The organism is Embleya sp. NBC_00888, assembly GCF_045207655.1.
Classification (GTDB): Bacteria; Actinomycetota; Actinomycetes; order Streptomycetales; family Streptomycetaceae; genus Embleya.
The window spans coordinates 2877181-3107866 of record NZ_CP108785.1 but is presented as its reverse complement, the minus strand read 5'-3'; the positions used below and the strand labels follow the sequence as shown (position 1 = coordinate 3107866).

At 72.1% G+C, this 230686-nt stretch carries 207 protein-coding genes, 1 tRNA gene, 7 pseudogenes and 1 riboswitch (2 of these 216 running past the window's edge); of the genes and pseudogenes, 120 read left to right on the top strand and 95 right to left on the bottom strand.

Features of this window, described 5'->3' with window-relative positions:
• A protein-coding gene (locus OG948_RS48020) for a papain-like cysteine protease family protein (protein ID WP_406300668.1) crosses the window boundary here: on the bottom strand, positions 1-476 show its 5' portion. 166 nt of this gene lie to the left of the window's left edge; the window shows 476 of its 642 coding nt (coding positions 1-476); its start codon is at positions 474-476; the stop codon falls past the left edge of the window.
• Between the two features lie 266 nt (positions 477-742).
• Between OG948_RS48020 and OG948_RS48015 the strand changes: the two genes are divergently transcribed.
• Positions 743-1678, top strand: coding sequence for a hypothetical protein (locus tag OG948_RS48015; RefSeq protein ID WP_331771338.1), 936 nt, complete (start codon positions 743-745; stop codon positions 1676-1678).
• Between the two features lie 219 nt (positions 1679-1897).
• The gene (locus tag OG948_RS48010; protein WP_331771337.1) at positions 1898-2212 is read left to right on the top strand and encodes a hypothetical protein; all 315 of its coding nucleotides are present in this window, start codon (positions 1898-1900) and stop codon (positions 2210-2212) included.
• A gap of 52 nt (positions 2213-2264) precedes the next feature.
• Here OG948_RS48010 and OG948_RS48005 read toward each other — a convergent pair whose 3' ends face one another.
• Positions 2265-2696, bottom strand: coding sequence for a hypothetical protein (locus tag OG948_RS48005; RefSeq protein ID WP_331771336.1), 432 nt, complete (start codon positions 2694-2696; stop codon positions 2265-2267).
• Between the two features lie 173 nt (positions 2697-2869).
• Between OG948_RS48005 and OG948_RS48000 the strand changes: the two genes are divergently transcribed.
• A complete protein-coding gene (locus tag OG948_RS48000) occupies positions 2870-3814 on the top strand; it encodes a ribose-phosphate pyrophosphokinase (protein ID WP_331771335.1) in 945 nt (314 codons plus the stop codon).
• A gap of 98 nt (positions 3815-3912) precedes the next feature.
• Here OG948_RS48000 and OG948_RS47995 read toward each other — a convergent pair whose 3' ends face one another.
• Together OG948_RS47995 and OG948_RS47990 are read right to left on the bottom strand one after the other, a co-directional pair.
• Positions 3913-5109, bottom strand: coding sequence for a DUF6114 domain-containing protein (locus OG948_RS47995; RefSeq protein ID WP_331771334.1), 1197 nt, complete (start codon positions 5107-5109; stop codon positions 3913-3915).
• 66 nt (positions 5110-5175) lie between these two features.
• Positions 5176-5832 (bottom strand): DUF6230 family protein, encoded by a 657-nt coding sequence (locus OG948_RS47990; protein WP_331771333.1) that lies wholly within the window; start codon positions 5830-5832, stop codon positions 5176-5178.
• A gap of 235 nt (positions 5833-6067) precedes the next feature.
• Between OG948_RS47990 and OG948_RS47985 the strand changes: the two are divergent.
• Positions 6068-6388 (top strand): annotated as a pseudogene (locus tag OG948_RS47985) (ArsR/SmtB family transcription factor); the annotation flags it as partial.
• Between the two features lie 157 nt (positions 6389-6545).
• On the top strand, positions 6546-6737 hold the full coding sequence (locus OG948_RS47980) for a hypothetical protein (protein ID WP_331771332.1): 192 nt from the start codon (positions 6546-6548) through the stop codon (positions 6735-6737).
• A gap of 16 nt (positions 6738-6753) precedes the next feature.
• Here the strand turns inward: OG948_RS47980 and OG948_RS47975 are convergent, their stop codons facing one another.
• From OG948_RS47975 to OG948_RS47960, 4 genes and pseudogenes are all read right to left on the bottom strand, one after another.
• The gene (locus OG948_RS47975; RefSeq protein WP_406300667.1) at positions 6754-6873 is read right to left on the bottom strand and encodes an alpha/beta fold hydrolase; all 120 of its coding nucleotides are present in this window, start codon (positions 6871-6873) and stop codon (positions 6754-6756) included.
• Positions 6874-6960: 87 nt separating this feature from the next.
• A pseudogene (locus OG948_RS47970) lies at positions 6961-7606 on the bottom strand (LLM class flavin-dependent oxidoreductase).
• A 90-nt stretch (positions 7607-7696) separates the two neighbouring features.
• Entirely contained in the window at positions 7697-7897 is a 201-nt protein-coding gene (locus OG948_RS47965; protein WP_331771330.1) for a hypothetical protein, read from the bottom strand.
• Between the two features lie 30 nt (positions 7898-7927).
• The gene (locus OG948_RS47960; protein ID WP_331771329.1) at positions 7928-9637 is read right to left on the bottom strand and encodes an amidohydrolase; all 1710 of its coding nucleotides are present in this window, start codon (positions 9635-9637) and stop codon (positions 7928-7930) included.
• Positions 9638-9963: 326 nt separating this feature from the next.
• On the opposite strand from OG948_RS47960, the gene OG948_RS47955 reads away from it, so the two are divergent.
• From OG948_RS47955 to OG948_RS47930, 6 genes are all read left to right on the top strand, one after another.
• Positions 9964-10656, top strand: coding sequence for a glutamine amidotransferase-related protein (locus OG948_RS47955; RefSeq protein ID WP_331771328.1), 693 nt, complete (start codon positions 9964-9966; stop codon positions 10654-10656).
• A 1236-nt stretch (positions 10657-11892) separates the two neighbouring features.
• Positions 11893-12960: a phytanoyl-CoA dioxygenase family protein gene (locus OG948_RS47950; protein WP_331771327.1), complete on the top strand. Its 1068-nt coding sequence runs from the start codon at positions 11893-11895 to the stop codon at positions 12958-12960.
• The gene (locus tag OG948_RS47945) at positions 12942-14255 is read left to right on the top strand and encodes a DUF6271 family protein (protein ID WP_331771326.1); all 1314 of its coding nucleotides are present in this window, start codon (positions 12942-12944) and stop codon (positions 14253-14255) included. The genes OG948_RS47950 and OG948_RS47945 overlap by 19 nt, the downstream gene beginning before the upstream one ends.
• Positions 14256-14292: 37 nt before the next feature.
• Positions 14293-15516, top strand: coding sequence for a type III PLP-dependent enzyme (locus tag OG948_RS47940; protein WP_406300666.1), 1224 nt, complete (start codon positions 14293-14295; stop codon positions 15514-15516).
• Positions 15513-16082 carry a GNAT family N-acetyltransferase gene (locus OG948_RS47935; RefSeq protein WP_331771324.1) on the top strand — a complete coding sequence of 190 codons (570 nt, stop codon included), beginning with the start codon at positions 15513-15515 and terminating at the stop codon, positions 16080-16082. Before OG948_RS47940 ends, OG948_RS47935 begins: the two co-directional genes overlap by 4 nt.
• 10 nt (positions 16083-16092) lie before the next feature.
• On the top strand, positions 16093-17343 hold the full coding sequence (locus OG948_RS47930) for an MFS transporter (RefSeq protein ID WP_331771323.1): 1251 nt from the start codon (positions 16093-16095) through the stop codon (positions 17341-17343).
• A 152-nt stretch (positions 17344-17495) separates the two neighbouring features.
• On the opposite strand, the gene OG948_RS47925 is transcribed toward OG948_RS47930, so the two are convergent.
• The 5 genes from OG948_RS47925 to OG948_RS47905 all read right to left on the bottom strand — a co-directional run bounded on the left by OG948_RS47925 (position 17496) and on the right by OG948_RS47905 (position 22199).
• A complete protein-coding gene (locus OG948_RS47925; protein ID WP_331771322.1) occupies positions 17496-18680 on the bottom strand; it encodes an FAD-dependent oxidoreductase in 1185 nt (394 codons plus the stop codon).
• Positions 18681-18683: 3 nt separating this feature from the next.
• Positions 18684-18872, bottom strand: a complete 189-nt coding sequence (locus OG948_RS47920) for a ferredoxin (protein ID WP_331771321.1) — start codon at positions 18870-18872, stop codon at positions 18684-18686.
• Between the two features lie 95 nt (positions 18873-18967).
• Positions 18968-19822 (bottom strand): fumarylacetoacetate hydrolase family protein, encoded by an 855-nt coding sequence (locus OG948_RS47915; protein WP_331771320.1) that lies wholly within the window; start codon positions 19820-19822, stop codon positions 18968-18970.
• Complete coding sequence (locus tag OG948_RS47910) at positions 19819-20736, bottom strand: catechol 1,2-dioxygenase (protein WP_331771319.1); 918 nt, start codon at positions 20734-20736, stop codon at positions 19819-19821. Before OG948_RS47910 ends, OG948_RS47915 begins: the two co-directional genes overlap by 4 nt.
• A 2-nt stretch (positions 20737-20738) precedes the next feature.
• A complete protein-coding gene (locus tag OG948_RS47905) occupies positions 20739-22199 on the bottom strand; it encodes an aldehyde dehydrogenase (protein WP_331771318.1) in 1461 nt (486 codons plus the stop codon).
• 222 nt (positions 22200-22421) lie between these two features.
• Between OG948_RS47905 and OG948_RS47900 the strand changes: the two are divergent.
• Both OG948_RS47900 and OG948_RS47895 read left to right on the top strand, forming a co-directional pair.
• Positions 22422-23203, top strand: a pseudogene (locus OG948_RS47900) (aldehyde dehydrogenase family protein).
• 94 nt (positions 23204-23297) lie between these two features.
• A complete protein-coding gene (locus tag OG948_RS47895) occupies positions 23298-24017 on the top strand; it encodes a gamma-glutamyl-gamma-aminobutyrate hydrolase family protein (protein WP_331771317.1) in 720 nt (239 codons plus the stop codon).
• A 120-nt stretch (positions 24018-24137) separates the two neighbouring features.
• Here the strand turns inward: OG948_RS47895 and OG948_RS47890 are convergent, their stop codons facing one another.
• Positions 24138-24710, bottom strand: a complete 573-nt coding sequence (locus OG948_RS47890; RefSeq protein WP_331771316.1) for a MarR family winged helix-turn-helix transcriptional regulator — start codon at positions 24708-24710, stop codon at positions 24138-24140.
• Positions 24711-24874: 164 nt separating this feature from the next.
• On the opposite strand from OG948_RS47890, the gene OG948_RS47885 reads away from it, so the two are divergent.
• Positions 24875-26335, top strand: a complete 1461-nt coding sequence (locus tag OG948_RS47885) for an APC family permease (protein WP_331771315.1) — start codon at positions 24875-24877, stop codon at positions 26333-26335.
• 96 nt (positions 26336-26431) lie between these two features.
• Here OG948_RS47885 and OG948_RS47880 read toward each other — a convergent pair whose 3' ends face one another.
• Positions 26432-27238: an acetoacetate decarboxylase family protein gene (locus OG948_RS47880; RefSeq protein ID WP_331771314.1), complete on the bottom strand. Its 807-nt coding sequence runs from the start codon at positions 27236-27238 to the stop codon at positions 26432-26434.
• A 252-nt stretch (positions 27239-27490) separates the two neighbouring features.
• On the opposite strand from OG948_RS47880, the gene OG948_RS47875 reads away from it, so the two are divergent.
• The 6 genes from OG948_RS47875 (at position 27491) to OG948_RS47850 (ending at position 36752) form a co-directional block, all read left to right on the top strand.
• On the top strand, positions 27491-28849 hold the full coding sequence (locus OG948_RS47875) for a glutamine synthetase family protein (RefSeq protein WP_331771313.1): 1359 nt from the start codon (positions 27491-27493) through the stop codon (positions 28847-28849).
• 160 nt (positions 28850-29009) lie between these two features.
• Entirely contained in the window at positions 29010-30257 is a 1248-nt protein-coding gene (locus OG948_RS47870) for a cytochrome P450 (protein ID WP_331773542.1), read from the top strand.
• A gap of 442 nt (positions 30258-30699) precedes the next feature.
• Positions 30700-30879 (top strand): SCO0268 family class II lanthipeptide, encoded by a 180-nt coding sequence (gene lanA, locus OG948_RS47865; protein WP_331771312.1) that lies wholly within the window; start codon positions 30700-30702, stop codon positions 30877-30879.
• 200 nt (positions 30880-31079) lie between these two features.
• A complete protein-coding gene (locus OG948_RS47860; protein WP_406300665.1) occupies positions 31080-34268 on the top strand; it encodes a lantibiotic dehydratase in 3189 nt (1062 codons plus the stop codon).
• Positions 34261-35616: a lanthionine synthetase C family protein gene (locus OG948_RS47855; protein ID WP_331771310.1), complete on the top strand. Its 1356-nt coding sequence runs from the start codon at positions 34261-34263 to the stop codon at positions 35614-35616. Before OG948_RS47860 ends, OG948_RS47855 begins: the two co-directional genes overlap by 8 nt.
• Before the next feature lie 56 nt (positions 35617-35672).
• Positions 35673-36752: a PI-PLC domain-containing protein gene (locus OG948_RS47850; protein WP_406300664.1), complete on the top strand. Its 1080-nt coding sequence runs from the start codon at positions 35673-35675 to the stop codon at positions 36750-36752.
• A gap of 295 nt (positions 36753-37047) precedes the next feature.
• On the opposite strand, the gene OG948_RS47845 is transcribed toward OG948_RS47850, so the two are convergent.
• Both OG948_RS47845 and OG948_RS47840 read right to left on the bottom strand, forming a co-directional pair.
• Positions 37048-37746 carry an HU family DNA-binding protein gene (locus OG948_RS47845; RefSeq protein ID WP_331771308.1) on the bottom strand — a complete coding sequence of 233 codons (699 nt, stop codon included), beginning with the start codon at positions 37744-37746 and terminating at the stop codon, positions 37048-37050.
• A 710-nt stretch (positions 37747-38456) separates the two neighbouring features.
• The gene (locus tag OG948_RS47840; protein ID WP_331773541.1) at positions 38457-38843 is read right to left on the bottom strand and encodes an MmcQ/YjbR family DNA-binding protein; all 387 of its coding nucleotides are present in this window, start codon (positions 38841-38843) and stop codon (positions 38457-38459) included.
• Positions 38844-38952: 109 nt separating this feature from the next.
• On the opposite strand from OG948_RS47840, the gene OG948_RS47835 reads away from it, so the two are divergent.
• The 4 genes from OG948_RS47835 to OG948_RS47820 all read left to right on the top strand — a co-directional run bounded on the left by OG948_RS47835 (position 38953) and on the right by OG948_RS47820 (position 42992).
• Positions 38953-39480 (top strand): gamma carbonic anhydrase family protein, encoded by a 528-nt coding sequence (locus tag OG948_RS47835; protein WP_331771307.1) that lies wholly within the window; start codon positions 38953-38955, stop codon positions 39478-39480.
• A gap of 599 nt (positions 39481-40079) precedes the next feature.
• Positions 40080-41252, top strand: a complete 1173-nt coding sequence (locus OG948_RS47830; RefSeq protein WP_331771306.1) for a globin domain-containing protein — start codon at positions 40080-40082, stop codon at positions 41250-41252.
• Between the two features lie 201 nt (positions 41253-41453).
• Positions 41454-42560, top strand: coding sequence for a nitric oxide synthase oxygenase (locus tag OG948_RS47825; RefSeq protein ID WP_331773540.1), 1107 nt, complete (start codon positions 41454-41456; stop codon positions 42558-42560).
• Positions 42561-42782: 222 nt separating this feature from the next.
• Entirely contained in the window at positions 42783-42992 is a 210-nt protein-coding gene (locus OG948_RS47820; protein ID WP_331771305.1) for a cold-shock protein, read from the top strand.
• Positions 42993-43127: 135 nt separating this feature from the next.
• Here the strand turns inward: OG948_RS47820 and OG948_RS47815 are convergent, their stop codons facing one another.
• Positions 43128-43514 (bottom strand): hypothetical protein, encoded by a 387-nt coding sequence (locus OG948_RS47815; RefSeq protein WP_331771304.1) that lies wholly within the window; start codon positions 43512-43514, stop codon positions 43128-43130.
• A gap of 218 nt (positions 43515-43732) precedes the next feature.
• On the opposite strand from OG948_RS47815, the gene OG948_RS47810 reads away from it, so the two are divergent.
• From OG948_RS47810 to OG948_RS47800, 3 genes are all read left to right on the top strand, one after another.
• Positions 43733-45688, top strand: a complete 1956-nt coding sequence (locus OG948_RS47810; RefSeq protein ID WP_406300902.1) for an ABC1 kinase family protein — start codon at positions 43733-43735, stop codon at positions 45686-45688.
• 151 nt (positions 45689-45839) lie between these two features.
• On the top strand, positions 45840-46544 hold the full coding sequence (locus OG948_RS47805; protein ID WP_331771302.1) for a hypothetical protein: 705 nt from the start codon (positions 45840-45842) through the stop codon (positions 46542-46544).
• A 283-nt stretch (positions 46545-46827) separates the two neighbouring features.
• On the top strand, positions 46828-47586 hold the full coding sequence (locus OG948_RS47800) for a class I SAM-dependent methyltransferase (protein WP_331771301.1): 759 nt from the start codon (positions 46828-46830) through the stop codon (positions 47584-47586).
• A gap of 117 nt (positions 47587-47703) precedes the next feature.
• On the opposite strand, the gene OG948_RS47795 is transcribed toward OG948_RS47800, so the two are convergent.
• Positions 47704-49305 carry an ABC-F family ATP-binding cassette domain-containing protein gene (locus OG948_RS47795; RefSeq protein ID WP_331771300.1) on the bottom strand — a complete coding sequence of 534 codons (1602 nt, stop codon included), beginning with the start codon at positions 49303-49305 and terminating at the stop codon, positions 47704-47706.
• Positions 49306-49558: 253 nt separating this feature from the next.
• On the opposite strand from OG948_RS47795, the gene OG948_RS47790 reads away from it, so the two are divergent.
• Positions 49559-49756, top strand: a complete 198-nt coding sequence (locus OG948_RS47790) for a hypothetical protein (protein ID WP_331771299.1) — start codon at positions 49559-49561, stop codon at positions 49754-49756.
• 490 nt (positions 49757-50246) lie between these two features.
• Positions 50247-50468 carry a hypothetical protein gene (locus OG948_RS47785; protein WP_331771298.1) on the top strand — a complete coding sequence of 74 codons (222 nt, stop codon included), beginning with the start codon at positions 50247-50249 and terminating at the stop codon, positions 50466-50468.
• Positions 50469-50685: 217 nt separating this feature from the next.
• Here the strand turns inward: OG948_RS47785 and OG948_RS47780 are convergent, their stop codons facing one another.
• The 4 genes from OG948_RS47780 to OG948_RS47765 form a co-directional block, all read right to left on the bottom strand.
• Positions 50686-51696: a DUF6777 domain-containing protein gene (locus OG948_RS47780; protein ID WP_331771297.1), complete on the bottom strand. Its 1011-nt coding sequence runs from the start codon at positions 51694-51696 to the stop codon at positions 50686-50688.
• A 644-nt stretch (positions 51697-52340) separates the two neighbouring features.
• Positions 52341-53003: an SDR family oxidoreductase gene (locus OG948_RS47775; RefSeq protein WP_331771296.1), complete on the bottom strand. Its 663-nt coding sequence runs from the start codon at positions 53001-53003 to the stop codon at positions 52341-52343.
• 59 nt (positions 53004-53062) lie between these two features.
• Complete coding sequence (locus OG948_RS47770) at positions 53063-53371, bottom strand: AzlD domain-containing protein (RefSeq protein ID WP_331771295.1); 309 nt, start codon at positions 53369-53371, stop codon at positions 53063-53065.
• The gene (locus OG948_RS47765) at positions 53371-54093 is read right to left on the bottom strand and encodes an AzlC family ABC transporter permease (RefSeq protein WP_331771294.1); all 723 of its coding nucleotides are present in this window, start codon (positions 54091-54093) and stop codon (positions 53371-53373) included. The genes OG948_RS47770 and OG948_RS47765 overlap by 1 nt, the downstream gene beginning before the upstream one ends.
• A 67-nt stretch (positions 54094-54160) precedes the next feature.
• Here OG948_RS47765 and OG948_RS47760 point away from each other — a divergent pair, with 67 nt between their 5' ends.
• Entirely contained in the window at positions 54161-54748 is a 588-nt protein-coding gene (locus OG948_RS47760; protein ID WP_331771293.1) for a helix-turn-helix domain-containing protein, read from the top strand.
• Positions 54749-54972: 224 nt separating this feature from the next.
• Here the strand turns inward: OG948_RS47760 and OG948_RS47755 are convergent, their stop codons facing one another.
• From OG948_RS47755 to OG948_RS47745, 3 genes are all read right to left on the bottom strand, one after another.
• Complete coding sequence (locus tag OG948_RS47755; protein ID WP_406300663.1) at positions 54973-55758, bottom strand: DUF3152 domain-containing protein; 786 nt, start codon at positions 55756-55758, stop codon at positions 54973-54975.
• A gap of 122 nt (positions 55759-55880) precedes the next feature.
• Positions 55881-56828 (bottom strand): hypothetical protein, encoded by a 948-nt coding sequence (locus tag OG948_RS47750; protein WP_331771291.1) that lies wholly within the window; start codon positions 56826-56828, stop codon positions 55881-55883.
• A gap of 288 nt (positions 56829-57116) precedes the next feature.
• The gene (locus tag OG948_RS47745; protein ID WP_331771290.1) at positions 57117-57629 is read right to left on the bottom strand and encodes a SigE family RNA polymerase sigma factor; all 513 of its coding nucleotides are present in this window, start codon (positions 57627-57629) and stop codon (positions 57117-57119) included.
• 180 nt (positions 57630-57809) lie between these two features.
• Here OG948_RS47745 and OG948_RS47740 point away from each other — a divergent pair, with 180 nt between their 5' ends.
• The 3 genes from OG948_RS47740 to OG948_RS47730 all read left to right on the top strand — a co-directional run bounded on the left by OG948_RS47740 (position 57810) and on the right by OG948_RS47730 (position 60900).
• The gene (locus OG948_RS47740; RefSeq protein ID WP_331771289.1) at positions 57810-59114 is read left to right on the top strand and encodes a WS/DGAT domain-containing protein; all 1305 of its coding nucleotides are present in this window, start codon (positions 57810-57812) and stop codon (positions 59112-59114) included.
• A 302-nt stretch (positions 59115-59416) separates the two neighbouring features.
• Positions 59417-59983: an NADPH-dependent FMN reductase gene (locus tag OG948_RS47735; protein WP_331771288.1), complete on the top strand. Its 567-nt coding sequence runs from the start codon at positions 59417-59419 to the stop codon at positions 59981-59983.
• Between the two features lie 419 nt (positions 59984-60402).
• On the top strand, positions 60403-60900 hold the full coding sequence (locus tag OG948_RS47730) for a cupin domain-containing protein (RefSeq protein WP_331771287.1): 498 nt from the start codon (positions 60403-60405) through the stop codon (positions 60898-60900).
• Positions 60901-61151: 251 nt separating this feature from the next.
• Here OG948_RS47730 and OG948_RS47725 read toward each other — a convergent pair whose 3' ends face one another.
• Entirely contained in the window at positions 61152-61703 is a 552-nt protein-coding gene (locus tag OG948_RS47725; RefSeq protein ID WP_331771286.1) for a flavin reductase family protein, read from the bottom strand.
• A gap of 126 nt (positions 61704-61829) precedes the next feature.
• Positions 61830-62261 carry a DUF2000 domain-containing protein gene (locus OG948_RS47720; protein WP_331771285.1) on the bottom strand — a complete coding sequence of 144 codons (432 nt, stop codon included), beginning with the start codon at positions 62259-62261 and terminating at the stop codon, positions 61830-61832.
• A 50-nt stretch (positions 62262-62311) separates the two neighbouring features.
• Between OG948_RS47720 and OG948_RS47715 the strand changes: the two genes are divergently transcribed.
• Together OG948_RS47715 and OG948_RS47710 are read left to right on the top strand one after the other, a co-directional pair.
• Positions 62312-63205 (top strand): AraC family transcriptional regulator, encoded by an 894-nt coding sequence (locus OG948_RS47715; protein WP_331771284.1) that lies wholly within the window; start codon positions 62312-62314, stop codon positions 63203-63205.
• A 114-nt stretch (positions 63206-63319) separates the two neighbouring features.
• Positions 63320-67783: a hypothetical protein gene (locus OG948_RS47710; RefSeq protein ID WP_331771283.1), complete on the top strand. Its 4464-nt coding sequence runs from the start codon at positions 63320-63322 to the stop codon at positions 67781-67783.
• 49 nt (positions 67784-67832) lie between these two features.
• On the opposite strand, the gene OG948_RS47705 is transcribed toward OG948_RS47710, so the two are convergent.
• The gene (locus OG948_RS47705; protein ID WP_331771282.1) at positions 67833-68855 is read right to left on the bottom strand and encodes an iron-siderophore ABC transporter substrate-binding protein; all 1023 of its coding nucleotides are present in this window, start codon (positions 68853-68855) and stop codon (positions 67833-67835) included.
• 259 nt (positions 68856-69114) lie between these two features.
• Between OG948_RS47705 and OG948_RS47700 the strand changes: the two genes are divergently transcribed.
• Positions 69115-70512: an aminotransferase class V-fold PLP-dependent enzyme gene (locus tag OG948_RS47700; protein ID WP_331771281.1), complete on the top strand. Its 1398-nt coding sequence runs from the start codon at positions 69115-69117 to the stop codon at positions 70510-70512.
• A gap of 52 nt (positions 70513-70564) precedes the next feature.
• Here the strand turns inward: OG948_RS47700 and OG948_RS47695 are convergent, their stop codons facing one another.
• Positions 70565-72214: an ATP-binding cassette domain-containing protein gene (locus tag OG948_RS47695; RefSeq protein ID WP_406300662.1), complete on the bottom strand. Its 1650-nt coding sequence runs from the start codon at positions 72212-72214 to the stop codon at positions 70565-70567.
• Positions 72215-72341: 127 nt separating this feature from the next.
• Positions 72342-75296 (bottom strand): AAA family ATPase, encoded by a 2955-nt coding sequence (locus tag OG948_RS47690; RefSeq protein ID WP_331773539.1) that lies wholly within the window; start codon positions 75294-75296, stop codon positions 72342-72344.
• Between the two features lie 500 nt (positions 75297-75796).
• Between OG948_RS47690 and OG948_RS47685 the strand changes: the two genes are divergently transcribed.
• Positions 75797-77635, top strand: a complete 1839-nt coding sequence (locus OG948_RS47685; protein WP_331771279.1) for a glycosyl transferase — start codon at positions 75797-75799, stop codon at positions 77633-77635.
• Between the two features lie 60 nt (positions 77636-77695).
• Here the strand turns inward: OG948_RS47685 and OG948_RS47680 are convergent, their stop codons facing one another.
• Positions 77696-78061: a hypothetical protein gene (locus tag OG948_RS47680; protein ID WP_331771278.1), complete on the bottom strand. Its 366-nt coding sequence runs from the start codon at positions 78059-78061 to the stop codon at positions 77696-77698.
• Positions 78062-78593: 532 nt separating this feature from the next.
• Here OG948_RS47680 and OG948_RS47675 point away from each other — a divergent pair.
• A complete protein-coding gene (locus tag OG948_RS47675; protein ID WP_331773538.1) occupies positions 78594-79178 on the top strand; it encodes a histone deacetylase in 585 nt (194 codons plus the stop codon).
• Between the two features lie 95 nt (positions 79179-79273).
• Here the strand turns inward: OG948_RS47675 and OG948_RS47670 are convergent, their stop codons facing one another.
• A complete protein-coding gene (locus tag OG948_RS47670) occupies positions 79274-79999 on the bottom strand; it encodes a flavodoxin family protein (RefSeq protein ID WP_331771277.1) in 726 nt (241 codons plus the stop codon).
• Between the two features lie 145 nt (positions 80000-80144).
• Here OG948_RS47670 and OG948_RS47665 point away from each other — a divergent pair, with 145 nt between their 5' ends.
• Complete coding sequence (locus OG948_RS47665; RefSeq protein ID WP_331771276.1) at positions 80145-80693, top strand: DinB family protein; 549 nt, start codon at positions 80145-80147, stop codon at positions 80691-80693.
• 24 nt (positions 80694-80717) lie between these two features.
• Here the strand turns inward: OG948_RS47665 and OG948_RS47660 are convergent, their stop codons facing one another.
• Positions 80718-81392: a hypothetical protein gene (locus OG948_RS47660; protein ID WP_331771275.1), complete on the bottom strand. Its 675-nt coding sequence runs from the start codon at positions 81390-81392 to the stop codon at positions 80718-80720.
• Between the two features lie 198 nt (positions 81393-81590).
• On the opposite strand from OG948_RS47660, the gene OG948_RS47655 reads away from it, so the two are divergent.
• The 4 genes from OG948_RS47655 (at position 81591) to OG948_RS47640 (ending at position 84931) form a co-directional block, all read left to right on the top strand.
• Positions 81591-81911, top strand: coding sequence for a multidrug efflux SMR transporter (locus tag OG948_RS47655; protein ID WP_331771274.1), 321 nt, complete (start codon positions 81591-81593; stop codon positions 81909-81911).
• Complete coding sequence (locus OG948_RS47650) at positions 81908-82477, top strand: TetR family transcriptional regulator (RefSeq protein ID WP_331771273.1); 570 nt, start codon at positions 81908-81910, stop codon at positions 82475-82477. The genes OG948_RS47655 and OG948_RS47650 overlap by 4 nt, the downstream gene beginning before the upstream one ends.
• A gap of 298 nt (positions 82478-82775) precedes the next feature.
• Positions 82776-83360: a TMEM165/GDT1 family protein gene (locus tag OG948_RS47645; protein ID WP_331771272.1), complete on the top strand. Its 585-nt coding sequence runs from the start codon at positions 82776-82778 to the stop codon at positions 83358-83360.
• A gap of 409 nt (positions 83361-83769) precedes the next feature.
• Positions 83770-83962: riboswitch (cyclic di-AMP (ydaO/yuaA leader) on the top strand.
• A 6-nt stretch (positions 83963-83968) separates the two neighbouring features.
• Complete coding sequence (locus OG948_RS47640) at positions 83969-84931, top strand: NlpC/P60 family protein (RefSeq protein WP_331771271.1); 963 nt, start codon at positions 83969-83971, stop codon at positions 84929-84931.
• 187 nt (positions 84932-85118) lie between these two features.
• Here the strand turns inward: OG948_RS47640 and OG948_RS47635 are convergent, their stop codons facing one another.
• A complete protein-coding gene (locus OG948_RS47635) occupies positions 85119-86039 on the bottom strand; it encodes an NADP-dependent oxidoreductase (RefSeq protein WP_331771270.1) in 921 nt (306 codons plus the stop codon).
• A gap of 83 nt (positions 86040-86122) precedes the next feature.
• Between OG948_RS47635 and OG948_RS47630 the strand changes: the two genes are divergently transcribed.
• From OG948_RS47630 to OG948_RS47600, 7 genes are all read left to right on the top strand, one after another.
• Complete coding sequence (locus OG948_RS47630; RefSeq protein WP_331771269.1) at positions 86123-87172, top strand: helix-turn-helix domain-containing protein; 1050 nt, start codon at positions 86123-86125, stop codon at positions 87170-87172.
• Positions 87169-88521, top strand: coding sequence for a sensor domain-containing protein (locus tag OG948_RS47625; RefSeq protein ID WP_331771268.1), 1353 nt, complete (start codon positions 87169-87171; stop codon positions 88519-88521). The genes OG948_RS47630 and OG948_RS47625 overlap by 4 nt, the downstream gene beginning before the upstream one ends.
• Before the next feature lie 53 nt (positions 88522-88574).
• Positions 88575-89219 carry a response regulator transcription factor gene (locus tag OG948_RS47620; RefSeq protein WP_331773537.1) on the top strand — a complete coding sequence of 215 codons (645 nt, stop codon included), beginning with the start codon at positions 88575-88577 and terminating at the stop codon, positions 89217-89219.
• Between the two features lie 183 nt (positions 89220-89402).
• A complete protein-coding gene (locus OG948_RS47615) occupies positions 89403-90293 on the top strand; it encodes a hypothetical protein (protein WP_331771267.1) in 891 nt (296 codons plus the stop codon).
• Between the two features lie 363 nt (positions 90294-90656).
• The gene (locus tag OG948_RS47610; protein WP_331771266.1) at positions 90657-91211 is read left to right on the top strand and encodes a hypothetical protein; all 555 of its coding nucleotides are present in this window, start codon (positions 90657-90659) and stop codon (positions 91209-91211) included.
• Positions 91212-91361: 150 nt separating this feature from the next.
• Positions 91362-91946, top strand: a complete 585-nt coding sequence (locus OG948_RS47605; protein WP_331771265.1) for a TetR/AcrR family transcriptional regulator — start codon at positions 91362-91364, stop codon at positions 91944-91946.
• Between the two features lie 63 nt (positions 91947-92009).
• Positions 92010-92900 (top strand): MBL fold metallo-hydrolase, encoded by an 891-nt coding sequence (locus OG948_RS47600; protein ID WP_331771264.1) that lies wholly within the window; start codon positions 92010-92012, stop codon positions 92898-92900.
• A gap of 74 nt (positions 92901-92974) precedes the next feature.
• On the opposite strand, the gene OG948_RS47595 is transcribed toward OG948_RS47600, so the two are convergent.
• The gene (locus OG948_RS47595; RefSeq protein WP_331771263.1) at positions 92975-94027 is read right to left on the bottom strand and encodes an ROK family protein; all 1053 of its coding nucleotides are present in this window, start codon (positions 94025-94027) and stop codon (positions 92975-92977) included.
• Positions 94024-95409: an APC family permease gene (locus OG948_RS47590; protein ID WP_406300901.1), complete on the bottom strand. Its 1386-nt coding sequence runs from the start codon at positions 95407-95409 to the stop codon at positions 94024-94026. The genes OG948_RS47595 and OG948_RS47590 overlap by 4 nt, the downstream gene beginning before the upstream one ends.
• Before the next feature lie 316 nt (positions 95410-95725).
• Between OG948_RS47590 and OG948_RS47585 the strand changes: the two genes are divergently transcribed.
• Positions 95726-96964 carry an ROK family transcriptional regulator gene (locus OG948_RS47585; RefSeq protein WP_331771261.1) on the top strand — a complete coding sequence of 413 codons (1239 nt, stop codon included), beginning with the start codon at positions 95726-95728 and terminating at the stop codon, positions 96962-96964.
• 54 nt (positions 96965-97018) lie between these two features.
• On the opposite strand, the pseudogene OG948_RS47580 reads toward OG948_RS47585, so the two are convergent.
• Both OG948_RS47580 and OG948_RS47575 read right to left on the bottom strand, forming a co-directional pair.
• Positions 97019-97378 (bottom strand): annotated as a pseudogene (locus OG948_RS47580) (transposase); the annotation flags it as partial.
• A 54-nt stretch (positions 97379-97432) separates the two neighbouring features.
• Positions 97433-97783: pseudogene (locus tag OG948_RS47575) on the bottom strand (winged helix-turn-helix transcriptional regulator); the annotation flags it as partial.
• A gap of 94 nt (positions 97784-97877) precedes the next feature.
• On the opposite strand from OG948_RS47575, the gene OG948_RS47570 reads away from it, so the two are divergent.
• Positions 97878-98789, top strand: a complete 912-nt coding sequence (locus OG948_RS47570; protein ID WP_331771260.1) for an NAD(P)-binding domain-containing protein — start codon at positions 97878-97880, stop codon at positions 98787-98789.
• 114 nt (positions 98790-98903) lie between these two features.
• Here OG948_RS47570 and OG948_RS47565 read toward each other — a convergent pair whose 3' ends face one another.
• The gene (locus tag OG948_RS47565) at positions 98904-100067 is read right to left on the bottom strand and encodes an FAD-dependent oxidoreductase (RefSeq protein ID WP_331771259.1); all 1164 of its coding nucleotides are present in this window, start codon (positions 100065-100067) and stop codon (positions 98904-98906) included.
• Between the two features lie 445 nt (positions 100068-100512).
• On the opposite strand from OG948_RS47565, the gene OG948_RS47560 reads away from it, so the two are divergent.
• The 8 genes from OG948_RS47560 to OG948_RS47525 are packed head-to-tail and all read left to right on the top strand — an operon-like array spanning position 100513 to position 118021.
• A complete protein-coding gene (locus OG948_RS47560) occupies positions 100513-103902 on the top strand; it encodes an amino acid adenylation domain-containing protein (RefSeq protein WP_331771258.1) in 3390 nt (1129 codons plus the stop codon).
• Positions 103899-109460, top strand: coding sequence for an amino acid adenylation domain-containing protein (locus OG948_RS47555; RefSeq protein ID WP_331771257.1), 5562 nt, complete (start codon positions 103899-103901; stop codon positions 109458-109460). The genes OG948_RS47560 and OG948_RS47555 overlap by 4 nt, the downstream gene beginning before the upstream one ends.
• The gene (locus OG948_RS47550; RefSeq protein ID WP_331771256.1) at positions 109457-110971 is read left to right on the top strand and encodes a class I adenylate-forming enzyme family protein; all 1515 of its coding nucleotides are present in this window, start codon (positions 109457-109459) and stop codon (positions 110969-110971) included. The genes OG948_RS47555 and OG948_RS47550 overlap by 4 nt, the downstream gene beginning before the upstream one ends.
• A complete protein-coding gene (locus OG948_RS47545) occupies positions 110968-114168 on the top strand; it encodes an amino acid adenylation domain-containing protein (protein WP_331771255.1) in 3201 nt (1066 codons plus the stop codon). The genes OG948_RS47550 and OG948_RS47545 overlap by 4 nt, the downstream gene beginning before the upstream one ends.
• Positions 114165-114383, top strand: a complete 219-nt coding sequence (locus OG948_RS47540) for an MbtH family NRPS accessory protein (protein WP_331771254.1) — start codon at positions 114165-114167, stop codon at positions 114381-114383. The genes OG948_RS47545 and OG948_RS47540 overlap by 4 nt, the downstream gene beginning before the upstream one ends.
• On the top strand, positions 114380-114646 hold the full coding sequence (locus OG948_RS47535) for an acyl carrier protein (protein ID WP_331771253.1): 267 nt from the start codon (positions 114380-114382) through the stop codon (positions 114644-114646). Before OG948_RS47540 ends, OG948_RS47535 begins: the two co-directional genes overlap by 4 nt.
• Positions 114639-116102 carry a condensation domain-containing protein gene (locus OG948_RS47530; RefSeq protein ID WP_331771252.1) on the top strand — a complete coding sequence of 488 codons (1464 nt, stop codon included), beginning with the start codon at positions 114639-114641 and terminating at the stop codon, positions 116100-116102. The genes OG948_RS47535 and OG948_RS47530 overlap by 8 nt, the downstream gene beginning before the upstream one ends.
• A complete protein-coding gene (locus OG948_RS47525; protein WP_331771251.1) occupies positions 116099-118021 on the top strand; it encodes a N,N-dimethylformamidase beta subunit family domain-containing protein in 1923 nt (640 codons plus the stop codon). The genes OG948_RS47530 and OG948_RS47525 overlap by 4 nt, the downstream gene beginning before the upstream one ends.
• 30 nt (positions 118022-118051) lie before the next feature.
• Here the strand turns inward: OG948_RS47525 and OG948_RS47520 are convergent, their stop codons facing one another.
• Positions 118052-118549 carry a cupin domain-containing protein gene (locus OG948_RS47520; protein WP_331771250.1) on the bottom strand — a complete coding sequence of 166 codons (498 nt, stop codon included), beginning with the start codon at positions 118547-118549 and terminating at the stop codon, positions 118052-118054.
• 228 nt (positions 118550-118777) lie between these two features.
• Between OG948_RS47520 and OG948_RS47515 the strand changes: the two genes are divergently transcribed.
• Positions 118778-119401: a dihydrofolate reductase family protein gene (locus OG948_RS47515; RefSeq protein WP_331771249.1), complete on the top strand. Its 624-nt coding sequence runs from the start codon at positions 118778-118780 to the stop codon at positions 119399-119401.
• Positions 119402-119461: 60 nt separating this feature from the next.
• On the opposite strand, the gene glsA is transcribed toward OG948_RS47515, so the two are convergent.
• Together glsA and OG948_RS47505 are read right to left on the bottom strand one after the other, a co-directional pair.
• Complete coding sequence (glsA, locus tag OG948_RS47510; RefSeq protein WP_331771248.1) at positions 119462-120835, bottom strand: glutaminase A; 1374 nt, start codon at positions 120833-120835, stop codon at positions 119462-119464.
• Between the two features lie 273 nt (positions 120836-121108).
• The gene (locus OG948_RS47505; protein WP_331771247.1) at positions 121109-122113 is read right to left on the bottom strand and encodes a LysR family transcriptional regulator; all 1005 of its coding nucleotides are present in this window, start codon (positions 122111-122113) and stop codon (positions 121109-121111) included.
• Between the two features lie 288 nt (positions 122114-122401).
• On the opposite strand from OG948_RS47505, the gene OG948_RS47500 reads away from it, so the two are divergent.
• Positions 122402-123775: an MFS transporter gene (locus OG948_RS47500; protein ID WP_331771246.1), complete on the top strand. Its 1374-nt coding sequence runs from the start codon at positions 122402-122404 to the stop codon at positions 123773-123775.
• 109 nt (positions 123776-123884) lie between these two features.
• Here the strand turns inward: OG948_RS47500 and helR are convergent.
• A pseudogene (gene helR, locus OG948_RS47495) lies at positions 123885-125213 on the bottom strand (RNA polymerase recycling motor ATPase HelR); the annotation flags it as partial.
• Positions 125214-125595: 382 nt separating this feature from the next.
• On the opposite strand from helR, the gene OG948_RS47490 reads away from it, so the two are divergent.
• Both OG948_RS47490 and OG948_RS47485 read left to right on the top strand, forming a co-directional pair.
• A complete protein-coding gene (locus OG948_RS47490; RefSeq protein WP_331771245.1) occupies positions 125596-125988 on the top strand; it encodes a DUF3224 domain-containing protein in 393 nt (130 codons plus the stop codon).
• Positions 125989-126240: 252 nt separating this feature from the next.
• Entirely contained in the window at positions 126241-127044 is an 804-nt protein-coding gene (locus OG948_RS47485) for a sugar phosphate isomerase/epimerase family protein (protein WP_331771244.1), read from the top strand.
• A gap of 22 nt (positions 127045-127066) precedes the next feature.
• On the opposite strand, the gene OG948_RS47480 is transcribed toward OG948_RS47485, so the two are convergent.
• Positions 127067-127369, bottom strand: coding sequence for a cupin domain-containing protein (locus OG948_RS47480; protein WP_331773535.1), 303 nt, complete (start codon positions 127367-127369; stop codon positions 127067-127069).
• A 223-nt stretch (positions 127370-127592) separates the two neighbouring features.
• Here OG948_RS47480 and OG948_RS47475 point away from each other — a divergent pair, with 223 nt between their 5' ends.
• Entirely contained in the window at positions 127593-128555 is a 963-nt protein-coding gene (locus tag OG948_RS47475; RefSeq protein ID WP_331771243.1) for a helix-turn-helix domain-containing protein, read from the top strand.
• Positions 128556-128608: 53 nt separating this feature from the next.
• Here OG948_RS47475 and OG948_RS47470 read toward each other — a convergent pair whose 3' ends face one another.
• Positions 128609-129472, bottom strand: a complete 864-nt coding sequence (locus OG948_RS47470; RefSeq protein ID WP_331771242.1) for a helix-turn-helix domain-containing protein — start codon at positions 129470-129472, stop codon at positions 128609-128611.
• A gap of 273 nt (positions 129473-129745) precedes the next feature.
• Positions 129746-130348, bottom strand: a complete 603-nt coding sequence (locus OG948_RS47465) for a CGNR zinc finger domain-containing protein (protein ID WP_331771241.1) — start codon at positions 130346-130348, stop codon at positions 129746-129748.
• A 38-nt stretch (positions 130349-130386) separates the two neighbouring features.
• On the opposite strand from OG948_RS47465, the gene OG948_RS47460 reads away from it, so the two are divergent.
• Complete coding sequence (locus OG948_RS47460; RefSeq protein ID WP_331771240.1) at positions 130387-131664, top strand: MFS transporter; 1278 nt, start codon at positions 130387-130389, stop codon at positions 131662-131664.
• A 174-nt stretch (positions 131665-131838) separates the two neighbouring features.
• On the opposite strand, the gene OG948_RS47455 is transcribed toward OG948_RS47460, so the two are convergent.
• Positions 131839-132909, bottom strand: a complete 1071-nt coding sequence (locus OG948_RS47455; protein WP_331771239.1) for a LacI family DNA-binding transcriptional regulator — start codon at positions 132907-132909, stop codon at positions 131839-131841.
• A gap of 328 nt (positions 132910-133237) precedes the next feature.
• Between OG948_RS47455 and OG948_RS47450 the strand changes: the two genes are divergently transcribed.
• From OG948_RS47450 to OG948_RS47430, 5 genes are all read left to right on the top strand, one after another.
• Entirely contained in the window at positions 133238-134410 is a 1173-nt protein-coding gene (locus OG948_RS47450) for a Gfo/Idh/MocA family oxidoreductase (protein WP_331771238.1), read from the top strand.
• Positions 134407-135579, top strand: a complete 1173-nt coding sequence (locus OG948_RS47445) for a dihydrodipicolinate synthase family protein (protein WP_331771237.1) — start codon at positions 134407-134409, stop codon at positions 135577-135579. Before OG948_RS47450 ends, OG948_RS47445 begins: the two co-directional genes overlap by 4 nt.
• Before the next feature lie 50 nt (positions 135580-135629).
• Positions 135630-136508, top strand: coding sequence for a sugar phosphate isomerase/epimerase family protein (locus OG948_RS47440; protein WP_331773534.1), 879 nt, complete (start codon positions 135630-135632; stop codon positions 136506-136508).
• A gap of 298 nt (positions 136509-136806) precedes the next feature.
• Entirely contained in the window at positions 136807-137946 is a 1140-nt protein-coding gene (locus tag OG948_RS47435) for a glycerate kinase (protein ID WP_331771236.1), read from the top strand.
• 187 nt (positions 137947-138133) lie between these two features.
• Complete coding sequence (locus tag OG948_RS47430) at positions 138134-139303, top strand: methyltransferase (protein WP_331771235.1); 1170 nt, start codon at positions 138134-138136, stop codon at positions 139301-139303.
• 196 nt (positions 139304-139499) lie between these two features.
• Here the strand turns inward: OG948_RS47430 and OG948_RS47425 are convergent, their stop codons facing one another.
• A complete protein-coding gene (locus OG948_RS47425; protein ID WP_331771234.1) occupies positions 139500-140168 on the bottom strand; it encodes a MarR family transcriptional regulator in 669 nt (222 codons plus the stop codon).
• A 70-nt stretch (positions 140169-140238) separates the two neighbouring features.
• On the opposite strand from OG948_RS47425, the gene OG948_RS47420 reads away from it, so the two are divergent.
• From OG948_RS47420 to OG948_RS47410, 3 genes are all read left to right on the top strand, one after another.
• A complete protein-coding gene (locus tag OG948_RS47420; RefSeq protein WP_331771233.1) occupies positions 140239-141555 on the top strand; it encodes an MFS transporter in 1317 nt (438 codons plus the stop codon).
• 67 nt (positions 141556-141622) lie between these two features.
• Positions 141623-141697: transfer RNA gene (locus tag OG948_RS47415), tRNA-Arg, on the top strand.
• Between the two features lie 262 nt (positions 141698-141959).
• Positions 141960-142235 (top strand): hypothetical protein, encoded by a 276-nt coding sequence (locus tag OG948_RS47410; protein ID WP_331771232.1) that lies wholly within the window; start codon positions 141960-141962, stop codon positions 142233-142235.
• Positions 142236-142463: 228 nt separating this feature from the next.
• Here the strand turns inward: OG948_RS47410 and OG948_RS47405 are convergent, their stop codons facing one another.
• The 3 genes from OG948_RS47405 to OG948_RS47395 form a co-directional block, all read right to left on the bottom strand.
• Positions 142464-143621, bottom strand: a complete 1158-nt coding sequence (locus OG948_RS47405; protein WP_331771231.1) for an amidohydrolase family protein — start codon at positions 143619-143621, stop codon at positions 142464-142466.
• A 101-nt stretch (positions 143622-143722) separates the two neighbouring features.
• A complete protein-coding gene (locus OG948_RS47400) occupies positions 143723-144421 on the bottom strand; it encodes a tetratricopeptide repeat protein (protein WP_331771230.1) in 699 nt (232 codons plus the stop codon).
• A 218-nt stretch (positions 144422-144639) separates the two neighbouring features.
• On the bottom strand, positions 144640-145839 hold the full coding sequence (locus OG948_RS47395; protein ID WP_331773381.1) for an IS30 family transposase: 1200 nt from the start codon (positions 145837-145839) through the stop codon (positions 144640-144642).
• Between the two features lie 328 nt (positions 145840-146167).
• Between OG948_RS47395 and OG948_RS47390 the strand changes: the two genes are divergently transcribed.
• The 5 genes from OG948_RS47390 (at position 146168) to OG948_RS47370 (ending at position 150713) form a co-directional block, all read left to right on the top strand.
• Complete coding sequence (locus tag OG948_RS47390; RefSeq protein WP_331771229.1) at positions 146168-146596, top strand: hypothetical protein; 429 nt, start codon at positions 146168-146170, stop codon at positions 146594-146596.
• Positions 146590-146829 carry a helix-turn-helix transcriptional regulator gene (locus OG948_RS47385; RefSeq protein ID WP_331771228.1) on the top strand — a complete coding sequence of 80 codons (240 nt, stop codon included), beginning with the start codon at positions 146590-146592 and terminating at the stop codon, positions 146827-146829. Before OG948_RS47390 ends, OG948_RS47385 begins: the two co-directional genes overlap by 7 nt.
• Entirely contained in the window at positions 146826-147800 is a 975-nt protein-coding gene (locus OG948_RS47380; RefSeq protein ID WP_331771227.1) for an NAD(P)-dependent alcohol dehydrogenase, read from the top strand. The genes OG948_RS47385 and OG948_RS47380 overlap by 4 nt, the downstream gene beginning before the upstream one ends.
• Positions 147801-148261: 461 nt before the next feature.
• A complete protein-coding gene (locus OG948_RS47375; RefSeq protein ID WP_331771226.1) occupies positions 148262-148504 on the top strand; it encodes a hypothetical protein in 243 nt (80 codons plus the stop codon).
• Between the two features lie 172 nt (positions 148505-148676).
• Positions 148677-150713, top strand: a complete 2037-nt coding sequence (locus OG948_RS47370) for a serine/threonine-protein kinase (RefSeq protein ID WP_331771225.1) — start codon at positions 148677-148679, stop codon at positions 150711-150713.
• A gap of 23 nt (positions 150714-150736) precedes the next feature.
• Here the strand turns inward: OG948_RS47370 and OG948_RS47365 are convergent, their stop codons facing one another.
• The 3 genes from OG948_RS47365 to OG948_RS47355 all read right to left on the bottom strand — a co-directional run bounded on the left by OG948_RS47365 (position 150737) and on the right by OG948_RS47355 (position 152704).
• Positions 150737-151585: a hypothetical protein gene (locus tag OG948_RS47365; protein WP_331771224.1), complete on the bottom strand. Its 849-nt coding sequence runs from the start codon at positions 151583-151585 to the stop codon at positions 150737-150739.
• Positions 151582-151794 (bottom strand): hypothetical protein, encoded by a 213-nt coding sequence (locus OG948_RS47360; RefSeq protein ID WP_406300661.1) that lies wholly within the window; start codon positions 151792-151794, stop codon positions 151582-151584. The genes OG948_RS47365 and OG948_RS47360 overlap by 4 nt, the downstream gene beginning before the upstream one ends.
• 316 nt (positions 151795-152110) lie before the next feature.
• A complete protein-coding gene (locus OG948_RS47355; protein ID WP_331771223.1) occupies positions 152111-152704 on the bottom strand; it encodes a hypothetical protein in 594 nt (197 codons plus the stop codon).
• A gap of 909 nt (positions 152705-153613) precedes the next feature.
• Here OG948_RS47355 and OG948_RS47350 point away from each other — a divergent pair.
• Positions 153614-154060 (top strand): annotated as a pseudogene (locus OG948_RS47350) (ice-binding family protein); the annotation flags it as partial.
• Between the two features lie 73 nt (positions 154061-154133).
• On the opposite strand, the gene OG948_RS47345 reads toward OG948_RS47350, so the two are convergent.
• Positions 154134-154697 carry a hypothetical protein gene (locus OG948_RS47345; RefSeq protein WP_331773669.1) on the bottom strand — a complete coding sequence of 188 codons (564 nt, stop codon included), beginning with the start codon at positions 154695-154697 and terminating at the stop codon, positions 154134-154136.
• A 239-nt stretch (positions 154698-154936) separates the two neighbouring features.
• Here OG948_RS47345 and OG948_RS47340 point away from each other — a divergent pair, with 239 nt between their 5' ends.
• Positions 154937-155077: an LPXTG cell wall anchor domain-containing protein gene (locus tag OG948_RS47340; RefSeq protein ID WP_331773668.1), complete on the top strand. Its 141-nt coding sequence runs from the start codon at positions 154937-154939 to the stop codon at positions 155075-155077.
• Positions 155078-155217: 140 nt separating this feature from the next.
• Here the strand turns inward: OG948_RS47340 and OG948_RS47335 are convergent, their stop codons facing one another.
• Entirely contained in the window at positions 155218-156750 is a 1533-nt protein-coding gene (locus OG948_RS47335) for an SAM-dependent methyltransferase (RefSeq protein WP_331771222.1), read from the bottom strand.
• Positions 156747-156962: a hypothetical protein gene (locus tag OG948_RS47330; protein WP_331771221.1), complete on the bottom strand. Its 216-nt coding sequence runs from the start codon at positions 156960-156962 to the stop codon at positions 156747-156749. Before OG948_RS47330 ends, OG948_RS47335 begins: the two co-directional genes overlap by 4 nt.
• A 174-nt stretch (positions 156963-157136) precedes the next feature.
• On the opposite strand from OG948_RS47330, the gene OG948_RS47325 reads away from it, so the two are divergent.
• Positions 157137-157715: a helix-turn-helix transcriptional regulator gene (locus tag OG948_RS47325; protein ID WP_331771220.1), complete on the top strand. Its 579-nt coding sequence runs from the start codon at positions 157137-157139 to the stop codon at positions 157713-157715.
• Complete coding sequence (locus tag OG948_RS47320) at positions 157712-158473, top strand: hypothetical protein (protein WP_331771219.1); 762 nt, start codon at positions 157712-157714, stop codon at positions 158471-158473. Before OG948_RS47325 ends, OG948_RS47320 begins: the two co-directional genes overlap by 4 nt.
• Here OG948_RS47320 and OG948_RS47315 read toward each other — a convergent pair.
• The 4 genes from OG948_RS47315 to OG948_RS47300 form a co-directional block, all read right to left on the bottom strand.
• Positions 158470-159003 carry an NUDIX hydrolase gene (locus OG948_RS47315; protein WP_331771218.1) on the bottom strand — a complete coding sequence of 178 codons (534 nt, stop codon included), beginning with the start codon at positions 159001-159003 and terminating at the stop codon, positions 158470-158472. The two genes, OG948_RS47320 and OG948_RS47315, sit on opposite strands and share 4 nt — an antisense overlap.
• Positions 159004-159199: 196 nt before the next feature.
• Positions 159200-160606 (bottom strand): dihydrolipoyl dehydrogenase, encoded by a 1407-nt coding sequence (gene lpdA / locus OG948_RS47310; protein ID WP_331771217.1) that lies wholly within the window; start codon positions 160604-160606, stop codon positions 159200-159202.
• Between the two features lie 176 nt (positions 160607-160782).
• Positions 160783-161472 carry a pyridoxamine 5'-phosphate oxidase family protein gene (locus OG948_RS47305; protein WP_331771216.1) on the bottom strand — a complete coding sequence of 230 codons (690 nt, stop codon included), beginning with the start codon at positions 161470-161472 and terminating at the stop codon, positions 160783-160785.
• A gap of 126 nt (positions 161473-161598) precedes the next feature.
• Positions 161599-162063: a PPOX class F420-dependent oxidoreductase gene (locus OG948_RS47300; RefSeq protein WP_331771215.1), complete on the bottom strand. Its 465-nt coding sequence runs from the start codon at positions 162061-162063 to the stop codon at positions 161599-161601.
• Between the two features lie 304 nt (positions 162064-162367).
• Here OG948_RS47300 and OG948_RS47295 point away from each other — a divergent pair, with 304 nt between their 5' ends.
• On the top strand, positions 162368-163795 hold the full coding sequence (locus OG948_RS47295) for an aspartate aminotransferase family protein (protein WP_331773533.1): 1428 nt from the start codon (positions 162368-162370) through the stop codon (positions 163793-163795).
• 318 nt (positions 163796-164113) lie between these two features.
• Positions 164114-164377: an acyl carrier protein gene (locus OG948_RS47290; protein ID WP_331771214.1), complete on the top strand. Its 264-nt coding sequence runs from the start codon at positions 164114-164116 to the stop codon at positions 164375-164377.
• A 173-nt stretch (positions 164378-164550) separates the two neighbouring features.
• Here OG948_RS47290 and OG948_RS47285 read toward each other — a convergent pair whose 3' ends face one another.
• Both OG948_RS47285 and OG948_RS47280 read right to left on the bottom strand, forming a co-directional pair.
• The gene (locus tag OG948_RS47285) at positions 164551-165363 is read right to left on the bottom strand and encodes an alpha/beta fold hydrolase (RefSeq protein WP_406300660.1); all 813 of its coding nucleotides are present in this window, start codon (positions 165361-165363) and stop codon (positions 164551-164553) included.
• 318 nt (positions 165364-165681) lie between these two features.
• The gene (locus tag OG948_RS47280; protein WP_331771212.1) at positions 165682-166041 is read right to left on the bottom strand and encodes a transposase; all 360 of its coding nucleotides are present in this window, start codon (positions 166039-166041) and stop codon (positions 165682-165684) included.
• 691 nt (positions 166042-166732) lie between these two features.
• Here OG948_RS47280 and OG948_RS47275 point away from each other — a divergent pair.
• Positions 166733-168667, top strand: coding sequence for an ABC transporter ATP-binding protein (locus tag OG948_RS47275; protein WP_331771211.1), 1935 nt, complete (start codon positions 166733-166735; stop codon positions 168665-168667).
• A 53-nt stretch (positions 168668-168720) separates the two neighbouring features.
• Positions 168721-168858 carry a hypothetical protein gene (locus OG948_RS47270; RefSeq protein ID WP_331771210.1) on the top strand — a complete coding sequence of 46 codons (138 nt, stop codon included), beginning with the start codon at positions 168721-168723 and terminating at the stop codon, positions 168856-168858.
• 87 nt (positions 168859-168945) lie between these two features.
• Here OG948_RS47270 and OG948_RS47265 read toward each other — a convergent pair whose 3' ends face one another.
• From OG948_RS47265 to OG948_RS47255, 3 genes are all read right to left on the bottom strand, one after another.
• Entirely contained in the window at positions 168946-170451 is a 1506-nt protein-coding gene (locus OG948_RS47265; RefSeq protein WP_331771209.1) for a lectin-like domain-containing protein, read from the bottom strand.
• A gap of 202 nt (positions 170452-170653) precedes the next feature.
• Positions 170654-171811 (bottom strand): hypothetical protein, encoded by a 1158-nt coding sequence (locus tag OG948_RS47260; protein WP_331771208.1) that lies wholly within the window; start codon positions 171809-171811, stop codon positions 170654-170656.
• 448 nt (positions 171812-172259) lie between these two features.
• Positions 172260-172469, bottom strand: a complete 210-nt coding sequence (locus tag OG948_RS47255; RefSeq protein WP_331771207.1) for a hypothetical protein — start codon at positions 172467-172469, stop codon at positions 172260-172262.
• Between the two features lie 442 nt (positions 172470-172911).
• On the opposite strand from OG948_RS47255, the gene OG948_RS47250 reads away from it, so the two are divergent.
• From OG948_RS47250 to OG948_RS47210, 9 genes are all read left to right on the top strand, one after another.
• Positions 172912-174051 (top strand): porin PorA family protein, encoded by a 1140-nt coding sequence (locus OG948_RS47250; protein WP_331771206.1) that lies wholly within the window; start codon positions 172912-172914, stop codon positions 174049-174051.
• Between the two features lie 289 nt (positions 174052-174340).
• Positions 174341-175423, top strand: coding sequence for a protein kinase family protein (locus OG948_RS47245; RefSeq protein ID WP_331771205.1), 1083 nt, complete (start codon positions 174341-174343; stop codon positions 175421-175423).
• 230 nt (positions 175424-175653) lie between these two features.
• Entirely contained in the window at positions 175654-176052 is a 399-nt protein-coding gene (locus OG948_RS47240; protein ID WP_406300659.1) for a DUF2089 domain-containing protein, read from the top strand.
• The gene (locus tag OG948_RS47235) at positions 176049-176309 is read left to right on the top strand and encodes a hypothetical protein (RefSeq protein ID WP_331771203.1); all 261 of its coding nucleotides are present in this window, start codon (positions 176049-176051) and stop codon (positions 176307-176309) included. Before OG948_RS47240 ends, OG948_RS47235 begins: the two co-directional genes overlap by 4 nt.
• 20 nt (positions 176310-176329) lie before the next feature.
• On the top strand, positions 176330-176761 hold the full coding sequence (locus OG948_RS47230) for an SHOCT-like domain-containing protein (RefSeq protein ID WP_331771202.1): 432 nt from the start codon (positions 176330-176332) through the stop codon (positions 176759-176761).
• 414 nt (positions 176762-177175) lie between these two features.
• Positions 177176-178180, top strand: a complete 1005-nt coding sequence (locus tag OG948_RS47225) for an ATP-binding cassette domain-containing protein (protein ID WP_331771201.1) — start codon at positions 177176-177178, stop codon at positions 178178-178180.
• Complete coding sequence (locus OG948_RS47220; protein ID WP_331771200.1) at positions 178177-178968, top strand: ABC transporter permease; 792 nt, start codon at positions 178177-178179, stop codon at positions 178966-178968. The genes OG948_RS47225 and OG948_RS47220 overlap by 4 nt, the downstream gene beginning before the upstream one ends.
• A gap of 221 nt (positions 178969-179189) precedes the next feature.
• Positions 179190-180251, top strand: a complete 1062-nt coding sequence (locus OG948_RS47215) for an LLM class flavin-dependent oxidoreductase (protein ID WP_331771199.1) — start codon at positions 179190-179192, stop codon at positions 180249-180251.
• The gene (locus OG948_RS47210; RefSeq protein WP_331771198.1) at positions 180248-181138 is read left to right on the top strand and encodes an SDR family oxidoreductase; all 891 of its coding nucleotides are present in this window, start codon (positions 180248-180250) and stop codon (positions 181136-181138) included. Before OG948_RS47215 ends, OG948_RS47210 begins: the two co-directional genes overlap by 4 nt.
• A gap of 91 nt (positions 181139-181229) precedes the next feature.
• Here OG948_RS47210 and OG948_RS47205 read toward each other — a convergent pair whose 3' ends face one another.
• Positions 181230-182120, bottom strand: coding sequence for a LysR family transcriptional regulator (locus OG948_RS47205; RefSeq protein WP_331771197.1), 891 nt, complete (start codon positions 182118-182120; stop codon positions 181230-181232).
• 85 nt (positions 182121-182205) lie between these two features.
• On the opposite strand from OG948_RS47205, the gene OG948_RS47200 reads away from it, so the two are divergent.
• The 3 genes from OG948_RS47200 to OG948_RS47190 all read left to right on the top strand — a co-directional run bounded on the left by OG948_RS47200 (position 182206) and on the right by OG948_RS47190 (position 184802).
• On the top strand, positions 182206-183276 hold the full coding sequence (locus OG948_RS47200; RefSeq protein ID WP_331771196.1) for a pyridoxal-phosphate dependent enzyme: 1071 nt from the start codon (positions 182206-182208) through the stop codon (positions 183274-183276).
• Positions 183277-183530: 254 nt separating this feature from the next.
• The gene (locus tag OG948_RS47195; protein WP_331771195.1) at positions 183531-184070 is read left to right on the top strand and encodes an anthrone oxygenase family protein; all 540 of its coding nucleotides are present in this window, start codon (positions 183531-183533) and stop codon (positions 184068-184070) included.
• Between the two features lie 126 nt (positions 184071-184196).
• A complete protein-coding gene (locus OG948_RS47190) occupies positions 184197-184802 on the top strand; it encodes a short chain dehydrogenase (RefSeq protein ID WP_331771194.1) in 606 nt (201 codons plus the stop codon).
• A gap of 218 nt (positions 184803-185020) precedes the next feature.
• On the opposite strand, the gene OG948_RS47185 is transcribed toward OG948_RS47190, so the two are convergent.
• Complete coding sequence (locus tag OG948_RS47185; protein ID WP_331771193.1) at positions 185021-185680, bottom strand: hemerythrin domain-containing protein; 660 nt, start codon at positions 185678-185680, stop codon at positions 185021-185023.
• 349 nt (positions 185681-186029) lie between these two features.
• On the opposite strand from OG948_RS47185, the gene OG948_RS47180 reads away from it, so the two are divergent.
• Positions 186030-186344, top strand: coding sequence for a hypothetical protein (locus OG948_RS47180; RefSeq protein ID WP_406300658.1), 315 nt, complete (start codon positions 186030-186032; stop codon positions 186342-186344).
• Here the strand turns inward: OG948_RS47180 and OG948_RS47175 are convergent.
• The 5 genes from OG948_RS47175 to OG948_RS47155 form a co-directional block, all read right to left on the bottom strand.
• Complete coding sequence (locus tag OG948_RS47175; protein ID WP_331771191.1) at positions 186330-187682, bottom strand: hypothetical protein; 1353 nt, start codon at positions 187680-187682, stop codon at positions 186330-186332. The genes OG948_RS47180 and OG948_RS47175 overlap by 15 nt on opposite strands.
• 93 nt (positions 187683-187775) lie before the next feature.
• Positions 187776-189116 carry a nucleotidyl transferase AbiEii/AbiGii toxin family protein gene (locus tag OG948_RS47170; RefSeq protein WP_331771190.1) on the bottom strand — a complete coding sequence of 447 codons (1341 nt, stop codon included), beginning with the start codon at positions 189114-189116 and terminating at the stop codon, positions 187776-187778.
• Between the two features lie 134 nt (positions 189117-189250).
• A complete protein-coding gene (locus OG948_RS47165; protein ID WP_331771189.1) occupies positions 189251-189826 on the bottom strand; it encodes a GNAT family N-acetyltransferase in 576 nt (191 codons plus the stop codon).
• Positions 189827-189955: 129 nt separating this feature from the next.
• Positions 189956-191392, bottom strand: coding sequence for a GuaB1 family IMP dehydrogenase-related protein (locus OG948_RS47160; RefSeq protein WP_331771188.1), 1437 nt, complete (start codon positions 191390-191392; stop codon positions 189956-189958).
• Positions 191393-191505: 113 nt separating this feature from the next.
• The gene (locus OG948_RS47155; RefSeq protein ID WP_331771187.1) at positions 191506-192390 is read right to left on the bottom strand and encodes a sigma factor; all 885 of its coding nucleotides are present in this window, start codon (positions 192388-192390) and stop codon (positions 191506-191508) included.
• Positions 192391-192714: 324 nt separating this feature from the next.
• Between OG948_RS47155 and OG948_RS47150 the strand changes: the two genes are divergently transcribed.
• The 3 genes from OG948_RS47150 (at position 192715) to OG948_RS47140 (ending at position 195557) form a co-directional block, all read left to right on the top strand.
• Entirely contained in the window at positions 192715-193143 is a 429-nt protein-coding gene (locus OG948_RS47150; RefSeq protein ID WP_331771186.1) for an OsmC family peroxiredoxin, read from the top strand.
• A gap of 203 nt (positions 193144-193346) precedes the next feature.
• A complete protein-coding gene (locus OG948_RS47145; RefSeq protein WP_331771185.1) occupies positions 193347-194327 on the top strand; it encodes an AraC family transcriptional regulator in 981 nt (326 codons plus the stop codon).
• Positions 194328-194489: 162 nt separating this feature from the next.
• The gene (locus OG948_RS47140; RefSeq protein WP_331771184.1) at positions 194490-195557 is read left to right on the top strand and encodes a Gfo/Idh/MocA family oxidoreductase; all 1068 of its coding nucleotides are present in this window, start codon (positions 194490-194492) and stop codon (positions 195555-195557) included.
• 90 nt (positions 195558-195647) lie between these two features.
• On the opposite strand, the gene OG948_RS47135 is transcribed toward OG948_RS47140, so the two are convergent.
• A complete protein-coding gene (locus OG948_RS47135) occupies positions 195648-196325 on the bottom strand; it encodes a class I SAM-dependent methyltransferase (protein ID WP_331771183.1) in 678 nt (225 codons plus the stop codon).
• A 184-nt stretch (positions 196326-196509) separates the two neighbouring features.
• Between OG948_RS47135 and OG948_RS47130 the strand changes: the two genes are divergently transcribed.
• Positions 196510-197166 carry a hemerythrin domain-containing protein gene (locus tag OG948_RS47130; protein ID WP_331771182.1) on the top strand — a complete coding sequence of 219 codons (657 nt, stop codon included), beginning with the start codon at positions 196510-196512 and terminating at the stop codon, positions 197164-197166.
• Between the two features lie 277 nt (positions 197167-197443).
• Here the strand turns inward: OG948_RS47130 and OG948_RS47125 are convergent, their stop codons facing one another.
• On the bottom strand, positions 197444-198727 hold the full coding sequence (locus tag OG948_RS47125; protein ID WP_331771181.1) for an MFS transporter: 1284 nt from the start codon (positions 198725-198727) through the stop codon (positions 197444-197446).
• A gap of 54 nt (positions 198728-198781) precedes the next feature.
• On the opposite strand from OG948_RS47125, the gene OG948_RS47120 reads away from it, so the two are divergent.
• Together OG948_RS47120 and OG948_RS47115 are read left to right on the top strand one after the other, a co-directional pair.
• Positions 198782-199756 (top strand): DUF5937 family protein, encoded by a 975-nt coding sequence (locus OG948_RS47120; RefSeq protein ID WP_331771180.1) that lies wholly within the window; start codon positions 198782-198784, stop codon positions 199754-199756.
• A gap of 152 nt (positions 199757-199908) precedes the next feature.
• Positions 199909-200337 (top strand): DUF3291 domain-containing protein, encoded by a 429-nt coding sequence (locus OG948_RS47115; protein ID WP_331771179.1) that lies wholly within the window; start codon positions 199909-199911, stop codon positions 200335-200337.
• An 81-nt stretch (positions 200338-200418) separates the two neighbouring features.
• Here the strand turns inward: OG948_RS47115 and OG948_RS47110 are convergent, their stop codons facing one another.
• On the bottom strand, positions 200419-201042 hold the full coding sequence (locus OG948_RS47110) for a TetR/AcrR family transcriptional regulator (RefSeq protein WP_331771178.1): 624 nt from the start codon (positions 201040-201042) through the stop codon (positions 200419-200421).
• A 191-nt stretch (positions 201043-201233) separates the two neighbouring features.
• On the opposite strand from OG948_RS47110, the gene OG948_RS47105 reads away from it, so the two are divergent.
• A complete protein-coding gene (locus tag OG948_RS47105; protein ID WP_331771177.1) occupies positions 201234-202379 on the top strand; it encodes an NAD(P)/FAD-dependent oxidoreductase in 1146 nt (381 codons plus the stop codon).
• A gap of 79 nt (positions 202380-202458) precedes the next feature.
• On the opposite strand, the gene OG948_RS47100 is transcribed toward OG948_RS47105, so the two are convergent.
• Positions 202459-203061: a TetR/AcrR family transcriptional regulator gene (locus OG948_RS47100; RefSeq protein ID WP_331771176.1), complete on the bottom strand. Its 603-nt coding sequence runs from the start codon at positions 203059-203061 to the stop codon at positions 202459-202461.
• 168 nt (positions 203062-203229) lie between these two features.
• On the opposite strand from OG948_RS47100, the gene OG948_RS47095 reads away from it, so the two are divergent.
• The gene (locus tag OG948_RS47095) at positions 203230-204015 is read left to right on the top strand and encodes an alpha/beta fold hydrolase (RefSeq protein WP_331773532.1); all 786 of its coding nucleotides are present in this window, start codon (positions 203230-203232) and stop codon (positions 204013-204015) included.
• Here OG948_RS47095 and OG948_RS47090 read toward each other — a convergent pair.
• On the bottom strand, positions 204000-204551 hold the full coding sequence (locus OG948_RS47090) for a carboxymuconolactone decarboxylase family protein (RefSeq protein ID WP_331771175.1): 552 nt from the start codon (positions 204549-204551) through the stop codon (positions 204000-204002). The two genes, OG948_RS47095 and OG948_RS47090, sit on opposite strands and share 16 nt — an antisense overlap.
• Positions 204552-204665: 114 nt before the next feature.
• Between OG948_RS47090 and OG948_RS47085 the strand changes: the two genes are divergently transcribed.
• On the top strand, positions 204666-205025 hold the full coding sequence (locus OG948_RS47085; RefSeq protein ID WP_331771174.1) for a helix-turn-helix domain-containing protein: 360 nt from the start codon (positions 204666-204668) through the stop codon (positions 205023-205025).
• A 111-nt stretch (positions 205026-205136) separates the two neighbouring features.
• Here the strand turns inward: OG948_RS47085 and OG948_RS47080 are convergent, their stop codons facing one another.
• Positions 205137-205631, bottom strand: a complete 495-nt coding sequence (locus tag OG948_RS47080) for a metallophosphoesterase (protein ID WP_331771173.1) — start codon at positions 205629-205631, stop codon at positions 205137-205139.
• 113 nt (positions 205632-205744) lie between these two features.
• Here OG948_RS47080 and OG948_RS47075 point away from each other — a divergent pair, with 113 nt between their 5' ends.
• Positions 205745-206083 carry a hypothetical protein gene (locus tag OG948_RS47075; protein ID WP_331771172.1) on the top strand — a complete coding sequence of 113 codons (339 nt, stop codon included), beginning with the start codon at positions 205745-205747 and terminating at the stop codon, positions 206081-206083.
• Between the two features lie 363 nt (positions 206084-206446).
• Here the strand turns inward: OG948_RS47075 and OG948_RS47070 are convergent, their stop codons facing one another.
• The 7 genes from OG948_RS47070 to OG948_RS47040 all read right to left on the bottom strand — a co-directional run bounded on the left by OG948_RS47070 (position 206447) and on the right by OG948_RS47040 (position 214959).
• Positions 206447-207490, bottom strand: coding sequence for an SIS domain-containing protein (locus OG948_RS47070; protein WP_331771171.1), 1044 nt, complete (start codon positions 207488-207490; stop codon positions 206447-206449).
• A 384-nt stretch (positions 207491-207874) separates the two neighbouring features.
• Positions 207875-208864, bottom strand: a complete 990-nt coding sequence (locus OG948_RS47065) for an ROK family protein (RefSeq protein ID WP_331771170.1) — start codon at positions 208862-208864, stop codon at positions 207875-207877.
• A 68-nt stretch (positions 208865-208932) separates the two neighbouring features.
• Positions 208933-210144, bottom strand: a complete 1212-nt coding sequence (locus OG948_RS47060) for an alanine racemase (protein WP_331771169.1) — start codon at positions 210142-210144, stop codon at positions 208933-208935.
• A gap of 81 nt (positions 210145-210225) precedes the next feature.
• Entirely contained in the window at positions 210226-211734 is a 1509-nt protein-coding gene (locus tag OG948_RS47055) for an APC family permease (RefSeq protein WP_331771168.1), read from the bottom strand.
• Between the two features lie 325 nt (positions 211735-212059).
• A complete protein-coding gene (locus tag OG948_RS47050; protein ID WP_331771167.1) occupies positions 212060-213247 on the bottom strand; it encodes an ROK family transcriptional regulator in 1188 nt (395 codons plus the stop codon).
• Between the two features lie 446 nt (positions 213248-213693).
• Complete coding sequence (locus OG948_RS47045) at positions 213694-214218, bottom strand: SRPBCC family protein (RefSeq protein ID WP_331771166.1); 525 nt, start codon at positions 214216-214218, stop codon at positions 213694-213696.
• A gap of 243 nt (positions 214219-214461) precedes the next feature.
• On the bottom strand, positions 214462-214959 hold the full coding sequence (locus tag OG948_RS47040; RefSeq protein WP_331771165.1) for a MarR family transcriptional regulator: 498 nt from the start codon (positions 214957-214959) through the stop codon (positions 214462-214464).
• Between the two features lie 202 nt (positions 214960-215161).
• Here OG948_RS47040 and OG948_RS47035 point away from each other — a divergent pair, with 202 nt between their 5' ends.
• The 3 genes from OG948_RS47035 to OG948_RS47025 all read left to right on the top strand — a co-directional run bounded on the left by OG948_RS47035 (position 215162) and on the right by OG948_RS47025 (position 217847).
• Positions 215162-215803 carry an NAD(P)H-binding protein gene (locus OG948_RS47035; protein ID WP_331771164.1) on the top strand — a complete coding sequence of 214 codons (642 nt, stop codon included), beginning with the start codon at positions 215162-215164 and terminating at the stop codon, positions 215801-215803.
• 165 nt (positions 215804-215968) lie between these two features.
• Positions 215969-216646, top strand: coding sequence for a haloacid dehalogenase-like hydrolase (locus tag OG948_RS47030; RefSeq protein WP_331771163.1), 678 nt, complete (start codon positions 215969-215971; stop codon positions 216644-216646).
• 202 nt (positions 216647-216848) lie between these two features.
• Complete coding sequence (locus OG948_RS47025; RefSeq protein ID WP_331771162.1) at positions 216849-217847, top strand: ADP-ribosylglycohydrolase family protein; 999 nt, start codon at positions 216849-216851, stop codon at positions 217845-217847.
• A gap of 26 nt (positions 217848-217873) precedes the next feature.
• On the opposite strand, the gene OG948_RS47020 is transcribed toward OG948_RS47025, so the two are convergent.
• The 4 genes from OG948_RS47020 to OG948_RS47005 all read right to left on the bottom strand — a co-directional run bounded on the left by OG948_RS47020 (position 217874) and on the right by OG948_RS47005 (position 220050).
• The gene (locus OG948_RS47020; RefSeq protein ID WP_331771161.1) at positions 217874-218377 is read right to left on the bottom strand and encodes an SRPBCC domain-containing protein; all 504 of its coding nucleotides are present in this window, start codon (positions 218375-218377) and stop codon (positions 217874-217876) included.
• On the bottom strand, positions 218374-218745 hold the full coding sequence (locus tag OG948_RS47015; protein WP_331771160.1) for a metalloregulator ArsR/SmtB family transcription factor: 372 nt from the start codon (positions 218743-218745) through the stop codon (positions 218374-218376). Before OG948_RS47015 ends, OG948_RS47020 begins: the two co-directional genes overlap by 4 nt.
• Positions 218742-219203 carry an SRPBCC domain-containing protein gene (locus tag OG948_RS47010; RefSeq protein WP_331771159.1) on the bottom strand — a complete coding sequence of 154 codons (462 nt, stop codon included), beginning with the start codon at positions 219201-219203 and terminating at the stop codon, positions 218742-218744. Before OG948_RS47010 ends, OG948_RS47015 begins: the two co-directional genes overlap by 4 nt.
• Positions 219204-219405: 202 nt before the next feature.
• A complete protein-coding gene (locus tag OG948_RS47005; RefSeq protein WP_331773531.1) occupies positions 219406-220050 on the bottom strand; it encodes an ABATE domain-containing protein in 645 nt (214 codons plus the stop codon).
• Positions 220051-220136: 86 nt separating this feature from the next.
• On the opposite strand from OG948_RS47005, the gene OG948_RS47000 reads away from it, so the two are divergent.
• From OG948_RS47000 to OG948_RS46990, 3 genes are all read left to right on the top strand, one after another.
• Positions 220137-220937: an MBL fold metallo-hydrolase gene (locus OG948_RS47000; RefSeq protein ID WP_331771158.1), complete on the top strand. Its 801-nt coding sequence runs from the start codon at positions 220137-220139 to the stop codon at positions 220935-220937.
• Between the two features lie 314 nt (positions 220938-221251).
• Positions 221252-221770 carry a GNAT family N-acetyltransferase gene (locus tag OG948_RS46995; protein ID WP_331771157.1) on the top strand — a complete coding sequence of 173 codons (519 nt, stop codon included), beginning with the start codon at positions 221252-221254 and terminating at the stop codon, positions 221768-221770.
• A gap of 127 nt (positions 221771-221897) precedes the next feature.
• Complete coding sequence (locus OG948_RS46990) at positions 221898-222569, top strand: SUMF1/EgtB/PvdO family nonheme iron enzyme (protein ID WP_331771156.1); 672 nt, start codon at positions 221898-221900, stop codon at positions 222567-222569.
• Between the two features lie 142 nt (positions 222570-222711).
• Here OG948_RS46990 and OG948_RS46985 read toward each other — a convergent pair whose 3' ends face one another.
• The gene (locus OG948_RS46985) at positions 222712-223308 is read right to left on the bottom strand and encodes a helix-turn-helix domain-containing protein (protein WP_331771155.1); all 597 of its coding nucleotides are present in this window, start codon (positions 223306-223308) and stop codon (positions 222712-222714) included.
• Positions 223309-223447: 139 nt separating this feature from the next.
• On the opposite strand from OG948_RS46985, the gene OG948_RS46980 reads away from it, so the two are divergent.
• Positions 223448-223873 (top strand): nuclear transport factor 2 family protein, encoded by a 426-nt coding sequence (locus OG948_RS46980; protein WP_331771154.1) that lies wholly within the window; start codon positions 223448-223450, stop codon positions 223871-223873.
• 128 nt (positions 223874-224001) lie between these two features.
• The gene (locus tag OG948_RS46975; protein WP_331773530.1) at positions 224002-224832 is read left to right on the top strand and encodes an NAD(P)H-binding protein; all 831 of its coding nucleotides are present in this window, start codon (positions 224002-224004) and stop codon (positions 224830-224832) included.
• A gap of 33 nt (positions 224833-224865) precedes the next feature.
• Here OG948_RS46975 and rox read toward each other — a convergent pair whose 3' ends face one another.
• Positions 224866-226308, bottom strand: coding sequence for a rifampin monooxygenase (rox, locus tag OG948_RS46970; protein ID WP_331771153.1), 1443 nt, complete (start codon positions 226306-226308; stop codon positions 224866-224868).
• A 310-nt stretch (positions 226309-226618) separates the two neighbouring features.
• Positions 226619-227344 (bottom strand): cysteine hydrolase, encoded by a 726-nt coding sequence (locus OG948_RS46965; protein ID WP_331771152.1) that lies wholly within the window; start codon positions 227342-227344, stop codon positions 226619-226621.
• 321 nt (positions 227345-227665) lie between these two features.
• On the opposite strand from OG948_RS46965, the gene OG948_RS46960 reads away from it, so the two are divergent.
• On the top strand, positions 227666-228805 hold the full coding sequence (locus OG948_RS46960; RefSeq protein ID WP_331771151.1) for a DUF4328 domain-containing protein: 1140 nt from the start codon (positions 227666-227668) through the stop codon (positions 228803-228805).
• A gap of 162 nt (positions 228806-228967) precedes the next feature.
• Here OG948_RS46960 and OG948_RS46955 read toward each other — a convergent pair whose 3' ends face one another.
• Complete coding sequence (locus OG948_RS46955; RefSeq protein WP_331771150.1) at positions 228968-229498, bottom strand: MarR family transcriptional regulator; 531 nt, start codon at positions 229496-229498, stop codon at positions 228968-228970.
• 110 nt (positions 229499-229608) lie between these two features.
• On the opposite strand from OG948_RS46955, the gene OG948_RS46950 reads away from it, so the two are divergent.
• Positions 229609-230686, top strand: partial view of an amidohydrolase family protein gene (locus tag OG948_RS46950; RefSeq protein WP_331771149.1) — the 5' portion only. The gene runs 227 nt beyond the window's last position; 1078 of the gene's 1305 nt are visible here — the first part of the coding sequence; the start codon lies at positions 229609-229611; its stop codon lies off the right edge, out of view.

Sequence of the window (230686 nt, the reverse complement as noted above, 5' to 3'; positions counted from 1 at the left end):
CCCGAGGACCACTGGATCCGGGTCTCGATCGGCCGGTTCGCGTTGATCTCGGTCTGTACGGTGCTGTACTGGAGCCAACCGTTCACATAGGAACCGGAGTTGATCCCGGCCCAGCGCAGTGCCGTCTGCACGTTGCCGAGTGTGGCCTGCGAGTTGGGGCACTCGGTGCTCTGCGAACGGCCGAACGCCGCGTTGCAGAACTGGTTTTGGCTGTAATTGCGGCCGTACCAGGTCGCGATCGTGTTGCCGGCACCCGCCCAGCACCAGTTGCTCTTCTGCTGGGCCTGCATGGTGATGTTCAGCTTCTTCGAGGCGAGCGCGAGCGGTTGGGCCTGTTCCGGGCCGGCGCTCTGCGCTTGGGCGGCCGGCGCGGAGAAGCCGGCGGCGGAGCCGGACGCCGCCGAGGGCACCGCGAACAGCGCGGACAGCAGCGCGAACACGGTGAGGGTCAGCGCGCCGGCACGGCGGCCGGACACGGGGCTCGTTCGTGGGGACGTTCGAGTCATGGCGTTCCTTCCGTAACGGAGGGACGGGGGTGGGGCGTGGCGCGCGTCCGGACGCTGCAAGGTGGAGCATCGGGTGTTGTCGTGGTGTGTTTCAAGACGCTTCAATGCGGGGTGAAGCGGTGGTGTGAATGCCTGGACCGGCCTGTGAACGGCTCGTGACCGGTCGACTGGAACACCTCGGTCGGGAGTGGCGGTCCCGACCGGTCCGCCGTGAACGTTCACAAGGGAGGCGAGCGATGCCGCGGACCGACACCCGGGGTGACCCGGCCGAGGCGGAGTTGGCGCGGGTCCTGCGCGCCGGACCCTTCCATCTGGCGCTGCGCGCGGCGCTGGCGGCCCGCGGCCTGGCCCTGCACCGGGTGCAGCACCGGTTGGCCCAGCGCGGCGTCCAGGTGGGGGTGACCAGTCTCAGCTACTGGCAGCAGGGCGCCCGGCGGCCGCAGCGCGCCGAGTCGCTGCGCGCGGTGCGGGCGCTCGAGGAGGTCCTGGAGTTGCCGCCGCACGCACTGACCAGGCTGCTGGAGCCGGCGGCCGCCGAGCGTACGGCGTCGCGGTCCTATCGCGCGGTGGTGGAGGCGTCCGGCTCGCTCGGCCCGTTGTTGACCGACCTGGAATCACCCGCCGACGGCGGCCTGCACACGGTGTGCCAACTCGAACAGGTCCGGGTCGGGCCCCGGCGCGAACTTCTGGATCGCGCCTCGCAACACGTGGTGCGCGCGCACCGGGACGGGGTGGACCGCTATCTCGCCATCCACATCGGCGATCGGGGTTGCGCACCCGAGCGAGTACGCGTCCGGGCGACCGAGAACTGCCGTGTGGGGCGCGTGCGTTGGAGCCGGGACGCGGCCGTGCTCGTGGCGGAGCTGTTGTTCGACGCGCGGCTGCGCTCCGGGGACACCTACGTCTTCGGCTACGGCTTCGAGGACGGCACCGGCGGACCCAGCGACGAGTACGTGCGCGGCTTCACCTTCCCGTGCGGCCAGTACGTGCTCCAGGTCCGCTTCGATCCCACCGCCCTACCGGTGCACTGCCGCCGCTTCGCCCAGACCACGGCAGGCGCCCCACGTACCGGACGGCGCGACCTGACCCTCAACGGCCGACACTGTGTGGTTCACCTCGCCGAACAGGACGTCGCCCCGGGCATCCTGGGCATCGGTTGGGACTGGACCTGATCGCCGCAGTGTCCGAACGCCCGGCATCCGCCCGCGGACCCGCTCACCCGAAGGGCGCACCACCGGGGGCGATCCCGCACCGGATGACGTTGGATGGGCGGGAAATCGCCGGCGACCATCGGGCCCGCCCCGCCCGTCCACCACCGGACGGACACCGGACGGCCGGGACGCGACGGCCGTGGTGCGCGATCCGCGCACCCGAGGGAAGGAACGACACGCGTGAGCGAGACGACGGAGCGGCCGGTCCTGCGGGCCGCGGGCTCACATCTGTATCCCGGCGCGCTGGTGCGCCTGCACACGCCCGGGACGACGGACCCGCACCGGGCCGGGAGGGCACCGGGCGACCTGCTGTTCGCCGACGGTTCGCGAACGACCGCACAGGTGCTGATCGACCCGGACGAGCGGACCACCCTGTGGGTGGCCGAGTACACCACCACCCGCGGTACCACCATCTCCGAACGGGTCTGGTCGACCCACCCATCCCCCGACGGCTCGGGCGACACCATCCTCCACATCGGCACCCGACTGCCGTAAAGCACCCCGACGCCGATGGGCGCGCACGGTCGAACAGGAGTGTGCTCGGTGCTCAGGCCGGCACGGCGAATCGTGCCGACACATCGGGACCGCCTCGGGTGATCGCTGCCGCGACCAGCAGAACTCCCAGCGGCGGCAGCAGGAGCGGCGCAACCAGGCCGGAGCCGGCCAGTGCCGAGACGGCGATCGCCGCGCCGTGGGCCACGATCGCGGCCCCGATGCCCCAGCGGGCACTGCCGTGCACACGCAGCCGCCGAACCAGCGAACGACACACCCACGCCGCCTGCACACAGGCGCCCGCGACCACGGTCCACATCAGGGTCCGCAGCACGAAGACCTCGCGCGAGTCGGGCCCGTCGCCCTCCGCCCCGAAGCCGAACACCATGACGTCACCCATGAACAGCACGAACCCGAGGGCCCAGAGCGCTTCGAGCACGACGACCACCATCGCCGACCCCGCCGCCAACCTTCGTATCGTCTTCATGTGGGCATTGTGGTCCGTCGGCCGTCCCGATGGGCGTGCCCGCCGGGTTCGGTCCGCCGTCGGGTCCGTCGGGTCTGTCGAGGTCGTTGTTTCGGTGGGGTGGGGGGTGGGCCTTAGCATGTGGCCGGAATGCCGACTCGAGTGCGGCGATTCGATGACACAAGGAGCGGTTCGTGCGAGAGATCGCCGTGTTCAGCGGTAGCGCACACCCCGAACTGGCCGCCCAGGTCTGCGCGCACCTGGGTGTGCCGCTCAGTCCGACCCGGGTGAACAGGTTCGCGAACGATTGTCTGGAGGTACAACTTCAGGCCAACTGTCGCGAGCACGACGTCTTCCTGATCCAGCCGCTGGTCGCTCCCGTGCAGGAGAACCTGGTCGAGTTGTTGTTGATGTGCGACGCCGCGCGCGGTGCGTCGGCGGGCCGGATCACCGTGGTGATGCCGCACTACGCCTACGCGCGCTCGGACAAGAAGGACGCGCCGCGCATCTCCATCGGCGGCCGGTTGGTGGCCGACCTCATGGTCGCCTCCGGTGCGAGCCGGGTGCTGGCGATGACGTTGCACTCGCCGCAGGTGCACGGGTTCTTCTCGGTTCCGGTCGACCATCTGCACGCGCTGCGCGAACTGGCCGAGCACTTCCGGCGCTACGACCTGTCCAACACCACCGTGGTCTCGCCGGACCTGGGCAACGCCAAGGAGGCCGCCGCGTTCGCCCGGATGCTCGGCGCCCAGGTCGCGGCGGGCGCCAAGCAGCGCTTCGCCGACGACCGGGTGGCGATCAGCGCGGTGATCGGCGAGGTCGCCGGTCGAGACGTGATCGTCCTGGACGACGAGATCGCCAAGGGCAGTACTGTGCTCGAACTGCTGGACCGTCTCCGCGAGTTGGGCGCCCGCTCGATTCGCGTCGCGTGCACCCACGGGCTGTTCGCCGCCGGTGCCCTCAAGCGCCTGTCGGATCAGCCCGACGTGCTGGAGATCGTCTGCACCAACACGGTCCCGATCCCCACCGAGGAACACACCGACAAGCTGCACGTGTTGTCGATCGCCCCCGCCCTCGCCGAGGCGGTCCGCCGCATCCACAACGGAGAGAGCGTCAGCGCCCTGTTCGACACCCCGTGACACGCGGTTCGGGCGGCGTCGGGTCCGGGTCGGTCGGATCAACTCGGATCAGGTCGGGTCAGATCGGGTCAGATCGGGTCAGATCGGGTCAGATCGGGTCAGGTCAGGTTCAGGTCGGTGGTGATCTTGTCCGTCAAGACGAGGGCCTGCTCGGCGCGCACGTCGGTCATGAAGACGAACGGCGGGATGATCGGCGGGAGCGGCAGCCCGTCGGCGGCGAAATCGAGGCAGATCAGGCCCTCGATACAGCCGTGCAGGCGGGTGAGGTAGATCCGTACGTTGCCGTCCAGGTCCAGCCGGGTCGTGTCGATCCGCATCCTCGGGCCGTCGCCGTCGCGGGTGGCGAGGCGGTAGTCGCGCAGGTGCGCGGCCCGCATGGTCAGCACCAGCACCCGTAACGGCCCGCGCGCGGTGTCCAGGGTGGTCACGCCGGCCAGGGCGAAGCCGATCGGGGCGAAGAAGCTCGCCGTGATGGTCGGAGGTGTGGCGCCGACGACGACCCCGGCCGTCGTCGGCGCCGACGCGGCGGCCGCCCTGGTGCCGCCGCACGCCTCGGCCGTGTCCCGCGCGGTACACGGCTTCGAGGCGGTCTCGGCCGCCTGGGCCCGGTTCCCGTCCGGGCCGAGTACGGACGCGACGATCAGCAACGGCAGCGCGACCGCCAGGGCCGAGGGTGCGCCGCCGGCGCGGCGCCGGTGGAACCGCCGCCGCGCCTTCGCGGGGGCGGGACGGTCCGCCCCCTGATCGAGCTCCTCGTCCGGCTCCTCGTCCGACCGCGCCGCGGGGTCCGGCAGCACACCGGGCCCGGGCCCGCCGAGCAGCGTGATCGAGGTGACCGACCCGACCGGCGCGGGCGGTGCGCTCGGCCGCGAACGAGGCTTCTCCCGAACGGACTCGGTCGCCCCGACCGCACGCACCGGCCGCCACGCGAAGCCCATCGCGCCGCCGAGCACACCGAGCAGCATGCCCAGCAGGAAGCCGCCGAGATTGGCCGCGACGAACGACGCGATCGAGGCGACCAGCGCGATGATGCCCACGAAGTGCCGGTGCTGCGCCGCGAACCACATGAACAGGCCCGCGACCATCAGGATCACGCCGATGGCCAGACTCGCGATCCCGGCGATACCCAGGCTGACCATCACCGGCAGCGGGGACAGCGGCACGGCCAGGATCTCCAGGCCGCCCGCGATCAGGTACACGCCGCTCCAGAACGGCCTGGTCCGCCGCCATCGGCGAATCACCCGGCGCTCGGCCCGAAACGGCAGATGCCGGTCCAACCACGATCTCGGCTCCATGTCGGTTCCGTTCTCCGGAGGTGACGTGGGATCGGAGGAACAGTTCGGAAGAGCGGTGACGTGGGATCAGAAGCAGCCCGGGCCGTCGAGGCTCACCCCGACCCGCAGACCCTTGAGGTTGAACGTGCCACCGGTGGCGGACCACGCGTGCGAGCGCACGCCGGCCACCGTGACGTCGCCGGCCTGGAGTCCGAACGTGCCGCGTTCACCCTGCGCGCCCGGCACCTGGTCCAGGGTGGAGGCGTCCCGGCCGATCTCCACCGTCCCGAACCGGGCGTCCCCGACCAGGTCTTCGGCACCGATGGTGAGGTTCTTCGCGGTCACCTCGCCCGCGTCGCCGCCGGCCGTGAGCTTGAAGGTGATGTCCCCCAGCGGGGTCTTGACCTTGGCCGACTGGCAGATGTCGCTGAGCGTGGCATCGCCGATGGCGAGCATCGAGACCGGGTGGCCCTTGCCGTCGAGCGAGGTGTTGGTGCTCACGTACGACGACAGTCCGGCGCTGGTCAGCTTGCCCGAGCTGACCTGGAAGCTTGCCCCGGAGACCGCGAACGAGGCGGCCAACGCACCCTGGGCCATGGCCAGGGTGAGGAAGCCGACCGCGCCGAGGCCGACGATACCCAGCGCCCCCGCGCGTCGCCAACTGGTGCCGCCCTCGTCGGCCTCCGCCGACGGGCCGACCGTGTCGAGGTGGGATTGTGCGGCCGAGCCGTTTCGTGCGGACACTGTGTTCCCCTCTCGTGGGACCTGGCCGTTCACGGGTCGCTAAGGCGACGCGCACGCACGCGGGCGGCACGGTGGACGCCGAAGGACAGCGCGGCAAAGCGGTGGGGTGGGCCGATCTCGAGTGCGGTGGGACGGCGGAGCGGAGCTGCCTTCGACGCTGTGCGTATACCGTGCCGGGCCCGAGAGTAGGCTTCGATTTGAATAAAAGTCAACGAACTCCGCGGAACTTGCCCCCATTTCGCACCTCCCCCGCCACCCGGACCGCGATCGGATCCGGATCGAGGATGTCCTGTCGGCACTCGGGGACCCGCTGCGCCTGGGCGCCGTGCGGGTGCTCGACGCCGGCGGCGAGCACAACTGCGGCAGCGTGCCGGCCGTGCTCGGCGTGACCTCGAAGTCGACCATGACCCACCACTGGCGCGTGCTCCGCGACAGCGGCGTCATGGGGCAGTACCCGGCCGGCCGGGAGAACCTGCTCTCGCTGCGCCGCGACGACCTCGACGCGCGCTATCCCGGCCTGCTCGACGCCATCCTGACCGGCGCCCGTACCGACGAGGGGGATCCGGCCGCGGCGGGGGGCGCTGAGCCGCACGCTCCGCCGCCGTCCCCGCCGGTTCTCCGATCGGCGCAATCGCCGTGTTCTTCGCCGGGCTTCGGGGTACTGGGATCGCCCCTCGATCCGACGGCGGGAGAAGCGCGTGATGGAGATCGGCATGAAGGTCAGGACGACCCGGCTGCTCGACGGCGGCCTGCGGCAGGTGGTGCCCGCGGACGCCGAGGGCTACGTGGTGGCCAAGCTGTTCGGCGGAGAGGTCGAGGTCGCCTTCACCCTGCGGGGCCTGCTCGGCGGCACCCGCACCGTCAACGTCCCGGTCGCCCCGACGCACCTGGCGATCCAGCCATAGCGGCCGGGGGCGCGCTTCAGGACCGCGGAAGGAAGTCCTCGAGCGCGGCACCGACCGCGTCCGGCCGTTCCAGGGACTGCATGTGCGGCGTGCCGGGCAGCTCGCGGTACACCGAACCGGGGATGCGCGCGGCCACGCCCGCCATGAACTCCGGCCCGGCCGTGCGAGCCGACGCGAACTGATCATCTGCCGATCCCGTCACCCGCGCGGGGGACCGCCGGCCTCACATGGCGGCGACCCGGCGCACGATCTCCCGGCACAGCGGGCCCACCTCGGCCGGGTCGTCGGTGTACTGGGACGGCTTGACGCAGATCGTGCCGAAGCCTCGGGCCACCTGCCCGGGGATGGACTCCAGGGCCGGTGCGATCGGCGCGGGACGATGCGCGTCGGGGAACGTGGGCCGGATCCCGCCGACCATCTCCAGCGCGTCCGGATCCCGCCCGGCCGCGCGCAGGGCCGCCCGCAGCCGGGCCAGGTCCGCGTCCGTGGGCTGCCCGAGCGGATGGAAGCCGTGGCCGTAGCGCACCAGCCGACGCAGCAGCGCGCCGTGCACCGAACCGCCGCCCATCCACAACCGCGGGCCGGACTCGCGATAGGGCTTGGGCACCAGGTAGGCGTCCTCGAAGCGGTAGTGCTCGCCGGCGAATGAGGCCGGGGTGTCCCGCCACAACGCCTCCCACGGCGAGGTGTTCGTCCAGCCGCCGTCCGCGCTGCTCGAACGGCACACCGAGCGCGGCGTATTCGGGCCGATGCCAACTCACGATCGGCTGCGCCACCAGCCGTCCCTCGGCGAGCAGATCGAGCGTGGCCAACTGCTGTGCCAGGGCCGGCGGATGGCGCAGCGGCGCGATCACGCGGGCCGCGATCAAGCGCAGCCGCTCGGTGCGCGCGGCGATCGCGGCCGCCAGGAGCAGCGAGTTCGGCCACGGCGTGGCCCGGTCCTGGTTGCCGGGCAGCGCTTACTCGCGCGGGTTGGCCATCAGGCCGTTCGCATCCGAGCCGGGGCCGAGCACGATGTGCTCACTGACCATGACCCCGTCGAACCCGGCGTCCTCGGCCTCGACCGCGATCCGCACCAGAGCCGGCGGGTCGCGCGGGTCGCGCGGGTCGCTCAGCGTCCAGTTCTCGCTGAGTACCAGGATCAGGCGTGGGGCCGGCATGGGCATCCCTTCCTCGGGGGCGACGCCGACCTACGCGGCGTACACGATCCGGCCGTCGAAGATGGTCAGCGTGACCGGGAGATCGGCGATCTCGCGCGGGCCGGTGGTGGTCAGGTCGCCGTCGAGGACACAGATGTCGGCGACCTTGCCCGGCTCGAGGGAGCCCTTCCAGTCCTCGGCGAAGTCCTGACGCGCGGCGTTGATCGTGTACGCGCGCACCGCCGTGGCCAGGTCCACACACTGCTCGGGACCGCTGGCCCGACCGGTCGCCTTCGATTCGCGCAGCATCATCGCGGACACGCCACGGCGCCAGTCGGGGTGGGTGATCGGCGCGTCCGAACTCGCGGTGACCGCGATGCCCGCGTCCACGGCGCTGCGTACCGGCCACTGGTAGGCGGACCGCTCGGGGCCGACCACGTCGTCCATCAGGTCGGCGATCGTCCATTTGATCGCCGGGTTCATGTTCACCCCCCAGCCGTGCTCGGCGAGCGTGCGCAGGCTGCGCGGCGTGCAGAAGTCGCCGTGGATGACGTAGTGCCGCTCGTCCCGCCGCGGGTGCGCGCGGGCGGCCTCCTCGAACGCCTCGACCAGCGCTTCGATGGCCCGATCGCCGGTGACGTGTACCCCGATCTGGTGTCCGGCGGCGTGCGCGTGCCCGACGATGGCGCGCAGTTCGTCCACCCGCAGGGTGTCCGAGTCGCCGTGCATGCACAGGCAGCCGTTGCCACCGCCGACGTACTCCTCGCGCATCCACGCGGTGCGGCTCGGCGGTATCCCGTCGGCGAAGACCTTGACGCCCAGGATTCGCAGCAGTCGGGGGTTGAGGTCGGCGATCCCGTCCGGGAGCGGCTCGGCCAGGCGCTCGGGCAGTACGTCGGCCGCCTCGCCCATCGCCAGCGGGAGCAGCAACACGCCGACCCTGGCGTCGAGTTCGCCGGTGCGGGCCAGGTCCGCGTAGACCGAGAGGGTCTCCGGGCCGGCCGCGCCGAGGAACAACGAGCCGCCGCCGGGGCCCAGGCCCGGTTCGGTGAAGCTGGTGATGCCCTCGGCGTGGCAGATCGCGACCGCCGCACGAACGGCCCGCTCGCGTTCGGCCCGGGTCATCGGCGGTACGGCCGCGTTGACCAGGTTCTGGGCGCCCTCTCGAAGCAGCCCGGTGGGCTCGCCGGCGGCGTCCACCTCGATGATGCCGCCGGGTGGCGCGATCGTGTTCCGGTCGATGCCCGCGACCTGGAGGGCGCGGGTGTTCAGCCACGCGGTGTGCCCGCTGAACTCGTAGAGCAGGACGGGTCGATCGGCAACCACGGCGTCCAGGTCCCGGCGGTGCGGGGATCGGGGGTCGGACGCGCTCGACGCCCGGCACTCCGCCAGGTAGCCGATGTCCCAGCCGTTGCCGATCACCCACGCGTCCGGCGGCAGCACCTCGGCGTGCCGGGCGACGGCGGCCGCGATGTCGGCGATCGAACCGACGGCGGGGTACGACACGTCGACGGCGAGCGGCGGGCGGGTGGCGCCGAACGCGCACGCGTGCAGGTGGGAGTCGTTGATCCCGGGCAGCGCGGTACGCCCGGCCAGATCGATCACCTCGGTCCCGGGGCCGATCAGTGGCCGGATCTCGACGTCCGACCCGACCGCGACGATCCGGCCGGCGCGGACCGCGAGTGCCTCGGCGACGGTGAACTCGGCGTCCACGGTGAGGACGCGGCCGTTGGTCAGGACGAGATCGGCGCGGTCCGACATCCGGGCTCCTTGGGTAGCGGCGACACACCGGGGAATCGACACCCGATATTATTTGAGGCCAAACGATATGGACGACCCCGATCCGCCACAAGACCCGGGGGCAGATTCTTCGACCCCGAACGAGGAGCCGGGCGGGCGCGATCCGGCGAACGACGACCCGGGCTTGCGATCGACGTGCGACCCACCTATCGTTTGGGTTCAAATAAGCCCCAGGGGGCGGGCTCCGAACGCATCGAAGCGGCCTGGTTCGGTTCGATGGGGTTCGATCCTGTTCGAATCGCTTCGGTCTGGTTTGTTTCGATGTGTCGACGGAAGGTCGGGTCCCGGTGCGCGCCTTGATCATTCGCCACGACCACGTCTCGCATGCCGGGTACGTCGGTGCGCGACTGGCCGAACGGGGATTCGCGCCGTACGAGGTGGCCGTCGTCCCCGAGCAACGCTTCCACTCCCCCGACGTGCGCGTCGCCTTCCCCCGCCCGACGGACTTCGACGTCGTCGTGTCGCTCGGCGCGCCGTGGTCGGTGTACGACACGGAGGCGATCGGCACCTGGATCGGCGACGAACTCGCGCTGCCGGCCGAGGCGGTCCGGGCGGACGTACCCGTCCTGGGCATCTGCTTCGGCGCGCAGGCGCCGGCCGCGGCGCTCGGCGGAACCGTCGAGCCGGCGCCGAGGTTCGAGCTCGGATGGCATGCCGTGTCATCGCACGAACCGACCCTGATCTCCGCCGGCCCGTGGTACCAGTGGCACTTCGATCGCTTCACCGTCCCACCCGGCGGGCGCGAGACAGCCCGCTCGCCGGCGGGACCGCAGGCGTACGTGCTGGGCCGCTCGCTCGGCGTGCGGTTCCACCCCGAGGTCACCCCGGACACCGTGGCCGCCTGGCCGGACGACGGCGGTGACGCCCTGGCCCGGAACCTGGGCCTGGACGTCGCGGAGTTGCGCCGGATCGAGGAGGGCGGGCGGGAACGGGCCGACGCGCTGGTGGACGCGTTCCTGGCGGACGTGGCCAAGCTCTGAGCCGCGGCCGGCCCGGCCGGCAGAGAACCCTCGGAGGCAGCCCCCTCGGCGGGCGCCCGTGATCGGGACACTCGATGAGGGGCCGGTTCGAGCCCGGCGCGCCTCCTGCTGCTGCTTCGGAGGATCCGGGGGCACCTCTCGGGCATCACGGGACCCTCGGCACCGCGTCGGGGCGTCTCGGCGGCGCCTCGGAGCACCTGGGCCGCGTGTTGCCGCGCCGACGGAAGGCGGGACCCGCGAACCCGCGAACGAGGAGCACGGTAGGCCCGATCGGCGCCCTCGGCCACCCGCTCGTCGACCCGCCGACACCGGGGAAATCCGCTGCGTTCATCCCGGGTTCGACGACGAACTACCTTGCCCGGAAAGGCCGATCGACGCCTCAGGGCACGACCACCGTACCCCGTCACGCGGACCCGACGCGTCCGTCACCGCGCGTCCGCGGACGGTTGCAAAAAGGATCAACGTGGGGGTTGACACTGAAAGTTGGTCTAGACCAACCTAGTGGAACGGGGATCGGAGAGGTGTGTGTTCCGGCATGGCCGCCCGCTGATCGGGCGAGCGCGGGCCGGGACCGTACGTCCGCTGTGGGTGTGCGCGCCCTGTGCGCGGCACCGATTACAAGGAGGTAGGAATCCCGGCTCGGTCATCGCGGAGAACCACGACCTCCGCGGCGCGACCGACCGGGCGCGGTGGTGCGCTCTCTTACCAAGTCTGCTTGCCGTAAAGCCCGTTCAGCCCTTCGCGAGGTTCCACCGTGGGTCGGGGGACTCGGGGATCACCGAGGGGTCCACGCATCGCGATCCGTCGTTCGCCACCGTCTTGGGGCGACGACCCTCACCGCTGTACGGATGAGCTCTCACAGCACCCGGGCAGCCTCACTCGACGCTCGTTCCGCGACCGGCCGCAGCCGGCGACTCCCCGCGGCACGAACGGCCCGACGAGGTTGCGATGGGTGTTGCCCTCGGTCGGACCGGGGCGAGTCGCCCGTCGGTCGGGATCGCGGCCCCGGCCGCGCCTGCCCGGGACGAACTCCCTTGAATGGACCGCGACTTCGCTGCGCTCACCATACTCGGACCGGCGCGTCCGCCTGCTCGACGCTCGTTGTCGTGCCCGGAGGACGACGGCGACCACGCCGAGGTGCACTCGGCACGGGCCGCGATGCCCCCTGCGCGAACCACCGCCGAGAGCGGTCGATTCGCTCAGCCACGGAAGAACTTCGAGCCTTGGAGTGGTCAGATGCCGACGCCCGACCCATATCCCCATCGAGCAGCCTCGGATATCCCCTACTACAGCGCGGACGGTGAGACGTACCTGGCGCCGACACCGCTGCGTGATCTGAAGAAGTCCAAGCCGCTGCGGGTGTTGTCCGAGGAGGACTTCGACTTCTGGCAGACCTACGGATACGTCGTGGTCAAGGAGGCCATCCCGGCCGCCGCGGCGGCTCGCCTGCTGGAATTCGCGTGGGGCTTCCAAGGACTCGACCCGGACCGGCCGCAGGACTGGTACCGCGACGATCGCGAGTTCCGCTCCGACCTGGACCGGGAACTGCACATCTACGGCTTCGTCGAGGCCTACCACCACCAGCTCATCTGGGACAGCCGGCAGACCCGGCGCGTCTACGAGGCGTTCGTGGACGTGTGGGACTGCGAGGAGTTGTGGGTGACGCTGGACCGGCTCAATCTGAACCCGCCCAACATCCGGGATCGCGATCGGGCCCACATCGCGCCCACGGACCAGGGATTCGACATCGAATTGCACTGGGACGTGGACACCACCCTGGAAGTACCGCCGCAGCGGGTGCAGGGCATCATCGCGCTCGACGACACCCGGCCCGACCACGGCGGATTCCAGTGCTCTCCGGAGCTGTTCCGTCGTTTCGGCGAGTGGAAGGCCGGACAGCCCGCGGATCGGGACCCGATCCGACCCGCCGTCGACCGCACCGAGTTCCCGGTGATCCGACCGGAACTCGAAGCCGGGGACCTGCTGATCTGGAATGGCCTGCTCGCCCACGGCGTGGCCCGCAACACCTCGGTGAACGGCGTGCGAGCGGTCCAATACCTGTCCATGATGCCCGCGTTGGAGTCCCACCACGAGCAGCGTCGATCCCGGATCGAGTCGTGGCGGCACCTGAGCACACCCGACTGGAACAAGACACTGGTCGGCGACGCGACGAAGCACGAATCGTTGCGCTACGGCACCGCCACCCTCGACGACCTCGGCGAGAAGCTCCTGGGGCTCCGGTCCTGGAGCCGGCACGACAACGAACAGTCGACCGGAGAGCCGGCATGCACAAAATCTGCCTGACCCTGCCCACCAACCGGGCGTGCGCCGCCACGATATCCGCGATCGGCGAGGAAGCCGGCTATGCGGCATGGCACTTCGACGTCGAGGTGCACCTGCTGATTCTCGACTCCGCCGACCCGCAGACGTACGCGGCGCACGCCGAAGTCGTCGAGGAGGCGCCCGAGTCGCCGAACGTGATCGTGCACCATCTCGACGAGGCCCGGCAGCGCGACTTCCTGCGCGCGGTGATCGACCGCGCCGGCGTCGGCAAACCGGACCTGCTGCTGGACCTGATGTTGCCGAACACCGTGTCGTACGGCGCCTGCACCAACCGCGCCTTCCTGATCGCCGCCGCGCTCGGCTGCGCGTCGATCCACCGCCGGGACTCGGACAGCGCCTACCAGACCCACGAGGGGGAACCGGTCTTCCCCATCCACCACGAGCTGACATCGCTCGGCAAGCGCGCCGGCGACGCGGCGTCCGGCGTGAGCGAGACCGCGCTGGATCCGGCGCACGCGGACAAAACCGTGGTCCTGGCGGGTGGTTCGTTCGTCGGTGAACTCTCCGTCGACATCGGCGAGATCCAGCGCATCGACCGCGAGGCCTACCACGACATCGTCGGCCTGTGGGCCCCGCCCGAGTGGTCGGAGCAGCAAAAGCGCGCCCTGGTCGCCGAATCCTTCACCGGAGCCGGCACCGACCCGTTCGTCCGGGATCACTCGACGCTGACCATCGTCGACCCGATGCGGATCGACATGTGCAACATCGGCTTCCACCACCAGGTGTACGAGCGGGTACCGCTGCCGCCGGCGACCGACACCATCGGCAGCGACTACTTCCTCATGCACCTGGTGCACGACGCCGCGCTGCCGGGCGTCCTGCACAACCGCCACATCGTGAACTTCTACACGCCGGAACGGCGTACCGACTCGGGGTTCGTCGCCTACCAGCTCCGGTTGACGAAGTTCTTCCTGTCGATGCTGCACTTCAACTTCGTCTACGCCCGGATGGCGACGAACGGCGACGCGCTCCTCGACGCCGAAGGGCACGTCCGTCCCGACTCGATCGCCGAGCTCGCCCGCGAGAGCGCCCGGTTGGACCACGCCGAGAATGTGCGACGGCTGCACAGTCTGGACCGGTCCTACCGAAGGCTGGGCGGCCGATACGCCGCGTTCGCCGACACGTTGGCCGAGCGTGGCCCGCGGCTGCTCGACGAGGCCCAGGCGGACATCGAGGACTTCGCGCTGCTGATCGAGGCATGGGCGGCGCTGATCCACGCGAGCAAGGCCACGAGCGTCCACGAACCGCACCGATAGTGGGACCCGGACCGACATCATGCACGTAAACGCACGTATGCGCGCCGCCCTGGCGGCCACCACCGACGACCGAATCGTCTTCGACCTCGCCGGCATCGAAGAGCGATACGACTCCCTGCTGCGCGAGTTGCCCGACATCTCCGTACGATTCGCGATGAAGGCCTGCCCCGTGGACGAGGTGCTCGCCTGTCTGGCCGACAAGGGCGCCGGCTTCGACGCGGCAAGCCCGCGGGAGATCGAGCAGGCGATCGCCACCGGCGTACCCATCGATCGCATCCACTACGGCAACACCATCAAGTCCGACCGGAACATCGCCGACGCGTATCGGCTCGGTGTCCGGGACTTCGCCACCGACAGCCTCGAGGACGTGCGGGCCGTCGCCGCCCACGCGCCCGGCACCCGGGTCTTCTGCCGGCTGGCCACCAGCGGCGAGGGAGCCCTGTGGGGTCTCAGCCGCAAGTTCGGCTGCTCCGGTGCCGACGCGGTGCGCGTCATGGAGGAGGCCCACGCGCTGGGCCTGATCCCCTCCGGCCTGTCCGTGCACGTCGGTTCCCAGCAGATGACCACCGAGGCCTGGCAGGACGCCTGCGACCGCATCGCGGACGTGCTCGCGAGCCTGAATCGGCGCGGGATATTCCCGGACCACGTCAATCTCGGCGGCGGGTTGCCGGCCCTGGGCTACCTCGACCGGCACGGCCGGCCGTTGCACCCCCCGATGGACAAGATGTTCGCGGTCATTCGCGAGGGCATCACGCGCCTGCGTGAGGTGTCCGCGACACCGCTGGACTTCCTGATGGAGCCCGGACGCTACTTCGTCGCCGACAACGGCGCGATCCGGGCCCGGGTCTCCCGGCTGTCCGCGCGCGAACAACTCGACGGACAGCGCCAGTACTGGCTGTACCTGAGCTGCGGGAAGTTCAACGGCCTCTACGAGATGGACGAGTTGCAGTATCGACTGGTCTTTCCCACACACGACGACGCGGAGTTGGTGCCGGCCGTCGTCGCGGGCCCCACCTGCGACAGCGACGACGCCTACCCGCACCGGGACAACCTCACCCGGGTACCCGAGTCGCTCGCCTCGGGGGATCCGGTCTGGATCGTCTCCTGCGGCGCGTACGTCACCAGTTACACCACCCTGGGGTTCAACGGTTTCGGTCCGCTTCCCTACACGTGGACCGACGGCGACCCCGACGATCGCGACCACGTTCGGCGCCAGGATCCGCCCCGGCGTGCCGATCTGGTCCTGGAAGGTCTGCGGTGACGGGTCCGCGCGCACGCATACGACACATCACCGAGGACGACTGGGACCACATCGTCGCGCTGGAGGCCGCCACGTATACCGACGGCGCGCTGTCCGAGGAGCGGCACGCGCTGGAGTCGCGCGCCCGCTCGTCGCCGGCCACGTGCTTCGTACTGGACGTCGAACGACGGCCGGCGGGCTACGTGCTGGCCCTGCCGTACCCGATGTTCCGCTATCCGGACCTGTCCCGCGCGGAGGACGTGGTCTTCCACTCGCGCAACCTGCACCTGCACGATCTCGTCGTCGCCGAGCGTCATCGCGGCAACGGCTTCGCGCGCGACCTGCTGGACCGGCTGATGACGACGGCGCGGACCAAGAGGTACGAGCGCGTCTCGCTGATCGCGGTCGGCGGCAGCGAGGCGTTCTGGGCGGCGAACGGCTTCGCGGCCGTTCCCGACGTCCCGCTTTCCGCGAGTTACGGCGCGCACGCGGTGTACATGTCCACGGCGGTGCACCCGGGCCGCGCATCGAGCAGGCGACACCCGTCGATGGTCCGCTCCGCGGATCGTCCCCACCCGACGAAGTAGGCGCATACCCATGTTTCGCGTTCGCGACGACTTCCGCCGAGCCCAGGTGGCGATCGCGGCCCTGTTCTGCTTCCTCGGGCTCCAGTACGCCACCTGGGCCGCACGGCTGCCCGCGCTCAAGACCGAGCTCGACCTGAGCGAGGCCGAGGTCGGGCTGCTGCTGATGGCGTGTGGCGCGGGCGCGGCGGCCTCGTTCCCGCTCGTGGCGATCCTGACCAAGCGCCTGGGTTCCCGACTCCTCGCACTGGTGTCCGCTTCGGTGCTCGGTCTGCTCCTGCTCGCGTTGGCCGCGGCACCGAACTATCCGGTGGCCCTGGTGATCATCTGCTGCGACGGGGTGGCCGTCGGGTGCCTCAACGTCGCCATGAACGCGCAGGGGGCCGCGCTCGAAGTCGCCCACCAGCGCACCGCGATGTCCCAACTGCACGCGACGTTCAGCGCCGGCTCGTTGTGCGCCGCGCTGCTGGCGTCCGGGATGAACGCGGTGACGTCGAACCTGACCGCGCACTTCGCGGTGGCCTGCGTGCTGCTGTCGCTGCTCCTGGTCTTCGCCCGGTCGGGCCTGTTGACCGAGGATCGACCCGCGGAGAAGTCCGCCGAACCGGAGGATTCGCCGGAGCGGAGCGGGCGCGGGTTGACCCTGCCGTCGCGGATCACCATCTGGATGGGCTGCGCGATGGCGTTCGGCACGGTGACCGAGGGGGCGATGAACGACTGGTCCGCGCTCTACATGAAGGACGTCGCGCACGCGGCCTCGGAGGTGGCGCCGCTGGGCATCGCGGTGGTCTCGGTGATGATGGTGCTGGCCCGCGTGTTCGCCGACGGCTGGCGCAGCCGGTGGGGCGACGGCCGGATCGTCCGGGTCGGCAGCGCGCTGGCCGGGGTGGGGCTGGCGGTCGCACTGCTGGTCGGTGGCGTGGTGCCGGCGCTGATCGGCTTCGCCTGCGTCGGCCTGGGCATCGCGGCGGTGACCCCGTGCGTGTACGTCGCGGCGGCCCGGGCGGGCTCGGACGCGCTGGCTCTGGTCGCCGCGATGGGCACCACCGGTCTGCTGGCCGGACCGGCGCTGATCGGCTTCATCGCGAGCGGCAGCAGCCTGGTGTGGGGCATGGGCGCGGTGGCCGCCTCGGCGCTGCTGGTCTCGGTGTGCGCCACGCGGATCCGCTGGACCGGCCTGGGCAAGGGGGACCCGGCCACGAAGGCCGTCGCGGCGGCCGAACCGGTCGTCGACGTCGAGCCGTTGTCCGACGCCGGGTCCTGAAGTCGGGGCCTGAAGTCGGCGCTTGGCACTGGTGCTTGGCGCCGGCGTTCGATGCCGATGCTTGATACCGGCGTTCGATGCCGAGCGGCCGACGCCGGTGCTTGCTGCCGCGTGGTCGACACGGGGCGCTCGACGGCGCCGCCGGGCGCGGGTCAACCGACCAGCGCCCGGCGGTACTTCGTCGCCGACGCGACCGCCTTGCCGCCCAGTGCCACCACCCCGACCAGCGCGTCGTCCCGGTGATAGCCGACCGCGCAGTCTCCATCCCAATCGCCCTCCAGCAGGCGCACGTCCGTGCCCGCCAGGCCCGGGGCGCCGTACGACTGGAGGCGCTCGTCGTACTGGTCGGACCAGAACGACGGCAACGGCGCGAACGGCGTCGGGTCGCAGTCCGTGCCGGCCAGGTGGGCGGCGAGCGTGCGGGCCGCGCGTTTGGCGCTGTCGGTGGGCATGCTCCAGTGCTCGACCCGGCGCGGTACGTCGTCGTAGCGCGGATTGACGAACCGGGCCACATCGCCCACGGCGACCACGTCGGGGCGGGACTCGACCCGCAGAAGCGCGTCACAGCGCACCCCGTCGTCGAGATCGAGGCCGTTTCCGGCCAGCCATTCGGTGTTCGGGATCGAGCCGACGGCCTCGACCACGACGTCGGCGGGCAGTTCCCGGCCGTCGTCCAGCAGCACGCCGGTGACGTACCGATCCCCGATCGACTCGCGTACGGTGCGGCCGAGTTCGAACCGCACGCCGCGGGCGAGATGCCGCCTGCGCAGGGCCGCGCCCAACTCGGCGCCGAGCGGGCGGTACATCGGCTCCGCCTCGGGGCCCACCACGGTCACCTCGGCGCCGAGCGAGCGCGCGGTCGCGGCCACCTCGCAGCCGATGAAGCCCGCGCCCACGACCACCACCCGGCGGCCCGGGCCGAGGGCGGCGCGTAGGTGTCGCGCGTCGTCGAGCGTGCGCACGACGTACCGTCCGCCCCGGGGCCCCGGGCAGGTCAACCGGCGTGGACGCAGGCCGGTGGCCACCACCAGGCCCGCGTACGACAACCACTCGCCGTCCGCGAGCCGGATCCGCCGGGTCGTCAGGTCGGCCGCGACGGCGGCCCGGCCGAGCCGCCAGTCCACGTCGGCGCAACTCGCCCGCGGGCGGAAGGCGAGCGCGGCGTGCGAGACCCCGCCCGCGAGCGCGTCCTTGGACAGCGGCGGCCGGTTGTACGGCATGTGCGGCTCGTCGCCGACGACGGTGATCCCGCCGGTCCAGCCGGCCGCGCGCAGTTGTTCGGCGGCGCGCAGACCGCCCATGGAGGCGCCCACCACGACGACCGGGGCAGCGGTCACGGTTCAGTCCTCGATCGTGATGGCCTGGAGCGGGCACACGTCGGCGGCCTCTTCGACCGCGTCGCGCAGCGCCTCGTCCGGTTCGCCGACGAACTCCAGTCGCCCGGAGGCGTTGATCCGGAATACCTCGGGCGCGGAGAACACGCACTGCCCGTGGTCCTGACAGCGGTCCATGTCGACGACGACCTTCACGGTGTAATCCCTTCCTGCGATCGGTGCGGAGCTGGATGGCGGGGTGCGCAACGGTGCGCGGGCGGGTCGCGGGAGGTGCGCGGGCACGATCGCGGTCAGCGCCGGGGCGTCCGGATGCCGCGGAACTCCCAGTCGCCGCCCAGCGCGGTGGAGAGCACCTCCTCGGACTCGGTGGGCTGGGCGCCGCAGTCGGTACGGATCGCGGTCGGGCCGGCCACGATGTGATTGGTGAGTCGGCCCAGGCCTTCCGCCTCGACCTCGACCACGTCCCCCGGCCGCACCGGACGCGAGCCGGCCGGCGTACCCGACAGCAGCACGTCGCCGGGGTTCAGCGTGATCGTGCGGGCGATGTCGGCGACGAGGTAGTGCATGTCCCACTCCATCTCGTCGGTCGAACCTTCCTGCACCACCTCGCCGTTGACGTAGGTGCGCAGCGCCTTGCCGCGGAAGTCCCAGCCCTCGACCAGGCCCGGGCCCAACGGACACAGCGTGTCCGAGCCCTTGACCCGCAACATCGAACCCGCGTCGGTGTCCCGGAAGTCGTGCAGGCCGTAGTCGTTGGCCACGGTGTAGCCGCGGATGAAGGCGCCCGCGTCGGCGGGGGCGATGTTGCGGCAGGTGCGGCCGATCACGATGGCGATCTCGCCCTCGTAGTTGAGGTATTTGCAGCCGTCCGGGCGCACGATCGCGCCGCCGTGGGCGTTCAGCGACGACGTGGGCTTGTGGAAGTAGGTCGGCGCGGACGGCAGCGAGGTGCCGAATTCGGCCACCCGGCTGCGGTGGTTGAGGTGTACGGCGATGATCTTGCCGGGTTCGACCGGCGGCAGGTGCCGGGCGTCGGCGGTCTTGGTCCGTCGGCCGTCCGCGGCGACCAACTCGGCGCCCTCGCGGACGACTTCGACGATCGCGCCGTCGAGCAGGATGCGGCGGTACTCGGTGGTGCGGCTCATGTGGCGTGTCCTTGGCTGATGGGGGTCGGACCGGCGGACGCGGTCCAGCCGTCGAGGGGTCGGTCGAACCAGACGTGGGCCTGGCCGGTGCCGGTGGCGTTCTCGTAGTCGCCGACCAGCCGGCCGGGCGCGGTGCAGCGTTCCTCGCCGAGCGCGCCGAGCATCATCAGGTAGTGCCCGAAACGGGCCTCGGGCTTGTACCGCAGGAAGTCCGGCATGCCGGCGAGCACGCTCGCGTGGTCGCCGCGTTCCATCCAGGCGATCCGCTGTTCGTCGGCGGCGCGGGCCTGCGGGGTGCGCACGTGGATCGGGTCGGACGCCTCGTGCGCGCGCAGTTCGCGCAGGTTCCAGAAGGTGTGCGAGAAGGCGCCGGAGGCCACCAGCAACACCTTGCGGTCGGTGGCCGCGATGCCGTCGGCCAGCGCGCGCCCCAGCCGCAGGTTGTCCTCGACGTCGGCGGTCTGGCAACAGCCGATGCCCATCCAGCGTTTGCCGGGCACGCCGAGGTGGTGCCACAGGTTGACGGTGGCGTAGTGGATCGGCAGGTACGGGTCCTCGATCGGGGTGATCCAGGTGCCGTGTCGGCCGGCGAAGCCGGCGGTGGCGTGCGCCAGTTTCGGATCGCCGGGGAAGTCGTAGGGAATCTGCCGCATGCCGCGCGGCAGTTCCTCGGAGGTGTACAGCCCGCTGCGGTGCGGTTGCGCGGCGATCACGTACTCGACGGTGGTCGCCCAGTGCGAGTCGAAGACCACGACCGTGTCGTAGTCGAGCCGCTCGAACACCTCGGCGCGCAGCTCGGCCAGGGCCGGGACCAGGCTGATCTCCCTGCCGTCGTTGAGCTCGTGGCGGACCTCGCGCGGCAGCATGATGGTGGGCGAGTGGGCCAGGATGCCCGCGCCGACGATCTCGCCCATGATCAGTGCCACCCGTTCGGCGCGGTCACGGTGTTCTTGACGTCGCAGTAGAAGTCGAAGCTCCAGGTGCCGCCCTCGCGGCCGACGCCGGATTGCCGGGAGCCGCCGAACGGGGCGCGCAGGTCGCGGACGAAGAAGCAGTTGACCCACAACGTCCCGGCGACGAGTTCCTCGCCGACCCGCTTCGCGCGCTCGCGATCTCCGGTCACCAGCGTCGCGGCGAGCCCGAATCGGGTGTCGTCGGCGAGCCTGATCGCCTCGGCCTCGGAGGTGAAGGTCTGCAGGGTCAGCACCGGGCCGAAGACCTCCTCCTGGACGATCTCGCCGTCCTGGGCGACGTCGGTGAGCAGGGTGGGTCGGTAGTACAGGCCGCCGAGTTCGGTGTTGCGCCCGCCGCCGAGCAGGGCCTTGGCGCCGGCGTCGAGCGCGCGGCGGACGAAGCCGTCCACCCGGTCCACGTGTTCGGCGTGGATGTTGGGGCCGATGTCGGTGGCCGGGTCGCGCGGGTCGCCTTGGACCAGGGTGCGCGCCCTGGCCAGGAAGCGGGTGGTGAACTCGGCGGCGATCGAGGCGTCCACGAGCAGCCGGGTGGCCGCCAGACAGACCTGGCCGGCGTTGTCGTACTGCTCGACCGCGAGTTCGACGGCCAGCTCGAGGTCGGCGTCGGCGAAGACCAACAGCGGTGATTTGCCGCCCAGTTCGAGACTGACCGGAGTCAGATTGGCAGCGGCCGCGGCGCCGATGCGACGGGCGGTGGGCACCGAACCGGTGAAGCTGATCCGGCGCACGTCCGGGTGGGCGGTCAGCGCGGCGCCGACTTCCTCGCCGTAGCCCTGGACCACGTTGAACACCCCGGCCGGCAGGCCCGCCTCGGCGGTGATGTCGGCGAGCAGCGACGCGGTCAGCGGTGTCCACTCGGCGGCCTTGAGCACGACCGTGTTTCCCGCCGCGAGCGCCGGGGCGATCTTCCAGGTGGCCAGCATCAGCGGCGCGTTCCACGGCGTGATCAGCACGCACGGCCCGGCGGCGTCCCACGAGACGTGGTTGTCGTGGCCCCGGGTGTCGAAGTCGTCGTGGCGCAATTGCCCGGTGAGCCAGTCCGCGAAGAAGCGGAAGTTGTGCGCGACGCGCGGCATCACCCCGCGCAGGTGCGAGCGCAGCAGCGCGCCGTTGTCGGTGGTCTCCACGATCGCCAGCTCGGCGAGCCGGGCCTCGACCCCGTCGGCGATGGCGTGCAGGAGGCGGGCGCGCTCGGCGGGCGTGGTCGCGGCCCAGGCCGGGAACGCGGCGCGGGCGGCGGCGACGGCGGCGTCCGCCTCGGCGCGGCCGGCCCGGGCGATCTCGCCGATGACGGTGCCGTCGATGGGCGAGACGTCGGTGAAGGTGTCCGAAGACCCGACGCGCTCGCCACCGATCCAGTGCCGGGTGTCGACGCGGACGCCCGCAACGGTGACCTCGGTCATGTGGAAAACCCTCCAAGTCGTTTGACCCCAAACAATCTAGTCATCCGCGATCGGGGCGGTCAAGGGGTGCACCCGGCCCGCTCCGCACCCCCGACGCCCGGACCCGCGGAGCCGGCCCGCATTCCCGCGCCCGGGTTTCGCGGAGCCCGCCTCGCGTTCCCCGCGCTCGGGTTCCGTTGTATCGTTTGCTCCCAAACAATCCCGTCGGCGAAAGCGGGCAGCATGTTGCGGCTCTCCCACCAGGACTGGCTCGAACGGGCGGCGCGGCTGCGCCCGGTGGCGGTCCATCACATCGACGGCGCCGACCACGCCGGCGACGGCGACACGTTCCCCGTGATCGCGCCGCGCGACGGATCACCGCTCGCCGACGTGGCCCGGGCCGGGCAGCGCGAGGTGGACTTGGCCGTGGCCGCCGCCCGCCGCGCCTTCGACACCGGGGCCTGGCCCCGACTCGCTCCCGCCGAGCGCGGCCGCGCGCTGATCCGGTTCGCGGACTCCGTCGAGGCGCACCGCGAGGAACTCGCGCTGACCGTCGCGCTGGAGATGGGCAAGCCGGTCACCGAGGCGTACACCATCGAACTGCGCGCGGTGGCGGCCTGCTTCCGCTGGTACGGCGAGATCGCCGACAAACTGGTCGACGAGGCGCCGCACACTACCTGGAGCCGACCGTGTTCGACCGGGTCGCCCCGGACATGGCACTCGCCCGCGAGGAGGTGTTCGGGCCGGTGCTCGCGGTGCTGACCTTCGACACCGAGGACGAGGCGATCCGGCTCGCCAACGCGAGCGAGTACGGCCTCGCGGCGGGCGTGTGGACCACGAACCTGTCCGCCGCGCACCGGATCTCGCGCGCGGTGCGGGCGGGCACCGTATGGGTCAACTGCTACGAGGAGGGCGGCCTGAACGTGCCCTTCGGCGGGGTCAAACAGTCCGGCCACGGACGGGACAAGTCGCTGCACGCGCTGGAGAAGTACACCGACCTGAAGACCACCTGGATCGCACTGTGACCCACCGCCCTCGACGTCCCCGAAGCGCCCGAGGTCCCCGCCGTCTCCACCGCCCCCACCGCCCCCACCGTCCCCGAAAGCTGCGGAGACCGCTGTGATCCGTCCGTTGATCGCGCTGCCGTGCCGGTTCGCGGCCACCACGTCCGCGCTTCGCCACGCCGCCGAGGTGACCGCCCGGGCGCTGGCCGAGGCGGTGTACGCGGCGGGCGGCGAGCCGTTCATGATGCACCCGGCCGAACCGGAGGAGGCCGCGTCCCGGCTGTCCCGCGCGGACGGCCTGCTGCTGCCCGGCGGCGGCGACCTGGCGCCGAGCAGCTACGGCGCGGACATCGTGCACGGCGAGGTGTACGACGTCGACGCCGCCCAGGACGCCTTCGACCTCGCCGCCGCCCGGTACGCCCTCGCCGTCGGCCTGCCCACCCTGGCCGTGTGCCGCGGCCTCCAGGTGGTCAACGTGGCCCTGGGCGGCACCCTCACCCAGGACATGCCCGTCCGGCACCGCCACGTGATCCACCCGGTGACCCTCACCCCCGACTCGGCCACCGCCCGCGCCGCCGGCACCACCGAACTCGACGCCTCCTGCTACCACCACCAGGCCGTGGATCGCCTCGCCCCCGGCCTCCGCGTCACCGGCACCTCCCCCGACGGCACCGTCGAGGCCCTCGAACCCATCACCCCCACCGGCTGGTTCGTAGCCGTGCAATGGCACCCCGAAGACACCGCCCTCGCCTCCGCACCCCAACAATCCCTCTTCGACACGCTCACCGAGTCGGCCCACGGCCACGCCGCCCGGAAATGCCCGCACGCCGCATAGCCACCTCGAACCGAACACCGCTTGGCCGAAATGGAGCGACAAGGACAGGCTGTGCCCACCGACGACCTCACCCGGACTCGGGTCCGCCCGCGTCGGGGAGGGCGGGCCCGCGACCGCGGTTCAGCCCTTCGCGCGCCGCCCGCCGCGTCGGGGTTTGGGGGTGTTGCCGGCCAGCAGATCCTGGCGGCGTTCCTCGCCCTTGGCCTCCAGGCGGGCCACGATCCGGCGCAGCGAGTCGGCGAGGGTCAGGCATTCGTCGGCGCCGAGGTCGTCGGTGACGAAGGCCTCCTCGGCGTTGAACGCCGGGAAGACCCTGGCCATCAGGTCCTCGCCGGCGGGGGTGAGCGAGAGCAGGACGAGCCGCCCGTCGGTGGCGTGCGCGGCACGGGTGAGCAGGCCGCGGGTCTCCAGCGTGCGGGCGACGCCGGTGAGCGTGCCCTTGGAAATGCCCGCCTCCTCGGCGACGTGACGGGTCTCGCTCTCGCCCCAGATCCACACCTCCCACAACACGGTGAACGCGGTCCAGGTCAGCTCGGCGTCGCGCAACACCGAGTTCTCCAGGTGTTGGCGCACCGCGGCGGCCGCGCGGTAGATGTTCGACACCGCGGCCATCTGCTCGCGCCGCAGCGGGATGTCGCCCAGGCGCGCCTGGACGGCCTTCTCCGTTTCGGTGATGGACCGCTTGCCGACCACGTGCTCCGCCTTCTTCGTCGTTCGCGTCCGAGGGTGACCCGTTACGCCTTGCGCACCCCGAAATCTAGCCCTTGTGGGGACCTGTTTGCATCCGTACGATCAGCGGCACTCGCAGATCGTACGGGCCCAAACGAATGGGTTCCCGCCCCTCGGAGGCGCCGGGCATGGCATCCAGACAAGCGTCGACGACCAGCACCACCGACCCCGAGGCCGCCCCCGCACGCGGTTCGCTCGGTGTCGCGCACATCGTCTTCTTCGTGGTGGCGGCCTCCGCCCCACTCACCGTCGCCGCCGGCGGCATCCCGCAGAGCCTCGCGGTCACCGGCACCTCGGGAATCCCCGCGGTCTACCTCGTACTGGCCGCCCTGCTCGCGATCTTCAGCGTCGGCTACGCCGCGATGAGCCGGCGGATCACCGGCGCGGGCGCGTTCTACGCGTACGTCTCCCAGGGCCTGGGCCGGGCGGCCGGACTGGGCGCCGCGTTCGTGGCGTTGATCTCCTACAACGCGATGCAGATCGGCATCTACGGCCTGTTCGGCTTCACCACCGCCGACTTCCTGGACGCCAAGCTCGGGTGGCACGTGGAGTGGTGGGTGGTGGTCCTGGTCGGCATCGTGGTCGTGGGCGTGCTGGGCTACCTGCGGATCGACCTCAACGCCCGGGTGTTGGCCGCGCTGCTGATCGCCGAGACGGTGACCGTGCTCGTCTTCGACATCGGCGCGTTCACCCAGGCGCCGGACGGCATCTCGCTGCACCCGTTCTCCTGGGAGGCGCTGACCTCGGGCTCGATGGGCGCGGCGTTCTGTTTCGTGATGGCGTCCTTCACCGGCTTCGAGTCCGCCGCGATCTACGGCGAGGAGTGCGTGGACCCCAAGCGCACCGTGGCCCGCGCGACGTACGTGTCGGTCGGCGTGATCGGTGTGTTGTACGCGATCACCGCGTGGGCCCTGATGAGCGGCGCCGGTACCGACAAGGCGGTCGACGCGGCGACCGAGCACGGGCCGAACCTGATCTTCGTCCTGGGCGGCGACCAGATCGGCTCGGGCTTCGCGGACCTGGCCCAGGTGTTCCTGATCACCAGCCTGTTCGCGGCGCTGCTGTCCTTCCACAACGCGGTCGCGCGCTACTTCTTCGCGCTGGGCCGCGAGGGTGTGCTGCCCACCGCGCTGGGCCGCACCCACCCGCGCACCGACTCGCCGCACCTGGGCTCCGCCACCCAGACCGCGCTCGCCGCCGCGGTGGTGATCCTGTTCGCCGCGCTCGATCGCGACCCGATGGCGACGCTGTTCAACTGGTTCACCAACCTGGGCGCGCTGGGCGTACTGCTGTTGCTGGTGCTGACCTCGCTCGCGGTGGTCGCGTTCTTCGTGCGCAACGGCCCCGACGGCGAGAGCGTGTGGAGTCGGCTGATCGCGCCGGCCGGATCCGCGGTGCTGCTCGCGGCGGTGTTCGTCGCCGCGCTGGACAACTTCGGCGTGCTGCTGGGCGTCGACTCCGGCTCGGCGCTGCGCTGGGTGTTGCCCGCGCTGGTGCTCGGCGCGGGCGTGGTCGGCGCGCTGTTCGCGCTGTACCTGCGCGCGGCCCGGCCGGGCGTGTATGCGGGCATCGGACGCGGCCGGAGCTGACCGCGCCCACACTCGCACGCGTCCGGAGCCGAACACGCACGCACGAGGGCCCGAGCACCGCGATCCGGTGCTCGGGCCCTCGTGCGGGTACCGCGCCTACGCGGCGCCCGAACCGCCGCTCGCCAGGAGCGTGCCGCCGTTCCAGACCACGCCGACCTGGCGGTAGTACGCGCCGATCACCTCGCGCACCTCCAGGCGGGCCAGTTCCTCGGTGGGCGCCTCGAACAGGGTCAACTCCGCGTCGCCCGCCCAGGCCCCGCCGCCCTCGGCGGACTCGGCGCCGGTGGCCACGAGTTCGTCCAGGGCCAGACCCTTGCCCGGTTCGATCGAGGGCAACCAGCGGTGGTGCGCCATCGGGTGCCCGTTGACGAAGCCGTTGGTCGCCGACGGCTCGCGCAGCGTCACCACGGCCTCGGCCAGCCGCCGGTCGGCCGCGGCGAGCGTGGCGCCGAACATCGCGCCCGCCTCGATCCGCGGCGCCGGGCCGTACGGGTGCGGCCGGGTCTGGTGGATCGAGCCGAGCTTCTTCGGATAACCCTGGTGCAGGCCGCGCGCGATGGCGAAGTCCTTGTCGACCCAGATGTACACGCAGCGCGAGTAGGTCACCCCCGCGTACCGGCAGCGCACCACCGCGAAGCACTCCTTGTACTGCCCGCGCACCGGGTCGAGCAGTTCCGCGCCCGTGGTCGAGCAGGACTGCCAGTCGGCCCAGATCAGCGCCACCGCGCCCGGGTCCTCGTCGGCGAGCGACAGTTGCGGCGGCAGCAGTTCGGCGACCCGCGCGGGGTCGGTGCGGTACTCGATGGTGAGCAGGTCGCCCGAGTACCGCCACGGCGGCGCCGGGATCATCGAGGACCGGCCCGTGCCGGTCTTGGGGTGGAAGAAACCGTGTACACCGGTCATGGCGACTCCCTCGAAGCACGGTGCGGCCCGGAACGGGTTCGGAGCCGATAGGTCGTTTGGGTCCGTACGATATGCCTCCCGTCGCTCGTTGTCACGCGTGCGCGACCACCCGCCGACACCCGCCCCACCTCCCGTCGCCGCGCGCGCAAAGGCTTGCCCCAACCCCTTGTGCGACACCGGCGACCTCCATATGGTTTGGGCTCAAACGAATCGGCCGTCCTGCCGCCGCCCGTTCTGTGCGAGGAGAATCCGGTGAATCCATCAGCAGTGGACCGGGCCCACGACGTCGTCGCCGACCTGAAGGCGCGGGGCATCGACGTGGTCCGGATCGCCTACCCGGACCTGATCGGCACCGATCGCGGGCGCGACGTGCTGGTGGACCACCTGCCCTCGGTGTGCGCGCACGGCCTCGCCTTCTGTCGGGCGGTCTTCCACACCACCCCGCAGGGCCGGACCGTCCCGGTGGCCGGCGGCATCGACGCGGGCCTACCGGACATCTGCGTGTTCCCGGACCTGGACACGCTCGTCGCGATCCCGTGGGAGCCCGGAGTCGCGTGGTGTCTGGGCGAGACCACGGACCCGGCGACCGGTCGGCTCGCCGCCGAGGCGCCGCGCTCGCTGCTGCGCGACGTGCTGACCCGGATGGCCGACGAGGTGGGCCTGCGACCGGTGGTCGGACCGGAGTTGGAGTACTTCCTGTGCGAGCCGGACCCGGACCGCCCGGGCGGTTGGCGGCGCTACGGCGACGCCCCGGGCAACGTGTACGTGGCCGGCCGGCGCGGTGACCCGGACGGACACCTGCTGCGCACGCTGCGCAGCCTGGGCGCGCTGGGCATCGGCGCCACCACCGGCAACCACGAGTACTGCTCCGGCCAGTTCGAGATCAACCTGGACCACTCGCCCGCGCTCGACGCCGCCGACCGGGCCTTCCGCTTCAAGGCCTCGATCAAGGAACTCGCGCGCCGGGAGGGTCGGTTGGCCACCTTCATGGCCAAGCCCTTCAACGACGAGGGCGGCTCCGGCTTCCACCTGCACCTGAGCTGTCTGGACCCGGACGACGCCAACGCCTTCGACGACCCGACCGGCCCGCACGGCCTGTCCCCCGCCGCGCACCACGCGATCGGCGGCGTCCTGGCGCACGCCCCCGCGCTCGCCGCGCTGCTGAACCCGACGGTCAACTCGTACAAGCGCTTCGGCCCGGACACACTCGCGCCGTGGCTGATCGACTGGGGCCTGGACAACCGCAGCGCGATGGTGCGGATACCGCCCGAGCGCGGCACCGGCACCCGCCTGGAGGTCCGGCTCGGCGACGCGAGCGCCAATCCGTACCTGGCCGTCGCCGGTCTGCTCGCCGCCGTGCATCTGGGCCTGCGCGAGAAGACGACTCCGCCGCCGCCGTTGCGGGGCTACGGCTACGACAGCGCCAAGGCGCCGATCCTGCCCGCGACGCTGACCGAGGCGCTGGACGCGTTCGAGGCCGACACCGCGCTCACCGCGCTGCTGGGCGCGGACTTCGCCGACGCGTTCCTGACCTACAAGCGCGACGAGGTCACCCGTTTTCGCCGGCACGTCACCGACTGGGAGTTCACCGAGTACGCCTACCACCTCTGAGCCCGTCCGCACCGGCGCACCCCCGCGCACCGCGCCGCCCCCGCGCACCGCGTCGCCGCGCGGGCCCGCCGATCCGCGCCGCCGCGCCCGCACCCCGCCGATCCCCCCGCGAGGAGTCTTCGTGAGCACCCCCACCACCGCCGCCGCGGTCCCCGAGCCGATGCCCCTCGACGAGATCGACCTCGCCGACAACGACCGTTTCCTGGACGGCGAAACGCCGTGGCGGATGTTCCACACGCTGCGCCGCGAGGACCCCGTGCACTGGCAACCCGAACCGGCCCCCAACAGCGGGTTCTGGGCACTGACCCGGCACGCGGACATCGTCGCCGTCGACCGCGACCCGGACACCTTCACCTCCACGCGGTTCACCAACCTCGAGGAGGTCGACGACTCGCAGATCGCCATCCGTCGCTCGCTGCTGGAGACCGACGGGCTGCGCCACACCGCGCTGCGCAAGCTGCTCCAGAAGCAGTTCACCCCGCGCGCGATCGCCGACTACGGCACGTTCCTGCGCGGGCTCACCGCCCGCACGCTGGACACCGCGCTGGCCAAGGGCACCTTCGACTTCGTGCACGAGGTCAGCGCCGACTTCCCGATCAACGTGCTGGCCGAGATGCTGGACGTGCCCGGCGAGGACACCGGCAGGCTGATCGACTGGGGCAACCGGATCATCGGCAACACCGACCCGGACTACGCGGACGTGCTCCTGGAGAGCAGCGAGAGCGAGCGCTACCGCGAACTGCCCTTCCGCAGTCCAGCCTCCTTGGAAGTCTTCGAGTACGGACGGGAGTTGGCCGCCAAACGGCGCGGCGGCGCGGGCACCGACCTGGTCAGCCGCCTGGTCAACCAGGCCCCCTCGGACGGTGTCCCGCTGTCCGGACACGACTTCGACAACTACTTCCTGCTGCTGGTCGTGGCCGGCAACGAGACCACCCGGCACGCCATCTCGCACTCGATGCTCGCGCTGCTGCGCAACCCGGGGCAGTTGGAGCTGCTGCGGGAGAACCTCGCGCTGATGCCGGACGCGGTCGAGGAGTTCCTGCGCTGGGCATCCCCCGTGTACCACTTCCGCCGCACCGCGACGCGCGACACCGAACTGGGCGGCAGGTCGATCCGCGCGGGCGACAAGGTGGTGCTGTGGTTCGCCTCGGGCAACCGGGACGAGGCGGTGTTCGAGAACCCGTACGACTTCGACGTCACCCGCCGCCACGTCGACCACGTCACCTTCGGCAAGGGCGGCCCGCACTTCTGTCTCGGCAACGCGCTCGCCCGCCTGGAGATGCGCGTCATGTTCGAGGAACTCCTGCCGCGCATCGCCGACATCCGCCTGGCGGGCGAGGTCCGCCGGGTCCGCTCGAACTTCGTCAACGGCATCAAGGAACTCCCGGTGACGGTGACCCTGGCCTAGCGCCCGAACCTTGGGGCCCGGAGCCGACCCCCGGCCCGAACGGCCCCGAATCGCCCCCGAAGATCATTTCCGATTCGATCCCGCGGATCATTCGAACGAATTGAACGGGAGGCTACGGCGCGGGCCGAAAAATTGCCGCGTGGAATGTTCTCGACGCAGAAGGTGTCAACGAAATCGGTTAACGGTGATTCACCGGTCGATCTCGTCGAGACGAAGGCGACCCCCTCGTGAAGAAGCCGGACGAGCCCACCTCCACCCGACATCCTTGCAGGGTAGGAGCCTGATGCGGCTTCCACAGGGAGATTTCCGGCCGGTACGAATGGCCAATAATCGTTCTTGTTCGGCCGCCTATTCAACGCTTAGCGTCCTCCCCGGGATCAAACAGATCTCCTCGAATCGCAGTGCCCACCAAAGCACTGCGACCGATATCGCGGGAGTTGTCATGAACGACAAGATTCTGCTCGAAGAAACCACCGAGACGCGCGACTTCGCCGACCTGGACCTCGACGTCCGCATCGCGGACGGCGAGCTCGAGGCGTCCGCCTTCGGCTCGGCCGGCGGTGGCTGGACGTCGCCGAGCACGTACGGTGTGCAGTCGCGCTGTCCGCTCTGCTGCGCCTGACCTGATAGTTCCGGGGGCGGGCGGGTCTGCCCGCCCCCGGGTGTCGATCTCCGGCGAGAGCCGGTCACACGGGCATGGGGTCGGTGCGGAACACGGTGCGACACTCCGAGCGGAATCCTGGGCGCGGCGACGGTCCGAACGAGGGACGACCCGACACGCCGAGCAGCGAATACGAACCGGCGGGCCTCGTCTTCGTGCGCATGGCGAGTGTGCCGCGCGCGGAGACCGACCCGGGCCCGGACCCCGTCGAGCCGGTCGGGCACACGGCCGACGCGCACACCCTCGAGGGACTGCGGCGGATCACCGCCGACCCGCTGCTGCGCGAGGCCGTCAGGGTCGCCAGCGGCAGTTTGTCCGCCGCCCTGGACCGGATCGACGAGGGCATCGACCCCGGCCCCAAGCGGCTGGCCGGCACCGCCCTGTCGGTGACCCGGTACGCGCTGCGGATGGCCGGTCGACCCACCCCGTTCGGCCTGTTCGCGGGCGTGACCGCGGCCCGCCTGGGCGCGTCCGCCCACGTGAGCGTGCACGGCCCCGGCGGCAAGGCGGTCCGCCTGGACGCCGGTCGACTCGACGAGCGGGTCCGGGACTGGCTCGCCGCCCCCGAGGTCCGACGCCGCGTCGACGTGCTGCTCAACGACCTGTGCCGGGTGCGCGGCGACCGCCTGGTGCTGGCCGGACCCGAACACGAGATCTCGGTACGACACAGCCCCCTGGTCGCACACCTGCGTACGATCGCGACCCACCCCGTCCCGTACGAGACCCTGCTCGACCGGGTCGGCGAGGCCTTCCCCGGCGCGCCGCGCGATCGCCTCGACGCCTCGGTGGCGCAACTGCTGCGGCACGGCTTCCTGCTCAGCTCGATCACCCCGCACCGCCTGGACGACGCGCTGCTCGATCGCATCGACGGCGCCGTCGAGGACCTGCCGGACGTGGCACGGGAGTTCCGCGCCACCCGGGCCGCCGTGCGCGAGTACGAGAAGGCCCGCCCCGGCGAGGGCACCGCGCCCTGGCGCCGGTTGATGGCCCTGGTCGATCCGCACACCGACGCCGCCCATCCGCCGGTCCAGGTGGATCTGCGGATGGACGCCGAACTCACCCTGCCCCGGGCCGTGGCCGAGGAGGCGGGCACCTACGCCGGCGCGATGTGGGCCCTGTCCGACGCGTGGGTCACCCATGAACACATGCGCGACTACCGCAACCGCTTCGTCGAGCGGTACGGCACCACCCGCACCGTCCCGCTGGCCGAACTCGTCGACCCGCACCGAGGGCTGGGCTTCCCGACCGGCTACGGCGAACGCCTCGCCGTGGGCGACCGGCCCACCACCGGCTACCGGCCCGGCCGCGACCGACGCGTACTGACCGCCGAACTGGTCCAGGACGCCCTGCTGCGCGAGGACCGCGAGCTGCGGCTCACCCCGGAGCTGATCGACCGGCTGGCCGACACCGCACAGTCCGAGCACGGCGAGCCCGCCACGCCGCCGAACTCGCTCGACCTGTGCTTCCAACTGCTCGCGCACGACGTCGCCGACCTGGACCGGGGCCGGTTCAAGCTGGTCGCCACCCCGCACGCGGGTTCGTGGGTGGCCGGCTCGATGGCCGGCCGCTTCGCCGAACTCACGCACAGTACCGAAGAGTTGGCCAGGCTGGTGCACGCCGCGGCGGACCCCGGCACGCTGCCCGCCCAGGTGACGTTCCGGCCGCACACCGCCCGCGCGCTGAACATGATCCAGGTACCCGAACTGCTGCCCCACCACATCCCGGTCGGGGTGTACGCCGATCGGCGCGATCCGCACTGTCTGGACTGGCGCGCGTTGCTCGTGGGCGTCGACGCCCACGGCCTGACGCTGACCCTGGCCGAGACCGGACAACGGGTGATGCCCGTGGTGCCGCACATGCTGGCGCTGGATCGCGAGGCGCCCAAGGTGGTCCGGCTGATGGTCGACATCGTCTTCGGCCGGTCTCGGACCTGGACCGGCTGGGACTGGGCGGGCCTGGAGGCGCTGCCGCTGCTGCCCCGGGTGAGCTTCGGCCGGGTCGTCGCCGCGCCGCGCCGCTGGACCCCGGACCACGCGATGCGCGCGGCGGTCGAGGATCCGCGCGAGTTCGACCGCGCGCTGCGCGAATGGAGCGATCGGTACGGCGTGCCGGACCGGATCCAGGTGGTGCATTGGGACCGGGTCTACGGGCTCGACCTGGGTGAGTCCTGGCACCGCACGCTGCTGCGCCACGAGGTGCGCAAGGGCCGGCTCGCCCTGTTCGAGGATCTGACCGAAGACGGTCGCGGCTTCGGCTGGGCCGACGGGCACGGCACCGAGGTGGTCGTCCCGCTGACCCGCCGACCCGGGGCCGGCACACCGACCGCGACCGCGCGGGCGACACCCGCGCGCGGCGCCGAACCTGCCGACGCCGATTACCGTCTGCCGGGCGAGGACTGGCTGTTCGCGAAGCTGTACGCGACCTCGGACACGCACGACGAGCTGCTCCGGGTGCATCTGCCCGCGCTGCTCGCCGAGGTCGGCGAGCGGGTCGACCGCTGGTTCTTCATCCGCTACGTGGACCCGGAGCCGCACATCCGGATCCGGCTGCACGGCGATCCGACGGCGCTGGCCGAGCACGTGCTGCCGGAACTGGCGCGGCGCGTACGGGCGATGCGCGAGGCGGGCGCGATCCGCACGATGGCGCTGGACGTGTACGAGCCGGAGACCGAACGCTACGGCGGGCCGGACGCGTTGGCGGCGGCCGAGCGCCTGTTCACGCTGGACAGCAGGTCGGCGCTCGCCCAACTGGGCCTGCGGGCACGCGGCGCGCTCGCGGTGCCGGACGAGGTGCTGATCGCGGTCAACCACGCACTGCTGCTGGAGAGCCTGGGCGATTGGGACTGGCCCTCGTGGGTGCGGTACGCGCTCGCCAAGGAACCCGACCAGCGCGGGTTCCGCCGGCATCGCGCCCTGGTCCGGGAGCTGATCCGGCCGGGCCGCACGGCCGCGGCGGTCGGTGAGCGGCTGGGCGTCCCGGCACTGGCCGAGTTGTGGTCCCGGCCGCCGTACGGCCGGGCGTACGGGGAGATCGTGCTGTCCGACGCGGGTCGCCGACCGGCCGGCGCCGCGCACGAGAACGCCGTACTCGGGCTGTTGCACATGCAGCACAACCGGCTGCTCGGCATCGACCGGGCGGGCGAACAGCGCGGTTACGCGATCCTGCGCGGCATCGCGTGCGACCACCTGGGACGGCTCGCGCACGCGCCGGCGCGGCCCGGTGCCGCGAACGCGGGTGCGACGCGATCGCGCGTCGCGAACACGGGTGCCACCGGCTCCGCCGCCGCGGGTTCCGGTGCCACGGGTTCCGGTGTCACGCACGACGCGGAGAGGGGTGGTCGGGATGGCTGAGCCGACGGCGGCCGGCGGCACGGCGGTGGGCACGAGCGCCGAACCCCGCCACGCGGAGCGGGCGCGGGCGATCGTGGCCCGGGTGTTGGACCGGCTGGCCGATCCGGCGGCCGTCGCCGCCGACACCGAGGTGCTGGCCGACGCCTCCCGGGACGGCGACGAGCAGCCGCTGTGGACGGACCTGTCGCTCTCCAGCGGGTTCCCCGGCGTCTCCCTGGCCTTCAGCGGCAGCACCCGGCGCGGCCCCGGACACGCCGAGCGCGCGCACGCCCACCTGGCTCGGGCGATGGCCGTACTGGCCCGGGAGCGCTTCCCGGCAGGCGGCATCTTCACCGGTCCGGGGTCGGTCGCCTTCGCCACCCTGGTCGCGCACCGGGCGACCGGCGGGTACGTGAGCGCGCTGACCCGGATGGACGAGCACCAGCGCCGGGTGGTCCGGGCCGCCCTGCCGCGCCCGCGCGGCACCGCACCGCTCGCCACCAACGGCGAGTTCGAGACCGTCCGCGGACTGACCGGGATCGGCCGCTACCTGCTGGCCCGCGACGCCGACGGCGACGAGTTGCGGATGGTGCTGTCCTACCTCGTCGGGCTGGCCGAAGGCGAGATCCTCCACCGCGGTCGCAAGGTGCCGCGCTGGTGGACCCTGGCGGCGCCCAAGCTGGGCCAGGAGGTCGAGATGCCCGCCGGGCATCTGAACCTGGGCCTGTCGCACGGCGTCGCGGGACCGCTGGCACTGCTCGCGCTGACCTGGCGCGCGGGCGTACGGGTTCCGGGGCAACCGGCCGCGATCGAGCGGCTGGTGGCGCTGCTGGCCCAATGCGCGGTCCCCGCCGGCGACGGCCTGTGGTGGCCGGCCTATCGCACCCTGGAGCAGTGGGCGTCCGAGCCCGACCCCGACTCCCCGGCGCAGCGCCCGTCCTGGTGCTACGGCGTCCCCGGGGTGTCGCGCGCGGTGCAGTTGGCGGCGCTCGCCCTCGACCGGCCCGACTGGCACGACCTCACCCGCCGTTCGGTGTCCGGTCTGCTCGGCACGCCGATCGCGGAGTGGGGCATCGACGATCCGGCGTTGTGCCACGGCTGGGGCGGACTGATGCACCTGCTCGGTCTGCTGGCCGAACACCTCGACGACGCCCGACTACCCACCGTCCGGGACGAGTTGGCCGCTTTGATGCTCGCCCAGTTTCACGACGAGTATCGCTTCGGCTTCCGCTCGACGATGACCCGCGTCGCGCAGGGCGTGGACGTGCCGGCGTTCCTGGAGGGCGCCGCGGGTGTCGTGCTCGCCCTGGACGCGTACGCCGAGGGTCGCACGACGGCGGGCTGGGATCAGGCGCTCCTGGTGGTGTGATGCCGGTGCGCGGAGAGGGGTCAAAAGCCGGATGGTCCCGTGTACGTTCCCCTGCCATGGACTCTTCCAGCGGTATATCGGCCGCTCCGCCCGGATCCGGCGGGCCTCCTCGATCCCCCGGCGCTTCCCGCCCGGCGGGCCGACCCCGGAACGCGCTCGTGGTGGTCGTGCTCGCCCTCCTGGCCGCCCTCGTCCCGTCCACGGCCTCCGTCGCCACGACCACCCACGCCACCGCGGCCACCCTCACCGCCGCGGAGCAACGCTGGGGCAACGACCGGCTCGACCAGGTCACTTCGCTGACCACCCACAACTCGTTCACCAACTACGAGGACTCGCGGTGGTCCTCGGTCAACCAGTCCGAGTCGGTGCGTGGGCAGTTGGATCGCGGTGTGCGCGGGCTGATGCTCGACACGCACTGGTACGAACACAGCACCGCTCTGTGCGTCATCAGCTTCGGCAGCGACTGCTACCCGAGCGACGTGTACCTGTGCCACGGCGACTGCAAGGCGTTCGCGGGGGTGACCTACGCGCTGCCCCGGCAGAGCTTCGCGGCGACGATGCAGACCGTGGTGGACTTCCTGAACGCGAATCCGCTGGAAGTGGTGACCGTGTTCCTGGAGGACTACGTCGACACCGATCGGCTGCGTCGATCCCTGGAGCGGGTGCGCGGGCTGCCGGAGCTGCTGTTCCGGCCGGACGCCGCCGGAGTGCGGGAGAACGGCTGGCCGAGGGTGGCGGACCTGGTCACCGCGAACAAGCGGCTGCTGGTGTTCTCCGACAAGCCCGGCAAGGAGGGCCTGGGGGTGATGTACGACAAGGACTGGACCGTGCAGAACTACTGGAGTCTGGGCGACCTGGGCAACGACCTGGCCTGCACGAGTCGATGGTCGGACGTGCCGCTGAACCGGACCGAGCCGGGCTTTCGTCGGTTGTTCGTGATGAGTCACTTCCGCAATGTGCCGACGATCGGGACGGCCGCCCTGGACAACGGGACCAAGCTGCGTGATCGCATCGCACAACAGTGCGGGACGGCCGCGGGCCGGAGTCCGAACTTCGTCGCCGTGGACTTCCATCGGCAGTCCGACGGGAGCGGGCATTCGCCGGCATCGATCGTCGCGGAGCTGAACGCGGGCTGAGCGGTCCGGCGGGTCGGGGCCGTACGGGTGACCGGGCCCGCTCGCATGGGCCCGACCCGCACGCCTGGGCCCGACTCGCACGAATCGGCCCGACTCGCACGCATGGGCGAGCCGGGGCGGCTGAGCGGGCCGAGGGCGGACGGGCTCCGACGGCGGTGTTGACCGGCGACACGAATGTGCCGGTCGAACCGCCGTCGGAACGCTCCGTCGGGACCCCCGAGGCGTTCCGTCGCGGCGCCCCCGGTCGGACCGCCCGGCGCGGGCGGTCCGACCATCGCATCCGACCGGGTGGTCCTCAGGCGCGCTTGGCGGTGCGAGCGCTCGTCGTGCGCTTGGCCCCGGTCGTCTTGCGGCCGGGCGTGCTGCGCGTGGTGGGCTTGGCGGTGGTCTTCTTCGCCGTCGCCTTCGCGGTGGTCTTCTTCGCGGTGGTCTTCTTGGCGGTGGTCTTCTTCGCGGTGGTCTTCTTCGCCGCGGTCGTCTTCGCGGCCGTGGTCTTCGCGGCCGCCCTGGGGGTGGCCTTCTTCGCCGTGGTCTTGCGGGCCGGGGCGGCGGTCTTGGCCGCGGTGGCCCGCGTGGTCGCCTTCTTGGCCGTCTTCTTGGCGGTGGCCTTCTTCGCGGTCGTCTTCTTGGCCGCGGCCTTCTTGCCCGCGACGGTGGTACCACCGGTCACCGTGCCCGGCGAGGCCTTCTTGATCGCGGTCTCGCCCCGGGTCAGCTTCTTGGCGCCGCCGGTGAGGTCCTTGAAGCCCTGGCCGGGGCGGAAGCGCGGCACGGAGGTCTTCTTGACCCGAACCCGTTCGCCCGTCTGGGGGTTACGGGCGTACCGGGCGGCGCGCTCGACCTTCTCGAACGAGCCGAAGCCGGTGACCGAGACCCGGTCCCCGGCGACGACCGAACGGATGATGGTGTCCAGGACCGCGTCGACCGCTTCCTCGGCCGCAGCCCGGCCGCCGAGCTTGTCGGCGATGGCTTCGACGAGTTGTGCCTTGTTCATGAGACGCCTTTCGTGGTGCGGGGGTACCGATCGCTTTCGACCGGCCGGACCATCCGACCGATCGGGTCGAACGCCGTTGCGCCAGTACCCATTTCCATGACTGTAACTCTCCGTCACACGGGGGGCATTTCGAACCGCAGCAAAGTGGTGCTCGAAACACCCCCTTGGATCAACGACGGGGGCCCGTGCGGAGATCCGCGCAACACTTCACAAATCCTGGTGTCCGGTCCCGATGTTGACCGAGCGAGGGGCGGTTTCCCCTTGTGGCACAAGGCCCGAGGCGGTGCGGACGGGTCGTGGGCCCGGCCCGGCGGCGGCCTTCGGGGGGTGCGGTAATCGGGAAATACGCGCCGACTCGCGCATCCGCCGAACGGATTTCGCGCATTCGGCGTGGCAACGGCCGTTCGTGGCCCTGATCCGCGCTCCGAGCCGCCGGCAACTCACCGAATCCGACCCACAATCGATCGCCCGCGTCCCACGCCCTCCGGAACCGCCGGTCAACCCCCGAATCGGCCGTCGCCGGACCTTCCGCGACCTCCCGAAAGGGCCTTTGACGTGCACCGATACCGGTCCGCCGGATATCCGGCCGGACCGCCGGAAGGCCCGCTTCGAAGCCCGGCGGGCGCATCGACCGCCCTCGGCCGGATTCCGCACCGCTCACAAGCCGGCGTACGCCCGCCCGGCAGGGCTTTTCGGCTCCCCCGGGGTCGCTAGGCCCCTTCCGGCCGCTGACCCGGCCAGTCCAGTTTCAGGCGTTGCAGCTTCGGCAGTTGGGCGACCACGAGGTCGTACGAGTCCTCGATCAGGTCCCGCACCAGCGTCTCCGGCAGCGAGCCGTCCAGGGTCACGGTGTTCCAGTGCCGCTTGTTCAGGTGGTAGCCGGCCTCGATCGCCGGATGCTCGGCGCGCAGCCGGATCGCGAGCTCCGGGTCGCACTTCAGGCTCACCCGCAACGGCTCCGGGTCGGTCAGCACCGAGAACGCGAAGATCTTGCCGCCCACCTTGAACGTGGACAGGTCGGGATTGCGCCCGAACGGAAACTCCTCCACGGCCCCGTTGAACCCGAGGCACATCCCCCGGAGCCGCTCCGCGCCCATCATCGGCAACCCCTGCTTGTCGACCATCCCGCCAGTATGGCGCCCATCCACCGCACTAAAGTGCGACCGCGACGGGCCGACCGAGGCCCATCCGCCGAGGAGGAGGACCATGACGAACCCGCTGATCGCCGCCGTGGGCGATCGGGAACCGCAGATCGACCCCGGCGCGTTCGTGGCCCTGAACGCGACGGTGATCGGTGCCGTCACCCTCGAAGCCGGCGCGAGCGTCTGGTACGGCGCGGTGCTGCGTGGCGACGCCGAAACCATCGTGGTGGGCCCGGACACCAACATCCAGGACAACTGCACCGTGCACAGCGACCCGGAGTTCCCGACCGTGATCGGCGCCCGCGTGTCCGTCGGCCACAACGCGGTGCTGCACGGCTGCACGATCGAGGACGACGTCCTGGTCGGGATGAACTCCACCGTCCTCAACGGCGCGCACATCGGCGCGGGCGCCCTGGTCGCCGCCGGCGCCGTGGTCTCCCAGGGCATGCGGGTGCCGCCCGGCGTGCTGGTGGCGGGCGTACCGGCCAAAATCAAGCGCGAACTCACCGAGGACGAGCGCGCCGGCATCAAGGTCAACGGTGCCGGATACCGGTTCCTGGCCCAAGCCCACGGCGAGATCACCCCGCGCTGACGTTCGTCCGCCGCGGTCCGCCGGTCCGCTCCGGCTCCGCCGAACCCCGCCGGGTTCGGCGGAGTTCGCGCGTCGGCACGCGCGTCGCGTCCCGGTGTCCGCGGACCCGTGTCGAGGAACACCGCATCCAACCCCACCAACGGCCGGCGCGCAAGGGCGCCCCGGCAGGCGGTGGTCGGCGCGTCGCCGCGAACCGAGCTCCCGGGCGTCCATCCCCCGGATCCTCGACCCGGGTCGAGCGCCGCGCCCGACACCCCCATGCCTCGCCGCCGCCCTCGCCGAACCGACCCGGCCGCGCGCCGGCCCGTCCGGCCCTCTTCGCGGCTTTCGCGTGCGCTTCGGTGCCGGCTTGAATTCGGCCTCCCACCAGGCAATTCACCTCAGCCATACGTGACCGTATGGATGCGGAGAGTGGGGTGCGAACCATGACTAACCACCCCATCAAAGACTTCTGTTCATCCATAACCGGAACCGGGCCTTCGACTTGACGCCGGTACGACAAGCCCATGATCGTGTTCCGGCCGCCGGTGTTCCGTGAAGGACTCTCGACGGAGCCGGCCGGACAACCCTCATGCGGAAGGGCTACCGATGGGCCGATTTTGGAATCTCAAGACGCAGAACTCATCCGACAAAATCTCGCGGCCGTCGCCCCCCAGGCCGCAGATGTCACGTCCCACTTCTACGCTCTCCTGTTCCTGCGGCAACCCGCGCTGCGCGACCTGTTCCCCCCGGCGATGGACGTCCAGCGCGACCGTCTGCTGCACGCGCTGATCCGCATCGTCGGTGACCTGGAGAACGCTCCGGCACTGAGCGGATTCCTCGGCCAACTCGGTCGTGACCATCGCAAGTTCGATGTCATCGCCGAGCACTACGACCTGGTCGGCGAGTGCCTGGTCGCCGCGCTCGCGCGATTCAGCGGCGACACCTGGAACGACGCCGTGCAGTCCGCCTGGGTACGCGCGTACGGCGCCGCGGCGGGCATCATGATCGGCGCGGCCGACGAGGACGCCCGGACCAACCCCCCACACTGGGCCGCGGAGATCGTCGCACACGAGAAGCCCGCCGACGACATCGCCGTGGTCACGGTGCGTCCGGACGTACCGTTTCCCTACCGGGCGGGCCAGTACACGTTCCTGGAAACCCCGTGGTGGCCACGGGTATGGCGGGCGTACTCGATCGCCAACGCGCCCGACCCGCAGGGCCTGCTCACCTTCCACGTGCGCTCGGTGCCGGCGGGCTGGGTCAGCAACGCCCTGGTACACAAGGCGAAACCGGGCGATCGGATCAAACTGGGCGCCGCCATGGGCGAGATGGTCGTCGACCACCTGGCACCCAACCCGGTGTTGTGCGTGGCGGGCGGTACGGGACTGGCGCCGCTGAAGGCCATGGTCGAGGAGATGGCCTACTACGGCACCGATCGTTTCGTCGACCTGTTCTACGGGGCCAGCGCGCACAGCGGCCTGTACGGGCTCGAAGACCTGCTGCGGCTGTCCCAGCGGGTGTCCTGGTTGCGGGTGCGGCCGGCGCTCGACGACCTGACCTTGGCGGGGATCAGCGGAGGGGTCTCCGACGTGGTCAGGGAGTACGGGCCTCGCTACGACTGCGACGCGTACCTGAGCGGGCCGCCCGCGATGGTGCTGGACAGTGCGCGCGTGTTGCGCAGGCTCGGCCTGAGCCGCAGACAGATCCACCACGACCCGGTCGTCGGGGCGTACGCCGCCGACGTCGCGGCCGAGTCGGCCACCCCGGTCGGCGCGGAGGTGCCGGGCTGACCCTTGGGCCGCCGACGCCCACGCGTACCCCACCAGATCCGAAACAGGCTCCGGCGACCCCCTGGTCGCACCGAGCCGGTTCCCAGGAGAACCTTGACCGAGCAGAGCACCACCCGGCTCCGCGGTGATCAGCCGTCGTGCCCCGAACCGCGCCACGAAGTACCCGCCCCGCCCGCCCCGCCCGCGCGTCCCCACGACACCGTGGACCTCGCGCAGGCCCTCGCGTTCCTGGACCGCTTCCATCAGGAGAGCAACTCGCCCACCGATCCCGAGGCTCGCCGGCGAGAGATCGCCGAGCAGATCCGCGAGACCGGCACCTACACCCACACCTCGGCCGAACTCACCTGGGGCGCCCGGGTCGCCTGGCGCAACTCGGCCCGCTGCATCGGCCGGTTGTACTGGAACAGCCTGTCCGTGCGCGACCGCCGGCACGTCAGTCGCCCGGACGAGGTGGCCGCCCAGTGCGCGGGTCACCTGCGCGAGACCTGGCGCGGCGGCCGGATCCGGCCCACGATCACCGTCTTCGCGCCCGACACCCCCACCGGGCCGAAGGTGCGGATCTGGAACGAGCAGCTCATCCGCTACGCCGGCTACCGCCGGGCGGACGGCAGCCTCGTGGGCGACGGCCGCAACCTGGGCATCACCGAACTCGCGTGCGAACTCGGCTGGCACGGGGCCGGCACCGACTTCGACCCGCTACCGCTGATCGTCGAGGACGAGGGCGGCGGACTCCGCGCGTACGCACTGCCCTCGGACGCGATCCGCGAGGTGGAACTGTCCCACCCCGAGCACCCCGGGTTCGCCGCGCTGGGCCTGCGCTGGCACGCGATCCCGGCGATCTCCAACATGCGCCTGGAGATCGGCGGCGTCTCCTACAGCGCGGCGCCGTTCAACGGCTGGTACATGGGCACCGAGATCGGTGCCCGCAACCTGGTCGACGCGGATCGCTACGACATGCTCCCGGCGATCGCCGCGCTGTTCGGCCTGGACACCTCCAGCGAGCGCACGCTGTGGCGGGACCGGGCCATGATCGAACTCAACCGCTCCGTGCTGCACTCGTTCGACGCGGCCGGGGCGACCATCACCGACCACCACACCGAGTCCGACCGCTTCCTGCGGCACGTGCAGCGCGAGGCGGAGGCGGGCCGCACGTGTCCGGCGGACTGGAGTTGGATCGTGCCGCCCGTCTCCGGCGGCCTGACGCCGGTCTATCACCGCTACTACGACGACTACGACGAGACCACCCATAGCCCGGCCTTCCTGCTCGACGAGGCGGCCACCCGCCGCTCGGCGGGCCGGCACCCCTGAACCGCCCGCCGGTCCGGCGATCGAGTGAATCCGGCGGACCGGGCGCATCCCGCCCGGTCCGCCGGAGCCGGGAGCACAGAGCCCGGTCGCGCCCCCGGGCGCCCACCACTTGGGTGTTTCGCCGATGCCGGGGCGGGAAATCTCGGGGGCCGCGGTCGCGATGAGGCTCCGGCCGGCGCGTCCCCCACGACGCGTCGTGGCATCAGGTGAAGGAATGGATCGATGGCAACAGGCAAAGTGAAGTGGTTCAATGCGGACAAGGGCTTCGGCTTCATCGAGCAGGACGACGGCGGCCCGGACGTGTTCGTGCACTTCTCGGCCATCAACAGCACCGGCTTCCGGCAGTTGGAGGAGAACGACCGGGTCGAGTTCGACGTCACCCAGGGCCCCAAGGGTCCCCAGGCGGAGAACGTCAGCGTCCTCAAGGGCTGACGCGGCGCGAGTCGATCGGTCGAGCACCGGGGCGTCTTCGGGACCCTCGTCCCGAAGATGCCCCGGTTCACGTTCCGCGCCGCGGCGGCGCGAGGCGCTTCGGGCGCGTCCGACGCGAGTGCGGCAGGCGTGCGTTCAGCCGCGGACGTGTGTGTCCCGGGTCGGGTCGCGGCGATCCCGGCGGCGGGCGATGGTGAGCCCGACGAAACCGGCGACGGCGAGTGCGGCGGTGAGCACCGACAGGAACAACAACAGGTCGACCGTGCCCTGATGGTCGTTCCACGGGTACGACGGGATCGTTGCGCCGGCACCGTACTCGTTGATGTCGGCCATCGACTTGCGCGCCCGCACGCCGAACCACACCGTGCCGGCGGCCACCGCGGACAGCCCGCTCAGCCCGGCCGACACGATCGGCGCCAGGTACCCGACGCCGCGCGGACGCACCGGCACGGGCACCGGCGAGGGGAACGGCGGCTGCCACGCCGGGGGCGGCGGGGTCGGGTACGACCGGCGGTTGATCATGGACCACATCCTGGGCCGGCGCCGGATCGGCCGGCCTGAGTACCCGTACTCGGATTCGCGTCGCGTGCACGCCCGGACGATAGGTTCTCCTGCGCACTTGCGTGATCACTCGGGGAAGGTCTCATCGGCATGTCGCGAAGATTGTCGCCGTCCGGCGGCGGACGCATCGAACTCGATCGCTTCCGGTGGTGCCCGTGCTGAGCGCGGCCGACGCCGATGTGAACCCCGCCGTGTTGTGGCCGGCCACCGCGATCACCGCGCTCCTGCTCACCCTCGGACTGGCCTGGGGTGCCCGGCGGTTGCTCGGGCTGCCGGTGGGCACACGCCGCACGCTCGCCGCGGGGCTGCTCGGACTCGTGGTGTCGTGGGCACTCGGCGGCAGCGTCCAGCGGCACAACCCCGGCGTCTTCATGACCATCACACTCGGCGTGGCGCTGCTCGCCGCGATGACCTTCATCGTGGTGACCGAGGCGCTCGTCCCGAGCGGATCGTGGCCGGGCACGGTCGAGTTCGTCCGCGGACTGCGCCGCCGCTTCGCGCGCGGACGCCGCTATTCGCAGATCAGTCGGATCGCGGCCAGGCACGGACTCGGGCCCTACCTGCGCGGACGCCGGGCCGATCGGACGAACCGGCGGGCCGGCCTGGCCCGCTCGTTGCAGGAGGCGCTCCAGGACGGTGGAGTCACCTTCGTCAAGCTCGGCCAGGTGTTGTCCACCCGCCGCGACCTGCTGCCGGTCGAGTTCGTGGACGCGCTCGCGCTGCTCCAGCACCGCGTCGCGCCCGCGCCCTGGGCGGAGGTGGAGCGGGTACTGACCGCCGAACTGGGCGCGCCGGTGACCGAGGTGTTCGCCGAGTTCGATCCCGAGCCGCTCGCGGCCGCGTCGATCGCCCAGGTCCATCGCGCCCGGCTGCGTTCCGGCGCCGAGGTGGTGGTCAAGGTGCAGCGCCCGGGGATCGGGCCGATCGTCGAGCGGGATCTGGACATCCTGGCCCGCCTGGCGACGAGCCTGGACCGGCGCACCACGTGGGGGCACGCGCTGGGGCTGGTCGAGCTCGCCGACGGCTTCGCGGTGGCGCTGCGCGAGGAGTTGGACTTCCGGATCGAGGCGCGCAACACCGCTGCCGTGACCGCCGCCGGCGCCGGACGGCGCGACGCCCGGCTGATCCTGCCCGGGCTGCATCCCGAGCTGAGCACCGCGCGGGTGCTCGTGCTCGACCGGCTGGACGGCATACCGCTGGGCGGCGCCATCGCGACGCTGGACGAGCGCGGGGTCGATCGGGGCGAGTTGGCCCGGATGTTGTTGGGCGAGTTGTTGCGGCAGCTCATGTTCGACGGGATCTTCCACGCCGACCCGCACCCGGGCAACATAATGTTGCTCGCCGACGGCCGGTTGGCGCTGCTCGACTTCGGCTCGGTGGGCCGGATCGACGCGCAACTGCGGGCCGGACTCCAGGAACTGCTGCTCGCGCTCGGCCGTGCCGATCCGGCCGCGATGTCCGACGCGCTGCTCCAGGTGGTGACCCGTCCGGCGGAGTTGGACGAGCAGCGGCTGCAACGCGCGCTGGGCCAGTTCATGGCCCGCCATCTCAGCGCGGGCCTGGCGCCGGATCTGGCCATGTTCACCGATCTGTTCCGGCTGGTGTCCGCGTTCGAGTTGACCGTGGCACCGGAGATCGCCGCCGTCTTTCGGTCGTTGGCCACCGCCGAGGGCACGCTGACCGGGATCGAACCGGGCTTCGACATCTTCGCCGAGGCGCGCGGCTACGCGACCAAGCACGTCACCGACCGCTTGGAGCCGGCCGGTCTGCGCGATGCCGCGACCAGCGAACTGATGCATCTGCTACCGGTGTTGCGCCGCCTCCCGCGGCGCTTCGAGCGGGTGACGGGAGCGCTGGAAGAGGGTCGGCTGGGGGTCAACGTCCGGTTGCTGGCCGACGAACGCGACCGCCGCGTGCTCACCTCCATGCTGCACCGGACGCTGCTGACGGTGCTCGGCGCGACGGCCGGGATCATGGCCGTGCTGCTGCTGGGTACCGAGGGCGGGCCGCGGGTGGGCGACAGTGTGGGCCTGTACCAACTGTTCGGCTACAACCTGCTGGTGGTGAGCTGTGTCCTGGTCCTGCGCGTGTTGTTCGGCATCTTCCGGGCGGAACGCGCGGACGCGCGAACATGACGCCGGGGCCGCAGCGGGCTCCGGCACGGGAGTCGGCACGGGAGTCGGCCACCTTCCGCCCGCAGTCGCTCCGGTAGCTTGACCGTTTCATGATCGTTTCGTTCGGCGTCATGCCGTCCCACACCACTCGGCCATCCCAGGGGGACCCTCGATGAAGCGTTGGCCCGCAGCCCTCGTCCTCGCGTTCGGCATCACCATAGGCACCGGCGGCGCCCAGACCGCGGTCGCCGCCACGTCGCACGCTCCCGCGTGCGCGGCCGACGCCTCGCCCGGACACACCCGCCGACACCTGCCGGACGCGGAGATCTTCGTCACCGACAACACCGCGGTGATCAGCGATCCGAACGATCCCCGGCTGAACACCTCCTTGAACCGGTTCGCGTGCGAGGTGCGGGCGATCGTCCGCGCGCACGGCGCCGACCCGGAGAAGTCCTCGCTGCTCGACGGCGTGTTCTGGTCCGGCGACCTGCAGAACACCACCTACGAGCGCTCGCGCGAGTTCGACGTCGACGACATCGACGCCGCGCGGCTCAACCGCATCGCCGAGGTGCTGCGCAAGCGCTACGCCCAGGAGTCGGTGCTGACGTTCGAGTACCTGCGCGCCGACTCGCCGCGTGCGGACGCGATCGAGGTCGAGGTGCCGGGCGTGAACGTACAGCGCCTGCACGACGGGCTGGCCGCCGACCCCGAGGCGCGCGACCGCCTGTTCGGCGGCTCGGTCACCGTCCGCGGCGGCACACTGATCCTGGTCGCGGACCGCGCGGACGCCGAGTTGGTCCGCCGCTTCGTCGGCACCCTGGGCGGCGACTGGTCCAAGGCCACGATCCACCACGGCGATCGCGAGTTCGTCGGCTAGGTCGGGTCGGGGTCGGGGTCGGGGTCGAGGTCGGAACGGGCCGACGGCTCCGGAACATCGAGAACCGGCCCGACGCGCCGGCCGGCGCGTCGGGCCGGCGCGCCGGGCGGGCCCTGCCGGCGGGGTGATTCGGCTTCGCCGGCGATCCGGCCACTGCTTCGTTCGGGGACCGAACTACCTTGACTGTGAGGGGAGTTGCTCAGGCGGTACCGACCCGCCGGCCGGTCCGGGAGGCGGGGCCTGATTCTTGGTGTTCTCGATCTTTCACGGTAATGATTCGGCTATGTCACGCACCTTTGAGGATCTGTTGGCCGAGGCCGAGTCGGCCTCCGTGGACGGCTGGGACTTCTCCTGGCTCGACGGGCGGGCCACCGAAGCGCGCCCCTCGTGGGGCTACCGGCGACTGATGGGCGAGCGGCTGGGGAGCGTGTCGGCGGCGCTGGACATCCAGACCGGCGGCGGCGAGGTGCTCGCCGCGGCGCCCAGGTTGCCGACGACGATGGTCGCCACCGAGTCCTGGCCGCCGAACCTGGCCAAGGCCACCCGGTTGTTGCACCCGCTCGGCGCGGTCGTGGTCGCCGATCCGGACGAGCCGCCGCTGCCGTTCGCCGACGCCGCGTTCGACCTGGTCACCAGTCGGCATCCGGCCACGGTGTGGTGGACCGAGATCGCCCGCGTGCTGCGCCCCGGCGGCACGTACCTCGCCCAACACGTGGGTCCCGCGTCGGTGTTCGAACTGGTCGAGTACTTCCTCGGGCCGCAGCCCGAGGCCCGCGAACATCGACACCCCGACACCGAGAGCGCCGACGCGCGGGCGGCCGGGCTGGAGATCGTGGATCTGCGCTCGGAGCGGTTGCGGATGGAGTTCTTCGACATCGGCGCGGTGGTCTACTTCCTGCGCAAGGTGATCTGGATGGTGCCCGGCTTCACCGTGGACGCCTACCGGAACCGGCTCCGTGACCTGCACGAACTCATCGAGCGGGACGGCCCGTTCGTCGCCCACTCGGCCCGGTTTCTGATCGAGGCGCGCCGGGCCGGCTGAGCGGGCCCGAGGTGGTCGGAGCCGGTCGCGGCCGGTCGGAGTCGAACAGGGCCGGTCGGAGCCGGACGGCGGACGGGCCGGGTGGGTCGGACCCGTCCGCCGACGGCCGCCGGTGGGTCAGGCGAGCGCGACCAGGTCCAGGTGGTCCGTGCTCCACAGGTCCTCGGCGGCGTCCGGGAGCAGCAGCACCCGATCCGGGCGCAGCGCCTCGATCGCGCCCCGGTCGTGGGTGACCATCACGATCGCGCCGGGATAGGTGCCGACCGCCGCGAGCACCTCGTCCCTGGAGGCCGGGTCGAGGTTGTTGGTGGGCTCGTCGAGCAGCAGCACGTTGGCGCCCGAGTGGACCAGGCCGGCCAACGCGAGCCGGGTCTTCTCGCCGCCGGAGAGCACCTCGGCCCGCTTGTCCGCGTCGTCCCCGGTGAACAGGAACCCGCCCAGCACCTGCCGTACTTCACCTTCGCTCAGGTGCGGGGCCGCCGCGGCCAGGTTCTCGCGGACCGAACGGGTGGGGTCCAGGGTGTCGTGTTCCTGGGCGAAATAGCCCAGGCGCAGCCCGGTGCCGGCCACCACGCGCCCCCCGTCCGGTGTCTCGTGCCCGGCGAGGACGCGCAGCAGGGTGGTCTTGCCGGCACCGTTGAGGCCGAGTACGACCAGCCGGCTGCCTCGGTCGACGGCCAGGTCGACGCCAGTCAGCACGCGGTGGTCGCCGTAGGACTTGGTCAGGCTGATCGCGCCCAGCGGGATGCGCCCGCAGGGTGCCGGTTCGGGCAGCCGGATGCGGGCGTGCCGGTCGGCGCGCCGGGCCGGTTCCAGGTCGGCCAACATCCGGTCCGCGCGGCGGGCCATGTTGCGCGCGGCCACCGCGGTCGCGACGTTGGCGCGCATCCGGTCCGCCTGGGCGTGCAGGGACGCGGCCTTGCGTTCGGCGTTGGCCCGCTCGCGGGTCCGCCGGCGTTCGTCCGCGGCGCGCTGCGCGAGATGGCCGGACCACCCGGTGTTGTGCACATCGACTGCGGCGCGCTGCGGGTCGAGGTGGAAGACCCGGTTGACGGTGGCGGCAAGCAGCGAAGTGTCGTGGCTGATCAGCACCAGACCGCCCCGGTGGGCGAGCAGAAAGCCGCGCAGCCAGTCGATCGAGTCGGCGTCGAGGTGGTTGGTCGGCTCGTCCAGGAGCAGCGTGCCGTGGTCGGCGAACAGGATGCGGGCCAGTTCGACGCGGCGTCGTTGGCCGCCGGAGAGCGTGCCGACGGGTTGGTCCAACACCCGTTCCGGCAGGCCGAGGCCGGCCGCGACCCGGGCCGCCTCGGCCTCGCCCGCGTAGCCGCCGCGCGCCTGGAATTCCGCCTCGGCCCGAACGTAGGCGCGCATCGCCCGCTCCAGCGCGACCGGGCCGACCGCGTCGGCCAGCGCGGTCTCGGCCGCCCGCAACGCGCGGTCCGCCCGGTCCAGGCCGCGTGCGGATCGGATCCGGTCGGTGACGGTGACCGTCCGGTCGGCCGCGCGGGAGTCCTGGGACAGGTGGCCGAGCGAGCCGGTACGGGTGACGGTTCCGGTGGCCGGCCGGACCCTGCCGGCCACGGTGTCCAGCAGGGTGGTCTTGCCCGCGCCGTTGCGGCCGACCAGGCCGATCCGGTCGCCGGGGGCGATGTGGAAGTTGACGTCGGACAGCAGCAGGCGGGCACCGACGCGTAGGTCGACACCGCGAAGGGTGATCATGGGATTACGCTCCGAGATGGCAAGAGGACACACGGGTGACGTGTAAGCGGGTCCTCTTGCTAGGACAGTCGGGGCGTAGACATGCGGTCAGGCTAACAACCCGCGCCCGGGGGCTGTCCAAGCCTTTTTTCGCGTGGCGGGGGCGCGCTTCGTGTACCGGGCGGACGAGCGGGCGGCGCCGGTCGGGCCCGGTGTACGGGTCCGGGCGGGTGACAGGGCGTAGCCCGGGGGCGATCTGCGCGTTGAGCAGGGTATGACGCACACTCGACGCATTCTGGCCACCATCCTGCTGACCGCGGGGGCCGCCGCGCTCGCCGCGCCGGTCGCGAACGCCACACCCGGCACGGACATCGCCCTGAACACCCCGGATCACACGCCGCCGGCGAGCGACGGCGCCGACGCGGCCCTCGACGCCACGGTGTCTTCGCTGATGGGCGGCCTCAAGCACTGACCACGGCGCCGGCAACGACCCGGGACGGTCCCCGCGACCCGGGCGGCGGCGGACGTGTCCCGACGGGAGGCGACCGCCACCCGGCACCGAAGGGATTTTCGGCCTGGGCACCGCATGTTCCCGCCGACTTGCGACCGTGAAGCTGACTCTCCGAAGCTCACCGGTAACTTGTGGTTGTCATCGCCACACCGGGAGCGCGAGGCTCCATGGGGACATGCGGCGCCTGGGGGACCACCTTGCGCACCCGCCAGTTCGCGGCGGCCGTCGGTACCGCCACGACACCAGCGTCCGGGCGCGAACTGGCGCAAGGATCACGCGCACAAGCCCGCCCGGCTGAATGCGCCCGCCGCCGAACAGAGCGGACCGCCGGACCGCTTGGCCGAGTTGCGGCGCACGGCCGGGCCCGACGAGGGGCTGACCGAGGATGCGTTGGCGAGCGTCGCGCCGTCCCTGTTCGGCGCGGGCACGGTGAGCACCTCGGCGTTTCCGGATGCACGCGGCGCTCACGCTGGTCCGACAACCGGAGTTGGTGCGATGGCTGCGCGATCGTCCGCGGGACATCGGGGTCGCCGTCGAGGAACTGCCGCGGGTCGACCTGTCCATCGGTGACGGGCTGCCGCGCCTGGCACCGGCGGACGTACCGGTCGGCGACGTGGTGGTGCGCGCGGGCGAACTGGTCCTGGTGCCGAGGTGGCGATGTCCGCCCCGGTGAACCGGTTGCCGGCCGTTCCGGTGGATCGGTTGGTCCGGCGGACCGGTTTCATCAAGCGCCTCCCGGAGCGCCTGCCGGTCCTGTGGTGAGCGTAGGGACGGCGAAGGATCACTGATCGGCCTGGGCTCGGCCGACGTGCCCGCCCCGCACGTCGGCCGGGTCCGGGATCCGCGGCGCGGGGGTGGGCCGACGGGAGCGAGTCGGCCCACCCCCGCCGTCAGCGGAGCGCGGGGACCACCGACGCGGCGGCCGGACTGGCGGGTTTGGCGGACTTGCCACCGGTGCCTGCCGACGTGGGCGGCCGGCGGGTGCCGGTCGAGGTGGACGCGGACGTCGAGGTGGAGCGCGACGACGCGCTTCCGCTCGGGCCGGTGACGCCGGCGCTGCCCGTGGGGCCGCTCGGAGTCGCCTTCTTGTCTCGCTCGGGCAGCGGCGGCGGGGTCGCGGTGGGCGCGTCCCGGTCCCCCGCGCTGCCGGGCGGTCGGGCGACGGCGAGGTCCGGCCGGGTCGGGTCGGTGATCACGAACGTCTTCACCGGCTGCTTGGCCTTCTTCACCGTCGTGGGCTTGGATCCGGTCCGCTTCCAGGAGGCGTCGGCGGTGTCGAGACGTACGTGGGCGGCGTCCTTCTCCGGCCCGGCCAACGGGTTTCCGCAATTGCACTTGACCACCGGCTGTCCGAGCTCGTCGATCAGCACCGCGGTACCGGCTTGGAGGATCGCGTCGAAGGCCACCAGCGCACCGTTCTTGAGCGTGTGATTACGCACGAGGGTGTCGGTGCGCAGCACGACCGGCGTAAGCCGCGTCACGAACGCGCGGATGGCGGGTGTGCCGGCGACCTTGAGCACCTTCATCCACCGGGTCGCGGGCACCAGATTGGCGGCCAGGCCGAGGAATTGGATCAGCTGCTCCTTGTCGCAGATCCGCGCCTTGTTGGAGCCGCCGAACAAACCGGGGGTGTCGCCGGACAGATTGGCGGCGGACACCTTGGGACGCAGACCGAGCGCGTCCAGCCCGAAGTTGACCGAGAAGAACGGATCGGCGCCCAGGTCGCCCGCCACGACCCCGACCACCTTCGACACCTTCGAGTCCTCGCAACCGGACGCGGCACCGAGCAGCAGCGCACACGCGGTGAAGACGGCGACCAGGGCGGCGTACCAGGGGCGACGGCGAACCCGCCCACCGACACCTCCGGTTCGCCTGCGCGCAGGCGGTGGCCAAGCCTCCATCGCATCCCCCCGAAACGACGGCGCGGAACCTCCCGGTCCCGCTCTCACTTCCATGATGCGACAAATCGCCCCGCGCGGTGAGTCAAATCCCCATCTTTCGCGATTCGACCGCACGACGCGCGGCGAGGCAACGGAGGCGGGTGGTGCGGGCGAAGGGAACGCCGGGGGCGGGGAGTTGCGGCGTGGCGCGGCGATGCGCAGCGGTGCCGCGGGCTGGGCGTGGGGCCGGACGCGCGGGGCGGCGGGCGGATGGGGCGAGGCCCGGGATTCGACCGCTCCACGAGAGCGGAGGCGCGGCGAGGCGACGAGATCCCGTGGGCCGCGCGTGGGCCGCGCGGGCGAAGGCAACGGGGTGCTCGACCGGACGATGGGGCGCCGGAGGCGGGGAGTTGCGGGATGACGCAGCGATGGCGCGGACTCGGCGTGGGGCGGACGCGCGGGGCGGCGGGCGGATGGGGCGAGGCCCGGGATTCGACCGCCCTACGGGACCGGAGGTGCGGCGAACGCGACGGGGCCGGGTGGTCCGGACGAAGGAGCCTCTGGGGGCGGGGAGTTGCGGCGTGGCGCAGCAATGCGCAGCGATGGCGCGGGCTGGGCGTGGAGCCGGACGCGCGGGGCGGTGGGGCGTGGGGCGAGGCCCGGGTTCAGCGCCGGGCGAGTGCGGCGATCGTTTCCGGGATCGGGGTCGGGCCCTCGACCAGGTCCAACGTGCGTCCGGCCGTGGCCGGTTCGTCCAGGAGTGCCACCAGGACCGCGGCGACGTCGTCGCGGGTGACCGCGCCGCGGTCGGTGTGCTCGGCGAGGGTGACCAGGCCGGTGCCCGGGTCGTCGGTGAGTCGTCCCGGGCACAGGATCGTCCAGTCCAGATTCGCGCGGGACCGCACGTCCGCGTCCGCCGCGCCCTTGGCGCGCAGGTAGGCCGCGAACACCTCGTCCGTACCGGCGGGCGGTTCGCGGTCCGTGCCCATCGCCGACACGACCACGAACCGCCGCACGCCCGCCTGTTCGGCCGCGTCCGCACACAGCGTCGCGGCGCCTCGATCCACGGTGTCCTTGCGGGCGATCCCGCTGCCGGGCCCCGCCCCCGCCGCGAACACCACGGCATCGGCGCCGGCCAGGTGCCCGGCGACCTCCGCCACGGTGGCCGTCTCGAGATCGCAGACGATGGGTCGGATGCCGCGTTCGACCAGGTCGGATTGTTGCGCCGGGTCGCGGATGAGCCCCGCCGCCTCGTCGCCCCGCTCGGCGAGCAACGCCCCCAGACGCAGACCGATTCGACCGTGTCCACCCGCGATGACATAGCGCATGAGGATCATGCTAGTGCCGCGCCCGGCAACGTTTGCCCCGTCCGAAGGACCTCCGTGGATCAGGACACGCCCGCCAGGCGCAGCAGTGCGGTGGTGGCGATCGCCGCGAGCACCACCACCGGGAACGGCGCGCGGCGGATCGCCAGGATGCCCGCGACCAGGACGCCGGCCGGGCGGGACCAGCCGGCGAAGTCCCGCGTCTCGGTGAGGGTGCCGATGGTGGTCAGCGCGATCAGGAGAACGGCGGCGGCCATCGCGAGCAGGCGGTGGGCGTGGTCGGGGAGGTGCAGGCGGTCTCGGCTGAGCGGGCCGACCAGGCGGAAGGCGTAGGTGCCGGCGGCGAGAAGGGCGATGGCGAGCAACGGCATCAGGACGGCTCCCGGGTCGAGTCGGTGGACGTGGGCCGGGCGGCGGGGCGGGAGGCGCGCAGGTAGGGGGTCAGGCCGAGGAGCGCGAGCAGGACCGGCAGGCCGGCGGGTAGGAACGGGGTGCAGGCGAGCGCGACGGCCGCGCCGAGAAGCGCCGCGTTGCGGGTGTCGCGGTCGCGGAGCGCGGGCAGCACCAGCGCCAGCAGGACGGCGGGGAAGGCCGCGTCCAGACCCAGCGCGGCGGGGTCGCCGAGGCCGGTACCGGCCAGTGCGCCGACCGCGACCGACAGATTCCAGATGGCGAACAGGCCGACCCCGCAGACCCGGAAGGCCGCGCGGCGCAGCGCCGGGTCGGCGTGCCGCAGCGCGAAGGCCACCGTTTCGTCGGTGATCAGGTGCGCGCCCGGCAGTCGGGTCCACCCGCGCCGGCGGTCGTCGAGTACGTCCGCGACGGCGAAGCCGAACGGCAGCAGCCGGGCGTTGAGGACCAGTCCGGCCAGGACGGCGGCCACCGGGCTGCCACCGGCGAGCACGACGCCGACGGCGGCGAACTGGGCGCCGCCCGCGAAGACGAGCACGGACATGAAGATCGGTACCCACGGCGCGAGCCCACCCGCGACGGCGATGGCCCCGAAGGAGGCGCCGACCACGGCGTCGGCGACGCAGACGAGGAGGATGTCGCGGAGGGTGGCCCGATCGAGTGTTCGGTATGACGAACGCATGTCCGGTACAGTGAACGAAGTGGTATGCGTTCGTCAAGTCGAACAAAGTGAAGTCTGGAGCGAACACATGGCCGGCAACCTGCCCTCCGACCCCGCCGCCGAGCCCACCGCCGGCCCGATCGCGATGATCGCGGCGTCCGTGCGACGCGAGCGCGAGCGCGCGGGGGTGTCACTGACCGAGCTGGCCAGGCGCGCCCGGATCGCCAAGTCCACGCTGTCCCAGCTCGAAGCCGGTGTCGGCAATCCCAGCGTGGAGACGTTGTGGGCGCTGGCCGTCGCGCTCGGCGTACCGTTCAGTCGTCTCGTGGAACCACCGCACTCGAACGTCCGGGTGATCCGCGCCGGCGGCGGATCGGTCACCCACTCGGAACAGGCCGACTACGCGGCCACGCTGCTCGCCACGAGCCCGCCCAACGCGCGCCGCGACGTGTACCGCGTGGTGGCCCAGCCCGGCGAACCGCGAACGTCCGAGCCGCACGGTCCCGGCACCACGGAACACGTGGTCCTCGCCACCGGCCGCGCCCTGGTCGGCCCGGTCGAGGCCCCCGTCGAACTCGCGCCCGGCGACTACATCGCCTACCCCGGCGACGCGCCGCACATCTTCGAGGCGCTGGCACCGGACACCTCGGCGGTCCTGATCTCGGAACACATCTGACGCCCGGACACATCCGACACCCGGGCATTTCCGACGCCCGAACGCATCAGACGCCCGGGCACATCCGACACCCTCGACGGCCCCCGCGACGGCCCCCGCGACGGCCCCGCAACGGACGCGCCGCCGGCGCCTCGGCCGTCGAGGAGCCGGACGCCGGCCGGCCATCGGTGGTCCCGGGAGGCCCGGGACCACCGATGGCCGGGTGGATACACCGGCCGGAGAACTCAGGCAGCGGCGGCGGGGTAGGGCCACGGATTCGCGACGCACAGCTTGCCGTTGTCCGCCTCGCGGCTCTTGGTCTGCTGCATCATCACCGGCGCCAGGCCGCCCGGCCCGCATCGGGTGTCGTGCTGGTGCCCCAGGCGGTGCCCGACCTCGTGATTGATCAGCATCTGCCGATAGCCGAGGATGTCGTCGCCGTACGCGGTCGAACCCTGGGCCCAGCGCCAGCCGTTGATCATCACCCACGGCGTGCCGGTCGCGTTGCACGACACATTGGACACGCTGGTGTCGCCGACGATGGGCGAACAGATCCGGTGCAGGGTGCCGGGACTGGACAGGCGCACCACGAACGACACGTCCGCGCCGTCGGTACGGTCGAACACCCGCCCGTCCCGCGCCCAACTGCGCGGATCGTTGAGGGTCTGCTGAACGATCGCGACGAACAGCGCATCGTCCAGCGCGAGGCCCTCCTCGATCTCCACCCGATACTCGACCCGCTTCGCCCCGGCCGGACCGGAGTCCTTGCCCGGCACGGTGACGAACTTCCCGCCGAGCCGCAGCGTCGACTCCAGCGGGAAACGCAGGCCGGCCTGGGCCAGGGGGTCCGGCGACGCGGACGCCCGCACCGGCAGGTCCCGCTGGGCCGACGGCTGCTCCGGCGCCGGGACCGCCGCCGCCGGCCCACCGCTCGGTAGCGGCGCCGGGGTGGCGCCGACGTCGACGGTCGACGCACCATCACCACCGGAGAACCCGGGCAGCGCGACGAGCAGGAACAATACGGCGGCCACCGTGCCTACCCCGAACAACACCCGCCGCACGCCGCGCGGGCGCGCACCCGAGTGGGTCCGGGCGTGGGCCCGGGCGCGAGCGGAGGAACGCGGTTTGGCACGACGTCCGGTGCCGCGCCCGCTCACCCGGTACCCATGCCGGCGTCCAGGAGCCGCCGGGCGACCGGTTCCCAGGCCGCGTTCCGGGCCATCGTCATACCCTGCTCGTCGGCCAGCGGCATCCTGCCCTTCACGGTCTCCGGGCGCGTTCCGTCCAGCGGCCCGTTGGCCCAGAGCAGTCGCAGCACGGTCGGGCCGATCGGCAACAGCACCGCTTGGCCCCGGAAGACGCCGTCCGGGGTGCGCAGGCTCTCCGAGGCCAGCCATGTGCCGTTGCGCTCCGGTTGCACGCACTTGACGGAGTGCAGAACCCCGTGTTCGTCCGTGCGCTCGGCCGGGGTCGGGCCGTCGGTTCGGCATTCCGGCAGCGTGCCGGGTCGCAGCGACACGGACACCACCCCGATCGGTCCGTTGCCCTCGTTCATGGTCATCTCGGCCGAGACCCCGGTTTCCGGGAGGTACCCGGTCCGCACCGTCGATCCCGTCCCGCCCGGCACCAGGGCGGTGAGTACGTCGCCGAGATCGCGCGCGATCGCCTGGTGGACGGCGTCCACCCCGCCGTCGGTCGACGGGCTCGGCCGGGGCGCGGCCGGCGACGCCGGTACGGCCGTGCGCTCGGACTTCGGGCCGGCCCGGTCCAGGGCGACCGCGGCCGCCCCTCCGATCGCCACCACCGCGGCCATCGAGGCCACGATGCCGGCGCCGGTGCGCATCAGCACGCCCCGTCGGCCCCGGGAGGCCGCGCGGGCCACCACGTCGGCCATCGAGCGGTTGCCCTGGTGGGCCAGTTCGTCGTGAAGCTGCCGGCGAAAGGCACGTTCCAGATCGGGGTCGAAGCCCGGTTCGAGGTCGGGTTCGAGGCCCGCCGCGAGGTCGGGTTCGAGATCGGCGCCGAGCGAGGCGCCGCGTGTGGCGCCGCGTGTGGCGCCGCGTGTGGCGCCGGGAGTGGGTGTTGCCTTTTCCGGTGTCATGGTCACCTCCTCTGCTGATCGGTCATCGTTCATCGGTCGGCTCCGTCCGGTGCCTTCGATGCAGACGCATGTCGTCGATACCTGTTCCGCGGTACGTGTCTCGGGTGCGTGGCTCGCGTGTGTCCTCGGTGCGTGACCCGGGTGCGTGTCTTCGTTGCGTGACCTCGGTGGGCGTGACGTCCGTGCCTGACTTCCGTGCATGACCTCGACAGAAGGCTGCCGCGCGCGTCCCGGACACGGGTCCTCCACGGACGTGTGCGACGGCCGTCCTCGGGCCCGCCGGCCGACTCAACCGACCAGCGGATTGACCGTGAGCGTGCCGCGCAGTCGGGCCAGTGCGCGGGGGCCCGCGCTCTTGACCGCGGAGGCGGACATGCCGAGCATCTCGGCGACCGCCTCCACGCTGTGGTCCTCCCAGTAGCGCAGGACCACCACCGCCCGATCACGCGGTGACAGCCGCATCAGTGCGTCGATCAGCGTGAGCCGAACGTCCGGGAGATCGGCGTCGGCCGCCTCGTCGGGTCGGCGCTCCAGGGCCTGCGCGTCGATGCCGGGAACCTCGGTCGAGCTTCGGCGGCGTCTGCGATCCAGGTAGGCGTTCAAGAGCACACGTTTCGCGTACGCGTGCGGTTGGTCGGTGTGTTCTATCCGACGCCAGGCCAGGTACAGCTTCTCCAAGGCGATCTGGGTGAGGTCCTCGGCGAGATGCCAGTCACCGCACAGCAGATACGCCGTCTGACACAGGCGGTGCGCCGAGGTTCGGGCGAACTCGGTGAACCCTTCGCGACCCTGTGGGCCCATCCCGACCTCCTTTCCTGCCGCCGCCGTCCCTGATCCATACGCAGCCGGGGGCGCGGAGGATGCACGTGTTCTGCGTCACAATGGGCAACGGCCCGCTCCTCGCCGGGCCGACGGCCCGCCTCGACGCCGGTCGGCCGGACGCCGGCGGCCGGCCCGTGACCCACCTCGGAGGCTCGGAACGTGCCACGAACCCCGCCACGTACGACTCATCCGGCGCCGGGCGACCTGCCGTTCGTCGTGCACGAGTGGTTCGGGGACTCCGGGGACCCCTGGTTCTTCGCCCTGGCGCGCTTTCGCGGCGCCGCGCCGGACGTGCGCGACCTGCGCGAGCTGGTCCGGGCCCGCTGGGGGTCCGTGCCGCGGCTGCGTCTGCGCGCGGGCGCGGTCGTACCGGGGCGCCGGCGCGGGCGACCGCGTTGGTTCGTCTCCGAGGACTTCGAACCGGACCGGTACGTGGTCGCCGCGCCGGTCGTGCCCGGCCCGAACGCGCTGCGCGAGCGCGTCGGGCGATTGCTCGCCGAGCGCATCCCGCCCACTCGCGCCACATGGCGGCTGTACCTGCTGTCCGGGCACGAGCACGACGGGTTCGCCGTGCTGTTGCGGATGCATCACGCGGTGGCCGACGGAGTCACGGTGATCCGGCTGCTGGAGCGCCTGATGGGCGCGGGGACCGACGCCGCGGCGGGACCGGCGGGGCCCGGCCCGGCGGTGCGTCGGGTGCCGCCGAGCCGGGCGTCCGCGCGCGGGCTCGCGGCGACGGCCGGCGGGGTGCTCCGCCGGAATTCCCGGCTGCCGTTCAACGGCCGGATCGGCGCGGGTCGCCACGTGACCTGGGTGACGGTGTCCCCGGAGACGGTACGGGCCGCCCGGCGCGCGACCCCGGACGGTGGGCGCCCGACCGTCAACGACGTGTACCTGGCGGCGGTCGCCGGAGCCCTGCGCGCGGTCGCACCGGCGGGTCCCGCGCTGCCGCGACGCGTCGCAGCGCTGGTACCGGTGAACATACGCGCGACGGGCGAGGCGGCACGGATCGGCAACGTGGTGTCCTTCTTCCGGGTCCCGCTGCCGCTCGCCGAACGGGATCCGGGCGTGCGACTGGCCCAGGTGCACGCGGCGACCACCCGCGCCAAGGCCACCGGGCAGGCCGCCATCGCGCGGGCCGCGATCGAGGTGAGCGCCCGGCTGCCGCTTCGGGTCGGCCGGCTCGCCGGGCTGGTCACGATGTCCGCGGGCTACGCGAACACGAGTTGCACCAACATCCCCGGCCCGGACGTACCGCTGGTCCTGCTCGGCCGACCCGCGATCGAACTGGTCGTGGCCCCACCGCTGATGGGCGCGCAGGGCGTGGTCTTCGGCTTCACCGGGCTCGGGGACGCCTTCACCGTCTGCGTCACCGCCGATCGCACCCACGGCGTGACGGCCGATCGGCTGGCCGAGGCGATCCGCGTCGAGTTCGAGGAACTGGCGCAGACCGCGGCCCGCTGAGCGGAGCCCGGTCGGCATCGGACGGGCCGGCGTTCGACCGTGAGCGACACCGCACGACGACGACCATCGATCCCGAGGGCGCCGGCGCGATCGGTCCCCTCTGTGGCATGTCGGGCCACCCGTGTCGGGGGTGTCCGGGACATACGTTTCTTCCATACCCGGGAACGGGAGCACCGCCGACCGGCTCGGTCGCCGGTCGTACCGTCGCGGTCCGAACCGCGCCGGTGGTGCGCGACGCTCGTCCGACCTTCGCGCGGCGCCCCGATCCGACCATCGAAGACCCACGAAGGAGCGCTCTCGCGATGAGTGACGTCAAGATCCTGGCGATATCCGGCAGTCTGCGCGCCGCGTCGCACAACACGTGGTTGTTGCGTGCCGCGCAGAAGTTCGCGCCGGGCGGCATGGACATCGAGATCTACGAGGGCCTGCGCGAGATCCCGCCCTACGACCTGGACCAGGACAACGCGAACGACCGCCCCGCCGCCGTCGCCGAGTTGCGCCGGCGGATCACCGAGGCGGACGGTCTGCTGATCGCCACGCCGGAGTTCAACTACTCGATCCCCGGCGTGCTGAAGAACGCGATCGACTGGGTGAGCACCGACTGGTCCCGGACCGAGGGTCTGCCGCTGCTGCACAAGCCCGCCGCGATCATGGGCGCGGCACCCACCAACTTCGGCTCGGTACGCGCGCAACTCGCGCTGCGTCAGGTGTTCGTCTGGACGCACACCGACGTGGTGGTGCGGCCCGAGCTGATCGCGTTCCGCTCGCACGAGCGCTTCGACGACGCGGGCAACCTGACCGACGAGGACACCATCGGGTTGCTCCGCGACCTGCTCGCCGCACTGGCGGAGAAGATCGACGGCAAGTGAGCGAGCGCGCGACCGGGGGCGCTGCCGGGCGGGTCCGGCAGGCGCGTCCGCGGTCCGCCGCCGAGGTTGTTCGCCATCCGGGCCGCCGGGATCCGACCGCGGGGAGCGCCGTCGGACCATCGTCGCGGTCGGATGCGCGCGGGGAGGGGTTTCGCCGTCACGGGGCGGCGAAACCCCTTGCCTCGTCGGCACGCCCTCACGCTCGCCGGAGGTGCCCGCTCGCGCGAGACGCACGCTCGCGAGGGATGAAATTGACCCATCATTTCGTGGCTGGAATGAACCATTCGATGGGTCGAACCACGCCGTAGATTGGTATCACCGAACAGCGGGGCCGGGCGCCGAAGGACATGTCACTCGACGCACATCGACCGGCCGGCCGTTCCCCTCGATCGACCCGACCAGCCACTTTGGGAGCCACCATGTCCACGCACGCCTCGAACGCCGCCGTCCCCGCCTCGATCCTGGTCCGTACCCAGGAGGCGGAGGTCATCCAGGACGGTCCCACCAGCCTGATCACGCTGCTGGCCGACACCCCCGGGATGACCGCCAACCTGGCCACCTTCGACAAGGGCTCCCCCGGTGCGCCGGCCCACTTCCACACCAGGGCCGACGAGATGTTCCACGTCCTCGATGGCACCATGCGCATCCTGCTCGGCGAGGAGATCGTCACCCTGGAGACCGGCGACTTCCTGCTGGTGCCGGCCCGCACGCCGCACGCGTTCGCACCGGCCCCGGACACCGAGGCGAAGATGCTGGTCGTGTTCACCCCCGGGATGGACCGCTTCGACTACTACCGGCTCCTGGAGCGGGTCTACCGCGGCGAGGCCGACGTCGCCGAACTGCGCGCGACCTCGGAGCGGTTCGACAACCACTACGTGGACAGCCCGGTGTGGCGCGAGGCCCTCGCCGGATCCTGAACCGTGCCGGTACTCAGGACGGACGTTCGGTACTCAGCTTCGCGGCCGAGTAGCCCTACGGATGGTTCGTGCCGGCGGGCCCCGCCAGGATGTGGACTGCGGGCAGCGAGCACGGGTGGGGCGGAACCGCCGACACGGGGTGGCGGAACGGGCGTCGAAGCACGATGCGGTTGTTGCACGGGAGGGGGTTCGCCGCCACGGGGGCGGCGAACCCCCTCCCCTCGTTTCGTTTCCCCCGGTTCCACGGCGGATCAGTCCCTGGGATGGCCCGCGTCCAGGTCCCGGACGTCGGAGAAGGTCAGCAGGTCGGGCCGGGTCGGGGCCGGATGGTCCGGAGCCCGGACGGGCGCCACCACGAAGCCGGTGTGGTCGCCCAGATCGATCGCCTCCAGGACACGACCCACGAAGCGCCGGGGACAGTCGTTCAGGAGCGGCACGCCGAACGGACCCTCGGTCCACGCACAGTGCGCGAACTTGTCCGTGCGGTCACCGGTCTCCTCGCCGAACAGGGCCGCGAGCGGGTGTTGCCGGGAATCGGGCGCGTGCACCGCGATGACGCCGGCCGCGGCGACGACGGCATGGGTGTGGTTCGCGGCGGACACGCAGACCAGGAACCGTCTCGGGTCGATACCGCACTGGGTGGCGAAGCCGACCAGGCATCCGGATCGCTCGCCGGTGTCCGGCCGGGCCGCCGTGACGATGAACATCGGGTAGTCGAGCGCCGCCACGAAGGCGTCGAAGTCGGCGTCGGCATCGGGACCGGGTTCTTCGGGCTCGGATCGACCTTTCGGCGGGTTGCTCACCACATCCACCCTCCTCGTCGCGACCGGTCGGATCGTCGGTTGTGCTTCCCGACCCGGGGCTACTGCCCACCGCCACCGCCGCTACGCCCCACCGCGCGATTATCCGGCCCCGCCCCGACCGATCCGCTAGGGATGCATCCGGGCACCCTTGAGGACCTTGTCGACCGCGTTGCGCGGGCCGTACACCGCCATTCCGACCAGGTCCAGATCCGCCCGCCGGACGGCTCGGACCGCGGCACGGTTGTCCCGGTCGTTGCCGGTGGCGAAGAGGTCCGAGGTGAACACCGCGACGGGCAGTTCGCGCCCCACGGCCCGGGTGTGTGCCGCCGTCAACACCTCCTTGGTGCCCTCGAAGACCAGCACCGGCTGCCGGAACATCGGCAGGTAGGCGGTGTCGTCGGCGTCCGTGTAGGGCTCGCCGATCACCTCCGGGATCCGCGTGCCGAGGCCGCTGACCAGGAACGCGGTGACGTTCAGTCGCTGCCACCGGGCCAGGTCGGCGCGCAACAACACGGCGATCCTGCTGTCGAAACGAACGGGTTCGTGCTCGGTTTCCATGCCTGGCATCGTGTCCGGGCCGGCCGGGGGCCGTCTTGTACGATCCTGACATGGTTGCCGGCGCGGAGATCGTGGCGTGGCGGCCGGCGGTGGCCGGGGTGCGCGAGGTCCTGCACGCCCACATGACCGATCACGCCTACCCGATGCACACGCACGCCGCGTGGACGCTGCTGATCGTCGACGACGGCATGGTCAGGTACGACCTGGACCGGCACGAGCACGGCGCCCTGCGCAGCACCGTGAGCCTGCTGCCGCCGCACGTCCCGCACAACGGGAGCGCGGCCACGCCGACCGGGTTCCGCAAGCGGGTGCTGTATCTGGACTCCTCGCACGTGGCCGACGAACTGATCGGCCCGGCCGTGGACCACCCGGTGCTCGCCGACCTCGCGCTGAGCCGGCGGGTACACCGACTGCACACCTCGCTGCTGCGGCCGGGCGAGGAATTGGAGGCCGAGAGCAGGCTCGCCTTCATCACCGAACGGCTGCGCGGGCACCTGGTGGGTCGGGTCGAAGTGCCGCTCGCCGTGCGTGATCCGGGCCTGGCCCGTCGGCTGCGCGACCTGTTGGACGAGCGATTCGTCGAGGGCGTCACCCTCGCGGAGGCCGCCCGCTTGTTGTACGCCCACCCGACCCACCTGGTGCGGGCCTTCGGCCGGGAGTTCGGCATCGGGCCACACCAATACCTGACCGGACGTCGGGTGGATCTCGCCCGCGGGCTCCTGCTCGACGGAATGCCGCCGCACACCGTCGCGGTGACCGCCGGCTTCTACGACCAGTCGCACCTGAACCGGCACTTCAAGCGTGTCCTGGGCACCAGCCCCGGGCGGTTCGCCCGCGGTGGAAGGCTCCCGGTCGTCACCGGCGAAGGGGACGAGGCGACCGGGCCGGTACCGCTCCACGACCGTCGGGACCGGCGCTCGCGCCGCACCCCTATCGCCCCCTAGCGTTTGTCCCGGGGCGGCCAACCGTCGGTGTGCTGTGGTGGGGTGGTCGTCGTGACACCGCCCGGGACGGGGGGCGACGGCGAACAGGTCGGCCCGACGAGGGGAAAGCGAACAGTGACGCAAGGAGCCGCGCGCCGGTACGACCCGGCCGCCGAGGTGCTGCTCGGACTCGCGGTGGCGAGCGGCGAACCCGGGGACGCGGGTCGGCTGCGCCACCGGCTCGGCGAGGGCGACCCCGCCTACCTGGCCGACGCCTCGCTGCCGATCGCCGCGCGGGTCAAGGCGGTTCGCGATCCCGACGTGCTGGTCCGGCGCGCGGTGGCGCGCAATCCGGAGGCCGGCACCACCGATCTGGCCGCGTTGCTGGAGCGGCCGGACCCGGTCGTGGATCGGCTGGTGTACCGGCACGCCACCGCCCTGCCGTGGATGCGCCGCGCGGTGCTCGCCCCGGGCCGACATCCGGATCCGCACGCGCTCGGCGTGTTGTGGGAGGAGATCCGCGCGTGTGCCGAAGACCCGCCGGACCACCCGCACTTCATCGGCGCCGCGGTGGTGTCCGGGATCCCGGCACTGATCGAGCACGCGCTGCGCGCCTGCGCCACGCGGCTCACCACAGCCGAGCAACTACGGGGCCTGTTGGGCCTGTTCGCCGACCCACCGCGACTGGCCGGGTTGCTCGCGGAGGTGGACTTCACGACCTCGCCCGCCGGCCCGGCGGCCGACGCCCATCCCCCGCCCGTGCACGACGTGACCGCCGTCGCCACCCGCGCGCTGAAGAGCGGCCGGACCGACGAGCTCGAGGCGGCGGTGGCCGCCGCCGAGGGCCCCGACGGCCTGATCGCCGGCCTGCGCGCCGGCGAGCCGGAACCCGCCTGGCGCCGCGATCCGCACTGGAACCGGCTGCTGGACGCCCAACGCGCCCAGCCGCTGCCCGAGGCCGCCGCGGCGGCGCTGGTCGCGCGCGCGGACTGCCCGGACGCCCTGCTCGTGGAGCTGTACCGAGCCCACCCGGCCGCGGTGGCCCGGATCGCCCGCCCCTCGGCCGCCCTCCTCGAAGCCGCCGCACACCATCCGGGCCACCCCGAGGCGGCCCGGATCGCCGCCTCGGCCGGCGCCGCCGGGCGCACCCACGAGCGGCACGCCGCCCTCGTCCTGGACACCGTCGCCCCCGCCCGGACCGCCGTCGCGACCCTGGCCGAACTCCCCTTCGTCCGCCCGCTCACCGACCTGCTGCACCGTCGGCTGGGCGGCTCGGCGAGTCGTTGGGCCGCGTTGCGGGTGCACCTGTCGCGGTATCGGGGCACCCTGGCCGAGTTGCTGGCCGAGATCGCCGACGGATCGATCCCGGAGGTCGGATCGACCGTGCCGCCCGCGCTGTCCAGGCCCTACCGATTCCTGCTCTACGCCGCCGAACCCGAGGACCTGCGAGCCCTGTTGCCGCACCTGCGCGACGAGCTGCTGCGCGACCTGCTGGGCAAGGGGCCGCTGCCCGCGCACGCGCTCGACGTCGCGCTGGCCACCCGCGATCCCCGGGTCTGCGCGGCCGTCGCGCAGAACGCCTGCCTGGACCCGCGCGAGCTGGGCCGACTCACCGCCCTGGACGACCCGTTCGTGAACGCGGCCGTGTACCGCAACCACCACACCCCGCTCACCCTGCGCCGCAGCATCGCCTCCGGGGTTCCGCGCACCCCGGGGCGCACCGAACTCGTGCCGCTGGACCCGCGGTTGCGTGCCGAGCTGCTGGACTGTCGGGATCAGCGCAGGCTCACCCCGCTGGCGGTCAGCGGCGACCCCGAGCTGGTGCACGCCGCGCTGTTCACCTTCCCGTCCGCCGACGCGCGCGGCTTCGCGTTCCTTCGGGTGTGGGAGCGCGGCGGGCCCGACGCGGTCCGGCGCCTGGTGCGATTGCTCGGCGGGCCGGGCCACTCGAACCAGGCCGCCGCCGTCCTGGAGGCGCTCGAAGCCCCGGACGGGCCGGGCAGGTTGGGCTCGCTGCGCATTCCGTACGAGGATCCCGACGCGCTCCCGCGCGTCTTCGCCACCGCGCGAGGACGCAACGCCACCCGCCGACTGATGGCCACGCTCGTCCACGAGCCGTACGTGTACGACCTGCCGCGCCTGGTGGCCGTTCATCGCGAGACGCCGTACCCGCCCGAGCCGATCGACGAACTCCTGCGCCACGAGCATGCCGAGGGCGAACCGGGCCGGTTGCTGCGGCTCGCCGTGGTCAACCGCTCGTGCGGCTCCACCGCCGAGGACCTCAACCGCGAGCCGATCGACCGGCTGACGACCGTCGCGTTCGGCCGCGCCGACGCGGCCTGGGTGAACGACTGCGTCGAACACGAACTACTGGATCCGGTACGGCTGGTGGACACCGCCCGGCCGGCCGGCGAGGTGCTGCGCGCGCTGCCCAGGCTGGCCCCCGACGCGGCCGCGCCCGTCCGCGCCCGGCTGGCGGAACTGGTCGGCACCCACCTGGCCGGCCACGTCGAGGCCACCGTGATCGGCCTCGGCCTGCTCGACTCCTTCGCGGGCACCGTCGCCGAACTGATCACCGTCGCCGCGCAGGCGGCCGGCCGGCCACCGGATGCCGCGCAACGGGCCCTGAGCGACGCCGAGATCGCCGAATTCGCGGACAGCCTCGCGCGTCGCCCGCCGACCGGCCGCGGTCGTGAGCCGGCCGGGCCGACGCTGCCGACCAGGCGCGGCCGGCGCAACACCCCCGACCGGGGCTGCGCGCTGGCCGCCGCGCACCTGCTGCGGGAGATCGTGCCGGGCGCGCCGATACCCACCGACCCGGCGGTGCTCGCGGTGTTCGCCGAGACCCTCGAGGCGGACGTGCCCGACCTGTGCCACCCGGTGTGGCTGGTCGCGGCGTGCGCGGCCGCTCCCTCCGACCTGCCGCGCGAGCGTCTGGCCCGGCGCGATCCGATCGGCTTCCGGGACACCGCCTCGGCCTCGGTGCGCTACCGCGCCGGTCTGGTCGGACCGGCCGACCTGATCGCCACGACGCCCGCACGCGCGTTGAGCGCCGCGCGCCCGGGCGAGTTCTCCCAACTCGCCCGCGAACCGCTCACCCGAGCCGTACGCGCCCTGCTCGCCGCCCGTCTGGGCCACGATCGCGAACGCTGGTCGGCCGCGCTCGCCGCGATGGACACGGAGCGCGGCGAACTGCCGCTGCCCGAACTGCTCGACCGGGTGGCCGCCGGCCCCGGCCCGCGACCCGAAGCCAGGCCCGCGACGCTGTCGAGCGCCGGATCGGCCCTGCTCGTCTACGCCGACGCGCACGTGCTCCACACGCTTGTCCCGCTGCTCGGACCCGGGTCACCGAGCGCCCTGGCCCGCGACGCGGAGCGCACCCGGCACGTCACCGAAGACCTGGTCGCCTACGTGCTGGAGCTGGCCGACGTCGCCCCCGCGCTGATCCTCGCGGACGGCGAGGCCCGCTCGCCGCACACCCGACACGTGCGCGGGCGGCTGCTCGACCGGCGTGATCCGATGCTGGAGGACCGGCTGTACGGCGACATCAGGCGGCCCGGCGACGCGGCCGAGCGGCGCCGGATCCTGGCCCGCGCGGCCGACGACACCCGGCCGCTGTCGCCCGCCCTGCGCGGGCGCCTGCTCGCCCCGGGAGTGTTCTCGAAGTATCGGACGGACGCGCTGCGGGTGACGGTGGAGGCGGCCGACGCCGACGTGGTCGAGCGCGCGCTGGAGGCGATGTCGGGGAGGTTGTCCCTGCTCGAGCAACTGATCGCGGCGCGCAACGCGTTGCGCTTCGGCGGGCCGCACCGGCTGCGCGCGCTGATCGACCGCGGCCTGTTGGGCAGCGGTGCCGCCAAGGTCGCGGCGAAGGCCCTGGCCGGCACCGGTGATCCGGCCGAGGCCGCCGTCGCGGTGCTGACCTCGCGGATCGACCGGGAGTCCTCGCCGGCCCGACTGGTGGCCAGGCTGCGCGCGTGCGACCGGCTCGCGGACGCCGAACGTGTCCTGGACCGGCCCTACCGGCGCGACTGGGCACTGCTGGCCAAGGAGCACGCGCGCGAGCCGTGGCCCGCCGGGGTCCGGCACGCGCTCGCGAGCCGACCGGACGCGCCCGACGAGATCGTCCTGGCGATGCTCACCGACCTGCACCCCGCCGAGGCGTTCGCCGCGGCCCGGCGCGGGCCGCGCGTGGCCCGTACCGTCGCCGCGTGGGTGCTGCCCGAAGGCGGCACCGCCGAGTGGCATGTCGAGATCGAGCGGTTGATCGAGGCGGGGCTGCTCACCGGCCACGATCTGGTGCACGAGGTGGGTCACGCCGATCGTGTGCTGCGCTATGTCGCCGACGCCCGGGCACGTGTGGACCCGTCCGAGCCGGTACGGGTCGCGGTCCACGCGGCGTACACCGAGATCGGCGCGCTGACCGCGGACCTGCTCGGCACCGAGGAACGGTCCTGGCAACGTCTGTTCGCGGCGCTCACCGAACGCGACGAACACTGGCGCCGGGCCGAGGGGCCGGCCGCGGGCGTCGCCGCGCTGCTCGCCCACGCGGCACGCGAACCCCTGGGACGTGTCTGCGATCCCCCGACCGGCGGCTGACCCGGATCGACCGGCTCGTCCCGGCCGATCCGGGTCGGGCGGATCGACCTCAGCCGAGCAGGTTCTTCTCCAGGTCGCCCAGGATCGCGTTCGCCGCGACCACACCCAGGCCGAGGTACCAGGTGTCGTCGGGGACCGTGACGGCCTTGCCCTTCTCCACCGCGCCGAGCTTCTTCCACAGCGGGTTGTCGGTCACCCGTGCCTGCGCGGTCTTGTCCGCCGGGCCGTAGGTGCCGACGAAGATCCTGTCCGCGTCCGCCTCGGTGATCCGCTCCTCGGACAGCTCCACGGCCAGGTCGTCGATGTTCTGGTTCGCCGGCCGCGGCAGACCCACGTCCTGGAGCACGGTGCCGATCAGCGACTTGTTCGCGTACAGCCGGATCTTGCCCGGCATGAAGCGCACCATCGAGATGGTCGGCTTGTTCGCGCCCAGCTTGTCGCCGAGCGCCTTGGCCCGGACCTGGTAGGCATCCAACTGCTGCTTGGCATCGGCGGTCTTGTCCAGGGCCGCCGCGTTGAGCAGGAAGTTCTCCTTCCAGGTGTAGCCGGGCCGCACCGAGAACACCGTGGGCGCGATCTTGGACAACACCGGGTACTGCTGCTCCGCGCGCAGCTTGCTGCCCAGGATCAGGTCCGGCTTGAGGTTCTCGATCGCCTCGAGGTTGAGGTTGTTGATCGTGCCGACCTTGGCCGGCTTGCCCGCCTTGCCGTCCAGATACGCCGGGAGTTCCTGCGATCCGTCGGTGAACGCGATACCCACCGGCTGGACACCCAGTGCCGCGACGTTGTCGAGCTCGCCGGTGTCCAGCACGACGACCCGCTTGGGCTGCGCCTTGAGCGTCACGTCGCCCATCGCGGTGCGGATCGTACGCGGGTACTGTCCGGGCGCCGCGTCCGTGCCCAGGCCCGTGGACACCTGGCCGGCGCTGCCGAACTCCTTGCCGCCGGCCGCCACGGCGGGCTTGCCGCCGCCCTTGTTCCCGTCCGAGGAGTCCGCGCCGCAGGCCCCGGTGAGCAGGGCGGCGGACAGGGTCACGGCGACGGCGGCGATCCGGCGGCGAGGTATCGGCATGGGTCCTGGTTCCTTGGCGCGTGAGGGACGCGGACCGGGTACCACGACGACGCGGCGATCGGCCCGCACTGCTGGGACAGGCTCGACCGCTGAGGTAAGCCTTACCTTGTCACCCTAGGGGATGCTTGTCGCGGATCAGCCATCAGGGGTGAGAACGGGCATCCGGCCGACCGGCCGCGACCGCGGATCCACCCGGCCGAACCCGTTGACGCCGCCTCACGGGCGGCGCGAGACTCGGCTCACCCGGGGAGGTGGTGCCGTGGTGGTGGCCGACGTGCTCGGTCCGGACTTCGACGCGATCCGACGCGAGGAGTACGGCTATCTGGACGACGCGGGGCTGGTCTACCTCGACCACACGGGCGCGGGATTGGCCGCACGCCGCCAGTGGCGCGCGCACGCGGCGCGGATGTCCGGGGCCACCTACGGCAATCCACACTCCGAACACCCGGCCTCGGTCGCCTCCACCGCACTGGTGGAACACACCCGCCAGGCGATCCTGGAGCACTTCAACGCCGACCCCGACCGGTACGCCGCCGTGTTCACCGCGAACGCCACCGGTGCGTGCCGACTCGTCGGCGAGGCGTACCCGTTCCGTCGCGGCAACCGCTTCGTGCTGCCGATCGACAACCACAACTCGGTCAACGGCATCCGCGAGTACGCCCGCGCCGCCGGCGCCCGCACCCGGTACATCGGCCTGACCGGCCCGGACCTGCGCCTGGACGGCGACGCGCTGCGCGCCGCGCTGACCCGTCGCCGAGGTCTGCTCGCGTTTCCCGCGCAAAGCAACTTCACCGGGGTGCGGCACCCGCTGGAATGGATCGACGTCGCCCACCGGCACGGCTACGACGTGCTCTTGGACGCGGCCGCGTACGCACCCACCAATGTGCTCGATCTCGGCGCGGTACAGCCGGAGTTCGTCGCGGTGAGCTGGTACAAGGTGTTCGGCTACCCGACCGGTGTGGGCTGCCTGCTCGCCCGCCGGGACGCGCTCGCCCGCCTGCGCCGGCCGTGGTTCGCCGGCGGCACCATCGAGGCGGCCAGCGCGCAGGGCGGCTGGCATCGCATGGCCGACGACGAATCCGCCTACGAGGACGGCACCCTCAACTTCCTCGCCATCCCCGACGTCGCGCAGGGTCTGACCTGGGTGGACGAGGTGGGCATCCGGGCCGTGCACGAGCGGGTCGATCGACTCACCGCCCATCTCCTGTCCGGACTGGCCGAGTTGCGCCATCACCGGGGCGAGCCGATGGTCCGGGTGTACGGGCCCGGCACGGTGGACGCCCGGGGCGGCACGGTCGCGCTGAACATCCTGGACGCCGCCGGGACCGTGGTCGACGAGCGGATCGTCGCGCGGGACACCGCGGCCGCCGGGATCTGCGTCCGCACCGGCTGTTTCTGCAATCCGGGCGCGGGTGAGGCGGCGTTCTCCATCGCCCGCCGCACGCTGCGCGGCGCGGTGCTGCGTACGGCCGCCGCCGGCGGGACGCTGGACGACTATCTGACCCGGCTCGGGCTGCCCTCCGGCGGCGCGGTGCGGGTCTCGCTCGGGTTACCGTCCACGATCGCCGACGTGGACGCCTTCCTCGACTTCGTCGCCCGCACCTACCGCGACCGACCCGTCGACCCCCGGGGGTTGGCACCGAGACTGCGCTGTTGAACCGACTGCCGAGTCGGCCGATCCGCCCGCCCCGAGGTCCGACGATCGGCCGTCAAGCTCCCGCTCGCGGGCACCGGCGGGCCAGCACCGCGCACGTCGCGACCAGGAACAACACGGCGCAGCCCGCGAGTACGGCCCAGCCGAGCACCGGCGTGTGGTCGAAGCTGTCCCCGTAGGAGGCGAGCAGCGGCGGGCCGAGCGCGGACCGGCTGTGCGCCCAGCGCCCGGGCAGGTCCAGATCGCTGCCCAACGCCTCGAACGCCCACCGGTTGGTCATCGCGTAGCTGAGCGCGTGTCCGATCGCGGGCATCCGGGGCACCGGCACGAACGCCCCGGAGAAGAGCACCTGCGGAAAGCACAGCAGCGGCAACATCAGCGTGGCCTGGCCCACTTCGGTCACCGCCGCCGAGGTCAGCAACCCGAGCGCGAGCGCCGCCGCCGACGCGAGCAGCAGGGTCACCAGGAGGGATCCGTACACCTCCCAGGACGCGGCGGGCAGCCGGTCCAGGGCGCGCAGCACCGCGAGCAACAGCACGTCGGCAAGCGCGAGGATGGGCAGCAGGACGGTGCACTTGGCCGCGACATAGGGCCCGATCCGCAGCACCGTCAGGCGTTCGCGCCGGACGATCGGCAGCTCGACACAGATCTGCAACAGGCCGTAGGTCAACCCGAAGAAGAAGCCGCCGAACGCGATCCAGAACAGGATCATCGCGGCCCCGGAGGGACTCGGGTCGGCCGGGTCGAACGCGCCGGGCCGAAAGAGCATCGCGAACATCGCCACGATCACCAGCGGCGAGCCGATCAGCATCGCGGCGGCCGGTCGGTCGCGGGTGATCAGTTCCAGGTCGCGGCGGGCCAGGATGGACCATTGGCGAAGCGCGCGATCGGCCCGGGGCGCCGTGCGTGCGACCGGCTCGACCGACGCCCGAGCCGACTCCGACGGCCGGTCCAACTCCGGTTCCAGCGCCCCCACTTCCGGCTCCAGTTCGAGCTCCGGCTCGCGCTCCGCGTCCGCACTCGCCCCCCGAGCGGCCACCGCCGCGTACACGTCGGCCTCCGTCGCGACGCCGAAGTGCGCGCACATCGCCCTGGGGTCGCCCACGTACGCGAGCCGACCGTCGGGCGCCAGGAACGCGACCCGGTCGCAGCGGGCCAGGTCGGCCGGCGCGTGGGTGGTGAGTACGACAGTCGTACCCCCGCGGGCCAACTCGCGTAGTACGGACATCAGTTCGGCCGCCGCCGCCGGGTCGAGGCCGGAGGTCGGTTCGTCCAGGAACAACACGCGGGGCCGGGTCAGCAGCTCGACCGCGATGCTCGCGCGCTTGCGTTCGCCGCCGCTGAGCGTGTCCACCCGGTGGTCCGCGCGCGCGGTCAGCCCGAGCGCGGCCAGCGTCCGCGCGACGGCGGCGTCCACCCCCTCGTCGGCCGGCTCGCGCAGCGCCGCGGCGTAGCGCAGGCTGTGCGCGAGCGGCAGCGCCCGATGCAGGATGTCGTCCTGCGGCACGTACCCCAGACCGCGCGCGTCCGGTCGGCCGCCGTCGTGCCGCACCTCGCCCGCGTCGGGCGGCCGGAGTCCGGCCAGGGTGTCCAGGAGCGTGGTCTTGCCCGATCCGCTGCTCCCGGCGATCGCCGACACCTCACCGGCCTCGGCCACCAGCGAGGTGTCCCGAAGTACGGTGCGCCCACCGATCGTTCGTGTCACCCCGCTTGCCGCGACCCGTACCCCGTGCTCCCCCACGACCACCCCCGACGGCATGCCCCCGAAACACCGAACGGACCATGTATAGCCCGTCCGTCGCGCGAGGACACCCCACCCGGACCGATCCGGTTCAGGAAGCGTCGTCGACCGGAGGCGAGTCCTCGACCAGGCGCATCCGGTGGGCCAGCGCGGCGGCCTCGCCTCGGGTGGCCACTTCGAGCTTGGCCAGGATGTTCGAGACGTGCACGCTGGCGGTCTTGACGCTGATGAACAGGGTCTCGGCGATCTGTCGGTTGCTGCGTCCCTCGACGAGCAGCCGCAGCACCTCCCTTTCCCGGGGCGTCGGTTCGCCGACCTGGTGCGCCGCGCGCCCGGCGGCGAAGCCGGGGTGTCCGGGCAGGTCGATCCGGGCCCGGCGGGCGAGCAGTTCGATCTGTTCGCGCAGGGGCACCGTGCCCAGCACCACCGCGGCGGCGTGCGCCCGGGCCAGCGCCGCGCCGGCCTCGACCCGATCGCCGGCGGCCACCAGCGCGGCGCCGAGGTCGGCGTACGCCTGGGCGGTGGGGTACGGCTGGGTGGTCGAGTCCCAGGCCGCGACGACCTCCTGCCACTGCGCGACGGTGTCGGTGCGCTCGGCCCGGTCCAGGTGCGCGTTCAGCGTCAGCGCCTGGGTACGGTCCAGCGCGCAGTCCAGCGACAGCGCCGCGCCCGCCGCCCGGATCCGGCGCAGGTCGGCCCGGATCGCGTCGGTCGGCTCGCCCTCGGCGTACGCGCGGGCCGCCTCGATCAGCAGCGGGAAGGCGAACCGCTGGTTGCCGACGCCGAAATCGGCTCGCAGCTCCGCGTCCAGGATCTCGTCCAGTTCGGCCCGTCGGCCGCGCACCCGGGCCAGCGCGATCGCGGCGCCGGACAGTGGGATCCGGTGTTGCGCCTCCTGATACTTGACGCGTGCGCTCTCCTGCGCGTGGGTCAGGTGGCCGGCGGCCTGGGAGACGTCGCCGCGGACCAGGTGGGCCATGGCCAGTATTCGTTCGGCGTGTCCGCTGGCGCAGCCGTCGGCGTTGTGCTCACGGATCTCGTCCACCGCCTTGGCCGCGTCGTCCCAACGACCGAGCGAGAACAGGCTCTCCGCGAGGTTGCCCAGGACGAACGCGCCCGCGTTGCGGATCACGCCTCGGTCCCTGGCCAGGTCCAGCGCGCGGCGGGCCGCCTGCACCGACTCGTCGTGCCGGCCGACGCCTTCCAGCACCGAGGCCCAGTTGCCGAGCACGTAGACGAGGGTGTCCGGCTTGGCGCCCCGCGCCGCCTCGGCGACACGAACCGCCTCCCGCCCGTGCGCGAGTGCCTGCTCCTCGTCGAGCTCGCCGACTCCGGTGAGGAACCAGGACAGCGTCTGGTGGGTGGTGGCGAGCAGGTCCTGATCGTCCAGGCGCCGGGCGATCTCCAGGACTTCCCGGGCCATCCGCACCGCCTCCTCGGCCTCTCCCTCCAGGAAGTGCGCGCGGGCGCTCCGGATCACCACGTTCGCGTACTCGATCGATTCCGGAAGGTCCTTCAACAACCTTCCGGCGTGCTCCAGTTCGATCATGCCGGGGCCGCGACCCAAGCGGCTCAGCGCCTTCGCCCGCTGGGTCCACAGGGCCGCCGCCCGGACCGGCTCGCGCTCCTCGTCGAGCAGGTCCAACGCCTGGCGCAGCAAGGCGAGTTCGCGGTCCCCCGAGTTGTCGTAGCGGGCCGCGACGATGGCGCCGTCCAGCACCCGGGCCAGGGTCGTGCCGGTCAGTCGCTCGGGATGGGGGGCCTGGTCCCACATCGCGATCGCGCTCTCGTACAGCGTCCACGCCTCGCCGAACGCGTACCGGTCGGCGGCGGCCGCCGCCGCGGTCACGCTCGCGGGCAGGGCCAGGGCCGGGCGGCCGGCCGCGATCCAGTAGCGGGCCCGGCGGTCCACGTGGTCGCGATGCGGTGGCAGCTCGCCGCGCTCGACCAGGGTGTCCAGGGCCTCGGCGAACGCCGCGTACATCCGGGTGCGTTCGCCGGGGAGCAGGTCGCCCAAGGCCGCCTCGCGGACCAGCGCGTGTCGGAAGGAGTAGCCCTCGCCGTCCGAGTCGGGCACCAGGACGTGGCCGGAGACCGCCGTGCGCAGCGCCGTCTCCAGCGTGTCCGGATCCAGGCCCGCCACCTCCGCGAGCAGCCGGTGCTCGACCCCGATGCCCCCCACGGCGGCCAGGCGCACCACCCGGCGAGCCTGCTCGGGCAATTGTTCGATCCGGATCAGCAGCAGGTCGCGCAGCGTGTCCGAGAGACCGGCGAGTCGGCCGTCGCGGACGCCGGCGGCGAGTTCCTCGACGAAAAACGCGTTGCCCTCGGAGCGCTCGAACACCTGCTGGGTGAGCGCGCGCGAGGGCGGGTCGCCGAGCAGGCCGGTGAGGTGCTCCTCGACCTGGGGCATGGTGAGTCGGCCCAGTTCGAGCCGGCTCACCGTGCGGATGCGCTCCATCTCGGCGACCAGCCGGCGCATCGGGTGGCTGCGGTCCATCGCGTCCGCGCGCAGCGTGCCGACCAGCAGGATCCGGCCCCGGCGCAGCGAGCGGACCAGGAACGCGAGCAACTCGCGGGTGGCCGAGTCGGCCCAGTGCAGGTCCTCGAAGGCGACGACCAGCGTGCGCTCCTCGCCGATCCGCTCCAGCACGCGCAGCGCGGACTCGTACAGCCGGGCCCGCTCGGGCGCGGGGCCCTGGCCGGGTTCGGCCGCGAGGGTGGGCGAGATCCAGGCCAGTTCACGACGCCGGTCCCCGACCGCGGCCTCGAAGTCGACGCCGAGCGCGCCGGAGAGGGTGCGCAGGATCGCCGAGAACGGCGCGAAGGGCAGCCCCTCGGCGCCCAGTTCGAGACACGCTCCGACCGCGACCGAGGTCGGCTCGGTCCGCCCGGCCGCCTCGACCAGGAACTGCTCGAGCAGCCGGGTCTTGCCGACGCCGGCCTCGCCGGTGGTCAACACGACGCGGGGCTCGCCTCGATCGGCCTCCCCCAGTGCCTCGACCAGTCGCCCCATCTCGAGCTCACGTCCGACAAAGAGCGGCACACCACCTGGAACACTCACACGAGGCAGCTTCCCATGCGACACGCCCCGACGGGCAGAGCGGGTACGAACCCCTGCGGACCCTGCGGGCCCTGCGTCGGCCTCGGTGAACGGACGCAGTTCCAGGCGCGAGGTCTCCGGAAGGATCGGCACGGCGCCATCCTCACCGCCCGGGCCCGATCGGGCCGGCGAATTCCGCCCCGCCCGGCATCGACTCGCACGGCCGGGTCGCCCCGTCGCCGGCCGGCGGGGCGGCGATCGGCGGCCCCGCCGTTCGGTGGACCGTTCGCTCCTCGTAGCATGGCCGGCGATCAACCGCCGTAGCGCGTCCCGCCGGGCGCTCCGGTGCCGGTACGCGCTCGCGGGGATCGCCCCCACCGGTCGAGGTGCGTCGCCTCGTCACCGCCCGACCGGGTGCCGGAGTGTGTTCGTCCGACGCGGGCGCCTCGCCGGGACCGTCCCACGCCCGTGGCGGCAGCAGCCCTCGGAAGGACCCGACATCCATGGCCGTCGCCGAAGCCCGACAACGCACCGACCCTCGTCTTCGCGTACGCGAGATCGCCGCGCAGCAACTGTGGGGCGCCCGTGCCGTCGACTGGTGGATCGGCAGCCTGTTCCTGTGCCTCGCGGTGTGGTTGTACAAGGACCTGTGGGCCGACCTCGACCACGCCTATCTGGCCAACGGCGGCCAGGACCAGAACATGTGGGAGTGGTTCTTCGACGCCACCGCCGACGCGGTCCGCAACTTCCGCGACCCGCTGGTCTCGGACCTGCAGAACCACCCGCTGGGCGTAAACATGATGGCCAACACGGCCATGCTCGGCCTGGGCATCCCGCTCACCCCCGTCACGCTGCTGTTCGGTCCGAGCACGACCTGGGCCCTGGTGCTCACCGGCGGCCTGGCCGGCACCGCCTTCGCGTGGTACTGGTTGCTGGCCCGCCGGGTGGTGCGCAGCAGGCGCGCGGCGGCCGTGGGCGGCGCGCTGTGCGGATTCGCGCCGCCGATCATCTCGCACGCCAACGCGCATCCGAACTTCGTGGTGCTCTTCGTGATCCCGCCGATCATCGAGATGCTGATCCGGCTGTGGCAGGGCGAGCGGCCGGTGCGCAACGGGGTCGTGCTCGGGCTGCTGATCGCCTTCCAGATCTTCATCGGTGAGGAGCCGCTGCTGTTCGCGGCCGTCGGCCTGGTGATCTTCGGGATCGTGTACGCGCTCGCGTCGCCGGACGCGGCCCGCGAGGCGGCGCGACCGCTGGGCATCGGGCTGCTGGTCGGCGCGGCGGTGTCGCTGGCGCTGGTCGCGTACCCGTTGTGGGTGCAGTTCTTCGGGCCGCAGCACTACACGACGCTCGAGCACGAGTCGGGCAACGACGTGGCGGCGTTCACCGCGTACGCGAGCGACTCGCTGGGCGGCGACCGCGCCGGCGCGGCGGCACTGTCCGAGGGCACCACCGAGGAGAACGCGTTCTTCGGTTGGCCGCTGGTGATCCTGACCCTCTTCCTGGTGGCCTGGCTGCGCCGCGCGGCCGTCGCGCGCGCGGCGGCGATCACCGCGCTGGTCGCGGCGCTGCTGTCGCTGGGCCTGGACATCACGGTCGACCACGACGACACCGGCCTGCCCGGCCCGTGGCGGTTGCTGAACGACCTGCCCCTGTTCGAGTCGATCCTGGAGTCGCGCTTCGCGCTGGTCTGCGTCCCGGCGATCGCCGTGCTGCTGGCACTGGCCACGGATCGGATCCTGGCCGCGACCTCGATCCGCTCGGGAGCCGAGTCGGAAACCGGGTCCGGGTCCGGGGGTCGCGAGCTTCCGGTACAGCTGATCTGGGCGGCGGTGCTGGCCATGGCGCTGCTGCCGATCGCGCCCACTCCGCTGGACGTGCAAAACCGACGCCCGGTTCCGGAGTTCTTCGCCGACGGGCGCTGGCGACCGTACGTCGACAACGGATCCGTCGTGGTGGTGCCGCTGCCCAGCGTCGGCGACGCGACCGCGCTGCACTGGCAGAGCGTGGCCGACCTGGGCTTCCCGCTCGCGGAGGGTTACTTCGTCGGCCCGTGGGGTCCCGACCGGATCGGCGTGTACGGGGCGGACTACAGCCCGACCTCGGCGTTGCTGGGCCGGGTCGCCGCCGAGGGCCAGGTCCCGGAGATCACCGCGGACCAGCGCCGCGAGGCCCGCGAGGACCTGACCCGGTGGCACGCCGACGTGGTGGTGTTGCCCGAGCACCGCTATCGGGCCGAACTCACCGCGACCCTGACCGCGCTGCTCGGCCCGGGTCGGCAGGTGGCCGACGTGCAGGTGTGGGACGTACGACACCTGGAGCCGGCGGCGGCGATGCGGTAACCGAACGAGACCGACGAGACCAATTGGACTCGTTTGCACTCGTCCCGCCGGCCCGCGCCGCTACCCCTTCGCGGCCCAGGCCGCGTCCGGTTCGACCCGGAGCACCAGCGCGGCCGAGTCCGCGCCGGTGCCTGTGCCGGGGCGCTCCAGCCGGTAGCTCAGCGTCACCTCGGCGCCCGCGTACGGGAGGATCTCGGCGGCGGGCACCTTGAACAGGACCGGCCGGTCCAGCGCGTGTCCGGTGATCGGTACGCACACGGTGAAGGCCGCCGTGTCCGGGCCGTGCCAGGACAGGGTGAGCAGGTCGCCCACCGCCATGTCTGCATACGGGGCCACCCGGACGGTCGCCTCCAGCGGGACGTCGTGGGCGTCGAGCACATTCGCGACGGCTTGGTCGACGGTGGGCGGCGGCAGCGGATCGGGCATCCTGGGCTCCTTCGCGGTGCCTGCGCGGCGGTGGCTCGATCGGCCACGGCCCGACGCGCACGGGACTTCGATTCCGGTCCCGACCGACCTCGGGTTGAGCCGGCGACCGGCCGGATTCGGCGCGTACTCACCACTGCCCCGATTGGCGCCGACCATCCCCGTGTTCACGCCCTCGGCCCGCCCACTCCGCTCGTTCGGCGCACCGCGGCACGCCCCCGCCGGCGGCGACACCGCTGCCGTGCCGATGCCGTCGCCGGTTGCGGCGCCAGGGCGTGTCTTCAATCCCCCGTCGGGCTCCGCGGCGTGAGCGAAGCGAGGAGCCCGAAGGGCGGATGCCGTGCGTCGGCGTGCCGGAGAAGCACCCGCATAGTGGTTCCATTCGGGTGGTTCTCCGGGGCGGCGAGCGCGGCGAGGAGCCCGAAGGGCGGATGCGGTGCCGGGCGTCGTGGAGCTCGGCGGGGGATTGAAGACACGCCCTAGACTGCGACGCGTGGGTTCCGACCTGGTCTGGTATGCCGCGTACGGGTCCAACATGCATGCCGCCCGCCTCGCGTGTTATCTGCGCGGCGGTCGGCCGTTCGGGGGTGCGCGGACCTATCCCGGTTGTCGGAACCCCGCCGCGCCGCGCGCCATCCGGCCGGTGGTGCTGCCGGGCCGGCTGTACTTCGCCTTCGAGTCGAAGTCCTGGACCGGCGGACTCGCGCTGTACGACCCGCTGGATCCGGGCCGGACCCCGGCTCGGGCCTACCTGGTGACCCGGGATCAGTTCGCCGATCTGGCCGCGCAGGAGATGTACCGCGCGCCCGGTGCCGAACTCGACCTGAGCACGCTGCCGGTCACCGGGCGGGCCACCCTGGGTCCGGGCCGCTACGAGACGGTCGTCCGGGTGGGTGCCGCCGACGGGCACACGATCCTCACCCTGACCGCCCCCTGGCGCAGCGCCGACGCGCCCTGGAACGCGCCGGCCGCGATGTACCTGCGACACCTGACCGCCGGCCTCGTCGAGGCGCACGGCTGGTCCCGCGGGCGTGCGGCGCGCTACCTCGCGGGCCGTCCGGGCGCCGCCGGCACCTGGACCCCCGAGGCGATCACCGCGCTGCCCGCGCTCGCGCCGTGAGGCTCGACCGCCTTCGGGTGTCCGCGCTCGGGTGTCCGCGGTCGGGGTCTCGGCGGCCGGGGTTCCGGGCGGTCGGGCTCGAAACGGGTGGGGCTTCAGCGGTAGTCGGGGTTCTCGAAGTCGTACCGGCACCCCGCGTCCCAGCCCGCGCGCTGGTTGCCGTACGCGGGCATCCCGCCCGCGTCCTTGAGCAACCGGGCCAGGTGCATCAGGTTCCAGGTCATGAACGTGGTGTTGCGGTTGGTGAAGTCGTTCTCCGGGCCGCCCGAGCCGGGATCCAGGTAGGAGGCCCCCGGGCCCACCTCGCCGATCCACCCGGCGTCCGCCTGCGGCGGGATGACGTAGCCCAGGTGCTGGAGGCTGTACAGCACGTTCATCGCGCAGTGCTTGACGCCGTCCTCGTTGCCGGTGATCAGGCAGCCGCCGACCCGCCCGTAATAGGCGTACTGGCCGGCGTCGTTGAGCAGTCCGGAGCACGCGTACAGCCGCTCCACCACCCGCTTGAGCACCGAGCTGTTGTCGCCCAGCCAGATCGGCCCGGCCAACACCAGGATGTCCGCGGCCAGCACCCGCTCGTACAGCGCGGGCCACTCGTCGCCGGGCCACCCCCGGTCGCTCATGTCCGGCCACACGCCGGTGGCGATCTCGTGGTCGACCGCGCGGATCTGGTCGACCACGACCCCGTGCCGGGTCATGATGCCCCGGCTGAGGTCCACGAGCCCCTGGGTGTTGCTGACCGCGGGTGAGCGCTTGAGCGTGCAGTTGACGAACAACGCCCGCAGGTCGTCATAGCGCGCGGGCGGTGGTCCGAAATCGGTCATCCGAGGCTCCCGGGGTGTCCGTGTGACGTACCCGGAAAGCGTCTCCCGACCGGGTCGCGCCGACCGGCACATTCGCCGCGTGCCGCCGACCCGATGTCGGTGCCGTCGGGCAGACTCGTGCCTTTGCCGAACCGGAAGGTGGATCATGGCCGAGTCGATCCCGCCCCTGCACCACTCCCCACGCCGGCGCGAGGACACCCGTACGTCGCCCGCCGATTTGGGCGACGAGCGCGAGGTCCTGACCGGCTTCCTCGACTGGCACCGGGCCACCTTCGAGCTCAAGTGCGCGGGCCTGTCGGCGGAGCAGCTGTCCGAGCGGGCCGTCTCGCCGTCCGGGTTGTCGCTGCACGGCATGATCCGGCACCTGGCCGGCGTCGAACGCTGGTGGTTCCACATCCAGTTCGCCGGCGACGACGTACCGATGCTCTACTACACCGACGACGACCCGGATCAGGACTTCGAGCACCTGGACGGCGACCCGGCCGAGGCGTTCGCCCGCTGGCACGCCGAGTGCGAGCGCTCGCGGGAGATCGTCGCCGCCGCCGCGTCCCTGGACGACACCGGTATCCGCAAGGCCACCGGCAAGCCGTTCTCGCTGCGCTGGGTCCTGGTCAACCTGATCGCCGAGTACGCCCGCCACAACGGCCATGCCGACCTCCTGCGCGAACGCCTCGACGGAGCCGCCGGCATGTGACCGATCCCGGGCAACCGGCCGGGGTCACCCCGCACACCCGGGGTCGTCGCGGCGAGCCGTCGAGGGCGACCATCGGCCGCCGCCGGCGAGCGCGCGCCGGTCGGGTTCGATCGTTGACCCGCCGCGTCCGTCCGCCCCGTCGACGCGTAGGTGGGGGCGGGTCCACGGACGGTCCCGGGCCAGGTGCTCGGCCTCGGCGGCGCGCCACAGCCGCCAGAACCAGGCCAGTCCGGGGCCGTCCCGATCCAGCGTGCGCGCCGCGGCGAGTTCGGCCGGCGTGTCGACGTGCACGCGCAGCGCGGTCACCGGGCCGAGTTCGCGCCGGGCCGCGCCGACCCCCTCCAGGATCACCACCGGCGCGGCCGGAACCTCGCTGTAGCCGCTGATCCGGTAGCCGGCCCAGTCGTAGGAGTCGCAGCGGGTGGCCTGGTGTCGGGCCAGCGGTTCGAGCAGTTGGGCGCGCAGCCTGGGCAACCAGCCGAAGAAGTCCCCCGGCCGGGCGAAGTCGTCCAGGCGCACCACCGGCGCGCCGCCCAGTCGCGCGGCGAGCGCGTCGGCGAACGTGGTCTTGCCGGAACCGCCGATCCCGTCCACCGCGACCAGCCGGGTCGCGCCGATCGACGGCGGCAACGCGGCGACGCACGCGGCCGGCCGATCGGCCGTCGCGCCTCGAATGCGATCCGGCCGTTCGATGGGCATCGAAGCAGCCTATCCACCGGTTTGGGCTGTCCCGGGGCCGGCCGCGAGCCGCGTCGGTTCCGCGCCGGCTCCGGGCCGAGTCCGGCCGGTTCCGACTCCTTCCGGGCCGGCGGCCGAGACGAGGGCTCCGATCACCCGGGCGCGAGCATTCTTGTACATTTGTACTTGTACATCTGTACCACTCGGAGGGAGAGGCCCGTGGCCTGGCTGTTCCTGGGGCTGGCGATCTCGTGTGAGGTGATCGCGACCAGTCTGCTGAAGAGCACCGACGGGTTCACCCGGCTGTGGCCGACGCTGGCTTGTCTGGGCGGATACGCGGGTGCCTTCTACCTGCTGACGCTGTCGTTGCGGCAGTTGCAGGTGGGCACGGCGTACGCGATCTGGTCCGGACTGGGGACGGTGGCCATCGCACTGGTCGGCGCGGCGTTCCTGAACGAGCCGGTGACGTTGCTCAAGGCGTTCGGGATGGCACTGGTGATCGCGGGCGTCGTGGTGTTGAACCTGGGTGGTGCGCATTGACCGCGGCCCGGGATCCGGAGGGTCGGCGACTGCGGATCGTGCGCGGCGCGTGTGAGGTGATCGCGGAGGTGGGCGTGGGCAACACCACGCATCGCCTGGTCGCGGCCCGGGCGGGCGTGCCGTTGGGAGCGACCACGTACTACTTCGCCTCGCTCGACGACCTGGTCGCCGCGGCGCTCGCGCACGCGTCGGCCGAGACGGTGCGGCTGCTGGAGGAGTGGGTCCGGCGGGCGCGGGACGCGGAGGACCTGCCCGGGGTGCTCACCGCGCTCACCGCGGAATACCTCGCGGACCGCTCGCGCGCGCTGGTCGAGTACGAGTTGTACCTGGCCGCCGCCCGCAGCCCGGAGCTGCGCGGGTTCGCCCTGGCCTGGGTCGAGGGCGTCGGCGATTTCCTGTCCGTCCGGGTCGGACCGCGCGCCGCCGCCGCGGCGCTCGCCGTGCTGGACGGGACCATGCTTCAGGTGCTGACGCTGGACACGACGCTGGACGAGACACAGTTGCGCTGGTCGTTGGCCCGGGTCCTGGGTGAGGGCGGGTCGTCGTCGGCGAACGGCTCGTCGTAGGCGTCGCAACGGCCCGGCCCGCCGAGGAGCGGCCGGGCCGGTGCCGGCGCCGGGTGCGGTAAAGTCGTGACCGCGAAGGGGAGTAGCCCCGTGAACCGGTCGTCGACATGCTGGAGTCCTCGGACTCCCGGTGGCCGGGCCCGTGCTCGACACGGGTGGGCGAGACCTTCGGCCAGGCATCGACGCACCCTCGTCTTCTCGTGGGTGCACCCCGTCGTGCCGGGCCGAGTGGTCCTCCGGTTGCCGTGCGGCGCTTCGTGAAGACCCGGGGTCCGGCTCTCGCAGAAAGCCACCCGGAATGCGCCTCGACCTTCTGGCGATCCTGACCGCCTTCGGGCTGATCTTCCTCGCCGAGCTCCCGGACAAGACGATGTTCGCGTCGCTTGCCATGGGCACCCGCATGCGTCCGCTCTACGTGTGGTTCGGCACCTCGGCCGCGTTCGTCGTACACGTGGCCCTCGCCGTCGGCGCGGGCGGCCTGCTCGGGCTGCTCCCCGGCTGGATCGTCAAGCTCGTCTCCGCCGCCCTGTTCGGCTTCGGCGCCTTCATGTTGTTGCGCGGCGGAGCGGGCGAGGAGGACGAGGACACCGCGGGCAAGAGCGTGACCGGCTTCCGGCCGGTCTTCTCGACCGCCTTCGTGGCCGTGTTCATCAGCGAATGGGGCGACCTCACCCAGATCACCACGGCCAACCTGGCCGCCACGAACGGCACCTGGTCCACCGCGATCGGCTCGGCCGCGGCACTGATGTCGGTGTCCGCGTTGGCCCTGCTCGCCGGGCGGTTCATCGCCAAGCGCGTCCCGCTGCAGACGGTGCAGCGGATCGGCGGCCTGTGCATGCTCGGGCTGGCGATCTGGTCGCTGGTGGAGGTGTTCACCGGCTGACCCGCCCCCGGCGATGCCCGGCCCCGCGGATGGCGCCCGCGCCGCCGGTCACCCCGACGACGGCGAGGGGCGGATCGGGGCATCGCCGGCATGTCCGGCATGACCAGTCGATCGGTTGCCCGAAATGTGATGTAGGCCGCATGGATATAACGGACATAAATTATATAGCCGACTTCGGGCCGCAATTCATTTTCCGCGCCCCGCGACGAGTCTCGACTATTTTCCGTTACCGCACGATCACGCCACTCTCCGAGATATCCCCTCGTCATCACCGGTGCACAGGAGCCGAACGCGGGAGAGATGTCGCATTTATTCCGCCTTTACCCGCAAGGCGAAGTCGGCGTTTCGGTTGTGATCAGGCATCCGCATTGCCTACCTTTCTCGCCGATTCACCTTTCGGGTGAACCCTGTCGCCGGTACGCCGAATCCCGTCGCCGGCAGCGGGAGGTCTACATCGAAGAATCCGACGGGAGCGGGGGAACCAGGTGAATCGCCGTGGCCGGGATCGTTCCGGTGACGGCTAGGGGTGAAGTCGCGTAACGCGACCGGGCTGCTCCAGTCCGAATCCGACAGCTCACCTCGTAGGCGACAGGAGAGGACCCCATTTCATGCTGTCCACAAACGCTCGCCATCGCGCCGCTCGACCCACCAACGTCCGCCGCTTCGTCGCGGCGGTGGGCATCGCCGGCATGGGTGTCGTGATCCCGGTCGCCACCGCCGGCGCCGCCCCGGCGCAGGCCCCCTCCACCTCCGAGCAGTCCCCCTCCGCCGTGCTGTCGGCGGTCCCCACCGCCGCGGTCGACGCGGCCCCGGTCCAGGCCGCGCCCGCCACGCCGGAGACCGACACGGCCGCCGACAAGGCCCGCTACGTGGTCCAGGCCGGCGACACGCTGTTCCGGCTCGCCCAGACCAACCAGGTCAACGGCGGCTGGCAGAGCCTGTACGAGCTCAACCGCGACGTGCTGCTGTCCGGCCCGGACCTGATCGAGATCGGCCAGACCCTGCGTCTGGACGGCTCGGCGCCCGAGGCCCCCAAGGCCGCCGCGCCCGCCAAGCCGAGCATCAAGGTCCAGCCCAAGACCTCCGTCACGCCGGGCAAGACCACCCCCAAGCCGGCGAGCAAGCCGTCGGCCGACGTGTCGGTCAAGCCCGCGGCCAAGCCCGCCACCGGCGGCTCGAAGGGCAACCAGGCGCCGACCGGCGGCTCCTCGACCGCGTCGAGCAGCAAGGCCGCCCAGGCCGTGGCCTTCGCCAAGGCGCAGATCGGCAAGCCGTACGTGTACGGCGCCACCGGCCCGAACGCGTACGACTGCTCGGGTCTGGTCCAGGCCGCGTACAAGTCCGCGGGCATCTCGCTGCCCCGCGTGACCAACGACCAGTTCGCCGCCGACACGCACGTGTCGGTCGCCAACCTGCAGCCCGGCGACCTGGTGTTCTTCTACTCGGGCATCAGCCACGTCGGCATCTACATCGGTGACGGCAAGATGGTGCACGCCCCCAACCCGCGCAAGTCGGTCGAGATCGCCTCGATCAACACCATGCCGATCGCCGGCGCCACCCGCCCGGCCTGATCGAACCGGCAACCCGCCGCGGTCGGCGCACATATGCTCCGGCGACGGTGACACAACCGCATAGTGGGACGCGCTTTCGGCGCCGTGCCCTCCGACGACGGTCGGAGCGCGCGGCGCCGCCGTGCGTCCCGGCGGACACGCGGGTGCAGGCGGGCGGACCGGGGGCGGGCGGACCGGAGCGCGGGCGTCAGACCGTCAGGACGATCTTGCCCGTGACCCGGCCGGTCTCCCCGCGCTCGTGTGCCTTGGCCGCGTCCGCCAGCGGGAACACCGAGTCGATCGCGGCGCGCAGTCGCCCCGCCTCGACCAGGTCCGCGACCTGCCGCATGGCCGCGTGGTCGGCCTCGACGAGCATCTCCTCGGCCCGGACCCCGTACCGCTCGACGTCCAGGTCCCCGACGTTGTTCACGATCGCGACGAGCACGCCGCCCCGGCGCAGCGTCCGCAGCGAGCGGGGACCGTACTCGCCGCCGACGCCGTCCAGCACGACGTCCACGTCCCGCACGACGTCGGCGAAGTCGGTCGTGGCGTAGTCGATCATCTCGTCGGCGCCCAGCCCGCGGACGAAGTCGTGCTTGGCCGCGCTCGCGGTGCCGATCACGTACGCGCCGCGCGCCTTGGCGATCTGGACCGCCAGGTGACCGACCCCGCCCGCCGCGGCGTGAATCAACACCCTTTGCCCTTCCCGCAGTTCCGCGGTGTCCACCAGGGCCTGCCAGGCGGTGATCGCGGCCAGGGGCAGCGCGGCGGCCCGCACGTGGTCGACATTCGCGGGCTTGCGCACCAGGTGGCGGGCCGCCGAGACCACGTACTCGGCGTGCGCCCCGTTGCCGTACGGGTAGCTCAGCATGCCGAACACCTCGTCGCCCGGTCGATGGATCGTCACCCCCAGGCCCACCGCCTCCACCACGCCCGACACGTCCCACCCGAGCACGAACGGCGGTTCGCCAAGGATCAGGCCCGTGGCCCGATGTATCCAGTCGGTCGGGTTGACGCCCGCCGCGTGCACCCCGACCAGTACCTCGCTCGGGCCGGGCACCGGCCGCTCCAGGTCGAACTCCCGCAACACCTCGGGACCACCCAGCACATCCTGACCGACAGCGCGCACGTCACTTGCCTCCCCGTCCGAAAGACCAACCCCCACATCGTGTCGACCACCCGGCACCCCACACGAGCGTCCGGAACGACATGATGCATACACTTCCGGACGTGAGCACAGTCGCGATAGCCGTCGCCGACGGGATCCTGCACTTCGAACTGGCCTTGGCCCACGAGTTCTTCGGCTCGGCCCCGCCGGTCCCGGTGGAGAGCTGGTACGAGCTCGTCATCTGTGGGGCGGGCCCCGTGCGGGCCGACGGCCGCTTCCTCCTCGAACCCGACTGCGGACTCGACCGACTGGCCCTGGCCGAGACCGTGATCGTCCCCGGGTGGGCCGACCTCGAGGGGGACCCACCGGCGGACCTCGTCCACGCCGTACGCGCGGCGCACGAGGCCGGAGCGCGGGTGGTCTCCCTCTGCACGGGTGCCTTCGTACTGGCCGCCGCCGGCCTGCTGGACGGACGGCGGGCCACCACACACTGGTCGTACGCCGAGGCGCTCGCCACCCGCTTCCCCCGGGTCGAGGTCGACCCCGACGTGCTCTACGTCGACAACGGCAGCGTGCTCACCTCCGCCGGCAAGGCCGCCGCGATGGACCTGTGTCTGCACCTGATCCGTCTCGACCACGGCTCGACGATCGCCAACGCGGTCGCCCGCAGGCTGGTCGTACCGCCACATCGGCCCGGCGGCCAGGCCCAGTTCGTCGCCACCCCGGTGCCCGAACGGCACGACCATCCCCTCGGCGAACTGCTCGCCTGGGCGGCCGGACGACTGGATCGACCGCTGACGGTGGAGGATCTGGCCCGCCGGGCGAACATGAGCTCGCGCCACCTCGGCCGGCACTTCAGGGCGATGACGGGCACCACGCCGCTGCAGTGGCTGCTGACCCAGCGGATCCACCGGGCCCAGGAACTCCTGGAGACCACCGACGACAGCGTGGACGCCATCGCCGAAGCCACCGGCATGGGGACCGCCACCACTCTGCGCCGACATTTCAACCGTACCGTCGGCGTGCCCCCGGACGCCTACCGTCGTACCTTCCACCGGCAGCGGGCGGACGGCGCTTCGACTTCGGCTTCGTTCCCGACGCCCACCGCAACCCCGCCGAAGGCCGCGCCGCGGCCCATTAGCTTTGGGCCATGACCAATTCGCTCTCCCCCGCGATCCCGGGCCGGTGGTGGTCGGGCGTGGGGGCCGTCGCCCGCACGGGGCGGCAGACGCTCGTGCGGTCGCTGTACCTGCTCACCGCGCCGGTGACCGCCGCCGCCGGCCTCCTGGCCGTACTCCCGGCGGTACTCGGGGCGGTGTTCGCCGCAACGGTGGGTCGGCTGTTGTCCGGCACGTCGCAGGTCGTGGCCTACGCCCTCGCGCCGGCGCGCCGGTGCGCCGACCTGGAACGGTGGCGCATCGCGAAGGTGCGTCCCTCCACCCCGGGAGTCGAACGCGGTGAGCCGCCGGCGAGACCGAAGGGGCGAGCCGCGGCGCTCGCTCCCGGGGCGTGGTCGGACACGATCCACGCGGTGGTGGTGCTCCCGGTCGTCCTGGTCACGTCGGTGGTGACCGCGCTGTGGTGGTTCGTCGGCCTCGCCTGTGCCACCTGCGCCCTGCGCTACCGGTACACGCCGTCCGAGCCGTTGCGGCCGCTGTCCCTGAACGCGGGCGGCAGCGAATCGCACGTCTCGGTGAGCCTCGGGCTGGTGTCGCCGACCGATCGGGTCGCCGCCGGGACCGCGGTCGGCCTGCTGTTGCTGGCCTGCCTGCCGCTGGTGACCCGGGCGTGCACGGCGGCCCAGGCCGGGCTGGGGCAGGCGCTGCTCGTCGACGCGTCCGCGCTGCACCGCAGGATCAGGGGGCTGGAGCGGGAGCGGGACACCGCTCGCGCTCAGACCGTCGCCGCGGTCACGGCCGAGGCGACCGCACTGCGCCGCCTCGAGCGCGACATCCACGACGGCCCCCAGCAACGACTGGTGCGCCTGTCGCTGGAACTGGGACGGGCCCAGCACTACCTCGACAGCAGGCCGGAGACCGTCCGGGCCGCCCTGGCCGACGCGATCGTCCAGGCCCAGGAGGCGCTGGACGAGTTGCGTGCGCTCTCGCGCGGCATCGCCCCGCCGATCCTGGTCGACCGCGGCCTGAACGAGGCGCTCGGCGCCCTGGCCGCGCGCTCCACCGTCCCCGCCGAACTCGATACCGTCCCCCTGCGCCCTCGGCCGCCCGCCGGCGTCGAGACGGCCGCGTATTTCGTGGTCGCGGAGACCCTGACCAACGTGGCCAAGCACAGCCACGCGCACCGGTGTGCGATCGCACTACGCCACGGTGGGGGGACCTTGCGGATTCGGGTGACGGACGACGGGGTGGGCGGCGCGGCGCCGGCCAAGGGGCACGGGCTGCGGGGCCTGGACGAGCGGCTGCACGCGGTCGGCGGTCGGCTGACCGTGGACAGTCCCGCCGGAGGCCCGACCACGATCACCGCGGAACTGCCGTGTTGTTGACCCCGCCCGAAGGAGCACCCACACCGGCATCGGGGCCCGCGAACCGCGAACCGCTGCGGATCGTCGTCGCCGACGACTCGGTGCTGCTGCGCGAGGGCCTGGTCCGCCTGCTCGTCGAGGACGGTCACCACGTGGTGGACGCGGTCGGGGACGGGCCCTCCCTGGTCGAGGCGGTCCGCGAACACCGTCCGGACGTTTCGATCGTCGACGTGCGGATGCCGCCGACCCACACGGACGAGGGCCTGCGCGCGGCGATCACCGCCCGCACGCACGTGCCCGGCGCCCCGATGCTGATCCTCAGTCAGTACGTGGAGGCGTCCTACGCCGGCGACCTGCTCGCGGACGGCTCCGGCGCCGTCGGGTACCTGCTCAAGGACCGGGTCGCCCGGATCGAGGAGTTCCTGGACGCGCTGGACCGGGTCGCCCGCGGCGCGACGGTGCTGGATCCCCAGGTCATCGCCCAACTGCTGACCGAGCGGCGCCGGGACAGCGCCGTGGGCACGCTGACCGCACGGGAACGGCAGATCCTGGCGCTGATGGCCGAGGGCTGCTCCAATACCGCCGTCGCCCGGCGGTTGGTGGTCTCCGCCAGCGCGGTGGAGAAGCACATCGGGAACATCTTCGCCAAACTCGGCCTGCTGCCCGACGATGCCCAGCACCGGCGGGTGCTCGCGGTCCTCACCTACCTCCGGGGCTGACGCCGCGGCAACCGGCGGCGCAGGGCCGACGCCGGCGTGCGGGGTCCCGGTCTCCGGTCCGCTTCCGCGGTGTTCGGCCCCGCGCGACCCTGCCCGACTCCCTTCGGGGTGTGGACAGCCATACCCCCGGATGTCCGGCCTGCTCCGGTGACCGTATGGCGCCGGTGCGAAACCGTGGTCGGCATGACAGCACCGCACCCCACGGGCCCTCGGCAACGTCCCGAGGCCCCGTCGCGATTCGCGGGTATCCCCGGTCGCCCACTCGCCCTCCTCACCACCCTCGCCGCGGCCCTCGTCGCCGCCCTCTTCGTCGTCCCGGGCAGGCTCGCCGCGAGCGGGTCGGGTGGCGGCTCGCTCGACGAGGACGAACTCGCGGACGCTTTCCGCAAAGCGTTCGTCGAGTATTGGAATGCCGGCGAACGGGATTTCTCCCCCGGCATGGAGAGAGTGGTCGACTACTGGTTCCGTTTTCACGTGGCCAAGGCCGTGATCGCCGCGATCCTGCTGATCGTGCTCGTCGCACTCGGCACCCTCGTGGTGAAGGCATTCCGGAAAGCGGGCGATCTCGGTGCGGGAGGGCGAACCGCCTTTGTCGCGGCCGGTGTTCTCGTCACGCTGTGCGCACTTTTCGCGTCGGTGACCGTGCCGGCCAATATCCAGGGCGCGGTGGCGCCCTTCGCCTCACTGTTGTCGATGTTGCCGACCGGCGCGGCCGACGGGGAACTCGCGGGCGTGCTCGGTCAGGTTCGGCAGCACCTGGCCGCCCCCGCCGGCACCGCCGAGCGAACCCCGCCACAGCTCGACATGATGATCGGCGACTTCGCTCGCTACCACGTGGCGATGGCCGTGATCGCCGCCGTCGTGGCGCTCGTCCTGATCGGCGTGAGCGTGGCGGCGTGGCGGCGGTTCGCCGGCACGAAGTCCGCCGATCGGCGAACGCGGCACCTGTCGGTGTGGTTCGGTGTGCTCGCGGCGCTGTCGGCACTGGTCCTGATCGTCGTCGGGGTGGCGAACACGAGCACGGCGATGGACTCCAGGCCCGCACTCGCGGCCTTCTTCGACGGTGGTTGGTGAGACCGTCACGGCGGCCCGTGCCCGGCGGAACTCGGCTCGCCGCGGGCCGAGTTCTCCCCGACCTTTCGGGTCACTCCGCCGGTCGGGTGTCGGGCCGCGGCTGCCACCCGGGTGGGCCCGGGAGATCATCCCCGGCGTGCCTTGCGCTCACGCCTCGCCCTGCGTACCGGCGTCCCAGGCGCGCCCCGCCGGAGGCGATCCCACCCGAATCCACCGGTTTTCGATGATCCGTGCCGCCCCCGCGGACCCGTTCGCGGGCAAGTGGCCCCTCCCCGGGGCGGGCCGCGGCTCCTCCCCCGGTCGCACCGATCACCCCTCCCGCGACGGACGTCGCGGCCACCCCGGGTCCGCGACGGTTGGGGCGTGAAGATCCTCAACGCATCGCACCCGAAGACGACTTCCGCCGACACCGAGCGTCCCGTCCCGCGCTGGGCGGTCCGGATCGCCTACGCGATCCCGTGGGTGCTGTTGCCGCAATGTCTGTGGCGGCTGCCGTTCGGGCTGGGCTTCGAGATGGGCATGCTCGACGAGGCAGAGATGCCGGCCGCCTGGATCAGCCTCCCGTATGTGCTCACGCTCAGCGTGATCACCGAGGCACTGGGGCTGCTCTGCCTCGGTCTGGTCCGCGGATGGGGCGAAGTGGCGCCCGCGTGGCTGCCGTTCATCGGCGGCAAGCGGCTCTCGCCGTACGCGGTGATCGTCGCCGCGACGCTCGGCGGTCTGGCGGTGACCGCGTTCTGGGCACCCGTACCGCTGTCCTGGCTCGGTCTGTTGGACGAGGGCGTCGGGTTCTCCAACGTGGGGTGGCGGATGCTTGCTCAGGTGTGCATCGCGCCCGGAATGTTGTGGGGGCCGATGCTCCTGGCACTGACCTACGCGTACTGGGTGCGCCGCTGCCGGCCCGCCGCGGACCGCTGATCGCCCGCCGCACGGCGACGGCCGCGCACCGATCGCCCGGTGTCGACCCGGCCCCGAGCGGCCATCGACGAATCGCCCGGGAGGATCCGCGAGGTAAAAAGTAGGTAGACCGGTCTAGTTTTTGTAGACCGGTCTACCTACTATCGACACATGGCAAGAAACAACGACACGCGCGACCGGGTACTGGGCACCGCCGCCGATCTCTTCCAACGGCAGGGGTACTCCGGCACCGGCCTCAATCAGGTGCTGGCCGACAGCAACGCCCCCAAGGGCTCGCTCTACTTCCACTTCCCGGGCGGCAAGGAGCAACTCGCCGTCGAGGCGATCACTCGCTCCGGCGGCGAGGTCGGCGAACGCCTGGCCACCGTGGTGCGGGCGGCCGGGGGCCCTCGGGACGCGCTCGCCGGGATCGCCGCGCTGTTCGCCGACAACCTCACCGCGACGGACTTCCACAGCGGCTGCCCGATCGCCACGGTCGCGCTGGAGGCGTCGGCCGACAGCGAACCGATCCGGGCCTCGTGCGATCAGGCGTACGCGTCCTGGCTGGCCGGCCTCTCCCGCGCGTTGGGTCACTGGGGCGTCGCCGAACCGGAGACCGAGCCGCTGGCCACGCTGATCCTGTCCGCCCTCCAGGGCGCGATCCTGCTCGCCAAGGTGCGCCGCGACACCACCGTCCTGCACACGCTCGGCGAGCAACTGGGCGCCCTGGTCGAGCAGTCGATCGACGCCGCGTAGCGCCGCGTGCACCGGCCCCTTCCCGTGGCAACGCCACACCCGACGAAAGCGAGTGGATCCACCATGCGCGTACATCACCTCAACTGCGGCTCCATGGTCGAGATCGACCCCGCGGACGGCCCGGACAGTCCGCTGCTCCCGGCTCGCGCGGTCTGTCACTGCCTGCTCGTGGAGACCGACTCGGCCGGCCTCGTCCTGGTGGAGACCGGCCTGGGCGCCAACGACGTGCTGCATCCGGACGAATACCTGGGCGCGGATTGGGTCGGCTACGCCGCGCCCGTGCTGGACCTGCACGAGACCGCCCTGCACCAGGTCCGCCGGCTCGGGTACGACCCCCTGGACGTGCGACACATCGTGCTCACCCATCTCGACCGCGACCACGCGGGCGGCCTGGCCGACTTCCCGCACGCCACCGTGCACGTGCACAAGGCCGAACACGCGGCGGGCATCGCCGGGGACGCCGACCGCTACCGCGTCGCGCAACTCGCGCACGGCCCGCGATGGGCGACCTATGCCAGTGAACAGGGCGACCCCTGGTTCGGCTTCGACGCGGTTCGCCGACTCGACGGGCTGCCCGAGGAGATCCTGCTGGTCCCGCTCGGCGGCCACACCGAGGGCCACAGCGCGGTCGCCCTGGACATCGGCGACCGCTGGCTGCTGCACGCCGGCGACGCGTACTTCTACCACGGCGAGGTCGACCCCGACGCTCCCCGATCGCACCCGCTGATGGACGTCGTGCAACTCGCCGGGGAGGTGGACCGCCCGCTGCGCCTGGGCAACCACGCCCGGCTGCGCGAACTCGCCCGCCTGCACGGCGACGAGGTCGAGGTCTTCTCCGCGCACGACCCCTGGGAGTTCCAGCGCTACGTCCCTGCCGCGCCGGGTACCGCCGGCCCGGACCTCCTCGGCCCGGACATCGCCGGTGCGAACCCGGCCGGGACGACCCGCGATTGAGGCCGGCCCCGTCCGGGTCGACCTGCCGAGGCCGGCCCCGCGTCACGGGACCGACCGACCGGAGCCGGGCCCGGTCAGGCCCGACCGGCGTTCGAGCCCACCCCGGCCCCCGGGTGCCGCGGCAGGATCTCCGCGGCCAGCGAGAGCGCGCCCCGCAGCGAGGCGTCCTGGAGGAAGCGCGCCGGCACCACGTCGGGCGGGAACGGCACCGCCGCGCGCACCCGCGCGGCCAGCGCCGCGCGCACCCGAGGGGCGGAGTGCATCAGGCCGCCGGTGACCGCGATCCGTTCCACGTCCAGCGTGATCGCCACGTTGGCGACGTGTACCGCCAGTTCGTCCAGTGCCTCGTCGACGAGTGCGCGCACGCGTGGATCCGGATCGGCGAACAGCGCGGCGGCGTCCACCTCGCGGCCGAGGAGTTCACCGCCGCGTGTGGCCAACCCGATGCCGGAGGTGTACTCCTCCAGGGGTGCGCGTCCCGCGCCGAATCCGGTGTCGGCGCGCCCGCGCAGCAGGTAGCCGATCTCGCCGGCCGCCCCGTTCGCGCCGGTCACCACCCGCCCGCCGAGCACGATCGCCGCGGCGATCCCGGTGCCGACGGTGAGCAGGATCGCCGGGTCCGCGCCGCGCAGCGCGCCCCAGCGCGATTCCGCCAGCGCCGCGGCCTTGGCGTCGTTGCCGACCGCGACCCGCTCCGGGGCCAGGCCCAGCCCCTCGCCCAACGTGCCCGCCAGGGCCAGGTCCTGCCAGCCGGGCACGTTGGGCGCGAGCAGGATGCGGTCGGGCAGCACGATGCCGGGACTGACCGCGCCGACCGCCGAGCAGTGTGCTCCCGTGGCCGCGGCCGTCCGCGCCACGAGTTCGCGGGCCGCCTTGATCGCGCGCCGGACCGCCTGGACCGCGCCCTCACGGGCGTCGGTGATCAGCCGGTTCCTCGCCAGCACCGTGCCGTCGGGACGCGCGGTGGCCAACGCGATCTTGGTGCCGCCGAAGTCGATCCCGCAGACGAAGGCCGCGCCCGTCCCCGCGCCGGAGCGGGCGTTCGCTCGCTCCGGCGCGGGGACGGTGCCGGGGGTACCGGGGGTGTCGGGAGTACCCGCGGTCCGGTCTCGGTGGAGCGCCGTCATGCGGGCTCCGCGACGTTGCCGGCGCCGACGACGTCCGTGCCGGCCTCGGGGTCCGTCCGGTTCAGGTAGCGCTCGTCGACCTCCCGAGGGCCGAACGGCCAGGTGCGTTCCACCTTGGCCCACACCACGAACGCGGCGCAGCCCAGCGCCACCCAGGCCAGCGCCCACTCGATCGGATGGCGTCCGGGCGAGTTCTTGTCGGCGTAGCAGAAGATGGCGATCCAGCCGACCAGCGAGACCAGGGCCGGCACCGGGTACAGCCACATCCGGTACGGGCGGTCCAGGCCGGGTTGCCGGCGGCGCAGCACGATCAGCGCGGCGACCTGGGAGACCGCCTGGACGATCACCATCACCGCGGTGAGCAGCACGATGATCGTGTTGAAGTCGGTGTGATTGCCGATCAGGAAACCGGCCGCGGTCACCGCGCCCATGGTGAGCAGTCCCACCGTCGGGAAGCGGTGGCGAGGGTGCAGTCGGGCGAACTGTTTGAAGAACACCCGGTCGCGGGCCGCGTCGTAGGGCACCCGCGAGCCGCCGAGCAGGCCGGCGAAAACGGACGCGAACGCGGTGATCAGGATCAGCACCGTCACCGTCTGCGCGGCGCCCTTGCCCCACGCCTTCTCCAGGACCAGCGAACCGATCGAGGAGGAGCCGGAGATGGTGTCGGTGTCGGTGACTCCGAGCACGCCGATCTGCATGATCAGGTAGATCGCCATGATGCCGACGATGGAGTGGACGATCGAGCGCGGCAGCACCCGGCCGGGGGTCTTGATCTCGGCGCCGAGGTAGGCGGTGGTGTTGTAGCCGAGGTAGTCGTAGATGCCGATGTTGAGGCCGCCGACGAAGGCGAGCCAGAAGCCGGTGGTGCCCAGGTCGAACGCGCCGTCGGGGTAGGTGAAGGCCAGGTCGGCGTCGAAGTTCGTGTAGCACGCGATGATCACCGCGCCGACGCTGATCAGCATGACCACCCACATGACGCTGCTCAGCAGGCCGATCGACTCGATCCTGCGCCACAGCAGCAGGACCACCAGGATCACCACGCCGACGCCGACGAGGTCCCCCTCGGTCTGCGACATCGAGGGCCACAGGTATTGCAGGTACTGCACCATGCCCAGCACGCCGGTGGACATGATCAGCGGGATGAACAGGATCGCGGTCCACACGAACAGGAACGGCATCAGCCGGCCGGTGCGGTATTGGAACGCCTCGCGCAGGTAGATGTAGGTGCCGCCGGCGCCGGGCATCGCCGCGCCGAGTTCGGCCCAGATCAGGCCGTCGGCGAGGGCGAGCAGGGCGCCGGCGAGGAAGCCGAGGATGGCCTGCGGGCCGCCGAAGGTGCCGACCATCAGCGGGATGGTGACGAAGGGTCCGATGCCGCACATCTGACTCATGTTGATCGCGGTCGCCTGGAACAGGCCGATCCGGCGGACGAATCCGCCCTCCGACGTGGTCGCTCTTGGGCCGGCGCTCACCGTGAACCTCCAGAACAGGGGACGCCCCCGGGGGACACCGGGGGTCGGAACGGGGGTGCGGAGGAGGGAACTTCGTGGTGCGACCCGGCGCGTGACGCCGCCGGTTTGTAAAGTAAAATTCCTTAACTAATCCCCGTCAAGAGTGTGCCCGGATCCGGCCCACATCTTTGCCCTTCCATGGCCGTTACAGTGGCGCGATCACCTCGACACCACTGACGGAGAGCCGATGACCTCAGGTGGGACCCCACCGGACAACGACCCACCCGCCGTGGCGCACTGGAACCGGGGCGTGCTGCGCAGCATCAACGAGCGCGTACTCCTCGACCGGGTACGCGCCGCCGCGCCCATCTCGCGCGCCCAACTCGCCCGCGACACGGGCCTGTCCAAGCCGACCGTGTCCACCGCGCTGGAGGCGCTGGAGCGCGCGGGGCTGGTCCGCGCGGTGGGACTGGAGACCGGCGCGCGCGGTCGGGCCGCGCTGCTGTACGAGCCCGATCCGACCGCGGGCTATGTCGTGGGCATCGACGTCGGGCGGTCCTGGATCCGGGTCGCGGTCGCCGATCTGGACGGCCGGTTGCTGGCCCGGCAGGACCGGCACAACCGGGCCCGCACGTCGGCGACCATGCTGGCCACCGCGACCGACCTGGCCCGGACCGTGGTGGCCGACGCGGGCCTGGCACCGACCGCCGTGGTCCACACGGTGATCGGCTGTCCGGGCGTGTACGACCGTGCGGCCGACCGGATCCGCTACGCGGTCAACCTGCCCGGGTGGGGTCGCCCGGGACTGCGCGGGCGGATGGAGACCGCGCTGGGCACCACGGTGGACATCGTCAACGACGCCAACCTCGCCGCGCTCGGCGAGTACCACAGCGGGGCCGGCGTGGGCTGTCCGCTGTTCGTGTACGTCACCGTCGGGACCGGTCTGGGCATGGGCATCGTCGCCGACGGACGGCTGTTCCCCGGAGCCTCCGGCGCGGCCGGCGAGATCGGCTTCCTGCCGCTGTCGCCGCGTCCCTCGGACCGGGTCGGGCACGGGGCGAGCGCGCCGGTGCCGCGTCGCGGGATGTTGGAGGACGCGGTGTCGGCCGACGCCGTGGTACGCGGCGCACGGGCGCTGGGGATGACCGGCCCGCTCACCGCGAAGGGCGTGTTCGACGCGGCCCGGCGCGGGGTGGAGCCGGCCGCGGGAGCGGTGCGGCACGAGGCGCAGCGGCTCGCTCACGTGGTGGCCGCGGTCACCGCCGTGCTCGATCCCGAACTCGTGGTTCTGGGCGGCGGGATCGGCGCCAACGCCGATCTGTTGCTGGCCCCGATGACCGCCGCGTTGCACGAGTTGACGCCGCTGCGACCCAGGGTGACGGCGAGCGGCCTGGGCGAGGAGGCGGTGCTGCTGGGCGCTGTGGCCACGGCCGTCTCCACGGCCCGCGACCGGGTGTTCGCGCACCACACGATGGCACAGGGCTGAGGTCGGGCTTCGAAGCTCGGGGTCCAGGGCGTCGCGCGCGGGACCGAGCCGGCGTCAGGCGCCGGCGTCGGTCCGGGCGGGTGTGGGTCGGCGTGCCACCTCTCCCAGCCGGCCGATCAGGGTGCGCAACACGCGTGTCTCGCCCGCGTCGACGCCGGACTCGGCGAGGTCGACGCCGGACTGGGCGAGGCGGGCGTGCAGCGCGGCCAGGACCGCGGCCCAGGTGCCATCGGCACACCAACGCCGGTGTCGGGCGTACACGGTGCGCCACGGGCCGAACCTGCCGGGCAGATCGCGCCAGCGGGTTCCGGTCCGAAAGCGGAACAGCACGCCGTCGACGACCTGGCGGTGCTCCCGCCACCGACCGCCCGGGCGGGTGCCGTCAGGCAGCAGCGGTGCGAGCAACGCCCATTCCCCGTCCGCGAGTTCACCCTGTTCGCCGACCACCGACAAGACGATCAGCCGGTCCGCCTCCGCCCCGGGGTGCGGCACGTCGCCGAGCAGGTGGGCCCGCCCCCAGGCGCCGAGCGGGCGCAGCGCCTCGTTCAGCGACGCCCCGAGCGGGGTGAGCGAGTACTCGACGCGCAACGGCAGTTCGTCGAATTCCTCGCGGTGCACGATGGCGTCCCGCTCCAGCTCGCGCAGATGCGACGCGAGCACCTTCTCGGTGATTCCGGGTACCAACCTGCGCAGTTCGCCGAACCGGCAGGCGTGTTCGTCCAGGGCCCACAGGATCAGCACCTTCCACTTGCCGCCGACCACGTCCATCGCCGCGTCGGTGCCGCAGACGTACGCTCCCGGCCTGCGTGCGCTCGCCATGTCGCTCCCCTCGCCCGTGCGCCCGGGTCCGCCGGCGCACGCACCCCGAAGTGCGTACTTGTTCGACTCGGCGGCTGCGACCAGCCTATTCGGCATGGAATCCAACCCTTCCCCGACCGATCCGCGCGGCTCCGACACCGCCACCCCGACCCCACTCGCCCTGCTCGGCCTCGGTGCCATGGGCGGCGCGTTGGCGCGCGGTTGGCTGGCCGCCGGACATCCGCTCACCGTGTGGAACCGCACCCCGAGTCGGGCCGAACCGTTGACCGCCGCCGGGGCAACGGTCGCCGCAACCGCCGCCGAGGCGGTCGCCGCGGCCGATCTGGTGGTGGTCTGCCTGCTCGATCCCGCCTCGGTGCGCACGACACTGGCCGGCGTCGACCCGGCCGGCAAGGACCTGGTCGACCTCACCACCGGCACGCCCGCCGAAGCCCGGGTCGGCGCCGCGTGGGCCGCCGAGCGCGGGGCCCGGTTCCTGGCCGGCGGGGTGCTGGCGATCCCGCCGATGATCGGTGTGCCCGGCGCCGGCGCCTCCGTCCTGTACAGCGGTTCGCGGGAACTGTTCGAGGCGCACCGCGACACGCTGGCGGTACCGGCCGCGACCGGGTACGTGGGCACCGACCCCGGCTTCGCCGCGCTGCACGACGTGGCCCTGCTCAGCGCGATGACCTCGATGTTCGCCGGCATCTCGCACGCCTTCGCGCTGATCCGCGGCGAGGACATCGCGCCGGGTGCGTTCGCCGCGCTGCTCACCGACTGGCTCGTGGCGATGGCACCGGCCGCGCACCGCGCGGCGGCCCAACTGGAGAGCGGCGACTACCGCTCGGGGGTGGCCTCGACCCTGGCCATGCAGGTCGCGGGCGCGCCGACGCTGCTGCGCACCGCGGCCGAGCAGGGCGTCAGCACCGAACTGCTGCTCCCCTACCTGGCCCTGATGGAGCGCCGGCTGGCCGACGGGCACGGCGACGAGAGCACGACCGGGTTGATCGATCTGCTCACCGCCTGACCGGTCCGGGCCGGGCGCCGGCCGGCGCGACGCGCAGGAGTCGCCCGGCCCCGGCCCGCTCCGAGTCGGTGCCGGCCGAATATCGCCGCCGGGCGCCGATTTCGAGCACACCGCTCACGGCAGTTCGAGCTGCGGCGCGTGGTGCGCGCTCGTACCGTCCAGCGCGAGGTCGGCGCAGATCCGGCCGAACATCGGTGCGAACCCGAACGCCCAGCCCGCCGCCTGGACCACGACCCGTTCCCCGTTCGGCACCCGGGCGGGCAGCGGGCCCAGGAAGAACTGCCGCTCCCGGTCGAGGGGGAGCACGGCCAGGCACGTGCCGCGCCGTACGGGTTGCGGCGACAGGCCGGGCAAATGGGTGCGCACCCAGTCGGCGGTGTCCCGGATCCTCCCGGCGTCCGGTACGGCCGTGGCGTGCTCGGCGTCGGGCAACTCCCGCGCGGCGTCGGGAGCGACCCGGATCAGGTCGCTGCCGGTCCACGGGTTGTGCCCGTAGCCGTAGCACGCACCGCCGTCGGTCAATGCCCCGAAGGCGTACCAGGTGGGGTAGTCGGTGTCGTGGGTGTGCCGGGTGAAGTAGGCCGAACTCTGTTCGAACACGCGCAGGTCCAGCGCACAGCCCAGGGGGCTCAGCAGGTCGTTGGTGAACGGCCCCGAGGTCACGATCACGCTGTCGCAACGGTAGTCGGCCCGCTCGGTGCGGACCGTGACGCCGGTGCCGTCGGGTTCGATGGCGAGAGCCGGTTCGTACTCGTGGATCCGCACGCCGGCGCCCAGGGCGAGGTGAATGAGCGTGTCCAGGGTGCCCTTGACGTCGATCACCCCGCCGTCGGCCTGGTGCAACCCCTGGTAGTCGCGGGGCAGGGCGGCGAGACCGAACCGGGTGCCGATCTCGGCCGCGGACATCGTCTCGAAGGGGACGTCCAGGCTGGTCAACACCTCGGCACCGGCGTGCATTTCGTCGAGAACACCGGCCCCGTCGGGCCGCCGGCCCAGCCACAGGCTTCCGGTCGGGTGCACCAGGGGGCGCCCGGCGGCGGCCTCCAGCCTGCGCCACAGCGGCACGGTGTCCAGGACCAGTCGGCTCCAGTGCTCCTGGGCGTACTGGATGCGCCACTGTCTCTCCAGCCCGGCCGAGCCGCCCCGGTCGTTGGACATCCCGAACCGATCGAGCACCAGCACCGATCGCCCTCGGGCGACGACCTCGACAGCGGACGCGAGACCGATCGCGCCGCCGCCCACGACCACGACATCCGCGGCTTCCGACGGCCGAATCATCGACGACCTCCATTACCCAAAGTAATCGGATAGACACTTTAAGGGAGTGTCATCGGCGCAACAATCCCCGTCACGCCGCGAGTTCACCCCGCGACCGCCGCGGACGGGGCGCACGCACGGCCGACATACCGGCGATTTCCGGCCGGCTGGAGCGCCGCGATCGAGGAACACCCGGTTGGTCTCCGGGGCAGGTCGGGCGGGTTCCGCTGCTTCGAGGTCTGGACCAATATTCGATTTGGTATAGACCATTGACACTTTGTCGATGGCACTCCTAGCGTGGCCGACGCACGCCACGGGGGCGGACTTCGATCGGGCGACGTCAGGTCGTCCGACGCGCCGCCGTGCCGGGGCACGACGCCCGCGTCGGGCCGCGGAAACGGGATGACGGGACGGCCGTTCGGTCGGCGCCGCACGTCCCTGGGGCGATGCCGGCGAGGGGGTCGACATGGACGACGAACGAACGCTTTCCCGGGCGCGGATCGAGCCGACCGGGCACCCGGAGCGGATCGCGTCGACCGCATCCGCCCGCGCACCCGGCCGGCCGCACGCCGCGGTGTTGTCCTTCGGCCAGGAACGGCTGTGGTTCCTCGACCGGTTCGAGCCCGGCGACGCCGCCTGGAACATCCCATGGGTGCTGCGGCTCACCGGCCCGCTCCGGCCGGACGCGCTGCGCGCCGCGTTCGACGGCGTCGTCGCCCGACACGACGCGCTGCGCACCCGTTTCCCCGACGACCAGGGCCGCCCGGTCGCGGTGATCGAACCCCCCGGCCCCGTGCCGATCGAGACCGTCGACCTGAGCGGCCCCGGCGCCGACCGGGCCCTGGACCGGGTACTCGCCACACGGGTCAACGCGGGCTTCGACCTCGCGCTCGCCCCACCGCTGCGGGTGACCCTGATCCGGCTCGGCGCGACCCGACACGTGCTGTGCGTGGTGCTGCACCACATCCTGGCCGACGGCTGGTCGCTCAACCTGCTCCGCCGCGAACTCGAACTGCGCTACAGCGCATACCGCGACGGCGTGGACCCGGTGTTCGCGCCGCTGCCCTCCTACGCCGAGTACGCCGCCCGGCAGCGCGAAGCCGACCCGAACACCGACCGGGCCATCGACTACTGGCGCCGACAACTCGCCGACCTGCCCGCGCTCGAACTGCCGTCGGACCGCCCGCGTACCGCCGACACCGGTTCCGCCGCCGACTTCCACACCCGCCGCGTGGCCGGCATCGGCCCACTCCTGGACACCGTCGCCCGCGCCCGGCGGTGCACCCCGTTCATGATCCTGCTCGCCGGCTACCAGGCCCTGCTGCATCGCCACGGCGGACAGCGCGACTTCGCCGTCGGCGCGCCGATCGCCGGACGCGGCGACGTCGAACACGAGGAACCGATCGGCTACTTCTCCAACACCCTGGTCCTGCGCGCCGACCTGCGCGGCGAGCCGACCTTCGGCGAACTCCTGCGGCGCACCCGCAAGACGGCGCTCGGCGCCTACGGGCACGACCGCATCCCGTTCGAACAACTCCTCGCCGAACTGCGGGTGGACCGCGATCCGGCCGCCCCGGCGCCGCTGTTCCAGACCCTGCTGACCGTGCACACCCAGGACCAGGACACCGGACCCGCGCACCGCTTCGCCGACCTGACCTCGACGGAGGAGGACGGCGGGCATCGGGCCGCCAAGTTCGACCTCTCGCTCGACATCCGGCGCGCCGGCGACGACCTGATCGCCGTGTTCGGCTACCGCACGGCGCTGTTCGACGCGTCGACCGTGGCCGATCTGGCCGAGCGCCTGGAGATCCTGCTGCGCGGCGCACTCGCCGACCCGGACACGCCCGTACACCTGCTGCCGCTGCTCACCGCCGCGGACCACGCGCGGCTGCGAGAACTCCGCCCGCACCCCGCCCCGGCGGCGTCGAGCGGAGCCGTCGAGCCCACCGACACGGTGCCCGCCGCCATCGCCCGTGTACCCGGCGACGGGATCGCCCTACGCACCCCCGACGGGACCGTCACCTACCGCGAACTCGATCGGCGGGTGAGCACGTTGGCCACCCGGCTGCGCCGCGCCGGCGTGCGCCCCGGTGCGCTGGTGGGCGTGCTGTGCCCGCGCGGCCCGGACGCGATCGTGGCCCTGCTCGCCGCGTGGCACACGGGCGCGGCGTACCTGCCCATGGACCCCCGATACCCGGCCGCGCGGCTGGAGTTCATGCTCGCCGACAGCGGGACCCGGGTCGTGATCACGGACGGCGCGCACGCCGACGGGCTGCCGGAGGGCGTAAGCGTCGTACGCATGGACACCACGGCCGGCCAGGCGCGCGCCGACCGAGCCGAAAACGCGAGCGTCCCACCCACGGACACCGCGAACACCGGGACGCCCGCCGACCCGGTCGAGCACGCGAGCGTCCCAGTCACGCACACCGCGGACGCCGAAAGACCCGCCGACCCGGTCGAGATCACGCCCGAGCACCCCGCGTACGTCATCTACACCTCCGGCTCCACCGGTACGCCCAAGGGCGTCCTGGTCCCGCACGGCGCGCTCGCCGCCCGGGTCCGGTGGATGCGGCGCGGTTACCACATCCGCGCCGACGACCGGGTGCTGCACAGCGCGTCGCTCAGCTTCGACACGCACGCCGAGGAGCTCTACCCGTGCCTGGCCGCCGGCGCCACCCTGGTGCTGCCCGCCCCGGACGCCACGCTGCCCGACGTGCTCGCCGAGGGCGGCGCGAACGACGTGACCGTGCTCGACCTGCCCACGCCCTACTGGCACGAACTCGTCGAGACCGGCGCCGACACCATCGCCTGGCCGGCCGCGCTGCGCCTGCTCATCCTCGGCGCCGACCAGGTCCGGCCCGGCGCCGTGGCCGCCTGGCGCGCCCGGTTCGGCGATCGGGTGCGCCTGGTCAACTCCTACGGGCCCACCGAGACCACGATCATCGCGACCACCGCGGACCTGGGCCCCGCCGACACCGACCGCCGGCCGCCGATCGGCACCCCCATCGGCGACACGCACCTGGTCGTCGCCGACCCGCACGGCAACCCGGTCCCGCCCGGCGTGCCCGGCGAACTGCTGATCGGCGGCGCCGGCGTCGCGCACGGCTACCTGGGCCGCCCCGCCGCCACCGCCGCCGGCTTCGGGCCCGACCCCGACGGGCCGCCCGGCGCCCGCCGCTACCGCACCGGCGACCGGGTCCGGCTGCGCCCGGACGGGCAGTTGGAATTCCTCGGCCGACTGGACGCGCAGGTCAAGGTGCGCGGCCACCGGGTCGAACCGGGCGAGGTGGAGGCCGCCCTGCTCGCCCGCCCCGGCGTGGTCCAGGCCGCGGTCGTCGCCCGCGAGCAGGCCCTGGTGGGCTATGTCGTCACCACCGCCGACCTGTCCGTGCCCGAACTGCGCGCCGACCTGGCCGGCCGGCTCCCCGCGCATCTGGTCCCCGACGCGCTGGTCCGGCTGGACCGGCTGCCACTGACTCCCAACGGCAAGCTCGACCACCGCGCGCTGCCCGCCCCCGACCGCCGCGCCGACCAGGCGCACGGCTACCTCGCACCGCGCACCGCCGCCGAGGAACTGGTCGCCGAGATCTGGATCGAGGTGCTCGGCCTGGACAAGGCGGGCGCCCTCGACGACTTCTTCGATCTCGGCGGCCACTCCCTGCTGGCCACCCGCGTGGTCGCCCGGATCGCCGCCACCGCAGACCTCACCGTGCCGCTGCGCACGCTGTTCACCCACCGCACCCTCGCCGGGTTCGCCGCGGCCGTCGAAGACCTGCTGGTCGCCGACCTGGAGGCCCTGGACGACGACACCGCCGAGCGGCTGCTCACCGGCGAGAGGAACCGTCCGCAGCCATGAGCACGGAATCCCCGACACGCGCGACCACGCTCTCCGCGACCAAACGCGAACTCCTGGAGCGGCGGCTGCGCAGACGCGCCGACTCCGGTCCGGTCATCCCGCGCCGCCCGGAAGGCACCGTCCCGCCGCTGTCCTACGCCCAGGAACGCCTATGGTTCATGGAGCAGTTCGCGCCCGGGACGGCGGCCTACACGATCCCGATCGCGCGCCGGCTGCGCGGTGCGTTGCACACCGACGCGCTCGGCCGGGCGCTCTCCGACCTGGCCGCCCGGCACGAGACGCTGCGTTCGCGCTACGTGGTGGACGAGGACGGGCAGCCGCACCTGGACATCGCCGAGCCCGCGCCGGTCCCGCTCGCCCTCGTCGAGGAGCAGGCGCTCCTGCTGGTCACCGCCGCCATCGCGGTGCCGTTCGACCTGGCCGAGGGCCCGCTGTTCCGGGCCCTGCTGATCCGATTGGCGCCGCGGGACCACGTACTGCTGCTGACCGTGCACCACAGCGTCAGCGACGGCTGGTCCAGCGAGATCATGATCCGCGACGTGCTCGCCGGCTACGCCGCGCACGCCTCGGGCACCTCCGCGCCGCCCAGCGAACCCACGGTATCCTATGGCGACTTCGCGATCTGGCAGCGCGAGCGGCTGACCGGCGAGGCACTCGCGCGCGAGACCGCGTACTGGCGGACCGAGCTGGCCGGTGTGGAACCGCTCGAATTGCCCACCCGCGGACCCAGACCGGCCCGGCAGACCTTCGACGGCGCCGGATACGGATTCGAGGTCGATCGCGAACTGCTGGACCGGCTCGGCGCGCTGGCCCGCGAGCGCGGCGCGACGTTGTACATGGTGTTGCTCGCGGCCTTCCAACTCGTGCTCGCCCGGCACAGCGGACAGCGCGCCTTCGCGGTCGGCTCCCCGGTCGCCGGTCGGCCGCACCCCGAGGTCGAGGACCTGGTCGGGATGTTCGTCAACGTGCTCGCGCTGCGCGCCCGCACCGACGGCGACCCGACCTTCGCCGAACTCCTGGACCGAACCCGGGAAACCTGTCTGGAGGCTTACGCGCACCAGGAGTTGCCGTTCGCGCAGCTGGTCACCGAGCTGAACGTGGCACGCGACGTGACCCGCTCGCCGGTGTTCCAGGCGGTGCTGGCCGTACAGAACTACGCCACCGCGAACGCCGCCGACCACGAACGCGCGCTCACCACCGAACCGTTCGGCCTTCAGGCCGGGGGCACCCGGTTCGACCTGGAACTGTTCCTGATGGAGTGGCCGGACGGGCTGCGCGGCGCGTTCAACTACAACACCGACCTCTTCGACGAGGCCGCCATCGCGCGCCTGGGCCGCCACCTGGGCCGGCTGCTCGCGGTGCTGGCCGACCGGCCGGACGTCCCGGTGTCCACCCTCGACGGCCTGGACCCGGACGAGCGCGAGTCGATGCTGACCCGGTGGAACGACACCGCCGCGCCGGTGCCGGCCGACGCCTCCCTGCCGAGCCTGATCGCCGCGCAGATCGCCCGCACCCCGCAGGCCGTCGCGGTCGCGCTCGATGGGCGTGCCTGGACCTATCGCGAACTCGACGCCGCCGCCGACCGGGTGGCGCACCGGCTGCGGGCCGAGGGCGTGCGGGTCGGCGACCTGGTCGCGGTCAGCGCCGAGCGCTCCCCCGAGTTGGTGGCCGCCCTGCTCGGGGTGCTCCGGGTCGGCGCCGGGTACACCCCGCTGGACCCGGAATACCCGGCCGAACGCCTCGCGTTCATGCTCGCCGACTCGGGCGCCCGGGTGCTGCTCACCCACCGACGCCTGCCGGTGCCCGCCGACTGCGCCGCACGCGTCCTGCTCGTGGACGACCTCGCGGACTGGCCCGCCCCCGCGCCCGGCGAACTCGCCGATGTCGCGCCCGCGCCCGACGACGTCGCGTACCTGATCTACACCTCCGGCTCCACCGGCCGGCCCAAGGGCGTGCCGAACACCCATCGCGGCATCGTCAACCGCATCACGTGGATGCAGGACACCTACCGGCTCACCGCCGCCGACGCGGTGCTGCAGAAGACGCCGGCGAGCTTCGACGTGTCGGTGTGGGAGTTCTTCTGGCCGCTGACCACCGGCGCCCGCCTGGTCCTGGCCCACCCCGGCGGCCACAAGGACGCCGCCTACCTGCGCGACGTGATCACCGAACAGGGCGTCACCCTGGCGCATTTCGTGCCCGCGATGTTGAGCGTTTTCCTGGCCGAGGAGAATGTCGAACGCTGCGCGTCCCTGCGGCGTGTGGTGTGCAGCGGCGAGGAACTGCCGCCGGACGCCGTGCGGACGTTCCGCGAGCGGCTGCCGGACTGTGCGCTGGCCAACCTGTACGGGCCCACCGAGGCCGCCGTCGACGTCACCGCGTGGGAGTGCGCGGGGCCGGTCACCACCGTGCCGATCGGGGCGCCGATCCACAACACCCGGGTGTACGTGCTCGACGACGCGATGCGGCCCGTGCCGCTGGGTACGCCCGGAGAGTTGTACCTGGGCGGGGTGCAGGTCGCGCTGGGCTACCACCGCCGCCCCGGGCTGACCGGCGAGCGGTTCGTGCCCGACCCGTTCGGCCCGCCCGGCGCCCGCCTGTATCGCACCGGCGACCTGGCCCGGTGGCGCCCGGACGGCACCCTCGCCTTCCTCGGCCGGCTCGACGGACAGGTCAAGCTGCGCGGGCTGCGGATCGAACCGGGCGAGATCGAGGCCGCGTTGCGGGCCCGGGCGGGGGTCGACGAGGCCGCGGTGGTGGTGCGCGAGGACACCCCCGGGGACAAGCGCATCACCGCCTACGTGGTCCCGGCCCACGATCCGGCCGAGCCGGACACCCCCGGGTTCGAGACCGTCGAAACCCACGCCGGGTTCGACGCCGAGGCCGCGCGGGACGCGCTCAAGCGCATCCTGCCCGACTACATGGTGCCCGCCGCGTTCGTCGCGCTGCCCGCGCTGCCGCTGACGCCCAGCGGCAAGCTGGACCGCAAGGCGCTGCCGGCTCCGGCGGCCCGCCGCTCCAAGCGCGCCGCCGACGCGCCGCCCACCACACCGGCCGAACTGCTGTTCGCCGGGATCTGGTGCGATGTGCTCGCGCTGCCCGAGGTCGGCGTCGACGACGACTTCTTCGACCTGGGCGGCCACTCGCTGCTGGCCACCCAGGTGGTCGCGCGCGCCCGCCGGCAACTCCCGGACATCGGCGGCCGGGCGGTCAGCGTGATGGACGTCTTCACGCACAAGACGATCCGCGAGATCGCCGCACTGTCCACCCTCTCCGAGGCCGAACGCGGCCCGGCCCGGCTGCTGTACCGGCTGAACAAGCCGGTGCCGACCGCGCGCCGCACATTGTCCCTGGTCTGCGTGCCCTACGGCGGGGGCAGTGCGGTGGTGTACCAACCGCTCGCCGACGCGCTGCCGGACACCCACGACCTGTGGTCGGTGGCGATTCCCGGGCACGACGTCGGCGTCACCCAGGAGCGACTTCCCTTCGACGAGCTCGCCACCGGGATCGTCGCCGAGATCCAGGAGCGGGTCGAGGGGCCGATCGCGCTGTACGGCCACTGCGGCGTCGGCAGCGCGCTGATCGTCGCGGTGGCCCGACAACTGGAGGCGGCGGGCCGCGAGTTGGCCGCGGTGTACATCGGCGCACAGTTCCCCTTCGCCCGCCCGCGCAGCCGCGTGCTGAGCGCGCTGAGCAAGGTGGCCGCGCTCGAACCGCTGCTCGGCGACCGGGTCTACGTCAACTGGCTGACCTCGATGGGCGCCGACATGGCGGACCTGGACGCCGACCAGATGAAGTTCATCATCGGCAACATGCGCCGGGACTCGGTGGCCGCCGAGGAGTACTTCACCGAGGCGCTGTCCGACGACCGGCCCCGACTGCGCGCCCCGATCGTGTCCGTGATGGGCGACCGCGACCCGGCCGCCGACTTCCACCAGGAACGCTTCCGCGAGTGGTGCGCCATCGCCGACCGGGTGGCGCTGGTGATGCTCGACGAGGCCGGCCACTTCTTCCTCAAGCACCGCGCGGACGACCTGGCCGAGGTGATCACCCGCGTGCATCCGGCGCTGATCGCGCAGGACACCGACGCGCTCCCCACCCGCGAGGCGGACGGTCCCTGGTGGTTCCACGGCGCCGCCGGACCTCCCCGGGAGCCCGACCGGCCCAGGAACACCGCCGCGCGTGAACCCCAACCCGGGATGGGGCGGTTCCTGCTGGTGGCGTTCAGCCAACTGGTGTCCATCACCGGCTCGGCGCTGACCGAGTTCGCGCTGCCGATCTGGATCTACCTGGAGACCGGCTCGATGGGCCGGTTCGCCCTGTACGCGGTCATCGGCATGCTGCCCGGCATCCTGATCGGCCCCCTGGCCGGCGCCATCGTGGACCGGCTGGACCGACGCAAGGTGATGCTCGCCGGCGACGTGGCCGCCGGCGGCACCCAGGGCGTCCTGTTGGTGCTGCTGACCACCGGCAATCTGCACCCGTGGCACATCTACGTGTTGCTCGGCTCGTTGTCGATGGCACTCACCTTCCAACGCCTGGCCTACGCCTCGGCGGTGCCGCAACTGGTGCCCAAGCAATACCTCGGCCACGCCAACGGCATCGTGCAAATGGCGGGCGGGGTGGCCCAGTTCGTGGTCCCGCTGATCGCGGTGGGGCTGATGGCCGGGATCGGCCTGCGCGGCATCCTGATCCTGGACGTGGTCAGCTACGCGATCGCGATCACCATCATCACCTGCGTCCGGTTCCCGCGCACGCTGCCCTGGCGTCGACGCGAGTCGCTCACCGCCGAGATCAAACACGGCTTCACCTACTCCTGGCGACACCGGGGCTTTCGGGCCATGTTGGTGTGGTTCGCCGTACTGAACCTGTTCCTGTCCCCGCTGTTCCTGCTGACCACGCCGCTGGTGTTGTCCTTCGACTCGCTCGGCGGCGCCGCACGCGTGTCGATGGCGGCCGGCGCCGGGGTGATCGTCGGCGGCATCACGATGGGCTTCTGGGGCGGCCCGCGCCGGCAGCGGCTGCGCGGCATGTTGTGGCTGGCGGCCGGGTTGGCCTGCGCGTCCGCGTTCACCGGACTGCACGCGAGTCTGTGGGTGGTGGGGATCGGCGCGTTCGGGATGTCCTGCGCGCTGTCCCTGGTCAACGGCGTGTACACGACGATCGTCCAGGTCAAGGTGCCGCAGCGCTTCCACGGCCGGGTGTTCGCGCTCAACACGCTCGTCGCGTGGTCCACCCTGCCGATCGGACACGGCATCATCGCCCCGCTGGGCGCCAGGCTGTTCGAGCCGTTGATGGCCGACGACGGACCGCTGGCCGGCTCGGTCGGCACCGTGATCGGGCACGGCGAGGGCCGCGGCATCGGTCTGCTGTACCTGGTGTTCGGCGCCGCGATGGTCGCGATGGTGGTGATCGGCCTGCGCCTGCCGGTGCTGGCCCGATTCGACCGGGACGTGCCGGACGCGCCGGCCGACGACGAGGTCGGCATCCAGGAACGCGAACGCCGGCTCCGGGCCAAGGCCGTCGAATCCGCGCCCGCCCTCGCGGAGGTGTCGCGATGAGCACCAGCACCCGCCCGCGCCCGGTCCCGGCCGCGCGCCGGGCCCCGGAAAGCCTCTCCGCGCTGCTCGCACACCGCGCCGAGTCGGAAGCCGAGCGCCCGGCGATCCTCAGCGGCCGGGAGAAGTTGACCTTCGGCTCCTGGCACGAACGCGCCGACGCGGTCGCCGCCGGGCTGAGCACCCGCGGCGTCGCCGCCGGCGACCGGGTCGCGCTGCTGTACGGCAACGGCGACTGGATCGACTACGCGACCGCCTACCTGGGCGTACAGCGGGCCGGCGCGATCGCGGTGCCGATGTCGGATCGCCTCGCGCCCGCCGAGGTGCGACACCTGCTGCGACACAGCGGGGCCACCGCCGTGCTGCACCGCGCGCAACTGACCCCGCCCGACGCGGGAACCGGAGCCTGGACCGCGCCGGTCGAGGACATCGAGACCTACCCCGGCAGCGAACTCCCGCCGCCCGCGCCCGGCCACCTCGCGCAGATCCTGTACACCTCGGGCACCACCGGCACCCCCAAGGGTGTGGCCGCCACCCACGCCAACCTCGCGCACGGCTGCACGCTGGACGCGCGGCGTCGCCCGCTGGGCCACTCTGCGCACTTCCTGCACGCCTTCCCGGTCGGCACCAACGCCGGGCAGACCATGCTGATCAACGCGCTGGACGCCAAGGCGACCGCGATCGCCGCACCGCGCTTCACCCCCGGCCACTTCGCCCGACTGATCGAACGGCACGCGGTGGGCAGCGTGTTCGTGGTCCCGGCGATGGCGATCGAGTTGCTCGGCACGGACGCCGTGCGGCGCTGCGACCTCTCCGGGGTCCGTCTGCTCGGCTCCACCGCCGCCGCACTGCCGCAGAGCGTCGCGCTGGGTCTGTCCCGACTGTTCCCGCAGGCCCAGATCGTGAACTACTACACCTCCACCGAGGCCGCGCCCGCGCAGACCACGATGCTCTTCGACCCCGAGCACCCCGACTCGCCCGGGCGACCCGCGTCGCTGCGCGACCTGCGGGTGACCGACGACGCGGGCCGGGTACTGCCGGTCGGCGAGACCGGCGAGGTGTGGCTGCGCTCGCCGACCACACCGCGCTCCTACTACGGCGAGGACACCGATCCCGCGGTCTTCTCCGGGCGTTGGGTGCGCATGGGCGACCTCGGCTACCTGGACGCGGACGGCTTCCTGTACCTGGTCGATCGCGAGCGGGACGTGATCAAGTCCGGTGCGTACAAGGTGTCCACGTTGCAGGTCGAGGACGCCCTGCACGAACACCCGGGGGTGATCGACGCCGCCGCCTTCGGCGTCCCGCATCCCGTGCTCGGGATGAGCGTCGCGGCCGCGGTGGTGCCCCGGGGCGATCTGACCGCCACCGAACTGCGGGTGTTCCTGATGGAGCGCCTCGCCGCACACGAACTTCCCGGGCACGTGCTGTTCCGGGAATCCCTGCCGCGCAACGAGGGCGGCAAGATCCTCAAGCGTGAGCTGCGCCGGCTCCTGGACGACGAGGTCCGACCATGACTGTGACGAACGATCAGATACCTCCGACGACCGAGGGCGAAGGCGCGCGAACCACCGCACCGCTCGCCGCATCGCTGCCCTTCGCACCGCTGTCCGCCGCCCAGTTGGGCGTATGGGTCACCGAGCGCACACTGCCCGCCGAATCCGCCTACCACCTCTCGGTGCTGCTGCGCTTCGACGGCCCGCTGGACGTGGCCGCACTGGAGACGGCGTGCGCGGCCACCGTCGCCCGGTATCCGGTACTGGCGTCGGCGGTCGGCGAGGCGGACGGCACGCCCGGTCTGGTGCCGGCCACGCCCGCGCCGATGCGGCGCGCGCCCGCCGACGACGCCACGATCGACGCGCTGATCCGCGCCGAACTCGCTGCGCCCTTCGACCTGTACACCGGGCCGCTCGCGCGCTTCACGCTGTTCTCCCTCGCCCCCGACCGGCACACGCTGGTGGTGACCGCGCATCACGTGGTCTTCGACGGGACGTCCAAGGAGATCGTGGTGGCGGGCCTGGCCCGGGCCTACCGCGCGGCCCGGGACGGCACGGCCGCGGCCGGCACGGCGGTCGACGCACGCGCGCTCGCGGAAACGATCGAGGCCGCCGGCGCGGCGCCGACCGGACCCGAGACGGACTCCACCGCCGTGTGGGCCCGACACCGCGAGGAGCCGGGCCGGGCCGTGCTGCCCGGCCTGCTGCCCACCACCCGCACGGGCTGCGAACCCGCGCCCGGCGTCGCGGTGCCGTTCACCCTGGGGCCCCGATCGGTCGCCGCGCTGGAGGAGGCCACGCTGCGGCTCGGCGTCACCCACTTCGAACTGCTGCTCGCCGCCTGGCACGCGCTGCTGTTCCGCTATGGCAACCCACGCGTGCGCACCGCGGTGGAACTGTCCACCCGTGCCCCGGCCGACCTCCGCCGGGTGGGTCTGTTCGTGAACGAACTCCCGGTCTCCTCGCGGCCGGACGCCGAGCAGGAGTTCGGCGCGTTCGCCCGCGAACTGCGCGCCGAACTGCGCGCCCTGTACGCCTTCCGGGACGTGCCCTACAGCCACACCGTGCGCGGGCTCGGCCCCAGGACCGCGCTGACCGAGCTGACCGTCAGCTATCGGCGGCGCACCCGCGCGATCGAACCGGTCTTCCCCGGCGTCGAGGTGCGGGTCGAGTGGATCGTGCTGCCGCCGACCGCGCGCAACACCGCGCATCTGCAACTGGTCGAGGGCCGCGATCGCATCGACGGCGCGCTGCACGTACCCACCGACGCGTTCGCGCCGGGCGTGGCCGCGCGCATCCCCGGCCACTTCACCACCCTGCTCACCACCGCGCTGGCCGACCCCGACCTGCCGATCGGCGACCTGCCGCTGCTGCCCGAGGCCGAACTGGTCCGCGTCCTGCACGCGGACAACGCCACCGACACGCCCTACCCGGCCCGGGACACCGTCGTCGACCTGTTCGCCGCACGGGCCTCGGCCGCGCCGGACACGGTCGCCGTGGTGTGCGCGGGACGGTTCCTGACCTACCGCCAGGTTGCCTCGGCGGCCTACGTGTTCGCCGACCGGCTGCGCGCGGCCGGGATCGGCGCGGGCGACCTGGTCGGCATCGAACTGCCGCGCACCGGCGAACAGGTGGCCGCCGTGCTCGGCGTACTCGCCGCCGGCGCCGCCTACCTGCCGCTGGACCCCGACTACCCCGCCGAACGGCTCGCCTTCATCCGCACCGACGCGCGCGTCGCCGCGCTCGTCACCGAGGACGGCGCGCGACCGACCGGCACCCCCTCCGACGTCCCGACGCTGACCGGGCCCGACCTGTACGGCCCCGATCGGTTCGGCCCCGAACCCGGCCCGGTCGAACCGCCGACCCGCCCCGAACCGGGCGACCCCGCCTACGTCATCTACACCTCCGGCTCCACCGGCCGGCCCAAGGGCGTCGAGGTCCCGCACCACGCCCTGGCCAACCTGCTGGCGACCATGCGCGACCGGCTCGGCGCCACCGCCGCGGACCGCTGGCTCGGACTGACCTCGCTGTCCTTCGACATCTCCACCGTCGAACTGCTGCTGCCGCTGATCACCGGCGCGCGCGTGGTGCTGGTGGCCGACGACCGACACCGCGACGGTCCCGCGCAACTGGCCCTGCTGGAGCGCTACGCGATCACCCACGTGCAGGCCACGCCCAGCGGCTGGCGGGTGCTGCTCGCGGCCGGCCTGCACCGCCCCGGGCTGACCGCGATCACCGGCGGCGAGGCGCTGCCCGCCCCGCTCGCGACCGAACTGCGGGGCGCGGTCGGCCGGTTGATCAACGTCTACGGCCCCACCGAGACCACGGTGTGGTCCACCTACGCCGAGTCGGCCGGTGACGCGCCGCCCGGAATCGGCCTCCCGTTGGCCAACACCCGCGCGTACGTGCTCGACGTCCGGCTGCATCCGGTCCCCGAGGGCCTGGCGGGCGAGCTGTTCCTGGGCGGCTACGGCGTCGCGCACGGCTATCTGAGCCGCCCCGGGCTGACCGCCGAGCGGTTCGTGGCCGACCCCTTCGGGCCGCCCGGCAGCCGGCTCTACCGCACCGGCGACCTGGTCCGCCACGCGCCCGGCGGCGGACTGGACTACGTCGGGCGCACCGACGCCCAGGTCAAACTGCGCGGGCACCGGATCGAACTGGGCGAGATCGAGACCCTGCTCGCCGCGCACCCGGACATCGCCCAGGCCGCGGTCCGGCTGCTGGACGCGGACGGCGAACACGCCCGCCTGGTCGGCTACGTGGTGCCCGAGCCCGGCCGACCCCCGGTGGCGTCGGACCGGTTGCGCGCCCACCTCGCCCATACCCTGCCACCCGCGATGGTGCCCAACACCTTCCTCGTACTGGACGCCTTCCCGCTCACCCCGAACGGCAAGCTCGACCGCGCCCGGCTGCCCGAGCCGGTCCTGGCCCGGCCCGAGCCGATCGACCCCACCGATCCGGCGGGCACCCCGGGCGCGCCCGCCGACGAGGTCACCGAGACCGTCCGGGCGATCTGGGCCGAGGTGCTGCGCCTGGACGACATCGGCGTGGACGAGGACCTGTTCGACCTCGGTGGTCACTCGCTGACCATCACCCGGATCGCCGCGCGCATCCGCAAGCGGCTCGGCGTCGAGGTCCCGCTCGACGTCTTCTTCGACACCCCGACCGTCACCGGCGTCACGGACGCCATCCGCGAACTCCAGGAGCAGCAGCGATGAGCACCGACACCGCAACCCCCGAGGGCCAGTACCGCGTGGTCGTCAACGACGAGGAGCAGCACTCGTTGTGGCCGCTGCGCACCGATCCGCCGGCCGGGTGGGTGCCCACCGGATTCGTCGGCACCCGTGAGGAGTGCTCGGCGCACATCGACCGGGTCTGGCCGGACATCCGCCCGCTGAGCCTGCGCCGGCGCCTGGCCGGGGACGCGGCGTGAGCGCGGGGGCGCTGCGCGAGCGGGTGGCCGCGCTGATCGCCGAGGTCAGCGGCGGCGAGGTCAGCGTGCGCGAAGTGCTGGACAACGAGGGCTCGTTGACCGCGGCCGGGGTCAGCTCGCTGACCTTCCTGCGGCTGATCGACGCGCTGGAGGGCGAATTCGACGTGTTCTTCGACCTGGACGCCGATCTCGACTTCGTCGAGGACCTGGACAGTCTGGTGGAGCGATTGGCCCGAAACGGCGCGGCGGTGGGCGATGGTTGACACCGGCGCGCCGAGATCCCGGGTCGCGGGCGAGGATCCGGTCGCGAGCGCCGACCGGGTGTCGGCGCCGTTCGCGGTCGCGGCCGACGGCCCGGTCGAGGCGCCACTGACGTGGGGTCAGCGGGCGATCTGGCAGGCCATCCGGCGGACCGCGCCCAGCGACCACTACTTCAACATGACCCGGGTGCTGCCGATCGCCGATCGTGGTCGACCGGTGGACGTCGCCGGGGCGAGTGCCGCACTGGGTCGGTTGATGGAGCGGCACGACGCGTTGCGGACCCGGCTGGTGGCCGCCGACGGCGAACCCCGCCAGGTGCGGCACCCGGTGGGCGCGCTGCCCGTGGAGGTGATCGAGGCGGCGCTGCTGGAGGACGCCGACACGGTCGCGGCGGCGGTGGCCGAGCGGCTGGGGGCGACCCGCTTCGACTACTTCGGGGCGTGGCCGATCCGGGTCGGTCTGATCGTGCACGACGGCCGGGTGCGCTATGTGGCGCTCGCGCTGTGCCATGCGGCGACCGACGGGCACGGCGTCGAGGTGCTGGTGCGCGACCTGCGGCTGCTGATCCGGCGCGGTTCGGCCGGTGGCCCGACCTCGGCCGGACCGCTGGACCTGGCCCACGAACAGTCCTCGGCGACCGGCCTGCGCCGCGGCGAATCGGCGCTGGCGCACTGGGAGACGCACTACCGGCGGATCGCGCCGACGGTGTTCGCCGACGTGATCGCCGAACCCGCCGCGCCGCGCTTTCGCACCGTGCGCCTGGTGTCCGCGGCGCTGGCCAGGGCCACCGACGCGGTCGCGGTGCGCCATCGGATCAGCCCGTCCGCCGTACTGCTCGCGGGCGCCGCCGTGTTGGCCGCGCGCGCGGGCGGGCGGGACACCGCGGTGATGTTGCCGATCGTGGCCAACCGGTTCCGCGCCGACAGCCGCGACCTGGTCGCCACCCTGTCCCAGGAGGGCCTGTTCGTCCTGGACCTGGACCCGGCCGCGCGCTTCACCGACCTGTTGCCCGCCGCGTGGCAGGCCTCGCTGCGCGCGTACCGCAGCGCCGGCTACGACCCGGACCGGTGGAACGAGCTGATGCGGCGGATCGCGGCCGAACGCGGGACCCCGATCCGGCCGTTCTGCTGTTTCAACGACATGCGCCTGGTGGATCGGCCGCCCGCGGCCGGGCCCGCGCCCACCACCGCCGAACTGGACGCGGCGCGCACCCACAGCCGGGTCGAACCGGCCGGCGGGCACGAGTTCATCGCGTGCCGGTACTGCATGCACGTGGTCGCCGAGGGCGACGCGCTGGTGGTCAGCGTCACCGGGGACACGGCGTACCTGCCGGTGCACGCGCTGGAGGCGCATCTGGTGGCGCTGGAGGACCTGTTGGTGCGCGCCGCGGGTGGGCGGGAGCTGCCGATCGGCGCGTTGACCGGCTTCGCGGAGCGTGTGGCGGAGCCGGTCGCATGAGCATCCTGGCGTACGCCGGCGCGACGTCCGTGGTCGCGGGCGGCCGGCTGCGCTTCCACCTCGCCCGTACCGACGGAGGCGAGGTCCGCGGCGAGGTCACCGTCGTGGACGCGACCACCGAGCGCGTGCTCGCGCACACCCGGGTCGACGGTGGAATGTGGGAGTTGGAGATCCCGGACGACTGGCACAGCTCGCTCTATCGGGCCGTGTTCGACGACGGCACCCCGCTCGCCGGTGTCGAACCCCTGGACCACGAGGCCTGGTTCGTGGTGCGCGCGGCACGGCCGGGGGCGGGCGCGCCGATCCTGGTGTCGGTGCCGTTCGCCACCTGGCAGGCGTACAACCGCTCCGGCGTGCCCGGGCAGGGCCTGTACTACGCCGAACAGCCGGACCGCGCCGCGCGGGTCGGCTTCGACCGGCCCGGCGGCGGACCACCGCCGGAACGCTGGGAGGAGGGCCTGCTGCGCTGGCTGCGCGCGACCGGCCGGCCGGTCGAGTTCTGCTCCGGCCTGGACCTGCACGGCGGCGACGAACTGCTGGGCCACTACCGGCTGTTGGTGATCAACGGGCACGACGAGTACTGGTCGCGGGAACAGCGGGACACCGTCGAGGGCTTCGTCCGCGGCGGCGGCAACCTGGCGATCTTCGCCGGGAACACGGCGTGGTGGCAGATGCGCCTGGAGGACGACGGCCGCACCATGGTGTGCCATCGCGACGCGGTCGCCGACCCGATGTCGGCGATCGATCCCGAGCGGGTCACCGTCGAGTGGTCCAGCGCGCCGGTCAACCGGCCGGAGAACACCATGACCGGGCTCAGCTTCCGACGCGGCGCGGGCGCGTGGGGCGAGGGCATGAAGGTGATCCGGGAGGAGGCCTACATCGCCCGGTTCACCGACCACTGGGTCTTCGCGGGCACCGGGCTCGCCGACGGCGACAAGTTCGCCCAGGGCGCGCTGGGCTACGAGACGGACGCGGCCGAACTGGACTGGAGCCGCGGCGTCCCGCGCGCCACCGGGCGGGACGGCACCCCACCGACGTTCGTCGTGCTGGCCACCGCCGACCTGCGGCACTGGGCCCGCTACGGGCAGGGCGGGGACGCGGTGATGGGCACCTTCCGGCTGGGCGCGGGCACCGTGTTCAACGCCGGCACCATCAACTGGGGCAGCGCGCTGGCCGATCCGGTGATGGACCGGGTCACCCGCAACGTGCTCGACCGGCTGGCCGCCGACCGGCAACCGCAGTGGGAGGTGATCGGACCCACCGGCGACATCCGCGCCCTCGCGGCCTGCGAGGACGTGCTGTTCGGGGTGGACACCGAAGGCGCGCTGGTCTGCCGCGAGGTCAGCGGCCAGAACCTGCCGTGGCGCGCGATCGGCATCGCCGGATCGGTGGTGGCGCTGACCGCGGCGCGCGAGGCGTCCGGCCCGCTGCCGTTGGTGCTGTACGCGGTCACGGCCGACGGTCGGTTGTTGCGCCGCGCCCCGATCACCCGGCCGGCGCCGTGGACCTCGGTCGCCCGCCTGCCCGCCGACACGATCGCGCTCGCGCTGTGCGACGGCGGCCTGTTCGCGGTATCCGCCGACGACACATTGCACCACGTGGCCGCCGCCGAGTTGCCCACCGACCCGGACGCCCGGGCCCCGTGGCGCGTGCTCGGCTCGGCGGGCGGCGCGATCGCGCTCACCGCGATGAACGGGCGGCTGTACGCGGCCGATCGGGACGGCCGGCTGGCCACCAGGCCGCCGGTGACCGGCACTGCCGGGTTCGCCCCATTGGCCGGGGAGCCGGCGGAACCGGGCACGGCCCGGGCGTTGGCCGGTCACGCGGGGAGCCTGATCGCCACCGCGCCGGGAGCTCGGGTGCGACGTCGGGCCGCGGTCCCGATGCCGGCGGCTGCGCCCGGGCCCGCGCCCGGGTGAAGGCGGTGGGCGGTTCGTCGCCGGGTCGAACTACCCGCCGAGGTCCACCCAGTGGTTGTCGTGCCGCAGAAAGAACTGCGCGCGTTCCTTGTCGGTGAGGTGCTCCAGTTCCGGAATGCCCTCGAAGTAGGCCTCGCGCGGCGCACCGGGCGCGAACTGGAGCAGCATCGAGGCCGGCTCGCCGGACTCGTTGCGGAACGCGTGCAGGCCGCCGACCGGCACGTACAGGAAGTCGCCGGCCTTGGCGTCGCGCCACGCCTCGCCGTCGAACAACCGGATCGTGCCCGACAGCACGAAGAACGACTCGGAGATGGTCCGGTGGAAGTGCGTGCCCGGGCCGCTGGGCACCGCGTGCATGTCCACCCGATACAGACCGAACTCGCCGTCCGTGGACTCGGTCGTGGCCAAGTAGTGGTAGCTCGCGCCGGCCGTGGTCAGTTCGGGCGGGTGCTCGGCCGGCCTGAAACGGGCGCTGACGTCGCCGCCCTCGTCGTGGTACCGGACTTCGGGATAGGTCGGGTAGGACATTGCCGGGGCTCCTCGTGGGATCGACGTGTTCGGGATGAGGTTCGCGGTGTGTGGTGTGACGTGTGAGGCATCGCGTACGGGCCGTACTTCGGGTCCTGTGCCCGGGGCTAGGGGCGTGTGACTCGGGATCGCAGCGGGAAGCTCGCAAGGATCCCCTCACACCGATGAGTTTCCGGCCGACCGGAAGTCGAAGCATGTGACGGCTCGGAAACCACGAAGGGCACCGCCATGAAGCTCACCCTCACCACCTTTCTCACCCTCGACGGCGTCTACCAGGCACCGGGCGGCCCGGAGGAGGATCCCAGCGGCCGCTTCGAGCACGGCGGCTGGTCGGTGCCCTACGGCGACGACGACTTCGGGACCTTCATGACCGAGGTCTTCGAGCGGGTCGACGCGTTCCTGCTCGGGCGTCGGACGTACGAGATCTTCGCGTCCTACTGGCCCGGGATGACCGACCCCGCCGACCCGATCGCCACCCGGCTGAACGAGCTGCCCAAGTACGTACCCACCGGCACCCTGACCTCGGCCGACTGGGCGAACACCAAGCTGCTCGGCGGTGACCTCGGCACGGAGGTCGGCGCGCTCAAGGAGCAGGACGGGCGCGAGCTCCAGATCCACGGCAGCGGCGCCCTGGCCGGCGCGCTGCTGCGGCTCGGCCTGATCGACACCATGCACTTGCTGACCTTCCCGGTCGCGCTCGGCGCGGGCAAGCGACTGTTCGAGCCCGGCGTGCAGCCGACCGCGTTCGCCCTCACCGGCTCGCGCACCACCGGGGCCGGCGTGGTGATCAACTCGTACGAGCGCACGGGCGCGCCCACCTACGGCACGTACGAACGGCCCGAGAACGCGTAGGCCGGGCGATATCGCGGGGCGGGCCGGGGCCGGTTTCGTCGACGGCCCGGTGGGCCCTCCTCACCCGGAGGATCCGGCCGGTGCCGCCGACGCCAGCAGCCGGTCCTCGGACCAGGCCACCGCCTCCGCACGGCTGCGGAACGGGGTCCACGGCACCGGGTCACCACCGTCGCCGATCGGGTCCAACAGCGGCTCGCGGGCGGCGATGGCGATCTCGTGGCCGGCGGAGGCGAGGTCGGCCAGGGTGGCGTCGAGCATGGCCGCCGAGCCGACGGCCATCCGGGTGACCCGGTCCAGGTCCAGCACGATCCAGCCCGGGGCGGGCGGCGTGTACTCGCGCAGCGCGTGCAGCAGGTGCTCCGTCTCGGTGAACTCCAGGATCCCCTGCGCCCGAATGACCACGATGCGATGCCCCTCGCGGTCCAGGGTGGCGCGCTGCGCCGGGGTGCGGGCCCGATGGGAGGGGTGGTCGAGGGCGGTGGTGACGTCGGTGACGGTGGCGGCGTGCCGACCCGGTTGGTGCATCAGGTGCAACGCGAAGCGTTCGGAGAGCTCGGTGAGCGCGAGCACACCGCGTACCGGGTTGCCCGCGCGATCCAGCGGCGGGCTGTGCACGGCGATCCCGAAGCGGGCGGGACTGCACGCGATCAGACCGCCGGACACCCCGCTCTTGGCGGGCAGCCCCACCCGCAGCAGCCATTCGCCCGCGGTGTCGTACATCCCGCAGGTGGCCATCACCGCGAGCGCGCGAACCGCCACCGACTCGGCGATGACCCGGTCGCCGGTGACCGGGTTGACCCCGCCGTCGGCCAGCGTCGCGGCCATCACCGCGAGATCCGCCACCCGGACCCGGATCGAGCACTGGCGGAAATACGTGCGCACGGTCTCGTCCACGTCGCCGGACAACGATCCCGCGCCGCGCATCAGGTAGGCCAGGGCCCGGTTGCGGTCACCGGTGTCCACCTCGGAGCGGTAGACGTCCTCGTCGACGTCCAGGGGCCGGCCCGCGAACGCGGACAGGCACGCCCGGATCCGCTCGAAGCGGTCCTCCGGGTCGGCCGCCGGGACCAGGGAGGTGGTCACGATCGCGCCGGCGTTCACCATCGGGTTGGCCGGTCGGCCGGTGCCGGGTTCGAGGCTGATCGCGTTGAACGCCTCACCGCTGGGTTCGGCGCCGACCCGACGGGCCACCTCGGCCGGGCCCAACTCGGACAGCGCGAGCGCGTAGACGAACGGCTTGGACACCGACTGGATGCTGAACGGCTCGTCGGTGTCGCCGGCGAGGTAGCAGTTGCCGGACATGCTGACCAGGGCCAACCCGAACGTCCCGGGGTCGGCCGAGGCCAACTGCGGGATGTAGTCGGCGACCTCACCGTCGGTCAGCGAACTCAGCCGATCGTGGATCTCCATCATCGACGCGGTCACCGGGTCCATGGCGCCGACCCGTCGCTCGCCGACCGAAACCCCGTACTTCCCCGCACCGTCCGCTCCCGTCCGTCAGCCCGAGGCCACCCACGGCACTCGTCGACCCGATCGCGGGTCGAGTTCCGCGCGTAACGGAGAGTCACCTATCGGTGTCGGGCGTAAACGCCTGGGCGGCGGTGGGCGCGCGTGGACGCCGGCGGGCGCGGTCCGAGGGTGCGGCGGGCGCGACGGGTGCGACGGGTGCGACGGGTGCGACGGGTGCGACGGGTGCGACGGAACGAGTCAGCGCCGAGCGGGCGGCGCGAGGGCGGGTGCGGGTGTGGGTACGGCGGCCGGCGCGGTGGGCGCGGCGACGCCGGCCGGCGCAGGGGTTTCGGCCGTCGGCGCACGGGTTCCGGTCATCGGCGCCGGGGAGACTGCCGCGTACAGGACTTCGCGCAGGCCGGGCACGGATTCGCGGTCGGGGCGCCAGACCAGACGCAGCGTCAGGTCGGGCGCGTCCAGGGCGAGTCGGATCAGTTTGCCGGACGCGAGTTGGTCGGCGACCGCGAATGTCGGCAACAAGGCGACGCCCAGGCCCTGTTCGGCCCACGCCCGGATGACCGCGACACTGCCGACCCGGACCTGCTCCACCTCGGTGCCCAGGAGTCGATCGCCGGCCAGCCGGAACGAGCAGGCCGCCACGTTGACCAGGAGTCGATGTCCGCGCAGGTCCTCGCCGGTGATCCGGACCCGGTCCCCGAGGGGGTGATCGGGCGCGGCGACCAGGGTCAGGCCGATCGGCTCCAGGTCGACGAACGCGAGTGCGGTCGACGGCGGTTCGAAGCCCAGTTCACCGAGCCGGGTACCGGTGTCCAGGAGCAACGCCGCGTCCAGTCGCCCGGCGACGACGGCGGCCAGCAGATCGTCGCGGTTGCCGTCCGAGGCGACCTGGACCCGCAGGTCGGGCTGGCGGGCGGCGAGCCGGGCCAGTACCGAGGGCACATGCGTCGCGGCGATGCTCTCCAGCGCGCCCAGCCGCAACGGCGGGGCCGCTTCGGCGACCTCGCGGCGGGCCTGTTCCGCCTGGTCGAGCAGGCGACGCGCCCAGTCCCGCATACGTTCGCCGGCCGGGGTGAGCGTCATGCCCCTGGGGCCTCGGTCGAACAGCGTGACGCCCACCGACTTCTCCAGGACCCGGATCTGCTCGGACACCGACGAGGGCGCGATGCCGAGCTCGTTGGCCGCGGCGGTGACCGTCCCGGTCCGGGTGATCGTCTCGAACGTGCGGAGCCGGCGTAGTTCCATGGCTCGGCAACCTCGCCGGAGTGTTCGGATATTCCGAACGGGGCGTTCGGCTCAGCCGGTCGAGCCGAATCGGCTTCGGTCGCAGAGTGGTTCCCGTCGATCCGCCGCCGGCGGCGTCGCGTATCGGTGCCGCCTTCACGGCCGCCGACCGCCGGCGCGCCGGCCGCGCTCATCCGTCCCCCGCCCGTCCGCGTCGGTCGCCGGTCTCGCCTGCCGATGCGCTCACCGGCCCCGCTCACCGTTCCGTCCGCCGGTCCCGCTCACCGTCCCGTTCCTGGAGAACTCCCGATGGCTGTTGTCGATTCACCCCCGTCCACCCCACCCGCGCCGACGTCGCGCGCGCGTACCGTCGCCCTGCTCGGCATCTCGCTCGGCTATTTCATGGTGCTGCTCGACCTGACCGTGCTGTCCGTGGCCGAGCCGGATCTGGCCCGGTCGTTGGGCGGTTCGGTGGCCGGACTGCAGTGGGTGGTGTCCGGATACACCGTCGTGTTCGGCGCGCTGTTGTTGACGGCGGGCGCGGTGGCCGACCGGTTCGGGGCACACCGGGCGTTCCGGGTCGGCATCGTCGGGTTCGGTCTCGGCTCGCTGCTCAGCGCGTGCGCACCGGACCTGTGGACTCTGGTGGCGCTGCGCGGGCTGCTCGGCGTGGCCGCCGCCGCGTGCGTTCCGGCGTCGATGGCGATGGTCACCCTGCTGTACCCGGTGCCCACCGAGCGGGCCAAGGCGGTCGCGGTCTGGGCCGCGCTCAGCGGAGCGGCGCTCGCCGTCGGGCCGATCGCCGGCGGTCTGCTCGTCGACGGCTTCGGTTGGCGCGCCATCTTCCTGATCAACGTGCCCCTGGCCGCGCTCACCCTGGCGCTGACCGCCGGGGCCGGGGTGCGGTGCCCGCGTGGCGTACGAGCAATCGACTGGATCTCCCAGCTCGCGGCCTGTGCGGCCCTGGGTCTGGCCACCGACGCGCTGATCGCGATCGGCTCCGGCAGCGCGACGCACGCGGCCTGGTCGGGCGCGGGGGCGGTCCTGGCCGGGCTGTTGTTCGTCCGGTCGGAGCGGCGCAGCGCCCATCCGGTCCTGGCCCGGGCGATCCTGCGTTCGCGCGGCACGGTGTCGGCGCTGCTCGCGGGCGCGGCGGTCAACTTCGCGATGACCGGGTTGCTGTTCGTCCTGCCGTTGCTGTTCCGGCAGAACCTGCACATGTCACCGCTGCGGACCGGCGTGGCGTTCCTGCCGATGACCCTGCCGTTCGCGGTCAACCCCCTGCTCACCGGCCGGATCGTGGCCCGGTCGGGGCCGCGGGTACCGATGCTCGCCGGTCTGGGCCTGCTGACCGCAGGCAGCGTCGTGTTCACCGTGGCGGTGCACACCGGCTCGGCCTATCCGGTCCTGGCGGTCGGCCTGGTGTGCACCGGCTTCGGTGTCTCCTTCGCGCTTCCCGCCCTGGTGACCACCGTGATCAGCACGGCACCCGAGGGCACGGCGGGCGCGGCGGGCGGCCTGCTCAACGCGGTCCGCCAGATCGGCGCGACCATCGGCGTCGCCTCGATGGGCGCCTTCGTCAGCGTCGACACCACGGCCGCCGCGGCCGACCTGGCCTACGCGCTGCTCCTGCCGGGCGTCCTGTGCGCGGCGATGGCCGCCGTGGTGGGTCGCCGCCGCTGACCGTGGCCAGGCGCGCCGAGGCCACGCGGATGCAAGCTCCACGGCCGACCGGGCCGACCCGGCGGGACGCCGTGCGTGCACGGCGTCCCGCCGGTCGACGGTCGTGGCGTCACGAGCCGGTCAGGATGACGAGTTGCCGGGTCGCCCTGGTCATCGCGACATAGCGGTCGACCGCTCCTTCGACCCCCTCGCCGAACGTCTCCGGGTCGATCAGGACGACCAGGTCGAACTCGAGTCCCTTCGACAACTCCGGGGTCGACGACCGCACCCGGGACGTCGGCCGGAAGGTGGGATCGCCGATGACGCAGGCGATGCCCTCGGCGTGCTCGGCGAGCCACGTGTCGAGGATCGAGGTCAGCTCCGCGGTGGATCCGTGCCGTACGGGGACGCCGGCGCTGCGGATGGAGGTCGGCACGTTGGCGTCCGGGAGCACGGCCCGGATGACCGGCTCGGCCTCCGTCATGATCTCCTCCGGCGTCCGGTAGTTGACGCTCAGCGAGGCCAGGTTGATCCGGTCGAGCCCGACCCGCTCCAGCCGTTCCTGCCACGACTCGGTGAACCCGTGCCTGGCCTGGGCGCGGTCGCCGACGATGGTGAAGCTCCGGGACGGGCAGCGCATCAGCAACATCTGCCACTCCGCGTCGGTCAGTTCCTGCGCCTCGTCCACGACGATGTGCGCGAACGGCCCGGCGAGCAGATCCGGCTCGACGCCGGACCGTACGCTCTCGTCGATCAGGGAGTGCTGGAGATCCTCTCCGCGCAGCATCGTCACCACACCCTCACCGTCGTCGTCGGCTTCGAGCAGGGCGTCGACGACGTCGTCCATGCGCTTGCGCTCCGCGGCGACGGCGGCGTCCTGCCGACGCTTGCGCCGGGCCGCCTCCGGGTCGCCGAGCCGCTGCCGTGCCGCGTCCAGGAGGGGCAGGTCGGACACCGTCCAGGCCTGGGCGTCCGCACGCCGCAACCCGCGCACCTCCTCGGGACTCAGCCAGGGCGCGCACATCCGCAGGTAGGCCGGTACCGACCACAGGTCCCCGACCAGGTCGGACGCCTCGAGCAGCGGCCACGCGCCGTTGAAGGCCGTGAGCAGTTCCCGGTTCTGTTGCAAAGACCTGCGCAGCAGGTCGACCGAGACGTCCTCGTCCTCGTCGTCGTGCTTGTCCACCAGGATCGTGAGCAACTCCTGCCAGATCCGCTCGCGCGCCTCGTTGTGCGGCATACCGGGTTCCGCCGCCTCGAACGCCTCGGCCCAGTCGGCGGCGGTCAGCCGGACGTCGGACCAGTGGGTCGTGATCGTCATGCCCTTGGTCGGGCGTTCCTCGTAGAACCGGACGGCCGCCTCGATCGCCTTCACCCAATCCGCGGACGACTTCAACCGGGCCACCTCCGGGTCGGCCTCAACCGCCGCCCCGGCTCCCTCGGCGACCAGGTCCCGCAACCGCGTCGCGAGTCCCACCGCCGCTTCGACGTCCCCCCGCGACCCATCCGTCGACAACAACACACGCACTTCGTGAATCTCCCATTTCCGCAGATGACGGCCCAAGTTCCGGCTCAGGTCGATGATTCTGCGGTACGACCGGGGCCTTGCCGCAAGGCCCCCGGTGCGCTATATGTTGTACATGGCGAGGAGAGCGTGTTCCCTCGCCTTTTTTCATGCGCCGCGGGCGGACCTCCCGCGCGAAACAGCGCAGCGGGTGGGGTGGCGGCGCGGTGCGTACCGCCCCGGGTTCGTGGACACGCCGCGTAGGTGTCGTCCCGTTGTCGGTGCGGTGTGTAAGGCTGCGTCGCGACACGCCGATCGAGATGACGAAGGTGGCGCGATGACTACGACGGCTCACGGGACATTCGAACTCACCTCGTTCGAGCCGGAGGCGGTCGACGAGGCACCGGGCGCCGAGCTCGGCCGGGTTCGGATCACCAAGACCTTCACCGGCGACCTGGTCGGCACCAGCACGGTACACATGTTCTCGGTGACCGACCTCGACGGCACCCCCGCCGCGTACGTCGCCGTGGAGCGCTTCACCGGCGAACTGGCCGGGCGCAAGGGCTCCTTCGTCCTCCAACACAGCGCACCGGGCAGCAACGGCGAGGAGTTGGCCATCCGGGTGGTCGCGGGTACCGGTACGGACGAGCTCGTCGGGATCGGCGGCACGCTCGACATCGTCCGGACGGACGGCGGCCACACCTATGTCCTGCACCACACGCTCGGCTGAGCGAGGGCGCGCCGCGCCGGATCGCCCCGAGCCCGGTCGCCCCGGGTCGTCTCCGATGGCGGGACACGCACCGCGACCGATCTTGACCGGCGACCTACGGCGATCTAACCTCCGAAACGGAAAGCGCTTTCCATACTCGGCGTGCCCGACCCACCGGACGCTCCCGGCAGGACGGCCGGGACCGGCTGAACCGACGGAACCGGCGGGACCGGGCCGGCCGGGAAGCGCGCCGGGCGAGAGAGTCGAGGACACGTGAGCACACCCGAGCGTCGTCGCAAGTGGGCGTTCAGCACCCTGGGCGCCCCCGGCCGGCCGGTCCACGAGCACGTCGTCCGGGCCATCCGACACGGCTGCGCGGGTCTGGAACTACGGGTACACCAGGACGAGTTCGTCAATCTGGACCTCCCCGCCGGCGAACGTCGGGCGATCCGCGACCGCATCGCCGACGCCGACCTCGAGGTGCCCTGCCTGGCCGGCTACGCCGGTATCTGCGCCCCCACGCCCGACCCGATCGTGCTCTCCACGATCCACCGGCTCCTCGACCTGGCCCACGACCTGGCCGCGCCGGCCATCCGGATCTTCCCGGGCGGCACCGGCGAGGGCGACGCCGCGCGCGCCGAACGCCGCCTGGCGGTCCTGCTCCCGGAGGCGACCGCGCGCGGCGTGACCCTGCTCGTGGAAACCCACGACTCGCACCCCACCGGTGCGGCGGTGGCGGACCTGGTGCGACCGTTCGCCGGCGCGGTCGGGGTGATCTGGGACGCGCTGCACCCCTGGCGACACGGCGAGGACCCCGCCGACACGGCCGACGCCCTGACCGGCCTGCTGCGCTACGTCCAGATCAAGGACGCCGCATCCGCCACCGACACGGCACCGGTCCCCCTGGGCACCGGCACGGTGCCCCTCACCACCATCGGAACCACGCTGCGCGAACACGATTGGCACGGCTGGGTCTCCCTGGAGTGGGAGAAGGCCTGGTACCCGGAGGCCGCCTCCTTGGACGAGGCGCTCCCGGGCGCCGCCGACTGGGTGGCCCGATTCGGCTCCCCCGGGTAGGCCGGTCGACCGGGCCCGGTCCTCAGGCCGTCGATCCGGGGGTCATCGAGATGCCCAGCATGCGGGCGCCCGTTTCGCTGCGGGGACGGTGGCGGCTGCCCGGCGCGAAGACCACATAGGTGCCGGCGGGATGGCGCTCGGAGCCCTCGATCACCTCGCCGCTGAGGACGTAGTAGCGCTCCTCGGTGGTGTGCACGTCCACCTCGGGCCACTCCGTCCCCGGGGCGAAGTCGATCAGCCAGCCGCGGGCGTACTCGGTGCCCGCCAGGCGGCGTCGGACGATCCCGGGGGCCACGTCGATCGGGATGACGTCGTCCACGTGCACGGCGGATTTCGGGGCGGTCGGGTGCTCGGTCTCGGTCTCGGTCTCGGCGGGATGCTCGGTCCGGGTCGCGGCCTCGGCGCGGCGCCCGGTCCCGGACGGGTTCTCGGTGTGGTTCGGGGTCTCGGTGTGGTTCGGGGTCTCGGTCTCCCTCATGCGTCCACTCTGGTCCGGGGCCACTCGCCCGGACAGTGTCGGGAATGACTTCCATGGGTATATTCCTGCCATGCGTCGTCATCGGGTCGTGGCCGTGCTGAACCCGCCGCAGTCACCGTTCGAGTTGGCCTGCGCCGCCGAGGTCTTCGGCACCGTGCGCCCGGATCTGCCGACGCATTACGACTTCCGGATCTGTACGCGGTTTCCCGGCCCCCTGCCGACGACCATCGGCTACCCGCTGCTCGTGGAGGCCGGGCTGGACGCGCTGACCGAGGCGGACACCGTGGTCGTGCCGGGCTGGCAGCCACCGGGCGGCGAGGTGTCGGTCGAGGTTCTGGCCGCCCTGCGGGCCGCACACCGCCGAGGCGCGCGGGTGGTCGCGATCTGTACCGGCGCCTTCGTCCTGGCCCGAGCCGGACTGCTCGACGGCCGCCGCGCCACCACCCACTGGCGCCGGGCCGCACAATTCGCCGCCGACTTCCCCGAGGTCGTCGTGGACCCGGACGTGCTCTACGTGGACCACGGCGACGTGGCCACCAGCGCCGGCACGGGCGCGGGCATCGACCTGTGCCTGCACCTGGTCCGGACCGACCACGGTGCCGGGTACGCCGCACAGATCGCCCGCAGCATGGTGCTGCCGCCGCACCGCGAGGGCAGCCAACTCCAGTACGCGACCCACCCGGCCCCGACCCGGAACGGCGAATCGTTGGCGCCACTGCTCGACTGGGCGGCGGATCGCCTGGAGACCCCGCTGACCCTGGACCGACTCGCCGAGCAGGCCGGCCTGTCCGGCCGGACCCTGGCCCGCCGGTTCGCCGAACAGCTCGGCGTCAGCCCCGGACAATGGCTGCTCGGCCGACGCGTCGACGCGGCCCGGATCCTGCTCGAACAGACCGACCTGCCCGTGGAGACCATCGCCGGCCGCGTGGGCCTCACCACTGCCGTCAACTTGCGCCGCCACTTCCGCGCCCGCGTCGGCACCACACCCGGTGCCTACCGGCGCACCTTCGGCGAGGCCCGAACACCACACTGAACCAACCGGGTTCGGGAAAGCCCCCGACCCGGCCGGCACTCGCGCGTCGGCGGCTACCCGGGCGATCCCGGCGGGTCGTTCGTCGCCGCGAGGCGGGACAACGCGCACAGGGTTCGCCGGCCCGCCTCGTCCGGTTCCGCGGGTTGGTACATGGTGACGCGCCGGCCGCCCTCCATCCGCAGCACCTCGAACGCGAGGGTGATCTCGCCGAGTCGTGGATGCCGGAAGGTCTGCCGGTCGCTGCGCCGCCGACGGACGTCGTAGCGTTCCCACCGGGACGCGAACTCCGGGCTGGTAGAACCGAGTTCGTCGACGAGCGCGGCCAGTTCGCGATCCGTCGGGTCGGCGGCCAGGAGCGAGCGCAGTTGGGCGGTGGTGCCGGCCGCGACCCGTTCCCAGTCGCTGAACAGCACCCGCGCCGCCGGGTGCAGAAACAGATAGCGGACGGTGTTGCGCCGCTCGGGCGCCCACTCGGCCAACCCGGGGAAGAGCACGAACGCCTCGGGGTTGGCGGCCAGGATGTCACTGGTGCGGGTGAGCAGGTAGGCGGGCCAGGGCCGGACGCGCTCCAGCAGGGCGAGGATGCCCGGTCGTACCTCACGATCCGCCGGCGAGCCCCCGGCCGACATGCGCTCGGCCGCGTGGTTGGCCAGCGCGTACAGATGCGCGTGCTCCTCTTCGTTCAAGCGCAACGCGGCGGCGAGTCCGTCCAGGACCGTGCCGCCGGGATTGTTCTCGCGGCCCTGCTCGAGGCGCGTGTAGTACTGGATGCTCAATCCCGCCAGTGCGGCCAATTCCTCCCGGCGCAGGCCCTGGGTGCGACGCAGACCGGTGCCCGCGGGCAGCCCGACGTCGCCGGGCTGAAGGCGCGCGCGGCGGGCCTGCAGGAATTCTCCGAGCGGGTGTATTGGTGTCACCCCTCGATTGTCACAAAGTCGGGGACCTTCGTGCCGGTGCGCACGATGCGGCCCTCCCGGCGATCGATGTGTGGGCTCGGCGGGCCGGGCCCTGTCCGGCGGATCCTGGTGGATCGGGCCGCGTCGTGAGCGCAGCGAGGAGCCCGAAGGGCGGATGCCGTGCGTCGGCGTGCCGGCGAAGCAGCCGCACGGTGGTTCCATTCGGCAGTTTCTCCGGTGCGGCGAGGCGCGGTATCAGACGGCACGGACCCACCGGGATCCGCCGGACAGTGCCTAGGCCCGGGCACGTCGGTGCGCCGCGACCCGTTCGCGGGTCGCGCAGCGGCGGGAGCAGTAGCGGCGGGGCGGGCCGCTGCCCTCGTTGGTGAAGACGTTCTCGCAGGTGCTCGACGCGCAGACACCGCCGGGTGGGCGCTGTCGGTCCCAGACCAGCAGGGTCAGCGCCAGACAGGCCGAGGCGAGGAACCATTCGCCCCAGGGCGCGTCGTCGTCGCCGTCCAGGTGCGGGTGCCACGGGCTGCGGCCGGCGTGCGAGGTGAGCCGGAGGGTGCCTCGGCCGCGCCGGAGCAGGCGATTGAGCGCGGCCGCGGCGGCGTCGACGTCCTCGGCGGTGAAGACCGCGCGCAGCAGCAGCGCGGCGGCGCGCAGGTCGGTGACGTCGGACGCGGTGAGGTCGACGGGGTCGGACTCCCCGTACGTGCGCAGCAGTTCCGCGATTTCCGCCGGGGACGGCGGGGCCGGGGGTGGGTCCGGCGCCGCGTCGGCGGCCGTGAGGGCGTTGACCAGGGCGACCGTTCGGCGGGTTACGGCCTGGACCGAGTGGCGGGTGGTGGATCGCTCGTCGTTGGATGCCGGCACGAGACGACTGTAACGCATCTGGTGAAGGTTTGAGTTACCTGCGTAACGTGCCGGACATGGCAAAGCATTACGGAATATGGCCCTACCTCGCCGGGGCGGCCGCCGCCCGCACGGGCGACGAGATGTCGGGGCCGGCCCTGCTCCTGGCCGGGCTCGCGGCCACCGGATCGGCGGCCACCGGGTCGGCGCTGCTCGCGGCCGTCACCGCCGCGGCGGCGTTCGGCGGCCCGGTCTTCGGCGTCCTGCTCGACCGCTCGGCCCGACCGGGACGCCTGTTGACCGCCGCGCTCGCCGGCTACGCGGTGGCGCTGGGGGTGATCCTGTCCACGCTGGACCTGGTCCCGCTCGCGATCACCCTGCTGATCGCGGTGGGCGCGGGCCTCCTGGGCCCGGCCCTGTCCGGCGGCTGGACCTCGCAATTGCCCCGCGTCGTGCCGGCCGCCGACCTGCCCCGGGCGACCGCGTTCGACGCGATGACCTTCAACCTGGCGAGCCTGACCGGACCGGCCCTGGCCGGCGTCGTGGCGAGCGCGGCCGGCGCCGACGTGGGGGTGATCGCGGCCCTCACGCTGATCTGCCTCGCGCTGCCGGCGGCGTGGGGCCTGCCCTCGTCCCGGGGCCGCGCCGCACGGGCGGGCCCGACCACGTCGATCGGCACCGACCTCGTGGCCGGCTTCCGCGTCATCGCCCGCACCCCGCCGCTGGCCCGGGCCACCGCCGCCTCGATGTGGTCCTGTGTGGGCCAGGGCATCCTGATCGCGTACAGCCCCGTGCTCGGCGAACGGGTGCTCGACTCGCCGGCGCGCGGCACGATCCTGCTCTCGGTCGCGGCGGCCTCGGCGCTCGCGACCAACACGCTCCTCGCCCGCCGCCCGCACACGATACGTCCGGACACCGTGATGTGGTGCGGTCCGCTGATCCTGGCCGGCGCGCTGCTCGTCGCGACGATCGGCCGGCCGGTGGCGCTGATCGCCGCGATGCTGCTCGCCGGTGTCGGCGAAGGCCCGCAATTGACCGCGCTGTTCGCCATCCGCCACCGCGAGGCCCCCGCCCACCTGCGCGGCCGGATCTTCACCACCGGCGCGAGCCTGAAGATCACCGCCTTCGCCCTCGGCGCGGCGCTCACCGGGCCCCTCACCACCCCGACGCTCGCGCTCCCCCTCCACGCGGCGGCCGGTTGCCAGGTCCTGGCCGCCCTCACGTTCGCCATCCGTCGCTCGCCGAACAACCGCGCGCACCCGACAGCCGAGCCGAGCCCGACCCCCGCCGAGCACACGGCACGCGCAGACCCGAGCGCGCCGGATCCGCGACGCGGCGACGGGATCGGACCTTGACCGAAGCCACCGGGGAGCACACCGAAAACCCTCCCGGATCCCCCACGAGCCGCACTCGGCAGCGCCGGTCCGGGATGTACCTGCCCGGGAAGGAGGCGCCCGGGCAGCACGGGCGCGGGGGAGCCCGACGCGGCAGGGACGAGGCCGCCGGCCGCGGCGACATCGGTGACGGCGCTAGCGCCGTGACGTGGCCGTGCTGGCGCGGATCACGAGTTCCGCGTCGAGGTCGATGGTGCGGGCCTCGATGGTCGGGCCGGTGAGGATCATGTCCATCGCGCGGGCGCCGATGTCGGCGAGAGGCAGGCGGATCGTGGTCAGTGGCGGGTTGAGGTCGGCGGCGAAGGGGAGGTCGTCGAAGCCGACCACCGAGACCTGATCGGGTACGCGCAGGCCCAGGTCGTCGCGAAGCGCACCGAGCACGCCGGCTGCCATCACGTCGTTGAGGACGACGATCGCGGTCGGTTCGGGCGCGCGGGCCATCAGCGCGCGGGTGGCGGCGCGGGCCTCCTCCCGGGTGAAGCCGCCGTCGACCACGTGCGCCGGGGGCAACATCACGCCCAGGGAGCGCAGTTGCCGCCGGGCGCCGTCCAGGCGGTCGCGCACGCTGGTCAGCGCGCGCGGGCCCGAGACGATGCCGAACCGGCGATGGCCGAGCTCGTACAGGTGTCGCACCGCGAGCGCGGCGCCGGCCCGGTTGGCCGGGCGGACCGTGTCCGAGTCGATCCCGTGCGCGCCGACGGCGACCACGTGGCCACCGTCGGCACGGTAGGCGTCCACCTCGGTGGCCAGGCGCCGGGTGAAGTCGCGATCGGCGAAGCCACTCCCGGCCAACACCACCGCACGGGCGCGTTGGGCGCGCAGTCGGGCCAGGTAGTCGAGTTCGAGTTCGGGGTCGCGGAACGTGGCGGCCAGCATCACGAGCAGACCGTGCTCGCGGGCGACGCCCATCGCGCCGGCCGCGATGGCGGCGAAGTAGGGGTCGGCCACGTCGTGCACGACCACGCCGACCACGGTGGTCGTCGAACGGGCCAGGGCCTGGGCGGGGGCGTTGGAGACGTAGCGCAGTTCGCGAGCCGCGTCGAGGACTCGTCGGCGCAGTTCCTCGCCCACGATCCGGGTGCCGTTGCTGCCGTGCAGGGCACGGGAGGCGGTGGCCGAGGACACCCCGGCGCGCTCGGCCACCTGCTGGAGGGTGACGGGGCCCGCCGGGCGGGCCGCGGGCGCGTCGGGGGTCGGAGTCGGCATAGGCACACAGTAGCGAGCGGAACGCGCATACCCAACCTCCTCCGGCGTGAAGGCGACTCACGGACGGCGTGATGCCTTGGTTCCCTTGACCCCATCGTCTCCTCGCTCTAACTTACGGGAAAGCGCTTTCCCAACCTGATATCGAGAGCACAGCAGAAATCGGCGCACCCGGGCTCGACCGAGCCCGCACTCGGGCTCGAGCGACCCGCATCCGACCCGAACCCGACCGCATCCGGCTCGCCGGAACACGGCCACCACCCGGCTCCGGTCGTAGCGCCGCCGCTCGTCCTCGTCCGCCCCGCTTCACCCCCGCTTCCGAGAGGCCCCCATGACCACCCACACCCTCGGCGTCGTGATGAACGGCGTCACCGGCCGGATGGGCTACCGCCAGCATCTGGTCCGCTCGATCCTGGCCATCCGCGACCAGGGCGGGGTCGCGCTCGCCGACGGGTCCCGGGTCCGGCTCGAACCGGTGCTGGTGGGCCGGGACGCGGACAAGCTGCGCGCGATCGCCGACCGGCACGGCCTGAGCGACGCGTGGACGACGAACTTGGATACGGCGTTGGCGGACCCGGCCAACACGATCTACTTCGACGCGCAGGTGACCACGGCGCGCGAGAAGGCGATCCACGCGGCGATCGCGGCGGGCAAGCACGTGTACACCGAGAAGCCGACCGCCGAGACGCTCACCGGCGCACTCGACCTGGCCCGGGCCGCCGACGCCGCCGGGGTCAAGCATGGCGTCGTGCAGGACAAGCTGTTCCTGCCCGGCCTGCTCAAGCTGCGCCGGCTGATCGAGGGCGGCTTCTTCGGCCGAATCCTCTCGGTACGCGGCGAGTTCGGCTACTGGGTGTTCGAGGGCGACTGGCAGCCCGCGCAGCGCCCGAGCTGGAACTACCGTGCCCAGGACGGCGGCGGCATCGTCGTGGACATGTTCTGCCACTGGTCCTACGTGCTGGAGAACCTGTTCGGGCGGGTCGAGGCCGTCACCGCGAAGGCCGTCACACACATACCCACCCGATGGGACGAGCGCGGGCGCGAGTACCCGGCGACCGCCGACGACGCCGCCTACGGCATCTTCGAGCTCGCGGGCGGGATCGTCGCGCAGATCAACTCGTCCTGGGCGGTGCGGGTCAACCGGGACGAACTGGTGGAGTTCCAGGTGGACGGCACCGAGGGCAGCGCGGTCGCGGGGCTGCGTCGCTGCCGGGTCCAGCACCGCTCGGCGACACCGACTCCGGTGTGGAACCCCGACCTTCCGGTCACCGAGCCGTTCCGCGACCAGTGGCAGGAGGTGCCGGACAACACGGGTGACGGCGGCTTCGACAACGGCTTCAAGGTGCAGTGGGAGGACTTCGTTCGGCACGTGGTCTCGGACGAGCCGTTCGCCTTCGACTTCCTCGCCGGCGCGCGCGGCGTGCAGTTGGCCGAGTGCGGACTGCGCTCCTCGGCCGAGGGCCGTCGGGTGGAACTGCCCGTGCTGGACGGGAAGTCCGCATGACGGCCCGGCTGTTGCTGCCCACCGCGGCCGGCACGTTGGAGCCGTACGAGCCGACCGGGAACTACCTCGGCGCGGCCCCTGGCGGCCCGGCCTTCCGCGACCGCACCGCGTACGCCGCCGCGCACGTCGTGGCCGACCCGCTCGCGGACAACACTCCGGGCCGACCGGCCGCGTTGGACTGGGACGCCACCCTCGCCTTCCGCCACCACCTGTGGTCGCACGGCTTCGCGGTCGCGGACGCGATGGACACCGCACAACGCAACATGGGCCTGGACTGGTCGGCCACCGCCGAGCTGATCCGACGCAGCGCGGCCGAGGCCGCCACGGTCGGCGATCCGTACGCCCTGCTCGCGTGCGGTGCGGGGACCGACCACGCCGGGACGCGGCTGAGCATCGAGCAGGTCGTCGAGGCCTACACCGAGCAGATCGCGACGGTCGAGGAATCGGGCGCCAAGGTCGTGCTGATGGCGAGCCGTCAACTGGCCGCGGCGGCGAGCGGGTCCCAGGACTATCGCCGGGTGTACGACACGCTGCTGCGGCAGGTGCGCCGCCCCGTCGTACTGCACTGGCTGGGCGAGGTGTTCGACCCCGCACTGGCGGGCTACTGGGGATCGGCCGACGTGCACGCGGCGACCGAGGTGTTCCTGGAACTGGTGCGCGAACACGCGGACCGCGTGGACGGGGTCAAGGTCTCGCTGCTCGACCGTGAGCACGAGATCCGGCTGCGTGCCGAACTGCCGCCGGGCGTACGGCTGTACACCGGTGACGACTTCCACTATCCGGAGCTGATCCGGGGCGACGACCGGCACTTCAGCCATGCCCTGCTCGGCATCTTCGACGCGATCGCCCCGGTCGCGGCCGGCGCGCTGCGCGCACTGGACGCCGGCGACACGGCCGGGTACGACGCGCTCCTCGCGCCGACGGTCCCGCTGTCGCGCCACCTGTTCGCCGCGCCCACGTACCACTACAAGACCGGCATCGTCTTCCTCGCCTGGCTCACCGGGCACCAGAGCGCCTTCACCATGGTCGCAGGCGCCCAATCGGCCCGCTCGCTCACGCACTTGGCCGAGGCCTATCGCCTCGCCGACGCGGCGGGCCTGCTGCCGGACGCCGACGCGGCGGCCGCACGGATGCGGGCACTGCTCGCGGTGGCGGGGGTGGGTGCGTGAGGCCCGGAAGCACCGACGTGAGCGCCGACGGAGGCATCGACGCGAGGGTGCTGGACATACCGAGCGGAACTCCCGCCGGTACGCCCACTCCCGGACCGGGCGACCCGCGCATCGCGCGGCTGTCGCTGAACCAGTGGACGACGCGCGAGTGGTCGCTGCGCGAGGCCGTGGAGGGTTGTGTGCGGGCGGGGTTGCCCGCCATCGGATTGTGGCGGGACAAGGTCGCCGACGCCGGACTCGCCGAATCGGCGAAGCTCGTCCGCGAGGCCGGATTGCGGGTGTCGTCGCTGTGCCGGGGCGGGTTCCTGACGGCGCGTGAGCCGGTCGCCCGGGCCGAGGCGATCGCCGACAACCGACGGGCGATCGAGGAGGCCGCGGCGCTGGAGGCGGCTTGCCTGGTCCTGGTCGTCGGCGGACTGCCCGCCGGCGACCGGGATCTGCCCGGCGCGCGGGAGCGGGTCGCCGAGGCGCTGGCCGAGCTCGCCCCGTACGCCGGTGCGCACGGTGTCCGGCTCGCGCTGGAGCCGCTGCACCCGATGTACTGCGCCGACCGCGCGGTGCTCTCCACGCTCGACCAGGCGCTCGACCTCGCCGAGCCGCATCCGGTCGGGCAGGTGGGCGTGGTGGTCGACGCGTTCCACGTGTGGTGGGACCCGTACCTCCCGGCCGCCATCGCCCGGGCCGGCGAGCGGATCGCCTCGTTCCAGGTCTGCGACTGGGTGTTGCCGCTTCCGGCGGACAATCTGCTCGCGCGAGGCATGATGGGCGACGGCGTGATCGACTTCCGGTCGATGGCAGCGGCGGTCGAGGCGGCCGGTTACGTCGGCGACATCGAGGTGGAGATCTTCAACGCGGACGTCTGGGCCGCACCCGGCGACGCGGTCGTGGACACACTCAAACGGCGCTACGTCACGGAGATCCTCGGCTGACGCCGCGCGTCCTCGAACCGACATCCGTGACCGCGGCCGGCCAGCCCCCGGACCGGCCGGCCGCACCCGTCACCGGACTCGCGGCTCGGCCGTGGTCGTGCCGTCTCGACCACCCGACCGATCCCGTAACGACCGGGAGCGGTCGGTGGCTCCGGAGCGATCCCGAGCGTTCGGTAGTGGTCCGGAGCGGTCGGGAACGACTCCGTACGACCCGAACGGCCGGGAAGCGGCCGGGAAGCGGCCGGGAAGCGGCCGGGAACGACCCGCAACGATCAGCGACCGAGAAGGTAGAACCGCCATGCGGATCGTCATTGCTCCCGATGCGTTCAAGGGCACCGTCGGTGCCGAGGCGGCCGCGGCTGCCTTGGGTGAGGGGTGGTCGCGGGGGCGGCCCGGCGACGACGTCGTCGCGTTGCCGTTGGCCGACGGCGGTGAGGGCACGCTCGACGCGATGGCGCGGGCCGTGCCGGGCGCCGTCCGGGTACCGGTGCTCGGTGCGCCCGGCCCGGACGGGCGGCCCGTGGACACCGCCTGGTTGCGGCTGCCGGACGGTGCGGGTGTCGTCGAGTTGGCCGCCGTGTCGGGGCTGCCGCTGATGGCCGCTCCCGATGCGATGCGCGCGCACACCGCCGGCCTCGGCACGGTGATCGCCGCCGCGCTGGGGGCCGGCGTGTCCGCCCTGGTCGTCGCGGTGGGCGGCTCGGCCTCGACCGACGGCGGAACCGGCGTACTGGCCGCCCTCGGAGCCCGCTTCCGCGATGCCGATGGCAAGGAACTCCCCTACGGGGGCGGATCCTTGGCCCATCTCGCGGCGATCGACTCGACACGTCTGGCGACGCCCCCACCCGGCGGCGTCCAGATCCTCACCGACGTCACCAATCCGCTGCTGGGCCGCACCGGGGCCGCCGCCGTCTTCGGTCCGCAAAAGGGCGCGTGCGCCCGCGAGATCGCCGAACTGGACGCCGGACTCGCCCGCCTGGCCACGCTCCTCGGCGGCGCTCCGGACGCGCCCGGCGCCGGTGCCGCCGGCGGTACCGCGTACGGTTTGGCCACCGCCTGGAGCGCCGCGATCGTCCCCGGCGCCCCCCGCGTCGCCGAACTCGCGGGGCTGCCCGCCGCACTCGCCGACGCGGACCTGGTCATCACCGGCGAGGGTCGCTTCGACGCCACCTCCACGCACGGGAAGGTGGTCGGCGCGGTCCTCGACCTCGCCCGCCGCGGCGCCGGCGTCCCGGTGGCCCTGGTCGCCGGCTCGATCGCCGCGCCCCTCCCCGCCGGCATCACCACTTCCGCCGACCTGACCCGGCTCGCCGGGTCGGCGACGGCGGCCCAAAACGACGCCGCGCACTGGCTCCGCCTGGCCGGCGCCACCTTGGCCGGCCGCTTCGGCGCCGACCGGGGGGCGCAGACCCGCCGGGATCCCCGCGACCGGCCCTGACGCTCCGCCGGATCGGGGCACACGTCACAGGCGCGGGCCGGCACGTACCCGCCCGCTCGGAGCCGGGGCCACGGGCAGGGCGCGATCGTGGTGGTCACCGGCCGCGACCGCTCCGCCACCCGTGGGCCACCCGGCCGACAACGGCGCGGGGCCCGGTGGGTCGGGGTCCGGCTAGGCTGAGTGGACAATGAACCGTTTCTCTGCGCCTTCCGGCGAGTTCGAGCTCACCCGTTATCCCGAGGATTCCCGCGATCTGCTGCGCGCGTGGGACGCGGCCGACGAGTACGTGCTTCGGCACCTCGCCGGGATCGACGACGACAAGCCGACGGATCTGTCCGGCAACGTCGTGGTGGTGGGTGACCGCTGGGGAGCGCTGGCCACCGCGCTGGCCGCGTCCCGGCCCGTGCAGATCAGCGACTCGTTCCTCGCCCAGGAGGCCACCCGGGCGAACCTGGCACGCAACGAGGCGGATCCGGACTGGGTGCGGCTGCTGTCCACCCGGGACGCGCCGCCGGAGCGTGTCGACGTACTGATCGTCCGGGTCCCGAAGAACCTGGCGCTGCTGGAGGACCAGTTGCACCGGCTCGCGCCGGGTGTGCACGCGGACACGGTCGTGGTCGGCACCGGCATGACCACCGAAATCCACACCTCCACGCTCAAGCTGTTCGAGCGCATCATCGGCCCGACCCGCACGTCGTTGGCGGTACGCAAGGCCCGGCTCATCTTCGCCACGCCCGACCCCTCGCTCCCGCGTACCGCGAGCCCGTGGCCGCGCAGCTACGCGCTGCCCGGCGACGTCGGCCCGGGGTCCGGGATCGTGGTCACCAACCACGCGGGCATCTTCTGCGGCGACCGGCTCGACATCGGTACCCGCTTCCTGCTGCGCAACCTCCCGCGCCGCACCGGACGCGACCGCGTGGTGGACCTGGGCTGCGGCAACGGTGTGGTGGGGACGGCGGCGATGCTGGCCAATCCGCGCTCGGACGTGCTGTTCGTCGACGAGTCGCACCAAGCCGTGGCGTCGGCGCGGGCCACCTTCCAGGAGAACCTGGGTTCGGACGCGGGCGCCGAGTTCGTGGTGGGCGACGGCTTGACGGACGTACCGGCCGAGAGTGTCGACCTGGTCCTGAACAACCCGCCGTTCCACACCCATCGGGCCACCACCGAGGCGATCTCGTGGCGGATGTTCGCCGGCTCGCGTACCGCGCTGCGTCCGGGCGGTGAGTTGTGGGTGATCGGCAACCGGCACCTCGGCTATCACGTGAAGTTGCGCCGGCTGTTCGGCAACTGCGACATCGTGGCGAGCGACCCGAAGTTCGTGGTGCTGCGGGCGGTCAAGCGGGCGGTCAAGAAGTAGCGGGAGGCGCGCGCGGCGACGGCTGCGGTCATGCGCGCGCGAGGTTCGTGCGCGTCGACCGGACCGGGTTTCCGCGCGGCCGGCCGGTCCGGTGTCGCGCGGGTCCGGTGTCGCGCGGCTTTGGGCGGGTGCGGGTGGGTCCGGTGTTCCGCGGGGCCGGGCAGGTCGGGTGTCCGAGCGCGCCTTCCGGCGTACCTCAGGCGGGGTTCTCCACGCGGAGCAGCATGCGCTTCAGCAGGGCGATCAGTTCGTCCTGATCGATCTCGTCCAACGGCTCGACCATGGCGCGCTCGGCGCCGTCGAGCAGTTTCATCGCGGCCGTCCAGCGGGCGCGGCCCGACTCGGTGAGCTCGACGTCGACCCGGCGGCGGTCCTCGGTGCCGCGGATGCGGCGGACCGAACCGGCCTCCTCCAGCGTGTCCAACCGGCCGGTGATCCCCGCCGGTGACACCATCAGCTCCGTGGCCAATTCGGACGGCGTGGCCCGGTACGGCGCACCGCGCGAGGCCAGTCGGTGCAGCGTGTCGAACTCGAACGCCTGTAGACCGACCTCGGCCAGGGCGCGTCCCTTGACCTGCCTGAGGTGCTTGGTCAGCATCTGGATCCGGGTGACGATGCCCTCGACGCGCTCGTCGAACGGCGCCTTGTGCCGCCACCGCGCGATGTGCCGGTCGACGGAGTCCTCGACCTCGATCGCGGCCGCGACCTCGGGCCGGCCTCGACCGCAGTCGCAGCCGCCGCGTGCCCGTCCGGGTTCGCGGCCGTTCGCGTGTTCGCGGTCCTCGCCGTGTTGCCGGCTCTCGCCGTGTTGCCGACCCGCGCCGTGTTCGCGGCCTTCGCCGTGTTCGCGGCCGTCTCCATGCATGCGGTCAGTATGCTACGTCGACTAGTAATTCGTTGACGAATGATTCGATGACGAAATACATTTCGATGCCATGACCCCAGCCACGCGCCGACTCCTGCTCGGCCGCACCTTCGCCGCCCTGGCGACCGCCCTGATTCCGATCACCCTGACCCTGGCTCTCGTGCACACCGGTTCGAGCACCGATCTGGGCCTGGTCCTGGCCTGCGAACTGCTGCCGATGTTGCTCCTGCTCCCGGTCGCGGGCGTGATCGCCGATCGATTCCCGCCGCAGCGGGTGATCCTCATCGCCGACTTGGTCCGCGCCGGCGCCCAGCTGGCGATCGGCGCCGAGTTGCTCGCCGGCCCGGTGCGGATCGCGGATCTGGCGGTGCTGTCCGCGCTCACCGGCGCCGCCGTCGCGTTCGGCACTTCGGCGATCCGCACGCTGGTGGTCGCGGTGGTACCCGAGCCGGAGCGACTGCGTACGAACGCCCGACTCGGCGTCGCGCAGGGCCTCGCACAGGTGGCGGCACCCGCGGCCGCCGGTGGCCTGATCCTCGCGGTCGGGGCCGGCTGGTCCTCGCTGCTGACCGGCCTGCTGTTCCTCGGATCGGCCGCCACGTTCGGCGGCCTGCGCCCGCGGCGCATCGAGCGTTCGGGCGAACGGGAGCCGTTCCTGGGCGAGTTGCGCGCGGGTTGGGTGGAGACTCGGCGCCACCCGTGGTTCCTGGCCAGCGTCTTCGCGCACGGCGTATGGCACTTGGCGGCCGGCTTCCTGCTCACCCTCGGCCCGATGATCGCGGTCGATCGGCTCGGCGGCGACCGCTCCTGGGTGATCATCGCCCAAGTCGGCACCGCGGGCCTCCTGCTCGGCGTGCTGATCTCCACCCGGTTGCCGATCCGCCGCCCGCTGGTGGTCACGTCGATCGGCGCCGCCGTGTACGCGCTCCCGCTCGCCGCCTTCGGGCTGCGCGCACCGATGGTGGTCGTCACCGCCGCGTACTTCGCCGGCATGTTCGGCCTCGGCGTGCTGAGCCCGCTGTGGGAGACCACGATCCAGCGCCGGATCCCGCAGGAGGCACTCGGCCGGGTCGGCTCGTTCGACTCGCTGATCTCCTTCGCCGCCCGCCCACTGGGCCTGGCGGTCGCCGCTCCCGTCGCGGCGGCGATCGGCAGCGCCACCCCACTCCTGATCGGCGCGGTGCTGGTGGCCGTCACGAACGGAGCGTTGTTGCTGTTGCCGGACGTACGCGCGCTGCCGCCTGAGTCGGAAGCGGCGCCCGGGGGGCGGGGAGCCGTGCCCGCGTCGGGGGCCGCACCCGCGACCGGAGGCTTGCCCGCGTCGGGAGACACGCCCGCGCCGGGGGCCACGAACCCGGCGAGTGTCGCCGAACCCGGCTCGGCGTGAGCCGGCCCGCGCCACATGCGCTTGTCCCGGTCCCGGGGTCGCACCTGACCTGACGGCGCGACAACCACGGCGTGTAGCTCAGCAGCAGAGCACCGGACTTCGGTTCCGGAGGGGGCGGGGGCAGGACCCGCCATGCGGGCCATGCGGGCCATGCGGGCCATGCGGGCCAACGATGGGCAGCGCCGAGGGCCTTCGCCCCCGCGACCAGCGGACACCGATACCTCGAGGGGCAACCGGCCCGAGCACTCCGGACCGCCGCGAGCCGCGAGGACACGGACACCCGCCAACGTGCCGAGCGCCGGGTCGAGCGCCGGGTAGAGCGCCGGCGTCGGGTACCGAGCGGAGTGCGGGAGCGGTCGCTGCGGGTGGGTTCGCGTACGCCGGCGGGCGAGTTTCCCGCATGGGTGACGCCTGAGGTGGCCCGCGGGGGCTTCGCCACCGGCGAGGCGAGCGCGGGCAGACCGCTCTGGGACTGCGACCGCGCCGACGTGCTCCAACTCCCGCACCGGATGAGCCCGTTCGCGGACACGGTGGCTGGTCGCCGGCTCGACGCCCGCCGACGCGGGCTGTTGCAGCACGCGGTCGACCCGATGGTGCGCCGGCGCGGCACGGCCGGGGTGTGTTGGAGAACGGGGCGGGGCGGCGGTTGGTGGGGTGGACTGTCGGGGGGCATGGGATGAGTGCCGGGCAGGGGCTGCGGGCCGGCAGGCAGGTCGGCTCGGCTCGTCGCGTCGGGTGGGTCGTGTTGGTGCTGCGGGGGCGGGTGCAGTCGGCTGGGCGCGTCGCAGGGGTCGGGGCACTTGGGCGGTGGCCTGGGTGGTGTGGGGGCGAGTGGATCGCGCGGGCCGGGCCGGGTGGGTTACCCGGCCCGCGTGCGCCGATGGCGCTGCGGGTCGGGTCGGGTCGGGTCAGCGGGCCCTGGTTCCGTCGTGCCAGACGCCTCGGATGCGGTGGTCGAGGTCGGTCGGGTCGAGGTCGGTGCCGGCGAGCAGGACCAGGTCGGCGCGTTTGCCGACGGCGATCTCGCCTCGGTCCTCGGCGAGGCCGAGCAGCCGCGCCGCGTCGTGGGTGGCCGCGCGGAAGGCGCCGGCGGGGCCGAGGCCGCAGCGGGACAGGTGCTCGATCTCGCGGAGCACCTCGGCGTACGGGCGGACCGGGCTGTCGCTGCCCATGGCAATCGGCACACCCGCGTCGATCGCCAGGCGGACCGCGTGGCGATGGGCCTCGGGCGCGCCGTCGGGAGCGCCCGCGGGGTCGGTCTGCGTACACGACAGGGTCGGCACGAGCCAGGTCCCGTGCTCGGCCATCGCGCCCACGGCCGCCTCGTCCAGATAGGTGCCGTGTTCGATGCTGCCCGCGCCCGCGCGGGCAGCCGATTCCGCCGCCCGCGCCCCGTGCGCGTGCACCATGACGCGACGCCCGCCGAGCCGGGCGGCCTCGTCGACCAGGGCGGCCATCTCCTCGGGCGTGAACTGTACGTCGTGCACCCCTCGCCCCAGGGTCATCGATCCGGACGGCGTGGCCTTGATCCAGTCCGCCCCGGCCCGCACCATGCGCCGCACCACGGCCCGTGCCGCATCCGCTCCGTCGAAGACCGGATCGGGCATGGACGGGTCCTCGAAGAAGTCCACCGCGCCCACCCGGGGAGCCCAGTGGTCCCCGATCCCGCCGGTGGTACACACCTGCCGCACGCTGATCAGCACGTGCGGTCCCGCGACCCACCCGCGCTCGATCGCCATCCGCAGACCCGCGTCGGCTCCCCACGCGTCGCGCACGGTCGTCACCCCGAGTTGCAACAGAGTCCGCAGCACCGGCACCGCCGACAACGGCCGCACCGACCTGGGCAGTCCGAACGGATCCCGCATGGTCTGCCCCAGACACACGTGCGTATGACAGTCGATGAACCCGGGGACCACCAACTGCTCGGCACAGTCGACCACTTCGTCACCGTCCAGGCCGCTCCCGACGGCCACGATCCGCTCGCCCTCGATCACGACGTCGGCCGGGCCGACCTCTCCGGACCGCACGTCCAACACCGATCCCGCACGCAACACCACACGCCCCATCCGCCCATCCTGCCCCTTCGGGGAGGTCGTCGCCGAGGCTCGGGACGAGTGGGCTCAGAGCGGGCGTGGAAGGTCGTCGCCGAGGCTCGGGAGGCGCGGGTTCAGAGCGGGCGTGGAAGGTCGTCGCCCGCCAGGTCCGTGCGAGCCTCCTCCACCGAGGACAGGATGCCGTCGGCCCCGGTGGCCGCCACGATCGCGGCCGCCTCCTCGACCAGCGCCAGCGCGTCGTCGCGGCGATCCTGGCCGGCGGCGATGTACGCCAGCCCGACCAGGTTCGCCGCGACGCCGGGCAGAAAGCCCAGTTCGCGGCGCAGCCGTACCGACTCCTCCAGCCGCACCCGGGCCGTGTCCAGCCGTCCGGCGATGTGCGCGGCGATGCCCAGGTGCCGGAGGGCGTACGACATGGTCAGCCGGTCGTCGACGGCCGTGGCGAGTTCGAGGGATCGTTCGAGCGCGGGCAGCGCGCTCGCGTGGTCGCTCCGGACGACCTGGTGGAACGTGCCGACCCAGAACAGCGCCTCGCCCTCGCCGCGCACGTCGCCGAGCAGGCGGTAGAGCTCCACGGCCCGTTCGAACAGGGCCAGTTCCTCGGGATCCTCGGCGCCGCGATGGCGCAGGTGGCGCGCGTGCGCCACGCGACCTCGGGCCAGGGCCAAGTCCGCCTCCACGGCGTCGAGTTCGCGATCGGCGGCGGGCAGTGCGTTCGGGTCGCCACCGAAGACCGATCGTTCGTAGAGGAGCCTGGCCCGGTCGATCCGGTCGATCCGGTCGATCCGGTCGGTGCGTTCGTCTGCGCTCATCGTCGCTCCAACTGCCCACGTCCCGCGCCCCATCGGTCGCTGCGCAGCACCGCGAAGCGGCGTGCCCCCGCCCGAATCCGAGCCGCGAGTCTAGTGCGGCGACCAGGGTTCGGGCCGGCCTGCGGTCGGGTTTGCGCGCGATTCGCGCCGCGCGTCGGGACCGAAGGCTGATGTAAAGAAAACTAGACATGATGTCATCGCTGCTTTACATGGCGAGTTCAACCGGTCGTTGCAACACCGGGTTGTTGTAGTGAGCGTAGCTGTTCCTCGAAGACCTCGGCCGGGGTCTTCCAGCCGAGGATCTTGCGGGGTCGGTTATTGATGGCCAGGGCAACGGCTTCGAGGTCCTCGGCGGACCACCGGGACAGGTCGGTGCCCTTCGGGAAGTACTGACGCAGCAGCCCGTTCGTGTTCTCGTTTGTGGGTCGCTGCCAGGGCGAGTGCGGATCGGCGAAAAACACCTTCGTCCCGGTCTCGAGCGCGAACTGGGCATGCCCGGAGAGTTCCTTCCCGCGGTCCCAGGTCAGGGTCTTGCGGAGCTGCTCGGGTAGCTTCGTCATCGACTCAGTCAGGGCAGTGTTCATCGCGACGGCGCCGTAACCGCCCAACGGCGGGCCGTTCTTCACCGGCGGCACCTCGCCCCAGCCCTCCATCCTCGGCAGATGCACCAGGAGTGTAGATCGGCTGCTGCGCTCGACGAGCGTGCCGATCGCGGACCGGCCCGTCCCAATGATCAGATCGCCTTCCCAATGCCCCGGGACCGCGCGGTCCGCGGCCTCCGCAGGACGTTCACCGAGGACGACATCCGCGGTGACATGCCCCTGCGGCTTGTTCCGTGACCTCGACCGAGGCTCTCGAAGTGCCCGCCCGGTGCGCAGGCAGGCGACCAGCTCCCGCTTGAGCGCGCCACGGCCCTCAATGAACAGCGACTGGTAGATCGCCTCGTGGCTGATGCGCATGGACTCATCCTCGGGGAAGTCGGCCTTCAACCGGTGCGAGATCTGTTCCGGGCTCCATGCTGTCGCCCACCGCCTGTCTTGCCGGTGCGGCTTGTTCAGCCCCTTCCACGGAGGCGTCCGCGGTCCCGCGACGACCGTCCCGTCAGGCCGGTGAACGTTCCCCGAAAGCCTCTCCTGCACGTACTCACGCAACCGGTCGTTGCCCAGGAGCTTCGCGCTCTTCGGGCGCTTGGCCGCCTGCTGAGCCTTCCACTGGGCGACCGTCGCGCGGTACTCCTGCTTGCCGCCGCGCGTGGCGGCGTTGCGGCGCAGTTCGCGAGAGATTGTCCCGGGGTCACGCCCCAGGGCGCGGGCGATCTCGCGCACGCCCTTGCTCGTCGCCCTGAGGATCGCAATCTCCTCGCGCTCCTCGAACGTGAGGTACCGGCCCGAGGGCTCGGCCAACGAGATCGGCGGCATGCCGCCAGCGTGACGAAACCACCTCGCGCCCACCGGCCACGACACGCCGACCGCCAGCGACGCCTCCACCGTCGTGACCCCCGTGGCGATAAGTCGCCAGAACTGGCGCTGCACGACCCGAGACGGATCAGGCCGCCCGGGCGAACGCATCGCCGGCCGCAACGCACGGTCAGCGCGCCACTGCCGACGCCGCCCCTCCGGAACATCGCTGGTCTTCAAACTCCAGTCCGCCGTGGCCACGCCGCACACCTCCGAGATCAGGGTGTTGCGACGACCGGTTGAATCCACCCATTGACGCATGTTCACTTTGCTCGACCAGGGAGCCGGCGTGGCGTTCGAAGAGAAGCGCGCGTGGATCATGGTGTTCGTCACGGTCGGTGCCTACGCGACCTATCTCGCCGTCGTCCTCGGGAGAGCGGGCGACGCCCCGCTCGCGCAGGTCTCGTACGCGTCCACTCTGCTGTGGACGATCGGGGCCGCGATCCTGGCGGCGATCGTGCTGCACATCGTGGTCTCGATCGTCACCCCCGAGGGCGCCAACCGGAAGGACCAACGCGACCGGGAGATCGGCCGGTTCGGCGAGCACGTAGGCCAATCCCTCGTCGTCGTCGGCGCGGTGGCGGCGCTGGTGATGGCGCTCGCCGAGTGGGACCACTTCTGGATCGCCAACACCATCTACCTGGCGTTCGTGCTCTCCGCGATTCTCGATTCCGGGGCCAGGATCGCCGCCTACCGCTGGGGCTTTCCATCGTGGTGAAGAAGCCGCCGACCAGGGTCACCAACACGATCCGCGCCCTGCGCTTCGCCCACGGCGAGATGACCCAGGCCGAACTGGCCGAGCGCGTGGGCGTCACCCGGCAGACCGTGATCGCCATCGAGCAGGGCCGCTACTCGCCGTCCCTGGAAATGGCGTTCGTGATCGCCCGCGTCTTCGGGGTTCCGCTCGACGGGGTTTTCCAATACCCGGACGATGCAGGGGAGTTGCCGTGAAGGCGTTCGTTCAGGACACGTACGGGCCACTCGACGTACTGCGACTCGACGACATCGACCGACCCGTCGTCGGCGACGACGACGTGCTGGTCCGGGTGCACGCGGCGGGGGTCGATCCCGGCGTCTGGCACCTCATGACGGGCCTGCCGTACCTGCTCCGCCTCACCGGTTTCGGATTGCGCGCGCCCAAGGTGCGCGTTCGGGGCATGGACGTCGCCGGTCTGGTCGAGGAGGTCGGGCGGAACGTGACCGGATTCCGTCCGGGCGACGAGGTGTTCGGCACGTGCCAGGGTTCCTTCGCCGAGTACGCGTGCACCCCGCAGACCAAGCTCGCGCCGAAGCCGGTGAACCTCGACCTCACCCACGCGGCGACCGTACCGACCTCCGCCCTCACCGCGCTCCAAGGGCTCCGCGACAGCGGGCGGGTCCGCTCCGGGCAACGCGTCCTGATCGTCGGCGCGGCCGGCGGCATCGGCACGTACGCGGTGCAACTGGCCAAGGAGTTCGGTGCGCACGTCACCGGCGTGTGCAGCACCGGCAAGCTGGAACTGGTGCGCGCGCTCGGCGCGGACGAGGTGATCGACTACACGCGCGAGGACTTCACGGACGGGACGTACCGGTACGACCTGATCCTCGACATCGCGGGCCATCGCTCACTGACCCGCCTCCGCCGGGCACTCTCCCGCACGGGCACACTCGTCATCGTCGGCAGCGAAACGAAGGGCCGCTGGTTCGGCGGCGTCGACCGCGTCCTGCGCGCACTCGTGCTGACCCCGTTCGTCCGGCATCGGCTGCGTGGGCTGGTCCAGGTCGAAAGTGCCGAGGATCTGCGTACGTTGCGGACACTGATCGAGGCGGGCAAGCTCACGCCGGTGATCGACCGAACGTATCCCTTCGACGAGATCCCGCAAGCCATCGAGTACATCCACAGGGGCCACGCACGCGGCAAGGTCGCCATCAAGATGTCGTGAGCGTCGATCGCGCGATGGCGTGAGCATCGGGCGCGCGATGGCGTGGCGCGCCCCGGGGCTTGTCCGGCGACATGAGCGATCTCGGCCTGCGTCGCTGCGGACAGCCCACGCATGTCATGGACGCCACGGTCCCGACTCCACGAACTCCCGACATGTCCCCGAACCGAGCCGGCGACCGGACTGCCGCCCCGTGCACAACTGCGGATTGCGGACAAGGGGTTATCTCGGCGGGCCAACGCGGTTAGCCTGTAGGCGAGTCTCGCGGCATACAACGTGTGCGCGCGAGCCGTCTTGGCGGCTGCGGACATAGCCGGCAAGGCGCGGGGGGTGGGACGCACGTTGCTTCGCCTGATTTTTTGAGATCTTGGCAGTCCGCGCCAGGGCCTCGGTTCCCACCGTAACGGTGGTCGAGCTGAGAGCCTCTGGCCGGCCCGATCACCCCCATCGAAGGGTGAAGTCGGGTGAGTCCAGAAGCAATCGCGGTCACCATCTCCGTGTGCCTCGGCATCCTGACAGTCCTGGTCATCGGCCTGAAGACACTTCTGGGCCACGTTCGGGATCTCATGGACGAGTTGGCCCTGACTGCCGAGAAGTGGCGCCAGATCAGGTCGCCGAACGGAGAGCGGCCGAAGTCTGCGGGGGCGGATCGGCCGGCCGAGGAGCAGTCGCCCCAACCTCGGCGCACCGATGCCACGTTGCCGTGAGGCAGCTTCCGGAGGCCGGCCTCGGGATGGGCCGAGGCGGTGCGTGGGGCCGACGGGCGTCCTTGGACGGTGGCTGGTCGGAGGCGGCGGTCGTGCGCGTCTCCGGCGTGGGGCTTGGTCGATAGTCTGGGTGGGAGTGGTCGTCAACTCTGGTGAGACGCACGGGGGATCAGTGTCGCAGCAGGTTATCGGGGGCCGGTTTCGGCTGCTGTCCGTGCTTGGGTCGGGCGGGTTCGGCGAGGTGTGGCGCGCGTTCGACGAGAGGCTCGGCGTCGAGGTGGCCGTCAAGCAGGTCCGGCTCGACCCGTCCGCGACCGAGGCCGAGCGTGCCAAGCGGGTGGAACAGGCGGAGAACGAGGCGCGCAGCGCGGCCAAGTTGCGCGAGCATCCCAACATCGTCGCCGTCTACGACGTGGTCACCGCGTCCGGGGAGCCGTGGCTCGTCATGCGGTTGGTTCGGGGGCGTACTCTCGCGCAGGAGATCCGCGCGCGTGGCGGACTCCCCGCGGCCGAGGCCGGGCGGATCGCGTCCGGTGTACTCGCGGCGCTGCGTGCCGCACACGCCGCCGAGATCGTGCACCGCGACGTCAAGCCCGCCAACATCATGCTCTCCGACGACGGCACCGTGCTGTTGACCGACTTCGGCATCGCCAAGGAACACACCGGCACCACCCAGGCGGTGCTCATCGGCACGCTGCCCTACATGTCTCCCGAACGACTCAACGGGAAGGACCTCCCGGCCGGAGACCTGTTCGCCCTCGGCGCCACGATGTACGAAATGACCGAGGGCGTCTCGCCGTTCGCCCGCTCGACGGCGACCGCGATCATGTCGGCGGTGCTCCTGGAACAGCCGGCTCCACCGCTGCACGCCGACCACCTGGCCGCACTGATCCTCGCGCTGCTGGAGAAGGACCCCGCCCGGCGTCCCGACGCGACGACGGCGGCGCGCGTGCTCGTGGAGGGCACCGGCACGCTCTTGTCCGATCGCACGACGATCGAGGCACCGTTGTCCGGCGGGCGCGATGTCCCGCCCACCATCGACGACGGGGCCGCCACCGGGCGTCGGCCGAGTCGACGCGGCCTGTTGCTGGCCGGGCTCGGTGTGGCGGGGGTGGCGGCGCTCCCGGTGGGCTTCATCCTGGGCACGCGTTCAGGTGGTACGGACGACGCGAAGTCGCCCTCGGGCTCGGCGTCACCCTCGACATCCGGGTCGCCATCCGCTCCCGGAGCGAGTTGGCGCCCGGTGACGCCGTCCGGCGGTGGCACTGCCGTACCACTCGCGGTGGCGTTCGCCCCGGCGGGCACATTGTTGGCCAGTGCCGGTGCGGACGGCATCGTCAGGCTCTGGGACGCGGCGACCGGAGCGTCCACCAAAACGTTCGCGCACCGGCCCGTCAACCCATGGACGCTGCCGCTCGAGCAAATCACCGCCTTCAACTCCCTTTTCACGGCGGCGCTTTCGGTAACGTTCCGACCGGATGGCGCCGCCCTGGCCGTCGCCAACGGAGACGGAACGGTCAGCCTGTGGAACATCGCGGACGGTACGGAGACGGTGCTGCCCTACCTCGACCCGCGAACGTGGAACCGTGCGACCGGCTCGGTCTCCTTCGACCCGCGCGGTGGAGTGCTCGCCGCCGCGTACGACGCGCCCACCATCCGGCTGTGGGAGGTCGCCGGCCGCACCAACCTTGCCGCCCTGACCACCGATGACACCAGTTGGGTCTCCCAGGTCGCCTTCAGCCCCGACGGCCGGACCATGGCCACCACCAGCGGCAACAACAACCCCGGCAACACCGTCTCGGATGGCCGCCTCCAACTGTGGGACACCGCGTCCCGCACCAGGATCGCCGCCCTGGAGAACGTCAATTCCCCGTTGCACGCCCTGTCGTTCAGCCCCGATGGAAGGACACTGGCGAACCTGCGCAGCGACGGGCGGATCACCCTGTGGGACGTCGGAACCCGCACGGCCGCCAAAACCCTCACCGGCCCCGCGTCCGGCGTCACGTGCATCGCCTTCGGTCCGGGCGACACCCTCGCGGGTGGCTTCAAGGAGGGCACGGTCACCCTGTGGGACACCCGCTCCGGCCGAAGCACCAAGGTCCTGACCACCGCCACCAACGCCCCCGTCACCTGCATCGCCATCAGCCCCGACGGCAAAACCCTCGCCGCCACCACCCGGACCCTCGGCATCTGGCGGCTCGGAACGTAGTGATGCAGCGTGCGAACGCGGCGCTAGCCGCCGTCCGGCCAGGTGCGTGGAGGGGCGGCCTTGGCCAGGTACGCCTGGGCCTCGGTGCGGTCCAGGGTCGCTTCGAGGGTGACGTCGCCGGTGATGCCCGGGTAGAACCGGCCTGCCCGCCACGAACGTTCGTACGCCGGTGGGTCCAGTACGAGCACACGCTCGCCGTCCACGACCGGGATGTCGGCGGGACAACCCTCGTTCCAGATCCACCCGCCGTCGACACCGCTCAGGTTGAACGCGCCGGTCGTGTGCGGCGCCGGCTCGAACGCGGCGTGCCGGCACACCGCGACCGCTTCGGCGGATGGCGGCTCGCCGGGGATGTGCCCGCCTGCGATGAGGATGTACGCGATCAGCGTGTGCAGTTGGAAGTTGTCGCCGATGCGGGTGACGCGCAGGCGGGATCCCGTCCCGGTGGGCCGATGCAGCACGACCAACGGTTCGTCGTCGAACATCTTGAGCAGGTAGCGCAGGCACTTGAGGTCGGCGTCGCCGAGCGCGATCTCCTCGGCGAGCGCGACCAGCGTCCCATCGGCCTGCACGGCCCGCCGTATCGCCTCGCGCGAGAGCATCGCAACGGCCGCCATCTCCCACAGAGGCAACTGCATCCACGCGGACACCGCCGCGAACTTCTCCTCGTCCAGCCCGCCCGTCGCCTCCGCGACCCGGCCGAGCACCTCACCCAGGGCCAGATGGTCCCGCTCGGGCAGGTCGCCGCCGACCGCCTCCTCCCACAGCGCCGGAAAACCCGCGACGTTGCGCAGCGCGTCCCGAACCCCGGCGAGAACCGGCCCCGAACACGCCTCCGGATCCGAGCCGTTCTCCACGCAGGCACCGATCATGACGGCAAGAATCGCCTCGGCTCCCAGGGGGTCCGCGACAGCGCGCCCGCAAGTCGCGGACCCACCTCGGCCGAGTCCTTCGGCTGCGCGTTCTCGAAGGCGTCGCGCAACTGCCCGAAGGCATCGTTCAACAGGGCTTGGTCCTGCTCCCCCAAGGCATGCTCGAGTCGGTCGACCGCCAGGTGCAAAGCACGTTCAGGAAAGATCATCCGCGCAATGTAACCACCCGCACTGCCACTTCCGCGCGCACGCCGGGAATATCGAACTCGCACCGGCCGCGGTGCGGGACACTCGGGCCGGAGCAAGCCGTCGCCGGGGCACTCTGTGGCCGGGGAGCTCTCCGGGCCCGCAGCCGCCATGGGCCGCAGGTTTCCTCCGGGCCCGGCCGGTCCGACGGGGAGACCGCGAACAGGGCTGCGCCGTCCGGAGGTGGGCCGGCTTCGGTCGTTGCGGTGCCATGCGATGGAGCGGTTCGGCACTGATCCCCGGTGGTCGGGTCAGTCCCGCGCAGAGGCCGTCGTCCACTCAGTGGCCGAAGTTGACCTGTGTCCGGTGGTGGTCGCCTTTCTCGATCGGGTCGACGAACCCGAGGGCGTAGTCCGCGGCGGAGATCGCGCCGCCGTCCTCGGGCTGGACGGCGACGTCGTCGCCGAGCCGAGAACGGCCGAGTCGTTCGCCGGGCATGCGTGCGCCGCACCTGAGCGCCGGGCTCAGGAAGACCCGGTCGAGGGTGGCGGGCGTGGCCGGGAGGTCGTCGATGACGAGCGCCGCCCGGGCGCGGATCTCGTCGTGGAGCTCTGCGGGGATGTGGCCGAGGTCGGTGACGAAGCGATCCGCGTCGGGTGCGGGGCGCAGCGACGAGTAGCCACCGACGACGAACAGGGGTGTGCCCGCGGCGTCGGCCAGACGCGCGATGGTGCGGTGGACGTCGCGGAAGCCGGCGGCGAGCGGGCCGCGTGGGGCGAGTGCGGCCACGACGTCCGCGCCCAGGCCGAACGCCTTCAGCGCGGAATCCGCGTACGCATCCGCCGGTTCCCCACCGTCACCCCAGACGATCCGGCATCCCAGCCGCTCGAACTTCGGTGGCCGAATCTCTCGGTCATCGATCTTCGATGACAACGATCAAGGCTCGCCGGCACGGGACACCACCACGGGCACCTGCATCGAGATGGCGTCCCGCTTCCTGGAACGCGTCTTCCTGGGTCTGGCCGCACGTGCCATCCGAGGACGAGTCGAACGGCGGCTTGGCGAACAACCGTTCATGACGGAACGAACGTTCGAATATGGGGTCTCGACCTGGGATTCGCAAACCGGGCGTGGCATTCCCCCCACGACGAGGTCCCCGAATCGGCCTGGACACCCACACTCGACGCCGTGCGCTTCGTGCGCGGCCTCGGACCGGCGCTCCGCGGCTCCGGAATCCGGTCGAGGCCGGCCCACACGGCGGCCGAGTACACACGCGCCCGCCGATCGGCGTTGCGACACGTCGAGAGCTCTCGCGTCGACATGCGCGCGGGGCCGTCCTTGGCCGCCGGGACGGGGCGTTCGGGGAATCGCACAAAACCACCCGTTTGACTCCCGGTAAATGTGATCGACGGATGATCTCATTACGGGCATTGGGCGATGAATTGTGACGATTTGCGCCCTTTGTCCCACGGTGAGCACGTCCGCACGTTCTGTGAGACGACGCGCTCGCCCACCCTCGTCGCCCCGACGCCTACGGCAGTCCCCCACCCGGAACACGTCTGCCGGCCGGCTGTTCGACGGCGACCGAGTACGCGAAAGGCCCAGTTCATGGCAATCGATGGTGCCCGTTCCACGGGCTTCCGAGAACCGAGGCATTCCCGATCCGCGGCAGTGACGGCGATCATTCTCGGGCTGGTCCTACTGGCTTCGGCCGCTCTCGTGTCGATAGCGCCCGGCGCACGTGCGGCAACGGCCACGGTGAACCTGGGGACCGCGGACAGTTACGCGGTGCTGGGCGGGCAGACCGTCACCAACACCGGCCCCAGCGTCATCAGCGGGAACCTGGGCGTCAGTCCGGGCAGCGCGGTCGTCGGGTTTCCGCCGGGGCTCGTCACCAACGGCACCATCACCACGGCCGCCGCAGCGGCCGGACCACAGGCGGACCTGACCATCGCCTACAACGACGCCGCCGGGCGAGCCCCCACCGCGAGCGTCGCGGGAGACCTCGTCGGCCTGACCCTGGTCTCCGGCGTCTACAACTCCACCGGACCCCTCGGCCTCACCGGCACCGTCACCCTCGACGCGCAGGGGGACCCCAACGCGGTCTTCATCTTCCAGATCGCGTCCACCCTGATCACCGGGTCCGCCAGTACCGTCGCGCTCATCAACGGCGCCCAGGCGTGCAACGTCTTCTGGCAGGTCGGCAGTTCGGCCACGCTCGGGACGAACACCACCTTCAAGGGCACGATCATGGCGTTGACCTCCATCTCGGTCACCACCGGATCGACCATCGAAGGCCGAGCCCTCGCCCGCAATGGATCGACCACCCTGGACACGAACGTCATCACCAAGCCGTCCTGCATCATCGGCCCGAGCGGTCCGCCCGGACCGAGCGGACCTCCCGGACCCAGCGGACCGCCCGGACCGTCCGGCTCTCCCGGTGCGCCCGGCTCTCCGGGGGCACCCGGCTCCCCGGGTGCGCCCGGCTCCCCAGGTGCACCCGGCTCTCCCGGTGCACCCGGCTCCCCAGGTACGCCCGGCTCCCCAGGTACGCCCGGCTCTCCCGGTGCACCCGGCTCCCCAGGTACGCCCGGCTCCCCAGGTACGCCCGGCTCCCCGGGTGCACCCGGCTCCCCAGGTACGCCCGGCTCCCCAGGTGCACCCGGCTCCCCAGGTGCACCCGGCTCCCCAGGTGCACCCGGCTCTCCCGGTGCGCCCGGCTCCCCAGGTGCGCCCGGCTCTCCCGGTGCGCCCGGCTCCCCAGGTGCGCCCGGCTCCCCAGGTGCGCCTGGCTCCCCAGGTGCACCCGGCTCTCCCGGTGCACCCGGCTCCCCAGGTCCGGCAGGCCCCGCGGGCCCGTCAGGTCCGGCAGGTCCGGCAGGACCGTCGGGTCCGGCTGGTCCCGGCACTTCCAGCCCGTCCGCATCGGGTCGTCCGACCGGCTCCCACCGACCCACCCACGCACCCGGAACCCATGGACCCGGTCACGGCTCCAACCGACCCACCCACGCACCCGGATCCGATGCACCCGGTCACGACTCCCAGCGACCCGCCCACGCGGCGGAATCCCAGGCGCCCGGTAACGGTGGCCCCGGACAGCACCGCGGTGACGCCGCGAACGCACAGGCCCCGCAGGGCTCGCCCGCACCCGGAAGCCACGCACAGTTGGCGGCCACCGGTTCGAACAACTTCGTCGGCCTGATGGCCGGCATCGGTGTCGCGATGCTGGCCCTGGGCGCCCTCGTCCTGATCCACCAGCGCAAGCGGCGCGCCCAACAGACCGATTCGGGAGGCCTCGACGGATAACCCAACAATCCGGCGGTGAGGCCCACACCGCCACGGCCATCCGCCCCCGCCCGCGTCGTGCAACGACCGCGGACGGGGGCGGATCGCGTCTCGAACGACTCGTACACGACTCACCCGAACCCCAAGCGGCCACGGAAGGCTCACCGAGCGCGCCGAAGCCGACTGCGCTCCCCTGACGTTCGCGAGCCAGAGCGCAACAAGGCTCCGGAACCCTCGATCGATTCACGACTCATTGAGGTGCGTCCATGCGCGGGCGAGTCGGGGCGCCATCGGGAGATCTCGACCATGCCCGGCTCCACCGGGTCCGTTCGGGCGAGGAAGCCGTCGACCTCGGGGCGTTCACGCACCCGGCCCCACCTGCCGCCGGTGGCGCGGGTCATGTGGCCGGTGTAGCGGTGGCGCATGGACGCGTCGTCGGCGACGAGGTGGCTGACGGCGACGAAACTGCCCGGACCCAGGCGCCCGGTGATCGCTCGGACCAGCGCGGCGGGGTCGGCGGAGTCGGGTACGCAGTGCAGCACCGCGAGCAGGAGCACGGCCACGGGCCGTTCGAGGTCGAGGAGCCGGGTCGTGCGCGGATCGGCGAACACGGAGTCGGTATCGGTGAGGTCGGCGTGCACGACGGCCACGCCGGCTCCGTCGTCGAGGACGATCCTCGCGTGGCCCCAGACTTGCGGATCACGATCGACGTAGACCGTGCGCGAGGAGGCATCGATGTCCCGGGCGATCTCGTGGACGTGCCGGAAGCGCCGGCGACCGACCCTTGCGGCCGGGGTGGGCAGGCCACAGCCCAGGTCCAGGAACTGCCGTACGCCGCACCGGGCGGCGAGGAAGTGGACGACGCGCTCCAGGTAGCGACGGTTCTCCTGGGCGAGTTGCGGCAGGTCGGGGACGAGGTCGTGCAGCGGGCGGAGGGCGGTGAGATCGACGGAATAGGAATCGGTGCCGCCGAGGGCCCAGTCGTACATGCGTGCGTCGGACGCCACACTCACATCGATCACCGGCACACGGCGGCACCCGTCCGAGTCGGACATGGTCGTTGCTCCAGACGGAGAGAAGCCTGGCCGGGCGTAGGGCGTGCATGACGGCATCGCGCGCGCCCGACCGAGGCGGTCCGGGGGTGGTCGGATTCGGCAGCAGCAGGGCGGCCCCAGGTTGCTCCTGTGATCGCGATCGAGGTCGGCGAGCGTCAGGACGTGCAGGTCGGCCGGTCCGCGCAGGCCGGCCAGACAGCGCATGAAGCGCGGACCGCCGTCCTCCGGATCCGCGTCCGCGAGGAACACCCAGGACGAGGGGCCGCATTCGGTGATCAACCACCCGCACTGCCCGTGCGCCCACTGCGCGGCGAGCAGGACGGCGAGCGCGATCCCATGCCCTTGTTCCGGCTTGCGCGGAAGCGGCATCCCGTCGACCTCACGCACCTCGACACACGCGAGGGGACCGTCCGGCGGCACGGTGGCCGGCACCTGCAACTCGTAGAAACGAGCGACGGATCGCCGATAGGCGTCGGACACGAGCGAGGAGGTCGCAAGCACGAGATCCTCCCGCTGCGCACCGACCACCCCGACTTCGTCACACACCCGCCGCACGGACGCCCGCGCCTGCGCGGCCGCTTCCGGTCCGGCGGCCAACATCCGGAACACCACCGCGGAGTTCAGGTGTGTACCGATCACCCGAACCCCCTGATGGTGGCCGAGCCTTCAAGGGCCCGGGTCAGGCTCGCGTGCAGCAACTCGGCACCCACGCCGTCGAGCAGCAGGTTGATCTCACCCACCGGCGCGGCGGCGGCGTCGCACAAGAGCAGGGGAACCGTGATGATGTCGGTGATCTTGTCCCGGGCAACGGGACGGTCGGGATCGATGGCGGTGAATCGGAATTTGGTCATGGCTCACCTGGCGATTCGCTGGCACTTGGCTCGATGGAAGGACTCTCTGACACGACTCTGGAGGACACCGCCGTATTCAAGCCATGAGCAGCGGTCTTGACCGGAGCACATGTACGCTCACGCTCAGCGAGCGATTTCCATGACTTCACGTCATAACCGCAGCCAGGGGGTCACATGCGGCGTGACGCTTTCGAACCGATAAATCTTCCTGATGAGGTCTGGCAACGGCCCCACGTCACGGCCGCTTTGCGTGATCGTCGCATCGGACACCTGTTCTCGTTCGTCCTCGACGCGGCCAATGGATTCGGTATCTCGCAGACGCGAATCGCGAACCTCACCCTGATGGAGCAAAGCGAGGTGAGCCGCATCAAGCAGGGCAACCGCACGGTCGCGGCCATCGATGTTCTCGAACGGATCGCGCTTGCGTTCGGGATGCCCAACAGCGCACGGAACGCCCTGGGTCTCGCCTCGCTGCCCGAGAACGAGAAGGAACTGCCCACCGCTTCCCCCTCGCCAATCGTGGTCCCATTCCCGGAACCGACGCGTCTCCCCTCGACCGTTCTCGACGAACTGCTCAACGTCGCGCTACCCGGCAGCCGCGTGCGGCAGGGCACCATCCGGCCTTCGAGGCCTCCATCGTTCACTTTTGGCAGCAGGACGATCAGTACGGCGGGGACACGTTGCGACCCGCCGTCGTGGCACAACTACGCCATGCCCAAGGACTCCTTCAGGATTGCCGAGATGCCCATATGAGACGTCAACTGCTCTCGATTGCGGCAGAGTTGGCGCGACTCAGTGGATGGACCTGCTTCGATTCTCGGCTGTGCAGCACGGCGAGGAACTTCTTTGAAGAGTCCCTGCGGCTGGCGAAGGACAACGGGGATATGAACTTCGTGGCCAACATCCTGTCCTCGCTCAGCTTGCAAGGAACGTATGAGGGGCGTTCGCCCATGAACGCCGTGGCCCTGGCGCGAGCCGGACAGGATGCATGCAGGCAGACCGCGACGCCACGGGTGATGGCGATGCTCTCGATGCGGGAGGCGTTCGCTCATGCCGCACTCAAGGACGAGGCAAGTTGCAGGCGCACCATCGACGACGCGCAACGACATCTCGAAGAAGCGGACGACGTTCCGGGGGATCCGCCCTGGGTCTCCTACTTCACGGAACTCAAGCTCAAGATTGATACGGGAATCGCACTGAGCAAGCTGGGCGATGTGAAGACCGCTACGCCCATCCTCGCCCAGGCTGTGGCCGAGGCAGAGAGCACGAACGCCAGGAATCTCGCGTTCCATTCGTACTGGTTGGCGGCAACGCTCGTTGCTTCCGGCGAAATCGACCAGGCAGGGGTCACTGCGACCGAGACGCTGGAAATCGCCGAGAACGTTGAGTCGCGACGCGTCCTCGGGCACATCGGGGAGTTGCACTCGATGCTCGCTCCGCACCGAACATCGACTGCCGTGCGCGACTTCCACGACCGCGCAACCACGTTCCTCCAGGAGGCGGACCGCTAGCTGCTTTTGTGGTCGAGGAGTACATACAGCAAGCCCACGACGGCGGCACTGCTGACGATCTCGCGACGGTCGATCATGCCGCGCACCTCGGAGATCGGGATCCACTCGATGCGATCCGACTCGTTCACCTCGGTTGGCTCCCCAACCCTTTCCAAATGATCGGCGCGGAAGAGGTAGTGCTCGGAATCGGTGATGCCGTTCGCCGGTTGCGCGTAGACGATGGGCGAGATCGTGCCCGGTCGCCAACCGGTTTCTTCCTCCAGTTCGCGGGCGGCTGCCTCAGCGGGAGTCTCGCCGTCCTCGATGAGACCCATCGGGATCTCCCAGGCCCACGAATCCGTGATGAACCGATGCCGCCACATGAGCAGGACGCGGTCCTGGGCATCCACCGCGACGGTCGCGGCGAGGTGCCGCATCTTGACGACGTGGTGTTCCCATCGACGGCCGTCGGGCTGCTCGACGTCGACCATCCACAGGTTCACCCACTTGTTCTCATAGACCGGTCGCTCGCCGTGGATCGTCCAGCGCATCAGCGCACATCCCTTCTCGCACGTCCGCTACACAGGATGCCGGCGCGAACACGCGAAAGCCGCCACGGCGATGCCGACATCGCATCGGAGGAAGCCGCCCCGCCCGGGTGGGCGAGGCGGCTTTCGTTCCGGGGTCCGGAAAGGTGGTCTCCGGGGAGCCGCTGGACGCTGCGACGCAGGTCGGCGGGCCGCCGTGTCACATGTTGATCATGTGGCCGGCGAGGCCGTGGATGGCTTCCTTGACGGCTTCGCCGAGGGTGGGGTGGGCGTGGACGTTGCGGGCGACCTCGTGGACCGTGAGGTCCCACTGTTGGGCCAGAGTGAGCTCGGGGAGGAGCTCGGTGACCTCGGGGCCGATCAGGTGGGCGCCGAGGAGTTCGCCGTGGGTGCCGTCGCTGATCACCTTGACGAAGCCGACCGGGTCGCCGAGGCCGTGTGCCTTGCCGTTGGCGGTGAACGGGAACTTGGCGACCCGAACGTCGAAGCCCTGCTCGCGGGCCTGCGCCTCGGTCCAGCCGAAGCTGGCGATCTGCGGCTGGCAGTACGTGGCGCGCGGGATCATCACGAAGTCGAGTTCCATGGTCTCGGCGCCCGCGATCGTCTCGGCGGCGATCACCGCCATCGACTCGGCCGCGTGCGCGAGCATCAGCTTCGCGGTGACGTCGCCGATCGCGTAGATGTGCGGGATGTTGGTGCGGCCCCGGCCGTCCACGTCGATCGCGCCGCGCTCGGTGAGGCGCACGCCGATGGTCTCCAGGCCGTAGCCGGTCACGCGCGGGGCGAAGCCGATCGCCTGGAGGACCTTGTCGGCTTCCAGGACCTGCTGCTGCCCGTCGCGGGTGACGGTGACCCGGACCTTCGCGTTCGGGTCGCTGTCGTCGATCGACTCGACCCGGGTCGAGGTCAGGATCTCGATGCCCAACCGGCGGTAGCGCTTGGCGAGTTCAGTGGAGACCTCGACGTCCTCCAGCGGGACGACCCGGTCGAGGAACTCGACGATGGTCACCTTCACGCCGTAGTTGTGCAGGACGTACGCGAACTCGACGCCGATCGCGCCGGCGCCGGCGATGATGATGCTCTCCGGCAGCCGGTCGGTGAGGATCTGCTCCTCGTAGGTGACCACGCGCTCACTGAGCGAGGTGCCCGGCAGCAGCCGGGTGCTCGCGCCCGCCGCGATGATGCAGTGGTCGAAGGTGACGGTCTGGACGCCGCCCGCGGTCAGCGAGACGTCCAGCGTGTGCGCGTCGACGAACGAGCCGCGGCCGTCGAACTCGGTGATGCCGTTCTTCTTCATCAGGTAGTGCACGCCGTTGACCCGGCCGTCCGCGACCTTGCGACTGCGCTTGAACGCGGCGTCGTAGTCGAACGTCACCGAACCCTCGACGCGGATCCCGAAGGTCTTGGCCTCCTGCGTGAAGATGTGCGCGAGTTCCGCGTTGCGCAGCAGCGCCTTCGACGGGATGCAGCCGACGTTCAGGCAGACGCCGCCCCAGTACTTCTGCTCGATGACCGCGACCCGCAGTCCGAGCTGCGCGCTGCGAACCGCCGCGGTGTACCCGCCGGGACCGGCACCCAGGACAACGACGTCAAAGTGTGTACTCATGATTCACACGATATGCGGCCGGCCCGGATGGCGGCGCGGCGGCCGTGACGGGCACCGACACGGGCACCGACGCGGCCGCCGGGACGGGGAGGCACGCGGCCGGGGCACGCACCGACGCACGCACCGACGCGCACCCTGACCGCGTCCCCCGACCGCGTGCCTCCCGTCCCGCGCCCCTACGCGTCGGCGCCCACCACCGGCCGCACCCGTCGGCCGGTCACCCCTTCCGCGCGGATCCGGATGCACACGTCCCGACGGCCCGCCGGCCACGGGCCCTCCGCGTCCGACGGCGCGTCCGACGGGTCCTCGTCCCGCTCCGCCGTGCCCCGGATCAGCACGCTCCAGCCGATCCGGGCGGCGTCGACGATGTCGTCCACCTCGAACAGGACCGGGCCGGCGACCCGGGCCAGGGACGAGTCGGCGGCCGTACAGAACATCACGTCGCGGCCGAGCATGACGTAGTTCACCGGCAGTACGAACGGGTCGGGCCCGTCGAGCACCGCGATCCGGCCGACCAATTGGAGGAGCAGGTGGGCCTGGCACTCCTCGTCGCTCATCTCCACCAACTCCCGGCCCGGACCCGGATCCTGGCCCGGCGGCCGGGGCGGCGTCCGGTGCGTGAAGGCGGCCGGCGGCGCGGAGAGCAGGTCGTCGACGGTGGTCTCCAGCGCGTCGGCGAGTCGGGACAGTCCGGGCGCGGACGGTGGCGTGGATCCGCTCTCGACGGAGTTCACCCACGCCCCGGGCAACCCGGTACGGCGGGCGATGTCCGCCACGGAGAGCCCGAGTTCACGGCGCCGGGCGCTCACTCGCCCGGGCAGCGCATCGGTGGATGGACGGACGGTACCCGCAGTCTCCTCGGTCATCACACCAGCCCACTCCCCGCGCACCGGTTTCGGCGGGCATTGCGCCGATCGGCGGCGCGCCCCGACCACGTCGCGCCCCAACCGGTCGAGCCGACCACGTCGAGCCCGACGCCGTCGGCGTCGCGGCTACTCGGCCTCGGCCGGGCGGGCCGGGAAGCCGCCGGTGGCGATCGGCCCCCAGCGCTCGATGTGGATGCGGATCAGCGACTTGTCCTGCTTGCGCATCGCCTCGCGGTACTCGTCCCAGTCCGGGTGCTCGCCCGCGATACAGCGGAAGTACTCGACCAGCGGCTCCAGCGCGTCCGGCATGTCCAACACCTCGGCCCGGCCGTCCACCTGCACGTACGGACCGTTCCAGTCGTCCGAGACCACACACATGGACACCCGTTCGTCCCGGCGGGCGTTGCGCGCCTTGGCCCGATCGGGGTATGTGGAGACCACGATCCGGCCCGCCTCGTCGACACCGCAGGACACCGGGGACATCTGTGGACGCCCGTCCGCGCGGGTGGTGGCGAGCAGACCGCGGTGGCGCGGGCGCAGGAATTCGAGCAGCTCGGGCAACTCGGGATGGCGGGCGGTCGCGATGGCCATGGTTCTGCCCTTCGAGGCGAGTTCTTCGAACGCTCCCAACCCTGGGAAGCGTTCCCAACCCTAGAGAGCACGCCCCGCGTCAGCCTGGCCGCGACACACCCACCCACACCCGACGGCCGCTCCCCGCGCAGACATCCGGAGACCCCCGCAGACCCCACCGACCCCACTGACGCCTACAGACATCGCGCACCCCGCCGCGCTACCGTGCCCCAACCCGCGACCGGGTCGCGCAACCACCCGCTCCCGGGCTCACACCCGCATTCGCAAGCAGTCGCACATCGCACTCGGGGAGGCACGCGTGGGCATGTTCGCGGACGGCCGGCCGGTGGCCGAGGTACTCGCGGAACTGACGGCGATGCACGCCGCCGACGAACCCGGGCGCGGACGGCCCGGCGTGGCCAACACGTTCGACTCCGGCGCCGCCTCCGTCGAGGAGGTCGCCGTCCGCGCGTTCGAGTTGTACCTGCATGTGAACGGCCTGTACCCGACCTCCTTCCCGAGCGTCGCGACGCTGGAGCACCAAGTGGTCGCGGCCGTCGGCGAGATGCTGCACGCGCCGGCGGGCGCGGCCGGCAGTTGGACCAGCGGCGGTACGGAAAGCTGCCTCCTGGCCGCCAAGGCGGCTCGGGACGCGCGGCCCGACCCGGCCCGCCCGCAGATCGTGTTCGCCCGCTCGGCACACGCCGCATGGGCGAAGGCCGCGAAGTACTTCGGCCTCGACCCGGTGATCGTGGACATCGACCCGGTCCACATGACCGCCGACGTCGCCGCGATCGACCGCGCGATCACCGACGACACCGTCCTGGTGGTCGCCTCGGCACCCTCCTACGGCCACGGCGTCGTCGACGCCATCCCCGAGATCGCCGCCCTCTGCGCGCGACGCGGCGTGCGCTGCCACGTGGACGCGTGCATCGGCGGCTGGGTGCTGCCGTTCGCCGAACGGCTCGGACACGACGTGCCTGCCTGGGACTTCCGGGTGCCGGGTGTGGACTCGATCTCGGTGGACCTGCACAAGTACGGCTACGCGCCCAAGGGTTGCTCGATCCTGCTGTACCGCACGGCCGCGCTGCGCCGAACCCAGTACTTCGTCGCCGCCGACTGGACCGGCTATCCGGTGGTGAATCCGACCATGCAGAGCTCGAAGTCCGGCGGCCTGATCGCCGCCGCGTGGGCGGTGATGCGTCATCTGGGCGCCGACGGGTATCGCGACCTGGTCAGCCGCACCCTGGCCGCCACCGAGAGCCTGGTCGAGGGGATCGGCGCCATCGCGGGCCTGCGGGTGCTGGGTTCGCCCGCCGCGAGCCTGGTCGCGGTGACCACGAACGGCGTCGACTTCTTCGCGTTCCTGGACGAGTTGGAACGCCTGGGTTGGGCCGTGCAGCCGCAGTTGTCCCAACCCGGCATCCCGCCGACCATCCACCTCACCATGACCGCGACCCACGGCCCGTACGTCCCGGACCTGCTCACCGCGCTGCGGGCGGCGGTCCGCGCGGCCGGCGAGCGCGACCCGCTGCCCACGCCCGAACAACTGCGCTCCGTCGACGAACTCGCCGCCCTCGCCGAGTCCGAAGCGGGTGTGTCCGCCGACGCGCTGACCGAACTCATGGTCAAGACCGGCCTGTTGACCGACGGGCGGATGGCCCCGGTACACGCGCTCCTCGACCGCCTCCCCTCGCGGCTGCGCGAAGCCGTACTCCTGGCCTTCTTCGAGGGTCTCAACCCGCCGCTGTGACGGCGGCCGACGACGCGACCCGGCCCGGGCCCGGCCGGCGGATCGATCCGCCCACCACCGGGACCACGCGCGGGATCGATTCGCCATGCTTCGCCACCTGCGACGGGCCGGTCCCGTCCTACCGCCGGGACCTGCGCGCCGACTAGCGTTTCCGGGGCGACAGGAGCCGGTGTCGGGTCGGTGGGCGACCTCGGGACAGGCCGTCGGATCGACCCGGGAGGCCTCTCCGTGCCGCCCCGGATCGCTCCTGTCGACGCGCCGCCCGCTTCGGACATCCCGCGCCCGGGACGCATCCATGACCCGTCAAGGAGCCTCGCCATGCCCGTGAACGCCGCCCTGCTCGACGAGATCGTCGATCAGACCGCCCGACTCGTCTCCCTCGACATCTCCCGGATCGACCCGGACGACACGTTCGCGGAACTGGGCGTGGACGCGACTCTCGCGGTCGAGTTCGCGGACGTCCTCGGCAAGCGGTACGGCATCGCCGTGGAGCCGAAGGCGATCCTGGAACGCGTCACCCCCAGCGGACTGGCCGAGTTCGTCGACCAGGCGCGGGCGGGGCGCGCGGGCCGAACCGGATGACCCGGTGCCGTGGACGTGCGGCGGGAACACGACGCGGTGGCGCTCACGCCGGGGGCGCTGCCGCGGCGTCCGCCGCGATGCCACCGCTCGCCGGCCGCGTCCGTCGCGACACCGAACGCCGAGGGGGCGCAGGTCCGGCGGGCGCGGAACGGGCGGTGTTCGTGCCGGGCCGGTCAGCCGCCTTCGGCCTTCGCGGGCATGCCCCGCCGACCCGCAAGGAACGTCCGGAGCACCGCCAGGGAACGCTCCGGGTCCTCCCGGAAGGCGCCGTGGCCCGCGCCCGGCAGGACGTGCAGCCGGGTCTCGGCGTTGACCAACCCGGCGGCCAGTCGTCGGGCCGCGCTCGCGGTGGCCACCGGGTCGTGTTCGCCGGCCAGGATCAGCGTCGGACAGGTGATCTCGGCGAGCCGGGCCCAGCCGCCGAAGTCGTCCGCCGAATGCCGCCGAAAGCGTTCCAGGACGTCGTGGTTCCAGCGGATCCGACGCTGCCGGTTCGCGGCGTCCGGATCGCCGTCCGTGCGTTGCGAGTACAGCGGCAGGCAGACGTCCTCCCAGTCCCGCCGGATGCTCTCGGGGCTCTCGCCGCTCCAGTACCGGCGCGCGATCTCGCGCGCCGGTACTCCGCCGAGCCGTTCGAACACGTCGAGCCGTTCGGCGATGCGCCCGGGCATCACGCTGTCCAGTACGAGTCGGCCGACCCGCCCCGGGTGTCGGATCGCGGCGGTCAGCGCGACCCAGCCGCCGCTGGAGGTGCCCACCAGGATCGGAGCGGCGATGTCGAGCGCGTCGCAGAACGCGATCACGTCGTCGGCCCACCGATCCCAGGTCCACTGCTCCGGGTCGCCCCGATCGGATCGGCCGCTGCCGCGTTGGTCGAGGTAGACGACCTGCGCGAAGCGCGCGGCCGCGTACATCGCGGGCTTGAACGACGAGTGGTCGGCGCCGGGTCCGCCGTGCAACAGCACCAGGGTCGGCCGCTCGACCATGATCGGACCGTACGGCACGACCCTCGGTCCATCCACGTCGAAATACAGTCGGATGTCACCTATCGACACACGCATGTGAACATCGTGACAGACCACCCGGCGCAAGGCGGCGGGACGGCGGCACCGCGCGGATGGATCGGGCGGTGGCACGGCGGGCGCAGGCGCGGCGTGCCGAAAGGTCGTGGCATCGAGTGCGGGCACGGACACGGTCCGTGCGAACAATCCGCTTGCCCGGGCCGGATCGGAACGACTTTCATGGACACGTCGCGTCGTACGCCGGCCGGCACGATCGCGCCGCCGGCCGGGTTTCGTGCGGCGTCAGCGGTCGGCGGTTCCGTTCGCGGCGCCCTGCGCCGTTCCGGTCGCCGCACCGCTCGGAGGGGTCGGCGTCGTATCGACCTCGATCAGCCAGTCCAGGTTGCCGTCCGGGTCCGGACAGACCTGCAGGCGGGTCCGGATGCGACGCCAGGTGCCGTCCTTCGCCCACACCGTGTACCGGTGGTAAACGGTCTGCCACGGCCCGAACCGGTCCGGCAACTCGCGCCACGGACAGCCGTTTTCGTACTTCCAGGCCACCGCGTCGATCATCGCGCGGTGATCGATCCACCGACCGCCGCGCCGTGGCGAGGCGCGATCCGGCAACAGCGGCTCGACCATCGTCCACTGACTGTTCGTCAATCCACCCCAACGACCCACACCCCACCAACGACCGACCCGGCGATCCGACACGGCTCCCGGTCGCCGACCGCACGACGCGCTGCGCGCGGCCGGATCCGCCGGAGTGTGGCGGGGCGCGTGACCCAACCTGCGCTCCCCGCCCCGCTACCCGAACTCGCCCTCGTATGGGGACGGTTCACCACTGTCGGTCGGGCGCGCGGGCAAGCGTGCCACGGGTCGGGCACGCCCGGCTCGTACGCCCGTACGCCCCTGCCGGGCGGCCCCGAACCAGGGGCAGCATGTGCGTCCGCAGGCAGTGCCCAGGACCGGGAAAGGACGTGGTCATGTCGGACTCCGCGCCACCGCGAGTCGAACCCCACTCGCCCGTGAACACGCACGTGCCGCTCCACCGAGTCGTACCGCCCCACGAGGGCGCACCACGCCGGCAAGTCGTAGCGCTCGACCACCGAACCGGAGGCACTCCACTGCCGCACACGATCGCATCACCCGAACCCACCCGACCCACCGGTCCTCGGCAACCCGCCCGACCCGCTCGACCCGACCGATCCGCTCGGGTCGCCCCACCCACCCGATCCGTCCCGTCCGACCCCGGCGCCCCCTGCCGGGCGCCCCGGCGCCCGCATCCGCGCCGCCTCCGCAGGGAGATCCGATGAGGTTTCGTCGCCGGGCGCCCGCGGGGCGGGGGATTCCGGTGTCCGGGTCCGAAAAGCTGCTGTTCGGCGGCGCGTTGCGCTACGACATGTCTTTCACCCAGCATGAACAGCCGCTGCTGCGCGTGTCGTTCTGGGCGATGGCGCGGCAACTGCCGAGCATGGTCGCGCTGGTCACGCGCGCCGCGTGGAGCGTGGATCGACGCGCCGTACTCGCGCTGCTCGGGGCCGAGATCGGCCAGGGTCTCGCGGCCGGGCTCGGGCTGCTGGCGACCAACCGCGCGCTGGTGGCGCTGTTCGCCGACGTTCCGACCACCGACCGACTGCGCGACGCCGCACCGGCGCTGTTGTTCATCATGGTCGTCACCGCCCTGTCCGCACTGCTCGCCGCGGTCTCGGTGGGCGCGACCAGTCGGCTCGAACCGCAGGTGGAACGGGTCTGCACGGCCCGCTACTACCGGCTCGCCGCCCGGGTGGAACTCCAGGCGTTCGAGGAGGCGCGCTTCCATCGCACGCTGGACGCGGGCCGGTTCGGCACCGATTCGGTACGGCGCATGATCGGCGCCTCGGTCGCGGTGATCAACGCCCTGGTCGGCCTGATCGCCACCGGCAGCGTACTGACCCTGCTCAACCCGATCCTGTTGCCGCTGTTGTTCCTGGTCGCCGCGCCGAAGGGCTGGGGCGCGGTACGGTCCGCCCGTCGGCAGCACGAATCCGTACACGCGTGGCTCGAACACCGGCGCGCGATCGAGATCCTCGGCCGCAGCCTGATCGAACCGGCGCCCGCCGCCGAGGTACGCGCGCACCGCGCCGGACGACTGGTGCTGGACGCGTTCGAGGACATGTCCACCACGATCGAGACCGAGCACCGCCGACTCGCGCACGCCAAGGGCGTGACCCAGGCGACCGCGTCCGCGCTGTCCGGGCTCGGCGCGCTGCTGGTGTACGCGGCCCTGTGGTTGCTCCTCACCGAAGGTGGCATGCCACTGGCCGCCGGCGGCACGGCGGTGATCGCGATCCGCACCTGCACCAGCGGGCTCACCGCGCTGGTGATGCAGGTCAATCGCCTGTACGAGGAATCCCTGTACCTGCGCGACCTGGAGGACGCCTGCACCGAGTCGGAGCGCCGCGCGATCCCCGTCGGCGGGCTGCCGCTCCCGCGCGACGTGGACGAGGTACGACTGGACCAGGTCTCGTATCGCTATCCCGGCAACGACGCGCCCGCACTCGATCGGGTCAGCCTGCGCATCCCGGCGGGCAAGGTGGTCGCGCTGGTCGGCGAGAACGGCTCGGGCAAGACCACCTTGTCCAAGCTGGTGGCCGGTCTGCTGCTGCCCAGCGAGGGCACGTTGACCTGGGGCGGCGTGGACGTCCGCGACGCCGACCGGGATCAGATCTTCGACCGGGTGGCGGTGCTGGGCCAGGACTTCCCGCGATGGGCGATGACCGCGCGCGCGAACGTCTTCATCGGCCGTCCCGACCGGCCGCTCGATCAGGCCCGGGTGGAGCACGCGGTCGCCCGGGCCGACGCCGCCGACCTGGTCGACTCGCTGCCGCACGGCTGGGACACCCTGATCGTCAAGGGCTACCAGCGCGGTTCACAGATCTCCGGCGGGCAGTGGCAGAAGATCGGCAACGCCCGGACCCGCTATCGCGGCGCGCCGTTCGTGATCGTCGACGAGCCGACATCCGCACTGGACCCCGAGGCGGAGATCGCCGCGTTCGCCGCGTTGCGCTCGATGACCGACGACGGGACGACGGTACTGCTCATCACACACCGACTGGCCGCGACCGCGACCGCCGACCTGATCTACGTCCTGGAGGACGGCCGGTTGATCGAACAGGGCGACCACGAGGGCCTGATGGCGCTCGACGCGGGGCGGTATCGGGCGATGTACACGGCGCAGGCCGCGCAGTACGGCATCCACGCGAGCCCCACCATCCCGCACGCGCGGGCGGCGACCGCGGAGAGTTGAGGGACGGGGCGGGTTCCGTCGGTGCGGGGGCGGGTCGGGCGTGTGGGTCGGGCGTGTGGGTCGGCCGGGCCGGCGTGATCACCGCCCGCCTGGAGCGGGAGGCCTGCCGCCCGGCGACCGTCCTGGTCGGCGTCACCGCCCTCTCCCACCCGGACACGCCGATCGAGATCGAGGGCCTGGCCGTCCGTTGACGCGTCGGGTCCGGGCGCGTTCGGGGGGGAACCGTGCATGGTGCCCCGCCCTCCCGAACGCGCCCGGCCACGGCGCCGAGGCGCGTCCTACGGCCGCGTCACCTCGATGGCGCGGAGATTGCGCAACTCACCGTCCCCGGCCTCGAATTGCGACTTGTAGAGCATCGGCACCCGGAAGGTGAGCGGATCACCGGGTTCGATGGTGTGCCCGCTGTCCGGAGAGGTCAGGACCACGTTTCCGTCGCTGCCGTCCTTGGTCACCGTGAACCAGTAGCTCTGGGTCGGGTTGACCCGGGTGCCCACCGGAACGTCGAAGTAGACCTCCCACTTCACCACGCGCTCCCCGTTCGCGGCCAAGGTGAGGTCGTAGGGGATGACGTATCCCCGTGCCTCGGGCGGACTGGTCTGCGACCACCCCGGGAACTGCACGTATTCGATGCCGACACGCGGCAGTTCCACGTCGGTGTCGACCGCGTCGGCGTACTGCTGCGCCGTGTTGGCGCGCGTCTCCGACTTGATCGAACTCCTGGCGGTGATCCGGCCCTGGAAGTCCGAGGCGATGGTGCCGGTCAGACCGACCAACGCCTTGCTGCCCTTGGGCAGCGAGATCGGCAGCCGCAGACCCGCCTGAACGGAACCGCAGGCCGCGCCGTTCTCGCCGCGACAGGAGAGCTTCGGATCGGTCAGTCCGGCCGGTACGGTGACCTCCACGACGGCGTCCGGGGCGTCGTTGGGGCCCTGGTTCTGCACGCTGATGTCGTACGAGATCGGCTCGCCCGACTTCGCCGTCAGCGGACCGCTCATCTCCAGCGGCATGTTCACCGGAAGTGCCACCTTGAGGTTCCTGATCCGGTGCGCCGCCGTGGCACCGCCCGTTCCGGCGGCGAAGCCCAGCTTGAAGGTCGCGGGCAGCGCGACCTGCCCCTCGGCGCGGGCCAGGTCGAACCTGTCGATCACCAGGGTGCCGTTCTCATCGGCCGCGTTCGCGTGCCGTACGGTCAGCAGCCCGTCGATAATCGACACCTGGATCCGGGCGCCGGCCTCCCACGACCCGCGGAATCCGTCCGGTACCGACTCGCCGGTGAGCCAGCGGAAGCCCTCCTTGAGGCTGCCGGAGCCGCGTACCCCCACCACGTCGGGGAGTCGGCCCGGACCCCCCGTGCCGGCGTACGGTGAGGCGAAGTTCCCGAAGTTGTCGAAGCCGATGCCCACGTAACCGGCGGTGACCCCGTCGGCGACGATGTTCGACCCCGACTTGGTGAACGAGTAACCGAGAGCTCCGCCCCGGCCGCCGGGTCCGGTCGTCTGCTCCCCGTCGATGAGGTAGACGCTGAAGCCGTCTCCCAGGCCCATCCCGCCGCCGCCCTCGCACGAGTAGTCGAAGTCGATGGTGACCCCGAGCGACGAGGAGAACGGCTGGTCGAGGAAGGCCGTGCCGGCCTGGGACTGGGCGTTCGGGGTCAGTTCCAGACTGCCGTTGAGTCGTGCGCTGCCCAGGATCTTCCAGTGCGGGTTGGCGGGAGCGTCCTGGGTGAACGATTCGATGATCGGGAACTGCTCCCGCGCGGCGGTTTCGGACTCGTGCGTCGTCATGGGAATCCTCCTCGGTCGGGCCTGCCGGAAACCGAAAGTGGCGACACGCTGACGTTCCGTGTTCGCGAACTCCTTGAGGCTATGCGCGGAACGGCTCTGCGGGTACCGCGAAATCCGGCCAGTTGGCGCCGATCAAGGTCGAGGCGGTACATCGGGCGCCGGCCGCGACGCCAACGCTCGCGCCGCGGCCGGGCCGGGGCGGTCAGCCGTACAGGTCGGCCGCCTCCTCCAGATCGGCGATGCCGTCCCGGGCGCGGCCCACGCTCGCCAGGAGCAGGGCGCGGTCGGTCAGGGCGCGGACGCGCAGTGGGTTCGCGCCGGCCGGGTCGGCGAGGGCTCGGGTCTGCTCGAGCGCCCTGGTGTAGGCGGGCAGGAGGCGGCGGGCGGCGGCCTCCCGGGACATCGGCGCGAAGGTCGCGCGGACGTTGAGCCGGCGTTCGAGCACGATCCGTTCGGCGTGCGTGGTGGTCGGGGCGTCGAGCGCGGCACGCAGGGCGGGTTCGGCGTCGGCGTGCCGACTCAGGCGGGTGGGGGACCAGTGGTCGGGGGTGGTGGCGTAGGCGATGTCGGCCGGTTCGTCGGCGGCGCCGATCGCCGCGAGATGGTGGGCGAGGTGGTCGTGGCGCAGACCCCGGGTGGGACTGTGCGCGGCCCGCCGCCGGTACTCCTCGACCGCGCGCTCGAACACCGCTCGCCCGCCGGCGGGACGGTTCGCGGCGGCGAGCAGGTGCGCGCCGTACAGCAGGATCGGGACCTGGCGGTCCTCGTGGGTCGACTCGAGCAACGGACGGTAGGCGTCGGCGGCTTCGGCGTACCGGCCGCGAGTGGTGAGCGCGCTCGCGTGCGCGGTGACGTACCAGTGTCGGTCGGCACGGGGCAGATATCCCCGCGAGAGGCCGGCGGTGACCGCGACCGCCTCGGCGAACAGCGGCTCGGCCTCGTCGTCGTGGCCGTCCTCGACCAGTGCGACGCCGACCTCCAGGAGCGCCTCGGCCAGGGACCACCGATGGCCGATGCCGCCGGCACGGGCCAGGGTGACGATCTCGCGCCGGACGGCCAGCGCCTCGGCCCGCCGGTCGTAGCGGTACAGCGCCCATTGGTGGGTGTGCAACATGCCGCGCAACACCGCGTCCCGGTCCCGGTGTTCGGTCGGGTCCAGGGCTCGGCACAGCGCGATCGCCTCGGTCAGCCGGTCGAGAGTGAGGGCCATCTCGGCCCCGTGGTGACCGAAGATGTACCCGGTCGTGTGCAGCGCCTGGGCCAACCGCCGGGCGTAGTGCGCGGGTCCGTCGACCTCCCCCAGGACGCGATAGATCCCGACCAATCGTTCCGCCGACAACGCGTCGACGTCGAACAACATGACTCGCGCGCGAGCCACTACATCGGCATTCGCCACATGAACCCCTGTCTCGGTTTCCACCCCGCCGCACCGAACGGCACGACGCCACAACGCGCTCCGGATCCGGGCGCACGCAAGCTCGGAACCACCGGACTCCCCCGGTGGCTCGAATCGGCATGGCAGGTACGACATCCGAGGCCGCTTCCCATCCCGGCGGCTCGTTGTCGCGGAACCGTACAGCGGGACATGCGTCTTCAGGGCGCAAGCGATTTCCCATAGGGTTACGGTGCATCAACCTCCGAGCCGGCAGGGCGGGGAAGCAAACGAAGCCGCCACCCGGGCCCGTTGCCCGCCGCTCCCCTGCTGCGCCGATGTCAAGCCCCGCGTCGATCGGCAGACATCGACCCGCCGGCTACTCCGAGTTCATGCACATCCGTCCACGCCTGGGTTCGGGCCCGGGCCGAGTGAGTCAGGGGACCTGGCGGAGGTAGAGCGCACCGCACGTGTGGCAAAAGGGTTGAGTGGGTCCCCACTCGCGGTCCGGCCGAGTCTCCGCATCGGATCGCAGCGCCCGACCACACAGAGCCCGGTCGCTCGCGTCCCGGATCATGTGCCACAACCTGATCGCGCCGATTTCGTCTCCGGCGTACTCGGCGCGCAACTCGTAGACCACCAGCACGATCGCACCATCCTGCCTGTCGGACCTGGACCGATGGGGGCTCTTCATCCACTTTCGCACGAGGCGGCGGAGAGCACGACCAAGGCCTGCTCATCTTTTTGCTTACGAGCCCAAAATCCGCCTCTGACCTGGTACTTGCATGGCGAGGTGTATGGGGAGGTGTGCGGCGATGTGGAGCGCGAGATGCAACGGCGCCGGTGGCGCGGGTGGTTCGGGAAGGCGCCGGGGGAACGGGCGCGTGGTGAAACGGGGTTCGAGGGGCGTGGGGTGAATGTGCGCCCGATATACCACCAACGGGTCGGGCTGGTATGGGAATCGGGGTATCTGGCGCAATCCGGTGCGGATCCTGGTGGGGTACGGGCCATCAGGTCGCGTGCGCCGACGCGACGGGGGGACATCCGGCCCTCCCGGGGCCATCTGGCGACCTGCGGAGGCTGGTCTGATGAGAAAGACGTCCTGGTATCTCGGCGCCGCCGCCACCCTGTTGGTCGCGACGAGCGCGGTGACCCGGTTCGCCGTGCTGCCCGCCGTGCACCAGGTGCCCGACGACGCCGACTTCACGATGCACTTCGCCGGCGGCATGACCATGCTCGACCCGCAGGCGTTGCAGGCGGGCAACCTGTCCGGGGCCATCGTGCGGGACCTGCCGGTCACCGTCGATCGGCACGTACACGCCGTGCACACGTCCGGGTCCACCGTCGTGCTCAGCGACCGCACCGTGGTGTCCGGCCCGCAGAAACAAGCCCTCACCAGCGTCGAGAAACGATGGGCGGTGGACCGCAAGAGCCTGCTCGAGCGACCGACGCCCAAGGGCGTCGCCGCCAACCCGCATCGGGGCCTGACCGCCGGCTTCCCGCTGGAACCCGAGAAGAAGAACTATCCGTTCTGGGACTCGCCGACGCAGACCACGATCCCGGCCACGTACGTACGGACCGAGCGGCGCGCCGGCCGCGAGACGTACGTCTTCACGATCCGCACGAGCGGCCGGCTGACCGACCCGGAGTCCCTGCGCACGCTGCCGCCGGCAATGCCGAAGGCGGCGGTCCAGGGCCTGGCCGGCGTCGCGTTCCCGGGTCGGGTCCCGGACCTGGGCGGCCAGGCCGACCCGACCCCGCTGGCCTACACCTCGACCACCGATCTCACCGGCTGGGTCGACACCGAGACCGGCGTCACGGTGGACCTCGAATCCACCCAGGCCCTCACCGCGACCGCGACGTCGGCGACCGGCGCCCAGGCCGAGGTCTTCCCGGTGATGTCGTTGAAGATGACCACCACGCCGGCTTCGCGCGCGGAGTTGGCCGACAACGCCGCGGACGGCGCCCGCGCGCTGTGGCTGCTCGGCGTGGTGGCCCCACTGGTGGCCCTCCTGCTCGGCCTGGCCCTGCTCGGCCTGGCCGTGTACCTCGAACTCCGGGCCCGGCGCCGCCGCTCCGGTGCCACGCTGCCGGGGCCACGCACCGAGGCGACCCCGACACTTGCCGCGGATCCGGAACCAACCTCGAACGCACCGGCCGGCTCCACCGCGTCCGCGTCCGCGTCGACCTCCGATGCGAACTCGGAGACGAACGCGCCGAGCAGCTAGCTCGGCCGGCCCGCGAGCGAGCGAGGAGACCGTCGGCGGACAGGTGAGGCCGCCGCGAAACGCCATGGCCCGGCGCCGGGATCCGCATTCGGATCCCGGCGCCGGGCTCCGTGGTGTCCACCCGCGCCCCGGTCCCGGAAGTCGGCCGTGTCTCGTACGGGCGCCGCCACCCGTCCCGCATCGCTCGGTGGTGGAGGGTCGTTCATGAGAGTCGCCGACCTTCCCGACGTAGGGTCGGTGTTGTAGGTGGGTATGCCGAAGCCCGGGTTCGGGCACCGAGGAGCCGTCGATGCCGGAGCAGGTTTCGCCGCGTGCCGCGCGTCCGGCCGGCTACGGGACCGTAAGCACTCGGCTCTCCTTGCTGAGCGACCACCGCCTCGGGGCGGTCGTGGCAGCCGCGGCACCGCTCGGGGCCGGCATCGGCGGCAGGTCGGCGGAACTGGACATCGACGGAACGCGCGTCTTCGTCAAGCGCATCCCCTTGACGGACACCGAATTGCGCCCGGAGAACGTGCGGTCCACGGCGAACGTCTTCGGGCTGCCGATGTTCTACCAGTACGGGGTGGGCTCCGCCGGGTTCGGAGCCTGGCGGGAACTTGCCGTGCACACCATGACCACCAACTGGGTTCTCGGCGACGAGTATGCGGGATTCCCCCTGACGTATCACTGGCGGATCCTGCCCGACTCCCCTCCCGAAGGATTCGTCGACGAGTTCGGGGGTCTGGAGGGGGCCGTCGCGCACTGGGAGGGATCACCGGCCGTTCGCGCCCGACTGGAGGCCATCGCCCGGTCCTCGTGGAGCCTGGTGGTCTTCCTGGAACATGTGCCGCACACCCTCGCCGGATGGCTGGCCGACCACCGTGAAACCGCCATGGCGCAAGGCGGGGACGGCTCGCCCCACCTCTGGGTGGAGAAAGCGCTGACGAGCGGAGCCGCCTTCATGAGTTCTCGCGGACTCGTGCACTTCGACGCTCACTTCGCCAACATCCTGACCGATGGCCGGCGGCTCTACTTCGCTGATTTCGGACTCGCCCTGAGCTCCGGCTTCGACCTTTCGGCGGACGAGTCCCGCTTCCTCTCGCGGCACCTCGCGTACGACCACTGCTACACCACGAGCCACCTGCTCCGATATCACCTGCTCGACGGCGTGCGCGGTGACACGGACCGCGAAGTCTTCCTGCACGACTGGATCGCAGGCCGGCGACCCGACGGCATCCCGTCCGACATCGCGGCCATCATCGACCGGCACGCCCGCCCTGCCGTCGTCCTGGGCTCCTTCCACCGCCGTCTGCTCACCGAGAGCAAGCAGACACCGTTTCCGGCCGCCGAGATCGCACGGCGGCTCGGCTCCGGCGCCACGACCTCGAACTGATCCGCTCCCTCGCCTCGACCGTCCGGCGGCCGTCCGGCAGCGGGACGGGCGTCGGGCCGCCACGGGCACCTTCACCACCTTCACCACCGCCATGGCCGCCGCCGGGGGAGCCGCTTCACCCGGAGCCCAAACACGGGCACAGTCGAGCCACCAGACCTCGCCATTGAAGTCGAACTTAGAGAAATCAATGTTTGTGGGTTGGCATCTTAAGAAACTCAAGGTACAAATGAATGGCGAGCATGTCGCCGGAAGTATGGGAGCCGAGGGTGGACTGGCAGGAACTGACGGACCTGACGCACGGACAACCGTTCGTCGTCGAGCGGGTCCGCCTCACCGGCAGCGGAATCGCGATCGAAGGACAGTTCGAGACGCCGCAGTTGGCTCAGCTCAGCGCCGACGACCAGGTGTTCGTCGCCGCGTTCGTACGGTCACACGGCTCGATCAAGGAGATGGAGCGGATGTTCGGGGTGAGCTACCCGACCATCAAGTCCCGGCTGAACCGGATCGCCGAAGCCCTCGACTTCGTCGACACCGACCCGGCACCCACCAGCTCCGATGTCGTCGACCGCCTGCAGCGGGGGGAGATCGACGTCCAGCAGGCGCTGACCGAACTGGGGAAGTCCCGATGATGCCGTACCTGGTCACCGTACGCCGTCGCCGTCCCGACGGCCGCCGGCGGGGGCTGTACGTCCCGGTCCTGCCGGTCCTGCTGGTGTTGTCGCCGTTGCTGCTGCTCGCCGTGCCGGCCGGACTGATCGCGTGTCGCGTCGCCGGGATGAGCCCGATGGGCGCGCTGCGCGGCACCGGGCAACTGCTGTGGGCACTGCCCGGCACCCGATTCGAGTTGGACCTCGGCCGAACGGCCGTGCTGGTAAGCGTCAGATGAGTCAGAGGGGAAACGCAACAATGAACGAGCAGCGCCGCCAGATCCTGCAGATGCTGGCCGGGGGCAAGATCACCGCGGACGAGGCCGAGCGGCTGATCGACGCCGTGCAACGAGAGCAGTCCGAGTCGCCGACGGGAGCCGCGCCCCGCCCGAAACCCCGGCCCAAGTATCTGCGCGTACTGGTGACCTGGACGGACGACCCCGGTGGCGACGGGCCGGGCCACGTCAACATCCAGATCCCGTTGCAGCTCCTGCGCGCCGGGGTCCGGCTCACGAGTCTCCTGCCTCCGCAGGCACTCACCCGGGTCAATGCACAGCTCAACCAGTCGGGAGTACCGATCGACCTCACCGAGCTCAAGCCGCAGCACCTGGAGGAGTTCGTCGAGCAGCTCGACGACATCACCATCGACGTCGACCAGGCCGACGGAAAGGTGCAGGTGTTCTGCGAGTAACACCCGCAACGCCGCCGGTCGCCCGCCCGGATCACGGGATCGGCCGGTCCACCGGTGGCCACGGGTGTGCGGCAATCCGTCACTCCGCGAAGCCGCAGCGTCCGACCCGGCCTCCGCGCCGCTGAGCCCCCCGGTGCACGGGAGTTGTGGCTCACCGGCCCAAACAGCGTGGTAATCGGCTCGTCGAGTGGGTGTAACCCCCGAGCCGGCTCATGAGTGGGCGTCGCCCCGCCAGGCCTGATGGACCCGCATTCCCCGCGCGAACACGGTCGCCCGGGTATCCACGTATGCCACTACGCAGCGCGCATGCCGCTGCGCACCGCGCATGCCACTGCGCGCCGAGTGCCGCCGTCTTCCCCGCAGTCTCAACCCACCTGATACTCCCGCCACTTCAGCCTTCGAATGGGAGGGCCCATGCCTTCTTCCGTCATGCCCGCATCCAAGCAGGGCGACGGTCGGCAATCGTCCGCCGCCGCCGTCTCCGCCACCGATCTGCGCAAGTCGTACGGCGACAAGGTCGTGCTCGACGGCATCGACCTGCGCATCCCGGCCGGATCGGTGTTCGCGCTGCTCGGGCCGAACGGCGCGGGCAAGACCACCGCGGTGAAGATCCTGTCCACGCTCATCGGCGCCGACGGCGGACAGGCCCGGGTCGCCGGTCACGACGTCGCCACGTCACCGAACGGTGTGCGGGCGGCGATCGGCGTCACCGGGCAGTTCTCCGCCGTCGACGGCCTGATCACCGGCGAGGAGAACATGCTCCTGATGGCCGACCTGCACCACCTGTCCAAGCGCGAGGGACGGCGGGTCGCCGCCGAGTTGCTCGAGCGGTTCGACCTGACGGACGCCGCGAAGAAGCCCGCGTCCACCTACTCCGGCGGCATGAAACGCCGCCTGGACATCGCCATGACGCTGGTCGGCGACCCGCGGATCATCTTCCTCGACGAGCCCACCACCGGCCTGGACCCGCGCAGCCGCCACAACATGTGGGGCATCATCCGCGAACTCGTCTCCGACGGCGTCACCGTCTTCCTCACCACCCAATACCTCGACGAGGCCGACGAACTCGCCGACCGCATCGCCGTGCTCCACGACGGAAGGATCGCCGCCGAGGGCACCGCCGACGAGCTGAAACGCCTCGTCCCCGGCGGACACGTCCGACTCCGCTTCACCGACCCACGCGCCTACGAACGCGCCGCCGCCGCCCTGCCCGACGTCACCTGCGACGACGAGACATTGTCCCTACAGATCCCCAGCGACGGCAGCCAACGCGAACTGCGCTCCATCCTCGACCGCCTCGACGCGGACGACATCGAAGCCGACGAACTCACCGTCCACACCCCCGACCTCGACGACGTCTTCTTCGCCCTCACCGGCGGCACCGACGTCCCCAACCAACCCGAGGCAGTCGCCCGATGAGCTCCCCGACCCTCGCCGTACGCGACTCGAACACGATGTTGCGCCGCAACCTCCTGCACGCCCGGCGCTACCCGTCCGGAACCCTGAACCTGCTGCTCACGCCGATCATGTTGCTGCTGCTCTTCGTCTACATCTTCGGCGACGTGATGAGCGCGGGCATCGACGGCGGCGGCGCGGACCGCTCCGCGTACATCGCCTATATCGTCCCCGGCATCCTGCTGATGACCATCGGCAGCACCGCGATCGGGGCCGCGGTGTACATCTCCATGGACATGACCGAAGGCCTCATCGCCCGCTTCCGCACGATGGCGATCTACCGCGGCTCCGTGATCGTCGGGCACGTCCTCGGCAGCGTGCTCCAGTGCGTGATGAGCGTGGTCCTCGTGGGCGCCGTCGCCGTGGCCATCGGCTTCCGGTCCACCGACGCCACGGCCCTGGAATGGCTCGCGGCGTTCGGCCTGCTTGTGCTGTTCGCCCTGGCGCTGACCTGGATCGCGGTCGGAATGGGCATGGCGAGCCCGAACCCCGAAGCGGCCGCGAACAGTGCGATGCCGCTGATCCTGTTGCCGCTCGTCTCGAGCGCCTTCATCCCGGCCGAGACGATGCCCGGCTGGTTCCGACCGATCGCCGAGTACCAGCCGTTCACCCCGGCCATCGAAACCCTGCGCGGCCTGCTGCTCGGCACCGAGATCGGCCACAACGGATGGCTCGCGATCGCCTGGTGCGTCGGCCTGATCGCGCTCGGCTACCGCTGGTCGACGGTGCGGTTCAACCGCGACCCGAAGTAGCCGGCGCGGGCCCGCGGCCCCCGGGGCTCGTCCCGCCCGAGGGCCGCGCAACCCCCGAGGGCCGCGTACCGACCCTGCCGGGGGCTCTCACCGCGCAAGGCCCTTCTCGGCGCCGACCACAATTCCCCTGATCCCCCGGCCGGTATCACACCTCGTGGTGGTTTTTTCGGCACGCTCACTCTGCCATGATCGCCGGCACCCGATCGAGGGGATGTGGTGGTATGTCGGCGGAACGGGTCACCACGAAGGTGCCGTTCGGGGCCGGGTCGATCTCGTTGCGCATCTATCCGCACGACGGACTCGACGCGTCGGGCGTGGCCACGGAGACGATCCGGCAGGCCGTACTCGGCGCGGAGAGCGGCTTCGACGGCGTGATGACCAGTGAGCATCACGGCGGGTTCGCCGGGTACCTGCCCAATCCGCTCCAGGTGGCCGGCTGGATGCTGGACCGGATGCCCTCCGGGTGGGCCGCCGCCGCCCCCGTACTGCTCCCGCTGCGGCCGGTCGCGATGCTCGCCGAGGAGGTGGCGTGGCTGGCCGCGCTGCATCCCGGGCGAGTCGGCATCGGGGTCGCGCCCGGCGGGCTGGAGCTCGACTTCCGGCTGATGGGGCTCGACTTCGCGGCCCGGGCGGCCGGATTCCGGGCGGGATTGCCCCGGCTGACCGAGTTGCTGCGTGGCACGGAACTGGGCGAACTGGCCGGTGACCGGGCCCTGTCCGGGTGTGCCGCGCGACCGGTGCCCGTGGTGAGCGCGGCGATGAGTCCGGGCGCGGTGCGCCGGGCGGCCGAGGCCGGCGCGGGCATCCTCTTCGACGGTGGTTCGGAGCCGGCCCGGCTGCGCGAGTTGACGGCTCGCTACCTCGACGCCGGCGGTGCCGGGCCTCGCGTGCTGATCCGCCGCGTGTGGATCGGAGACCCACCGCGCGAGGCGTTCGAGCGGCAGTCCCGGGTGTATCGGGGCTACACCCCGGCGGCGGCTCAACGGCACTGGCGCGGCACCGGGTTCGTCTGCCACGACGACGCGGTCGCGCTCGCCGACGAACTCGCGGCGGTACGGGACGAGATCGGCGCCACGTGCCTCAACCTGCGGATCCACGTGCCCGGCGTGTCCCCCGAAGCGGCCCGTGAGCAGATCGCCGCGCTGGGCCACGAGGTGCTGCCTCGGCTGCGGTCCGCCGGCGCGGATTCGACCCGGGCTCGCGGCACGAGCGCGGATCCGGCACGGGACGACGGTCCGGTGACCGATGCGACTACGACGACCGAGGGAGCGCAGCAGCGGTGATAGCGGAACGAATCAGGTTGACCGGGCGGACGGTGATCGTGTCCGGGGCGGGTGGCGGCGGGATCGGGACGACCTGCGCGCGCGGGCTGCTCGAAGCCGGCGCCACCGTGCTGGGCGTGGATCGGGACGCCGAGCGATTGGCCGCGATCGAGGCCGAGTTGACGGATTCGACGGGGCCGGAGGGTTCGGCGGGGCCGGTCGGGCCGCGTGGCACGTTGCTCACGGTGTGTGCGGACGTGTCCACCGCCGAAGGAGTGGCGACCGTGCTGGAGCGGGCCGCCGCCGCGCCCGGTGAACTGTACGGCCTGGTCAACGTGGTGGGCGGGAGCCTGCTGCCGCATTGGGCGCCCGCGCTCGACTTCGACCGCACGCAGTGGGACCAGTCCTTCGAGCTGAACCTGCATCACGTGATGTGGCTGTCCCAGGCCGTCGCCCGACACCTGGTCGCGCACGAGTCGCCCGGCTCGATCGTGACCATCAACTCCACCGGCGGCGTGGTCGCCGCGCCCTATCACGTGGGCTACGGCACGGCCAAGGCCGCCGTTCTCGGGCTGACCCGGACGCTGGCTCTGGAATGGGGCCGGTACGGGATCCGGGTCAACGGGGTCGCGGCCGGCTCGATCACCACGCCGCGCGCGACCGCCGCCGCGCAGGACCCGGAACTCGCGGGCCGAGGGGTCCCGCTGCGCCGCCGGGGCACGCCCGCCGACGTCGCGGCCGCGGTCCTGTTCCTGATCTCGGACCTGTCCGCGTACACCACCGGCGCGGTCATCCCGGTCGAGGGCGGTGCGCTCCACCGACTCGGCCTGTTCGACGAGGACAACGTCCCGGTACACGTCACCAATCCGCAGATCCTGGCCCGGATCCACGGGGACGCACCGGACTGACCGCCGACCCGATCTGCCGGTCCGGTCTGCCGAACCGGGCCGCCCGCCCGCTCGGCCCGCCGGTCCCGGAGGAACAGCCGGCGATTCCCGGTCACGGTTGTGGCAGTGCCGTCTCCGCCGCGCGGACCAACTCGCCCAACAACGCGGCGGTGGCCGGCGGATCCGGCGCCGCGCCGTGCACCGCCGCGTCGACGAGCCGCTCCTGATCGGGCAGTCGCACCGTGCGTACCGCCGCGTTGCGCTGCGCCGCCAGTGCCAGACCGGGCAGCGTGGTGACACCGAGGCCGGCCGCGACCAGTGCCTGGACGGCGACGTAGTCGTCGGTGGTGAAGGCGACTTCGGGGACGAACCCTTCCGTCGCACATGAGCGGATCAGGTGTGTGCGGCAACGTTCGCACCCGGTGATCCAGCGTCGTCGCGCGTGGTCGACGAGCCGATCGCCGGCCGTGCCCATCGGCGTCACCAGGTGGATCGGCTCGACCAACAGCCGGGTGCGACGCAGCCCGTCGGCCGTCTCCACCGGCTGCCCCGGGTGCGTGAACAGCAGTGCGACATCCACCTCGCCGGCGCGCAACAGCCGTACCGCATCCGGTGGTTCGGCCTCGACCAGGCGCAGCTCGACGGCCGGATGAGCGGCGCTGAACGCGGCCGCGGCGCGCGGTACGAAGGTGCCCAGCGCGGAGGGGAACGCGGCCAGCCGGACCCGGCCCGCGCGCAGTCCGGTGTAGGCGGCCAGTTCGGCCTCGGCCGCGTGCAACCGGCCCAGGATCTCCTCGGCCCGCTCGGCCAGCGTGCGTCCCGCGTCGGTCAGTCGGATGCCGCGTCCCACTCGCTGGACCAGCCGACTGCCGGTCTCCGCCTCCAGGCGGGAGAGGTGGTGGCTGACCGAGGGTTGCGCGTACCCCAGCACCCGGGCCGCCTCGGTGACCGAGCCGTGCCGGGCGACGGCGGCGAGCACGCGCAGGCGGGTGACGTCGAGCATGCCGGGCAACATATCAATCTTGTCTATGGATATCCGAGAAGACTGGCATTGGACCGATGGGATGTCGGCACCCCACGATGGCGGCATGGATGCCGACCCCGCCTTCGCAGCCGCCGACCTCGCTTCCACGGCCGCGGAAACAGCCGAAACAGCCGACACGGTCATCACAGTCGACACCACCGCCGGCACCGCGGCCGATCCCACCTTCGCCGACGTCCTGGCCGCCCGCGATCTTCTCGCCGCACGCCTCCCGCCGACTCCGATGTGGTCGTATCCCGCACTCGACGCGGCCACCGGCGCGCACGTGTATGTCAAACACGAGAACACCCAGCCGGTCGGGGCCTTCAAGGTGCGGGGCGGATTGACCCTGCTGGCCGGCCTGAGCCCCGCCGAGCGCGCCCGGGGCCTGGTCACCTACTCGACCGGCAACCACGCGCAGTCGATCGCCTACGCGTGCGCCGCGTTCGACGCGTCCTGCACGGTGGTGATGCCCGCCGAGGCGAACCCGGCGAAGGTACGGGCGGTCCGCGCGCTCGGCGCCGAGGTGCTGCTGCACGGCGCGGACATGGCCGGCGCGCAGTCGAGGGCCGAGGAGTACGCGCTCGCCGGGGGCGGACTCCTGATCAGCCCCGGCGACACCGCGGCCCTGGTGGCCGGGGTCGGCACCACGTATCTGGAGATCCTCACGGCCCGACCCGACCTGGACGCGGTCCTGGTCCCGGTGGGCAGCGGCACCGGAGCGGCCGGTGCGCTGCTCGTGGCCGCCGAACTCGCGCCGAACTGCCGGGTGTTCGCGGTGCAATCGGCCGCCTCTCCGGCCGCGCACGACTCGTGGCGGACCGGCTCGTGCGTCACCCGCGCGAACACCACCGTCGTGGAGGGCCTGGCCACCGGTCGCGGCTTCGAACTCCCCCAGCGCCTGCTGCGGACCACCGGCCTGGCCGACTTCCTGCTCGTCACCGACGCGCAGATCGCCCACGCGCAACGGCTGCTCGCGACCCACGCGCACACCCTCGCCGAGGGCGCCGGCGCCGCCGCACTGGCGGCCGTACTCGCCCACCCCACCGAGTTCAAGGGCCTGGACATCGCCGTCGTGTGCACCGGCGGCAACGCCTCCCTCGCCGAAATCACCTCCCTGGGCCGGGACCACACGTGAGCGGGTCGGGTCGGTGAGGTGAGGTGAGGTGAGGTCATAGGTCGGCCCGGGCGCACCGAGGCCCACGGTGTCCGGCGCCGAAATGGTCCGCCGGGGAACGGTAACCCAGGGGTTAAGGGTGGTTCGGAGATCGGCCGTTGTTCGGGGTGGGCGGGCGCGAGAGTCTTGAGGTGTCGGGGAGCGAGGCAGCCGGACGCGGAGGACGCGGGCCGTCGCCTCACCACCAACCACCCTCATTCTCACGGGAGTTCATCATGGCTGCGATCAACCACACGCTCACCGCCGGCACCGACGCGATCACCGGCACCCGGGACACCGTCGGCCGCTGGCTCACCGCAGGCGCCGTCGCCAACACCCTGATGGCCGGCACCTACGTCGCCTTCTCCGCCGTCGTCATGCCACTGCTCGGCACCAAGGACGACGCCGACTTCGTGCACTCGATGCAACAGATCAACACCGGCATCGAGAACCCGCTCTTCTTCACCGTCTTCACCGCGGCCCTCGCCGCCCCCGCGATCGCCGCCTGGAAGCTCCGCAAGCGCGGCGGCACCACCCTCATGCGCTGGACACTCGCCGCACTCGCCCTCTACACCACCACCGTCCTGACCACCTCCGGCATCAACGTCCCCCTCAACGAGGCACTCGCCGCCGCCGGCGGCACCGACCCGGCCAAGACCCGCGCCGACTTCGAGACCACCTGGAACATCTGGAACGGCATCCGCGCCGTCCTCTCCACCGCCGCCGCCGTCGCGATGGCCAAGGCCATCCGCCTGCACCGCCGCAACCGGGTCTGAGCACGGACGTGGGCCGGGTGGGCCGCCGGCGTGGTCTCGCCGCCGGCGGGTTTCGACGGATTGTTTGCTCATCCCGGTCGCACAGGCAAGGATCGGGGACGATATTCGTCCGCATCGGAGGTTGTTGTGAAGGTCCTCGTGGTCGGTGCCACCGGCACTCTGGGTAAGGCGGTCACCACGCTGTTGTCCGCACGGCACGACGTGGTCACCGCCTCCCGGAGCGGAAAGACCGATGTCGCGGTGGACATCACCGATCCCGCGTCGGTGGCGGCGATGTACGAACAGGTCGGCCGGGTGGACGCGGTCGCGTGTGCGGCGGGTGGTGTGCCGTTCAAGGTGGTCGCGGAACTGAGCCATGACGACATCCGGAGCGCGGCGCTGGACAAGCTGCTCGGACAGGTGGAACTGGTCCGGAGTGGGCTCGACTTCGTCGCGGACAACGGCTCGTTCACGCTGATCACCGGCATCCTTTCGGGCGAGAGCATCCGCACCGGATCGATGGCCTCGATGGCCAACGGCGGCATCGACGCGTTCGTACGCGCCGCCGCGGTCGAACTGCCGCGCGGGCTGCGGATCAACTCGGTCAGCCCGACGGTGCTCACCGAGTCGATGGACGCCTACGACTCGTTCTTCCCGGGCTTCCCGCCGGTCGACGCCGCCGTCGCCGCGATGGCGTACCGCCGCTCGATCGAGGGTGTGGAGACCGGCCGGGCCTTGCGCGTGGGCTGGTAGTCGCTCAGCCGTCGAACCCCCTCGGACCCACCACCTCTGGGCTCCCGCCGAACCATGGAACTCGCGCAAGGATCGTGGTTCCGGCGCTCGACCGCCCGCGGGTGACCGCCCGGTCCGTCGGCGCTCGATGGCCGAAAGGCCCGTGTGGGCTCGGCCACCCCCGATGTGTGCGCGCCTTCGGGTCGGGCGGCTCCCGCGTGCGTGCGAACGCGGCGCGTTCAGACCTCCGTCGAGCCCCCCTTCGGTCCCCAGATGTCCAGTCCGGCGTACGCGGGCTGCCACTCGTTTCGGTAGGCCGCGCGCAGGGGTTCGGGCAGGAGGCCGAGCACGGCCGCGACGGTGTCCGCATTCGCGTCGTCCAGCAGCCACGGCAGGTATCGGGGATTGTCGTCGCCGATTCGGATGCGGTGCTCGGCGCCGAAGCGCTGGAGCACGTCCGGTGTCACGTGCGCGTCGACGATCCCGAGTGCCTCGTCCTCCTCGTGCGCGAGATGTCCGCCCAGGCCGCCGACCAGCCGTTCGACGATCATGGCCAGTCGTTCCGGGCCGCCTTCGCGGTCGGCCAGTGCCGCGTCGACGGCGTTCAGGCCCGGGTCGACGATGGCGTGTTCGGCCTCCATCGCGTCGAGCACGGCCAGTTCGTCCGGCCGGTCCTGGACGGCCGACCGGATCGCGGGCCACAGCACGTCGTCCTCGGCACCGTGGTGTACGTGCAGGTAGCGCTTGAACATCTCCCAACCGATCGCCGCCTGGAGGACCCGACGCGGGTCGTCGCTCGTGTCGGCCGTGATCCTGGCGATCCGTCCCAGTTCCCGCCGAAGCGCGTCGTGGAACGTGTACATCATGGACATGTCGTTCTTGAAGGTCTTGCGCGTCATGGTGTGCTCCGATTGCGTGATCCGCCGACCCGGGCTTCGGCGCGCGGCATCGCCCGGCGGCGCGGTGTGCAACCGCGCGCCGGTACCGGTCCGTTCGGCTGGTTCGGCTCGTGGGGCTCGTTGTCGTCGACTCGTACTCGGCGGCTCGCTGCCGCCCGACACATCAATGACGGATCCCGGATCACGAATGTGACCGATCCCGGCCCGAGACTTTCCCGAACCCACAGATCCGCCGACGGCACCGGCCGCCCGACCGATCGCGCCGGCACACGGTCGTGCGCGCCGCGGACCCGGATGAGGGTCGGGTGGGCCGACGGCTCTTGTCCGTCCTGTCGGACATCATGGGGGTATGAATACGCACCGGCCACGAGGCACCTGCGGCGTGTGCGGTCGTCGCGTCGCGGTGACCGAGACGCACGCAATCTGGCGGCACGACGACCCCGGCCACGCGCGTGCCGACGACGCGCCGATCTCCTGCCGGGGGTCGTGGACACCGGCCGCCGAGGCCACCGATCACACCACCGGACCCACCCAGCTCGACCTGCTCAGCGTCGCCGCGCCGGTGGACGAGGGCGAGGACCCCGATCGGGAGGCGGCCGACGAGACGGGTGAGCTGTTCGCCGGCTCGGCGCCCACCCCGGCCGGTGGGTCACCCGGTCGGTGACGCGCTCCGCGTCGAACCGGCGGGATCGGCGGCCACCGCCCGTGCGGTGGCCAGCAGTTCCGGAATCGTGCCGGTGAATTCCGGGAACAGGCGCATGGCCACGATCCACGCCTCGACATCGGCTCCCAGCAACTCCGCGACCAGCGCGCTCGCCTCGGCCCGAGGCGAGCCCGACGCCCACCACTGGGGCGACGTACGCGCGTCCGTGTCGGCCAGCACCGACAACACGACCGGAGCCGGGTGGGCGTGCCGGAGCAGGTCGGCGCCGGACACCCGGCCGGCCGCCAACGCCTCGTGCAGCCAGGGTCGTTCCTCCCGACTGCGCGCCGCCAGTCCCCTGGCCAACATCGCGATCAGCAACTCGTGTGGGCAGTCCGGGGCTTCGGCGAGCCGGTCGTGCAGCACGAGCGGCAACGCGGCGGCCCGATGCGAACGGATCAGCTCCGCCCAGGGCATGCCGCCGCCGTCGGCGAGGATCGCGTCGACCCGGCCGCGCTGCCCCCCGTCCTCGCCCTCGCGCGCGGCCTCGCACAGGAACGCGGCGACCCGATCGGGGTCCTCCTCGGCGGCCAGGCGTGCGCGCAATCGGCTCAGGCCGTCGCCCCGGGCGAAGGCGTCCTCGATCGGTTCGCGCACGTCGGCGGGGAAATCGGCCTCGGCCAGGACCCGACGGGCCTCGTCGACGCCGTGTCGGGCCCAGACGCCCACGATCACCCGCAGTCGGCCCGCCTCGGTGCGCAGCGGCAGCCGGTTGACGACGACGCGGGCCACCTCGGGATCGCCCGAGGTGATCCCGGCGGCCAACCACGCCGCGCAACGACCCAGGTCCGCGCTCCACAGCAGGGCGATGAGCGGTTCGCCCACCCGCCCCTGCGTGCCGTCGCGGCGAACGCCCGCCAGCATCCGAGCGCGTTCCGCGTCGGGCAGCAGCGAGCCGGCGAACAGCGCGGCGTCCACGTGCGGATCGTCCAGGTTCGACAGGGCGTCCACCTCGTCGGCGGCAAGGTCGCCGCGAGCGGCCCGATCGACCGGACGCTCGGCGGCGCCGGACCGCTCGGACCCGACGAACGCGGGCATCGGGAGCGGCGGCGCGGTGGTCGGCCGAGGCCGATCGTCGCGTCTCCCGCCCGCCTCGCCCGACGCACGCGCCTCGATCGCGGCCTGCAACGCGGCGTCGCCCGACGCCCGCACCGCGTCCGCCAAGACCGTCGGCACCGACGCCATCGCCCGCAGCGCCGGCGCGAGTTCGGCGCCGAGCCGGGCCACCAGGACGGGCACGAGGGCGGGATCCGCCAGGGTGAAGACGGCCCTGGCCACGGACCGTTCGATGCTGTTCACGGGCGTGCTTCCTGTCGGGTGGGTGGGGCCGACCTGTCGGGCGGGCAGGGCGGACCTGTCCGGTGGGTGGGACCGACGCGCCGACCGACGTCGTCAGACCCGGGCGCGCAGCGCCGCGAGCGCGTTCCGAATCACGTCGGGGTTTCGCGTGTAGTAGCCGAGTTCACCCGAGGTGTACGGGAGTTGGGCCACGTACGCGTCGGCCGCCTGTTCCGACGTGCACTGCTCCGGGCCGACCACCTCGCGGATGATCACGATGCTCTCGGCCAGGCCCAGCGCCCGGCTCTTGAGCCAGGCCGCCAGGGCGGCCATGCCGCCGCGCGCCGCCTCCCGGCGCGCGTCCGGCAACAGCGGGTCGAGCCACCGCAGCCGCCACGCATAGCCGTCGGTGGCGGGTTGCTCGTCCTCCTCGGCCAGCACCGGCTCGAGCGCCGTCAGCAGCCGCGACATGAACTCGGCGCCGGCGCCGCCGATGTCCGGGTACTCCTTGGCGAACTCGTCCCAGTCCGCCTCCTGGTCGACGAACGCACCGGCCGTGATCCGCCGTCCGGCCCAATGCGGCTCACCCGCCACCAGGGTCCGGTGCAGCAGTTCGGCGCCCAACGTCGTCGACTCGGCCAGCAGTACCGCGTCGTAGAGGTCCTTGCCCTGGGGGTAGGAGTCGGAGAGCAGCCAGAGCAGTTTCCAGGCCAGCGACTGCTCGGGGGTCGCGGCCAGGATCCGGTGCGCGCCCGCCCCGTCCCGGCGCGGTACGTCCGTGTACTCGGCCGCCGACGGGAGCGACTCGTTGAAGACGAAGTCGAGTTGCACGGTGCCCGACGGCAGTCCGTCCGCGTGCCACGGCAACACCAGGCGCCGGCCGGGTACCCGGTCGTAGGTCCAGATCTCGTCGTCGATCGCGCCGTCCGCGTCGATCCGTACACCCGGATCGTTGTGGGAAGGGGCGTCCGCACGGGAGAGGGCGTCCGCACCGCGCGCGAGGGCGGCGAACATCCGGTCGGTGCGCGGCTCGACCACGTCCCACGTGGCCGGCACCACGACGAAGTCGAGGTCGCCGGGCTCGCGCGCGGCGGCGCCGTACCAGGCCCGGAGCAACATGCTGCCGCGCAGCACCAGATGCTCGGCCCACGGGGAGTCCGCCACCGCCGCCAGGACGTGGTCGACCGCCTGTCGGCGGGCGGCGTGCCAGCGTTCGGCGGTCCCGGGGGCGGTGAACTGTGGCTCACCGGCCCGCATGGCGCTGCCGTAGTGCTTCAACGCGGGGTCGAAGACCGGCCGTTGGCGTACTCCCGGGCCGGTCACCGAGACCAGGGTCCGAGGCAACTGCCGTGCCAGTCGGACGTGTTCGTCCAACGGCTCGGTCGGCAGGGTCTGCTCGTCCCACGGCCCCCAGCCCAGGTTGTCCCAGGTGTCGTGCCCGCTGTTGTCGGTCATGGCCGCTTCCGTTCGTCGTGGCAGTCACCGTCGCGGTCCCCGTCCGGCGACCTCCCGTCGCGGGACGGCGCGATGTCCCTTCGGTCCGAGCCGGGTCGGACCCGCTCGAGCGGATCGGACCGGATCGGCCCCGCTCAGGCCCGATCGAGCCGGTGCACGCCGGCTCCGGCCGGCTCGGGCCGATCGGTGTCGTCGAGGTCCTTGGCGTACCAGATCTCGGCGTACTTGCCGCTGTTGTGCGCGGGTGCCTCCGCGTAGCCGCTCCTGGTGTACAGCGTGCGGGCCTCGATCAGGTCGAGGCGGGTGTCCAGGACGATCCGGGCCACGCCCAGGGTGCGGGCGGCATCGTCCACGGCGGCCATCAGGTGCCGGCCGCCGCCGGTACCGCGCAGGTCGGGTCGTACGAACACGCGGGTCAACTCGGCGGTACCCGCGTCCCGCAGCAGCAGCCCCGCGCACGCGGCCGGCTCGCCGCCGTATCGGCCGATCAGGAACAGGCCCCGCGGCGGCGCGAGGTGGTCGCTCGGCGCGTCGGCCAGGCCCTCCTCGATCTCGGTGGGCGTCGAGTCCCGGCCCTCGTGCAGCCGGTAGTACCGATCGCTGACCTCGACGAAGTACGCCCGCAGCAGCGCGAGCGCTTCGGGAGAGCCGACCGCGGCGGGGGCGATCGTCCAGGTCTGCGGGTGCGGGCTGCGTACGGCGGTGGACATGGGAAAAGTGTTCCGCACCCGTCAAACCGTTTGCCGACCGGGTGACACGCACCCCGACGGGTGATTCCGCCGTCGCACAGCGCACACCACCGGGCGGCGCGGCCCTCGTGGGGCCGCGCCGCCGGATGCTCACCAGCTCTCGGGCAGCGGCTTGCCCTCCGCGTAGCCGGCCGGGCTCTGGATGCCCAGCACGGCGCGTTCGTGGAACTCGGTCAGGGTGCGGGCGCCGGTGTAGGTGCACGCGCTGCGCACGCCGGCGCCGATCGAGTCCAACAGGTCCTCGACGCCGGGGCGGTTCGCGTCCAGGTACATCCGCGAGGAGGAGATGCCCTCCTCGAACAGCGACTTGCGGGCCCGGTCGAAGGCGGATTCGGTGGCCGTGCGCAGCCGGACCGCGCGCGCCGAGGCCATGCCGAAGCTCTCCTTGTACAGCCGGCCCTCGCCGTCGCGGTACGCGTCGCCGGGCGACTCGTAGGTGGCCGCGAACCACGAGCCGACCATCACGTTCGAGGCTCCGGCGGCCAGCGCGAGCGCGACGTCGCGCGGATGCCGGACACCGCCGTCGGCCCACACGTGTCGACCCAACCGGGTCGCCTCGGCCGCGCACTCCGCGACGGCCGAGAACTGCGGGCGCCCGACGCCGGTCATCATCCGGGTCGTGCACATCGCGCCGGGGCCGACGCCGACCTTGACGATGTCCGCGCCCGCCTCGATCAGGTCGCGCACGCCCTGCACGGTGACCACGTTGCCCGCCACGACCGGTACGGGCGGGTCGAGCGCCCGGACCGCGCGCAGCGCCTTGATCATCTGCTCCTGGTGGCCGTGCGCGGTGTCCAGGACCAGGGTGTCCACGCCCGCCTCGATCAGGCCCTTCGCCTTGTGCGCGACGTCGTTGGTGATGCCGATCGCGGCAGCCACGCGCAGGTGCCCGGACGCGTCCACGGCCGGCGTGTACAACGTCGAGCGCAGCGCGCCGGTGCGGGTCAGTACGGCCACCAGTCGGCCGTCGGAGTCCACGATCGGCGCGAGTTTGTGCCGGCCCTCGTACAGCCGGTCGAACGCCTCGCGTGGGTCGACGCCGTCCGGCAGGGTGAGCAGTTCGGTGGACATCACCCGCGCCAGTTGCGCGAAGCGGTCCACGCCCAGGCAGTCGGCCTCGGCGACGATGCCGACCGGGCGCCCGCCCTCGGTCACCACCACCCCGCCGTGGGCGCGCTTGGGCAGCAGGTTCAGTGCCTCGCCGACGGTGTCGGTGGGGTCCATCGTGATCGGGGTGTCGTAGACGAGGTGGCGCCGTTTGACCCAGGAGGTCACCTCGGCGACCACGTCGACCGGGATGTCCTGCGGGATCACCGCGAGCCCGCCGCGCCGGGCGATCGTCTCGGCCATCCGGCGCCCGGCGACGGCGGTCATGTTGGCCACCACCACCGGGATGGTGGTGCCGGTGCCGTCGGAGGTGGTCAGGTCCACGTCGAGGCGGGAACCCACGCCCGAGCGCGACGGTACGAGGAAGACATCGCTGTAGGTGAGGTCGTGCGGCGGTACCTGATCGTGGAGGAATCTCATGTCGCGGTACGTACCCAGCCGGCAGGTGGATATCGATCTTCGGGGCCGGTGCGGCGAGTTGGGCGGGCGGGCCGGGTCCGGGCGACGCCGGACCCGGTCTCGGTCACCGGGGGTCAGCTCGCGAGCACGGTCAGGTCGAGCCGGCTCAGGCGTTCGGGGTCGGCGAGGATGTCGATGGTGACGATCCGGCGCCGGACGATGGTGAAGGCCACCACCGACATCGGCCGGCCGGCGGCGGTGGCCACGAAGCCGGCCGCGCCGTTGACCAGCGCGGGTCGGGCGGCGCCGGCGAGTCGTGCGAAGGTGAGCGCGCCGCCGGCCACCTCCGCCGCGCCTCGGGTCACCCCGCCGGCGCGCAGGCCGCCGCCGTCGGAGCGGGCCACCACGTCCGGGTCGAGCACGGCGACCAGCGCGTCGAAGTCACCGCTGCGGGCGGCGGCCAGGAACGCGTCGACCACCTCGCGCTGCACGACGAGATCGCCGTCCGGCGCGGGAGCCGCCCCTTGCACGCGTCGACGCGCGCGGCTGGCGAGTTGCCGGGCCGCGGCCGGCGTACGGTCCACGATCGGCGCGATCTCGTCGAACGGCACCGCGAACAGGTCGTGCAGGACGAAGGCCAGGCGTTCGGCGGGGGCGAGCGTCTCCAGGACCACCAGCAGGGCCAGGCCGACCGAGTCGGCCAGGAGTACCGCGTGCTCGGGGTCGGCGTCGGACACGCCGCTGACGATCGGGTCGGGGATGTGCACCCGCCCGTCCAGCGGTTCCTCCCCGCGTGATCGTCGCGAGCGCAGCATGTCCAGGCAGACCCGACCGACCACGGTGGTCAGCCGGCCCGCCAGGTTGTGCAACTCGTCCGGGTCGGAGCGGCTGAGCTTGAGCCAGGTCTCCTGGAGGGCATCGTCCGCCTCGCTCAGCGAGCCGAGCATCCGGTAGGCCACCGCCCGCAGGTGACCGCGGTGCGTCTCGAAGCGTTCCGCGAGAAAGTCGTGCTCGTTCATCGGTCCCACCCGGTCCTTCGGTCGCGTCCGGGTCGGTGCCCCGGCCCTCGGCTCCATGACGTACGGAGCGCGGACGATGTGACGGGAACGACGGGTCGAAGCCGGGCTCGGGGCGGCGTGGGGAAACCGGTCGCGCGCGGCGGTGACCATCGCGCGGCGGGCGCGCCGCGATCCGTGGATGCGGTCACGAACGGATCCGGCCGCCGTGCCCGGGGCGATCCGGGGGCGGCGTCGCGCGTCGTGGTCCGGGCCCGGTGCGGCTCAAGGGGGTATCCGGGGCGTGTGCCGTGCCGTCGGCGTCGGTCACGGTACTAGCATCGAGCCATGACTATTCGTAGCGCAACGGCTCAGTGGCAGGGCACCCTCGTCGAAGGTGCCGGCACCATTCGCACCGGCAAGGGCGGCCTGGAGGGGGCCTATTCGTTCAAGTCCCGCTTCGAGGAGGGCGAGGGCACCAACCCCGAGGAACTGATCGGTGCCGCGCTCGCGGGCTGCTTCTCGATGGCCCTGGCCAAGGGTCTGGGTGACGCGGGCTTCCCGGCCACGTCGGTGGACACCACCGCCAAGGTGCACCTGGTCCAGGTCGACGGTGCCCCGACGGTGACCCGGATCGACCTGGAGACCGCCGTCGTGGCCACCGGGATCGACACGGCGGAGTTCCTCAAGATCGCGGACGTCACCAAGCAGAACTGCCCCATCTCCCGGCTGCTTTCGCCCGGCGCCGAGATCACCCTGACGGCTTCGCTGGGCTGACCTCGCCCCCGAACGGCCCGGACGGCGAGGGCGTCGGCGATCCTTCGGTCCCACCGCGACCGCATGCGTGCCCCGACTCCCTCGCCGTCACGGCTCCGGTGGCAAACCGCCGCACCCGCAGCACGATCGGCCGGGCACCCGGTGGGAGGAGGGCAACCTCTGCCGCCGGCCGACGGCGCGAAACACCCGATTACCCTGGCGCGATGGACTTCCTCGGTCGGGTCGCCGCCTCGCTGCGCACGCATCGGCCGCGCTGGGTGCGCGTCCAGGCGCCGGACGCCTGGGGACGGTACGTCCGGCCCGAGGCCGGCGAGGCGGCGTTCCACGTGGTGTTGCGCGGCGGCGCCGTGCTGACCACGGCCGGCGGCGCACGACTCGCACTGGGCGCGGGGGACGTGACCCTGGTGACCGGTGCCGGCGACCATCTCGTGTCGGGCGGGACCACGGTGGGAGGTCCCGCGTCGTGGCCGGCGGTGGACTTCGGCGGCCGGCCGTACCGGCTGCTGCCGGAGGCGGACCCGGCCGCGACCCCGGCCGCGCACGCCGTCCGGGAACCGACGTCGTTGCTGCTCAGCGGGGTGTTCCGGCTCGACGGCAAGGGCGAGCACGCGCCGCCGGTGGAGTTGCCGGAGACGATTCGCCTGGCGGCCGGGCCCGAGCAGGAGGCGTCCGTGCGCGGCGTGGTGGAACTGCTGCGCCACGAGGCGGCGCGACCCGGACCCGGCGACGGCTTCCCCCCGGACCCGGGCACGGACGCGGTCACCGGCACGCTGCTCGACACCCTCCTGCTGTGCGTGCTGCGCTCGTGGTTGCGCGAGCACGGCGCCCACACCGGGTGGGGCCCGGCGGTGTACGACCCGGCGATCGGCCGGGTGCTGTGCGCGATGCACCGCAACCCCGAGCAGCCCTGGACCGTCGAGCGGCTGGGCGCGCTCGCCGACCTGCCGCGATCCACCTTCGCCCGGCGCTTCACCGAGTCGGTCGGCCGGCCTCCGCTGGGCCATCTGACCCTGGTCCGGATGAACGCGGGCGCTGCGCTGCTCCGGGACACCGACGAGCCGCTGCGCGTGGTGGCCCAATCGGTGGGTTACGCCTCGGAGTTCGCCTTCTCGACGGCCTTCGGGCGGGAGTTCGGAATCGCCCCCGGCGCCTACCGTCGGGAGCCGGGCATCCGCGTGGCGTAGGGCGTGTCTGCAATCCCGCGTCGGGCTCCACGACGCGGGATCGAAGACACGCCCTGGGCGGTTCCGTCCGACCCACGGTGCGCGAGACGTGCGCGTGGGGGCCGCCGCGCCGGCGGTGGAAACCCGGTCGCCCGGGCGTCGGACCGCTGGCACGATGGCCGGGTGCGCGTGGGAGTGGTCGGGCTGAGGATGGGTCTCCACCTGGCGAGTTGGTCTCGCCGGGTGGGGCTGGACGTGGTGGCGGCGTGTGATCGCGACTCCGAACGCCGAGCCGAGGCGCAGGCGCGGCTCCCGGGCGTCGTGCTCACCGATCACTGGCGGGACCTGCTCGACCGGCGCCTGGACGGCGTGATCCTGGCCAACGACTTCGACGCGCACGCGCCGCTCGCGATGGCCTTCCTGGAGCGGGGCGTGCACGTACTGTCCGAGTCCGCCGCGTGCGTGAGCGAGGACGAGGGACGCCGGCTCGTCGACGCGGTCGAACGCTCCGACGCGACCTACTCGTTCGCCGAGAACTATGTGCTGCATCCGCACGTGCGCCTGCTGCGTCGGGTGGTCGAGGCCGGCGAGGTGGGTCGGATCTCCCTGATCGAGGCCGACTACCTGCACGGCATGGCGCCCGAGACGGTGGACGCGCTGATCGGCGACCCCGCGCATTGGCGCGGCCGGATCGCGCCGACCGCGTACTGCACGCACACGCTGTCTCCCGTGCTCGCGCTCACCGGCGAATGGCCGGTCGAGGTTTCGGCGTTCGTCGCGGACGAGGCCGACCCCAGGAGCGCGGTGGTGATGGTGGTACGGCTGTCCGGCGGCGCGTTGGCGGTCACCCGGCACGGCTTCCTCCAGGGCGAGCCGGACAGCCACTGGAGTTGGGTCTCGGTACGCGGCAGTCGGGCCTTGGCGGAGTCCGTCCGCGGGCCGGGCGAGCGGGCCTGGTCGGTGCGGGTGCGCTCCGAGGGATGGACCGCCGCGGACGGGCGGGCCCGGGACGAGGAACGAGTCCCGCCCACTCTCGCGCTCGGCCACGACACCGTCGAACGCTCCGCCGAGGGCACCGTGCTCCTGCTGCAAGGCTTCCGGGCCACCATGGAGCGGGGCGAGCCGGCGTTGATCCCGGTCCGCCCGGCCGTCGCCGCCTCCCTGGTCGGCGTGGCCGGCGCCAGGTCGCTGCGCAACGGCTCCCGCCCGGAACCGGTACCCGACTTCGCCTGCCCCGCCGCCGACGGCTGACACGCGCGGCGCGCGACAACGGGCGTCCCGTACCGAAGCGCGAACTCGCAGCACATGCCGGCGCCGGTGGCGGGGGTGTCCCGGCCGAAGTCAGGAGGCGCCGGCGGCCGGGGGTTTGCGGGCCAGGAGGAAGGCCTGCGGGCACGGTCGTACGCTCTCGCCGGCGATCGGTTCGCGAATGGTCCGGGCCTGCATGGCCAGGCCCGCGGCGGTCACCAGGTCGGCGATGACGTCCGGCCGGCGGCGGTGGAAGTCGAGGTTCACCGATCGACCGAACGCCTCGGTCATGCTCAGCGGCTCGTCCCCGACCTGGAAGGCGAGCAGAAGATAGCCACCGGGCGCGAGCACACGATGAAAGCCCGCGAAGACGGCGGGCAGTTCCGCGATCGGGACGTGGATGGTCGAATACCACGCGACCAGACCACCGAGGCCGGCGTCCGGAAGGTCCAGGTCGGTCATCGTGCCGACCTCGAAACGCAGGTCCGGGTACTCGCGTCGGGCCACCGCGATCATCTGCGGCGACAGGTCGATTCCGAACGTCTCCACGCCCAGATCGCGCAGGTGCGCGGTGACCCGACCGGGTCCGCATCCGACGTCGGCCACGGGTCCGGCCTCGGCGCCCGACGCCCGCACGAGTTCGGCGAAGGCGGCGAGTTGGGCTCGGTCCACGGGCTTGCTCGCGAGTTCGGTCCGGACGTAGTCCGTGTACTCGCCGGCGACGGCGTCATAGGACATGCGGGTGGCACTCAGGAAGTCTGGTTCGATCACGGCCGCGCACTCTACTGCGGGCCTCCGACAACGCCGGGCGCGTGCGTCCGAGTCACACGACGGCGCCGGAATTCGTCAAAGCGTCGGGAGGCCGCTTCCCCTTTCGCCGCTCCCCCGCCGGCCTCCCCTTCCACCGGCCCTGTCGTCCCCGACGACGACAACGCTCGACAAAGCGAGGAATCCCGTGCGCGGCAAGGTCTTCCGACACGACATGACGATGGTGTTCGCGATCCACGACGCGCTGCGCCGCGATCTGGAGCGAATCGCCCGGATCGCCGCCCGCACGGACGACGACCCGTGGCACATCCTGCGGGTGACCACCGGTTGGGACCTGTTCCGCCGCTACCTACGGGTCCATCTCGGTGCCGAGGACGACCTGCTGTGGCCGGTGGTCCGCAGGGCTTTGGCCGATCGGCCGGCGGACCTGGGCACGATCGCCGTGCTGGAGGCCGAACACGCCACGTTCGACCCGCTCCTGGATGCCGTCGACGCGGCGCGGGCCGACCGCGACCGGGGCCGGCAGCACCTCGGTGATCTGCTCGACGGGCTGGTCGGCGGGTTGCGCGGGCATCTGGCGCATGAGGAGGACGAGGTGCTGCCGCTGGTCGACGCGGTCGTCACCCCCGAGCAGTGGCGGCGCTTCGAGGCCGAACACGGCCGGCGGATCGGCTCCGGCACGTGTCGCTATCTGCCGTGGCTGCTCGACGGCGCGAGTACGGAGCATGCCGCGACCATCCTCGGCCAGTTGCCGGAGTCCGTCCGCCCGACCTACCTGAACCTGTGGCAACCGGCTTACGCCGCCCAGGACCCGTGGGGCACCCGCGGCCGATCGAGCGCGTAGGCGGAACATCCGGCGGAACGTGCGAACGCTTGTCCGCTTGCGCGGTGCCACGGCCTTGAGTTCACTGTTCCCATGGGCAACAGGACCGGAGCCGGGGCGACTTCGCTCGAGGGCTTCTGGCCGACTCGACGCGTGCGCCTGTTCGACGAGGCGTGTCGGTAGGTCACGCCCGCGTGTCGTGTCCGTGCGTCGGGTCGCGTAGGAGTGCATGAGACGCCCGTCCGTCGGCACGTGCCGTGGCACCGATGCCTACGGACGGGCGCCGGCGGGAGGGCGGCTACTTCTTCGGATCGAGCACCCGGGGGCCGGCGGCCACGATGTGGGTCGGGCCGTCCGGGAGGACTCGGAGGGTGCGGATCGGGGAGCAGAAGACCGGGAGGAAGCCCACCGACAGGCAGGCGCCGCCGACCCAGATCGCGGTGTGCACGCCGGCGAACTGGCCGATCAGTGCCGCCGCCACGGCGCCGATCGCGGACGCGCCGGTGAGCAGGCAGCGGAAGGTCGCGTTCATCCGGCCGAGCATCGCGTCGGGGGTCAGGCGTTGGCGCAGGCTGACCCCGAGGACGTTGTCCATGCCCATTTTGGCGGTGGCCAGGAACCAACCGAGGCCGGCGACCACGAGCCACGGGCCACGATCGAGCAGCGGGATCAGCAGCCCGGCGGGGGCCAGGCACAGCCCGGCCAGGCCCAGCGTGCGGCCGAATCCGAGCCGGCCCGAGATCGGCCGGGCGCACCGCGCGCCGACCAGGATGCCCAGGCCGCCGAGCGCCAGGTACAGGCCCAAGGCACCCGCGGGCAACCCCAGTTCCCGTACGAACACCACCGGCAGCAGCACGTTGACCAGTTGCGAGCCGAAGTTGGTGAGCGCGCCCGTGGCGGCGAGGGCACGCAGTTCCGGTCTGTGACCCACGTGCCGCAATCCCTCGGCGATCTCGGTGCGCAGTCGGCGTTCGGGGCCACCCGTCGTGGTCGGTGCGCCGTCCGCGCGGATTCGGGTCAGGCCCAGGCCGGAGGCGAGATAGCCGACGGCGGTGCACACCAACGCGGCCGGGGCCGCGACCAGTTGGATCAGGAAGCCGCCCGCGCTGCGGCCGGCGATGTTGGCGGTCGCCATCAGGCTGACCATGGCGGCGTTGGCCGAGACCAGCGCCTCGCGGCCGACCAGGTGCGGCAGGAAGCTCTGCGAGCCGACGTCGAAGAACACCGTGGCGCAGCCGTTGAGCAGGACCACGACGTACAACTGGGGCAGCGTCAACGCGTCCAGCCACCAGGCCACCGGTATCGAGGCGATCAGCGCGGCGCGGATCAGGTCGGCGAACATCATCACCCGGCGACGGCGCATCCGGTCCACCCACGCGCCCACGGGCAGTCCGATCAGCAGGAAGGCGACGGTGCCGAGTGCGGCGAGCGCACCCACCTGGCCGGGGCTCGCGTCCAGGGCAGCGACGGCGATCAGCGGGATGGCGACATAGCCCATGTTGGTGCCCAGTTCGCTGAGCGCCGCCGCGGTGAACAGTGTGCGGAAGTCGGCGATGCGCCACGGGGAGTGCGGTTGGCTCATTGCGGCAGCTTGGCGCGCCCCACCGAGCGCACCCAATGATTTAGTCTGGGCTTAATGATCGAGATCGAGTTCACTCCGGAGGACGTGGCCCGCACCCGCTTCGTCGTCTCCCCGCTGTGGGAGGTGATCGCGAGCGTGCGGGTGCTCAAGGGTGCCGACGAACAGGGCATCCACCGCACCTGGACGGATCAGGTCCGCGGGCGCCTGGAGGCCGCGAAGGTGGACCTGACGCCGCTCACCGATCTGATCCCGGTACCGACCCGGGCCCTCGCGGGCTTCCTGTGCCCGCCACCGACCACGCCGCTGACCTCGCTGGAGGTCGAGCTCGCCACGCTGCGCGCCACGCCGCTCGAGCTGCTGCGCACCACCTCGGACGTCGCGCCGGAGCGGATCGCCGCGCTGCGGGCCGACCCCGAGCGCGAGTTGGCGCGGTTGGCCGAGAGCATCCAGGTGTACTGGGAGTTGGCGCTCGCGCCGTACTGGCCGCGGATCCTTACCTTCCTGGAGGGGGACATCCTGTTCCGGGCGAGGCGGCTGGTCGAGGGCGGCGCGCGCAGCCTGTTCAACGACCTGGATCCGCAGGTCACCTGGGACGCGGGCACGCTCCAGGTGCGGAACCGCTTCGCGTGCGGTCGGCGCACGCTGGACGGGCGGGGGCTGCTGCTGGTGCCGTCGGCGTTCGTCTGGCCGAGGGTGTTCTCGGTACTGGACGGACGGTGGCAGCCCACGCTGCGCTATCCGCCGCGCGGCATCGGCACGTTGTGGTCCACGCCCGCCCGGCCGGTCGCGCCCGACGCGCTCGCCGGCGTCCTGGGCCGCTCCCGGGCCACGCTCGTGGCCGAACTCGTCACGCCGGCCTCGACCACGGACCTGGCCCGACGTACCGGCCTGACCCCGGGCGGCGTCTCGCAGCACCTGTCCGCGCTGCGCGCGGCCGGCCTGGTCGCCGGGCACCGCGCCGGCCGGGTGGTGCTGTACGCCCGCACCCAGGCGGCGGAAACCCTGCTGGCGGCGGCGCACTCGACGTAACGGTCCGTCGGATACGAGCCCGGGCCGGTGTCTTCGAAACGTTGGCGTGTTTTCGACACCGCGGGCCCGGACAACCGCGTACGCTCTCGGTCCTGTCCGCCGTCACCACGATCCACATCTCACGTCCCACCGTGTCGAAAGCGAGCCCGACGGTGCCCACGCTCCCCTGGACCACCCCGAATCCGACCACCCCCGGGACCCGGGCGCTCGTGATGGCCTCGCGCTTCGAGGTCCGCTCGGCCAAGGACGTACCGAAGTTCTTCCTGAAGTCGCTGTCCGCCTGGCGCCAGGTGAAGTCCGCGCCGGGAGCCGTCGGGGCCTCGCTGATCGCCCAGCCGTTCAAGCGGGTCTTCTTCACGCTGTCCGCCTGGGAGAGCCGCGAGGCGCTGGACACCTTCGTCCGGACCGAGCCGCACCGCGGCATCATGAGCACCCTGCGGCCGACCATGCGCACGTCGACCTTCACCTTCTGGGAAGTCCCGGTCGAGGACCTGCCGATCACCTGGCCGGTCGCCCGGGAGCACCTGGCCGAGCAGGACCGCCGCAACGGCACCGGACAGGACGAGCCGGCCGGCTCCTGATCAACCCCGCGCCGAAGCGCACGAACGCGCCGGCGGGGGTCCTGGACAGGGCCCGGTGCCGGGCGCGGCACCAGACCCGCCCTAGGCACCGCCGAGCGGGGCCGGCTCTCCCGCCGGCGGTTCCCACCCGCGCACAAGGATGTCGAAGATCGCCTCGACGGCGGCACGGCGATCCCGCCGGGCGCGCGTGAGTGCCGGGATCTCCAGGACGAAGCGAGCAAGCGCCACGCACGCGACGTCGTCGTGGTCCACGCCGATCTCGTCGGCGATGGCCGCGCCGAGGGCGTCGGTGTGCCGGGTCCACATGCGTTCGCCGTACGCGCGGAGCACCGGCGTGGAGTCCACCAGGCCGGCGAAGTCGGCCAGTTGCGGATCCGCCGCGAGCGGCAGCCAGGTGTCGAGGAAGTGCTGCCGCAGGGCGTCGACGACGTTCCGCCCGACGGCTCGCTGCCGCACCGCGGCGATCAGTTGTGATTCCCGGTCCTCGGCCCGGTCGAAGACCAGCGCCTCCTTGCCGCTGAAGTGCTTGAACACCGTTGTCGTGGACACGTCGGCCGCGTCGGCGACGTCGCGGATGCTCACCTCGTCGTAGCCGCGCGCCACGAAGAGCCGCAGCGCGGCATCGGCGATCGCCTGCCGGGTGGCCGCCTTCTTGCGTTCACGGCGGCCGGCGGGTGGCACGGGCGCAGGCACAGAGTCAGGCATGACTTGAGCATATCCAAAAGCGGATCCGAAAGGATAGTTGCGCCAATGGCAAAGTTGAATCGTTGCACTTTTCCACTCGGTCTGCTTTTCTGGGAACCGTGGAAGCCGAGGCGCCGGGACGCCCGCCGGTCGTACCCGGCCCCGCCCCGCCCACCCGACACCCCCGCTCTTCGCCGACGAAGGGAACACCCATGACCTCCCCACGCCCCGCCCACGCCCGAATCGCCGTCATCGGCGCCGGCCCCGGCGGGCTGACCTGCGCCCGCATCCTCCAGCAGCGCGGTATGGCGGTCACCGTCTACGACCGCGAACGCGGTCCCGACGCCCGTGACCAGGGCGGCACCCTCGACCTGCACGCCGGCAACGGCCAGATCGCCCTGCGCGAGGCGGGCCTGCTCGACGAGTTCTTCGCGTCGGCCCGCCCCGAAGGGCAGGAAATGCGGCAGTTGGATCCGACCGGCGAGGTGTTGTTCCATCACGTCCCGGAGGCCGACGAGCTGTTCAAGCCGGAGATCGACCGCGGCCGACTGCGCGCCCTGCTGCTCGACTCGCTGCGACGGGGAACCGTGCGCTGGGGCCACGCTCTCGACCGGATCGACGGGCCCGCCGATGGGCCACGCCGACTGCGCTTCGCCGACGGCACGACCGTCGAGGCCGATCTGGTCATCGGTGCCGACGGCGCCTTCTCCCGGGTGCGGCCGGCCGTGTCCCACGCCGTCCCCGAGTACATCGGGGTGAGCTTCCTGGAGGCGTGGTTCTCCGACGTCGAGAACCGGCACCCGGACATCGCCGAACTGGTCGGCGCGGGCGGTGCCGCCGCCGCCGACGGCGATCGCTGCCTGTTCGCCCAGCGCAACAGCGGAAACCACATCCGCGTCTACATCATCCGGCGAGCCCCGGTCGACTGGATCGCCGCGTGCGGCCTGGCCGCCGACGACACCGACGGCATCCGCGCCCGGGTGCTGGCCGAGTACGCCCACTGGTCACCCCGCCTGTGCCGGATGATCACCGACAACGACGGCCGCTACGTCGACCGACCGCTGTTCGCCCTCCCGGTCCCGCATACCTGGGAACACAACCCCACGGTGACCCTGCTCGGCGACGCGGCCCACCTCATGCCCCCACTCGGCGTCGGCGTCAACCTCGCCATGCTCGACGCCGCCGAACTCGCCCTCGCCCTCTCGAACGCCGCCACGGTCGACGACGCCATCCGCACCTACGAGAAGAGCATGTTCCCCCGCTCCACCGAGACGGCCGAGGCCCTCGAAGGCGCCGCCGAGCACCTGCTGTCCGCCGACGTACCGGACTTCGGCAACGAGTGGGGCGCCCGAAGCTGAGCGCCGGCCGCCGAGTCCCCTCCCATCCCGCCCCGTTCCGTGCCGCGAGCACGTCGCAACCAAGCGGCCGACGGCCGGGTCAGGTCGGCCAGCAACGCATCGCGAGAGTGGCGACGTGTTCCAGCGTCTCGCGGGAGACGCCGTCCACGGCCTGGGTGGACATGCCCTGGACCACGGCCGCGTAGTAGGTGGCGAGGGCATCGGCGTCGGTGTCGGCGGGCAGTCGACCGGCGGTGATGTCGGTGGTGATCTTGGTACGCATCACCGCCTTGGCCGCCTCGCGCAGCGCGCGCAGTTCGGCCTTGACCTCCTCGGCCGCCGACGTGCAGTTGACGGCCGCGGTGATCACCATGCACCCCGGCGGATGGCCGGGCTCGGTATACGCGTCGGCCAGCGCGAACAGCAGGCGTTCCATCGCGAGGCGCGCGTCCGGCTCGGCGGCGATCACATCACCGGCGACCGCACCGTAGGTGACCCCGTAACGCTGGATGGCCTCGCTGAACAGTCGGCGCTTGTCGCCGAATGCGGCGTACAGGCTGGGCGGCTTGATGCCCATCGCGGCGGTCAGCCCGGCCACCGAGGTCGCCTCGTAGCCGTGTTGCCAGAACTCGAGCACCGCGCGGTCCAGCGCGGCTTCCCGGTCGAAGCCGCGCGGGCGGCCCGGGGCACTGGTAGAGGACATGCGGCCATTGTATAGCGCTCACTATGAAACCGGGGGATCTCTGTTACGGTGAAATTCGTAGCGACCGCTACATAATCGTCGTCCCAGTCGGGGAGCCCGCATGTCCGCGCCCACCGTCGCCCTGCCCACACCCACCTACGCCCGTACCGTCCTGGGCTCGGGCCCGGCCTGCCGATCGCACACGGCGCGGGCGGCGGCATCGCCGCCAACTACGGACCGATCCTGGCCGGCCTGGCCGCGACCCACACCGTGGTCGGCGTCGACCTCCCCGGCGCCGGCGAGACCCCACGCGCCGACGCACCCCTCGAACTGGACCACCTCGCCGACCAGTTGATCGCCGCGGGAGTGGCCGAGGGCCTGGCCACCTTCGCGGTCTCCGGCTACTCGCTCGGCAGCGCGATCGCCATACGCGCCGCGACGCGCCATCCCGAGCGGGTCACCGCACTGGTGCTCACCGCACCCTTCGCGCACGCCGACCACCGCCTGCGCCTGGCCGCGCGGGTCTGGCGCGGGTTGTACGAATCCGGCGACCGCGCGACGTTGGCCGCGTACCTGACCCCGCTCGCGCTCGGCCCGGCCGCGCCGGCCGCGCTCTCCCCGGAGGAGTTGGCCGCCCTCCTGCGGATGACCTCGGAAACCCCGCCGCCCGGGACGCCCGAGCACACCGAACTGGTCGAACGGTTGGACGTACGCGCCGACCTGACCGCCATCGAGGTACCGGCCCTGGTCGTGTCCACGACGGGCGACCGACTGGTCGAGCCGAACCACCACCGGGACGTCGCGGCCGGCCTGCGCGACGCGCGCGTGGTCGAACTCGACACGGGCCACCTGCCGTTCGCCGAACGCCCTGCGGAGTGGCAGACCGCGATCGTCGACTTCCTCGATGGGATCGGGGCTGCGGGGGGCATCACGGGTGGTCGCCGCGAAGCGTCGAGCCGTCACACCTCCGGATAGGGCCTCGCCCACTCCTCGGCCGGCAGGCGAAGCGCGTTGGCCACGTACGCGATCGTGCGGTACCAACCCGCCAGAACCAGGACCTCCAGGATCTGCGGCTCCTCGAACAGCGCGCGCAGGGCGGCCCAGGTCGAGTCGGTGAGGTCGACACCGTCGTGCAGTTCGTCGACCACGCGCACCAGGGTCGCCTGCCGCTCGGTCCAGGCGTCGGCGTCGTCGTGCACCGTGGCCCGAAGCTGACGGGCGGTCAGGCCCACCCGCTCGCCGAACACCTCGGCGTGCACGCCCCATTCGTACGCGCACCCGGCCCGTGCGCACACCCGCTGCACCACCGTCTCGCGCTCGGCGGCGGGCAGCGTGCCATGTACCAGCAACCCGGAGCCGAGCACCCGCATGCGCGAGGCCAGTTCGGGATGGTGCTCCAGCACCCGGAACAGCGCGAGCGGCTCGCGCTCGCGGGCGGGCCCCATCCAACGGGACAGCGCCGCCTCGGTCTCGGCGGGATAGGGCGGCGACAGCGGCGTGATCCGCGACATGGGCGCACTCCTCCACTCGGACGGCCACTCGGACGACGATGGCCACTTGGTGCTTCGCTTTCGAAAGCACTATGCTGCTTTCGAAAGCGAAGCACAAGGAGCAGGGGCGCGCACATGGGCGGCGATACCGACGACGAACAGGGTGTTCCCCGGCCGGGCGCCCCGGTCCGGGGCTCGACCACCGGGCGGGCTTCGATGGCCGCGCTCGACCTGCTCGGCCGGCGCTGGATCCTGCGCGTGATCTGGGAACTGAGCCGGGAACCGGCGGGCTTCCGAGCCCTGCAACGCCGCTGCGACGACATGTCCTCCAGCGTGCTCGACAACCGCCTCCGCGACCTGGTCGACGCCCGAATCGCCACCCGGGACGAAGCCGGTCGGTACGAACTGACCCCCCTGGGCACCGACCTCGTCGAAGCCCTGGACCCCCTCCTGGCCTGGTCGAACACCTGGGCCCGGGAACTGGGGAACGACTGAGACGGACCCGTGGTCGCGGCAGGACCGCGGATCGCGTGCGCGTGCCGACCCGAGCGGTGCCGCCGTACCGGCGGGCGAGTCGCCGCGATCGGTCCTGCGATGCGCCGGGGCTCAGTCCAGGTCGTGCAGGACCACGTCGGTGATCTTGCCCGCGTCGGCGGTCAGCGTCATATAGGTGTGGTGCGGCTGCCGGCGTCGGTCGGTGGGCGAGCCCGGGTTGAGCAGGCGCAGTCCGGTGTCGGTGACCGTGTCCCACGGAATGTGGCTGTGCCCGAACACGAGTACGTCCACGTCGGAATAGCGCGCCGCGCACCGCCGTTCCCGACCCTCCGCCGGACCCGTCTCGTGCACGACGGCGAACCGTACGCCGCCCAGTTCGACGCGCGCCACCTCGGGCAACCGGCTGCGCAGATCCGGCCCGTCGTTGTTGCCGTAGACGCCGATCACGCGACGCGAGTGCGCCTCGAACAGGTCCAGCGCGGCCCCGTCGACCCAGTCACCCGCATGGATCACGACGTCGACGGCCGCCATCTCGGCGAGCAACCGCTCGGGAACGGCCTTGGCGCGTTGGGGCACGTGCGTGTCGGACGTGAGAAGAACTCGCATGCCTCCCACAGTACGAGCCGAGACGCCGCCCGGGACGCCACCGTGCGGGAAAGCTCCGCAATTCCGGCCGAGGCGCGGGAGTTCGGGAGGACGACCGACGCGCGAGCCGTGCGGTGGTCGCCGGAACCCGCCGCGCCGACCTCGTCGCACTCGTCCGTGCCCTGCTCCGCGACGACGGCACGGGCTCGCTCGACCTCGCGGAGGCGCTCGACGTCGTGGCGCGCCGGCAGATCGAGACGGCCATCCGCGCCGCGGGCCCGGCGGACCGCCGCTCGGTGGCCCTGGCCATACTCCCGGAGCTGATCTTCGAGGAGTCCGGACCGACCACCCACCGCACCGACGGCCGCGCCCCCTCGACGCCCACGCCGAGCCCGCCGATCACATCGACAGCCCCGATCGCGGCACCCGCACCGCTCCCGGAAGCGGCCACGCCGGCGGCTCCGGATGCCTGAGCGGGCCGGCACGAACTCGCATCCTCTCGAACGCGCCCTCACCCGGCCCGAACCGTCCGGATGGGCGGACGGAGGCGACCCGGTCCACGACCCGGCTCCGGACGGCCGGGCCCACATGCCGAGTGGGGCCTCGAAGGCATACGCGAATCGGTCCCCTGGGTACCGTCGCCGCACACCAAGCGCGGCCGGCGGCGCGGTGCGGGTGGCCCGCCCGGCGCCTGTGGAGCGCTCGCGTGCGGCCCGATCGATGGTGTCGTCGACGGCCGCACGGCCGCACGGCCACGCGGCAGCGCCGCCGCGCAGCCCCTTCGATGCGTCGATGCGAGCCGGGTGGGCGGCGGGCCGCCGGTGGGTTCGGGGGGATCAGGTCGTCGGCGTGACCTTCACCAATCCGACCGGGGCGTCGGGGTTGGCGCCGCGGTGGAGGGCGAAGGTCCGGGCGAGGCATTGCAGGTGCACCGTGGTGGCGATGGCACGGGCCGATTCGGAGTGCAGGTCGGCGAGTTCGGGCGAAACCGTCGAGTACGGTATGCCGTCGGCCACCAGGCGCGCGCGCAGGGCGGCGATGTCCGGGGCGGTCGGACCGCCGAGGTCGACCAGCAGGACCGGCACCCGGTCGCCGAGCGCCGCGATCGGCCCGTGCAGCAGGTCGGCGACCGAGATGCCCTCGGCGAACACCCCCGACGTCTCCCGGATCTTGAGCGCGCCCTCCAACGCCACCGCGCCGCCGAGGCCGCGGCCGGCCACCACCAGGCGGTCGTGGTGCGCCCAGTCCGCGGCAAGCACCTCACACTCGGCGGCGCCGGCCAGGACCCGGCCCACCGCCTCCGGGAGGCGGGCCAGATCGGCGAGGTCCGCGACCGTCGACGGCAGTGGGCCGAGCGCGAGGGCGATGCCGATCATGGCCAGGAACTGGGCGGTGACCGTCTTCGTGGCCGGGACCGCGACCTCGGTGCCCGCGTCGGTCGCGACGAGCACGTGCGCCTCGGCCGCGAGCACGCTGTCCGCCTCGTTGGTGACCGCCACCACCCGGGCACCGCGTTCGCGCGCGGCCCGGACCGCGGTGACGATCTCCGGCGTACGACCGGACTGGCTCAACGCGGTGACCAGATAGCCGGTGTGGTCGGTGCGCGCGTCGTAACGGGTGACCAGGCTCGGAGCGGCGAGGCCGGCGGGACGTCCGGACGCCATCTCGTACAGGTAGCGGCCGAACACCGCGGCGTTGTCCGAGGATCCACGCGCGACCAGCACGGCCCCGTGCGGCGGCGTCGGAAGCGCGGCCCGGATCGCCGCGCCCAGTTCCGGCAGCCGTGCGACCAACCGGCGCAGTACGTCGGGCTGTTCGGCCATCTCGGCGGCCATCACCGAACCGGGGGCGGGAAGGGTGGAGGGAGCGATGTTCGTCATGTTCATCCCATCGGTCGACTTCGGGTCACGACTTTCTTCACCACGCTGTTCCGGGCCGTGCGCTCTTGTGCGGTCTTGTGCGGTACGCGAGTCGTGCGGGTCATGCGCGTCACGCGAGTCGTGCGCTCTCGCGCGTCACGCGAGTGGTGCCGATCGCGCGAGTCCTCCGGGTCGCGCGGGTCGCACAGGTCGCGCGGGTCGTACGTTCCGCGTCGGTCGCGCGGGCCACCTGCGCCACGCGGACCACGCCGGCCACGTACTTCACGTGATCGACGTGACCCGGGCGACTCACGTGATTCCCCCACGACCACCGCCGTTCCGAGCCACGCCGCCGTTCGGCCGTGTCTCGGTGCCTCCCCGAACGCCCGCCGCCTTCGATCCGCCTCATCGGGTCGTCAGCGCCCATCGCGGGCGTTCGCCGCGGACGACGTCCCACGCGAGTGCGGCGGCTCCGCGCAGCGCGCCGTCGTGGATGTAGCGGGCCGCGACGATCACCTCGCCCGGATCGGGCGTGCCCGGGGAGTGCTTGGCGAGGAAGCCGCGCAGGACGTCCAGGACCCGGTCGGACACCGCCATCAGCCCGCCACCCAGCGCGATCCGGGTCGGATCGAGCGCGAGGTGGAGGTTGAGGACGTGGCCCGCCAGCACGTCGAGGGCGTGTTCGGCAACGGCCCGCAGCCGGGGGTCGGCGGAGGTCAGGATCGCCGCCGCGTCGGGCGGCGGCGGCCCGCTGCCGGCGAGCGCGTACAGGGCCTGCGTGCGGGCGACGAGGGGACCGCCGCCGATCAGGGATTCCAGGTCCGGCTCGTCCGGCCGGCCCGGCACCAGCGAGTAGCCGATCTCGCCGGCCACGCCCCGAGCGCCGCCCACGATCCGGCCGCCGACGGTGAGCGCGGCGGCCACGCCCGTACCCAGATTGACGAACAACCCGGGATCGGCTCCGACCAACGCGCCCGAGCGCACCTCGGCCAGTCCCGCCGCCTTGACGTCGTTGGCCACCACGACCGGCACCGTCCCGAACGCGGCACGCGCGAGGCCCAGTACGTCCACGTTCTCGATCCCGGGCAGATTCGGCGACAGTTCCACCCCGGCCGAGGTCACCGTGCCGGGACACACCAGGCCCACCGCGACGATCTCGCGCCGGCCGTCCCGGGTCACCGCGGCGGCCTGTTCGCGAGCCAGCCGCAACAGCCGATCCAGCGCGTGCGCCATGTCCTCGCCCGGCTCGCGGGTGGCCACCCGACAGCCCGCGAGCACCGTACCGGCCGCGTCGGTGGCGGCCATCGCCGTCTTCGTCCCGCCGATGTCGAGCGCGACTATCCCGAGGGAGTCGCGCGGCAGCGGCGGGTCGACCAGGTCAGCGGAGTCGAACACGTCGTCACAATCCTCGGGTCGAGCGATGGAGGTGGTGGCCGAGGCGCCGGCCGGCGAAATCGGCCCGGTCACGACGGATCCCCCACCACCCGCGCCTCCGCGTCGTACCGCTCCCCCCACACCACCGCGCCCGGATCGGCGCCGTGCAGCCCGGCCACCGACCGCGTCCGCCCGCGCGTCACGAACGCCTGCGGCCGGAAGCACATCACCACCGTGTCGCCCGGCCGGATGCCCAGCCGCCGCGCGTCCCGCAGCACGGTGTAGTAGTGGATCGCCCCGTCCGGCGCGGTATCCACCCGCGCCACCCGCTCGATCGCGCCCGCCGTGTCCCGACCCACCAACGCTGTGAGTGGAAACTCGCCCAGGACCTTGTCCACGTAGTGCCCGGCGGCGAACGCGTACGCGTCGTCCCCGTCCACGTGCGACACCTCGGTCACGTACACGATCGCCGGCCGCTCCGGCGCCTCGTCCGAGAACACGTGCAACGGCGTCGTCCCGTGGATCGCGTTGCCCGGCTCGACATGCGTGGCACCCGCGTCGGCGGCGATCGTCAACGACCGGGCGGAGGTAGTCCCGGGCGCGTTCACCTGACGGATGTCGAACCCGGCGGCCCGCAGCCGCTCCGCCGCCGCGACCACCGTGGCCAGGTTGGGCGTGGCCACGATCCGCCGCTGCTCCGGATCGGCGAGCAGGCACGGGAACGTCGTCACGCCGTGCACCGCGACCCCCTCCACCGCGTCGACCTCGCGCGCCGCGGCCACCACGTCGGCGGCCGGGAAGCCGCCGCCGTGGCCGAAGTAGAACCGGTCGCCGTCGCCGTGCACACGCAGCAGCACCGACACCGGCGCGCCGCCGCGTCGTACCGCGGCCGCCCCGATCCGCCGCGCCGTCTCCACCGAGAACACGGTGACCACCTCGGGATCGGCGTCGACCACGAAGTCCTCGCTGCCGCGATGCGGTTGCACCAGGTGCCCGACGTGCCCGACCGGCAGGGCGTGCCGGACCGCGGCCGACATACAGGCGGTGTCCACCGCGACCACCGGTCCGAGCCCCGCGTCGATCGCGGTCCGCGTGACGTCGGGGTTGCGCCCGTACTGCTTGGCCATCACGTACGTGGACAGCCCGCGCGAGCGCGCGGCCTCGGCGATCACGGCGGCGTTGCGCGCGATCGTGTCCAGATCCGCCACGTATGTGTTGGCGAGCAGACGGCCCTCCTGATGCGCCGTCACGGCGGCCTCGATCAGGGGACGGTTGTGGGCGAGCAGTCGATCGAGGAACATCGCGGGCTCTCCTTGAAACGGGCGGGGGTGGGGTGGAGGGAGAGGTGGGAAGGGGGAATTTTCGGGGATCGGTCGGAGGGATCAGGTGCGAACGGGTCGGGTCCGACTCGCCGTCTCGGGTATCGCCTCCTCCCTCTCCCCCGCGTCCGCGTCGGTCGTCTCCGTGTCCGAGTCGTCTTCGAAGACGCGACCCATCGCGGCCAGCACCTGCGGACGCGAGCGGTGCGCCCAGACCAGATACGCGGTGCCGAGCAACATCCAGCCGATGATCACGTACGGCACGAGGTTGTTCGGGTGGTCGGGCACCGGCCACAGTTGGCCGTATATCGGCAGCAGCATGAGCAGCACGGTCGCGCCCGGCAGGACGCCGTGCCGCAACGTGGAGAATTCGCCTCGGTGTTCGCGCAGGTAGAAGCGGATCACCGCGATGCTCATCAGGATGTAGATGATCACCATCCCGAGCCCGAGGATGGTGCCGGCGAACCCGTACACGCCCAGCGGACCCAGATCGCCGCCGAAGCCGCTGCCCAGCGCCAGCGCGAAGACGAGCGAGAAGCCCAGGTAGGCGGTGATCGCCGATTGCGGCACGTGGCGTTCGTTGGTCCGGCCGAGGAAACGCGGGAGTACACCCTCGCGACCCATCGAGAACAGCACTCGCACGGCCGCGTTCGAGCCGGAGACCACGTTGGCGAACTGGCTGACGATCACGGTCAACGCGAGGATCCAGGTGACGCCCCAGTAGCGGTCCACCAGGGTGGTCAACGGGGCGGCGTCCTCGGCCAGTTGTGAACCGTGCGCGGAGCCGAAGCCGATCGAGGTGGAGTACGCCATCAGCACGTAGAAGGTGCCGATCACCGCGACCGCGGTGAACAGCGCGAGCGGGATGCTGCGCTTGGCGCCGCGCGCCTCCTCACCGAGGGTGGCCACCGACTCGAAGCCGATGAACATCAGGATGCCCCACAACATGCCGGTACCCAGGCCGCTGAACCCGTCGATCGAGTTCCCCGGATCGAACGGCGCCACCGACAGACCGGAGTCGCCGCCGTCGCCGAGGATCACCCCTGCCAGGCCGAGCAGTACGCCGACCTCGAGGACCAGGAAGATCAACGCGGTCTTGGCCGAACTGGACACACCGAGCGAGTTGACCCCCCACACCACGGCGGCGAACGCCAGCGACATCACCTGCCACGGCACCCGCACGTCGAACTGGCTGTCCAGGAAGTCGTGGCTGTAGCCGCCGAGCGCGGCGAACAACATCGGCCCGACCATGCCGTAGGTGAGCAGCAGCAGCCATCCGGAGAGGAAGCCGCCGGACTTGCCGAAGCCGTGGCTGTTGTAGGTGTACGCGAAGCCTGCCGCCGGGAGCTTGCGAGCGAACGCGGCGATCGTGTTGGCGACCAGGAGGCTGGCCACCATGGCCAGCACGATGGCGAGCGGCAGCGCGTACCCGGCTCCCGCCGCGGCGGGCGGCGTGTTGAAGGCGACGCTGGTGGCGGGGCCCATGAAGGCCATACACATGGCGACGGCGCCGAACACGGACAACGTGTTCCGGCGGAGGGACCCGCCCTTCGACGGCTGTGGGGTGGACATGGGTGGTACTCCAGGCGGTTCGGTGGGGTGGGACGGGCCCCTGGGGGTGCTTCGGCCTTGGCTCCGGCTTCGACTTGGCCCTGGCCTTGGCCTTGGCTCCGGCTTCGACTTGGCGTTGACCTTGGCTTCGGCTCCGGTTTTGGCTTCGGTCATGGCCTTGCACTGTGCTGCTGTGCCGCGCGGGGAACGTGGCTTGGATTTGCGGCTGTTCGGGTCGGTGACCGATGCGCCACATGGGGGCCGGGCCGTCGACGGATGCGGGCGCGGACGTACGCGCGGCGCATCTCGCGGGCTCGCGCCGCCGGGTGATGGGCGCGGCGCTCCGTCAGTGTGCCGCCGGCTCGAGCAGCGCGGCCAGGTCCAGGTCGGCCCGGACCGCCGCCGCCGCGTCCGCCGCGACGTCGAAGCGGATCCGCAGAGCGGTGAGTCCGCGCGACACCGCGCCCAACGCGCCTGCGAGGTCGGCAAGTTCGGAGTGCACGAGCTCGGGGCACGCGGGCAATCGTCGGCGTACCCGCTCGCGCAGCCGGGTGGTCATCGCGGCGTCGATGGAGGCGGAGACCCGGCCGCCGAGGACCACCAGTTCGGGCTCGTACGCGATCGTCACCGCGATCAACGCCACACCGAGCGCGCGCTCGAACCGGTCGACCACGGCCCGCGCGGCCGGCGAGGTCTCGACGAACAGGTCCGCGGCGTTGGCCACATCGAGGCCGGCGTCGCGCGCGGCCCGCATCAAGCCCTCGGCGCCCACCAGTTCCTCCACGGTGTGGTCGTCGGAGTCCACCGGCAGGAAGCCGAACTCGCCGACCAGGCCGGTCGGTCCGCCCCGCATGTGCCGATCCACGGCCACACCGGCGCCGAAGCCCGCGCCGACGGTGAACATCACGGCGGTGTCGGCGGCACGCGCGGCGCCGTGCCGCAACTCGCCCTCCAAGGCCAGGTCGGCGTCGTTGCCGAAGGTGACGGTGCCCTCCAGCGCGCGGCGCACCCGACGGGTGAACAGATCGCCCTCGATCTGCGCGAGGTTGGTCGCGCCACGCACGCCCAACCCGTCGGCGGCGACCGCACCGGGCAGGCCTATCACGCCGGCGCGCAGCACGTCGGGCGCGGCCGAGTCGGCGTACAGCGCCCGGACCCGCTCGGCGAGCCAGTCCGCGAGGTCGTCGGCGGCCAGGTGCCCGGGCGTGGGCTCCTCGTGATAGCGCGGCGAGCGCCCGAGCAGGTCGGTGGCCAGGAAGCGGCAGGTGGTGCCACCAAGGTCGACGCCGACCGCGACCCCACGCTCGGCGGCCACCTCGATCACCACGCCCTGCCGGCCGCGCCGCCCGGTCTGGAGGACGGCGCCTTCGCGGACCAGGCCCTCGTCGAGCAGCCCCTCGACCACCCGCGAAACGGTGGCCGCGCTGAGTCCGGTCTGCTGGGTGAGCCCCGCGCGGCTGTGCTGCCCACCGGCCAACAGCACCGCGAGCAGGCTGGAGCGGTTGGCCCATCGGGCATCGGCCGTCTCCGCCATGTTCACCTCTCATAGTGAAAATATTTCAGTATGAGAGAAAATTAGGCCCGCCACGAAAGGGTGTCAAGAGTCCGTCAAGACCCACCCCGATACGCCCCCACCGCAGGCCGACGCCCGACCCCGAGTCCACGCGCGCCAGGCCCGACACACGAGCGAGCAACGCGGCGCGGATGGGGTGCGGCGGGGTGCAGGTGAGGTACGGGTGGCGCGCCGCGGGGCAGGACGGGCGCGGGCGAACGAAGTTCCCGAGCGGCCCGGATCGGACCGGCACCGACGGGCGCGGCAACCCACGCGTGCGGTAGTCCGCGGGCACGACAACGCGCAGGCGCGGCAATCCGCAGGTGCGGCAGCCCGCGGATACGGCCGTCCGCCGCCCCCGAACACAAGCGCACCCCGACCGGCGGCGCCGGCGTACGCCGGATCGGTTGGGGTGCGCGCGGTTCGGATCAACCCTGCCGCCGACCGGTTTCCACATAGGCGCGGAGGTGGTCGAGGCCGCGTTCGAGGATGTCGCCGACGACCAGGTCGGCGTCCGTACCGGTCCGGCGGTGTCGGGTGAAGGAGTCCACAGGCAGCGCCTCCCGCCCCTGCTTCCCACCGAACTGGCTCGCGTCGTGGATGCGCTCGCGCTCTACCGCACCGAGGTCGAGCGGGTCCTCACCGTCGTCGACCACCACGGTGACGATGCTGTCCACGTCGCTCGGACCGTCCTGAACGATCACGATGCCGGTGTACGGCGTACCCCGCACGGCCCATTCGATCCGCGTACCTGGACCGTCCCGATCCAGATCGACCTCGGCCGCGACGGAGTGCGCCGCCTCACCGGCGGTCACCACCACCGCGCGACCCGAGGTGGCCCGGACAGCGGTTACCGGAGGGAAGTATTCGGGGAGCTTGTCCGTGTCGGACAAGAGCATGTACACCCGGTCGGTGGACGCTGCGACCTGCACGGAACGCGTGTGAAGAACCATGCGCGTACTGCTATCCGTTCAAGCCCGGTTCCATTCGCGATCACCGCCCTGGCGAGCCCGGAAAACCCGACACCCCACACCCGGTGGCAACGCGGGGCCGACCCGCCTCGACCGGCGCACCGGACGCACCCCGCCGGTCGGTCGTGACGAGGTGGGCGCCGTCCCGATGGCCGGGCCGGGTCGGGCCGGTCGCCCGTCGGTCACGCTGCTCGTCGGGACACCGCGATGCCTCGCGTGTGTGGGTCAGGTTCGGGTGTCGCCGAGGGATTCCAGGAGGGTACGGAGGCCGTCGGCGAGGGCGGCGCGCTGCTTGGGGGTGAGGGCGGCGAGTAGGCGTTGTTCGGTGTCGATGTGCGCCGGCAGGACTCCGTCGATCAGGTCCCGGCCCTCGTCGGTGAGCGCGACGAGGACGCCGCGGCCGTCGGATGTGCTGGTGGTGCGGGAGATCAGGCCGCGCGTCTCCAGGCGATCGAGCCGCTGGGTGATGGCGCCCGACGTGACCATGGAGGACCGCATCAGTTCGGTGGGGCTCAGTCGATGCGGGGGCGGGTGCCTGCGCAGCGTGGCGAGGACGTCGAACGACGAGGCGTCGAGCCCGTGTTCACCGAAGGTCCGGGCCAGTTCGGCGCCGACCAGTCGCGCGGCGCGGGACAGCCGGGCGAGTACCGCCATCGGTGACGCGTCCAGGTCGGGGCGCTGCGTACCCCACTGTTCCAGCACAAGGTCGACATGATCTGCCACCGCGTCAGGTTAGCCGAGGAGATCCGGTGAGCCGGGTCACCTCCCCTTCCCAATTATCTTAGCGTTGAGATATCTTTTGCTTAGCACTAAGGAATCAACCGTTCGGTTCGATCCGTTCGGTTCGATCCGTTCGGTTCGATCCGTCCGCTCCAGCCTGCCGGCCCGGGCTGTCGATCGAACCCACCGAGAAAAGGGCACCACCATGCGCATCACCGTGTTCGGAGCGGCCGGAAACGTGGGCAGCCGCGTCGTGGCCGAGGCTCTGTCCCGAGGCCACGAGGTCACCGCCGTGGTCCGTGACGCGGCCCGCTTCCCGGAGCTGCACCCCGATGCCGAGGCCCGAGTGGGTGACGCCGCGCGAGTCACGGACGTGGCCGCGCTGAGCACCGGCCAAGACCTTGTCATCAGCGCCACGCGGCCGGCCCACGGCAGCGAGCAGGACTTGGCCGACACCGCGGAGGCGCTGCTGGCCGGCCTCACCGGAACCGGAATCCGCCTGCTGACCGTCGGCGGCGCGGGCAGCCTGACCGTCCCGGACGCGGTCGACACGATGGCCGTCGACGACCCGAGGTTCGTGCCGACCGCATGGCGCGGCATCGCGCTCGCCTGCAATGCCCAACTCGACGTGTTCCGCGCCGACGACGGCGTCGACTGGACCTACCTGAGCCCGCCCGCCAACCTCGAGCCCGGCATCCGCACCGGAGCCTTCCGGGTGGGCACCGACGAACTCCTGGTCGACGCCGACGGCGTCTCGGCGATCTCCATGGAAGACCTCGCCGTCGCCCTCATCGACGAGGCGGAGCAGCCGAAGCACCACCGCTCCCGCTTCACCGTCGCCTATTGAAGCCGTCTCGCTGCGTCTCGCGCGGCCACACGCCGCCGCTCCGCGCCCGGTACTCCGCGCGAAAGCACGAAGCGCCGAAGGACACAATGCACCGAGGGACACAGGGCACACGAGGCACGCGAGACACACGAGGAAAGCCGGGCACACGAAGGAAGAGGCCCACCCTTGACCCGCATCCCGCCGAGCACCCGCCGCCCACTGGCCGTCTTCGACCTCGACGGCACCCTCGTCCGCGGCGACTCGTTCGGCCACTTCAACCGCGCGCTCCTGCGCCGCTCCCGATGGCGCGTCGTGGCAGCGGCGCTGTGCGTACCGGTCGTCGGCCCGCTGTACGCCTTCCACGCAACTCGACGCCACGCCTTCGCCATCCTCCTCCGCGTCGCCACCATCGGTCTGCCCGCGCCCCGATTCGAGGCCCTGGCCGACGACTTCGCCACCGAACGTACGGCGGAGGCCAACCGGATCACGATCACCCTGGCCCGAGCCCGAGCACACCTCGCCGCAGGCGACCGCGTCGTGGTCGCGACCTCGTGCGCCGACCCCTTGGCCCGCGCCATCTGCCGCGAACTCGGCCTCGGCTCGGCGGACGTGATCGCCTCCCACGTCACCCCCGGCCGGACCGGCATGCGTCCGCTACCCGCCTGCCGCGGCCCTCGCAAGGTCGCCCGAATCCGCGCGGCCGGCATCACCGATCCGATCACCCACGCCTACACCGACAGTTCCGTCGACCTGCCGCTCCTGGCCGAAGCGACCCACCGCTATCTGATCGACCCCTCCCCCGCCCACCTGACCCGGATCCGCGCCCGACTCGGCCCCGATTACGTGGTGTTGCGCTCCCGGTAGCCGACGATCGCGTGGACACACACGCCCCTGCGGTCCCCGCCGGGCGAACACCGCCGCACCCGCCCGCCCCCGCGCCCGGATCCGGATCCTTCGACCAGGGCCGATGTGCGGAGGCACACGATCCCCTGTCCCAAGGCGAGAGAACAACGTCGCCGCAGGCATGCCTCGCCGACCTCCCAAGTCGCCCCTCTACGCTGTCGCGATGGAGATCACGGAGCGTGCCGTCGGTGCAGTCGTCGGTTCGGCGGTCGGGGACGCGCTGGGCGCGCCCTTCGAGTTCGGGTCGGCCGGGGGCTTCGGTACCCGGTTTCCCGAAGCCCCGCCCGGGAGTTCGCGTGCCGAGAGGCGCTACGCGAACGAGATGTGCGGTGGTGGCGGGTGGGACGCCGGCGAGGCGACGGACGACACGCAGATGGCCGTGCACGTGGCGTACTCGCTGCTGGAGCGGGACGGTTTGGACCTGCCCGACATGTTCGCCCGCTTCCAGCGCTGGGCCCGCTCCGAGCCCAAGGACATCGGCCTGCAAACCGAGGACGTACTCACCAACGGCCTGCCCTGGGACCTCGCGGCCGGCGTGCACTTCCAAACCACCGGGCGCGCGGCCGGCAACGGATCGCTGATGCGGGCCACCACGCCCGCCGTGTACTTCGCCCGGGACGGCCGTACGGCCACCATGGGCGCCGCCCGCCGGATCGCCGCGTTGACTCACGGCGACCGCGCGGCGTGGGAAGGCACCGCGATCTTCCACGAGTTGCTCCGGGTGATGCTGCTCGGCGGCGACCTGCCGACCGCGCTCGCCGAGACGCTCGCGGAGGTTCACCCCGATCACCGTGAGCGTTACGCCACCGTCCTGGCCCCGACCTGGCATCCCACCGACGCCACCGAGTTCAACGGCGCCGTGTGGCCCTGCCTCGGCTCGGCGGTCTGGGCACTGCGCACCACGTCCTCGTACGAGGACGCCCTGCGTGCGGCGATCGACCTCGGCGGCGACACGGATACGGTCGCCGCGGTCACCGGCGCCCTGGCCGGCGCGCGCTACGGCCTGCCCGCCATCCCCGTCCGCTGGACGGACCGCCTCCACGTACCGATACCGGGTTCCGAATCCGCAGGTGAAGTCCTACGCCTGCCCGACCTCGTACACCTGACCGACCGCCTCCTGACCCGTACCGCGGAAACCTCCGAGCCGATAGCCGACCGGTGACGGTGGAGCCGCCGACCGGCCGCCGATCACCACGGATCGGGCAGGCCCGCTCCCGTGGTGATCAGGCTGCGCAGACTGCCGTTGACGTAGTGCAGCCAGGCCGTCGAGCACGCGCCGAAGCACTCGACGTCCGGCACCAAACCGACGTGGGTGAACCGCAGTTCGGTGCCACCGGCGGCCGGGACGATGTCGAACACGATCTCGGTTCCGGTCCACTCACCCGGCTCCGGGATGAAGGACAGGTGGCTGTCGGTGACCCGCCAGACCACGCGACTGCCCGGCTCGAGCTCGACCACGCGCTGTCGGCTGTAGTGCTGGGGAGGATGCCGGTAGCTGAACTCGGCACCCGGCTCGTCGGCACGCCCCTCGACCTCGCCCGTCCACCAGGCGCGGACGTCCAGGATGGCGGCGAAGACTTCCTCCGGTGACTGCTCGACCGTGTACGACGTCGAGTAGCCGGGCTCGGTGCGCACCTCGTCGGCCGTGCTCGCCGTGCTCGTTTCGTGGCTGCGCGGTGATTGTGTCGTCATGAGTGATCGGATCCTTGTCTCTTCGTGTCGGTTGATCGAGTGGTTCGCTGGATCCGCTCGGCGATCCGCCTGATCCGCTGCAGGCGGGCATCCCAGGTCGCGCCGACCGCGGTCAACTGGGCTACCGCGCGGGCGAGTTGTGCCTCGTCCACCTCGTAGCGGCGTGCGCGCCCCGCCGGTGTCACGTGCACCAGGCCGACGCGCTCCAGCACACCGAGGTGCTTGGCGACCGCCTGCCGGGTGACGGGCAGCCGCTCGCTGAGCGTGGTCGCCGTACCGCCGCCGTCGGCAAGGAGCAGGTCGAGCATCCGTCGGCGGGTCGGGTCGCCGACCGCGGACCAGAGGTCGTCGTCGATCGCGGTGCTCACGACCGCGCGTCCAGCTTGTCGGCGTACGTGACAAGACGCGGGAGGAAGTCGTCCCAGCCGCGGACGTGGTCGAGGTAGGCCTCCTCCAGCACGGCGGCCTCCCACCCGCGCTCGCGAAAGCCGGTCTCCTTGAAGCGCAGCAGCGTGCCGTCGCCGGACGGAACGAGGTCGAAGGTCACCAGGAACGAGTTCGTCTCGGTGGCCGGGCCGTCGTCCTGGGCCCAGCGGAAGACGAACCGGCGGGGCGGGTCGGCCTCCAGGACGGTGAGCGGCACGACCGTCGCGTCGGGTCCCGTCGGGTCGCCGAATGTGATCGCGCCGGTGGCGCCGGGGACCGCGTCGAACTCGGCGTCGTCGGGCCACCATTCGCGCAGGTGCTCGGGAGAGCTGATCACCTCGTAGACCACCTCGGGGGCGGCGTCGATGCGGAGCTCCCGCTCGATGCTTCCGTACTCCATGTGATTCTCCCGACCTCGACGCAACCAATGGTTGCACTTCAGGTTATCCGGCGCGTCTCGCTGACGCAACCTTTCGTTGCACAAGACGCTCGCACGGATTCCGGACTCCGAATCGACGAGGCGGGTCGACGCAACAACGGTCTCCGCCAACGCCGGGCATCCACCGATGCCCGGCGCGCGCTGTCGCTCGCCCCGCGCTTGCTTACGACTGCGTGGGCGGCCGCGTCTGCGCCTGTGTTCGCCGGGCGTACGCGCGGGCCGCGCGCACCCGGTCGCCGCAGCGGACCGAGCACCACTGGCGGGAGGCGTGGGTGCGGACCAGAAAGCGGCTACAGGGGGTGGCGCCGCACGGGGCCAGACGCTCGGCGTCCGGGCCGGTGAGCAGGTCGGCGGCGTCGGCGGCGAGGATCGCGATGGCGTGGTTGACGATCTGGTCGATCGGGTGCGCCTGGGCGCGGTACGGCCCGCGCACCTCGTCCCAGTGCAGCAGCGCGGCCGACGGGGCGCTGGTCAGCGCGTGGTTGATGGCTCGTACCGACGCTTCGGGTGCCGGGAGATCGCCGATCCGAGACGAGAGCAGTGTTCGCACTTCGTCGCGCAGCGCTCGCAACCGTCCCGCGCACACGTCGTACAGCACGGTGTCCGGCGGCGCGAGTTCTCGCGTCACCAGCCACTCCTTCGCGGACGCGGGCGTGCCGAGTAGATCCACTTCCTGACCGCCGGGCAGCGCGAGGTCGGTGTTGGCCAGGTCGAGCGCGAGATAACGCTCCGCCCCCGGCGCGGCCGGCAGGACCGGATGAGCGGCGTGGGCGGCACGAGCGGGCTCGCCCAACACGATCTCCTTCATGACTCTCATGTTAAGCCTTGCCGTTGTCCGTGAGGATCGGCTAGTTTTTCTCACGGCAAACACCACAATTATCCGTGAGGTGTCCAGTGGCCGGCAGCAGTGCGACCAACGCGCAGAACGTCCAAGGCAAGCAGGGGAACGAGCAGATCGCCGTCCGCGTCTTCGGTGGTCCCTCCGCGCTGATCGAGTTCGGCGGGCTCACCTTCCTCACCGACCCCGCGTTCGACGCGCCGGGCGAGTACCCCATCGGCGAAAACCGCGTCCTCACCAAGACCGCCCCCGCCTCCGTCGACCCGGCCGACCTCGGCCCCATCGACGCGGTCCTGCTCTCCCACGACGAGCACCCGGACAACCTCGACCACTCCGGCCGGGCGCTGCTCGCCGACGTCCCGCTGGTACTCACCACCCCCAGCGGCGCGGGCCGCCTCGGCGGCACGTCCCGGGGCCTGGCCCCGTGGGAATCGGTGGACCTGCCCCGCCCCGGCGGCGGCACCGTCACCGTCACGGCCACCCCCGCCCAGCACGGGCCGGAAGGCTGCGAACCGATCACCGGCGAGGTCGTCGGCTTCGTGCTGACCGCCGCCGACCTGCCCACCGTCTACGTCAGCGGGGACAACGCCTCCCTGGCCGTGGTCGAGAAGATCGCCGCACGCGTCGGCCCGGTCGACACCGCCGTCCTGTTCGCCGGAGCGGCCCGCACGCCGCTCTTCGACGGCGCGCTCCTCACCCTGGACAGCGCCCAGGCCGCCGAAGCCGCCTCGATCCTCGGCGCACGGCGCGTGGTCCCCGTGCACTTCGACAGTTGGGGCCACTTCACCGAGGGCCGCACCGCCCTCATCGACGCCTTCACCGCGGCCGGCCTGATCGACCGCCTGGAACTGGCCTGACCCCACCGACCCGAACCCCGGCTCCCGAGACCTCACCCACCTCGGGAGCCGCGAGGCGGCGTCGCCTCCTCGCCCCACGCGTTTCGCACCTCCACGCCGAACCCGAAAGCCGTGCTCCGGACGGCCCGTACGTGGCCCCGCCCCGAACAGGACCAGCGGAATCGCGAACCCCTACGACGACCGCCCGCGCCACGGCCACGCCCACGACCCACCGATGATCGAACGGGTCGACCGGGCACTTGTCCGCCCACCGTCACGCACGAAGTACGAAGTACGAAGTACGCAACGACCACGATGTACGGAGCCCCACCGCAATGAGCGAACACCCGGCCGCGGAACGCCTCATCCGATACACGAAGACCGAGCAGAACGAGATCCTGGGCGACGGTGCCGACCCCTTCGGCGTCGCGGACACCGGCCTGACCTGGCTGCCCAAGGAGGATCACTTCGGCATCAGGGACGCCGACCGTCTCGTGGCGCACGCCGGATTGTTGCGGTTGCCCGTGTCGATCGGCGAGGTCGACACGGAGGTGGTGGGCATCGGCGGCGTGGCCGTCGCACCCGATGTGCGCGGACGCGGACTGGCCCGGACGGTCTTGGCGGCGGCCCTGGATCACGCCCGAACGATGGGGCCACGTCACGGCCTTCTCTTCTGCCGACCGCCCCTCGTCCCCCTGTACCGGCGGCTCGGGTGGCATTCCCTCGACCGAGACGTACACGTCCGACAGCCCGACGGCCTCGTTCTCATGCCGCTGCGCACCATGTGGACGCCCCTGCACGACGGCGCGGTCTGGCCGGACGGCGCGGTACGCCTGCGCTCGTTCCCGATGTGACCCGCGCCCGATCGGCCGTCGCGCCACCTCGCCCCGCACGACCGGCCGGGCAGCCCACACCCGGCCCGGGCACCCGCGCGTTCGAACACACGGCCGCCGGAATTCGAGCCGGTAGGATCAACACCCGATGAACGCCGGTACGACGGACCCGATGATCGACATCCCGCCGGGGCGGGTGACCCTGACCGACCGCCGGACGCAACGCAGTTGGTCGGTCGAGCTGGCTCCGTACCGGCTCGCCGCGTTCCCGGTCACCCGGGCGCTGTACGCGCAGGTCACCGGCCTGGAACCGAGCGGCCCGCAGGGAAATCGGCTGCCGGTGGAGAGTGTCTCCTGGTGGGACGCGGTGCGGTTCTGCAACGCCCTGTCCCGGCGCGACGGGTTCACGCCGGCGTACCGCGTCGACACGGACGACGAGGTCATCGAGTGGGACGCCGCCGCCGACGGGTACCGGCTGCCGACCGAGGCCGAGTGGGAGTACGCCTGCCGGGCCGGCACGACGGGACCGCACTACGGCCCCTTGGACGAAGTCGCCTGGTACCGCGCGAACTCGGGCGAGCGCGTCCACGACGTGGGCGGCAAACAGCCCAACCCCTGGGGCCTGTACGACATGCTCGGCAACGTCTGGGACTGGTGCTGGGACGTCTACGACGCCGAGGTGTACGGCTCCTACCGGGTGCTGCGCGGCGGCGGTTGGTTCGACGAACACTGGAGTTGCCGAGCCTCCGCCCGCCGCCGCAGCCACCCGACCTTCAAGGTCGACGACGTGGGCTTCCGCATCGCGCGCACCCCCCGCTGACCTGCCCGGCTGCCGGTCGGTCGGCGGGCGCGCCGCGTACGACGGATCGAAGCCCGATCCGGAGCCGGTTCGAAGCCTGCTCCCGGTCGGGTCGCGGCCCGTGCCGGGCGCGGCAACTTTTGCCCCGTCGCGGCGCCCGGCACTAATCCCCGTCCACCGCGCTCGCTCCCAACACCCTGGCCGTGAACCGTGCCAGGTCCGCCCGCATCTGCTCCCGCGTCATCCGCTCGCCGCCGACGAGGTGTTCCACGAGGTCGGCGCGCGCGGCGGCGAGCAGGGCGTGCGCCGCGAATTCGCCGTCGCCGAATCCGGGGATCCGCTCCAACGCGGCCCGGAGCGCGCGGTGCCAGCGGTCGTAGTGTGCCGCCTCGTAGGGGCTGTCGCCGCCGGTCCCCTCCAGCGCCAAGGCGAGGTGGCGATGGTCCAGCTTGAAGCACAGGACGGCGTCGAGCAGCGCCGGTACCCGCCGAAGCGGCGGCGTGTCGGGTCCCAAGGGCGGTGGACCGGATTCGACGGCGAGCTCGATCGGCGCCAGGCGCATCGCGTACAGCGCTTGAATCAGGCCGGTGCGGTCGCCGAAGCCGCGGAAGAGCGTCGCCTTGCCGACGCCTGCCGCCGCGGCGATGTCGGCCATGGTGACCGTCTCCGGGCGCTCGCAATGGGCGAAGAGCGAATCGGCAGCCGCCAGAACGGCCTCGCGATTGCGAGTGGCGTCCGCGCGTGGCTTGCGTTCGGTCATGCGCTTCCTTCGCCTTCGTCGTCCATGACGCGCCTCCGTATTTCCTCGGGCAGCCCCCGCTTGTAAAGCGGACCCCGGGTCCGTATTGTCGAATCGTGAAACGGACCCCGGGTCCGTATCGTACGGGATGGAGACACCCATGAGCGCGAACACCACGCCCGCGGACCTGTATCGCCATGGTCTGCGACTCCTGCTGGACAAGGACATCCCCGCGTGGGTCGACCTGTGGGACGAGAACGGCATCTTCGAGTTCCCGTTCGCGCCGGCCGACCGGCCCCAACGGCTGGTGGGCAAGACGGCCGTCGCCGAATACATGCGCCACTACCCCGACCACATCAACCTGCACGACTTCCCGTACGTCGAGATACACCAGACCACCGCGCCGGAGACCATCGTGGTCGAGATGCGCGGCGTGGGCCGACTGGTGGCCACCGGCAGCCCCTTCGACATGTCCTACATCGCCGTGGTCACCGTCGAGGACGGCCTGATCACCCGCTACCGCGACTACTGGAACCCGCTCGCCCTCCAGGACGCCGCCGTCGACTTCGCCGGGAGCAGCGCGTGAACGAGATCCGACCCGCACAGGAGAGCCGACTCGGGAACGAGATCCGACGCGTGCCCGAGTCTCGACTCGCGAACGAGAACCGACTCGCGAGCGAAGCCCGACTCGCGGACGAGACCCGGGAGTTCACCCTGGTCATCGGAGCCACCGGCACCACCGGCAGCCGCATCGCCGCCGGGCTCCTCGCCGCGGGACACCCCGTCAAGGCCGCGAGTCGGCGCGCCCGTCCGGCGCACGGAGCCCATTCCGTGCGGTTCGACTGGGACGACCCCACCGCCTTCGAAGGCGCCCTCGAAGGCGTGGACCGGATCTACCTCATCCCGCCGCTCGGCTCCCCGGACCCGGCGGCCGTCATGGTGCCCTTCCTCCGCCGGGCCCGCGCCTCGGGGATCCGGCGCGCGGTGCTGCTCGGTTCGTCGGCGATCCCCGCCGGTGGTCCCGCCGTGGGCCGTGTCCAGGAGGCCCTGCCCGACCTGGTCCCCGAGTGGGCGGTGCTACGTCCCTCGTGGTTCATGCAGAACTTCACCGGCGACCACGCCCACGCGCAGACCATCCGAACGCACGGAGCCATCCGCACGGCCACCGGTGACGGCCTCGTCGGATTCGTCGACGCCGACGACATCGCCGCCGTCGCCGTACACGCGCTCACCGACGCACAGGCTCCGAACGCCGAACTGATCCTCACCGGTCCCCAGGCACTGGGTTACGACGACATCGCCGCCGTCCTCACCCGGGTCACCGGCAGCACCATCACCCATCAACGACTGACCCGCGAGCAGATGTACGACCGCCTGGCCACCGACATCCCCGCCGAATTCGCCGCGATGCTCGCCGACATGGACCACGCCATCGCCACGGGCGCCGAGGACCGCACCACCGACACCGTGCAACGCCTCACCGGCCGCCCACCCCACCCGTTCCACACCGTCGCGCAACGGGAACTGGGCCGTCACGGCACCTGACGCGAACCACGAGCGCTCCGGCGCACCCGCCCGTCAGCCGGCCGCGACGCCGAACCACTGGGACAGCCGGCTTTCCAGTTCCGGCTGATCCTCACCCACCCACACCACGTGGCCGTCCGGCCGCAACAGCACCGCGGGCGCGTCCGGTTCCTCGCCGAGATCGGCGACGTGCTCGACACGATCCGCCCAGCCCGTCACCGAGAGCCGGCCGGTCCGGTCGAGCAGCAGTCCGCGGCCGCCGTGCATGCGCTCGTACAGACGCCCCTCCTTCAGCGGCACGTCCCGCATCCGCCGACCGAGCAGTTCATGGCCCTGGTCGTCGCCGAAGTCGTAGCGGATCCCGACCGCGGAGATGATCTCGGTGACGTACCGGTTCACCTCCTCGAAGTCCATCAGCTTCGAGAACAGCTCCCGCAGCGCGGTCGCTCCCGGATCGGTCCCCAGCAGGGTGATCTGCGCCCGCGTGTTCTCCAACACGGCGGCGCCCACCGGGTGCCGTTCGGCGTGATAGCTGTCCAGCAGCCCTTCCGGTGCCCAACCGTCGACCGCGGCGCCCAACTTCCAGCCGAGGTTGAACGCGTCCTGCACGCCGAGGTTGAGCCCCTGCCCACCGGTCGGCGGGTGGATGTGCGCCGCGTCGCCGGCCAGCAGCACCCGGCCGACCCGGTAGCGCTCGGCCTGCCGGGTGGCGTCGCCGAACCGGGACAACCAGCGCGGCGAGTGCGCGCCGAAGTCGGTGCCCGCGACGGCCCGCAACCGCTGCTTGAACTCCTCGAGGGTCGGCGGGGTCGAACGATCCTCCGCCACGCCGTCGGCGGGCACGACGATGCGGTACAGCCCCTGGTTCTCGTCCCGGAGAGGCATCAGGCCGAACCGCAGTTGGGTCTTGTGGACCTCCGCGACGACAGCGGTGATCGTCGCCGGATCCTCGGTCACCGCCATGACGCCCAGCATCGTCTCGACCTTGGCGGGCTCCCCGGGGAAGCCGACGCCGATCCCCTTGCGCACCGCACTGCGGGCGCCGTCGCACCCGACGAGGTAGCGCGAGCGCAGGTGCGTACCGTCCGCCAGTTCGACGCTCACCTCGTTCTCGTCCTGGCTCAGCCCGACCACTTCGCAGCCGCGCCGGATCTCGGCACCGAGTTCGCGGGCCCACTCGTCGAGCACCCGCTCGGTCAGCGGCTGCGGCGTGGCGAGCCCGTACGGGTGCGCCGTGTCCAACCGCTCCGGCCACGGCTTCATGATGCCGCCGAAGAGACCACCGGCCTGGAACTTCTCACTCACCGCAAGGAACCGGTCCAGCAGACCGCGCTGGTCCATCATCTCGACGCTGCGCGTGTGCAGGCCCTGCCCGCGGGATTCCCCGGTCGGCTCGGTCAACTTCTCCAGCACGACCACGTGGACTCCGGCCAGCCGCAACTCGCCGGCCAGCATCAAGCCGGTCGGTCCGCCGCCCACCACGATCACGTCGATCATCAAAACGCTCATTTCCGCAGGTTGTCGAGCTGAGGTCGATCATTCTGCGGCTCGACGGGGGTCTTGCCGCAAGCCCCCCGGTGCGCTATAAGTTGAGAGTGGCAAGGAGTGGGTACGCTCCTTGCCTTTCGCATTCCCCGCCCCGTACGGACACGCGCCCGCCGGCGCACCGCCACACCCCACGAACGCCGACCGGAACTCGCCGATCACCCACACGACTTCGAACCCACCGACATCCCTCGGTCGGATGGTCGGGGGTGGGGTGCTCGGGTCGACCGGTGGTTCGGCCCGTCGGACCGTACGCGCCCGTTCAGCGACGACAGCGGTCGTCGTCGACGGCTTCGGCACTCGACCCGACGGTGAGCAGTGCGATGAGGTCCCGCGTGGTGCGCACGTCACCGAGGGAGCGGTACACGGTGCGCAGGCTCGCGTTGTGGGCGTGGTCGGTGCCCGTGGCCGTTGCGTCGGCGACGACGATGACGCGGTAACCGAGGGTGAAGGCGTCCCGGGCACTGGACTCGCAGCACACGTCGGTCGTGGTGCCCGTGATCAGGATGGTGGTGATCCCTCTCGCTTCCAGAAGGTCGGGCAATGCGCACCGGCCCGGAAAGAAGGCGCTGTGCGCGGTCTTTGCCGTGAACAGGTCGCCGGCCACCGGTGTCAGTCCGGGGCTGAGGCGCTGTTCCACCGGCCCGGTCCCGCCACTGGCCAGGTATAGGGCGGCGACGGTCGAGCCGTAGAACTCCCGAGCCGCCTCGATGTTCGGTGTGGGCTCGGGGAGGACCCACGCAACGGTGCCGCCCGCGCCGCGCATGTGGGCGGCCAGGTGCCGGATGCGGGACACGATGCCGCGGGCGTAGGGATTGGCTTCGGTGAAGAACGGCACCATGTCGATCACCACCAACGCCGTACGGTGCGGATCGAGATGGGGATACGCCCAACGCCGCCCTCGCCGCCTCTCGTGCCGCTCGTACTCGCGCTCCGGAATACACCATGCGTGCGCGGGGTCCTGGTCATTCGAGGTGGGCAATGACACCAACTCCTCCTCGCGCCCCTCTCGAACCTTCGTGATCCAGGGGACTCGGTCTTCGGTGCGACACGACGTCGTCGATGTGCCCCCACGGCGGCCTCGGGGTGGTTGCCGCGCTCAGGGATCAGGAGGTCAGGGTCAGGGTCAGGATCAGGGATGGGCCTCATCACCGTGCGTATTCATCGCCGACTCACCCGTGACGCATGGGGGATACACACGGCATGATGCCGGTTACACCATGTGGGGTACAGAGGGCGGACCGCCCACCGCGACCTTTCCCACCGGTGCGCATGGCCGGCACCGACCATCGACGGGGGATCCGAACTCGTGCTCTGCCCATCCTGCGGCGCCCACTCGACGCTGCCGGACCGCTGTACCAACTGCGGTCACCAGGAATACGCCCCGCCCGCCGCCCCGGCATCCGACTCGACGCCCCTGGACCAGCGCTTCGCCCGGTTCGGTCCCGCCGCGACGCCGCCGCCGGGTTGGTACGCCCCGGTCTTCCGCTCCCTGCGCGGACCCGCCCTCGCGCTCTACATCCTGCTCGGCGTCACCGCCGTCCTGTCCCTGCTCGCGGCGATCGCACTGTTCCACCGCGCCAACCTGGTCGACGAGACCCTGCGTGGCGGGTGGGTGTCCGCCGACCCCGACGCGGCGAACCGCTCCATCGGCGTGTGGTGGGGCTTGGCGAGTCTGGCCATCGTCGCGGTCATGGTCATGTTCGTCATCTGGTTCCACCGCGCACGCCGTAACGTCGAGCTCTTCCCGCCGTCGGTCCAACATTTTTCCAGCGGTTGGGCGATCGGCGGCTGGTTCTGCCCGGTGGTCAACCTGTTCTTCCCGCCGCTGATCGCGCACGACATCTGGAAGGCCAGCGACCCGCGCGCCCCGATGCGAGGCGGCTTCACCCCGGGCCGGCATCCCCTCCTGTCGGCTTGGTGGTTGACCTATGTGGCGGCGAACTTCGTGATGCTCTTCGGTGTCTTCGGGCGTGAGAGCGATGGTGGCGACGACTTTTCCGGTACCGATTCCTGGCGGGAGTACCACGAGTCGTACCGCACCGCCGACACCGCCGCCGGCTGGGCCTTTCTCCTCCTGATCGCGGCGGCCGGCCTCGCCATCGCGGTCGTGGCCCGGATCACCGCATTCCAGTCCGAGTACGAGCGTGCCTTCGTCACCCCGGCGACGATGCACCCCATGTACGCGATGCATCCCATGTACGCGGCGTATCCGATGCAGGCGGTGCACCCCGCGCACCCCGTCGCGGGGATGCCGGGCATGCCAGGCACGCCTTCGATGCCGCCGGCGCCCTCGGCGTACCCGACACACCCGGCCCAGCCAACCCACCCGACGCACCCGACGCACCCGACGCAGCCCGATGCCGGTCGGACGCCCGGAAGCCACGAGCCGCCCCCGGTCCCCCACCAACCCCCGCCCCGCCCCCGGAACCCGCCGGCCCCGTTCTGACCGAGCCGGGACTCCTCTCCTCCCGCGAAGCCGTCCCAGGCAGACGGGCATTCGGCGCCGACACAGGCAACTCCCATGGCAACCGAGAGGCCGCAGCTCGCATCAGGCGTCCGCACACGCGGCCACGCGGCCACGCGGCCACGCGGCCACGCGGTCGCGCGGTCAGACGTTGTCGCGTGCCCGTCCCCGTGATCGGGGCATCTCGGTCGCGGCGGCGATCTCGCGCAGGGCCAGCGTCGCCGCCTCGATCGCCGCCGCCGGTGCGCCGCGCCAGACCTCGGCGTGCGCGGCGGCGTTGGCACGGACAGCGTCCTCGGCGACCTGTACGCCACGCGGCGTCAGGCTGATCAGCGTGCCCCGCCCGTCGCCCTGATCCGGGAGACGCTCGGCGAGACCCTCGGCGACCAGATGGTTGGTGACGTTGCTGGTACCGCCCGAGGAGAGCAGCAGCGCGCGGCTGAGTTCGGTCGGCTTGAGCCGATAGGGCGCACCGGCCCGACGCAGCGCGACCAGTACGCCGAACTGGGCCGGGGTGAGCCCGAATTCGGGTAGCTCGCGTCGGGTCGCCTCGTCCAGGTCGGCCGCGAGCAGCATGATCCGCTTGCTCAGTTCCGTCGTCGCGTCCAGCACGTCGGGCAGTTCGGTCTGCCACGCGCTGATGAGGGCGCTCGCACGGTCCTGGGGGGCAGTCATCTTGACAGCGTATTACAACCACCTGATAGCTTTCAGAAAAGCTTTCAAGTGAGCTTCTTGTGCTCGACTCCGACCCTCACACACCTCGACACACCCCTCCGGAGACACCCGTGACCACCCCTGCCACCCACACCCACTCCCCCGACCGGTTGCTCCTGCGCGGCGGAACCGTCGTCGACACCGACCCGCATGTCACCGCCCGGCCGAACACCGACGTCCTGATCGAGCACGGCACGATCGTCGCCGTCGGCTCCGGGCTGTCCGCCGAGGGAGCCGAGGTCGTCGACGCCCGCGAGCGAATCGTGCTGCCCGGATTCGTCGACACCCATCGCCACGTCTGGCAGTCGGTACTGCGGGCGGTGGCCGTGGACAGCGATCTCGGCGACTACCTCGGTCTGGTCCTCGGCCGGCTCTCCCCCGCGATGCGTCCCGAGGACGTGTACACCGGCAACCTCGTCGGCGCACTCGAGTGCCTGGACTCCGGCATCACCACGGTGCAGGACTTCTCGCACGTGCAACACCGCGCCGAACACGGCGACGCGGCGGTGAGCGGACTGCGCGCGGCCGGCATCCGGGCCGTCTTCGGCTACGGCCACCCGCCGTTCGACCCCGCCGCCCGCGACCCGCGCCTCGTCCGCGACCTGCGCGAGCGACTGTTCGCCGGGGACGACGAGTTGGTCACTCTCGCGCTCGCCCCCGGCGGGCCGTCGTACACACCGATCGACGTCGTCGAGGAGGACTGGCGCCTGGCCGCGGAGTTGGACATCCCGCTGGCCGTACACGTCGGCAGCGGTCCGGTCGCCCAACGTCCCATCGAGGCCCTGCGCGACCGCGGCCTGCTGAACGCACGCACGCTGTACATCCACGGCAACTCGCTGCCCGACGACGAACTCGCGATGATCGCCGACTCCGGCGGCGCGCTGTCGATCGCGCCGCACATCGAGGCCCAGATGGGGCACGGCGCACCGATGATCAACCGCTCACGCGCCGTGGGACTGGTCACCGGGCTCGGGGTCGACGTGGTCACCAGCGGCCCGGGCGACATGTTCTCGCTCCTTCGCGCGACCCTGCTGACCAGCCAACTCGCGGAAGGGTCCAGGCTGTTCGCAGCGGACATGCTGCGCCTGGCGACCATCGGAGGGGCCGCCGCACTGGGCCTGGCCGATCGAATCGGATCGCTGGCCGTGG

Bases quoted from the DNA above. Each gene is read 5' to 3' on its own strand.
- OG948_RS47005 (WP_331773531.1), bottom strand. From the start codon at position 220,050: ATGAAGGAGATCGTGTTGGGCGAGCCCGCTCGTGCCGCCCACGCCGCT.
- OG948_RS47720 (WP_331771285.1), bottom strand. From the start codon at position 62,261: ATGGAAACCGAGCACGAACCCGTTCGTTTCGACAGCAGGATCGCCGTG.
- OG948_RS47670 (WP_331771277.1), bottom strand. From the start codon at position 79,999: ATGACCGATTTCGGACCACCGCCCGCGCGCTATGACGACCTGCGGGCG.
- OG948_RS47545 (WP_331771255.1), top strand. From the start codon at position 110,968: ATGACTGTGACGAACGATCAGATACCTCCGACGACCGAGGGCGAAGGC.
- OG948_RS47300 (WP_331771215.1), bottom strand. From the start codon at position 162,063: ATGGCCATCGCGACCGCCCGCCATCCCGAGTTGCCCGAGCTGCTCGAA.
- OG948_RS47520 (WP_331771250.1), bottom strand. From the start codon at position 118,549: ATGTCCTACCCGACCTATCCCGAAGTCCGGTACCACGACGAGGGCGGC.
- OG948_RS47665 (WP_331771276.1), top strand. From the start codon at position 80,145: ATGGCCGAGTCGATCCCGCCCCTGCACCACTCCCCACGCCGGCGCGAG.
- OG948_RS47325 (WP_331771220.1), top strand. From the start codon at position 157,137: ATGCGGCGTGACGCTTTCGAACCGATAAATCTTCCTGATGAGGTCTGG.
- OG948_RS47160 (WP_331771188.1), bottom strand. From the start codon at position 191,392: ATGAGATTCCTCCACGATCAGGTACCGCCGCACGACCTCACCTACAGC.
- OG948_RS47785 (WP_331771298.1), top strand. From the start codon at position 50,247: ATGCACGCGGCGCTCACGCTGGTCCGACAACCGGAGTTGGTGCGATGG.
- OG948_RS47595 (WP_331771263.1), bottom strand. From the start codon at position 94,027: ATGACGGCGCTCCACCGAGACCGGACCGCGGGTACTCCCGACACCCCC.
- OG948_RS47085 (WP_331771174.1), top strand. From the start codon at position 204,666: ATGGGCGGCGATACCGACGACGAACAGGGTGTTCCCCGGCCGGGCGCC.
- OG948_RS47795 (WP_331771300.1), bottom strand. From the start codon at position 49,305: ATGATCACCCTTCGCGGTGTCGACCTACGCGTCGGTGCCCGCCTGCTG.
- OG948_RS47200 (WP_331771196.1), top strand. From the start codon at position 182,206: ATGGATGCCGACCCCGCCTTCGCAGCCGCCGACCTCGCTTCCACGGCC.
- OG948_RS47800 (WP_331771301.1), top strand. From the start codon at position 46,828: ATGTCACGCACCTTTGAGGATCTGTTGGCCGAGGCCGAGTCGGCCTCC.
- OG948_RS47600 (WP_331771264.1), top strand. From the start codon at position 92,010: ATGCGCGTACATCACCTCAACTGCGGCTCCATGGTCGAGATCGACCCC.
- OG948_RS47290 (WP_331771214.1), top strand. From the start codon at position 164,114: ATGCCCGTGAACGCCGCCCTGCTCGACGAGATCGTCGATCAGACCGCC.
- OG948_RS47435 (WP_331771236.1), top strand. From the start codon at position 136,807: ATGCGGATCGTCATTGCTCCCGATGCGTTCAAGGGCACCGTCGGTGCC.
- OG948_RS47055 (WP_331771168.1), bottom strand. From the start codon at position 211,734: ATGTCCACCCCACAGCCGTCGAAGGGCGGGTCCCTCCGCCGGAACACG.
- OG948_RS47630 (WP_331771269.1), top strand. From the start codon at position 86,123: ATGCATACACTTCCGGACGTGAGCACAGTCGCGATAGCCGTCGCCGAC.
- OG948_RS47885 (WP_331771315.1), top strand. From the start codon at position 24,875: ATGGCATCCAGACAAGCGTCGACGACCAGCACCACCGACCCCGAGGCC.
- OG948_RS46980 (WP_331771154.1), top strand. From the start codon at position 223,448: ATGAGCGCGAACACCACGCCCGCGGACCTGTATCGCCATGGTCTGCGA.
- OG948_RS47010 (WP_331771159.1), bottom strand. From the start codon at position 219,203: ATGGAGTACGGAAGCATCGAGCGGGAGCTCCGCATCGACGCCGCCCCC.
- OG948_RS47550 (WP_331771256.1), top strand. From the start codon at position 109,457: ATGAGCACCAGCACCCGCCCGCGCCCGGTCCCGGCCGCGCGCCGGGCC.
- OG948_RS47080 (WP_331771173.1), bottom strand. From the start codon at position 205,631: ATGCGAGTTCTTCTCACGTCCGACACGCACGTGCCCCAACGCGCCAAG.
- OG948_RS47445 (WP_331771237.1), top strand. From the start codon at position 134,407: ATGACGGCCCGGCTGTTGCTGCCCACCGCGGCCGGCACGTTGGAGCCG.
- OG948_RS47905 (WP_331771318.1), bottom strand. From the start codon at position 22,199: ATGACCGAGGTCACCGTTGCGGGCGTCCGCGTCGACACCCGGCACTGG.
- OG948_RS48015 (WP_331771338.1), top strand. From the start codon at position 743: ATGCCGCGGACCGACACCCGGGGTGACCCGGCCGAGGCGGAGTTGGCG.
- OG948_RS47100 (WP_331771176.1), bottom strand. From the start codon at position 203,061: ATGTCCTCTACCAGTGCCCCGGGCCGCCCGCGCGGCTTCGACCGGGAA.
- OG948_RS47205 (WP_331771197.1), bottom strand. From the start codon at position 182,120: ATGCTCGACGTCACCCGCCTGCGCGTGCTCGCCGCCGTCGCCCGGCAC.
- OG948_RS47835 (WP_331771307.1), top strand. From the start codon at position 38,953: ATGACGAACCCGCTGATCGCCGCCGTGGGCGATCGGGAACCGCAGATC.
- OG948_RS47050 (WP_331771167.1), bottom strand. From the start codon at position 213,247: ATGGCGGAGACGGCCGATGCCCGATGGGCCAACCGCTCCAGCCTGCTC.
- OG948_RS47775 (WP_331771296.1), bottom strand. From the start codon at position 53,003: ATGCGCTATGTCATCGCGGGTGGACACGGTCGAATCGGTCTGCGTCTG.
- OG948_RS47570 (WP_331771260.1), top strand. From the start codon at position 97,878: ATGGAATCCAACCCTTCCCCGACCGATCCGCGCGGCTCCGACACCGCC.
- OG948_RS47120 (WP_331771180.1), top strand. From the start codon at position 198,782: ATGATCGAGATCGAGTTCACTCCGGAGGACGTGGCCCGCACCCGCTTC.
- OG948_RS47850 (WP_406300664.1), top strand. From the start codon at position 35,673: ATGGACTCTTCCAGCGGTATATCGGCCGCTCCGCCCGGATCCGGCGGG.
- OG948_RS47285 (WP_406300660.1), bottom strand. From the start codon at position 165,363: ATGGTCGAGCGGCCGACCCTGGTGCTGTTGCACGGCGGACCCGGCGCC.
- OG948_RS47660 (WP_331771275.1), bottom strand. From the start codon at position 81,392: ATGCCCATCGAACGGCCGGATCGCATTCGAGGCGCGACGGCCGATCGG.
- OG948_RS47505 (WP_331771247.1), bottom strand. From the start codon at position 122,113: ATGGAACTACGCCGGCTCCGCACGTTCGAGACGATCACCCGGACCGGG.
- OG948_RS47455 (WP_331771239.1), bottom strand. From the start codon at position 132,909: ATGCCGACTCCGACCCCCGACGCGCCCGCGGCCCGCCCGGCGGGCCCC.
- OG948_RS47930 (WP_331771323.1), top strand. From the start codon at position 16,093: ATGTTTCGCGTTCGCGACGACTTCCGCCGAGCCCAGGTGGCGATCGCG.
- OG948_RS47615 (WP_331771267.1), top strand. From the start codon at position 89,403: ATGACAGCACCGCACCCCACGGGCCCTCGGCAACGTCCCGAGGCCCCG.
- OG948_RS47395 (WP_331773381.1), bottom strand. From the start codon at position 145,839: ATGCCGCCGATCTCGTTGGCCGAGCCCTCGGGCCGGTACCTCACGTTC.
- OG948_RS47715 (WP_331771284.1), top strand. From the start codon at position 62,312: ATGGTTGCCGGCGCGGAGATCGTGGCGTGGCGGCCGGCGGTGGCCGGG.
- OG948_RS47780 (WP_331771297.1), bottom strand. From the start codon at position 51,696: ATGGAGGCTTGGCCACCGCCTGCGCGCAGGCGAACCGGAGGTGTCGGT.
- OG948_RS47090 (WP_331771175.1), bottom strand. From the start codon at position 204,551: ATGTCGCGGATCACGCCGCTGTCGCCGCCCTATCCCGCCGAGACCGAG.
- OG948_RS47450 (WP_331771238.1), top strand. From the start codon at position 133,238: ATGACCACCCACACCCTCGGCGTCGTGATGAACGGCGTCACCGGCCGG.
- OG948_RS47315 (WP_331771218.1), bottom strand. From the start codon at position 159,003: ATGCGCTGGACGATCCACGGCGAGCGACCGGTCTATGAGAACAAGTGG.
- OG948_RS47465 (WP_331771241.1), bottom strand. From the start codon at position 130,348: ATGCGTTACAGTCGTCTCGTGCCGGCATCCAACGACGAGCGATCCACC.
- OG948_RS47490 (WP_331771245.1), top strand. From the start codon at position 125,596: ATGACTACGACGGCTCACGGGACATTCGAACTCACCTCGTTCGAGCCG.
- OG948_RS47645 (WP_331771272.1), top strand. From the start codon at position 82,776: ATGCGCCTCGACCTTCTGGCGATCCTGACCGCCTTCGGGCTGATCTTC.
- OG948_RS47760 (WP_331771293.1), top strand. From the start codon at position 54,161: ATGGCCGGCAACCTGCCCTCCGACCCCGCCGCCGAGCCCACCGCCGGC.
- OG948_RS47525 (WP_331771251.1), top strand. From the start codon at position 116,099: ATGAGCATCCTGGCGTACGCCGGCGCGACGTCCGTGGTCGCGGGCGGC.
- OG948_RS47685 (WP_331771279.1), top strand. From the start codon at position 75,797: ATGGCCGTCGCCGAAGCCCGACAACGCACCGACCCTCGTCTTCGCGTA.
- OG948_RS47790 (WP_331771299.1), top strand. From the start codon at position 49,559: ATGACGCACACTCGACGCATTCTGGCCACCATCCTGCTGACCGCGGGG.
- OG948_RS47540 (WP_331771254.1), top strand. From the start codon at position 114,165: ATGAGCACCGACACCGCAACCCCCGAGGGCCAGTACCGCGTGGTCGTC.
- OG948_RS47155 (WP_331771187.1), bottom strand. From the start codon at position 192,390: ATGAACGAGCACGACTTTCTCGCGGAACGCTTCGAGACGCACCGCGGT.
- OG948_RS47035 (WP_331771164.1), top strand. From the start codon at position 215,162: ATGCGCATCACCGTGTTCGGAGCGGCCGGAAACGTGGGCAGCCGCGTC.
- OG948_RS47745 (WP_331771290.1), bottom strand. From the start codon at position 57,629: ATGGGCCCACAGGGTCGCGAAGGGTTCACCGAGTTCGCCCGAACCTCG.
- OG948_RS47170 (WP_331771190.1), bottom strand. From the start codon at position 189,116: ATGACCGACAACAGCGGGCACGACACCTGGGACAACCTGGGCTGGGGG.
- OG948_RS47250 (WP_331771206.1), top strand. From the start codon at position 172,912: ATGAGAAAGACGTCCTGGTATCTCGGCGCCGCCGCCACCCTGTTGGTC.
- OG948_RS47430 (WP_331771235.1), top strand. From the start codon at position 138,134: ATGAACCGTTTCTCTGCGCCTTCCGGCGAGTTCGAGCTCACCCGTTAT.
- OG948_RS47915 (WP_331771320.1), bottom strand. From the start codon at position 19,822: ATGAGCCGCACCACCGAGTACCGCCGCATCCTGCTCGACGGCGCGATC.
- OG948_RS47305 (WP_331771216.1), bottom strand. From the start codon at position 161,472: ATGACCGAGGAGACTGCGGGTACCGTCCGTCCATCCACCGATGCGCTG.
- OG948_RS47560 (WP_331771258.1), top strand. From the start codon at position 100,513: ATGGACGACGAACGAACGCTTTCCCGGGCGCGGATCGAGCCGACCGGG.
- OG948_RS47500 (WP_331771246.1), top strand. From the start codon at position 122,402: ATGGCTGTTGTCGATTCACCCCCGTCCACCCCACCCGCGCCGACGTCG.
- OG948_RS47750 (WP_331771291.1), bottom strand. From the start codon at position 56,828: ATGACACCGGAAAAGGCAACACCCACTCCCGGCGCCACACGCGGCGCC.
- OG948_RS46990 (WP_331771156.1), top strand. From the start codon at position 221,898: ATGAACGCCGGTACGACGGACCCGATGATCGACATCCCGCCGGGGCGG.
- OG948_RS47855 (WP_331771310.1), top strand. From the start codon at position 34,261: ATGGCTGAGCCGACGGCGGCCGGCGGCACGGCGGTGGGCACGAGCGCC.
- OG948_RS47345 (WP_331773669.1), bottom strand. From the start codon at position 154,697: ATGCGGACGGGCTGGAAGTGCCGGGACCAGCCGGACCCGACGGTCCTG.
- glsA (WP_331771248.1), bottom strand. From the start codon at position 120,835: ATGGACCCGGTGACCGCGTCGATGATGGAGATCCACGATCGGCTGAGT.
- OG948_RS47680 (WP_331771278.1), bottom strand. From the start codon at position 78,061: ATGCCCGATCCGCTGCCGCCGCCCACCGTCGACCAAGCCGTCGCGAAT.
- OG948_RS47840 (WP_331773541.1), bottom strand. From the start codon at position 38,843: ATGGGCGCGGAGCGGCTCCGGGGGATGTGCCTCGGGTTCAACGGGGCC.
- OG948_RS47150 (WP_331771186.1), top strand. From the start codon at position 192,715: ATGACTATTCGTAGCGCAACGGCTCAGTGGCAGGGCACCCTCGTCGAA.
- OG948_RS47960 (WP_331771329.1), bottom strand. From the start codon at position 9,637: ATGTCGGACCGCGCCGATCTCGTCCTGACCAACGGCCGCGTCCTCACC.
- OG948_RS47910 (WP_331771319.1), bottom strand. From the start codon at position 20,736: ATGGGCGAGATCGTCGGCGCGGGCATCCTGGCCCACTCGCCCACCATC.
- OG948_RS47230 (WP_331771202.1), top strand. From the start codon at position 176,330: ATGAACGAGCAGCGCCGCCAGATCCTGCAGATGCTGGCCGGGGGCAAG.
- OG948_RS47105 (WP_331771177.1), top strand. From the start codon at position 201,234: ATGACCTCCCCACGCCCCGCCCACGCCCGAATCGCCGTCATCGGCGCC.
- OG948_RS48005 (WP_331771336.1), bottom strand. From the start codon at position 2,696: ATGAAGACGATACGAAGGTTGGCGGCGGGGTCGGCGATGGTGGTCGTC.
- OG948_RS47225 (WP_331771201.1), top strand. From the start codon at position 177,176: ATGCCTTCTTCCGTCATGCCCGCATCCAAGCAGGGCGACGGTCGGCAA.
- OG948_RS47770 (WP_331771295.1), bottom strand. From the start codon at position 53,371: ATGCCGTTGCTCGCCATCGCCCTTCTCGCCGCCGGCACCTACGCCTTC.
- OG948_RS47475 (WP_331771243.1), top strand. From the start codon at position 127,593: ATGCGTCGTCATCGGGTCGTGGCCGTGCTGAACCCGCCGCAGTCACCG.
- OG948_RS47110 (WP_331771178.1), bottom strand. From the start codon at position 201,042: ATGCCTGACTCTGTGCCTGCGCCCGTGCCACCCGCCGGCCGCCGTGAA.
- OG948_RS47945 (WP_331771326.1), top strand. From the start codon at position 12,942: ATGCACAAAATCTGCCTGACCCTGCCCACCAACCGGGCGTGCGCCGCC.
- OG948_RS47195 (WP_331771195.1), top strand. From the start codon at position 183,531: ATGGCTGCGATCAACCACACGCTCACCGCCGGCACCGACGCGATCACC.
- OG948_RS47870 (WP_331773542.1), top strand. From the start codon at position 29,010: ATGCCCCTCGACGAGATCGACCTCGCCGACAACGACCGTTTCCTGGAC.
- OG948_RS47565 (WP_331771259.1), bottom strand. From the start codon at position 100,067: ATGATTCGGCCGTCGGAAGCCGCGGATGTCGTGGTCGTGGGCGGCGGC.
- OG948_RS47295 (WP_331773533.1), top strand. From the start codon at position 162,368: ATGTTCGCGGACGGCCGGCCGGTGGCCGAGGTACTCGCGGAACTGACG.
- OG948_RS47425 (WP_331771234.1), bottom strand. From the start codon at position 140,168: ATGCATGGAGACGGCCGCGAACACGGCGAAGGCCGCGAACACGGCGCG.
- OG948_RS47845 (WP_331771308.1), bottom strand. From the start codon at position 37,746: ATGAACAAGGCACAACTCGTCGAAGCCATCGCCGACAAGCTCGGCGGC.
- OG948_RS47765 (WP_331771294.1), bottom strand. From the start codon at position 54,093: ATGCGTTCGTCATACCGAACACTCGATCGGGCCACCCTCCGCGACATC.
- OG948_RS47860 (WP_406300665.1), top strand. From the start codon at position 31,080: ATGGCGAGTGTGCCGCGCGCGGAGACCGACCCGGGCCCGGACCCCGTC.
- OG948_RS47245 (WP_331771205.1), top strand. From the start codon at position 174,341: ATGCCGGAGCAGGTTTCGCCGCGTGCCGCGCGTCCGGCCGGCTACGGG.
- OG948_RS47530 (WP_331771252.1), top strand. From the start codon at position 114,639: ATGGTTGACACCGGCGCGCCGAGATCCCGGGTCGCGGGCGAGGATCCG.
- OG948_RS46995 (WP_331771157.1), top strand. From the start codon at position 221,252: ATGAGCGAACACCCGGCCGCGGAACGCCTCATCCGATACACGAAGACC.
- OG948_RS47950 (WP_331771327.1), top strand. From the start codon at position 11,893: ATGCCGACGCCCGACCCATATCCCCATCGAGCAGCCTCGGATATCCCC.
- OG948_RS47260 (WP_331771208.1), bottom strand. From the start codon at position 171,811: ATGTTGTTCGACGTCGACGCGTTGTCGGCGGAACGATTGGTCGGGATC.
- OG948_RS47405 (WP_331771231.1), bottom strand. From the start codon at position 143,621: ATGGGGCGTGTGGTGTTGCGTGCGGGATCGGTGTTGGACGTGCGGTCC.
- OG948_RS47705 (WP_331771282.1), bottom strand. From the start codon at position 68,855: ATGCCGATACCTCGCCGCCGGATCGCCGCCGTCGCCGTGACCCTGTCC.
- OG948_RS47165 (WP_331771189.1), bottom strand. From the start codon at position 189,826: ATGTCCACCGCCGTACGCAGCCCGCACCCGCAGACCTGGACGATCGCC.
- OG948_RS47965 (WP_331771330.1), bottom strand. From the start codon at position 7,897: ATGCCGGCCCCACGCCTGATCCTGGTACTCAGCGAGAACTGGACGCTG.
- OG948_RS47025 (WP_331771162.1), top strand. From the start codon at position 216,849: ATGGAGATCACGGAGCGTGCCGTCGGTGCAGTCGTCGGTTCGGCGGTC.
- OG948_RS47815 (WP_331771304.1), bottom strand. From the start codon at position 43,514: ATGATCAACCGCCGGTCGTACCCGACCCCGCCGCCCCCGGCGTGGCAG.
- OG948_RS47590 (WP_406300901.1), bottom strand. From the start codon at position 95,409: ATGTGCGGCATCGGACCCTTCGTCACCATCCCGCTGATGGTCGGCACC.
- OG948_RS47265 (WP_331771209.1), bottom strand. From the start codon at position 170,451: ATGACGACGCACGAGTCCGAAACCGCCGCGCGGGAGCAGTTCCCGATC.
- OG948_RS47730 (WP_331771287.1), top strand. From the start codon at position 60,403: ATGTCCACGCACGCCTCGAACGCCGCCGTCCCCGCCTCGATCCTGGTC.
- OG948_RS47220 (WP_331771200.1), top strand. From the start codon at position 178,177: ATGAGCTCCCCGACCCTCGCCGTACGCGACTCGAACACGATGTTGCGC.
- rox (WP_331771153.1), bottom strand. From the start codon at position 226,308: ATGATCGACGTGATCGTGGTGGGCGGCGGACCGACCGGCTTGATGCTG.
- lpdA (WP_331771217.1), bottom strand. From the start codon at position 160,606: ATGAGTACACACTTTGACGTCGTTGTCCTGGGTGCCGGTCCCGGCGGG.
- OG948_RS47235 (WP_331771203.1), top strand. From the start codon at position 176,049: ATGATGCCGTACCTGGTCACCGTACGCCGTCGCCGTCCCGACGGCCGC.
- OG948_RS47460 (WP_331771240.1), top strand. From the start codon at position 130,387: ATGGCAAAGCATTACGGAATATGGCCCTACCTCGCCGGGGCGGCCGCC.
- OG948_RS46985 (WP_331771155.1), bottom strand. From the start codon at position 223,308: ATGACCGAACGCAAGCCACGCGCGGACGCCACTCGCAATCGCGAGGCC.
- OG948_RS47045 (WP_331771166.1), bottom strand. From the start codon at position 214,218: ATGGTTCTTCACACGCGTTCCGTGCAGGTCGCAGCGTCCACCGACCGG.
- OG948_RS47180 (WP_406300658.1), top strand. From the start codon at position 186,030: ATGAATACGCACCGGCCACGAGGCACCTGCGGCGTGTGCGGTCGTCGC.
- OG948_RS47605 (WP_331771265.1), top strand. From the start codon at position 91,362: ATGGCAAGAAACAACGACACGCGCGACCGGGTACTGGGCACCGCCGCC.
- OG948_RS47515 (WP_331771249.1), top strand. From the start codon at position 118,778: ATGAAGCTCACCCTCACCACCTTTCTCACCCTCGACGGCGTCTACCAG.
- OG948_RS47400 (WP_331771230.1), bottom strand. From the start codon at position 144,421: ATGAGCGCAGACGAACGCACCGACCGGATCGACCGGATCGACCGGATC.
- OG948_RS47360 (WP_406300661.1), bottom strand. From the start codon at position 151,794: ATGATCTTTCCTGAACGTGCTTTGCACCTGGCGGTCGACCGACTCGAG.
- OG948_RS47940 (WP_406300666.1), top strand. From the start codon at position 14,293: ATGCGCGCCGCCCTGGCGGCCACCACCGACGACCGAATCGTCTTCGAC.
- OG948_RS47240 (WP_406300659.1), top strand. From the start codon at position 175,654: ATGGCGAGCATGTCGCCGGAAGTATGGGAGCCGAGGGTGGACTGGCAG.
- OG948_RS47585 (WP_331771261.1), top strand. From the start codon at position 95,726: ATGACCTCAGGTGGGACCCCACCGGACAACGACCCACCCGCCGTGGCG.
- OG948_RS47880 (WP_331771314.1), bottom strand. From the start codon at position 27,238: ATGACCGGTGTACACGGTTTCTTCCACCCCAAGACCGGCACGGGCCGG.
- OG948_RS47675 (WP_331773538.1), top strand. From the start codon at position 78,594: ATGCATGCCGCCCGCCTCGCGTGTTATCTGCGCGGCGGTCGGCCGTTC.
- OG948_RS47145 (WP_331771185.1), top strand. From the start codon at position 193,347: ATGGACTTCCTCGGTCGGGTCGCCGCCTCGCTGCGCACGCATCGGCCG.
- OG948_RS47820 (WP_331771305.1), top strand. From the start codon at position 42,783: ATGGCAACAGGCAAAGTGAAGTGGTTCAATGCGGACAAGGGCTTCGGC.
- OG948_RS47805 (WP_331771302.1), top strand. From the start codon at position 45,840: ATGAAGCGTTGGCCCGCAGCCCTCGTCCTCGCGTTCGGCATCACCATA.
- OG948_RS47125 (WP_331771181.1), bottom strand. From the start codon at position 198,727: ATGAGCCAACCGCACTCCCCGTGGCGCATCGCCGACTTCCGCACACTG.
- OG948_RS47365 (WP_331771224.1), bottom strand. From the start codon at position 151,585: ATGATCGGTGCCTGCGTGGAGAACGGCTCGGATCCGGAGGCGTGTTCG.
- OG948_RS47980 (WP_331771332.1), top strand. From the start codon at position 6,546: ATGAAGGTCAGGACGACCCGGCTGCTCGACGGCGGCCTGCGGCAGGTG.
- OG948_RS46955 (WP_331771150.1), bottom strand. From the start codon at position 229,498: ATGACTGCCCCCCAGGACCGTGCGAGCGCCCTCATCAGCGCGTGGCAG.
- OG948_RS47420 (WP_331771233.1), top strand. From the start codon at position 140,239: ATGACCCCAGCCACGCGCCGACTCCTGCTCGGCCGCACCTTCGCCGCC.
- OG948_RS47640 (WP_331771271.1), top strand. From the start codon at position 83,969: ATGCTGTCCACAAACGCTCGCCATCGCGCCGCTCGACCCACCAACGTC.
- OG948_RS47215 (WP_331771199.1), top strand. From the start codon at position 179,190: ATGTCGGCGGAACGGGTCACCACGAAGGTGCCGTTCGGGGCCGGGTCG.
- OG948_RS47735 (WP_331771288.1), top strand. From the start codon at position 59,417: ATGAGTGACGTCAAGATCCTGGCGATATCCGGCAGTCTGCGCGCCGCG.
- OG948_RS47060 (WP_331771169.1), bottom strand. From the start codon at position 210,144: ATGTTCCTCGATCGACTGCTCGCCCACAACCGTCCCCTGATCGAGGCC.
- OG948_RS47995 (WP_331771334.1), bottom strand. From the start codon at position 5,109: ATGGAGCCGAGATCGTGGTTGGACCGGCATCTGCCGTTTCGGGCCGAG.
- OG948_RS47330 (WP_331771221.1), bottom strand. From the start codon at position 156,962: ATGACCAAATTCCGATTCACCGCCATCGATCCCGACCGTCCCGTTGCC.
- lanA (WP_331771312.1), top strand. From the start codon at position 30,700: ATGAACGACAAGATTCTGCTCGAAGAAACCACCGAGACGCGCGACTTC.
- OG948_RS47070 (WP_331771171.1), bottom strand. From the start codon at position 207,490: ATGACGAACATCGCTCCCTCCACCCTTCCCGCCCCCGGTTCGGTGATG.
- OG948_RS47555 (WP_331771257.1), top strand. From the start codon at position 103,899: ATGAGCACGGAATCCCCGACACGCGCGACCACGCTCTCCGCGACCAAA.
- OG948_RS47020 (WP_331771161.1), bottom strand. From the start codon at position 218,377: ATGACGACACAATCACCGCGCAGCCACGAAACGAGCACGGCGAGCACG.
- OG948_RS47185 (WP_331771193.1), bottom strand. From the start codon at position 185,680: ATGACGCGCAAGACCTTCAAGAACGACATGTCCATGATGTACACGTTC.
- OG948_RS47320 (WP_331771219.1), top strand. From the start codon at position 157,712: ATGAGACGTCAACTGCTCTCGATTGCGGCAGAGTTGGCGCGACTCAGT.
- OG948_RS47625 (WP_331771268.1), top strand. From the start codon at position 87,169: ATGACCAATTCGCTCTCCCCCGCGATCCCGGGCCGGTGGTGGTCGGGC.